General features: G+C 64.2%; 232 protein-coding genes, 1 other RNA gene and 1 pseudogene (2 of these 234 only partly in view). 134 read left to right on the forward strand and 100 right to left on the reverse strand.

The window, feature by feature from the left end; translation table 11 throughout:
- The 4 genes in view from I6F24_RS12305 to I6F24_RS12320 are tightly spaced (at most 31 nt apart) and all read right to left on the reverse strand, a layout consistent with a single transcriptional unit that may run on beyond the window.
- Positions 1–683, reverse strand: the 5' portion of a protein-coding gene (locus I6F24_RS12305; protein ID WP_225156271.1) for a recombinase RecT. It extends 289 nt beyond the left edge of the window; only the first 683 of its 972 coding nucleotides appear in the window; it begins with the start codon at positions 681–683; its stop codon lies beyond the left edge, outside the window.
- A gap of 31 nt (positions 684–714) precedes the next feature.
- On the reverse strand, positions 715–891 hold the full coding sequence (locus I6F24_RS12310) for a hypothetical protein (protein WP_225156273.1): 177 nt from the start codon (positions 889–891) through the stop codon (positions 715–717).
- Positions 888–1,820, reverse strand: coding sequence for a PD-(D/E)XK nuclease-like domain-containing protein (locus I6F24_RS12315; protein ID WP_225156275.1), 933 nt, complete (start codon positions 1,818–1,820; stop codon positions 888–890). Before I6F24_RS12315 ends, I6F24_RS12310 begins: the two co-directional genes overlap by 4 nt.
- Before the next feature lie 4 nt (positions 1,821–1,824).
- Entirely contained in the window at positions 1,825–2,016 is a 192-nt protein-coding gene (locus tag I6F24_RS12320) for a hypothetical protein (RefSeq protein ID WP_225156277.1), read from the reverse strand.
- A 552-nt stretch (positions 2,017–2,568) separates the two neighbouring features.
- Here I6F24_RS12320 and I6F24_RS12325 point away from each other — a divergent pair.
- From I6F24_RS12325 to I6F24_RS12360, 8 genes are read left to right on the forward strand one after another with little or no spacing between them, the layout of a single operon-like run.
- Positions 2,569–2,940: a hypothetical protein gene (locus tag I6F24_RS12325; RefSeq protein ID WP_225156279.1), complete on the forward strand. Its 372-nt coding sequence runs from the start codon at positions 2,569–2,571 to the stop codon at positions 2,938–2,940.
- A 3-nt stretch (positions 2,941–2,943) separates the two neighbouring features.
- A complete protein-coding gene (locus I6F24_RS12330; RefSeq protein WP_225156281.1) occupies positions 2,944–3,483 on the forward strand; it encodes a hypothetical protein in 540 nt (179 codons plus the stop codon).
- Positions 3,484–3,492: 9 nt separating this feature from the next.
- The gene (locus I6F24_RS12335) at positions 3,493–5,559 is read left to right on the forward strand and encodes an AAA family ATPase (protein WP_225156283.1); all 2,067 of its coding nucleotides are present in this window, start codon (positions 3,493–3,495) and stop codon (positions 5,557–5,559) included.
- A gap of 2 nt (positions 5,560–5,561) precedes the next feature.
- Positions 5,562–5,780: a hypothetical protein gene (locus I6F24_RS12340; protein ID WP_225156285.1), complete on the forward strand. Its 219-nt coding sequence runs from the start codon at positions 5,562–5,564 to the stop codon at positions 5,778–5,780.
- Positions 5,774–5,959, forward strand: a complete 186-nt coding sequence (locus tag I6F24_RS12345; RefSeq protein ID WP_225156287.1) for a hypothetical protein — start codon at positions 5,774–5,776, stop codon at positions 5,957–5,959. Before I6F24_RS12340 ends, I6F24_RS12345 begins: the two co-directional genes overlap by 7 nt.
- Before the next feature lie 55 nt (positions 5,960–6,014).
- Entirely contained in the window at positions 6,015–6,176 is a 162-nt protein-coding gene (locus I6F24_RS12350) for a hypothetical protein (protein ID WP_225156289.1), read from the forward strand.
- A complete protein-coding gene (locus I6F24_RS12355; RefSeq protein ID WP_225156291.1) occupies positions 6,149–6,415 on the forward strand; it encodes a hypothetical protein in 267 nt (88 codons plus the stop codon). Before I6F24_RS12350 ends, I6F24_RS12355 begins: the two co-directional genes overlap by 28 nt.
- A complete protein-coding gene (locus tag I6F24_RS12360) occupies positions 6,412–7,074 on the forward strand; it encodes a hypothetical protein (RefSeq protein WP_225156293.1) in 663 nt (220 codons plus the stop codon). Before I6F24_RS12355 ends, I6F24_RS12360 begins: the two co-directional genes overlap by 4 nt.
- Positions 7,075–7,096: 22 nt before the next feature.
- Here I6F24_RS12360 and I6F24_RS12365 read toward each other — a convergent pair whose 3' ends face one another.
- The gene (locus tag I6F24_RS12365) at positions 7,097–7,276 is read right to left on the reverse strand and encodes a hypothetical protein (protein WP_225156294.1); all 180 of its coding nucleotides are present in this window, start codon (positions 7,274–7,276) and stop codon (positions 7,097–7,099) included.
- Here I6F24_RS12365 and I6F24_RS12370 point away from each other — a divergent pair.
- The 9 genes from I6F24_RS12370 to I6F24_RS12410 all read left to right on the forward strand — a co-directional run bounded on the left by I6F24_RS12370 (position 7,275) and on the right by I6F24_RS12410 (position 11,706).
- Positions 7,275–7,640: a hypothetical protein gene (locus I6F24_RS12370; RefSeq protein WP_225156296.1), complete on the forward strand. Its 366-nt coding sequence runs from the start codon at positions 7,275–7,277 to the stop codon at positions 7,638–7,640. The two genes, I6F24_RS12365 and I6F24_RS12370, sit on opposite strands and share 2 nt — an antisense overlap.
- Before the next feature lie 55 nt (positions 7,641–7,695).
- The gene (locus I6F24_RS12375; RefSeq protein WP_225156298.1) at positions 7,696–7,926 is read left to right on the forward strand and encodes a hypothetical protein; all 231 of its coding nucleotides are present in this window, start codon (positions 7,696–7,698) and stop codon (positions 7,924–7,926) included.
- Positions 7,927–7,990: 64 nt separating this feature from the next.
- Positions 7,991–8,584, forward strand: a complete 594-nt coding sequence (locus I6F24_RS12380) for a hypothetical protein (RefSeq protein WP_225156301.1) — start codon at positions 7,991–7,993, stop codon at positions 8,582–8,584.
- A gap of 37 nt (positions 8,585–8,621) precedes the next feature.
- A complete protein-coding gene (locus tag I6F24_RS12385; RefSeq protein ID WP_225156302.1) occupies positions 8,622–8,864 on the forward strand; it encodes a hypothetical protein in 243 nt (80 codons plus the stop codon).
- 5 nt (positions 8,865–8,869) lie between these two features.
- The gene (locus I6F24_RS12390) at positions 8,870–9,274 is read left to right on the forward strand and encodes an IPT/TIG domain-containing protein (RefSeq protein WP_225156304.1); all 405 of its coding nucleotides are present in this window, start codon (positions 8,870–8,872) and stop codon (positions 9,272–9,274) included.
- Between the two features lie 219 nt (positions 9,275–9,493).
- On the forward strand, positions 9,494–10,300 hold the full coding sequence (locus I6F24_RS12395) for a ParB/Srx family N-terminal domain-containing protein (protein WP_225156306.1): 807 nt from the start codon (positions 9,494–9,496) through the stop codon (positions 10,298–10,300).
- Entirely contained in the window at positions 10,293–11,192 is a 900-nt protein-coding gene (locus I6F24_RS12400) for a hypothetical protein (protein WP_225156308.1), read from the forward strand. The genes I6F24_RS12395 and I6F24_RS12400 overlap by 8 nt, the downstream gene beginning before the upstream one ends.
- Positions 11,189–11,539 carry a hypothetical protein gene (locus I6F24_RS12405; protein WP_225156310.1) on the forward strand — a complete coding sequence of 117 codons (351 nt, stop codon included), beginning with the start codon at positions 11,189–11,191 and terminating at the stop codon, positions 11,537–11,539. Before I6F24_RS12400 ends, I6F24_RS12405 begins: the two co-directional genes overlap by 4 nt.
- A complete protein-coding gene (locus I6F24_RS12410) occupies positions 11,536–11,706 on the forward strand; it encodes a hypothetical protein (protein WP_225156312.1) in 171 nt (56 codons plus the stop codon). Before I6F24_RS12405 ends, I6F24_RS12410 begins: the two co-directional genes overlap by 4 nt.
- An 18-nt stretch (positions 11,707–11,724) precedes the next feature.
- On the opposite strand, the gene I6F24_RS12415 is transcribed toward I6F24_RS12410, so the two are convergent.
- The gene (locus I6F24_RS12415; RefSeq protein ID WP_225156313.1) at positions 11,725–11,943 is read right to left on the reverse strand and encodes a hypothetical protein; all 219 of its coding nucleotides are present in this window, start codon (positions 11,941–11,943) and stop codon (positions 11,725–11,727) included.
- 261 nt (positions 11,944–12,204) lie between these two features.
- Here I6F24_RS12415 and I6F24_RS12420 point away from each other — a divergent pair, with 261 nt between their 5' ends.
- Complete coding sequence (locus I6F24_RS12420; RefSeq protein ID WP_225156315.1) at positions 12,205–12,618, forward strand: response regulator; 414 nt, start codon at positions 12,205–12,207, stop codon at positions 12,616–12,618.
- A gap of 113 nt (positions 12,619–12,731) precedes the next feature.
- Here the strand turns inward: I6F24_RS12420 and I6F24_RS12425 are convergent, their stop codons facing one another.
- From I6F24_RS12425 to I6F24_RS37595, 5 genes are all read right to left on the reverse strand, one after another.
- Positions 12,732–12,935 (reverse strand): hypothetical protein, encoded by a 204-nt coding sequence (locus tag I6F24_RS12425; RefSeq protein ID WP_225156317.1) that lies wholly within the window; start codon positions 12,933–12,935, stop codon positions 12,732–12,734.
- Complete coding sequence (locus tag I6F24_RS12430) at positions 12,932–13,225, reverse strand: hypothetical protein (RefSeq protein ID WP_225156319.1); 294 nt, start codon at positions 13,223–13,225, stop codon at positions 12,932–12,934. Before I6F24_RS12430 ends, I6F24_RS12425 begins: the two co-directional genes overlap by 4 nt.
- A 12-nt stretch (positions 13,226–13,237) precedes the next feature.
- Positions 13,238–13,591: a DUF6876 family protein gene (locus I6F24_RS12435; RefSeq protein WP_225156321.1), complete on the reverse strand. Its 354-nt coding sequence runs from the start codon at positions 13,589–13,591 to the stop codon at positions 13,238–13,240.
- 92 nt (positions 13,592–13,683) lie between these two features.
- Positions 13,684–14,292, reverse strand: a complete 609-nt coding sequence (locus I6F24_RS12440; protein WP_225156323.1) for a hypothetical protein — start codon at positions 14,290–14,292, stop codon at positions 13,684–13,686.
- 36 nt (positions 14,293–14,328) lie between these two features.
- Positions 14,329–14,451: a hypothetical protein gene (locus I6F24_RS37595; RefSeq protein ID WP_276573664.1), complete on the reverse strand. Its 123-nt coding sequence runs from the start codon at positions 14,449–14,451 to the stop codon at positions 14,329–14,331.
- Here I6F24_RS37595 and folE point away from each other — a divergent pair.
- The 31 genes from folE (at position 14,432) to I6F24_RS12595 (ending at position 41,240) form a co-directional block, all read left to right on the forward strand.
- Complete coding sequence (folE, locus tag I6F24_RS12445; protein ID WP_225156325.1) at positions 14,432–15,274, forward strand: GTP cyclohydrolase I; 843 nt, start codon at positions 14,432–14,434, stop codon at positions 15,272–15,274. The genes I6F24_RS37595 and folE overlap by 20 nt on opposite strands.
- Positions 15,265–15,687 (forward strand): 6-carboxytetrahydropterin synthase, encoded by a 423-nt coding sequence (locus I6F24_RS12450; RefSeq protein WP_225156327.1) that lies wholly within the window; start codon positions 15,265–15,267, stop codon positions 15,685–15,687. Before folE ends, I6F24_RS12450 begins: the two co-directional genes overlap by 10 nt.
- Positions 15,663–16,343 carry a 7-carboxy-7-deazaguanine synthase QueE gene (gene queE, locus I6F24_RS12455; protein WP_225156329.1) on the forward strand — a complete coding sequence of 227 codons (681 nt, stop codon included), beginning with the start codon at positions 15,663–15,665 and terminating at the stop codon, positions 16,341–16,343. The genes I6F24_RS12450 and queE overlap by 25 nt, the downstream gene beginning before the upstream one ends.
- The gene (locus I6F24_RS12460) at positions 16,340–16,924 is read left to right on the forward strand and encodes a hypothetical protein (protein WP_225156331.1); all 585 of its coding nucleotides are present in this window, start codon (positions 16,340–16,342) and stop codon (positions 16,922–16,924) included. The genes queE and I6F24_RS12460 overlap by 4 nt, the downstream gene beginning before the upstream one ends.
- On the forward strand, positions 16,854–18,800 hold the full coding sequence (locus I6F24_RS12465) for a terminase gpA endonuclease subunit (protein WP_225156333.1): 1,947 nt from the start codon (positions 16,854–16,856) through the stop codon (positions 18,798–18,800). Before I6F24_RS12460 ends, I6F24_RS12465 begins: the two co-directional genes overlap by 71 nt.
- A 5-nt stretch (positions 18,801–18,805) precedes the next feature.
- Entirely contained in the window at positions 18,806–19,048 is a 243-nt protein-coding gene (locus I6F24_RS12470) for a hypothetical protein (RefSeq protein WP_225156336.1), read from the forward strand.
- Positions 19,049–19,051: 3 nt separating this feature from the next.
- The gene (locus I6F24_RS12475; protein ID WP_225156338.1) at positions 19,052–20,647 is read left to right on the forward strand and encodes a phage portal protein; all 1,596 of its coding nucleotides are present in this window, start codon (positions 19,052–19,054) and stop codon (positions 20,645–20,647) included.
- A gap of 9 nt (positions 20,648–20,656) precedes the next feature.
- A complete protein-coding gene (locus I6F24_RS12480) occupies positions 20,657–21,706 on the forward strand; it encodes a head maturation protease, ClpP-related (RefSeq protein WP_225156340.1) in 1,050 nt (349 codons plus the stop codon).
- A 36-nt stretch (positions 21,707–21,742) separates the two neighbouring features.
- Positions 21,743–22,096, forward strand: a complete 354-nt coding sequence (locus tag I6F24_RS12485) for a head decoration protein (protein ID WP_225156342.1) — start codon at positions 21,743–21,745, stop codon at positions 22,094–22,096.
- A 63-nt stretch (positions 22,097–22,159) separates the two neighbouring features.
- On the forward strand, positions 22,160–23,179 hold the full coding sequence (locus I6F24_RS12490) for a major capsid protein (protein WP_225156344.1): 1,020 nt from the start codon (positions 22,160–22,162) through the stop codon (positions 23,177–23,179).
- A 10-nt stretch (positions 23,180–23,189) separates the two neighbouring features.
- Positions 23,190–23,537 (forward strand): hypothetical protein, encoded by a 348-nt coding sequence (locus I6F24_RS12495; protein WP_225156346.1) that lies wholly within the window; start codon positions 23,190–23,192, stop codon positions 23,535–23,537.
- Positions 23,534–24,196, forward strand: coding sequence for a hypothetical protein (locus I6F24_RS12500; RefSeq protein ID WP_225156347.1), 663 nt, complete (start codon positions 23,534–23,536; stop codon positions 24,194–24,196). Before I6F24_RS12495 ends, I6F24_RS12500 begins: the two co-directional genes overlap by 4 nt.
- Positions 24,197–24,312: 116 nt before the next feature.
- Positions 24,313–25,863, forward strand: a complete 1,551-nt coding sequence (locus tag I6F24_RS12505; RefSeq protein WP_225156349.1) for a phage tail sheath C-terminal domain-containing protein — start codon at positions 24,313–24,315, stop codon at positions 25,861–25,863.
- Between the two features lie 145 nt (positions 25,864–26,008).
- A complete protein-coding gene (locus I6F24_RS12510) occupies positions 26,009–26,371 on the forward strand; it encodes a phage tail tube protein (protein WP_225156351.1) in 363 nt (120 codons plus the stop codon).
- A 15-nt stretch (positions 26,372–26,386) separates the two neighbouring features.
- Positions 26,387–26,734: a phage tail assembly protein gene (locus tag I6F24_RS12515; protein ID WP_225156353.1), complete on the forward strand. Its 348-nt coding sequence runs from the start codon at positions 26,387–26,389 to the stop codon at positions 26,732–26,734.
- Positions 26,735–26,872: 138 nt separating this feature from the next.
- Positions 26,873–29,194 (forward strand): hypothetical protein, encoded by a 2,322-nt coding sequence (locus I6F24_RS12520; RefSeq protein ID WP_225156354.1) that lies wholly within the window; start codon positions 26,873–26,875, stop codon positions 29,192–29,194.
- A gap of 13 nt (positions 29,195–29,207) precedes the next feature.
- Positions 29,208–31,280 (forward strand): hypothetical protein, encoded by a 2,073-nt coding sequence (locus tag I6F24_RS12525; RefSeq protein ID WP_225156356.1) that lies wholly within the window; start codon positions 29,208–29,210, stop codon positions 31,278–31,280.
- A gap of 7 nt (positions 31,281–31,287) precedes the next feature.
- Positions 31,288–31,851: a DNA circularization N-terminal domain-containing protein gene (locus I6F24_RS12530; RefSeq protein WP_225156358.1), complete on the forward strand. Its 564-nt coding sequence runs from the start codon at positions 31,288–31,290 to the stop codon at positions 31,849–31,851.
- Positions 31,848–32,534, forward strand: a complete 687-nt coding sequence (locus I6F24_RS12535; protein WP_225156361.1) for a hypothetical protein — start codon at positions 31,848–31,850, stop codon at positions 32,532–32,534. The genes I6F24_RS12530 and I6F24_RS12535 overlap by 4 nt, the downstream gene beginning before the upstream one ends.
- Complete coding sequence (locus I6F24_RS12540) at positions 32,534–33,700, forward strand: phage baseplate assembly protein (protein ID WP_225156363.1); 1,167 nt, start codon at positions 32,534–32,536, stop codon at positions 33,698–33,700. Before I6F24_RS12535 ends, I6F24_RS12540 begins: the two co-directional genes overlap by 1 nt.
- Complete coding sequence (locus I6F24_RS12545) at positions 33,697–34,587, forward strand: phage baseplate assembly protein (protein WP_225156365.1); 891 nt, start codon at positions 33,697–33,699, stop codon at positions 34,585–34,587. Before I6F24_RS12540 ends, I6F24_RS12545 begins: the two co-directional genes overlap by 4 nt.
- Positions 34,588–34,597: 10 nt before the next feature.
- Positions 34,598–35,107, forward strand: coding sequence for a phage GP46 family protein (locus I6F24_RS12550; RefSeq protein WP_225156367.1), 510 nt, complete (start codon positions 34,598–34,600; stop codon positions 35,105–35,107).
- Positions 35,107–36,177: a baseplate J/gp47 family protein gene (locus tag I6F24_RS12555; RefSeq protein ID WP_225156369.1), complete on the forward strand. Its 1,071-nt coding sequence runs from the start codon at positions 35,107–35,109 to the stop codon at positions 36,175–36,177. The genes I6F24_RS12550 and I6F24_RS12555 overlap by 1 nt, the downstream gene beginning before the upstream one ends.
- Positions 36,178–36,183: 6 nt before the next feature.
- On the forward strand, positions 36,184–36,939 hold the full coding sequence (locus I6F24_RS12560; RefSeq protein WP_225156371.1) for a putative phage tail protein: 756 nt from the start codon (positions 36,184–36,186) through the stop codon (positions 36,937–36,939).
- 9 nt (positions 36,940–36,948) lie between these two features.
- Positions 36,949–37,296, forward strand: coding sequence for a hypothetical protein (locus I6F24_RS12565; RefSeq protein WP_225156373.1), 348 nt, complete (start codon positions 36,949–36,951; stop codon positions 37,294–37,296).
- Between the two features lie 14 nt (positions 37,297–37,310).
- On the forward strand, positions 37,311–38,624 hold the full coding sequence (locus tag I6F24_RS12570) for a hypothetical protein (protein WP_225156375.1): 1,314 nt from the start codon (positions 37,311–37,313) through the stop codon (positions 38,622–38,624).
- Positions 38,617–38,871 carry a hypothetical protein gene (locus I6F24_RS12575; RefSeq protein ID WP_225156377.1) on the forward strand — a complete coding sequence of 85 codons (255 nt, stop codon included), beginning with the start codon at positions 38,617–38,619 and terminating at the stop codon, positions 38,869–38,871. Before I6F24_RS12570 ends, I6F24_RS12575 begins: the two co-directional genes overlap by 8 nt.
- The gene (locus I6F24_RS12580; RefSeq protein ID WP_225156379.1) at positions 38,868–40,520 is read left to right on the forward strand and encodes a hypothetical protein; all 1,653 of its coding nucleotides are present in this window, start codon (positions 38,868–38,870) and stop codon (positions 40,518–40,520) included. Before I6F24_RS12575 ends, I6F24_RS12580 begins: the two co-directional genes overlap by 4 nt.
- Positions 40,520–40,729, forward strand: coding sequence for a hypothetical protein (locus I6F24_RS12585; RefSeq protein ID WP_225156381.1), 210 nt, complete (start codon positions 40,520–40,522; stop codon positions 40,727–40,729). Before I6F24_RS12580 ends, I6F24_RS12585 begins: the two co-directional genes overlap by 1 nt.
- Positions 40,729–41,058 carry a hypothetical protein gene (locus I6F24_RS12590; protein ID WP_225156383.1) on the forward strand — a complete coding sequence of 110 codons (330 nt, stop codon included), beginning with the start codon at positions 40,729–40,731 and terminating at the stop codon, positions 41,056–41,058. The genes I6F24_RS12585 and I6F24_RS12590 overlap by 1 nt, the downstream gene beginning before the upstream one ends.
- 2 nt (positions 41,059–41,060) lie before the next feature.
- Positions 41,061–41,240, forward strand: a complete 180-nt coding sequence (locus I6F24_RS12595) for a hypothetical protein (RefSeq protein WP_225156385.1) — start codon at positions 41,061–41,063, stop codon at positions 41,238–41,240.
- A gap of 35 nt (positions 41,241–41,275) precedes the next feature.
- Here I6F24_RS12595 and I6F24_RS12600 read toward each other — a convergent pair whose 3' ends face one another.
- A complete protein-coding gene (locus I6F24_RS12600) occupies positions 41,276–41,656 on the reverse strand; it encodes a helix-turn-helix transcriptional regulator (protein WP_225156387.1) in 381 nt (126 codons plus the stop codon).
- A gap of 215 nt (positions 41,657–41,871) precedes the next feature.
- On the opposite strand from I6F24_RS12600, the gene I6F24_RS12605 reads away from it, so the two are divergent.
- The 6 genes from I6F24_RS12605 to I6F24_RS12630 all read left to right on the forward strand — a co-directional run bounded on the left by I6F24_RS12605 (position 41,872) and on the right by I6F24_RS12630 (position 45,074).
- Positions 41,872–42,582 carry a LuxR family transcriptional regulator gene (locus I6F24_RS12605; protein WP_225156389.1) on the forward strand — a complete coding sequence of 237 codons (711 nt, stop codon included), beginning with the start codon at positions 41,872–41,874 and terminating at the stop codon, positions 42,580–42,582.
- 268 nt (positions 42,583–42,850) lie between these two features.
- Complete coding sequence (locus I6F24_RS12610) at positions 42,851–43,570, forward strand: Crp/Fnr family transcriptional regulator (protein ID WP_225156391.1); 720 nt, start codon at positions 42,851–42,853, stop codon at positions 43,568–43,570.
- Entirely contained in the window at positions 43,567–43,884 is a 318-nt protein-coding gene (locus I6F24_RS12615; protein ID WP_225156393.1) for a hypothetical protein, read from the forward strand. The genes I6F24_RS12610 and I6F24_RS12615 overlap by 4 nt, the downstream gene beginning before the upstream one ends.
- The gene (locus I6F24_RS12620) at positions 43,868–44,134 is read left to right on the forward strand and encodes a hypothetical protein (protein WP_225156395.1); all 267 of its coding nucleotides are present in this window, start codon (positions 43,868–43,870) and stop codon (positions 44,132–44,134) included. The genes I6F24_RS12615 and I6F24_RS12620 overlap by 17 nt, the downstream gene beginning before the upstream one ends.
- 11 nt (positions 44,135–44,145) lie before the next feature.
- Positions 44,146–44,892: a hypothetical protein gene (locus I6F24_RS12625; protein ID WP_225156398.1), complete on the forward strand. Its 747-nt coding sequence runs from the start codon at positions 44,146–44,148 to the stop codon at positions 44,890–44,892.
- On the forward strand, positions 44,889–45,074 hold the full coding sequence (locus tag I6F24_RS12630; RefSeq protein ID WP_225156400.1) for a hypothetical protein: 186 nt from the start codon (positions 44,889–44,891) through the stop codon (positions 45,072–45,074). The genes I6F24_RS12625 and I6F24_RS12630 overlap by 4 nt, the downstream gene beginning before the upstream one ends.
- A gap of 111 nt (positions 45,075–45,185) precedes the next feature.
- Here I6F24_RS12630 and I6F24_RS12635 read toward each other — a convergent pair whose 3' ends face one another.
- From I6F24_RS12635 to I6F24_RS12655, 5 genes are all read right to left on the reverse strand, one after another.
- The gene (locus tag I6F24_RS12635; protein ID WP_225156402.1) at positions 45,186–46,370 is read right to left on the reverse strand and encodes a GIY-YIG nuclease family protein; all 1,185 of its coding nucleotides are present in this window, start codon (positions 46,368–46,370) and stop codon (positions 45,186–45,188) included.
- Positions 46,363–48,420, reverse strand: a complete 2,058-nt coding sequence (locus tag I6F24_RS12640; protein ID WP_225156404.1) for a DEAD/DEAH box helicase — start codon at positions 48,418–48,420, stop codon at positions 46,363–46,365. Before I6F24_RS12640 ends, I6F24_RS12635 begins: the two co-directional genes overlap by 8 nt.
- Complete coding sequence (locus I6F24_RS12645) at positions 48,417–51,200, reverse strand: DNA methyltransferase (RefSeq protein ID WP_225156406.1); 2,784 nt, start codon at positions 51,198–51,200, stop codon at positions 48,417–48,419. The genes I6F24_RS12640 and I6F24_RS12645 overlap by 4 nt, the downstream gene beginning before the upstream one ends.
- 108 nt (positions 51,201–51,308) lie before the next feature.
- Complete coding sequence (locus tag I6F24_RS12650; RefSeq protein WP_225156407.1) at positions 51,309–51,878, reverse strand: hypothetical protein; 570 nt, start codon at positions 51,876–51,878, stop codon at positions 51,309–51,311.
- Entirely contained in the window at positions 51,859–52,578 is a 720-nt protein-coding gene (locus tag I6F24_RS12655; protein WP_225156410.1) for a DUF433 domain-containing protein, read from the reverse strand. Before I6F24_RS12655 ends, I6F24_RS12650 begins: the two co-directional genes overlap by 20 nt.
- A 166-nt stretch (positions 52,579–52,744) precedes the next feature.
- Between I6F24_RS12655 and I6F24_RS12660 the strand changes: the two genes are divergently transcribed.
- Entirely contained in the window at positions 52,745–53,347 is a 603-nt protein-coding gene (locus I6F24_RS12660; RefSeq protein WP_225156412.1) for an RNA ligase family protein, read from the forward strand.
- Here the strand turns inward: I6F24_RS12660 and I6F24_RS12665 are convergent.
- The 8 genes and pseudogenes from I6F24_RS12665 to I6F24_RS12700 form a co-directional block, all read right to left on the reverse strand.
- Positions 53,338–53,742, reverse strand: coding sequence for a YbgC/FadM family acyl-CoA thioesterase (locus tag I6F24_RS12665; protein ID WP_225156420.1), 405 nt, complete (start codon positions 53,740–53,742; stop codon positions 53,338–53,340). The two genes, I6F24_RS12660 and I6F24_RS12665, sit on opposite strands and share 10 nt — an antisense overlap.
- A gap of 234 nt (positions 53,743–53,976) precedes the next feature.
- Positions 53,977–54,057 (reverse strand): annotated as a pseudogene (locus I6F24_RS37765) (acyl-CoA thioester hydrolase); the annotation flags it as partial.
- Positions 54,058–54,125: 68 nt separating this feature from the next.
- A complete protein-coding gene (locus tag I6F24_RS12675) occupies positions 54,126–55,046 on the reverse strand; it encodes a metallophosphoesterase (protein ID WP_036021743.1) in 921 nt (306 codons plus the stop codon).
- 128 nt (positions 55,047–55,174) lie between these two features.
- Entirely contained in the window at positions 55,175–56,227 is a 1,053-nt protein-coding gene (gene ruvB / locus I6F24_RS12680) for a Holliday junction branch migration DNA helicase RuvB (protein WP_036021740.1), read from the reverse strand.
- Entirely contained in the window at positions 56,224–56,688 is a 465-nt protein-coding gene (locus tag I6F24_RS12685) for a hypothetical protein (protein WP_035998380.1), read from the reverse strand. The genes ruvB and I6F24_RS12685 overlap by 4 nt, the downstream gene beginning before the upstream one ends.
- Positions 56,685–57,302, reverse strand: a complete 618-nt coding sequence (gene ruvA, locus I6F24_RS12690) for a Holliday junction branch migration protein RuvA (protein ID WP_035998377.1) — start codon at positions 57,300–57,302, stop codon at positions 56,685–56,687. Before ruvA ends, I6F24_RS12685 begins: the two co-directional genes overlap by 4 nt.
- A complete protein-coding gene (gene ruvC / locus I6F24_RS12695; RefSeq protein ID WP_035998374.1) occupies positions 57,299–57,826 on the reverse strand; it encodes a crossover junction endodeoxyribonuclease RuvC in 528 nt (175 codons plus the stop codon). Before ruvC ends, ruvA begins: the two co-directional genes overlap by 4 nt.
- 79 nt (positions 57,827–57,905) lie before the next feature.
- The gene (locus I6F24_RS12700; protein WP_225149260.1) at positions 57,906–58,652 is read right to left on the reverse strand and encodes a YebC/PmpR family DNA-binding transcriptional regulator; all 747 of its coding nucleotides are present in this window, start codon (positions 58,650–58,652) and stop codon (positions 57,906–57,908) included.
- A gap of 216 nt (positions 58,653–58,868) precedes the next feature.
- Here I6F24_RS12700 and I6F24_RS12705 point away from each other — a divergent pair, with 216 nt between their 5' ends.
- The 4 genes from I6F24_RS12705 (at position 58,869) to I6F24_RS12720 (ending at position 64,281) form a co-directional block, all read left to right on the forward strand.
- The gene (locus tag I6F24_RS12705) at positions 58,869–60,617 is read left to right on the forward strand and encodes a methyl-accepting chemotaxis protein (RefSeq protein WP_225149261.1); all 1,749 of its coding nucleotides are present in this window, start codon (positions 58,869–58,871) and stop codon (positions 60,615–60,617) included.
- Positions 60,618–60,747: 130 nt separating this feature from the next.
- Positions 60,748–62,172 carry a methyl-accepting chemotaxis protein gene (locus I6F24_RS12710; RefSeq protein ID WP_225149262.1) on the forward strand — a complete coding sequence of 475 codons (1,425 nt, stop codon included), beginning with the start codon at positions 60,748–60,750 and terminating at the stop codon, positions 62,170–62,172.
- A gap of 280 nt (positions 62,173–62,452) precedes the next feature.
- Positions 62,453–63,589: a DSD1 family PLP-dependent enzyme gene (locus I6F24_RS12715; RefSeq protein ID WP_225149263.1), complete on the forward strand. Its 1,137-nt coding sequence runs from the start codon at positions 62,453–62,455 to the stop codon at positions 63,587–63,589.
- Positions 63,590–63,693: 104 nt separating this feature from the next.
- Positions 63,694–64,281 (forward strand): N-acetyltransferase, encoded by a 588-nt coding sequence (locus I6F24_RS12720; protein ID WP_085971997.1) that lies wholly within the window; start codon positions 63,694–63,696, stop codon positions 64,279–64,281.
- Between the two features lie 164 nt (positions 64,282–64,445).
- Here the strand turns inward: I6F24_RS12720 and I6F24_RS12725 are convergent, their stop codons facing one another.
- From I6F24_RS12725 to I6F24_RS12745, 5 genes are all read right to left on the reverse strand, one after another.
- Positions 64,446–65,270, reverse strand: a complete 825-nt coding sequence (locus I6F24_RS12725; protein ID WP_225149264.1) for a TIGR00282 family metallophosphoesterase — start codon at positions 65,268–65,270, stop codon at positions 64,446–64,448.
- Positions 65,248–65,844, reverse strand: a complete 597-nt coding sequence (locus I6F24_RS12730; protein ID WP_035998343.1) for a 5-formyltetrahydrofolate cyclo-ligase — start codon at positions 65,842–65,844, stop codon at positions 65,248–65,250. The genes I6F24_RS12725 and I6F24_RS12730 overlap by 23 nt, the downstream gene beginning before the upstream one ends.
- Before the next feature lie 189 nt (positions 65,845–66,033).
- A non-coding RNA gene (ssrS, locus tag I6F24_RS12735) (6S RNA) lies at positions 66,034–66,194 on the reverse strand.
- 283 nt (positions 66,195–66,477) lie between these two features.
- Entirely contained in the window at positions 66,478–66,861 is a 384-nt protein-coding gene (locus I6F24_RS12740; RefSeq protein ID WP_035998340.1) for a cell division protein ZapA, read from the reverse strand.
- Entirely contained in the window at positions 66,858–67,148 is a 291-nt protein-coding gene (locus tag I6F24_RS12745; protein WP_011084341.1) for a DUF4164 domain-containing protein, read from the reverse strand. Before I6F24_RS12745 ends, I6F24_RS12740 begins: the two co-directional genes overlap by 4 nt.
- 398 nt (positions 67,149–67,546) lie before the next feature.
- Here I6F24_RS12745 and tkt point away from each other — a divergent pair, with 398 nt between their 5' ends.
- The 8 genes from tkt to I6F24_RS12785 all read left to right on the forward strand — a co-directional run bounded on the left by tkt (position 67,547) and on the right by I6F24_RS12785 (position 77,085).
- Positions 67,547–69,532, forward strand: coding sequence for a transketolase (gene tkt / locus I6F24_RS12750; protein ID WP_225149265.1), 1,986 nt, complete (start codon positions 67,547–67,549; stop codon positions 69,530–69,532).
- Positions 69,533–69,680: 148 nt separating this feature from the next.
- Positions 69,681–70,688 carry a type I glyceraldehyde-3-phosphate dehydrogenase gene (gene gap / locus I6F24_RS12755; protein WP_035998321.1) on the forward strand — a complete coding sequence of 336 codons (1,008 nt, stop codon included), beginning with the start codon at positions 69,681–69,683 and terminating at the stop codon, positions 70,686–70,688.
- A gap of 182 nt (positions 70,689–70,870) precedes the next feature.
- Positions 70,871–72,067 (forward strand): phosphoglycerate kinase, encoded by a 1,197-nt coding sequence (locus I6F24_RS12760; RefSeq protein WP_225149266.1) that lies wholly within the window; start codon positions 70,871–70,873, stop codon positions 72,065–72,067.
- Between the two features lie 39 nt (positions 72,068–72,106).
- Positions 72,107–73,174, forward strand: a complete 1,068-nt coding sequence (gene fba, locus I6F24_RS12765; protein WP_036021720.1) for a class II fructose-bisphosphate aldolase — start codon at positions 72,107–72,109, stop codon at positions 73,172–73,174.
- Positions 73,175–73,392: 218 nt separating this feature from the next.
- Positions 73,393–74,418 (forward strand): class I fructose-bisphosphate aldolase, encoded by a 1,026-nt coding sequence (locus I6F24_RS12770; protein ID WP_225149267.1) that lies wholly within the window; start codon positions 73,393–73,395, stop codon positions 74,416–74,418.
- A gap of 3 nt (positions 74,419–74,421) precedes the next feature.
- A complete protein-coding gene (locus tag I6F24_RS12775) occupies positions 74,422–75,126 on the forward strand; it encodes a thiamine phosphate synthase (RefSeq protein ID WP_225149268.1) in 705 nt (234 codons plus the stop codon).
- An 8-nt stretch (positions 75,127–75,134) separates the two neighbouring features.
- On the forward strand, positions 75,135–76,208 hold the full coding sequence (locus I6F24_RS12780; protein ID WP_035998306.1) for a Sel1 repeat protein: 1,074 nt from the start codon (positions 75,135–75,137) through the stop codon (positions 76,206–76,208).
- An 85-nt stretch (positions 76,209–76,293) separates the two neighbouring features.
- Positions 76,294–77,085, forward strand: coding sequence for an inositol monophosphatase family protein (locus I6F24_RS12785; protein WP_225141101.1), 792 nt, complete (start codon positions 76,294–76,296; stop codon positions 77,083–77,085).
- Positions 77,086–77,226: 141 nt separating this feature from the next.
- On the opposite strand, the gene I6F24_RS12790 is transcribed toward I6F24_RS12785, so the two are convergent.
- The 3 genes from I6F24_RS12790 to I6F24_RS12800 all read right to left on the reverse strand — a co-directional run bounded on the left by I6F24_RS12790 (position 77,227) and on the right by I6F24_RS12800 (position 83,016).
- Positions 77,227–80,388, reverse strand: coding sequence for a multidrug efflux RND transporter permease subunit (locus I6F24_RS12790; protein ID WP_225149269.1), 3,162 nt, complete (start codon positions 80,386–80,388; stop codon positions 77,227–77,229).
- A 184-nt stretch (positions 80,389–80,572) separates the two neighbouring features.
- Entirely contained in the window at positions 80,573–81,730 is a 1,158-nt protein-coding gene (locus tag I6F24_RS12795) for an efflux RND transporter periplasmic adaptor subunit (RefSeq protein ID WP_035998298.1), read from the reverse strand.
- A gap of 266 nt (positions 81,731–81,996) precedes the next feature.
- Positions 81,997–83,016 carry a cyclopropane-fatty-acyl-phospholipid synthase family protein gene (locus I6F24_RS12800; RefSeq protein WP_036021707.1) on the reverse strand — a complete coding sequence of 340 codons (1,020 nt, stop codon included), beginning with the start codon at positions 83,014–83,016 and terminating at the stop codon, positions 81,997–81,999.
- A 168-nt stretch (positions 83,017–83,184) separates the two neighbouring features.
- Between I6F24_RS12800 and I6F24_RS12805 the strand changes: the two genes are divergently transcribed.
- The 3 genes from I6F24_RS12805 (at position 83,185) to I6F24_RS12815 (ending at position 85,820) form a co-directional block, all read left to right on the forward strand.
- Positions 83,185–84,198, forward strand: coding sequence for a hypothetical protein (locus I6F24_RS12805; protein ID WP_036021706.1), 1,014 nt, complete (start codon positions 83,185–83,187; stop codon positions 84,196–84,198).
- Between the two features lie 147 nt (positions 84,199–84,345).
- Positions 84,346–85,374 carry a peptidoglycan -binding protein gene (locus I6F24_RS12810; RefSeq protein ID WP_036021776.1) on the forward strand — a complete coding sequence of 343 codons (1,029 nt, stop codon included), beginning with the start codon at positions 84,346–84,348 and terminating at the stop codon, positions 85,372–85,374.
- On the forward strand, positions 85,374–85,820 hold the full coding sequence (locus I6F24_RS12815; RefSeq protein ID WP_036021703.1) for a GNAT family N-acetyltransferase: 447 nt from the start codon (positions 85,374–85,376) through the stop codon (positions 85,818–85,820). Before I6F24_RS12810 ends, I6F24_RS12815 begins: the two co-directional genes overlap by 1 nt.
- Positions 85,821–85,851: 31 nt before the next feature.
- On the opposite strand, the gene I6F24_RS12820 is transcribed toward I6F24_RS12815, so the two are convergent.
- Complete coding sequence (locus I6F24_RS12820) at positions 85,852–87,702, reverse strand: ABC transporter ATP-binding protein/permease (protein WP_036021701.1); 1,851 nt, start codon at positions 87,700–87,702, stop codon at positions 85,852–85,854.
- Positions 87,703–87,899: 197 nt separating this feature from the next.
- Between I6F24_RS12820 and rpmE the strand changes: the two genes are divergently transcribed.
- Positions 87,900–88,127 carry a 50S ribosomal protein L31 gene (rpmE, locus tag I6F24_RS12825; protein ID WP_027573780.1) on the forward strand — a complete coding sequence of 76 codons (228 nt, stop codon included), beginning with the start codon at positions 87,900–87,902 and terminating at the stop codon, positions 88,125–88,127.
- 199 nt (positions 88,128–88,326) lie between these two features.
- On the opposite strand, the gene I6F24_RS12830 is transcribed toward rpmE, so the two are convergent.
- Positions 88,327–88,836: a DUF1465 family protein gene (locus tag I6F24_RS12830; RefSeq protein ID WP_035998279.1), complete on the reverse strand. Its 510-nt coding sequence runs from the start codon at positions 88,834–88,836 to the stop codon at positions 88,327–88,329.
- A gap of 478 nt (positions 88,837–89,314) precedes the next feature.
- Positions 89,315–89,506, reverse strand: a complete 192-nt coding sequence (locus I6F24_RS12835; protein WP_036021698.1) for a DUF1192 domain-containing protein — start codon at positions 89,504–89,506, stop codon at positions 89,315–89,317.
- A gap of 118 nt (positions 89,507–89,624) precedes the next feature.
- On the opposite strand from I6F24_RS12835, the gene I6F24_RS12840 reads away from it, so the two are divergent.
- Positions 89,625–90,623 (forward strand): NAD(P)H-quinone oxidoreductase, encoded by a 999-nt coding sequence (locus I6F24_RS12840; protein ID WP_225149270.1) that lies wholly within the window; start codon positions 89,625–89,627, stop codon positions 90,621–90,623.
- Positions 90,624–90,776: 153 nt separating this feature from the next.
- Entirely contained in the window at positions 90,777–93,653 is a 2,877-nt protein-coding gene (locus I6F24_RS12845; RefSeq protein WP_035998272.1) for an EAL domain-containing protein, read from the forward strand.
- A 159-nt stretch (positions 93,654–93,812) separates the two neighbouring features.
- Here the strand turns inward: I6F24_RS12845 and I6F24_RS12850 are convergent, their stop codons facing one another.
- Positions 93,813–94,076 (reverse strand): hypothetical protein, encoded by a 264-nt coding sequence (locus tag I6F24_RS12850; RefSeq protein ID WP_035998268.1) that lies wholly within the window; start codon positions 94,074–94,076, stop codon positions 93,813–93,815.
- A 143-nt stretch (positions 94,077–94,219) separates the two neighbouring features.
- Here I6F24_RS12850 and I6F24_RS12855 point away from each other — a divergent pair, with 143 nt between their 5' ends.
- Positions 94,220–95,716, forward strand: coding sequence for a diguanylate cyclase (locus I6F24_RS12855; protein ID WP_225126385.1), 1,497 nt, complete (start codon positions 94,220–94,222; stop codon positions 95,714–95,716).
- A 57-nt stretch (positions 95,717–95,773) separates the two neighbouring features.
- Here I6F24_RS12855 and I6F24_RS12860 read toward each other — a convergent pair whose 3' ends face one another.
- A complete protein-coding gene (locus I6F24_RS12860; RefSeq protein ID WP_109142449.1) occupies positions 95,774–96,649 on the reverse strand; it encodes a UTP--glucose-1-phosphate uridylyltransferase in 876 nt (291 codons plus the stop codon).
- A gap of 208 nt (positions 96,650–96,857) precedes the next feature.
- Between I6F24_RS12860 and I6F24_RS12865 the strand changes: the two genes are divergently transcribed.
- Both I6F24_RS12865 and I6F24_RS12870 read left to right on the forward strand, forming a co-directional pair.
- The gene (locus I6F24_RS12865; protein ID WP_225139458.1) at positions 96,858–98,240 is read left to right on the forward strand and encodes a lytic murein transglycosylase; all 1,383 of its coding nucleotides are present in this window, start codon (positions 96,858–96,860) and stop codon (positions 98,238–98,240) included.
- Between the two features lie 170 nt (positions 98,241–98,410).
- Entirely contained in the window at positions 98,411–100,135 is a 1,725-nt protein-coding gene (locus I6F24_RS12870) for a DUF459 domain-containing protein (protein ID WP_225139300.1), read from the forward strand.
- Positions 100,136–100,297: 162 nt separating this feature from the next.
- On the opposite strand, the gene I6F24_RS12875 is transcribed toward I6F24_RS12870, so the two are convergent.
- On the reverse strand, positions 100,298–100,672 hold the full coding sequence (locus tag I6F24_RS12875; RefSeq protein WP_035998251.1) for a CsbD family protein: 375 nt from the start codon (positions 100,670–100,672) through the stop codon (positions 100,298–100,300).
- A gap of 64 nt (positions 100,673–100,736) precedes the next feature.
- A complete protein-coding gene (locus I6F24_RS12880; RefSeq protein ID WP_036021684.1) occupies positions 100,737–101,474 on the reverse strand; it encodes an SDR family oxidoreductase in 738 nt (245 codons plus the stop codon).
- Between the two features lie 100 nt (positions 101,475–101,574).
- Between I6F24_RS12880 and I6F24_RS12885 the strand changes: the two genes are divergently transcribed.
- Complete coding sequence (locus I6F24_RS12885) at positions 101,575–102,354, forward strand: SDR family NAD(P)-dependent oxidoreductase (protein WP_225149271.1); 780 nt, start codon at positions 101,575–101,577, stop codon at positions 102,352–102,354.
- Positions 102,355–102,450: 96 nt separating this feature from the next.
- Positions 102,451–103,338 carry a TauD/TfdA family dioxygenase gene (locus I6F24_RS12890; protein ID WP_035998242.1) on the forward strand — a complete coding sequence of 296 codons (888 nt, stop codon included), beginning with the start codon at positions 102,451–102,453 and terminating at the stop codon, positions 103,336–103,338.
- A gap of 152 nt (positions 103,339–103,490) precedes the next feature.
- Here I6F24_RS12890 and I6F24_RS12895 read toward each other — a convergent pair whose 3' ends face one another.
- Complete coding sequence (locus I6F24_RS12895) at positions 103,491–104,135, reverse strand: YqgE/AlgH family protein (protein WP_036021679.1); 645 nt, start codon at positions 104,133–104,135, stop codon at positions 103,491–103,493.
- A 142-nt stretch (positions 104,136–104,277) separates the two neighbouring features.
- On the opposite strand from I6F24_RS12895, the gene I6F24_RS12900 reads away from it, so the two are divergent.
- Positions 104,278–105,117 carry a protein-disulfide reductase DsbD domain-containing protein gene (locus I6F24_RS12900; protein ID WP_035998237.1) on the forward strand — a complete coding sequence of 280 codons (840 nt, stop codon included), beginning with the start codon at positions 104,278–104,280 and terminating at the stop codon, positions 105,115–105,117.
- 85 nt (positions 105,118–105,202) lie between these two features.
- Positions 105,203–106,561, forward strand: a complete 1,359-nt coding sequence (locus I6F24_RS12905) for a flippase (RefSeq protein WP_162131145.1) — start codon at positions 105,203–105,205, stop codon at positions 106,559–106,561.
- Positions 106,562–106,717: 156 nt separating this feature from the next.
- On the opposite strand, the gene I6F24_RS12910 is transcribed toward I6F24_RS12905, so the two are convergent.
- From I6F24_RS12910 to cysG, 12 genes are all read right to left on the reverse strand, one after another.
- A complete protein-coding gene (locus I6F24_RS12910; RefSeq protein ID WP_225126393.1) occupies positions 106,718–107,506 on the reverse strand; it encodes a 3-hydroxybutyrate dehydrogenase in 789 nt (262 codons plus the stop codon).
- Position 107,507: 1 nt separating this feature from the next.
- Positions 107,508–108,683 (reverse strand): patatin-like phospholipase family protein, encoded by a 1,176-nt coding sequence (locus tag I6F24_RS12915; protein WP_036036932.1) that lies wholly within the window; start codon positions 108,681–108,683, stop codon positions 107,508–107,510.
- 79 nt (positions 108,684–108,762) lie between these two features.
- Positions 108,763–109,266, reverse strand: a complete 504-nt coding sequence (locus I6F24_RS12920) for a CAP domain-containing protein (RefSeq protein WP_035998228.1) — start codon at positions 109,264–109,266, stop codon at positions 108,763–108,765.
- A gap of 107 nt (positions 109,267–109,373) precedes the next feature.
- Positions 109,374–110,408, reverse strand: coding sequence for a sulfate ABC transporter ATP-binding protein (locus I6F24_RS12925; protein ID WP_035998225.1), 1,035 nt, complete (start codon positions 110,406–110,408; stop codon positions 109,374–109,376).
- Positions 110,398–111,309: a sulfate ABC transporter permease subunit CysW gene (gene cysW, locus I6F24_RS12930; protein WP_225149272.1), complete on the reverse strand. Its 912-nt coding sequence runs from the start codon at positions 111,307–111,309 to the stop codon at positions 110,398–110,400. Before cysW ends, I6F24_RS12925 begins: the two co-directional genes overlap by 11 nt.
- 9 nt (positions 111,310–111,318) lie before the next feature.
- The gene (gene cysT, locus I6F24_RS12935; RefSeq protein ID WP_074447692.1) at positions 111,319–112,155 is read right to left on the reverse strand and encodes a sulfate ABC transporter permease subunit CysT; all 837 of its coding nucleotides are present in this window, start codon (positions 112,153–112,155) and stop codon (positions 111,319–111,321) included.
- A 37-nt stretch (positions 112,156–112,192) separates the two neighbouring features.
- Complete coding sequence (locus tag I6F24_RS12940; RefSeq protein ID WP_036021768.1) at positions 112,193–113,194, reverse strand: sulfate ABC transporter substrate-binding protein; 1,002 nt, start codon at positions 113,192–113,194, stop codon at positions 112,193–112,195.
- A 120-nt stretch (positions 113,195–113,314) separates the two neighbouring features.
- Positions 113,315–114,040 (reverse strand): phosphoadenylyl-sulfate reductase, encoded by a 726-nt coding sequence (locus I6F24_RS12945; protein ID WP_036021667.1) that lies wholly within the window; start codon positions 114,038–114,040, stop codon positions 113,315–113,317.
- Positions 114,037–114,552, reverse strand: a complete 516-nt coding sequence (locus I6F24_RS12950; protein WP_035998199.1) for a DUF934 domain-containing protein — start codon at positions 114,550–114,552, stop codon at positions 114,037–114,039. Before I6F24_RS12950 ends, I6F24_RS12945 begins: the two co-directional genes overlap by 4 nt.
- Positions 114,539–116,194, reverse strand: a complete 1,656-nt coding sequence (locus I6F24_RS12955) for a nitrite/sulfite reductase (RefSeq protein ID WP_036021665.1) — start codon at positions 116,192–116,194, stop codon at positions 114,539–114,541. The genes I6F24_RS12950 and I6F24_RS12955 overlap by 14 nt, the downstream gene beginning before the upstream one ends.
- 11 nt (positions 116,195–116,205) lie before the next feature.
- A complete protein-coding gene (locus tag I6F24_RS12960; RefSeq protein WP_036021663.1) occupies positions 116,206–116,523 on the reverse strand; it encodes a DUF2849 domain-containing protein in 318 nt (105 codons plus the stop codon).
- Positions 116,520–117,944, reverse strand: a complete 1,425-nt coding sequence (cysG, locus tag I6F24_RS12965) for a siroheme synthase CysG (protein WP_036021661.1) — start codon at positions 117,942–117,944, stop codon at positions 116,520–116,522. The genes I6F24_RS12960 and cysG overlap by 4 nt, the downstream gene beginning before the upstream one ends.
- A gap of 244 nt (positions 117,945–118,188) precedes the next feature.
- On the opposite strand from cysG, the gene cysD reads away from it, so the two are divergent.
- The 4 genes from cysD (at position 118,189) to I6F24_RS12985 (ending at position 123,829) form a co-directional block, all read left to right on the forward strand.
- A complete protein-coding gene (cysD, locus tag I6F24_RS12970) occupies positions 118,189–118,983 on the forward strand; it encodes a sulfate adenylyltransferase subunit CysD (RefSeq protein ID WP_035998209.1) in 795 nt (264 codons plus the stop codon).
- A gap of 14 nt (positions 118,984–118,997) precedes the next feature.
- Complete coding sequence (cysC, locus tag I6F24_RS12975; protein WP_036021660.1) at positions 118,998–120,914, forward strand: adenylyl-sulfate kinase; 1,917 nt, start codon at positions 118,998–119,000, stop codon at positions 120,912–120,914.
- A gap of 354 nt (positions 120,915–121,268) precedes the next feature.
- Positions 121,269–123,434: a malate synthase G gene (locus I6F24_RS12980; protein WP_225149273.1), complete on the forward strand. Its 2,166-nt coding sequence runs from the start codon at positions 121,269–121,271 to the stop codon at positions 123,432–123,434.
- A gap of 194 nt (positions 123,435–123,628) precedes the next feature.
- Positions 123,629–123,829 (forward strand): CsbD family protein, encoded by a 201-nt coding sequence (locus I6F24_RS12985; protein ID WP_008546815.1) that lies wholly within the window; start codon positions 123,629–123,631, stop codon positions 123,827–123,829.
- A gap of 128 nt (positions 123,830–123,957) precedes the next feature.
- On the opposite strand, the gene I6F24_RS12990 is transcribed toward I6F24_RS12985, so the two are convergent.
- The 3 genes from I6F24_RS12990 to I6F24_RS13000 all read right to left on the reverse strand — a co-directional run bounded on the left by I6F24_RS12990 (position 123,958) and on the right by I6F24_RS13000 (position 125,748).
- Positions 123,958–124,113, reverse strand: a complete 156-nt coding sequence (locus tag I6F24_RS12990) for a Thivi_2564 family membrane protein (RefSeq protein WP_225149274.1) — start codon at positions 124,111–124,113, stop codon at positions 123,958–123,960.
- Positions 124,114–124,268: 155 nt separating this feature from the next.
- The gene (locus tag I6F24_RS12995) at positions 124,269–124,919 is read right to left on the reverse strand and encodes a DUF2865 domain-containing protein (protein WP_225149275.1); all 651 of its coding nucleotides are present in this window, start codon (positions 124,917–124,919) and stop codon (positions 124,269–124,271) included.
- A 13-nt stretch (positions 124,920–124,932) separates the two neighbouring features.
- On the reverse strand, positions 124,933–125,748 hold the full coding sequence (locus I6F24_RS13000; RefSeq protein WP_225149276.1) for a L,D-transpeptidase: 816 nt from the start codon (positions 125,746–125,748) through the stop codon (positions 124,933–124,935).
- Between the two features lie 208 nt (positions 125,749–125,956).
- On the opposite strand from I6F24_RS13000, the gene I6F24_RS13005 reads away from it, so the two are divergent.
- From I6F24_RS13005 to I6F24_RS13025, 5 genes are all read left to right on the forward strand, one after another.
- Positions 125,957–127,069: an AI-2E family transporter gene (locus I6F24_RS13005; protein ID WP_225149277.1), complete on the forward strand. Its 1,113-nt coding sequence runs from the start codon at positions 125,957–125,959 to the stop codon at positions 127,067–127,069.
- Positions 127,070–127,147: 78 nt separating this feature from the next.
- Complete coding sequence (locus I6F24_RS13010) at positions 127,148–127,519, forward strand: DUF883 family protein (RefSeq protein ID WP_035998171.1); 372 nt, start codon at positions 127,148–127,150, stop codon at positions 127,517–127,519.
- Positions 127,520–127,607: 88 nt separating this feature from the next.
- The gene (locus I6F24_RS13015) at positions 127,608–128,063 is read left to right on the forward strand and encodes a hypothetical protein (RefSeq protein ID WP_057028148.1); all 456 of its coding nucleotides are present in this window, start codon (positions 127,608–127,610) and stop codon (positions 128,061–128,063) included.
- Positions 128,064–128,231: 168 nt separating this feature from the next.
- The gene (locus tag I6F24_RS13020; RefSeq protein ID WP_225149278.1) at positions 128,232–129,380 is read left to right on the forward strand and encodes an OpgC domain-containing protein; all 1,149 of its coding nucleotides are present in this window, start codon (positions 128,232–128,234) and stop codon (positions 129,378–129,380) included.
- 90 nt (positions 129,381–129,470) lie between these two features.
- A complete protein-coding gene (locus tag I6F24_RS13025) occupies positions 129,471–130,079 on the forward strand; it encodes a TetR/AcrR family transcriptional regulator (protein ID WP_225141308.1) in 609 nt (202 codons plus the stop codon).
- Here the strand turns inward: I6F24_RS13025 and I6F24_RS13030 are convergent.
- From I6F24_RS13030 to urtA, 15 genes are all read right to left on the reverse strand, one after another.
- On the reverse strand, positions 130,076–131,734 hold the full coding sequence (locus I6F24_RS13030; protein WP_225126407.1) for an HWE histidine kinase domain-containing protein: 1,659 nt from the start codon (positions 131,732–131,734) through the stop codon (positions 130,076–130,078). The two genes, I6F24_RS13025 and I6F24_RS13030, sit on opposite strands and share 4 nt — an antisense overlap.
- 299 nt (positions 131,735–132,033) lie before the next feature.
- Positions 132,034–132,657, reverse strand: a complete 624-nt coding sequence (gene ureG, locus I6F24_RS13035) for an urease accessory protein UreG (RefSeq protein WP_225149279.1) — start codon at positions 132,655–132,657, stop codon at positions 132,034–132,036.
- A 39-nt stretch (positions 132,658–132,696) separates the two neighbouring features.
- Positions 132,697–133,425: an urease accessory protein UreF gene (locus I6F24_RS13040; protein ID WP_063822457.1), complete on the reverse strand. Its 729-nt coding sequence runs from the start codon at positions 133,423–133,425 to the stop codon at positions 132,697–132,699.
- Positions 133,406–134,017, reverse strand: coding sequence for an urease accessory protein UreE (gene ureE / locus I6F24_RS13045; RefSeq protein ID WP_074447691.1), 612 nt, complete (start codon positions 134,015–134,017; stop codon positions 133,406–133,408). The genes I6F24_RS13040 and ureE overlap by 20 nt, the downstream gene beginning before the upstream one ends.
- A 13-nt stretch (positions 134,018–134,030) precedes the next feature.
- Positions 134,031–134,330: a putative quinol monooxygenase gene (locus I6F24_RS13050; protein WP_035998129.1), complete on the reverse strand. Its 300-nt coding sequence runs from the start codon at positions 134,328–134,330 to the stop codon at positions 134,031–134,033.
- Between the two features lie 129 nt (positions 134,331–134,459).
- Positions 134,460–136,175: an urease subunit alpha gene (gene ureC / locus I6F24_RS13055; RefSeq protein ID WP_036021626.1), complete on the reverse strand. Its 1,716-nt coding sequence runs from the start codon at positions 136,173–136,175 to the stop codon at positions 134,460–134,462.
- Positions 136,176–136,209: 34 nt separating this feature from the next.
- Complete coding sequence (locus I6F24_RS13060) at positions 136,210–136,749, reverse strand: HD domain-containing protein (RefSeq protein WP_036021623.1); 540 nt, start codon at positions 136,747–136,749, stop codon at positions 136,210–136,212.
- Positions 136,750–136,806: 57 nt separating this feature from the next.
- Complete coding sequence (locus I6F24_RS13065) at positions 136,807–137,112, reverse strand: urease subunit beta (protein ID WP_026202067.1); 306 nt, start codon at positions 137,110–137,112, stop codon at positions 136,807–136,809.
- A gap of 9 nt (positions 137,113–137,121) precedes the next feature.
- Positions 137,122–137,424, reverse strand: a complete 303-nt coding sequence (locus I6F24_RS13070; protein WP_007605424.1) for an urease subunit gamma — start codon at positions 137,422–137,424, stop codon at positions 137,122–137,124.
- A 38-nt stretch (positions 137,425–137,462) separates the two neighbouring features.
- The gene (locus I6F24_RS13075; RefSeq protein WP_036021622.1) at positions 137,463–138,293 is read right to left on the reverse strand and encodes an urease accessory protein UreD; all 831 of its coding nucleotides are present in this window, start codon (positions 138,291–138,293) and stop codon (positions 137,463–137,465) included.
- 38 nt (positions 138,294–138,331) lie between these two features.
- Positions 138,332–139,027: an urea ABC transporter ATP-binding subunit UrtE gene (gene urtE / locus I6F24_RS13080; RefSeq protein ID WP_035998115.1), complete on the reverse strand. Its 696-nt coding sequence runs from the start codon at positions 139,025–139,027 to the stop codon at positions 138,332–138,334.
- Positions 139,028–139,115: 88 nt separating this feature from the next.
- Positions 139,116–139,877, reverse strand: a complete 762-nt coding sequence (urtD, locus tag I6F24_RS13085) for an urea ABC transporter ATP-binding protein UrtD (protein ID WP_018646608.1) — start codon at positions 139,875–139,877, stop codon at positions 139,116–139,118.
- A gap of 6 nt (positions 139,878–139,883) precedes the next feature.
- Positions 139,884–141,053 carry an urea ABC transporter permease subunit UrtC gene (urtC, locus tag I6F24_RS13090; protein WP_036021615.1) on the reverse strand — a complete coding sequence of 390 codons (1,170 nt, stop codon included), beginning with the start codon at positions 141,051–141,053 and terminating at the stop codon, positions 139,884–139,886.
- Positions 141,050–142,657, reverse strand: coding sequence for an urea ABC transporter permease subunit UrtB (gene urtB, locus I6F24_RS13095; RefSeq protein WP_225149280.1), 1,608 nt, complete (start codon positions 142,655–142,657; stop codon positions 141,050–141,052). Before urtB ends, urtC begins: the two co-directional genes overlap by 4 nt.
- Before the next feature lie 84 nt (positions 142,658–142,741).
- Positions 142,742–144,064 (reverse strand): urea ABC transporter substrate-binding protein, encoded by a 1,323-nt coding sequence (gene urtA, locus I6F24_RS13100; protein WP_225149281.1) that lies wholly within the window; start codon positions 144,062–144,064, stop codon positions 142,742–142,744.
- 480 nt (positions 144,065–144,544) lie between these two features.
- Here urtA and I6F24_RS13105 point away from each other — a divergent pair, with 480 nt between their 5' ends.
- The 3 genes from I6F24_RS13105 (at position 144,545) to I6F24_RS13115 (ending at position 146,911) form a co-directional block, all read left to right on the forward strand.
- Entirely contained in the window at positions 144,545–146,128 is a 1,584-nt protein-coding gene (locus tag I6F24_RS13105) for a DEAD/DEAH box helicase (RefSeq protein WP_225126419.1), read from the forward strand.
- A 23-nt stretch (positions 146,129–146,151) separates the two neighbouring features.
- Positions 146,152–146,439: a translation initiation factor IF-1 gene (gene infA / locus I6F24_RS13110; protein ID WP_035998101.1), complete on the forward strand. Its 288-nt coding sequence runs from the start codon at positions 146,152–146,154 to the stop codon at positions 146,437–146,439.
- Between the two features lie 259 nt (positions 146,440–146,698).
- A complete protein-coding gene (locus I6F24_RS13115; protein WP_035998097.1) occupies positions 146,699–146,911 on the forward strand; it encodes a cold-shock protein in 213 nt (70 codons plus the stop codon).
- Between the two features lie 93 nt (positions 146,912–147,004).
- Here the strand turns inward: I6F24_RS13115 and I6F24_RS13120 are convergent, their stop codons facing one another.
- The 4 genes from I6F24_RS13120 to I6F24_RS13135 form a co-directional block, all read right to left on the reverse strand.
- Positions 147,005–147,619 (reverse strand): TadE/TadG family type IV pilus assembly protein, encoded by a 615-nt coding sequence (locus I6F24_RS13120; protein ID WP_036021636.1) that lies wholly within the window; start codon positions 147,617–147,619, stop codon positions 147,005–147,007.
- A 23-nt stretch (positions 147,620–147,642) separates the two neighbouring features.
- On the reverse strand, positions 147,643–148,224 hold the full coding sequence (locus I6F24_RS13125; protein WP_036021610.1) for a TadE/TadG family type IV pilus assembly protein: 582 nt from the start codon (positions 148,222–148,224) through the stop codon (positions 147,643–147,645).
- Between the two features lie 205 nt (positions 148,225–148,429).
- Positions 148,430–148,933: a pilus assembly protein N-terminal domain-containing protein gene (locus I6F24_RS13130; protein WP_035998084.1), complete on the reverse strand. Its 504-nt coding sequence runs from the start codon at positions 148,931–148,933 to the stop codon at positions 148,430–148,432.
- 251 nt (positions 148,934–149,184) lie between these two features.
- Positions 149,185–150,012, reverse strand: a complete 828-nt coding sequence (locus tag I6F24_RS13135) for a sterol desaturase family protein (protein ID WP_036036840.1) — start codon at positions 150,010–150,012, stop codon at positions 149,185–149,187.
- A gap of 272 nt (positions 150,013–150,284) precedes the next feature.
- On the opposite strand from I6F24_RS13135, the gene I6F24_RS13140 reads away from it, so the two are divergent.
- The 10 genes from I6F24_RS13140 (at position 150,285) to I6F24_RS13185 (ending at position 159,217) form a co-directional block, all read left to right on the forward strand.
- A complete protein-coding gene (locus I6F24_RS13140; protein ID WP_025033956.1) occupies positions 150,285–150,449 on the forward strand; it encodes a Flp family type IVb pilin in 165 nt (54 codons plus the stop codon).
- A gap of 77 nt (positions 150,450–150,526) precedes the next feature.
- On the forward strand, positions 150,527–150,667 hold the full coding sequence (locus I6F24_RS13145) for a hypothetical protein (RefSeq protein ID WP_162130831.1): 141 nt from the start codon (positions 150,527–150,529) through the stop codon (positions 150,665–150,667).
- Positions 150,668–150,789: 122 nt separating this feature from the next.
- Positions 150,790–151,314, forward strand: coding sequence for a prepilin peptidase (locus tag I6F24_RS13150; protein WP_225149282.1), 525 nt, complete (start codon positions 150,790–150,792; stop codon positions 151,312–151,314).
- A 129-nt stretch (positions 151,315–151,443) separates the two neighbouring features.
- On the forward strand, positions 151,444–152,241 hold the full coding sequence (gene cpaB, locus I6F24_RS13155) for a Flp pilus assembly protein CpaB (protein WP_036021604.1): 798 nt from the start codon (positions 151,444–151,446) through the stop codon (positions 152,239–152,241).
- Positions 152,238–153,728, forward strand: a complete 1,491-nt coding sequence (locus I6F24_RS13160) for a type II and III secretion system protein family protein (protein WP_085971991.1) — start codon at positions 152,238–152,240, stop codon at positions 153,726–153,728. Before cpaB ends, I6F24_RS13160 begins: the two co-directional genes overlap by 4 nt.
- 20 nt (positions 153,729–153,748) lie before the next feature.
- A complete protein-coding gene (locus I6F24_RS13165; protein WP_035998073.1) occupies positions 153,749–154,483 on the forward strand; it encodes a CpaD family pilus assembly protein in 735 nt (244 codons plus the stop codon).
- A complete protein-coding gene (locus I6F24_RS13170) occupies positions 154,480–155,748 on the forward strand; it encodes an AAA family ATPase (protein WP_035998070.1) in 1,269 nt (422 codons plus the stop codon). Before I6F24_RS13165 ends, I6F24_RS13170 begins: the two co-directional genes overlap by 4 nt.
- A 21-nt stretch (positions 155,749–155,769) precedes the next feature.
- Complete coding sequence (locus tag I6F24_RS13175) at positions 155,770–157,239, forward strand: CpaF family protein (protein ID WP_035998067.1); 1,470 nt, start codon at positions 155,770–155,772, stop codon at positions 157,237–157,239.
- 16 nt (positions 157,240–157,255) lie between these two features.
- On the forward strand, positions 157,256–158,233 hold the full coding sequence (locus tag I6F24_RS13180; RefSeq protein WP_057028159.1) for a type II secretion system F family protein: 978 nt from the start codon (positions 157,256–157,258) through the stop codon (positions 158,231–158,233).
- Between the two features lie 9 nt (positions 158,234–158,242).
- Entirely contained in the window at positions 158,243–159,217 is a 975-nt protein-coding gene (locus I6F24_RS13185) for a type II secretion system F family protein (RefSeq protein ID WP_036021591.1), read from the forward strand.
- A 48-nt stretch (positions 159,218–159,265) separates the two neighbouring features.
- On the opposite strand, the gene I6F24_RS13190 is transcribed toward I6F24_RS13185, so the two are convergent.
- Positions 159,266–160,093: a tetratricopeptide repeat protein gene (locus tag I6F24_RS13190; protein ID WP_036021589.1), complete on the reverse strand. Its 828-nt coding sequence runs from the start codon at positions 160,091–160,093 to the stop codon at positions 159,266–159,268.
- 96 nt (positions 160,094–160,189) lie between these two features.
- Entirely contained in the window at positions 160,190–161,695 is a 1,506-nt protein-coding gene (locus tag I6F24_RS13195; RefSeq protein WP_225149283.1) for a metallophosphoesterase, read from the reverse strand.
- Between the two features lie 450 nt (positions 161,696–162,145).
- On the opposite strand from I6F24_RS13195, the gene I6F24_RS13200 reads away from it, so the two are divergent.
- Positions 162,146–163,519, forward strand: a complete 1,374-nt coding sequence (locus tag I6F24_RS13200) for a leucyl aminopeptidase family protein (protein ID WP_036021585.1) — start codon at positions 162,146–162,148, stop codon at positions 163,517–163,519.
- A complete protein-coding gene (locus I6F24_RS13205) occupies positions 163,512–164,366 on the forward strand; it encodes an NlpC/P60 family protein (RefSeq protein WP_036021583.1) in 855 nt (284 codons plus the stop codon). Before I6F24_RS13200 ends, I6F24_RS13205 begins: the two co-directional genes overlap by 8 nt.
- A gap of 7 nt (positions 164,367–164,373) precedes the next feature.
- Here I6F24_RS13205 and I6F24_RS13210 read toward each other — a convergent pair whose 3' ends face one another.
- From I6F24_RS13210 to I6F24_RS13235, 6 genes are all read right to left on the reverse strand, one after another.
- A complete protein-coding gene (locus I6F24_RS13210; protein ID WP_036021581.1) occupies positions 164,374–166,011 on the reverse strand; it encodes an ABC transporter ATP-binding protein in 1,638 nt (545 codons plus the stop codon).
- A gap of 4 nt (positions 166,012–166,015) precedes the next feature.
- A complete protein-coding gene (locus tag I6F24_RS13215; protein WP_036021579.1) occupies positions 166,016–167,194 on the reverse strand; it encodes an ABC transporter permease in 1,179 nt (392 codons plus the stop codon).
- On the reverse strand, positions 167,194–168,303 hold the full coding sequence (locus I6F24_RS13220; protein ID WP_035998032.1) for a microcin C ABC transporter permease YejB: 1,110 nt from the start codon (positions 168,301–168,303) through the stop codon (positions 167,194–167,196). The genes I6F24_RS13215 and I6F24_RS13220 overlap by 1 nt, the downstream gene beginning before the upstream one ends.
- Before the next feature lie 2 nt (positions 168,304–168,305).
- Positions 168,306–170,192, reverse strand: coding sequence for an extracellular solute-binding protein (locus tag I6F24_RS13225; protein ID WP_036021593.1), 1,887 nt, complete (start codon positions 170,190–170,192; stop codon positions 168,306–168,308).
- A gap of 14 nt (positions 170,193–170,206) precedes the next feature.
- On the reverse strand, positions 170,207–172,120 hold the full coding sequence (locus I6F24_RS13230; protein WP_036021576.1) for an extracellular solute-binding protein: 1,914 nt from the start codon (positions 172,118–172,120) through the stop codon (positions 170,207–170,209).
- 209 nt (positions 172,121–172,329) lie between these two features.
- Complete coding sequence (locus I6F24_RS13235; protein WP_035998026.1) at positions 172,330–172,881, reverse strand: cytochrome c family protein; 552 nt, start codon at positions 172,879–172,881, stop codon at positions 172,330–172,332.
- A gap of 231 nt (positions 172,882–173,112) precedes the next feature.
- Between I6F24_RS13235 and I6F24_RS13240 the strand changes: the two genes are divergently transcribed.
- The gene (locus I6F24_RS13240) at positions 173,113–173,853 is read left to right on the forward strand and encodes a 3-deoxy-manno-octulosonate cytidylyltransferase (protein ID WP_035998024.1); all 741 of its coding nucleotides are present in this window, start codon (positions 173,113–173,115) and stop codon (positions 173,851–173,853) included.
- 21 nt (positions 173,854–173,874) lie between these two features.
- Positions 173,875–174,732, forward strand: a complete 858-nt coding sequence (locus tag I6F24_RS13245; protein WP_035998021.1) for a prephenate dehydratase — start codon at positions 173,875–173,877, stop codon at positions 174,730–174,732.
- Positions 174,733–174,916: 184 nt separating this feature from the next.
- On the opposite strand, the gene I6F24_RS13250 is transcribed toward I6F24_RS13245, so the two are convergent.
- A complete protein-coding gene (locus I6F24_RS13250) occupies positions 174,917–175,930 on the reverse strand; it encodes an LLM class flavin-dependent oxidoreductase (RefSeq protein ID WP_036021573.1) in 1,014 nt (337 codons plus the stop codon).
- 374 nt (positions 175,931–176,304) lie between these two features.
- On the opposite strand from I6F24_RS13250, the gene metF reads away from it, so the two are divergent.
- Both metF and metH read left to right on the forward strand, forming a co-directional pair.
- Entirely contained in the window at positions 176,305–177,225 is a 921-nt protein-coding gene (gene metF / locus I6F24_RS13255) for a methylenetetrahydrofolate reductase [NAD(P)H] (protein ID WP_036021570.1), read from the forward strand.
- Between the two features lie 6 nt (positions 177,226–177,231).
- A complete protein-coding gene (gene metH / locus I6F24_RS13260; protein WP_225149284.1) occupies positions 177,232–181,074 on the forward strand; it encodes a methionine synthase in 3,843 nt (1,280 codons plus the stop codon).
- Between the two features lie 284 nt (positions 181,075–181,358).
- Here the strand turns inward: metH and I6F24_RS13265 are convergent, their stop codons facing one another.
- Together I6F24_RS13265 and I6F24_RS13270 are read right to left on the reverse strand one after the other, a co-directional pair.
- Positions 181,359–181,988, reverse strand: coding sequence for a glutathione S-transferase family protein (locus tag I6F24_RS13265; protein ID WP_225149285.1), 630 nt, complete (start codon positions 181,986–181,988; stop codon positions 181,359–181,361).
- Positions 181,989–182,120: 132 nt separating this feature from the next.
- Positions 182,121–182,423, reverse strand: a complete 303-nt coding sequence (locus I6F24_RS13270) for a winged helix-turn-helix domain-containing protein (RefSeq protein WP_057028173.1) — start codon at positions 182,421–182,423, stop codon at positions 182,121–182,123.
- Positions 182,424–182,450: 27 nt separating this feature from the next.
- On the opposite strand from I6F24_RS13270, the gene I6F24_RS13275 reads away from it, so the two are divergent.
- The 3 genes from I6F24_RS13275 (at position 182,451) to I6F24_RS13285 (ending at position 185,238) form a co-directional block, all read left to right on the forward strand.
- Positions 182,451–183,434: a threonine/serine dehydratase gene (locus tag I6F24_RS13275; protein WP_225149286.1), complete on the forward strand. Its 984-nt coding sequence runs from the start codon at positions 182,451–182,453 to the stop codon at positions 183,432–183,434.
- 11 nt (positions 183,435–183,445) lie between these two features.
- A complete protein-coding gene (locus tag I6F24_RS13280) occupies positions 183,446–183,865 on the forward strand; it encodes a DUF6636 domain-containing protein (RefSeq protein WP_225149287.1) in 420 nt (139 codons plus the stop codon).
- 86 nt (positions 183,866–183,951) lie between these two features.
- Positions 183,952–185,238: a hypothetical protein gene (locus tag I6F24_RS13285; protein WP_225149288.1), complete on the forward strand. Its 1,287-nt coding sequence runs from the start codon at positions 183,952–183,954 to the stop codon at positions 185,236–185,238.
- A gap of 736 nt (positions 185,239–185,974) precedes the next feature.
- On the opposite strand, the gene I6F24_RS13290 is transcribed toward I6F24_RS13285, so the two are convergent.
- The 7 genes from I6F24_RS13290 to I6F24_RS13320 form a co-directional block, all read right to left on the reverse strand.
- A complete protein-coding gene (locus tag I6F24_RS13290) occupies positions 185,975–186,568 on the reverse strand; it encodes a GNAT family N-acetyltransferase (protein ID WP_109142414.1) in 594 nt (197 codons plus the stop codon).
- 269 nt (positions 186,569–186,837) lie between these two features.
- Positions 186,838–188,343: a glycerol kinase GlpK gene (gene glpK, locus I6F24_RS13295; protein WP_035997987.1), complete on the reverse strand. Its 1,506-nt coding sequence runs from the start codon at positions 188,341–188,343 to the stop codon at positions 186,838–186,840.
- A 380-nt stretch (positions 188,344–188,723) separates the two neighbouring features.
- Positions 188,724–189,497, reverse strand: coding sequence for an SDR family oxidoreductase (locus I6F24_RS13300; RefSeq protein ID WP_225149289.1), 774 nt, complete (start codon positions 189,495–189,497; stop codon positions 188,724–188,726).
- A gap of 121 nt (positions 189,498–189,618) precedes the next feature.
- Positions 189,619–190,761, reverse strand: coding sequence for a pimeloyl-CoA dehydrogenase small subunit (gene pimD, locus I6F24_RS13305; RefSeq protein WP_225149290.1), 1,143 nt, complete (start codon positions 190,759–190,761; stop codon positions 189,619–189,621).
- Positions 190,762–190,935: 174 nt separating this feature from the next.
- On the reverse strand, positions 190,936–192,126 hold the full coding sequence (pimC, locus tag I6F24_RS13310) for a pimeloyl-CoA dehydrogenase large subunit (RefSeq protein ID WP_035997966.1): 1,191 nt from the start codon (positions 192,124–192,126) through the stop codon (positions 190,936–190,938).
- A 19-nt stretch (positions 192,127–192,145) separates the two neighbouring features.
- On the reverse strand, positions 192,146–193,840 hold the full coding sequence (gene pimA / locus I6F24_RS13315) for a dicarboxylate--CoA ligase PimA (RefSeq protein WP_050995836.1): 1,695 nt from the start codon (positions 193,838–193,840) through the stop codon (positions 192,146–192,148).
- Between the two features lie 158 nt (positions 193,841–193,998).
- The gene (locus I6F24_RS13320; RefSeq protein ID WP_225149291.1) at positions 193,999–196,095 is read right to left on the reverse strand and encodes a 3-hydroxyacyl-CoA dehydrogenase NAD-binding domain-containing protein; all 2,097 of its coding nucleotides are present in this window, start codon (positions 196,093–196,095) and stop codon (positions 193,999–194,001) included.
- Between the two features lie 130 nt (positions 196,096–196,225).
- Here I6F24_RS13320 and I6F24_RS13325 point away from each other — a divergent pair, with 130 nt between their 5' ends.
- The 10 genes from I6F24_RS13325 (at position 196,226) to I6F24_RS13370 (ending at position 207,548) form a co-directional block, all read left to right on the forward strand.
- The gene (locus I6F24_RS13325) at positions 196,226–197,092 is read left to right on the forward strand and encodes an IclR family transcriptional regulator (protein WP_035997958.1); all 867 of its coding nucleotides are present in this window, start codon (positions 196,226–196,228) and stop codon (positions 197,090–197,092) included.
- Between the two features lie 66 nt (positions 197,093–197,158).
- Positions 197,159–197,956: an ABC transporter ATP-binding protein gene (locus tag I6F24_RS13330; protein WP_036021520.1), complete on the forward strand. Its 798-nt coding sequence runs from the start codon at positions 197,159–197,161 to the stop codon at positions 197,954–197,956.
- Positions 197,953–198,666: an ABC transporter ATP-binding protein gene (locus I6F24_RS13335; protein ID WP_035997952.1), complete on the forward strand. Its 714-nt coding sequence runs from the start codon at positions 197,953–197,955 to the stop codon at positions 198,664–198,666. The genes I6F24_RS13330 and I6F24_RS13335 overlap by 4 nt, the downstream gene beginning before the upstream one ends.
- Positions 198,667–198,679: 13 nt before the next feature.
- Entirely contained in the window at positions 198,680–199,558 is an 879-nt protein-coding gene (locus tag I6F24_RS13340) for a branched-chain amino acid ABC transporter permease (protein WP_035997949.1), read from the forward strand.
- 2 nt (positions 199,559–199,560) lie between these two features.
- On the forward strand, positions 199,561–200,580 hold the full coding sequence (locus I6F24_RS13345) for a branched-chain amino acid ABC transporter permease (RefSeq protein ID WP_036021517.1): 1,020 nt from the start codon (positions 199,561–199,563) through the stop codon (positions 200,578–200,580).
- A gap of 30 nt (positions 200,581–200,610) precedes the next feature.
- A complete protein-coding gene (locus tag I6F24_RS13350) occupies positions 200,611–201,846 on the forward strand; it encodes an ABC transporter substrate-binding protein (RefSeq protein ID WP_036021515.1) in 1,236 nt (411 codons plus the stop codon).
- A gap of 116 nt (positions 201,847–201,962) precedes the next feature.
- Complete coding sequence (locus I6F24_RS13355; RefSeq protein WP_109142407.1) at positions 201,963–203,189, forward strand: ABC transporter substrate-binding protein; 1,227 nt, start codon at positions 201,963–201,965, stop codon at positions 203,187–203,189.
- Between the two features lie 248 nt (positions 203,190–203,437).
- Positions 203,438–204,667, forward strand: coding sequence for an ABC transporter substrate-binding protein (locus I6F24_RS13360; protein ID WP_036021511.1), 1,230 nt, complete (start codon positions 203,438–203,440; stop codon positions 204,665–204,667).
- Positions 204,668–204,845: 178 nt separating this feature from the next.
- Positions 204,846–206,075 (forward strand): ABC transporter substrate-binding protein, encoded by a 1,230-nt coding sequence (locus I6F24_RS13365; protein ID WP_035997932.1) that lies wholly within the window; start codon positions 204,846–204,848, stop codon positions 206,073–206,075.
- Positions 206,076–206,264: 189 nt separating this feature from the next.
- Positions 206,265–207,548 (forward strand): glycerate kinase, encoded by a 1,284-nt coding sequence (locus tag I6F24_RS13370; RefSeq protein ID WP_036021510.1) that lies wholly within the window; start codon positions 206,265–206,267, stop codon positions 207,546–207,548.
- A gap of 31 nt (positions 207,549–207,579) precedes the next feature.
- Here I6F24_RS13370 and I6F24_RS13375 read toward each other — a convergent pair whose 3' ends face one another.
- A complete protein-coding gene (locus I6F24_RS13375; protein WP_036021509.1) occupies positions 207,580–208,101 on the reverse strand; it encodes a MarR family transcriptional regulator in 522 nt (173 codons plus the stop codon).
- Positions 208,102–208,274: 173 nt separating this feature from the next.
- Between I6F24_RS13375 and I6F24_RS13380 the strand changes: the two genes are divergently transcribed.
- Genes I6F24_RS13380 through I6F24_RS13390 form a run of 3 tightly spaced genes read left to right on the forward strand, consistent with a single transcriptional unit; the run spans position 208,275 to position 211,818 of the window.
- On the forward strand, positions 208,275–209,315 hold the full coding sequence (locus I6F24_RS13380; protein ID WP_036036742.1) for a branched-chain amino acid ABC transporter permease: 1,041 nt from the start codon (positions 208,275–208,277) through the stop codon (positions 209,313–209,315).
- A 5-nt stretch (positions 209,316–209,320) separates the two neighbouring features.
- Positions 209,321–211,090 carry a branched-chain amino acid ABC transporter ATP-binding protein/permease gene (locus I6F24_RS13385; RefSeq protein WP_051056811.1) on the forward strand — a complete coding sequence of 590 codons (1,770 nt, stop codon included), beginning with the start codon at positions 209,321–209,323 and terminating at the stop codon, positions 211,088–211,090.
- A complete protein-coding gene (locus I6F24_RS13390) occupies positions 211,087–211,818 on the forward strand; it encodes an ABC transporter ATP-binding protein (protein WP_225149292.1) in 732 nt (243 codons plus the stop codon). Before I6F24_RS13385 ends, I6F24_RS13390 begins: the two co-directional genes overlap by 4 nt.
- 209 nt (positions 211,819–212,027) lie before the next feature.
- On the opposite strand, the gene I6F24_RS13395 is transcribed toward I6F24_RS13390, so the two are convergent.
- Positions 212,028–212,636 (reverse strand): pyridoxamine 5'-phosphate oxidase family protein, encoded by a 609-nt coding sequence (locus I6F24_RS13395; protein WP_225149293.1) that lies wholly within the window; start codon positions 212,634–212,636, stop codon positions 212,028–212,030.
- 121 nt (positions 212,637–212,757) lie between these two features.
- Between I6F24_RS13395 and I6F24_RS13400 the strand changes: the two genes are divergently transcribed.
- Positions 212,758–213,642 (forward strand): LysR family transcriptional regulator, encoded by an 885-nt coding sequence (locus tag I6F24_RS13400; RefSeq protein WP_035997918.1) that lies wholly within the window; start codon positions 212,758–212,760, stop codon positions 213,640–213,642.
- A gap of 55 nt (positions 213,643–213,697) precedes the next feature.
- Here I6F24_RS13400 and I6F24_RS13405 read toward each other — a convergent pair whose 3' ends face one another.
- Positions 213,698–214,117, reverse strand: coding sequence for a PaaI family thioesterase (locus I6F24_RS13405; protein WP_035997915.1), 420 nt, complete (start codon positions 214,115–214,117; stop codon positions 213,698–213,700).
- 415 nt (positions 214,118–214,532) lie between these two features.
- On the opposite strand from I6F24_RS13405, the gene I6F24_RS13410 reads away from it, so the two are divergent.
- The 4 genes from I6F24_RS13410 (at position 214,533) to I6F24_RS13425 (ending at position 218,324) form a co-directional block, all read left to right on the forward strand.
- On the forward strand, positions 214,533–215,549 hold the full coding sequence (locus I6F24_RS13410) for a TRAP transporter substrate-binding protein (protein ID WP_036021503.1): 1,017 nt from the start codon (positions 214,533–214,535) through the stop codon (positions 215,547–215,549).
- Between the two features lie 278 nt (positions 215,550–215,827).
- Positions 215,828–216,337 carry a TRAP transporter small permease gene (locus I6F24_RS13415; RefSeq protein ID WP_035997911.1) on the forward strand — a complete coding sequence of 170 codons (510 nt, stop codon included), beginning with the start codon at positions 215,828–215,830 and terminating at the stop codon, positions 216,335–216,337.
- 2 nt (positions 216,338–216,339) lie between these two features.
- Positions 216,340–217,659, forward strand: a complete 1,320-nt coding sequence (locus tag I6F24_RS13420) for a TRAP transporter permease (protein WP_057028189.1) — start codon at positions 216,340–216,342, stop codon at positions 217,657–217,659.
- 203 nt (positions 217,660–217,862) lie between these two features.
- A complete protein-coding gene (locus I6F24_RS13425) occupies positions 217,863–218,324 on the forward strand; it encodes a DUF3237 domain-containing protein (RefSeq protein WP_035997901.1) in 462 nt (153 codons plus the stop codon).
- Between the two features lie 83 nt (positions 218,325–218,407).
- Here I6F24_RS13425 and I6F24_RS13430 read toward each other — a convergent pair whose 3' ends face one another.
- The 3 genes from I6F24_RS13430 to I6F24_RS13440 form a co-directional block, all read right to left on the reverse strand.
- Positions 218,408–218,614 (reverse strand): hypothetical protein, encoded by a 207-nt coding sequence (locus I6F24_RS13430; RefSeq protein WP_025033895.1) that lies wholly within the window; start codon positions 218,612–218,614, stop codon positions 218,408–218,410.
- A 119-nt stretch (positions 218,615–218,733) separates the two neighbouring features.
- Entirely contained in the window at positions 218,734–219,009 is a 276-nt protein-coding gene (locus I6F24_RS13435; protein WP_035997898.1) for a YiaA/YiaB family inner membrane protein, read from the reverse strand.
- Between the two features lie 52 nt (positions 219,010–219,061).
- Positions 219,062–219,757 carry a PspA/IM30 family protein gene (locus I6F24_RS13440; RefSeq protein WP_035997892.1) on the reverse strand — a complete coding sequence of 232 codons (696 nt, stop codon included), beginning with the start codon at positions 219,755–219,757 and terminating at the stop codon, positions 219,062–219,064.
- A gap of 103 nt (positions 219,758–219,860) precedes the next feature.
- Here I6F24_RS13440 and I6F24_RS13445 point away from each other — a divergent pair, with 103 nt between their 5' ends.
- The 4 genes from I6F24_RS13445 to I6F24_RS13460 all read left to right on the forward strand — a co-directional run bounded on the left by I6F24_RS13445 (position 219,861) and on the right by I6F24_RS13460 (position 225,156).
- Entirely contained in the window at positions 219,861–220,490 is a 630-nt protein-coding gene (locus I6F24_RS13445) for a TetR/AcrR family transcriptional regulator (RefSeq protein ID WP_225149294.1), read from the forward strand.
- 69 nt (positions 220,491–220,559) lie between these two features.
- Positions 220,560–222,014, forward strand: coding sequence for a dihydropyrimidinase (gene hydA, locus I6F24_RS13450; protein ID WP_225149295.1), 1,455 nt, complete (start codon positions 220,560–220,562; stop codon positions 222,012–222,014).
- A 120-nt stretch (positions 222,015–222,134) separates the two neighbouring features.
- Complete coding sequence (locus tag I6F24_RS13455) at positions 222,135–223,406, forward strand: DUF892 family protein (RefSeq protein WP_157282801.1); 1,272 nt, start codon at positions 222,135–222,137, stop codon at positions 223,404–223,406.
- Between the two features lie 127 nt (positions 223,407–223,533).
- Positions 223,534–225,156 (forward strand): ABC transporter substrate-binding protein, encoded by a 1,623-nt coding sequence (locus I6F24_RS13460; RefSeq protein WP_225149296.1) that lies wholly within the window; start codon positions 223,534–223,536, stop codon positions 225,154–225,156.
- On the opposite strand, the gene I6F24_RS13465 is transcribed toward I6F24_RS13460, so the two are convergent.
- A protein-coding gene (locus I6F24_RS13465) for a glycoside hydrolase family 3 N-terminal domain-containing protein (protein ID WP_225149297.1) crosses the window boundary here: on the reverse strand, positions 225,153–225,307 show its 3' end. The gene runs 1,189 nt beyond the window's last position; the window shows 155 of its 1,344 coding nt (coding positions 1,190–1,344); the start codon falls outside the window, past its right edge; it ends in the stop codon at positions 225,153–225,155. The genes I6F24_RS13460 and I6F24_RS13465 overlap by 4 nt on opposite strands.

The raw sequence follows: 225,307 nt of genomic DNA on the forward strand, positions 1-225,307 counted from the left end.
GAGACCAGCTCATCGCGCGTGTAGGCACCGGCAACGATGTCCGCGCAATACATGCGCGACCAGTCGCGGCTCATCGCGTAGAACATCTGCAAGGCGGGCTTGTCGTCCCAAAGGGGCGAGCCCTTCACCGCGCCATATTCGTTGTGGCCCGGATGCAGCTTCTTAAGCGTGAACTCCTTCTCCGTCCCCTTCGGCGGGAACTGGCGCGGCTCGTGCTCGCCCTTGAAGGTGGCAGACACGATGCAGATCAGCTCATCGCCTTCGCCTTCGTACCGGACCGCAAGGCGTTCCTTCAGCGGGGCGAACTTCTCGACCATGGTCCGGAAGTACACGCTGTCGTAGCCGACGCGCTGAATGCCCTTCTTCTCGGTGACGAACATCATCTGCGCCAGGGCGAGCGCGGAGATGCCGGTTTCCTGGGACCGCAGCAGCACCGCCCAGCAACCGCCGACGTTGCCCTGCAGCCAAGGCGGCAGGATCGGCCCGGCCGTGGCCATCAGCTTCGCGGCCTCGGCAAGCTGGAAGGCGTTCTCGAACTTGAGGCCGCCCATCACGTCGTTCATAGGGATAAGAGCGGTGCGCTCGGGCGACACCACCTTCTCGATCTTTCCCTCGACGAGGTCGCGGCGGGTCACGCGCTCGGTTTCCATCGGGCGGTCGCCCGGAAAAGTCTGCTCGCTCATTGTCACCTGTCCCTGTAGCTGTTGATCATCATCAGAGGTCGTCCCGCCGCATCTCGTCGCGGTAAGCGACGACGTTGTTGCGGACCTCAAGCCAAGCGTAGAAGGCGGCCTTGCGCAGGCCGGATGCCAGCTCGGCGAAGAACACGAACAGCAGGATGACCGGCAGGGCCGCAGTCAGCACCGAGCGATAGAAGGTTTTGCGGATCATGCGGCCTCACGGAGTTCGTACTTCAGCCGGTCATCGATCTGCTTACGCTTCCAGTCCGGCAGATCGACGTACTCGGCGTCCTCGCGATCATCGCCAGGACCGGGCCAGACGCCGGAGGACAGGCAGTCGGCGAAGGTGCGCAAGGCGGTGCGGTTCTGTTTCATGCCGCGCGCGATGTCCTCGTCCTTGAGCTGCTGCGCGCGCACGCAATACGGCGCCGACTTCTCGACCCAGATTAGCGTGAAGGAATTCGCCTCCAGGCCGAGTGCCATCGCACCCTCCAGAACGAGAGCGGCCTGCTGGTGATAGTTGAACGTGGCGAGCGACGACTGCAGGTCGCGGTACAGCACGCTGTTCGTCGTCTTGAGGTCGGTGAAGTCGCCGCTGGCGTTCGGCGTCACGTCCGGCCGGACCTTGATCCAGAGCCCGGTTTCCTTGTCCTTCCAGAAGAAGCTGCGCTCGATCAGGCCGTTGAGCGCGCCCGCCTGGACCAGGGGAAAAGCGCCAAGCGAAATGGCCATGCCCTTGATCACCTCGACCTGGGCAGCGGTGACGACCGTCAGGCCCTCGCGCTTCTTCGCCGCGAGCCAGCGCTTGCACTCCTTGCGGTTGCCGTTCCACTTCTCGCCTTCGAGCGTCTCCGGCCGCACCACGAACACGTCCGCGAAGCCGATCTCACCCGTCAGAAGGTGATGGGCGGCGCGGCCCAGGACGAACGCCTCGCTCTCGGGCATCTCGATGCGCGCCGGGTTCACCGGGCAATGTGCCCAGGCATGCGCGGGCGAGTTGTCCCACAACTGCCGCAGCGTGGTCGATGACACGCTCGGCCCGTCGCAGATGTCGCCGTGATGATACGCCTGGAGCGGCAGCTTCGAGTAGACGCCCGGCTGCGTGATCGGATTTCCATCCCACCTGATCGACTGGATCATGGGCTTACACCTTCAGCGTTTCGATGATTTCGGCGCGGTACTCGTCCATCAGCTCGGTGGCCAGCGAGCCGATGTCGCCCTGTTCGGCGGGCCGCTTCAGCTTGGCCACTTCGGCCAGCATGCGAGCCGCCTGCGCTTCGGCCAGCAGCGCGGCAGCGAGAGCCCTGCCAATCGAAGCGATGGATTTATCCGACATGACGCGATGTCCCCGTGTTCGATGTCGAGGACGATAGCGCGTCTAAAAAATCTTGCGCGTCACTTGGGTGACGCTGAAGTGCAAATAAATCTCGTGTAACGCGATCTAACGGCTCCGTCAGGCGCGCAACGATCAGTGTTCAGTCGCGGAGATACACGGGAGGTCGCGCCATAGGCGCCCCCGTAACCACAACAGAGAGTAGTTAATAATCTACTGCGCGCGCGCACGCGATTGCACAGAGCATGCCAGCCGCGTCCGCGACGATCCGAAAATCAGAAAAATAAATGATGTAACGGAAGCCGCCTAACGGATTGTGGCAATGCGCGGGCAACGTGGTCGCACGCCCAGTCACATGGGTGACGCTGGCAGCGTCACTTGGGTGACGCTGAACGTCGCGTTTTCGGCGCTAGATTTTTTTCGCGCTTGACCGGCGATTTGCGAGTGACGCAACATCGCGCTCGGCCTGTCTATCTTCACTTCATGCACGACGAGAGCGCGAGCAATCGCTCGCGGTGACGCCGCGCGTCTGTCAAACATTGGGAGATGCCAACAATGGCAAAGAATGCAGCGGAGAACACACCCTCCGCCGAGAACATCAGGGACGCGGTCGCGGCGATCGAGAAGATCGATCAGGAGCTGCTCGCCGAGAAGATGGCCTACATGAAGCGGTGCAAGGTCATCCGCGACCGGCGGGCTGACCAGTTCGACCATGCTGCCGATCGCGGCATCCGCAAGAAGCTTCTCAAGGCAAAGATCAAGGAGCGCGACCTGCTCCGCAAGGCTGACGCCGTCGCCGACGACTTCGAGGACGACGATCGCAACGAGTACGCGATGCTGTCCGAGAAGCTGGGCGAGTTCGGCGACACCCCGCTGGGCGCGGCGGCTCTCGCGCGCGCTGGAGGCAACGCTCACGCGGCAGCGTGATCCATGCCCCAGGTGCTCGCCCTCGACCTTGCCTCTCACACTGGCTGGGCCGTGGGCGAACCCGGCCAAACACCGACGCACGGCTCGGTCCAGTTCGCCAAGCCGGGCGCCTCACACGAAGCGATTTTCTCCAACGCATGGGGCTGGATGTACAGCATGCTCGCTGACTTCGGTCCGAGCACCGTGGTTTGGGAAGCCCCTATGCCGACTTCGTTCAGTCGCGGCCGTAGCAACGTCAACACGACGACCCTGCTGTACGGGCTGCCCGCCATTATCGGCGGCTGCGCCTATCGATGCGGCCTCTACGATCTCCGCAAGGCCGACACCCGCGACGTGCGGATGCACTTCATCGGCTGCAACCCGAAGCGCGAACGCGCGAAGCCGCTGGTTATGCGTCAGTGCCGCGCCCTGGGTTGGGAGGTCGAGGACGACAACGAGGCCGACGCACTCGCGACGTGGCACTATCAGTGCTCGCTCATCCGCCCGCAACTCGCGCTCGTCACCACTCCGCTCTTTGCCGAAACCAGGCGCGTCGGGGGGTGAGGCGTGAACATGCACGAACCTGTCCCATCGTTCGCTGTGCACATGGAAGCGATTGCAGAGGAGCTGTTGGGCGCACCGAATGTGCGGCTCTCATCCGACGGCGATCGACGTTACGGCAAGCACGGCTCTCTCTCGATCGATGTCGAGGCAGGACGCTTCTACGACCACGAGACAAAAACAGGCGGCGGCGTGCTCGATCTCATTTCACGTGAAACGGGGCGCGACCACAAAAGCGCGCTGCAGTGGATGCGTGAGCACGGCTATCTGGAGCAACGCGAGAAGAAGCAGACCGTCGCGCAGCCGCTCGGACGAGAGGTCGCGCACTACAGCTACACCGACGAGAATGACGAGCTTCTCTTTCAGGTCGTGCGCTTCGAGCCGAAGACCTTCCGCCAGCGTCGCCGCCCGCAGCCAGACGATCCGCCGGACAAGATCAAGCACGGCTGGGTGTACGCAGTGCGCGGCCTCCGCCATGTGCCCTATCGCCTGCCTGAACTGATCGAGGCCATCGCCAGCGGCCACACCGTTTTCGTGGTCGAGGGTGAGAAGGATGTCGATAATCTCGCGAAGCACGGCGTCGTTGCGACGACCAACCCCGGCGGCGTCGGCAAGTGGAGCGACACGCTCACGGCATTCTTTCGCGATGCCGACGTGGTCATCATTCAGGACAACGACCCGCAGGCCAAGCACCCCGACCCACCGCATGGTGATGGCTCGCTGCGCTTCCATCCGGACGGCAGACCGGTGCTGCCCGGCCAGGATCACGCGCAGGATGTGGCGAAGGCCCTGACCGGCACCGCCGCCAGGGTCCGCGTCCTCGATCTGGCGCGACACTGGCCGGACATGCCGCCCAAGGGTGACGTGTCCGACTGGCTTGCCCAGGGCGGCACCTCAGCAGCTCTGCACGCGCTCGCCGACGCAACGCCAGACTGGACGCCGACACCGTTCCGCTCACGCTTCGGTGGGTTGCGCTGGGAGGAGATCGCCGTCCTGGGCCATGCCTCGGGCTATGGATGGCTGGTCGAAGACATCATTCCCCTGGACGAGATCACCCTCATCTTTGGGGACAGTGGCAGCGGCAAATCGTTCGGCACATTCGACATGTCCATGGCGGTCGCGCGCGGGCTCACCTTCATCGGCCGCAACACCGAGCCCGGCTTGGTGGTCTATGTCGCGGCCGAAGCTGGCAAGGGCTTCAGCAAGCGCAAGCTCGCCTACGTCATCCAGCACGAGCTGCAATACAACGCATCGATCCCGTTCTATCTCTGCACCAAGCGTCCGGACTTCTTCTCCTCCGACGACGACGTGAATGCGCTGATCGCCGAGATCGAGGCCGTCGCCAAGACCTATCCCCAGCGGCTGGTGCTCATCGTCATCGATACCCTTTCCGCGCTCGCACCGGGCATGAACGAGAACGCCAGCCAGGACGTGTCGATAGTCCGAAAGCGGCTGGTCGCCCTGCAGCAGCGCTTCGGCAGCGCTGTGATCCTGGTGCACCACAAGCCGAAGGGCGGCTCGACCCCTCGCGGCCACGGATCGCTGACCGCCGACTTCGAGACGACCATCGAATTCGAGGTCGTAACCGACCGGCGGACCTCCAAAGGCGGCAACATTCACCGGGCGACGGTCCGCAAGCAGCGCGAGGGCAAGTCGGGCATACGTTGGGAGTTCACCCTGCCGGTTATCAGCGTCGGCCGGAACAAGTGGGGCAACGAGGAGACCTCATGCGCAGCCGTCCCCTACGATGCCAGCGAAAGCCACGAGCGCAGCGGCTATCAGGCGACCAGCAACGAGCGCCTGCTCATGCATGCGCTGTACGACGCCCTGTCCGAGTACGGCGTGCCGCCGCCATTCCCGCTCCCGGGCAGCATCAGCAAGGTGGTCGATGTCGGCTATGTGCGCGCAGCCATGCGGGCGAAGGTGGTCGATGACGACGCCGACACCGAGGCGGCCGACAATCGCTTCCGCGGCGCCTTCAAGCGCGCCGGGGATCGGCTCCGCGACGCCAAGATCATCGGAATTCAGAAACCCTATTGGTGGGCCACCGGCAAGCCGGTCGCTGGGATGGGAGGCTGACCATGCCGGTGATCAAGGTGCAGTTGCCGCTCGCGACCAGCGACCCGACCAGGGCCGAGATGGCCCTTATCTATGCCGAGGGCCGCAAGTTCATGACGCAGCAGGTGCTCGATCAGGCGACCAGGGCGCTGATGGGCTCCGACGCGAAAGCCTTCTTCGACGCCAACTACCGCGCCGGTCGCTGGGAGATCGGCAAGCGCGTGGAGGATCAGGATTGGTGATGCTGCTGCGGCGTGAGCGGAAGGAACAGAAGAAGCAGCGGCTGGCCATGAAGCGCTACGTGGCCCTGCGCATGGAGGATGACATCGAGACCTGCATCGAGATCGTGAAGCGGAAAGCGGCTCGGATGCGCAAGGCGCGCAACAAGGCCAACGCGGCGAAAAAGCTCGAAACCCAATGACTTGCAGGCGCGTGTAACGGGACCTAACGCGCCCGCCTAACGGAATGAGGCACGAATGCGACTGTTCTTCGATCCTGCTGGGCCCATGCTGACCTACCGCGAAGGCGTCCTGCATGTCGCGGACCTGAACCCCGAATTGAAAACGCAATGGAGCATGACGCGATGGGAGATGTTCAAGTTGGGCGTGCGGTGTCTGCTGTCGTCATTGATCCGCTGAGCGAGTTCGAGTTCGAGGAGATCGCCACCAGCGTCGAGGAGCGCTTCACCCGCACCTACGACGCCGACAAGGTCGGCAACGCCAAGGTCGAGAGCCAGATGGAGCCCGAGCTGGTCTCGACCGGCTGGTGGCTCGTCATCAAGCGCCTGGGGCTCGCGCTTTGGGTCGGCAGGGACAAGCCCGCGATCGAGGCCGGGGACGTGCTGCACATCAGGATCGCCAAGCGGGGGCGCAGGTGAAAGCGTTCGTTCACACCACCGTGCCCTATGGCGATGACGGCAAGATGGTGCGGGGCATCATCGCCAAATGCGGAGGACCAGGGTGCGAGGCTGCGATCCCGCTCCCGGTCAACACGATGCAGAACATGCGCTCCGGCGATGAGGACCTCGAGTTTCAGTTCATAGCCAGGAAGCTTGAGGCCAAGGGGTGGCGGGTCGGCCGAAGCCATGGGGCGCACCGCTGCCCGCGATGCCTGGGTGCGGCAAAATTCTCAGCGATCAGGAAGGCGAAGCAAATGCCGAACGAGAATGCGATGGGCGACAAGCTCAAGATCGTGAAGGACAACATGCGGGTGATGACCCGCGAAGATCGGCGCATCATCTTCGAGAAGCTGAACGAGGTCTACGTCAACGACAAGGTCGGCTACGGCGACGGGTGGACCGACGAGAAAGTGGCGAACGACCTCGGCATCCCGCGCGCCTGGGTCAAGCTGATCCGCGATGAGAACTTCGGCGACGAAGTCGGCAACGAAAACATCCGCGAGCAGATCAAGGAAGCCCGCGAGCTGCTCGCGCAGATCAAGGCCATCGAGCCCCGCATCAGCGAGGCTCAGCGGCTGATTGCCGTCGCGGACAAGGTCGAAAAGTCGCTGGCGGAGATCGCAAAGGTACTGAAATGACCGATGGCACTCGGTCGTTCACCTAGCGCTCAGTGAGAAAAATCACCGATCGATCCTGGAATTCACTGGTGGGGAGATTGCCTGCGGCGGCTGTTAGTGCCGCAACAGATATCGTTCTCGCCGGCACGGCACGGTGCACAGGAACCATGGCCGCAGTCGCGGCGGCAGCAACAACGATAGCAACGGCGGCAAGCTTGATCATGGGAACTCTCCATCGCCACCCCTCGGACGTAGGTCTCGCGGACACCCTGCGGCGGTTCAAGAACGGCGAGCCTTTATTTAACGTCAGCGCATCTGACTGGGGCAAGGTGTCGTACATTGAACGCCCTGAACCCAAAGGCATGGCGATCGCGGAAAGCGCACATGATCTGGCGGTGAACGGACAAAGCTGGCGCCAGATTGTGGACGGCATCGAACGATGGGCTATGTTGCTCATCGCACGGCGCTGCCATGTGTGCTTGCTCCATGCTTTGCGGCGACGGGTGGAAGGGGTGGCGTTTTGCGGCGTCGCCCCTTTTGCCGTTCTTTGTGGTGCCGTGGTGAAGCGAGGGACTACTTCGTCCTGAAAGCGTGAAGCCCTCGCGCCTGTTCCCGGCACCACAAACAACAGGAGGGATGACCATGCAGCGCATGAACGACGCCACCGGTATCGAGTACGACGACGAGACCCGCACGGCGACCGTCACCTTCGCCGACGACGACGTGGACGTGGTCAACGTGCTGGCGTTCTGCGTCAATGCGAGCGACGGCAGCGTCGAGACGATCCGGATTTACGCGAGGCAGCGTCTTGCCGCCGAGTATCAGCGCAGCAATGGCGGCTTCGATTTGGTAGCGCGCCACACGCTTCAGTAACGAGCGCCAGATGCTGGCATGCGAGAACCAAGCGGCATAAGGTCGCCCCGCGCAGAGGTGCCGAATGATCGAGGTCAACATCGACGGCTCAGGCTTCACGAACGCCGCGATCGAGCTGGGCGCCGCGATCGATCAGATCCCCTACATCATGGCCCGCACGCTCAACGACGCGGCCAACGCGACGCGATCGTATCTGATCCACCAGACCTGGCAGTCCTCGGTGCAGGTCAGGAACCAGAGCTTTATGAACGCGGCGCTCACCACCAAAGGCGAGCGCGCCAGCAAGGGCGATTTGTCGGTCACCATTTACGACAAGCTCGGCCGCGCGAACCTCGCGCTGCATGCGAAGAGTGGCACGCGCATGGGCGTCACCGGTTCGCTGGCTATTCCGCCGACCGGCGCAGTGAGCCGGACCGCGCGCGGCGTGCCGCAAGGCCAGCGCCCTCGCAATCTGAAGAATTCGTTCCGCAAAGGCGACGTGATCTACCAGCGCGTCGGCAAGAACCGGCTCCGCCTGATGTACGTCCTCAAGCAGCAGGCAAAGATCAAAAAGGATGTCCCGTTCTATGCCGACTTCGCGAGGGTCATGATCGCGGAGCTGGAACGAAATCTCGCGCGCAATATCGCGCGCGCGATGAGCACTCGGCGGCCCAGGTGATGAAGAAGCACGTGTCTAAACCAACGGAGACCATCAGATGACCGCCAAGCAAGAGACGAAGCGCGAGCCGCAGCAGCCCAAGGTGAAGACGCCCGAAGAGGTGCGTGACGAGAAGGAAGCATTGGCCGAGGGCATGCCTGACGCACTCGGCCCGACCGACTACTCGGGCACCAAGTATTCGCCCAACGCACCCAACGGGCAGCCGCCGACCAGGGAGCAGCGGGAGCTGGCCGACGCGCTCGCAGGTCGCTCGGCCCCCTCAGCCGAAGCAAAGGATTGAGCCCCATGGACGCAGACAACATTCGCAAGTCCGTCCTGGCCGGGGTCGCCTATGATACCGCCCATGGACTGGCCAAGAGCGCAGAGGCCGAACCGCCGCCTGTGCCCCCTGTGCTCTCATCTCTGAGCCCGGACACCGCAGTGTCGGGTGATCCCGACTTCGTGCTCTCGTGCATCGGCAGCGGCTTCGATGAAGGCACCGTCATCATCTTCGGCGACTACGAGGAGCCGACCACGCTGGTCTCTGCCACCGAGGTCACCACGGGTGTGAAGCCGTCCCTGTTCGCACCTGCCATTGTCCCCGTAAGGCTGCGCAACGGCACGGCTCATTCCGACCCGCTCGACTTCACGTTCACGGCAGCCAGCAACGATGAGGACGAGACCACCCGCAGGCGTAGGACGCGCCGCTGAACGCGCCCAGGTGCTCACCGGTTCTGAACCAGTGGGCACCATTCCCCGCCGCTCCAGGCGCGTCCTAGCCGCGTCCCTGGGCTCGCCAGGGGCCTGCAACCCGCCTTCCGGGTCCCCTGGGGTTCGCAGGAAACGCGGGGTACGCGCGACCGCTCCCCTTCAACATATTCAGCGATTTGAATTTTCGAGTTTTGTATCGGTGCAACGAGGACAACGCTGGTGAACGAGCACGCGAGAACTGCATCAGGTCCCGCCTGGAAGATCGAAACGCGGCGGGTGCACGAGCTCATCCCATCGTCCCGGAATGCCCGGCTGCACTCGCAGGAGCAGGTCGAGCAGATCGCCGCGTCGATCTCGCAATTCGGCTTCACCGTTCCGCTGCTGGTCACCGAGGACGACATCATCATCGCGGGCCATGGGCGCCTCGACGCGGCGAAGATTATGGGCCTGCTGGAGGTGCCGGTCATCGTCGCGCGCGGCTGGACCGAGGCAATGATCCGCGCCTACGCCCTGGTCGATAACCGTTTGCCCGAGTTGGCGACCTGGGACCTCAGCATCGTGAAGCTCGAGGTCGAGGCGTTGCGCCTCACCGACATGCCGATCGATCGCCTGGGCTTCTCGGACAAGGACCTGGGCAGCATGCTCGCCGCTCGGCAGTTCCTCGACGAGGGGCTGGTCGATCCCGAGAAGGGTCCGCTCGACAATCGGGGCGACCTTCTCGCCCGGCTTGAGATCACCATCGCCGATCCGCGCCACGCCATCGAGCGCGGCGACCATTATCGGCTCGGTCGTCGGCATCACCTTCTGTGCTGCGGCGTCATGGTCGAATGGGAGCGCTGGAAGCCGCTCCTCACCGGCACCGCCATCTTCTGCCCTTATCCGGGACCGTTCGTCGCCTTCGGCGAGAAGGCCGACAAGTACGACCTCGTGATGGTTCAGCCCGACCAGTACACCGCTGGCCACATCCTCGACCGGTATGAGGACATTCACGGCGTCGGCTCGGTTGTGAAGATCACCAATGATTAGGACCGGCGGCAACTGGAACGCCGAGGCGTGGCCGATCTATTTCATCGCCAGCGAGCCCAAGACGCTCGCGCATGCGAACACCGTCAACAAGCACCTGCTGGTCGCGGTCAACGAAATCCACACCGACGAGCACTTCGGCATGCTCGACACCTTCATCGCCAACGGGTGCGACGTGTTCATCGATAGCGGCGTCTACAATCTCGCCACCGAGCACGCCCGCGCGCACCGCATGTCGATGGATCGGGCGTTGTCGCTCGCCCCGGACGAGATCGACGGCTTTACGGACCTGTTCGACAAGTACGTGTCGATCGTCCGCCGCCTCGATCATCAGGTGTGGGGATACATCGAGATCGACCAGGGCGGCCGGGACAACAAAATCCGCACCCGCACCAAGCTGGAGGAGATGGGCCTCCGGCCGGTCCCGGTCTATCACCCGTTCAACGACGGATGGGATTACTTCGATTATCTCGCGGAGCGCTACGACCGCATCTGTTTCGGCAACGTTGTGCAGGCCGACATCGAGACTCGGCGCCGGTTGGTCGCCACCGCCTGGGAGCGACGGCGCAAATATCCCAAGCTCTGGATACATGCGCTCGGGCTCACCGCGTCGGAGATGACTGCCGCGTGGCCGCTCAACTCGTGCGATAGCTCCACATGGCTCGCCGCCGTCCGCTGGGGCCGCCACTTCGCCACCGTCGCGAATAAGCGGTGCTGGCACATCGGCAACGGCTTCAACTATCTGCCGAGCGAACGGCGCGACGCGCCCATGGGTCACCAGAAGTCGCGCACCATGTGCGGCTATGAGGCCCACTTCGTCAGCCGCACCATGAAGCAGATGATCGCGGAAAGCCGACAGGCGGTCGGCGCGGACCCGGCAGGAGCACTTACATGAGCGATGCGACGATCTTCGTCCGGTTCACCTTCGCGGGCTTCCACCGCTGGGCAGGTGCGAGCGGCGCGCGCGCCTATCTCGCCGATCGGCATCGCCACCTCTTTCATGTCGAGGTCCGCATGCAGGTCGCGCATGACGATCGCGAGGTCGAATTTCACGATCTGCTCGAACGCGCGCGCACCATCTTCGCGGACGACCTGGGCACGAACGGCAATTTCGGTTCGCACTCCTGCGAGATGCTCGGCCGCGAGCTGGGCGACCGGCTGGCGAAGCAGTACCGGCGGCCGGTCACCGTCATCGTCTCGGAGGACGGCGAATGCGGTGCCCAGGTTGAAGTCGCGCCATGAAGGCCGCACCGGCTCACGCGCCGCAGAGCAAGCGCCGACAGCTTGACGAAATCCTGGGCGCCCTGGGCGGCGGCCGGATCACACTGGACGAGTACCACCGCCGGATGAAAGAGGCCGGGCTCACCGAAGACGACGTTGACGACTTCTGCCAGGGGAAATTGAAATGAGCGCCCAATCGGCCCAGTTCACGCTTCGCCTAGTGCTTTGAGGATTTCATTGCGGTGCGCAACGAACAGAGTTTGCGTGCAGAGATATGTTTCCAAGAGGCTGCGGGCCAAAGTCGCATCACGCCCGTGAAGCTCAAGGTCTTCGATACGCTGTTCTTGGTCAGATATATTGCGCACACCAAGCAAAACGTGCCGCTCGGCTTCCTCCAGATGTCGAAGATGCATGGACCGATCCATATTGCTCTCCTCGCTAGTAGGCGGGAGCACGATCGGTCTCTCAGCCACCGACGCCTATAAGGGCGGAGCCGTTGTCGGTGATGCGGAATAATATGACTTCCGCTCAAAGGATGCCAAGGAATTCCGGCAGCAGCGGATGCCCAAGATGGGCTTGCGAAAGCCGTGTTTTCGAGCGCTACAGCGCGTCGATGCTCAAGCCACGCGGAACTTGGAACAGCGTCATGGAACGCTTTTGTTGGTCGCGTTTTTGAATAAGGCAGAATGAAAAACGGAGAGGTGGAACAGATGGCCCACCAACCGTCTATCAAAGATTGCCGCGTTCTGATTGTTGAGGATGAGTACCTTCTCGGAGATGACCTAGCGAAGGCGCTTCGGGGTTCGCTCGGCGTCCAAGTGATCGGACCAGTCACCGAACTTGCCGACGCGATGGCTCTGCAGCACGATAGTTTTGATGTCGCCGTGATCGATATCAATGTGCGAGGAAGTTCGGCCTACCCACTAGCGGACGAACTCATGCGTGTCGGAAAACCGTTCATTTTCACGACTGGCTATGCTGCTGAGACCATTCCCGACCGCTTCCAGCATGTGGGGCGATGGGAGAAGCCTTATGACCTTGAGAAAGTCACGGCTAACGTCGCCGAGTTGTGTGGCCAAGTGTCACTTCTCGCAGCGTAGCGGCGTCGCCCCCCAGCGTTCAGGCGCGAACCGACCGGGCGGCGATCTTCAAGGATCGATCCCACGCCATAAAAAAGCCCCGCCGAAGCGGGGCTTTCGTTTCGTCGGGCCGTTCAGCCCGCCATCACATAGGCGCAAATCAGCAACGCGCTCGCGCCAGCAATGCCACCGACGAGATCGTTCTCCCGCACCGCAACCACGAACACGCAATAGAGCGCGAGGCAGACCCTCAACAGGAGAGCGGCGAGGCGGACGACCGTCGTCGCCATCCTGTACAGCGCGACGATCGCCAGGGCGGTGATCAGCGCGCCGATCAACGCACCTCCTCCCAGGTCGAAACGGTTTTCCTGACGCAGATGTAGCTGACCGACATCGCACTGCCATTGTTGCGGGACGACATCTGATTGGCCCCGGCCACATACGCCTTGCAATCCGTCTTGCTGGCAAACGTCGGGTTCTTGGCGATCGAGGCCAGCGTGCAGCCGTTTTGATAGGCCGGGTCCTTGAACGTGTAGCAGGCCGAGACCCCATAGATGTCGCCGGTTTCGGCTTGCGCGCCCTGGGCCAGCGCGGCGGCGGCGATCATAGCTAGCAGAAGCTTTCTCATCTCGCTTGCTCCTCAGTGTTCGCTCGGCAACAGGATCACGCCATTCTCGACCCACAGGTCAATATGGTCCAAGGGGAAGTCGGTGAACTCGATCTGCTGCTCGACCAGCTTGCGCTCGTTGCCATCCTCGCAGGTCAGCACCGCGCGGCTACCCTCGACCTTCAACCGCCAGACCTGAAACTCCTCGCCCTTCACGGGCGCCTCGTGCTGGTAGCTGGCGACGGCATCGATCAGCCAATATGCCGCCGCCTTCTCGGCGAGGTATTGCACCCCCTCGGTGTAGGTGATGGAGCGGAGGAGCCCGTGCCGGTAGACGTGCTCGGAGCCGGTGAACTGCGCCAGATCGGCGTGAGTGATTTTGGACATTCGAATTCCTTAGTGATAGGTTCTCTGTCTATGGAATGAAATCTGAGGTTGAAACGGGCGGCGCGGCAACGCCGTCCGTTTTGCTTCCCTGGTTACTTCTCGGTCAGGAAGTAGGTCACCGCTCGGCCGTTGCGCTCGACCTTCAGCTTGTAGCCGAAGCGGTCGGCGACGCCGGTCTTCTTCGGATTGGAGAAGAACCACTTCCACGGCGCACCCTTCCACTTGGAATGCTCGTTTAGCTCCGCAGGCGTGACGCCGCTCGGGCGCAGCGCCAGCTTCACCAGCTCGGCCGTCATCCCGCTGGGCTGGTCGGCGCCTTCGCGCTTCGGCGCCGCCGTCTTCGAGGCGGTGACCTTCTTCGCGGCGGCGACCTTCTTCGTCGCCTTCTTCGCGACCTTCTTCGCTGCCGCCTTCTTCGCGGCGGGCTTCTTCGATGCTTTGGCTTTCGTCACGTTCTTCGCTTCCTTTGCTGCCGCCTTCGCGGCCTTGAGGTTCGCAGCGGCCTGCTGCTTGGTTCGTCGGGTGGTTTCAGGCTTCACAGTCGCGAGCACCTCATCGGTGACCGCGTGGCGAATGGTGACCGGCTTGCCGGTCTCGTTCGCTTCCTTCGCAGCGGCATCGCGTGCTTGCGTGCCTGGGACCAGGGCGTCGCCGTTGTCGCTGGTGACGGAGACCGGGTCCTTGCTGGTTTCAAAATTCATCGACTGTCCTTTCATGTTCGGCGCTGGATTGTTGGTTCACTTGAAAGCCGCGATGGCGCGCGAATAGAATGCGGCGACATCCGCGCCACTCAGTTCGCGCGCTTCATCGATCGCGATGCCAGCCGCCGCGAGGCGCGTGATGCAGTTCGGTTTAGGCATTTGTTCCTCTCTGGGGTTCTACCCGTTGCGAGAGAATGAATTTCTCTCTGCACGCAGCGATAGTCCCCCAGGGAACCGAAGACAACGATGGAAAATGGCAGCTAATCCATTGAGACATAAGAAGAAAACAGCCGCCGCCACCCCGGCGCGGGGCGACACCGTGCGAAATCGGCTCAAATCGGCGGGCCGCACCTATTTGGCCAACGACAACATTTCGGAATTCTTGAAGCCGGGTGATCTCGCCGCGATCGAGCAGGAGGTCGAGCGCTGCGCTGGTGCAATCCTCGATGCTCTGGTCATCGACACCGAGAACGATCACAACACGCGCGGCACAGCGAAGCGACTCGCAAAGATGTTCGTGCATGAGGTGTTTGCGGGGCGCTATCTGCCGCCGCCGAAGTGCACCGACTTCCCGAACGTCACATCGATGGACGAGATTTATGTTGTCGGGCCGATCACCGTTCGGTCGGCATGCTCGCATCATCTGTGCCCCATCGAGGGCGAGGTGTGGTTCGGCGTCATTCCCGGCGAGCGCGTCATCGGCCTTTCGAAGTTCTCGCGCATCGCGAACTGGATTTTGTCGCGCCCGCAAATCCAAGAAGAAGCGGTCATGCAGCTCGCCGACGAGGTCGAGCGCATCATCTCCCCGCGTGGCCTTGCCGTCGTGCTCAGCGCCCGCCACTCTTGCATGACGTGGCGCGGCGTGAAGGAAGACGCCACCGCCATGACGACATCCGTGATGCGCGGCATCTTCCGCGACGGCCCGGCCGCTAGGGCCGAGGTGCTGTCGCTCATCCAAGCAAAGGGCTTCCGATGCCAATAGTAATCAGCGCCGCCCGCTATCACGACATCTCCTGCGGCCACCGCGTGGTCGATCACGAGGGCAAGTGCCAGCACCTGCACGGCCATAACTACCGCGTGCACTTCCACTGCGAGGCCGATGCTCTCGATGACCTAGGCCGCATCATCGATTTCAGCGTCATCAAGTCCACGCTCTGCCAGTGGCTGGAGGAAAATTGGGATCACCGCATGATGCTCTGGCATCGAGACCCGCTTCTGCCCGCGCTGCTGGTGATCGATCCGTCGATCGTGAGCGTGCCATTCAACCCGACCGCCGAGAACATTGCGGCGCATCTCCTCACGGTCGTCGGGCCCGAGGTGTTGCCGCCGAACGTCCGGCTGGTCCGCGTCGTCGTGGATGAGACGCGCAAATGCTCCTGCGAGGCGGCGATCTGATGCTCCCGGTCAACGAGTTCTTTGAGACGATCCAGGGCGAGGCGACGTTCACCGGCACGCCATCGACCTTCGTTCGGCTCCAGGGCTGCGATGTCGGGTGCCCGTGGTGCGACACCAAGTACACCTGGGACCTCAACCATGCGCCGCCCAGTCCCCTCGAAGACATCCTGGGGAAGCAGGAGCCGAGCCCGTCATTCGCCGCCGTGTCGATCGAGGACCTGGTGCAGGCTCTCTCGCAGACGCAACCGCGCCATCTGGTGCTGACCGGCGGCGAGCCGTGCATGTACGACCTCACCGAATTGTCGAGCCGCATGATCGCCGGCGGCTGGACGGTGCAGGTCGAGACCAGCGGCACCGAGCCGATCCGGATCGACCCGCGCGCCTGGGTCACCGTCTCGCCGAAGATCGCCATGCCGGGCGGCAGAACCTTCCTGTCGGAGGCATGGCAGCGGGCGAACGAGATCAAGATGCCGGTCGGCAAGCCTGCCGATGTTGAGACCGTGCTCTCGCTGATCGCCGAACACGGCCGTCCCGCGCTGATCTGGCTTCAGCCCCTCTCGATGAGCAAGAAAGCGACCGAGCTGTGCGTCGAGGCTGCCCGCCAGCATCGGTGGCGCATCAGCGTCCAGACACATAAGTTCATGGGCATCCGTTGAGCAACGAAGAGGACATCGACGTTCAGCCGCCCCCAGGTGACCGCTTTGTCAGCGTCACCGAATTCGCGGCGTTCGCCGATTACACCCCGACCTATATTCGCCAGCTTCAACGCGAAGGATCGTTGCCGCGCGGCAGCCGCGGAATGATCCCCTTCATCGCTGGTGTCCGCGCGCTGATCCGCTTCTTGCGTGACAGCGAACGGCGCAGCAGCAAGACTGCCGCAGACAGCCGAGTGCGCGATGCCCGAGCCCGCGAAATCGAGTTGCGCAACTTGGAGAACGAAAGGCGGCTAGTTCAGGTCGAGGATGTCAACGGTCTCGTCGATGAGATGGTCGGCACCTTCCGATCCGAATTGGCAGGGTTAGCGCCCCGCGTGACGCGCGACCTAACCCTTCGCCGCACGATAGATCGGGCTCTCCATGACATCCTCCACCGCCTTGCGGACGCTTTCAACGAAAAGGCACACGTTCTGGGCGCGAGCGGCGCTCCTGCTGGTCCCGTCCAAGGAAGTGACGCCGGACGTTTGGGCGGCGGAAAACAGGATTTACCCGCGCACGGCGGCGGTCCCGGGACCGCGTGACCCGCTCCTGACCCCTTACGTCATCGAGCCCGAGCGCGTCATCGCCAGCGCCGCGTTCAAGCGCGTCGTCATGGTGTTCGGCGCGCAGACCGGCAAGAGCGAAGCCATGCTCGACGTGGCTGGCCAGCGCCTCGACCAGCGCCCTGGGCCGATCCTGTACGTCGGGCCGAACAAGCAGTTTCTGAGCGAACAGTTCGAGCCGCGCGTCATGGCGCTGCTCGATGAAGCGCCGACGCTCACCGCCAAGCTCGCCCGTGGCAAGCGCATGACGAAGACCCGCAAGGTAGTCGCAGGCGTGCCGTTCCGTCTCGCGCATTCCGGTTCATCGACCGCCCTGAAGTCCGACCCTGCCGTGCTGGCGCTGGTCGATGAGTACGATGAGATGCGGGACAACGTGAACAACCAGGGCGGCCCGCTTGGCCTGGTTGAACGTCGCGGCGACACCTATGCCGACTTCGTCTGCGTCGTCACATCGACCCCGAAGCGCGGCCGAGTGCAGGCCGTTAAGGACAAGACTAGCGGCCTCCTGTTTTGGGAGGTCACCGTGGTCGAGGACATCGAGAGCCCCATCTGGCAGCTCTGGCAACAAGGCACCCGGCATCACTGGTGCTGGCCGTGCCCGCATTGCGCCGAGTATTTCGTCCCCCGCTTCAACCTCCTGCGTTACCCCAGGAAGGCGACGCCGCTGGAGGCCGCCAGGGCGACCTTCCTCGAATGCCCCCGCTGCGGCGGCGTGATCGAGGACGGCCACAAGGCCGACATGAACGCGCGTGGCCGGTACGTCGCACCGGGCCAGATCATCGACCGGCACGGCGAGGTGCACGGCTCTCCGATCGAGAGCAAATCCATCTCGTTTTGGGTGTCCGGTCTCGCATCGCCTTTCGTTTCGTTCGGCGAGCGGGTTGCGGTGCTGGTCGAGGCCGAGCAGTCCGGCGACGACGCCATGGTGCAGCAGGCCATGAACGCGGGCTTTGGCGAGCTGTACGCGCCCGGCGGCGGCGAGGTGCCGGAATGGGAGGAACTGCGGAGCAAGTCGCATGGCTCGCTCTACTCGCGCGGAGAAGTGCCGGACGGCGTGCTCTATCTCATCCTCACCGTGGACGTGCAGAAGCAGTCGCTGCCGTGGGTGCTCAGGGGATGGGGGCCGCGTGCCACGTCATGGCTGGTCGATTACGGCAAGCTCCAGGGCGACACCGCCGACGAGGAGGTGTGGGACGCGCTCGCCGATCTCATCACCACCGACGTGAACGACGTGCCGATCAAGCTCACCTTGATCGACAGCGGCTTCCGGCCGGGCAAGGTGGACACGCTGCCGCTCAACCGCATCTACGAATTCTGCCGCCGCATGGGCAAGCGCGTGCGCGCCACGAAGGGCAGCTCGTCCCCGATGCGGACCCCGCTCATCTTCTCCAAGGTCGAGGTCAACCGCGCGGGCAAGTCATCGAAATTCGGATTGGACATCGCGCGGCTCGACACCGACCACTGGAAATCCTGGGTGCATGAGCGCATCCGCTGGCGCCAGGACAACCCGGGCGCATGGCACCTGCCGAAAGGCGTCGATGACGATTACTGCCATCAGCTCGTCGGCGAGGCGCGCGTTGTGCAACCCAACGGCAGGCCGACGTGGATCGAGCGCGGACGGCATCACGATTTTCTCGATTGCGAAGCGATGCAGGCAGCGGGCGGCTATCTTCTCAACGTCCAGCGCATTCCCATCCCATTGCCAACGAGGAGAAACGAGACTACAGCTAGCGTCAGCGACGAGCCTCATACACAAGAGACTTCATCGCTGCCTGAAGTGGCGCCGCGTATGGCGGATCGTGGCCGAGCAACACCTAGGCGAAGGATCGTCAGGTCGAACTATCTCGGCGTTTAACGTCCATGCTCAGGAAGGCGCGCACAGCCCCCACGCAGGCGCAGTTGCTCGCGACGCAGGCGCAGATCGATGCGCTTCGTTACGCGATTGCACAGGGCGTGCAGACAGTCAGCTACGGCGACAAGCGGGTCGAATACCGCTCGCTCGCCGAGATGCTGCAAATCCTCAACGACATGGAAAATGAAGTCGCAGGTTTAGTCCCGACCCGACAGTTCAGGATCGTTTGTCCGGCTGACAAGGGGCTTTAGGCGATGGGTGCTTTCCGCGACATGCTCGCGGAGGGCCTGCTGGGAAAGATGGGACTGGTTCGGCCGACGAACCAGCTTGACCCGTTCTCATCTGCGGGCTCGACCAGCGGTGGCTTCGACGGAGGACGCTATCGTCGGCGGCTCTCGTCGTGGAGGCCGACGCAGTATTCCGTCAACACGATCATTGCCGCGCAGGGTCCGCTCCTGCGCTCGCGCTGTCGCGACCTGATGCGCAACAGCGCGCACGCCGTTGCCGCGCGGGAGAACTTCGTCGCCAACCTGATCGGCGCAGGCATCAAGCCGTCCTCGCTCATCTCTGACCGGCCCGAGCTGCGCAAGCAGGTCATGGAAACGTGGATGGACTGGACCGACGAGGCCGATGCCGACGGGGTCACCGATTTTTACGGCATGCAGTCCGTCATCGCGTCCGCGCTCTTCGAGGCGGGCGAAATCTTCGTGCGGCTGCGCTCGCGGCGCATCGAGGACGGCCTGACCGTGCCGCTGCAGATCGAGCTGCTCGAAAGCGAGATGTGCCCGTACTCGCTCAATCAGATTGCCGATAACGGCAACTACATCATGAACGGGGTGGAGTTCGACTGGCGGGCGAGGCGCGTCGCTTACTGGTTTTACCCTGGGCACCCTGGTGACGCCCCGGTCGATCCGCAAACCTATCTCAGCATGGACCCGGTGCGCGTGCCTGCCGATCAGGTGCTGCACATCTTCCGTCCGACGCGCCCGGGTCAGGTGCGCGGCGTGCCGCTCGTCTCGCCCGCGATGATCCGGCTGTTCTTCCTCGACCAGTACGACGACGCCGAGCTGGAGCGCAAAAAGATCGCGGCGTTGTTCGCGGGCTTCGTCACCAGCCCGGAGCCGGAAGACATTCTGCCCGCACCGGCCGGCGGCGGAGCGCAACAGCCCATGGAGCTTGGCGTCGGGCTCGCAGCGCTCGAACCCGGCACCATGCAGGCCTTGCTTCCTGGCGAGGATGTCAAGTTCAGCGAGCCCGCCGATGTCGGCGGCTCCTATGAGGCATTCCAGTATCGCCAGCAGCTCGCCGCATTCTCGGCGATGGGCGTCCCCTACATGATCGGCACGGGCGACACCCGGCGCGCGAGCTACTCCTCGCTGCGCGGCGTCATTGTCGAGTACCGCCGCAGGCTGGAGCAGCTCCAGTACAACATCGTCGTGCATCAGTATTGCCGCCCGATCTGGCGGCGCTGGTTTGCCGACGCGGTGCTGACCGAAGCCATCCCGGTCGCCACGGCCGACTATGTCGGCAACGAGAAGGTCATGGCGCGCGCGAAGTGGATCGCGCCCCGCTTCGAATGGGTGGACCCCCTCAAGGACCGGCAGGCCGAGAAGCTCGCCGTCGATGCTGGCTTCAAATCGCGCAGCGATGTCATCGAGGCCGAGGGCTACGACCCGGAAGAGACCGACCAGCGCATCGCGGCCGATAAGGAGCGCGCGGAGGAGCTGGGCCTCGAATTCCCCGTGCTCCAGGCAGCGGCGTCCCAGCCGGGCGCTCCGAATGCAGACCCGCAGGAGCAGGCCGACGCCAGCCAGGACCTGGGCGACGGCAACGATCAACAGGCAGCTTAGGAGCCCATCATGCGCCACTGGTACACGATGAAGGCCGAGGACAAGACCGGCGAAATCCTGATCTACGGCGAGATCGGCGCGTCATGGTGGGAAGACGACACCGTCAGCGCGAAGCAGTTCAACGATGACCTCAAGGCCCTGGGCGACATCACGACGCTCAACCTTCGCATCAACTCGCCCGGCGGCGACGCCTTCGACGGCATCGCGATCCACAACACCCTGAAGAACCACCCGGCGAAGGTCGTCGCGACCGTCGATGGCATCGCCGCGTCGGCGGCGTCGGTGGTGCTGATGGCGGCCGACAAGATCGTCATGCCTGCCAATTCCTTCCTGCTTATCCACGGCGCCAGCGGCTTCGCCATGGGCAACGCCACCGACATGCGCGCGCTCGCCGAGGATCTGGAGCGCTTGGATACGTCCATCACCGCGACCTACGCGACCCGCTCGGGCCAGACGGAAGCCAAGATCGCCTCGATCATGAAGGAAGACCGCCTGATGGACGCGGCCGAGGCGATCAAGCTCGGCCTCGCGGACGAACAGAGCGACGCGGTCAAGCTGGCGGCCAGCTACTCGATGCGGCTGCTCCCGCGGAAGGCCGCCGACCGGCTCAAGGCCATCATGTCTTCTGAGGCTGCGCCGCCGCAGCCGAAGGAGGGGGAAGACGCAGGCGATGAAAAGTCGCCTGCGTCCACTCCGCCCGCCGTCGAGGAGCCGAAGCAGGACCCGCCGAAGGAAGACCCGCCCAAGGACGACCCGCAGCCGAGCAACGTGGTCGAGTTGCGCGCCAAGGCGAAGACGGAAGGCGCGGACGAGCACGCCCGCTACGTCAACGAGGTGCTCGACCTCTGCAACATGGCATCGCTCCCGGCGATGGCCCGCAACTTCATCGCCGAGAAGAAGCCGGTCGCCGACGTGCGCAACGCCCTCATGTCTGAGCGCGCCCGCCTGGAAGCGCAAGCGCCCGTCATCCCGCATCGCCCGGCACCGCTGGGCACGCCCGCCCCGCGCAAGTGGGACAGCATCGTCGAGAAGATCAACGCGCGGATGAGGAAGAAGTGACCGCGCAGCTCGCGCACCACAACGAGGAGACACACCATGCCTGTTCTCAATGAGACCCGTCATCCGGCCGAGTTCATCCTGTCCGAGGCGAACGGCGAACGCTCGCGCGGCAGCGGCATCTTTCTCGATCCGGCCAACTTCGCCGCTGGCCAGATCGTCAAGAAGTCGGGCGCGAATTACGTGGCCATCACCGACGCCACCGCGGCCGATGGCATCGCCATCTACGGCGGCACGACGACCGGCGCCGGGAGCTCGGTGAGCGTCGCTCTCCTGCTTCGCGACGCCGAAGTGAACGGCAACTGCCTCACGTACTTCGCTGGCGCCACGCAGGCCAACAAGGACGCGCTCGCTGCGTTGCTGGCGGCCAATCACATCATCGTCCGGAACTGACTTCTAAGTTTTCCCCGTGGCCCGTCGAGCAAGGGCGGCCCCCTTCGCAAATTGGAGAGGAACATGCTCGACGTATTCCACACTGACGCTTTCACCATCGTCAGTCTGACGGACGCCATCAACAAGATGCAGTTCGTGCCCGGCTATCTCGGCTCGCTCGGGCTGTTCACGGAAAGCTCGATCAACACCACGGCGGTCGCGGTCGAGGAGCAGAACGGCATCCTCCGTCTCGTCCCCCCGACGCCCCGCGGCGCACCGGGCGTGACGATCGACAAGACGAAGCGCGCCCTTCGCTTGCTGTCCGTTCCTCACTTCGAGGTCAACGACGCAGTCATGGCCGAAGAGGTGCAGAACATCCGGCCGTTCGGCGAGGAGACCGGCGAAGAGGCCGTCATGGCCAAGGTCGCCGAGCGCATGCAGACCGCTGGCCAGAGCTTCGAGGCCACCATGGAATACTCGCGCGTCGGCGCGATCCTGGGCATCGTCACCTATGCGGACGGCAGCACGCTGAACCTGTACAACGAATTCGGCGTCGCGGGTCCCCCGGCCGACATCGACTTCAACCTCGACGCGGCCGCTCCGGCACCGGGCATCCTGCGCCAGCAGTGCGCCGCCGTGATCCGCACCATGGCCAACAGCCTGGGCGGCACGCCGCTCCTGGGTGTGGGCGCCATTTGCGGCGATCAGTTCTATGACGGCTTGATCGCGCATCCGGAAGTTCGCCAGACCTACCTCAACACGCAGGCGGCGGCCGAGCTGCGCCAGGGCTACGTCAACGGCGGCCTGACGTTCGGCTCCTTCCCGTTCGGCGGGATCGAGTGGACCAACTATCGCGGATCGGTCGGCGGCACGCCGTTCGTCGATACGGCGCACGCCTACTTCTACCCGATCGGCGTGCCCGGCATGTTCAAGACCGTGTTCGCACCGGCCGACTACATCGAGACCGTCAACACCCTGGGCAAGCCGCGCTACGTCAAGCAGTACGACATGCCCAACGGCAAGGGTGTCCACCTCGACACGCAGCAGAACGCGCTCAACTACTGCACGCGGCCGAGCGCGCTGCTTCGCGGCAAGTACACCTGAGCATCCGGCGATGGGCATCGACTTCGACAACCTTGTGCTGAAGCCGACTGTCGGCACGTTCGGCGTGCCGTTCATTTGGTATCCGTCAAAGTCGAGCCCAGCCAGCGCCCCGATCCCGGTCTCAGGCGTCTACTCGTCGTCAGCGCTCAACGTCGAGATGGCCGATGGTGCGGTCTTCAGCGACCAGCAGACGACGATGGGCATCAAGCTCTCGGATTGGCCCTGGCAGCCCGTGCGCGGCGACCGCTTCCTGCATCAGGCAACGGGCGTCATGTACTGGCAGAGCGACATCTCTCTCGACGGCCAGGGCGGAGCGACCGTGCAGCTCCGCGTGACCGAACCCGTAGGTGACTTATGAGCACCTACGCCATCCAAATTCAGCAGAAGGCGATGCAGCTCATCCAGGCTGGCATGCCCGACACGTTCAAGTCGTTCGGCCTGGAGCCGATGCTCATCATCAACGGCGACGACCTGCCGATGATTGCCGTGCACATCCTTCGTGAGCGGCGCAACGCCCTGGGCGACGCCGACATCGGCCCGCCGAAGTTCAGGACCGAACTGACGCTCGGCATCTCGGGATCGATCAAGGCACTCACTGACGAGGCCAACCAGCCGTCGATCCTCGAGGAATGGATGAGCCAGATCGACACCGTGCTCCTGCGCAATCCGCAGTTCGTCAACATGAGCGAAGGCGTGCTGTCGATGGATCGCCTCTCGCAGCTCGCCAAGGTCGGCGAGACCACGCTCTACGAAATCCGGATCGAGATGGTCCTGCAATACACCGATTGGTTTGAGCCGATCGTGCCTGACGATCTCAAGACGATCCACGTCGAAACCCGCTACCCGAGCGCGACAACGGACCCGGCGGAAGTGCAACAGGTGGTGACGCAATATGATTTCGATCAAACACAAGGGACTGGCGCAGGTGCGCCCGAGCAAGGTGCCGACCATCAAGGTCTGGCCCGGCGTCAACGGCAAGCGGCTCGTCCATCCGGTGAGCGGTCCGCTGCGCGATAGCCCGCGCGGCACGTCCTGGCATCTCGACGGCTTCACGCGCCGTCGCATCGCAGAAGGTTCAATTCTGATCGCGCCCCCTGAAGGCGCGTCGGACGCGACAGAGAAGGGAGATGGTCATGCCGATTAGTTTCAACTCGATCCCTGCGAACTGGAAGATGCCGCTGTATTGGGTCGAGGTGGACCCGAGCATGGCGGGCTTGCCGGTCTATCGTCAGGCCATCTTGGTCGTCGGCTACGGCAACCCGGCGTCGGCCGCGCCCGACGACGGCGGCAGCACCGTGCCGTTTGACATCCCCATCGCCGTCGGCAGCAAGAGCGAGGCGCGTGCCTTCTTCGGCGTCGGGTCGATGATGGACAACATGTTCGAGCGCGTCTTCGACAACAATTTCGCCGCCGAGGTATGGGGCCTCCCGATCGCGGAGCCCACCGCAGGGGTCGCCGCGAGCGGCACCATCACCGTGTCCGCGCCGCCCACGGGTGCAGGCACGCTCGCCCTCTACATCAACGGCCGGCGGGTGCAGGTCGGCGTCGCAGCCGACGACACCGCAGACGAGGTCGCGGCCAGCATCGCCGATGCCATCTCGGCCGATCCTGGCATGCCGGTGACCGTCAGTGTGGCTGCGGCGGTGGTGACGCTGACGGCGCGGCACAAGGGCATCGACGGCAACCAGATCGACATGCGCGACAATTACGGCGGATCGCTCGCGGGCGAGCGGATGCCGACCGGCCTGGTTCTCACCTATTCCGATGGCGGCAAGCTCTCGGGCGGCACCGGCACGCCCGACATGGATGTCGCACTCGCGAACCTGGGCGATGAGCCGTTCGAGTATGTGGCGCTCGCCTTCACTGACAGCACCTCGCTCGTCGCCTGGGAGAACGAGTACGGCTTCAGCGATAGCGGGCGCTGGGGCTGGATGCGCCAGCTCTATGGGCACATCTTCTCCGCCTACAAGGACACCTATCAGAACCTCATCACCTGGGGGCCCAACAACAACTCGCCCATTGTGTCCGTCATGGCCCTGGAGAAGCAGTCCCCGACCGCGCCGTGGGAGTATGCGGCGGCCTACACCGCGAAGGCAGCGCGGGCACTCCTCAACGACCCGGCACGTCCGCTGCAGACCCTCACGCTGCAGGGCTGCCTGCCTGCGCCGAAGCATCAGAAGTTCACCATGGCCGAGCTGAACGCGATGGCCACCGTGGGCTTGGCCACCCAGCGGCCGAATGGCGACGGCATCCCGGCGATCATGCGGGACAGCACGACCTATCAGAGGAACCTGTACAGCCAGCCCGACGACGCTTACGAGGTGGTCACCACGCTCGCAACGTTGGCGCGGCTTTTCCGCAACCAGCGGCAGGCGATCACGTCGAAGTTTCCGCGTCACAAGCTGGCCGACGACGGCACCCGCTTCGGACCCGGTCAGGCAATCGTCACGCCGAAGACCATCAAGGCCGAGTTGGTCGCCGAGTATCGCGTGGACGAGTACAACGGGCTGGTCGAGAACGCGATCGCGTTCAAGCAGCACCTCATCGTGGAGCGCGACCCGAACGATCCGAACCGCGTCAACGTGCTCTATCCGCCGGACCTCGTGAACCAGCTTCGCATCTTCGCGGTGCTGGCGCAGTTTCGGCTTCAGTACGATCGGGGCGTCGATATCTCGGTGGCGTGACGGCGAACGTCGTCTCCCTAGACTTAGGGCCGCGCAAGCGGCCCTTCTGTTTTCAATGCAGCAGCATGTGTAATGAATATTTGAAAGCATGCGCTCGCAATGAGACACTGCACGCGGAGCAAGCGAGACAGGGAGACAGACCCCCATGGGTGTCCCGATCGCAGGCACTGCCTACCTCAAGGTTGACGGCAACCAGTATCCCCTCAAAGGCGCATTCACCGTTTCGATGTCGATGGTCGAGCGCACCGGCATTGCCGGTCAGGATCGCGTGCACGGCTATCAGGAGCTGCCGCGCGTCCCCTACATCGAGGGCGACGTGTCCACCCTGCCCGGCCTCAGCCTTGAAGCGATCGAGCGCATCACCGATGCGACGGTGACGGCCGAGCTGATCAACGGCACGGTGTACACGCTGCGCAGCGCGTGGTGCCGGTCCGCCTTCGAGATCAACACGCGCGACGGTCAGTTCCGGGTGCGGTTCGAAGGCGTCCAGTCAGACGAAATTTTCTAACAGGAGCACTAGCCGATGGCGGACGGCGAGAACATGAACGGTGCAGAGGCAAAAGCCTCTGCACCGGACGACAACAGGATCAGGGTCGTGCTCGAAAAGCCGGTCCTCGCGCACGGCGACAAGATCACCGAGCTGATCTTTCGCGAGCCGACCGGGGCCGACATCGAGGCGGCGGGCGTGCCTGCCACCATCGACTTCTCCGTCGATCCGCCGCGCATCGCGTTCAACCAGCGCGAAATGTCGGCGATGATGGTGCAGCTTGCAGCCGTGCCGCCTTCCGCGATCCGCAGTCTGTCGTCGCAGGACTGGATCAACAGCGCGTGGAAGCTCTCGCGTTTTTTCGTACCAAGGCTGACGACCTAGTGCTGAATTGCTACCGGCTTGCGAAGTACTACGCGCAAGACCCGGCCGTCTTTCTCGCAAAGCCGATCCGAGAAATCGAACGGCACATGCACTGGACCATAGAGCTTCTGGAACGAACGCGGCCCCCAGAGGCACCAGATGGACGTTAATGTCGGCGTCGGCGTAAGCGGTGCGAGGGAGAGTGCGGAGCAGATCGCCGCACTCAACCGCGACATCGCCAAGCTCTGGAGCGAAGGCCTCAACACCCGTCAGCCTGTTGAGAACGCCAAGAAGCTCAGCCAGGGCCTGCACGCGGTCGGTCGCGAGCTTCGCGACATCATCACACCATCGCTCAGCAGTCTCGGAGTCACCCTCGGCGCGGGCGCCTTCGCGGCCTCGATGATCGGCATCACGAAGGCCGCCCGCGACTTCGCCCGGGCGACCATCGAGATGGGCTACATCGCGAAAGAGACCGGCATCTCGATCGAGACGATGAAGGGCTATGCGGCGGCGGCGCAGTCGCACGGCATCTCAAACGACGAGGCAATGGCCTCGATCACGGCGTTCGGGCGCAAGGCCGACGACATCCGCAACAACATGAGCGAATTGCGGGGCACCCTGGTGGGCTGGGGTGAAGGCGCGCTCGTCCGGGCAATCCAGAACAGCCGCACCAACGCCGAGGCGCTGGCGGCCACGCTCAAGCGGATGGACGAGCTGCGCGAGCGGGCTCCGGACCGCGCCCGCATGCTGGCCGAGCAATTGCTGGGCGATTACAGGTTCATCAACCTGTCGCTCGCCGACGTGGCGAAGTGGGCGGCCGAAGCGGTCGCGCCAAGCAAGGAGGCCGAGGAAGCCGCACGCAAGTTCAACCAGACCATGCGCGAGCTGGACGAGGCGCTCGACGACGTGAAGCAGGACCTGGGCGCTGCCGTGCTGCCGGGCTTCACGAAGGCGATGGAGAACCTGACGAAGATCTACAACGACAATCCGGAGGCGTTCCAGCCGATCGTCCAGGGCTTCGAGGACGCGGCAAAGGCAATCCAGCGCATCACCTCGCGCGACCTGACGGCAGCGGGCCGTGCATTCGGCGGCGCCGTCAACATCGCGCTCAAATCGGCATCGGCGATTTACCGCATGCTGGAATGGGTCGCCTCGCAGCACGCGACCGCGGAGGAGATGAAGGCGCCGCCCCCGGTGCCCTACAAGCCTTGGACATGGCGACTGCCGTCCCTTGGCTCCGTCATCGGCGGAATGACCGGTGCGAACGCCGACACGCAGGCGCAGCAGCAGGCCGAGCCGTTCAAGGACCTGTCGAAACATCTCGACAGGACCGCCGACCTCCTGCGGGAGATCAACATCCGCAACGACCTGATCCGCCGCGGCGTCATTGGTGGCAGCGGTGCTGCGGCGGGCGGCGGCGTCGCATTCCCGGGCGGCTACAGCGTCGGCGCTGGCGGTCCCGCCGCGAACATTCCCGGCTTTGCGCCAGCGACCCCCACAGGCGGCCCGCAAGCGGTGGGACCAGCGACCGGCGCGATCGGCGCGGGCTTCGTGCCGGGCAGTGGCTACGGCCCCGGCGGCGGAGGCCCGCGCGCCGCTGGCGGCGATCCGAGCGTCGTCGGTCAGAAGCGCGGCGGCGGCGGCAACGTCGATGCGGGTGCACTTTACAAGAGCTATGTCGCCAAATTCAAAGGCGGTCCCCTCGACGGCTACGTGCCGCCCGATGGTCCGAAGTGGGGGATCACCAAGGGCACCCCAGAGGAATGGGCCGCGCTCGCGCTCGCCACATCTCAGCAGGAAAGCGGCCTCAACCGCTATGCTGGCAACGGCGGCCTGAACCAGTTCAATTCCGGCGACCTCGCGCGCTACGGTCTCGCGGGGCGCCGCGTCGATGATCCCGACGCGCAGGCGCAGGCACTCGTCAATCAGTGGCACCAGTCTATCCCGCAGGATCAGATTATCGCTGGCACCAACGCGGCCGGACGATGGGGCGGTGCGACCCGATATTTCGGCTCGATGCGACGGCGCGGCGAGGCCGACAAGTATCTCGGATGGGCGCACTCGATCGCGACCGAGGTTGACGCCAAGGGCGCACCCTCCCCCACAAAGGCGCCGTCGAGCAGCGCCGTCCTTGACTGGCAGGGCGCCATGCAGGCGGCCAAGGACAACCCGCAGGCATCAAGCGGCGGCAGTGCAACCGGCTTCGCGAAGCCCGAGCAGCCCATCATTCCCGACCGCACGCGCGGCTTGCCCAGCTACATGCTCGACAACGCCATCCGCGACGAGAACGCGCCGACCTCGAACAAGCTTCACATCAATGTCCGCGTGAAGGCCCCGCAGGGCACGGTCGATGTGAAGACCAACGCGGCGGGTGACGACATCGCCAGCGTGATGCAGCGCCGAGAGCGCACGAAGTCCGAGCAGCAGCCCGAGCCACGCAAGGCCATCGAGCCCGAGAAGGCAGCGGCACATGGCGAATGAGAACGAACTTGAGATGACGTTCCGTCTGCTCGGTGCGCCGCAGGCTCTTGCGGCAATCGAGCAGATGCGCCGGCTCCTGGGGCAGACCGGCCAGAAGCGCGACATCTCGCCGATGCAGCGCGAGCTGGATCACCTCCGCTCCTCGATGAGGGGCATCTCGCAGGAAATCGCCTCGGTGGTGAGGCCCGCGCTGGGCGGCTTCACGCTCTCGCTGTCCGGCATCGTCCTCGGCCTGTCGGCGGCGGCGGTCGGGCTCAACAAGTTCGCTGGCGGGCTCGTCCAGATCAAGGAAGGCGCCGACCGCGTCGGCATGACGATCCAGCAGTATCGCGGCTTCATGGATGCAGCGGCGCGCGTCAACATCGCGAAGCCCGAAGCCATCCAGATGATGGAGAACTTCAACAAGGTCGTTTACGAGGCGAAGCTCCACATCCACGGCACCTGGGAAGAGATCGTTCGGCTCGGCGGCGCCGACGTTGTCGGCTCCGTCCTCAACGCCAAGAACCAAGTCGATCAGATGGCGATCGTCTGGCAGCGGCTGGAGGAGCTGAAGAAGGTCGATCCCGCCAAGGTGCGCGCCTGGGCCGAGCTTTGGTTCAACAACATCAAGGCGGCGCGGATCGAGTGGAACGAGGCCATGGAGGCCATGGCCCGCGCGTCCGGCATGACCGATCAGCAGATCGCCGACGCCAAGAGATATCACGACGAATGGATCAAGGCGTCGCTGCAGTGGGACAAGCTCAAGCTGACCGTCGGCACCGCCGCGATGCAGGCGCTCGACCCCCTGGTTAAGGCGCTCACCCAGGCGCTGCAGAACAAGGAAGCGGTCACCGCTCTCGCGGAGGGATTGAACAGGCTCACCGCCGCAGTCGCGGGTATGACGCCCGATGACGTGTCGCGGCTCGGCAAGAGCATCGGCGAGTTCGTCAAGGGCGTGGGTGAAGGGCTCGGTGTCCTGGCCAAAGGCCTCACCGGCGTCATGGATTTCATCGACCGCACCGAGAAGCGGCGCGGCGAAGGCAAATCGGCCTTCGGCACCTATGACGTCGGCAAGGGGCGCCTACTCACCGATGAAGAGGAAGCACAGGCTGACAAGGCTGATCAGGAACGCAAGGCGCAGCGCGATCAGCAGAATAAGGACGGCGGGCCGTCGTTCTGGTCCGACTTCGGCAACTGGTGGCGCAATCGCGTCGGGCTCCCCGTCAAGGAGACCGGCGAGAACGCGGAAAAGGCGAACGTCGAATTCCAGCAGCTTGTCGAGGACATGCGCAAGGCCCAGGGTGGCGGTGGCGGTGGCAGCGCCGCGCTCGGCGCCGGTCCGGCTCCAGGCGGCGGTCAAGAGACCGGCGGCTCGGCAGCCCCTTCGAGCGGCGGCACGAGCGGCGGCGGTGGAGGAGCGGCAAGCAGTGGCGCGCGACCCGGCCCGCGCGTGGAGAACGTGCCCAATCCCGCGTGGGGCGCGAGCGCGCCGAGTGTTGTGCCGGGACCGCCGTCGAGCAAGGGCGAGTACAACTACTTCCAGAAGCACGGAGTGCCGGTCCCGTCGCGCGAAAGCATGCAGACGATCAAGACCGCCTATGGCCCCATCACGGTCAATCCGGAGGCGGCGCCGGACTTCGCCGGGTTCTTCCAAGACCTCAGTGCCGCAGGAGCACCGCTGCGCGCTCCGGGCTCCTACAATAAACGGCAGAAGCGGTGGGGCGGCGGCTGGTCGAGCCACGCTTACGGCGCCGCAGTCGATCTGGACGACCAGCAGTTCATGTCGCCCGCGATGCAGCGCTGGCTGCAGCAGAACCCTGACAAGTGGAATGAGATCAAGCAGCGCTACAACATCGGGCAGCCGCTGCCCGAGAAAGACCCCGCCCATATGGAGTGGAAGGGGCCGCACGGCTCCAAGTTCGACAGCCTGACGGCTGGCAAAACCGGTGCGGCGGCGTCGGGCAAGAACGTGTTCGATATCTCAATCGACGCCAGCGCCATGAAGGACGCCGAGAAAGGCGTCGCGCGCATCCCGAGCACCCTCTTCAACAACGGCCCGCAACAGACACCGACGATGCCTGCCACCGGCAAGCAGGCGGCGCAGTGAGGCAACGATGGCGACGATCAAGGACATCAAGAACCCCTGGCGGGAGAGATTTCAGCAGGCATCGTTTCGCGGCGCGATCTTCTACGTAGAGAGCGGCGCGCGCAGCAGCGGGCGCCGCGTCGTCGTGCACACCTATCCGAAGCGCAACGATCCCTACAGCGAGGACATGGGCCGCACGCCGATCAGTTACCACGTCAGCGGCTTCCTGATCGGGCCGAACTACCTTGACGCCCGCGACATCCTGATCGCCGCCCTGGAGGCCGACGGACCCGGCACGCTCCAGATGCCGCTCGACTACATGGGCCAGAACCTCGAGGTGATGGCGGGGACGTACACCATCACCGAAGTGCGCGAGCGCGGCGGCTACTGTGCCATCGAGATGGAGTTCACCGAATTCGGCAAGCCGGGCTTCTCAGGCGTCACGGCGATGCCGACATCGGAGACGCTCGCCGCATCCGGATCGGTGCAGGACACCGTCGCATCGTTCATGGCCGGTCAGGTCGGAGCGATCCTCAGCGCCGAGCAGATCAATCAATTGTGGAACCAGACCGTGGGGAGAGTTGCGGGATGACTGCAAACTGGCAATGGCGTGACGTGGCGGAAGCATCGCGCCTCGTGCAGACGATGTGTCCGGTCATGCTCGGCACCGCGCCCGGCACGGCGGTCGCCGCTGGCCCGCAGTTCCGGCAGACCGTCGGTAACATCGCGGCGCATGCGTCCGACTACATCATCGACGGCACGCTGACGCATCGGGTCGTGATCGCGCTCACGCTCGCTCGCATGTGCGGCGCCACCGCGCAGACCCTGGGACAGGTCCGGAAGGCCGCGCTCCACCAGGCGCCGGAAGGGCTCATCGCGGTCGCGACGCAGTTCATGTTCGCCTCGATCTCGCTCGCCCAGGAAAGCATCGCAACGACGACCATGACGTTCCCCTCGCGCGACGACGCAGCGGCGATGAAGGCGAGCATGATGGCGGCCTTTGAGGAGGTCGAGGAGGCGGTGCCCGACGCGCTCGATCAGTCCTGCTACATGGCGATCGTCGCGCTGCACGGGCGCGTCGCACGCCAGTTCTACGAGACCGAGTTGGTCCTGCCGCGTGTCATCTCTTACCGCTATCCGGTCACCCTCCCCGCCCTGAAGATGTCGCAGCTCGCCTACGGCGATGCCACCTACAGCGACGAGCTCTGGCGGGAGAACAAGGTCGTCCATCCGGCATTCATGCCGCGCGACGGCAAGATGCTGGCGGTGCAGTGATGGCGTGGAAGAACCCGACAGAGATCGCGGAGCTTCGCGTCAACGGCATGCCGTTCCGCGACTGGACCGCCGTGACCGTGGTCGATGACACCGATCAGGCTTACCCTTATTTCTCTTTCGAGTGCACGGAGTTTTCACCGACGCCGGTCTCTTTCACGGCGATGCAGATCGCGCCAGGGGATCAGTGCGAGATCATGCTGGGCGGCGTGCTCGCGCTCACCGGCTTCGTGATGGAGCGGCAGGTCGGCTACGCTGGGAAGGAGCACTCGATCCTGATCAGCGGTACGTCTACGACCTACAACACCGCAATCAGCTCGATCAAGCCGGACACGAACGGCAACTATGATGGCATGTCGCTGGAGCAACTGGCGAGGAAGGCGGCCGGGTATCACGGCGTCAACGTCAAGACGATCGGGCAAATCCCGGGCAATCCCTTCAAGGAGCTGCAGCACAATCCCGGCGAGCTGACCTACAACTTCATCGAGCGCGCTTGCCGCATGCGGGACGTGAAGGTCGGCAGTGACGCCCTGGGCAACCTCCTCCTCATCGGCGACCACGAGGCCAACCCGGTCGGCGAGCTGATTGAGGGCAAGAACATCCTTCGCGCATCATGCGTCATCCGCGACACGCACTTCTATCAGCGGCACTACTCCATCGGGAACGGCGCCAGCCACGACGACAAGAACATGGACCCGGCGAATAAGAACGTCGGCGAGGCTCCGGGCAAGGGAAAGCGGCCGGTCTGGTGGATCGACTTCATCGACATCCCGACCGCCGACAAGCAGGAGTATCAGTGGCGGGCCGCCACCTCGCGCCGCGTCTTCGAGGGAAGCGAGGTCCAGGCCAACATCACCGTCCAAGGATGGGTGCAGGGCAACGGCGCATTGTGGAAGGCGCGCGACACCTATCACGTCAAATCGCCGATGCTGATCCTCAACAATGACCTCACCTGCAAGAAGGTCACCTATGACCAGCGCGACGGCGGCGGCACGACGACGACGCTGGAGATGGTCAACCCGCTCTACATGAAAGCGCATGCGCCATTCGCCAAGCCGGGCAGCGGCGACGCGCCGGTCGTGAAGACCAGCGGCGACACCAGCAAGTCGGTGTTCGACACCGGCTCCACGCCGATCGTCGGCAACACCCAGAAAGGACCACTCGGATGAGGTTCGGCTCACCTATCGAGACCTCGTTTCGCTCGTTTATGAGCATCTTCCGGGCGACCGTGAACAACGTCGCGGACAAGCACATGATGCAGGAGACCAGCATTGACGGTTTCCACTCGCACAAGCGCAAGAACATCGAGGCGCCGCAGAATTACGGCTTCTCGTCGGTCGTGATGCCGCGCGACGGCAAGCAGGGCCAGGGTGGCGGCTACGCCAACGACGACATCGGTGGCGAGGCGGCAGAAGCGATCATGCTCTCCGCGGGCGGCATGTCGCACTACATCGCGGTCGTGATGGACGATCGCAGGCACCGGCCGCGCGTGATGCCGCCTGGATCGTCGGCGCAGTATGGGCCAAACACCGATCATGGCCGGGCGCTGACCTACATCAAGCCGTCCAGCAAGGACGACAAGGAAGGCGGCGTGTTCATGATCGTGCCGCACCCCGACGAATACGTCTCCATGCGGCACATCAACAGCAAGAAGCAGCCTAAGCCGAAGAAGCAGCAGCAGGACCAGCAGGGCGGCGGCAGCGCGGGGGCGCAAGCGCGCGACATCCTCAACGTGGCGTCGGACGCTGGCGGCGACGGCCAGGACGAGGAGGAAAAGTACAATCACGAGAAGGGCGACGGCATCAACACCGAAATCCGCTGCACCAAGGGGCGCATCGAGTTTCGGGTCGGCGATGATGTGGTCGGCTACTACGACAAGGAAAACAAGCGCTGGTCGTTCACCGGAGAGATGAGGCTCGGCTCTGATGACGCAGACCATCCGGTCTACGGCGTCAACGGCGGCAAAGGCATGACCACGGAGCCCTCCGGCATGGGTGCCGTGCTCGTGAAAGCGCCGAAGCCCGGTCCTCCGACGTCCGAAGACGCGAACCCGTGAGAGTGAACCCATGCCCGACATTCGCTACGTCCAGCAAACCGACATCGCCATCGTCGGCACCGCCGTCGAACTCGACTGGCTGATGACACCGATGCACCTGCTCGGCGACGGCTTTGGCTTGCAGAGCGCGGTCATCATCGCGCTTGGCACTGACGCGCTGGTGCCGCTCGATGCCGTGCTTCCCGATCCGGACAGCACCGATCGCGGCGGATGGTGGGGCGACATGGACGCGGAGGAAATCTGGAACGGCTGGCCGGTCGGCTCGAAGCTCTGGCTCCTGCGACGCGCCAAGATCACGCCATCGGAAGCGCGCGAAGGCAGCACCGTCTATCGCGCCGAGAGCTACACGCGCGAGGCACTGCGGCCTTTCACCGATCAGCGCATCGCTTCTCGAATTGATGCGGGAGCATCTAGAACAGATCGTGGAAGGATCGATGTCAGCGTCGTAATCTATCGCGGTCCCGATAGGCCTGTTGATCTTCGCTACGCGAGCTTGTGGGAAGAACTCGGAGCGCCCTGATGCCTTGGACTACTCCATCGCTCAAAGACGTTCGCAGGCTTGTACGGGACTACGTGCTGTCGCGGGTTGGCGGCGTCGCGCTGATCCCGAACTCCGCGCTGCGCATCATGTCCGACGCGCAGGCCGGGCTCACCCATCTCACGCTGATCTATCTCGACTGGCTCGCCAAGCAACTGATGCCGGACACCGCCGAGCGGGAATGGCTCGATCGCTTCGGCGTCATCTGGCTAACCAACGCCGACGGCAGCAAGGGACGGCAGGCGGCGACCTTCGCGAGCGGCAGCGTAACGTTCAGCGGCAACGCTGGCGTCGTCATCCCGCAGTTCTCCGAACTCATCGGTGCGAACCAGATCACCTACGAGACCCAGGACGAGATCACGATCGGCACGATCCCGACCGAAGTCGCGGTCAAGGCCACGATCGCTGGCCTCGACGGCAACCTCGACACTGGCGAGGCAATCTCGCTGACGTTGCCGATCGGCGGCGCGGACACGCGGGCGACGGTCGTCACCATGGAAGGCGGCGTCGATGAAGAGAGCGACGACAGCTTGCGCGAGCGCATCCTGTTCCGCATTCAGAACCCGCCGATGGGCGGCAGTCAGGCCGACTATGTCCGCTGGGCTCGCGCGGTGCCGGGCGTCACGCGTGCCTGGGCCTACCCCGAGATGGGACCGGGCACGATGACCGTGCGCTTCCTGATGGACGAGCTGCGCGGCGACAATCACGGGCTCCCCGAGCCCAACGACATCGCGGCGGTGCAAGCCTATCTCGACGTGATGCGGCCGGTCACGGTCAAAGACATGTGGGTCTCTGGCCCGGTGCCGCTGTTCTATACGATCGCGATCAGCGACCTCGTCAACGACGATGGCAGCACGCAGGAGAAGATCCTGCAGTCGATCCAGAAGATGGAGTTCCAGCGGTCGGCGCCTGGGCAGACCATGTACCGCTCCTGGGTCGATGAGGCGATCAGCAACGCCGTCGGCGAGGATCACCACGAATTGGCGTTCGATACGCTCGTGCCGTCAGAGCTTGGCTACATGCCGATGATCGACACCATCAACTATTCGTAGGGCAGATTGGACCAGCACGTCACCAGGACCGGCGACGACTACGCCGAGCAGTTGGCGAAGCTGCTGCCGCGCGGTCAGGCGTGGCCGACCTTCTACGAGAGCACCCTGCAGACGGTGGTGCGCGGGCTCGCCCAGGTGTGGGGAGACTTCGAGCTTCGCGCCTCGCTGCTGCTGGAGCAGGAGAGCGACCCGCGCTCCACCATCGAGCTGCTTCCCGACTGGGAGCGCAACTGGGGTCTGCCCGACCCCTGCTACAAGAGCCCGCAGTCGATTGCGGACAGGCAGCGCGCCCTGGTGCAGCGCATGACGATCGAGGGCGCGCAGTCGCGGGCCTTCTTCATCGATATCGCCGCGCAGATCGGCTACACGATCACGATCACCGAGTATCGCCCGTTCATGGTTGGCATCGATCGCGTCGGCGACAATCGCGTCATCGGCGACGGCAGCCACACCCAGCTTGACTATCTCGGCAGGCTCGCGCTCGACCCGACCGGCGTGCCACCGGATGAAGGCGAGTATTCCGAATATCCCTACATTCTCGGCCCCGACTCCAATCGCTGGTACTGGACCGTGCACGTCGGCACGACCCGCCTGACGTGGTTCAGGTGCAGCGCCGGACAGTGCGGCGTCGATCCGCACCTCATCATCGCGCTCGCGGAAGATTTGGAGTGCTTGCTCAATCGCTGGAAGCCAGCGCACACGCAGATCATCTTCGACTACTCCGGCCTGTCGACTGGCGGGCCGATGGCTGGCACGCCGTGAGAGGTGGCAATGGCGATCGTCAACATCACAACCCAGAACGACGCCGACTTTATTCGGCAGTTTGCGTACCAGACGGTGGACCTCGTTCCGATCGACCTCACCGGCAACACGCTGCGCATGGGCATCCGCACGCACGCGTCGGATGTTGACCAGCATTTGCTCCTGACGACCGAGAACGGCGGGCTCACCATCACCGATGCACCCAATGGCAAGTTCACCCTCTACATCAGCAAGGCTCAACTGGAGCGCATCGCAACGGAGACCTTCGATCATTCGCTGATCCGCATCACGCCGGCCGACGCGCACCTGCGCATTTGGTCTGGCACTTTGACGAACACCTCGGGCCCGAGCCGGTGAAGTGAGGACAGGACATGAAGTACAATCAACCGTATGGGATCAGCGATCCGAACGGCCCTTACATCAACGGCGATCCGAGCATTGGGCGGGCTGGCTCGATCCCGCCTGCGGAGAGCATCGAGTTTCCGCAGCGCGAGATCGTCAACCTGATCAGCGATGTCAATCTGTTCGCGCCGGATAATGCGGACCTGCGCCAGCTCGGCAAATCGATCCAGTCTCAGAAACTCTGGGCAGTCGATGATGCTGGCACGGCCAACCAGTATTCGGTGACGCTGGCTCCAGCGCCCGGTACGTATTTCCGCTACCTGCTGGTCGTCGCCTGGATCGTCAACCCGAACACCGGTCCCGCCAACCTCAACGTGAATGCGATGGGCGCGAAGCCCATCGTGCGATCGGACGGCTCGCCGCTGATCCCCGGCGACATCGGGCAGAACACGCTCAACGCCTTCATGTACGACGGCGCGGCCTTCCGCATGGTGTGGCAGGGCAAGAGCGTCGGTGGCCCGGTCTTCCTCGACCGCAACCTGACCTTCTACGTCAACGATGCCACCGGCAGCGACAACAACGACGGCGCGGCGGCGGTGGTCGGCGGCGGCCATGGTCCGTTCAAGACGTTGCAGAAGGCGGCCAACACGGTTCGCTTCATGAACCTCAATGGCTACAACATCACGATCAACGTCGCCGACAGTCAGAATTACAGGGCCGTCAATCTGCCCGCCTGCGCCGGGTCTGGCACCGTGCTCTGGGTCGGCAACGTGAACACGCCCGCGAACGTGCTGATCTCCGAGAACAACACCATCGCTATCGCCGTCAGTGGCGTGAACAACGTCATGCAGGGCTTCAAGGTGCAGACCACTGGCGTCGCGGGCCAGCAGAACAACACCTGCGCCGGCATCCACGCGCAGGGCACCGTGCAGGCCACGTTCCAGAACTTCGAGTGGGGACCGACCTTTGGCCCGCAGATTTTCGCCTACGGCGGCGCGTATCTTCGGTTCGGTGGTCCCAAGCGGATCAGCGGAAGCGCACAGAGCCACGCCTATGGGCTGGGCTGCTTCATCAACTGCCAGCAGGGTGGCCGGGTGGACTGTCTGGAGGTCTCTCCGCCTCAGCCGCTGACCATCGTTGGTGCCGTGAACTACGCACAGGCGTTCATTGAGGCGCAGCAGCTCAGCGCCGTCGCGTTCAACTACAGCACGCTGACCGGCGCGGCGACCGGCAAGAAGTACGATGCCACGTACAACTCCGTGATCAACGTGGCCGGTGGCGGCGCCAACTATCTGCCAGGCGATGTGGCAGGCACGGTCTCGAACGGAGGTCAGTATGGCTAGGTTTTTTTACGACCCCTATGATTGGTACTGGCTCGCTGACGACGGCCGCCTCTATTCCAGCAAGCGCCAGTCGATTGTCCCGCAGAGCGACCCCGAGTTCGCGGAGTGGCAGGGCGACGACCCGAAAGCGACGCCGCAAATCTGGCCGCGCGACGATCAGGGAAACCAGACCGACGCCGAGTTGCAGAAGGTGATGGACGAATACGGCTTCACCGTCCCGAGCACCGCGAAAGGCAAAGAGAAGTGAACAAGGTCGAAGTCAGCAACGCTGATCGTGATGTGGCTATCGGCACCACCAGCGACACCGTGGTGGTTGCTGATTTCGATGTCGAGATCATCCAAGAGCTTGAGCAAGGACCGCCCGGCCCGCAGGGGCCGATGGGACCGGCGAGCACCGTCCCGGGGCCAACAGGAGCCCGCGGCAGTCTTTGGTTCGAAGGCGCAGGCGCACCGAGCGGCATCGTGGGCGCGCAGGAGAACGACAACTATCTCGATACGACCAATGGCGATGTCTACAATTTCACGATCGGAAGCTGGGGCAGTCCGGTCGGCAACATCAGAGGTCCGCAGGGCATCCAAGGTATTCAGGGGGTGCAGGGCATTCAGGGTGTCAAGGGCGATACCGGCACGCGCGGCTCGCAGTGGTACGAAGGCGCGGGTGCGCCCGATGCGATCAGCGGCGCGCTCGACAACGACAACTATCTCAACACTACGAACGGCGACGTCTACAATTATGCGGGCGGCTCCTGGGGGGCGCCGGTCGGCAACATCCGGGGACCGATTGGTCCGACAGGCAGCAACAACGATCCGAACGCCGTCCACTTCGACGCGGCGCAACCGGCGATCACCGTGGCGCAGAAGTCCATCGCTCGCGCCAACGTCTACGCCGCGCCGCTCGATGCACTGGCCTACAACGGCATGCAGTTCAATGGCGGCTTCGAGGTCGCGCAGGACGGCGCAGGCAGCACGACGGCGCATGCCACGTTCTTTTGTGATGGCTGGTGCCTCTACGCTGTCGGCACGGTCGGTGCATGGGCGCGGTGGATGACGGGGCCGAATTTTCCGGCACAGGGCAGCAACAACTACGGCTCAATTGAGATCACGGCAGCGCAAGCCGCGCTCGGGGCCAGCGATGGCGTGGCAATCTATCAGGTGATCGAAGCCTATCGGATGGCACGTCTCGGATTTGGCACTGCAGCGTGCCAGCCGATGACGCTCTCCTTCTGGAGCGCCCATGTTCGCACCGGCATCTACTCCGGGTCGGTCAAAAATCTCCTGACGGGCTATTGCTATGTGTTCGAGTACACTCAAGCCGGTTCCGGCGTCGCGCAACATAACGTCATCCAAATTCCGCCTCAGACCGCTGGTGCGGCACCCTCCAATCTGACGACTGGTGCTGGCTTCTATCTGACCTTTGCGATGGCGGCTGGCAGCGGGCTGCGGGCTGGCGCCGGCTGGAATGCTGGCACGACGGGCGTGATCGCGTCGAACAACCAGATCAACGGCGTCGCGGCGACCACCGACCGCTTCCATATCGGGAATGTCGCGCTGTTGCCCGGCAACGAGGCGCCGACATCGGATCGCTCTCATCTACTGTTGCGCCCCTATGCCGATGAGCTACGCACCGCGATGCGCTATTGGGAAACCGGCAACTTCGCGATCGGCGGCATCAGCGGCGCAGCTCTCAACCGCAACTTTCAATTCACGCTGCCGTACAAGGAGCGCAAGCGCGCGACGCCGACTGCGCTCCCGCTCTCCAACCTCGCGCTGACACGCTCCACGATGAGCGTTTATGGCTCGCAGATTGACAACATCATCCTCTATGCAAGCAACACCACGGCGAACGATGACTGGTTCGCATCTGGGACGTGGGCGGTAAACGCGAGGCTGAACTGATGGCTGAGTATCAATTGACCGCAACCGATGCCGTGATCCGCACCGCCGATCAGGCGCTGATCCCAAACGACGAGGGCAACGCTGACTGGCAGATCTATCAGCAGTGGCTCGCGGACGGCGGCGTCCCTGATCCCGCGCCGCGAATGGTCAACCCAAACCTCGACACCAAACCGGCGATGACAGCCGCCGAAATTCTGGGAGCAGCATAATGTCCGCAAAAGACCACATCGCGACAGCCTCCGATCCCGAGTTCGCGGGCCGCGTCATGATGATCATGTTCAAGGTGGCGCAGAACGTCGCGAGCGAAGACCCGGCCACGGCGAACCACGCGGAGCGCATCGCCTATGCGAGCTTCGTCATCATGGGCAACGAGAAGCCGCAGCTCGTGTCAGCCCATGTGATCTCATCGAACCCGACGATCTCGGGAGCCATCGACAGCGACCCTGCCGCGCTCGGCTCGAACGTGCCGGACGGCGACATCGAGTTCGCGCTGGCCTCCATCTGGGATGCGCGGTCCCTGGCGTTCGCAGCAGCGTGATTATGCGCAAGGCGATCGGCGACGTTATCGAGGGGCTTCGCGGTCAGCCGCTCGCCCTGGCGCTCGTCGTCATCAATCTGCTTTTTCTATCTGGCTTCGCTTTCATGCTCCGCGAGATCGCGCAAGCGGTCGCGCGCAAGGATGCACTCCTCGCCGAGATCGCGGGTCATTGCATGAAGTAAGCGGGGCAGAGCTCGGCCCCGCCGGATGCAGCCAGCTAGTGCCCGACGAAGCGGCGGGCTAGTTCAACGACGGCGGCGCGCATCACTTCGTTCTTTATTTCAACGAAGCTGTTGATCAGCTTCATGCCATCGCGCGTCGCCGCAACACGATCCAAATTTGAAAGCTTCTGCGACTTCTTGCCCTTCTTCTGGCCGGGCAATAGATCGGCAACATCGCACTCAAATATCTTGGCTATTTCCTGCAACCGCGAGCTTGTGATGCGGTTGTCGCCCTTCTCGTATTTTTGGATTTGCTGGAAGGATAGGCCAAGCATCCGGGCCAGCTCTTCCTGCGAGATGCTGCGAGCGTTTCGGTAGGCTCGAACCTTCTCGCCTATGTACAAATCGACCGAGGTGGCCGCCTTGTTTCTCGACATCGTTTCCTCGTGCTAGGTCCGGCCGATTGCAGCCGGTACAACCGTAATCTGTGTGCGCGTAACGGGTAGCGTGGTCAAGGCTCTACCGCTGGCAGAGACGTTTCCGGATTGTATGGATGCGATCCGGACAAATTACAGAGCCGCAACCTGTAACCGGCAGTCTTAATTTCGTCGTCTTGTCACGAAATGGAACCGGCTGAGCAAGCAGGAAAATCATGCAACGTGCCGCCCTGGAATTTGTCGAAAAAGTCGAGAGCCTCATGACCGCCGACGCGGTCATGAATGAATTCGGCGCGGCGCTGCGCAAGCGCGGCGTTGAAAATTATCTGTTCACCTTCAACCCCCTGCCGACCGAGACGTTTGCTGACATCACCTTGGCCAGCCGACTACCGGCCGGGCTTACCGACGCCTACAACGCGCTTGGTCTCGTGCGTCACGATCCGAGCTTCCGCCATGCCCAGCAAACCGCGCTTCCGTTTCGGTGGTTCAAGGAAGCTCCTTACAATCCCGAAGCCGAGCCCCGCGCGCAGGAGGTCATCGAGTTCTTGCGCGACTTTGGCCTTGTCGATGGCATCGTGCTCCCGTTTACAACGACAGCACGTCGGCTTGGTCACGTCTGGTTCGGCGGCCCTACGCTGGATGTGCCGAAACGCGAAGAACCAGTGCTGCACTGCATGTGTTTCTATGCGTTCGAACGGGTGCTGCAGATCAAGGGCGTCGAGACATCAGCTCCTGTTGCCCTGACCTCGCGCGAGCGTGAGGTGTTGACGCGGATCGCAATCGGAGAAAAGACCGAGCAAATTGCTGATGCCATCAAGCTGAGCCGAAGCACGGTGCTCCATCATCTCAACAACTGTCGCCGCAAACTCGGCGCGGCGACGCTCGCGCATGCGGTGATGATCGCGGTGCGCATGCGCATGATCTAACCTCGACGCACTATCACTTCTAACAGCCTGCGCTCGATGCACACTGTTACTTCTAACAGGTGCATGCACTTCTCGACCTGTCACTTGTGACAGTGTCTGATGGTGCAATAACAAATGTTAGAGATTTTTCTTGCGCTGACAATTTTTCCTGTCATCTAATGTTTCGTCGCTACACGCTGGCACAGAGTAACTTCGGCAACTCTACCAGCGCGAGACGACCAAAAAACATTGGATCACCTTCGGTGACGAGGGGACGGGAATGCCGGGAATGCAGGAACTGTCCACCAATGATTTGAGGTGGCTTCGGGAATTTGTGGCAACTCGCGCTTCGGGCAAGCGGCTACTGAACTACAGGAAAGGCGCCGTTCTGTTCGAGAAGGGAGAGCCGATCGAGCAGGTTTTCCTGATCTCGCGCGGTCAGATCAGGGTTGATGGGACTTCGCCGCAAGGCCGAGCCGTCCTGATCGAGCAATGCGGGCCTCACGACTGGCTCGCGGAAGGCGCGCTGCACGAGGAGCAGTTTCACACCAATACGGCGACCGCGCTGATGGACAGCGATCTCATCGCCTTCGCGCGCGAGACGTTCCCGGCGCTGTTGCACGAGCACGCGCCGCTCCTCCGCATGTTCACGAGGGGAATGGTCAAGAGCAACAAGACAATGCGCCAGATGCTCGATAACCGGCTGATGAACTCAGCGCATTTGCGGCTGGCCCGCGCGCTCATCAGCATGTTCGGCAACAGTGAAGCACAGGAGCTGCGCATCGAAGCGACGCCGAAGCGCCTCGGCGACATGGTCGGGATCGCACGCCAAACTGCGGACAGGGTCATCAAGGACTTTCGGGTCGCTGGAGTGCTGACCAAGCTGGACAGCGAGCGCTATACTCTCCACCGCGCGGAGATGGAGAAATACCTTCGCTGGGCAGAGAGCCCCTCAGCAAGCACTGCGCACGAGATGGCGCACTACCTCATGTCCGTGGGTGACGAATGAAGCGGCTGAAGCTTGGAGCGGCAAACGACAAGGCGGCGACGCTGGTCAGCGACGACGGCGTGATCACGATTGCCTGCGACGATGCATCGACGGTGGCACGGGTGATCGCGATCGCCGTCAATCACCATCCGGCCCTGGTCGCGGCACTCACCCCGTTCCGCTCCGGTGAGATGGGCGACCTGCTGGTGGACTTGATCGATCAGCGCGAGCCCAACAGCGAGACGGCGCAGGCGCGGCTGATCCAGCTAGTCGCTATGATCGACGTGATCTTGGACAGCGTCGAGGGGATGGAGCGGCATGACCTCGACGCATGAGGTGGACGTTGCGGCACACGCCGAGGCGCTATGCAAGATCATCGAGCGCCTCCTGCACGGCCGAGGTCCGGTGGTTCAAGGAGCCGTGCTGGTCGATCTGACCGCGATGTATTTCGCCGGGCATCACCCGGCGGTGCGCGAGGAGTGCATCACAGAATTCGTCAAGGCCATGCGCGAACTGATCCCCGTCAACGAGGCGATCATATTCGAACGTGAGGGCGGCAAACCTGCGGGCTGGGAAATCCAGTAATGGGAGCAAGCATGAACGAGCTGGTGGAGATCGCGACAGCCGAGCTGAAGCAGTACGGCATAAAGCCGGAAGTCACGCACACCAATGGTGGCCACATCGAGATCGCGTGGCGTGCGGTGCCGGAAAAGGAACTCCGACGCGTCATCACCTCCAAGACCGGAAGCGACTGGCGCGGTCGCATGAACATCCGCGCCGAGGTGCGCAGGCTCCTCCGCGCCGACAACGTGACCCTGAAGACGGAAGAGCCGAAGAAAAAGAGGCACGCCGAGCTGGCGAAGGCGCTCAGCCTGCCGAAGGAAGTGGTGCCGATCCCGGATCAGTTAGCCGCCCTTCGCGGCGAGGTGGCGGACCTCAGCGAGCTGATGGTGCGGGTCGCCAGGGTGGTCAGCCGGACGGCCGCAACGCAGGCGGCGCAGTTCGCCCAGACGGCGCCGCCGCCCCCACCGCCGGAGCCGGTGAGCTCCCGCAGCGTCAAGATCAAGGAATATCTGTCGCTCGATCGATGGGTCTCGCTCTCGGCGCTCGCGCGCGACACCGGGCTGACGCCGAAGCAGATCAAGCTCAAGGTGGACTATCTTGAGCGCCTGGGCGAGGTGTCCACCTATCAAGGACAGGCAAAGCTGAACGCAGTCGAGCCACGTCCGAAGAAGCCACGCGGTCGCGCGGCGCAGAAGCTGAAGCTGCAGGCGAAGAAGCTCAACGAGCATGCGGGGGCGGATCGCACGAACGGCCGAAAGCGAAGCCGGGTGGCGGCATGAGGGAGAAAGACTGCATTGTCGCGTGGGTGCGAGAGCACGGCTTGCACGATGGCTGGCTGCTTGACCTCTACTACCACCTGACGCGCCAAGGCATTCCGCCCGATGCCGCGATCGAAGCGATGGAGCACTTCGTTGACGATGCCATCGCAATCAAGACGAAGTCGGCTTGGACGGCCACATGAATGAGAAAGGCCGATGCAGGTCATGCTTGGGGTGCCGGTCGGCGAAATGATCGAGGCGGGCCGGGCGCCGCGGGAATGGCGCACGTAGGCAGCATGGCATCGAACAGACTATCAAGCTTTGTCGACGCGCACCAATGCTGCCTCTTTCGGATCGTATGTGTAGCCGGTAATCGTCCCATCCTTGATCCGATCGACAGCCTCGTCGATAACGAACCGAGGCACCAGAAACCACTCGCGCGGTATCACCGGATTCCCGAAGCGATCTTTGATCTCGATATTGAGCTGAGCCGGCCCGAAGACACGGTGAATGAGGTTTTCGAGCTTGGCGCGATTGATGTTGTAGAGTTCGTAGGTGGCGACTTTTTCCACATCGGCCATAAGAAAGGTCGGGTCGAGTTTCGCGTTAGCGATACGCCGTTCGACATCCCCGCCGGTTACGCCGATCTTGTGCAGAACATCGCGATGAGCTGCTATTACCGGATGATCGGACTTGCTGCGCACAACGTAAATCGTACCGCTGGCTAGGTCGCCCTCGGCACTTTCGCTGGCAAAGAGCGGGCCTGCAACGGGGTCGGTGATCCGCCGCCCCGCATCGTCCTTGTGGAGCGCCCGCTGCAATGATCGCATGAGCAGGTTGCTCTCGGTGCCGTTGTCGAAGATCACGCGCAGCCGCGCGTCGGACTTACCCTGAGCATTTGTGAATATATCGCCCATCTCTGCGACATAGGCCTTCTGCCCTCCGACAACGAACCAGCTACCCGGCCGGATTTCAGCTTTCAACTCGAACGGGCGCGTCTGGCGTATGCCGCTCGCGATTTCCTTTTGTACCTTCTCGAACAGGGGTTTGAAGCGGTCGAAGTCCTCGCATTTCTGGCGATTGGCGATTTCCTCGGCCGCCCGCTTGTCGGCAGCGGTGCGGACATGGCGAAGTTCAGTGATGTCGGAGGACCCTGCAGCACCACCGAGTTCGGCAAGCAGTTCGTCCTCGTCGATCGGCTCCTCCGGAGGGGCAGCACTCTCAGATCCCGCCAGGAGCCCTTGATGGTCGAGGGATGCAAGAAGCGATCGGCATTCCTCAAGTGCGCGCAGGCGATCGAGGCGCACGGCATAGAGCCGCTCGAAAATATCGCGATCTTCCCCGTGCTGGGGGGCGCGACCGTGCTTCTCGACAAACCGCTGGATTTCCTCGAACCCAGCCATGATGCGTTCCTCGCGCGGGGAGCGCCCGCCATTCTTCTCCGGTTGGGCGAAGTCTTCGAGCTCAGCGCGCAGATCGTCGAGGTCGATGTCACTCATACCGTCCCTCGTCCTTGAATCTTACAAAGGCGGCCGCGCCCTCGGCCATACGCTTTTCCCAAGCGTCCGTCGAGCTAATTGAAGGAAGCCGACCGCGCTCCTTTTTGAACCTGTAAGCGCGCACGGCGAGTTCCTTGGCTTCGTCTGGCGTGAGGCTCGTGCGCTTTGCGGCAATCGCGGCCGCCACCTGTTTCAGGCTATCCTCGCTCATGGTCTTGGCGAGGATCGAGTAAGCCTCACCGAAGGGATTGATCCGGTCGATCAGGTCAATATCAAGCTCGCGAACGTCCATGGCGAACTTGCGGACACCGTCGATTAAGGCGGTATTTGCACTAGGATCGCCATTGCCGCCTTCAATTGCGGCCTGTTTGGCCTGTTGCGTGAGATTGAGGGCAGCAACAGCGTGTTGGCGCACGGCCTCCTGATCCTCCTCGTCGAGTTCGGGATATTTATCCTTGATGATCTTGCCCATGCGGGCAACCGTTAGTTCCTCCGGCACCAGCTCCTCGTCAAAGAGCCCGCGCTCTACGGCGGTCTTGTCTTGGACAAAGGCTGCAATGACCTCGTTCAAGTCTTCCCGACAGATGCGAGCCGCTTCGTCGCTTTTCGGTTCCACGAGGCCCTTGATCTCGATCTGGAATTGTCCCGTGTCGTGATTGAAGCCGACATTGCACTTGTCGGGATCGTAACCGCCTTCGCCGTAGTCAAAGCCAGGCGTGGCCTCGTTGGTCGGGTTCTTGGGCTTGAACTCAAAGCGCGGCGCGAGCACTTGCTCCATGAGAAGACTGGCCGCGATAGCCTTCAAAGTGTCGTTTACCGCCTCGGTGACGGCCTCCTCGGATGCGTCCGGTTCAGCGATCAGGTTTGTGAAACGCGCGCGGGTCTTGCCCGGCGCGTCACGGGTCGCGCGGCCGATGATCTGCACGATTTCCGTGAGGCTCGCACGATAGCCGATCGTGAGTGCGTGCTCGCACCAAATCCAGTCGAACCCTTCCTTCGCCATGCCGAGGGCGATGATGATGTCCACATGGTCACGATTATTCTTTTGCGCAGGGTCTTTCAGCGCGGCGGACACTCGCTCGCGCTTGCTGGGATCGTCATCGACCAGATCGGCTATCCGTAAGATGCGGTCGTCCGAGGTTTTGACCAATTGGAAGCCCGTGGCTGGGTCGGTTCCGTGCCATACGCCCAATGCTTCGATGATGTGTTCGACCTCCCTGATCTTGTCCTTCGTGCTCTCGCGGGAATTGACGCTAGGGATGTGGACGATCGTCTTCTCGACCGGCTTGAGCACCTTGAGGATGTCGTCGGCGTAGGAGCCGGAATAGAAGAAATAACCGATATCGAGCTGTTTGAGGTATTCGTAGCCGTTTAGCTGTTCGTAGTAGGTGTAGGTGACGGTATCGAATTTTGCCTCGTCCTGCGGGGCGAGCACCGCTTCAGCGTCGCCCCTGAAATAGGAGCCGGTCATGGCGACGATATGAACCTTGTCGCGGGCAATAAATTGGCCGAGGTGCAGGCCAAGCTTGTTGTCGGGATTCGCAGAGACATGATGGAACTCGTCCACCGCGATCAATCTACCGTCGAACGCCTCGACTCCATACCTGTCCACGGCAAAGCGGAAGGTCGCGTGAGTGCAAACCAGCACTTTGTCGTCGCTTTCCAGGAACGCGCCGACCGAATTGACCTTTCCGCCGTTGTCCGAACCGGGCGCATCACAGAGGTTCCACTTGGGCATAACGGTCCAATCGGACGAAAAGCCGAACTTGCTCAGCGGCTCGTCGTGGAAGCTTGCGCCGATGGACTTCTCCGGTACCACAATGATCGCCTGTTTGAGGCCTTGGTTCTGGAGCTTGTCGAGGGCGATGAACATGAGCGCGCGGCTTTTGCCAGAGGCCGGTGGCGACTTGATCAGAAGGTACTGCTCACCGCGTCGTTCAAAAGCGCGCTCCTGCATCGGCCGCATGCCAAGCGCGTTGGCTTTGGTCGAGCTGCCGTTGCGGGCGTAAGACACCGAAACGGAGGGGATTGATTTCACCTCGATGGTCATGCGCTTGCCCCGGCCTTTCGCTTCTTGCTCGTCCCCTGCTTTGCAGTCATCTTGGTGTAAAGCTCGAACAATTTCTCAAGCCGCTCTGTGTCGTTACGGAACCGGCGGCCGATGTAGATGCGCTCAAGCACCTCGTCGTTTCGCTCATGCGCCTCTCGCAGGTCGGCGGGCATTTTCTCAGGTTCATAGAGATCGGCGATGGTTGCCGGGAAATGAGCCGCGCGCGCCAAGAGAATGTCTTCGGCTCCACGGCTCAAATCTGCTTTGTTCTTTTCAGTGAGGGATGGGATAGGAAAGGTGTTCCAACCGAGGGTGTTGGAATAGCGATGCCGCGTTTCCAGCTTGCCGCACACGGTCGCGATCCAGACAAGATGCAGGCGAGAAGCGATCAGCGCCATGTTCCATAGTGGAGCATCGTACAGAGCGAAGAGCAGGTCGCTCGCGATCGCATTGCCGCTCAACAAGTCTACAGGAATATAGGGCCTTCTCTCGGATGAAACCTTTGCAACAACAAGGGAGTGATTTTTGGCAGTACCAGCGATTTGGACGAAACGATGCGGACGCGACGCAAAATCGCGAGTTGAACCTGCTGCACTGGACGAACGGAATTGACGGACGTTTTCGAGTATCTGCTTGAGAAAGGGGTGGGATATCGCTGTCGCCGCATCCTCGTCCTCGATCCAAAAGCACCATCTCTGGCTGCCTTGGATCATCTCTTCCGAACCCACATACGGGCGTATATACCGTCCAAGATCAGGGTGGCGCTGCAATACCTGCGCTCGCTGCTCGTCGTTCAGAATGAAATTTCCGCCGTCGCGCGGCATGTTGCCGAACAACATTTGGGATACCTCTGAGATCGGATTCCGCATTTGCTCAATCACCGAATTAGAACCGGGGATGAGATAGCAATTTATGTGGGGGACAGCTCGCTCGATGACGGCTCCCTGATCAGCTATAGAAAACAAGCGACGAGGGTTGGGTGGCTGGCGTGAAATGGCAACAATCGCAACAGTCACACCTGCATTGTAACTGGCGAGATTAGACCATTTGAACGAGGTGTGGGCGAATGCGATCTCGTGGGACGTGCTCATAATCAAAGGCCACAGTATCGGCACCTGCAAGCCCTGACAGATGGAATTGGTGGCGACAAAAGCAGCGACTGTTTTGGTGTGCAGTCCGTAATCGGCAGCCTTCATGAACCATCCGGCTACGTAATCAAGGGACTTCCAGCCTTTCGTGCGCTCGTCGAAGATGGATGCTAAATCCGCTTTCTGCTCGTCGGTCTGCCACTTCGAACCTAGATACGGAGGATTGCCACAAAGGTACGTCTCTCCACCCTCGTTTTCGAAGTCGATCTGCGCTTGATCTAGTGGCGTGTGAAACAGATCATCAGCATGATGCTTCACGCCCGTTCCCGTGGGCGGGCATATACTCAGCCAATCCAAACGCAGCGCGTTGCCGCAAGTGATCCAATTCTGCGCGTCCAGCGGTAGAAACTCGGCCAAAGCTTCCTTCTGTCCACGATAGAGCACGTCGCACTGGAATTCGGCGATGATGAGAGCGAGGCGCGCTACCTCGGCCGGAAAATCGCGTATCTCAATGCCGCGAAAGTTCGTTAGCGGAATTTCGGTTCGGCGGCCCGCCTCCCCGCGCCGGATATTGATCTCCGCTTCGATTTCGCGCATGGCCTTATAGGCAATCACAAGAAAATTGCCCGATCCGCAAGCCGGATCGAATACCCTGATCCTCGACATCCGCTTGCGCAGGTTGAGTAACGTGCGGGAATTATCCTTTGCTTCCTCAAGTCGTGCCCGCAAATCATCGAGGAAGAGCGGATTGAGCACTTTCAGAATGTTCGGCACGCTCGTGTAGTGCATGCCAAGCGCTCCGCGCTCATCGTCGTCGGCGACGGCCTGTATCATCGATCCGAAGATGTCGGGGTTGATCTTGGTCCAGTCGAGATTGCCGATGTGGAGAAGGTAGGAACGCGCGATCCGGCTGAAACGCGGCACGTCGATGCTGCCAGAGAACAGGCCACCGTTGACATAGGGAAACTTGTCCGCCCAGCGGGCGATCCTATCTCGCTCCCGATCCTCGCGCTTGGTATTCATGGCGAGGAATAACTCGCTGATCACTTCATGGGTGTTGGACGAGTCTCGCTCGCTCATCTGCTCGATCGTCGTCGTGAACAGACGTTTTCCATTGAAGATGTCGGTGTCTTCGGCGAAGAAACAGAAGATCAGCCGCGCCATAAAATGGTTCATATCCGAGCGACGTTCGGCGGCGTCCCATGCGGGGTTCTCCTCTAGAAGCGTTCGATACAGCCGGTTAAGGCGGCTGGTGGCGCGGATATCGAACGAGCTTTCGCGGACCTGCTTGACGGTGGTGATCCCGGCGAGCGGCAGGAAGAAACCAAAATGGTCCGGGAAGTCCGAATAGGCGCAAGCAATCGGTGCGTCGTCCGTTTCTAGGTCCTCAGCTTCGAGCGTCTCCCCGTCGGTGGCGAGGATATAGCGCGCCTTGGCCCTGGCCGTAGCCGGACTGGCCTTGAGCGCGGTGAGCGTCTTGGTGACATCACCTGGTGGACAGACGGCGATGTGAATATTGTTGGTCTGCAGGACGCCGCCCAGATCGGACTTGTTCGACGCACCCGAACGCAGGCGCCGGATCGTGGTATCCTTGTTCCCGAACGCTTGAAGGAAGGAATACGGGAATTCTACGGGGTCGAATGGCTGCTCGGCGAGAGCCGAAATCGCTTCTTCGATTTCGACAGCGTTCATATCGTTCTTGCCCCAAAATGCATTTCAAGTTCAGTGGCGTCTTAACCGCGATGTCGCCTGTCGGGCTTGGCCGTTGCTGGAGGAGTCGCACGGATCAACGGGATTCGTCTAACTTTTTTCGCCACGGTGGTCCTCCACGAATCCGGAACTTTCGTTAAATTCACTCAGACTGGTGCGAAACTGCCCGCCTGAGCTGGTCGGCGACAGATTGAGATCACTCTGCTTCAGCTCGGATGTGTCGGTAGCATCGGTATCGTCGATGCGAGGATCCTTGATGGGCTTCATTTTCTGATGGTCTATTGCGGCCCAATTCATCGGCAAGCGCCAGCGATCACCTGGCTTTGAAATCTTTATTTTCTCGATAATGGCGGGCCACCACCTGATGATGAATGCAGCTCGGCCGTAGCCCTTAAGATGCTCATATTCACTCGGAGGAAAGAACGAAATTAGGCCGGATTCCGTGTAGGCTATCAAATTGGGCCAATGCTGCAGAATGTTGTGATCTCCCGAAACTATCGCGGTTCCGCCCTCGTCAGCAAACTTGCGAATCCAGTCAGGATCAGGCGAGCCATCCCCGTGCCTGATGAAAGAGACTTCGTAGCCCTCTCGATTACCCGTGATCGCTATCACGGCAAGGGCTACGCGGTTGGCGATGCACTCATCCAGCCTTATTTTCAACCTGACTCGAAGTTTTCAGACTTCCCTCGTAGGCAACCGCTTCAAGAACATCACTTTCGTCAATCTCAAAATCTTCCGCGACCGGACCGGTATCGCCCTCCGCATTGAATGCAGCAGCCAAGGCATCGGTAGGAATCCAAATTCCTTCAAGGACGGGGCGACCAAAAGCATAGTTGGGATCGAGCACAACTCGCGGATGCTCAGTTGGGCTAGGATGCCAGCGGTATGCGAGGTCGTCCGCATAGAGAATTGTGTCGAACAAGGATTGCTCGACAATCGGACCCATCTCGAAGTTATCGTTCAGAAGATTGAGGATTTTCTTTTCGTCGTCCTGGGCGATTTCCATCAGGATGGTTTTGCCATCGGTCCGGAACGCCTTGTTGGTAGCGAACGGATGATCCGTGCGATGACGAGAGCGCAGGCGCTCAGCGATTTTGCGGATTGTTTGAGACGACAGGCCCAAATCCTTGAAGTGTTTTATAAAACGAGCCTCGATCAGATCAAGAAAGCCCAAGACTGTTTTGCCGCCGACCAAGGGCAATTGACGATGGATAATAGGAGGCGCCTCGCTGTGCGACACCCCGTTGATCCAAGACCTGATGTGACTGCCATCCTCATGCAGAATGCGCGCAGCCATTGGGACGGTATAAAGCCCAATGTCACCGGCCTTTCGCCAATCAAGACTGACATGCGCGTTCATGGTGATCTCGCGAGTTCCCTCTACTTTAATTAGTTATTTCAAGCAGACAACAGGCTTGTGATTGGACTTAAGGTCCCCCCAAAGGCCCGCGCTCGACCGCACGGCCAACGCGCTTAAATATATGAAGAGATTCGTATCTTTCACTTAGCACTACTATCTATTAACCATGCGACAAGCTCATTTTTTGCCCTGCATCCCCACCCCGGGAACAAAGGTCCCGGCCGGTAGGGAATGGCTCCACGAGATCAAGCACGACGGCTACCGCATGATGCTTCGGCGGGAGAATGATCGCGTGCGCCTGATCACCAAAGGCGGATACGATTGGACGAAGCGCTATCCGTGGATCGTCGAGAGCGCGATGAAATTCCGCAGCAAGCACTTCATCCTCGACGGCGAGGCCGTGGTGCTCAACGTCGATGGCATGTCCGATTTCGACGCCCTGCATTCCGGCAAGCACGACCACGAGGTCCAATTCTACGCCTTCGACATCCTGTCCGGTGAAGGTGACGACTACCGCCGCCTGCCGCTCTCGATGCGCAAGACAAACCTCGCGCGGCTGCTCGCTCGGCGTTCGGAGGGGATATTCCTCGCCCCATTCGAGCAAGGCGAAATCGGCCCCGATCTATTCCGGCACGCCTGCATCATGGGCCTCGAAGGCATGGTCTCGAAGCACGCCGAGCGCGCCTATTGCCCGGGCCGCTGCACCCACTGGATCAAGAATAAGAACCCGAAGCATCCCGCCTTCCGCCGGGTGCAGGATCAGTTCTGAACATCCTGCTGCATGGCGACCCGCAGCGCTTTCGGGATGCGCTGGGCCTTGCCTCCAGAGACTAAGGCGACCCGGACCTTGGCTGCGGCGAGCAGCTCGGCCCCGCGTCGGCATTCTTGCAACAGCGTAATGGACGCACCTTTGACCTCTCGCGGGATCGTAATGATGTCGAGCACATCGTCGATGAATGCCGGTTTGAAATAATCGATGGCGAGCGAACGCACCACAAAGGCAAAGCCGGGTGCCTCGCCCTCTGCTTCCTCGAATAGGGCGCGGTGATCGGCACCGAGCAGGCGGAGGTAGTTCGATCGACCGCGCTCCATAAACCGCAGATAGCTGGCGTGGTAAACCACCTTGCTAAAATCGGTATCCTCAAAAAAGACCCGGACTTGCATGGTGTGGCGGCCATCGCTGATCGCGCCGTCGAGATGCGGTGTCGTCACAGGTCCCTCGCGAGTTCCCCTAGGTGAAAGCTCAGCCGCTTTTAACCCTGGGGTGGACCTGCTCAAATAAAAAAAGCCGCCCCGTGGGGCGGCCCTGAATGCCTTTGGTTGGCCCTTTAGGCCGCCACTTTCCAGCGTCCCAGGGGGACCACCCTGCTTTCGCTATTATTATAGCGGCAAGCAAGGGAAATCCGTGTCCTCGTAATAGACCCGGACCTGCATGTGGTGGCGGCCGTCGCGGATCTCGCCGTCGAGATGAGCTGTCACGTCCGGAGCCTCTTCGCTGGTCGGTAACCGGCACGTTTTGCGCAAAAACAGCCGGACGCGCAAGCGTGTTAGGACACGACCGGTCCTGACCTTCCCAGCGTCACCTCGACGATCTCAGGCGGCACGCCGAAGCGGAGCGGCATGATGCTGCAACCGAGGCCGCCGGACACGATGAGATCGCATTTCAGGCGGAAATGGCCATAGGCGAGACGCAGGCCGTTCCTGGGCGCGACGGCCGGTGACCAGCCGAGCAGGCGGACCTGGCCGCCATGGGTATGGCCGGACAATTGCAGCGCGACGCGCGCGGGCACGAGCGGAGCGACATTGGGCTCGTGCGCGAGCAGAATGACCGGCGCATCGTCGGTGATCTTCGCCAGCGTAGCATTGAGATCGTCGGCACCGAAGTGCGCCATGCTCCGGAAGCGCCGCGCCGGCAGGAAGGCGAGCTGATCGCCGAGGCCGGCAAGCCAGAACGGACGGCCGTCCTTGGTGAGGCGCACAGCATCGTTCTCGTAGACGGGGATGCCGGCCGCCTCCAGCGCCCGATGTGCGATGGTCGGCCCGTGCCCCGCCTGCTGCACTGTTCTGTCATCCCAATAGTCGTGGTTGCCCATGACGGCATGGACGCCGAGGGGCGCCTTCAGGCGCCCCAATACCCTTGCCCATTCGCTCGACGGAATGAAGCGCGTGACATGGTGAAGGCCGGCGACATAGTCGCCGAGCAGCACGATGAGATCGGCGTTGAGCGCGTTGGTCCGGTCGACGATGCCCTCGATGCGCTCCAGCGACATCCAGGGATCGCAGGCATGGATGTCGGCGATGGCGGCAATCTTCAGCGGAAAATCCGCCGGCCACTGCCGCGGCATCGGATGATAGCGCGTGACGCGAAGGCGCAGCACCGGCTCGACACCGACGCCGTAGGCTGCGGTCGAGACGCCGAGGGCGGACAGACCGCCGATGGAACGGATGAGATGACGGCGCGTGATCATGGAAGCCCGATGATGATGCGGCGCCTTGATGATATCCGATTGGAGCGGAATTGGGGTGCGTTCGTGCAGATCGTCTGCACGAGGTTAACGGAAATTCATCAAGCCGGAACAGCGCGAGGTTCGGCAGATCACTCGTCGCTGTCATCCGTGCCGAACAGGCCGAACTGCGCCGCCGCATCGCGCGGGGGCTCGGCGAGACCGAGATGGCGGAAGGCGTGCGAGGTCAGCAGGCGGCCGCGCGGCGTGCGCTGCAGATAGCCGCACTGGATCAGATAGGGCTCGATGATGTCCTCGATGGCGTCGCGCGGCTCCGACAAGGCCGCAGCCATGGTCTCGACGCCGACCGGTCCGCCGCCATAGTTGAGCGCGATGGTCGAGAGATAGCGCCGATCCATCGCGTCCAGCCCTGCGGCATCGACCTCGAGCGCGCTCAGCGCATGGTCGGCAATCTTACGGTCGATCTTGTCGGCATCGGCCGCCGAGGCGAAATCGCGCACGCGGCGGAGCAGGCGGCCGGCGATGCGCGGCGTGCCGCGGGCGCGGCGCGCGATCTCGTTGGCGCCATCGGCGCTCATGCCGACGTTGAGCACGCGCGCGCCGCGGCTGACGATGCTCTCCAACTCCTCGATCGTGTAGAAGTTGAGCCGGACCGGAATGCCAAAGCGGTCGCGCAAGGGATTGGTGAGAAGGCCGGCGCGCGTGGTGGCGCCGACCAGCGTGAATTTCGACAGCTCGATCTTGACCGAGCGCGCCGCCGGGCCCTCGCCGATGATGAGGTCGAGCTGAAAGTCCTCCATCGCGGGATAGAGCACCTCTTCCACCGCCGGGCTGAGGCGATGGATCTCGTCGATGAAGAGCACGTCGCGCTCTTCGAGGTTGGTCAAGAGGGCGGCAAGATCGCCGGCCTTGGCGATCACGGGCCCCGAGGTGGCGCGGAAACCGACTCCGAGCTCCTTCGCCACGATCTGCGCCAGCGTGGTCTTGCCGAGCCCCGGGGGACCTACGAACAGCACGTGGTCCAGCGCCTCGCCGCGCTTGCGCGCCGCTTCGATGAAGATCGAGAGATTCTTGCGCGCCTGCGCCTGGCCGACGAAGTCGGACAGCGATTGCGGCCGCAGCGCGGTGTCGCCGACATCGTCGCTGCGGCGCTCGGGCGAGACCATGCGGGGGGGAGTGGTCATGCGGAAGTCCTGCACAGTCGCTTGTCGATAAGAAGGGCAGCTTGAGCACCTGCAAAGAAGATCAAACTTACCACAAGCAAGACAAATGCCTCAGCCGGTTCACTCAGTGCTCTTCCAACAGAGCCAATCACCAGCGCCGAAAGCAAGCTTGCAACGAGAACGTCCCACCAGACAACGGAGCCTCGGATTTGCAGGAAGATTGCAACCATCAAGGCCACAACGGCCGCAGGCAAGAACAAGCCTTTCACGGCAAACCAGCTGAACCCGATCAGGTCGCGCGAGACCGAAAAGCATCGAATGACACGACTAAGAAAACAACCTGATGCCGAGAACGCCAGCATTGCAAGATACCCGGCAAAAAGTGTTCCGCAGAAGACGACGACGAACATACGGCCGAGGCGCCGCAAATGCTGGCGTGCCGCACCTTGACCCCACTCGGAGAGGCGCTGGCCGTTGTTCACTTGGCCAGTTCCTTCAAACCCAATCGAATCAGCTGCGCCGTCTCGGCGCCCTCACCCGCGCTGCGCGAGGCCGATGCAATCGCCGCGGCGGCCTGCGGCTGGCCGTAGCCGAGATTGACCAGCGCGGAGATCGCATCCGCCACGGGCCGCGGTGCGCGCTGGTCGTCGACGGCGCCGGCAAGATGCACGACAGCGGGATCGACATTGGCGAAGGCCGGCGCCTTGTCCTTCAATTCGGTGACGATGCGCTCGGCGACCTTGGGGCCGACACCGGGCGTTCGCGCCACCGCGGCCTTGTCGCGCAGCGCGATGGCATTGGCGAGATCGGCCGGCGACAGTGTGCCGAGCACGGCCAGCGCGACCTTGGCGCCGACGCCCTGCACGGTCTGGAGCAGGCGAAACCATTCGCGCTCCTGATCGGTGCGGAAGCCGAACAGCTTGATCTGGTCCTCGCGGACATAGGTCTCGATCGACAGCACAGCGGCCTCACCCGGCGAGGGCAGATGCTGCAAGGTGCGCGAGGAGCAATGTACCTGATAGCCGACGCCGCCGACGTCGAGGATGACGAAATCCTCGCCGTAGGAATCGATCAAGCCCTTGAGCTTGCCGATCATATCCCCACCACCTTCAGCCTGAGAGCGGTACTCTGGCGGTGATGGGCGTGGGTGATGGCGATGGCGAGCGCGTCGGCGGCATCCGCCGACGGGGGCTCGGCCTTCGGCAGCAGGATCTTCAGCATCATCGCGATCTGTTGCTTGTCGGCGTGGCCGGCGCCGACCACGGTCTTCTTGACCTGGTTCGGCGCGTATTCGGCGACAGAGATGCCGAACATTGCCGGCGCCAGCATGGCGACGCCGCGGGCCTGGCCGAGCTTCAGCGTCGCAACGCCGTCCTTGTTGACGAAGGTCTGCTCCACCGCCGCTTCCACCGGCCGGTGATCGGACAAGACGGAAGCGAGCCCTTCATGGATCGCGAGCAGCCGGCTCGACAGCGGCAAATCGTCGGGCGGTTCCACCGAGCCGCAGGCGACGTAGATCAGGCGATTGCCCTCGGCCTCGATCACGCCCCAGCCGGTGCGGCGCAGGCCGGGGTCGATGCCGATGATGCGAACGGGGCCACGAATCGGGAGCGCAGTCATGCGCCAGTGATAGCGGCTGGCTGCCCTGGAGGAAACAGAAACAGAACGGAAGTAACAAGGGAAGTAGGGCCGTCGAGCCCTACCCGCCCATCTTCGCAACAAGCGCGTCCGACACCTCGAAATTGGCGTAGACGTTCTGCACGTCGTCGTGCTCGTTGAGCAGGTCCATCAGTTTCAGGAGCTTCTCGCCGGTCTCGTCGTCGACCGCAACCGTGTTCTGCGGCTTCCAGATCAGTGCGGCCTTGCGCGGCTCGCCGAACTTGGCTTCCAGCGCCTTGGCGACGTCGCGATAGCCTTCGGTCGAGGCGTAGATCTCGTGGCCGCCCTCGCCGGAAACGACGTCGTCGGCGCCGGCCTCGATCGCGGCGTCCAGCACCGCATCGTCGGAGGCGACGCTGCGGTCATATTCGATGATGCCGGTGCGGTCGAACATGAAGGAGACCGAGCCGGTTTCGCCGAGATTGCCGCCGGACTTGGTGAAGAAGGAGCGGATGTCGGAGGCGGCGCGGTTGCGATTGTCGGTCAGCGCCTCGACGATGACGGCGACCCCGCCGGGGCCGTAGCCCTCGTAGCGGATCTCGTCATAGTTCTCGCCGTCGCTGCCGAGCGCCTTCTTGATGGCGCGCTCGATATTGTCCTTCGGCATGTTCTCCTGCCGCGCCGCGATCACGGCGGCACGCAGGCGGGGGTTCATGGCGGGGTCGGGAGTGCCCAGCTTGGCGGCGACGGTGATTTCCCGCGCCAGCTTGCCGAACAGTTTCGACTTCTGGGCATCCTGCCGCCCCTTGCGGTGCATGATGTTCTTGAATTGGGAATGTCCGGCCATGCGTGGTCTCTTGAGAAATCGTCAGCCAAAGATGAGCGTGGGAAGCGCGGCCTTATAGGCCGCCAACCCACCGGAATCAAAGGGCTCGGCTGCGCCTGAGGTAGCACTGTAAAGGTAGCCGCCGTAACGGCGCCTGCCTAGATGGGCACCGTTAACCCTGATTTCATTCCGGACTGCGAAAATAGCGCCCGACCGTCCCCCGACAAGAGAGACCCGATGGCGTTCGGATTATTTCGGAAGCGTCTGCCGGACACGGCCGCGCCCGCGGCAGCCCCGGGGGCTGCGCAGCCGGCGGCCCCTGCCGCACCCGCCCCGACCGCCGAAAGTGATTCGGCCCGGGAAATCCTGGAATTGCTGGAACTCGAGCTCGGCGCCATGATCCGCCAGCTTGAGCGCGCCGCCAATTCGGTGGCTGGCGGCGCCGAGGCGACCGCGGCGACCCTCGCTGCCATTCGCGACCGCACCGACGCCCTGACCGGCCGGACCAACGCGGCGCAATCCACCGCCTCCACCTTCGCCCATGCCGCCGACAAGTTCACCCAGTCCGCGCAAGGCATCGGCGCACAGGTTCGCGCGGCCGGCAAGCTCGCCGACGAGGCCAGCGCCGCCGCGCAGGAAGCCCGCGCCAATGTCGACCGCCTGCGCGAATCCTCCGCCGCCATCGGCAACGTCGTCAATTTGATCGCGCAGATCGCGCGGCAGACCACGCTGCTCGCGCTCAACTCGACGATCGAGGCCGCGCGCGCGGGCGCAGCCGGAAAAGGCTTTGCCGTCGTTGCCACCGAGGTCAAGGCGCTCGCGGTGCAGACCCAGAGTGCGACCGAGGAGATCACGAAGAAGATCGACGCATTGCAGCGCGACGCCGCCGGTTCGGCGGACGCCGTGCACCGCATCTCGCAGGCGATCGAGGCGATCCGTCCGGTGTTCGACACCGTCAACGGCGCGGTCGCCGAGCAGAATGCCACGACCAGCGAAGTCTCCGGCAATGCCGCCAGCGCCTCGGAGTTCATCATCTCGGTCGGCGAGAGCGCGGCCGAGATCGACGCGGCGACCAAGGCGGCCGAGACCCATGGCGAGAGCGTCGCCAGCGCCGGCAAGGCCGTCACCACCTTCGCCCAGAAGCTGAAATCGCGCTGCGCGGTGCTGCTGCGCCAGAGCGAGCACGACGACCGCCGCAAGACCGAGCGGCTGCCCTGCCACATCAAATTCGAAACCGCGCGCGCCGTGATGCCGGTCTATGAAATCGCGATGGAAGGCGTGCTGATCGGCGGCGCGGACGCAAGCCGGCTGGCAACGCAAGCGACGATCGAAGGCAGCTTAGAGGACATCGGCGCCTGCCGCCTGCGCGTGATCGAGCAATCCAAGGCCGGCGCCCGCGCGCAATTCGTCGGCGCCACCGCCGCTCTCAACGAGAAGATCGAGGACAAGCTCTGGTCGATCCATGAGGAGAACACCGAGTTCGTCACCCGTGCCATGGAAGCCGGCAATGCGCTGACGCAGATATTCGAGCAGGCGGTTGCGCGCGGCGAGGTCAAGCTCGACGACCTCTTCGACACGGACTATTTGGAAATCGCCGGCACCAATCCGCAGCAATACCGCACCAAATATCTCGACTGGGCCGACCGCGCCCTGCCGCCGTTCCAGGAAGCCTTTCTGGCGCGGGAGTCGCGGATGGCGTTCTGCGCCATGGTCGACCGCAACGGCTTTTTGCCGGTGCACAACAAGATCTATTCGCATCCGCAGCGGCCGGGCGACGTCGCCTGGAACACGGCCAACAGCCGCAACCGGCGCATCTTCAACGATCCGGCGGGGCTGGCCGCCGCGCGCAACCTGCGATCCTACCTGGTCCAGAGCTATGCGCGCGACATGGGCAACGGGAACACGGTGATGATGCGGGAGATCGACGTCCCGATCCGCGTGCAGGGCCGGCACTGGGGCGGCTTCCGCACGGCCTACAAGCTGTAGCGCTCCCGCGCGTGCACGCACCTGCACTCCTGGGCAAGACGCCGGGCGCGAATCATCCTCTAAGGTCGGATCTGGAATCGGAATGCCGCCAAGGAGCCGATCAACGGCTCCGACTGGAGAGAGCCCGTACATGTCCTCTGCACAACTTGCCGTATTGGACACTGCCTCCAACCGGACGCTGGCCGAACGCCTGATCGACCAGCTCGCCGACCGCATCGGCGGTCTCGGCGTCGAGCTCGCCGACATCGCCGGCAATGTCCAGGACGTCGCAAACCGCGTCGCGAGCCAGTCGGAACGGTTTCACCATCTGCAGAAGACGGCCGAGAGGATGGTCTCGGCCAACCACGACATCGCCAACGCCTCGCAGGCGGTGCAAACCACGACGTCGGCCGCGGTCGGCGAGATCGCGCAGTCGCGCGGCGCGGTCGACACCGCGGTCAGCCACATCTCCGAGCTCGTCGCCGCGGTGGAGCGGATCGAGGTGCGCCTGTCCGCCGTCGGCGCGGCGCTGGCGCAGGTGGCGAAGGTCTCCGGCTCGATCGAGGCGATCGCCAAGCAGACCAATCTGCTCGCGCTCAACGCCACCATCGAGGCCGCGCGCGCCGGCACTGCCGGCCGCGGCTTCGCGGTGGTCGCAAGCGAGGTCAAGAACCTCGCGGAGGCCACGCGCCAGGCCACGCATGAGATCTCCGACACCGTGCGCGATCTCGACGGCCAGATCGAAGGCCTGATCGGCGAGAGCAGCGACGCCTCGCAGCGCGCCAAGACCGCCGGCGAAGGCGCGCAAGCGATCTCCGGCATCATCTCGCGGGTCCAGCAGGGCTTCGCCTCGGTCGAAGCCGAGATCGACGGCGTCGCGCGCGCGGCGACCTCCAACCTCGGCCACTGCGACACCGTGATCAGCGAGCTCAACGAGCTCGCCAAGGGCGTCGACCTCTCCTCGCGCGACCTCCGAAGCGCCGACGAGCGGGTAGCAAAGCTGCTCGACGCCTCCGAAGGCCTGATCGCGCTGATCGCCGACAGCGGCGTGGAGACGTCGGACGCGCCGCTGATCCGCATCGTCGTCGACACCGCGAAGCGGATCTCGGCCGAGTTCGAAGCTGCGATCGACCGCGGCGAGATCACGCTCGACCAGCTCATGGACGAGACCTACCGCGAGATATCAGGCACCGATCCGAAGCAGTACCTGACCAACTACGTCGAGTTCACCGACCGCGTGCTGCCCGCGATCCAGGACCCGATCCAGAGCTCCGATCCGCGCATCGTGTTCTGCGTCGCCTGGGCCAAAGGCGGCTACCTTCCGACCCACAATCCGAACTACCGCCTGCCGCAGGGCAAGGACCCGGTCTGGAACAACGCCAATTGCCGCAACCGCCGCCTGTTCACCGACCGCGCAGTGAAGAAGGTCGCGGCCAACACAAAACCCTTCCTGCTGCAAACCTATCGCCGCGACATGGGCGGCGGGCAGTTCGTGCTGATGAAGGACCTGTCGTCGCCGATCATGATCCGCGGCAAGCACTGGGGCGCCTTCCGGATGGGCTTTCGCCAGGGCTGACGAGGACGCTCCGGCATCTTCAAAACAAAAGCTCGAAAACAACCCCATGCACAGTAGCCGGGGCGTGTGGAATCAATGGCTTGCGCCGGCAGGCCGTGGCGCGCGTTGACCCGTCGGGCAAAACAGGGGTAGAATGCTATTATTCCGAAATTGTGGGCGGTTCTCACCGCCGCCTGCCGAGCACCAAAAGCCGCCTGCACTGGCGCGGCGGCCGACGTTGCCGTAGAAATGCCGCCGCGCATTCGGAGCGCGAACCCGAACACAACAAGCTGGTTTTTCGATGGCCTGTCCACCCGCCCAAATCGGCGCGCCGTTTTCCGAGATCGATACACCGGCGCTGATCATCGACCTCGACGCTTTCGAGCGCAATCTCGACACGATGGCGGCGGCGGTGAGCAAGCTCGGCGTTCGCTTGCGTCCGCATGCGAAGACCCACAAATCACCGATCATTGCGGCCAAGCAGATAGCGCGCGGCGCAATCGGCATGTGCTGCCAGAAGGTCGCCGAGGCCGAGATCCTGGTTGCGGGCGGGGTGAGCGACGTGCTCGTCAGCAACGAGGTGGTGGGCCTGCGGAAGCTGGAACGGCTCGCAGGCCTCGCGCGCCACGCACGCATCAGCGTTTGCGTGGACGATGCGATCATGGTCGAGCAACTGTCGCACGCCGCGGAGCGGGCAGGATCGCAAATCGAAGTCCTGGTCGAAATCGACGTCGGCGCCGGTCGCTGCGGCGTCAGGCCGGGGCCGGCGGCGGCCACCCTGGCGCGGCAGGTGGCGGCTTCACGCTTCCTATCGTTCGGCGGCTTGCAGGCCTATCACGGCTCTGCCCAGCATTTGCGCACGCCGGAGGAGCGGCGCGCTGCCATCGCCGGTGCCGCGAACGCGACCGCGGAGACACTGCGCGTCCTCAAGGACGCGGGCTTTCAGTGCCGGACGATTGGAGGTGCGGGAACCGGCACATTCGAGCTCGAAGGCGCGAGCGGCATCTGGAACGAATTGCAGGCGGGCTCCTATATCTTCATGGACGCCGACTACGCCAAGAACCTCGCCGACGGGGCGCGCAACGCCAATCCGTTCGAGCATGCGCTGTTCGTGATCGCGACGGTGATGAGCACAGGCGCCGGCGAACACGCGGTCATCGATGCCGGCCACAAGGCTCTGTCGAACGACAGCGGATTTCCGGTCGTGCTCGGCCGGCCCGATCTGCGCTATCATCGGCCCTCTGACGAGCATGGCTTGCTCGATTTCGACAGCGCTTCGTCGCGACTGGCGATCGGCGACAAGGTGACGCTGATCCCCGGCCATTGCGACCCGACCGTCAATCTCTACGACTGGTATGTCGGCGTGCGCGGCTTCAACACGCCGGATTCCCGCGTGGAGGCACTTTGGCCAGTCGCGGCGCGGGGCGCGGTCACCTGAGATTGACGCGTGATTGCGCGCGACGCCGTAGCGCCCGGCCACTATCCTGTGCTGCATCTTAGAATGAATGTGGCCGACGCCATCGACGACTTGGAGACGATATCATGAGCGCAGACTCGGAAATCAAATCTGCGGGCGCCAACATTCAGGCAAGCACTATCAGCACCATTGTACTTGGCTTTGCAGCCGATCCGATGGCGCGTTGGGTTTGGCCCGATTCATCCGAATATCTCAGGATTATGCCTCAATTCGTCAAGGCATTTGGCGGACGGGCATTCGAGCATGGCACAGCTTACATCACAGAAGGGGCTCGCGCGGCCGCCCTGTGGCTGCCGCCCGGCGTCGAGCCCGATGAAACGGCCATGGACGCACTCATGGCGCAATCCCTGCGTCCGGAGATCGCCGATGATATTGGACACATGCTCCAGGGAATGGCCGAACATCATCCCCACGAGCCCCATTGGTATCTGCCTCTCATTGCCTCCGATCCAAACTGGATCGGCCAAGGTCTCGGCACATTGTTGATGAAGCACGCTCTTCGACGATGCGACGAGGAGGGCATCGCCGCCTACCTCGAAAGTTCGAATCCGCGAAACATCTCCCTTTATGAACGCCACGGCTTCAAGATCATCGGCGAGATACAACATGGTTCTTCGCCGACGATGACACCAATGTTGCGGACAGCTTCTTGAACGGAATCCAATCTGTCGAAGAGAAGGGCTCGCAGCCGCCAATGACTGTTGACTTCCGCTTGTGGCCCAAAGCGGAGTTCCCTTGTTGCCCGTCGATGTCCGCTGCTGAGGGCAAAGTTTGATATAATCGTCCGGGGACGACACCGGGTGATTTCGCTCGCGCTTCAGCTCAACCAGAATTTCGGCGTCGTCGGCTCCAGCCTTCCACCCACGCGCACCGGCGCGATCTTGAGCGCGAGCCCTGTCGCATCGTCCGTTTCCACGGCGACGCCGCTGAGCGTCGCGGCGCCTGCGGCCGGCTCGAAGCGGCCGGACGGAATTCCTGATGTGAACCTCCGCAGCGGCTCTTCCTTCTGCATGCCGATGATGGAATCGTAATCGCCGGTCATGCCGGCGTCGGTCATGTAGGCGGTGCCGCCTGACAGGATCTGGTGGTCGGCGGTCGGCACATGCGTGTGCGTGCCGACGACGAGGCTGGCGCGGCCGTCGCAGAAGAAGCCGATCCCCTGCTTCTCGCTTGAAGCCTCGCAATGGAAATCGACGACGATGGCGTCGGCGGCGACGCCGAGCCGACAGGCGCCAAGCTCGCGCTCGAGCGCGGCGAAGGGATCGTCGAACGGGGTCATGAAGACGCGGCCGAGCGCGTTGACGACGAGGGCGTGCTTGCCGTTCTTGGTCTCGACCAAGGCGGCGCCGCGGCCGGGCGTGCCGCGCGGATAGTTGGCGGGGCGCACCAGGCGGTCGGCGCGCTCGATGAACACCAGCGCCTCGCGCTGGTCCCAGGAGTGATTGCCGAGCGTCACCGCGTCGGCGCCGGCCTCGAGAAACTCCTGGTAGATCGCTTCCGTGATGCCGAAGCCACCGGCCGAATTCTCGCCGTTGACGACGACGAGATCGAGCGACCAGTCCTTGACCATGCCGGGCAGATATTCGGAGACGGCCTCGCGTCCGCTACGGCCGACGACGTCACCCACGAAGAGAATGCGCAACTTCAGAACTCCGGAAATCGAACACGTCCGATTCCGTTAGCACATAATCGAGCGCCACGTCGTGGGATAGTGCCGGAACCGCCTCGATCTCCTGCACTGCAAACGCAAGGCCGATGCCGACGATGTGCTTGGATTTGCGCAAATGCGCGAAGGTGAAATCGTAATGCCCGGCGCCATAGCCGATGCGATGGCCGAGGCGGTCGAAGGCGGCGAGCGGCGTCAGCATGATGTCGGGAATGACTTCGGCCGCAGCAGGTGAAGGTTCGGGAATGCCGAGCGGGCCGAGCATCAGGCGGTCGTTCGGATGGAAGAGACGGAAGATCAGCGACTGGCCGCGCGCGGTGACGCAGGGCAGCGCCAGCCTGGCGCCCTCTTCCGCGAGCCTCGCAAGCAGCGGCATCGGATCGATCTCGCTGCGGATCGGCGAATAGCCGGAGACGATGCTGCCGGGCAGCAGCTTGAACGGTAGCCCGCGCTTGGCGAGCTTTGCGGCGGCCGCGATGCGTTTCTTCTCGCTCAGCGCATCGCGCTTGGCGAGGGCTTTGGCACGGAGCTCGGCTTTGGAGTTGGACATGTGCTTTGGTCCCCACGTCATCACCCGCCTTGTGCGCCCTTGCGCACTGGGGCGGGTGATCCAGTATTCCAGAGGCGGTGGTGATTCACACAAGGGCCGCGGCGTACTGGATTCCCCGCCTTCGCGGGGAATGACACCTGTTGAATTGGCCGCAGTCGTTTCAACAAGCACAAACGAAGCAAACGAAAGTGCGAAGCCGCGAACGCCGTTGAAGCACTCGATCCCGGAGTTCCCTACGAAAGTAGGTGGGCACCATATGTCCGAGCCCACGGGCCCGGCCAGGGACAGTTCCCTAAAGGATCGATAAGGCCCCGGGGATATATGGCTCCTGACGCACGTCGCAGCCTCGCGCAGGCAATGTAACAACTGTACTGACGAATCGCCAGTGCGACGAGAGTGCGGCTTCCGCTGCGCGCTTTCTTACCCTCCCCTGGAGGGGTCCGGGACGAGCGAAGCTCGCCCGTGGGTCGGCTCACATGGAGCGCAGCGAAATGTGAGACGGGGTGGGGTGATCTCTCCCCACGGGCACTGTTCGTGTGGAGAGATCACCCCACCCCGCTCGCGCTACGCGCGATCGACCCTCCCCCTCCAGGGCCCTCCAGGGGAGGGTAAGGGCACGGCTCCTATCGAGCTTCAGCCGATCGCGATGCCGTTCCCCACCGTCCGGTTCAGGACCTGGGTCGATTTCTCGATGCGCTCGGCGGCGGCGTTCAGCGCGTTGACCACCGCGGTCTGCGTCATCCTGGCGCGCTCGACGGCGGCATTGCGGAAATCCCTGAGCTCGGTCAATTCCTGCTCAAGGGTGCGGACGCGGTTGGTGGTGTCGATCAGCTCATCGCACACGGTGAGCGCAGCCATGACGGTGAGGCGCGCATCGCCGATCTCGCCGAATTTTCCGCGCAGCGACTGGATGCGCGTCTCCAGCGTCTCGGCGAGCTTGAGCAGCCGCACCTCCTGGCCCTCCTCGCAGGCCATGCGATATTGCCGGCCGTTGATGGTGACGTTGATGTGGCTCATCCGTCCTCTCCGGTATCGAGCACCGAGCGTATCGTCACGATCGCGGAATCCAGCCGGTCAGAAATCTCGCGATTGGTGCGCTCGAGCTTGCGTGCCTTCACCAGCGCGCCGTCGAGCTCGTCGGCAAGACGCGAGCGATCCGCGCCGAGCGCCTGGATGCGCGCCGCAAGCTCGTTCTCGTCGCGATCGGCATCGCGACGCCGCTCCACCGCACTTTCGAGCGCATCGAGCGCCGCCATGAGTCTGCGGGTCGCAATCTCGATCTCGACGGCGGACGACTCCGTCATGGCGGAACTGTTGGATACGCGATCGTTCATGCAGTCAGCGGCGGAACCTGGCGGCCTTTGCCCAGTGGCCTTTCCCTGGAGCTTGCCGTCCGGCAAAAGACTCGGTTCGGCAAGCGGTTAGAAGCAGAAATTTACAAAGCAAGCTAGCCAAGCGCAACGCCGCCGCAAAACTATGCACTGTTCAATCGGGACGACGTGTCGCTGCGTCGCTTCCGCCCGGCGCGATCCCGGCGGAAAACCGATGTCCACACAGGCAACTTTTGCGGCCAAACCGGCGTTCGATTGCCTTGGACTCCCGGAACCGAGGTGCTATCCCAGCGCCAACCTTCAGTGGCCGCCAGGCTTCTCCCCGCGCGGGCAACCATCGCCAAGCGCTTCATTTCAGACGGATTTCAGACATGACGCAGGTCGATCACACCCGTATGGCCAACGCGATCCGCGGCCTTTCGATGGACGCTGTCGAGAAGGCGAAATCGGGCCATCCCGGCCTGCCGATGGGCGCCGCCGACATCGCCACCGTGCTGTTCACCCAATTCCTGAAATTCGACGCCGCCGCGCCCGCCTGGCCGGACCGCGACCGCTTCGTGCTCTCGGCCGGCCACGGCTCGATGCTGCTCTATTCGCTGCTGTATCTGACCGGCAATGCCGAGATGACGCTGGACCAGATCAAGCAGTTCCGCCAGGTCGACTCGCTGACCCCCGGCCACCCCGAGAACTTCCGCACCAGGGGCATCGAGACCACCACCGGCCCGCTCGGCCAGGGCATCTCGACTGCGGTCGGCATGGCGCTGGCCGAGAAGATGCTGGCGGCCGAGTTCGGCAAGAAGATCGTCGACCACCACACCTATGTGCTCGCCTCCGACGGCGACCTGATGGAAGGCGTGTCGCAGGAAGCGATCGCGATGGCCGGGCACTGGAAGCTCAACAAGCTGATCGTGCTCTACGACGACAACGGCATCTCGATCGACGGCCCGACCTCGATCTCCGATTCCGTCGACCAGGTGAAGCGCTTCAAGTCGGCGGGCTGGGCCGCCGAGAAGATCGACGGCCACGACCAGGCCGCGATCGCCGATGCTATCACGCGCGCGAAGAAATCCAGCAAGCCCACGCTGATCGCCTGCCGCACCACGATCGGCTTCGGCGCGCCGCACAAGCAAGGCACCTCGAAGGTGCACGGCGAAGCGCTCGGCGCCGACGAGCTCAAGGCTGCCAAGGAAAATCTCGGCATTTCGCTCGAGCCGTTCGCGGTCGCCGACGACGTGCTGAAGGCATGGCGCGCGGCCGGCAGCCGAGGCGCCGCGGCACGCCAGGAATGGGAAGCGCGGCTCGGTGAGCTCGGCAGCCGCAAGCGCGCCGAGTTCGAGCGCCGCCTGCGTCACGAGCGTCCCGCTTCGCTCGCCAAGGCCGTTCGCGCCTACAAGAAGGAGCTGCTGGAAAAGCCGATGACCGCGGCCACCCGCAAGTCGTCGGAAGCGGTGATCGAAGTCATCGCCGGCGCCATGCCGATGGAATTCCTGGCAGGCTCGGCCGACCTCACCGGCTCCAACAACAACAAGGCGAAGTCGGCGACCGCCTTCTCGGCCAAGACGCCGAAGGGCCGCTTCATCCATTACGGCATCCGCGAGCACGGCATGGCGGCCGCGATGAACGGCATTTTCCTGCATGGCGGTTTCGCACCGAACGGCGCGACCTTCCTCGTCTTCACCGATTATGCGCGTCCGGCGATGCGCCTTGCCGCGCTGATGGGCGCCGGCGTCGTCTACGTCATGACCCATGACTCGATCGGTCTCGGCGAAGACGGTCCGACCCATCAGCCGGTCGAGCATCTCGCCGCGCTCAGAGCCATTCCCAACATGCGCGTTTTCCGGCCCTGCGATGCGATGGAAGTCGCCGAGTGCTGGGAGCTCGCGCTCAACCGCGTCGATGGCCCGACCGTGCTGGCACTGACGCGGCAGAACCTGCCGCAGCTGCGGACCACCGCACCGAACGACAATCCCTGCGCGGCTGGTGCCTACGAGTTGGTCGCCGCCCAGGGCGAAGCCAAGGCGACGCTGTTCGCCTCGGGCTCGGAGGTCGAGATCGCGGTCGCGGCCCAGAAACAATTGGCGGAACGCGGCGTCGCTTCGCGCGTTGTCTCCGTTCCCTCGCTGGAGCTGTTGTTAGCGCAACCAGAGGCCAAGCGCGCCGCCATCATCGGCAACGCGCCGGTGAAGATCGCGGTCGAGGCCGCCGTGCGCTGGGGCTGGGACGCCGTGATTGGCCAGGATGGCGAATTCATCGGCATGCATTCGTTCGGCGAAAGCGGCCCTGCCAAGGAGCTTTACAAGCATTTCGGCATTACCGCCGAGGCCGCGGTTAACGCTGTGCTGAAGCGCGTTTCCTGAGAGTTGAGCTTGCCGCAAAAAAGGACTACCTAATCTCCCATATGATCAAGCACCGCCCGGCCGAACCGGGCGTCCGCCCCTAAAAAACCCTCGCAGGCGCGTATAGCGCGTTGTGCGGGATGACAACGGTCATTGAAGGAGACGAAACATGGCAGTCCGCGTCGGAATTAACGGTTTTGGCCGCATCGGCCGCAACATCCTGCGGGCTATCGCCGAGTCCGGCCGCAAGGACATCGAGGTCGTCGGCATCAACGACCTCGGCCCGGTCGAGACCAACGCTCATCTCCTCCGCTTCGACAGCGTCCATGGCCGCTTTCCCGGCACCGTCACCGTCGACGGCGACTCCATCAGCCTCGGCAACGGCAAGATCAAGGTGACCGCCGAGCGCGATCCCTCGAAGCTGCCCTGGAAGGATCTCGGCGTCGACATTGCGATGGAATGCACCGGCATCTTCACCTCGAAGGACAAGGCTAGCGCGCATCTGACCGCCGGCGCCAAGCGCGTGCTGGTCTCCGCGCCCGCCGACGGCGCCGACGCCACCATCGTCTACGGCGTCAACCACGACACGCTGACCAAGGATCACCTCGTCGTCTCCAACGGCAGCTGCACCACCAACTGCCTTGCGCCGGTTGCCAAGGTGCTGAACGATCTCGTCGGCATCGAGACCGGCTTCATGACCACGATCCACGCCTATACCGGCGACCAGCCGACGCTCGACACGATGCACAAGGATCTCTACCGCGGCCGCGCGGCGGCGATGTCGATGATCCCGACCTCGACGGGTGCTGCGAAGGCGATCGGCCTCGTGCTGCCCGAGCTGAAGGGCAAGCTCGACGGCGTCGCGATCCGCGTGCCGACCCCGAACGTCTCGGTCGTCGACCTCAAGATCGTCGCCAAGCGCGCCACCGACGCCAAGGAGATCAACGCGGCGATGAAGCGCGCCAGCGAGCAGCAGCTCAAGGGCATCCTCGGCTACACCAATGCGCCGAACGTCTCGATCGACTTCAACCACGACCCGCACTCCTCGACCTTCCACGAGGACCAGACCAAGGTGCAGAACGGCACGCTGGTGCGCGTGATGTCCTGGTACGACAACGAGTGGGGCTTTTCGAACCGCATGGCGGACACCGCCGCCGCGATGGCGAAGGTGATCTGAGGGAAGCCAAGGTGCTTCCTCACTGGATTGGCATCCCTGGCGTCATACTGTTGATCGCGTTGATCGCGTACGGATTTCGCCGGGGCCTCGCAGTGAAGTCTCCGAAAGACGGTGGAGGGAGCGGCGACCACGGCCATTCGCCTCCCCCCGATTCCGACACTCCGACGCACGGATGATGAACGATGCCCGCTAAATTCCGCACCCTCGACGACGTCGACGTGAAGGGCAAGCGCGTGCTGCTGCGCGTCGACCTCAACGTGCCCATGGAGAGCGGGCGCGTCACCGACGCCACCCGGCTCGAGCGCGTGGCGCCGACCATCACCGAGCTCGCCGACAAGGGCGGCAAGGTCATCCTGCTCGCGCATTTCGGCCGGCCGAAGGGACGCGACGCCAAGGACTCGCTCAAGCCCGTCGCGGAGGCGCTGGCGAAGGTGGTGAAGAAGCCCGTCGCGTTTGCCGAGGATTGCATCGGCGAGCCCGCGGCCAAGGCGGTCGCCGGCCTGAAGGATGGCGACATCCTGTGCCTGGAGAACACCCGCTTCCACAAAGAGGAAGAAAGGAACGATCCCGCCTTCGTCGCGGAACTCGCGAAGCTCGGCGACATCTGGGTCAATGACGCGTTCTCGGCCGCGCACCGCGCCCACGCCTCGACCGAAGGTCTCGGCCACAAGCTGCCGGCCTATGCCGGCCGCACCATGCAGGCCGAGCTGGACGCGCTGGAGAAGGCGCTGGGCTCGCCGAGCAAGCCCGTGATCGCCATCATCGGCGGCGCCAAGGTCTCGACCAAGATCGACCTGTTGGAAAACCTCGTCACCAAGGTCGACGCGCTCGTGATCGGCGGCGGCATGGCCAACACGTTCCTGCACGCGCAGGGCGTTGCGGTCGGCAAGTCGCTGGCCGAGAAGGATCTCGCCGCCACCGCGCTGCGCATCATGGAGAAGGCGGAAGCCGCCAATTGCGCCATCATCCTCCCGGTCGACGCCACCGTCGCCTATCACTTCGCCGCCAACGCGCCGTCGCATGCCTATGGGCTCGATGCGATCCCGGCCGACGGCATGATCCTCGACGTCGGCCCGCAATCGATCGCGCGCGTCCATGCCGCGATCGACGATGCGGCGACGCTGGTCTGGAACGGCCCCCTGGGCGCATTCGAGATGCAGCCGTTCGACCGCGGCACGGTCGCGGCCGCCAAGCACGCCGCCGAGCGCACCAAGGCCAAGAAGCTGATCTCGATCGCGGGCGGCGGCGACACTGTCGCGGCGCTCAACCAGGCCCATGTGGCCGGAGACTTCACCTATGTGTCGACCGCCGGTGGCGCGTTCCTTGAATGGATGGAAGGCAAGCCCCTGCCCGGCGTTGAAGTTCTGCGTAGCAAGTAATCAAGCGGCCTTTGAGGCCCCAACGGGAGACAAAGACAGATGGCTCGGATCACGTTACGTCAATTGCTCGACCACGCGGCGGAGAACGATTACGGCGTACCGGCCTTCAACATCAACAACATGGAGCAGGCGCTGGCCATCATGGACGCGGCCAACCAGGTCGATGCCCCCGTCATCATCCAGGCCTCGCGCGGCGCGCGCTCCTACGCCAACGACGTCATGCTCAAGCACATGATGGACGCGGTGACCGAGATCTATCCGCACATTCCGGTCTGCGTGCATCTCGACCACGGCAACGAGCCGGCGACCTGCATGACCGCGATCCAGGCCGGCTTCACCTCGGTGATGATGGACGGCTCGCTCAAGGCCGACGGCAAGACCCCCGGCGACTGGGGCTACAATGTCGGCGTCACCAAGACTGTCACCGAGATGGCCCATCTCGGCGGCATCTCGGTCGAGGGCGAGTTAGGGGTGCTCGGCTCGCTCGAAACCGGCATGGGCGACAAGGAAGACGGCCACGGCGCCGAAGGCAAGCTCAGCCACGACCAGCTGCTGACCAATCCGGACGAGGCCGTCAAGTTCGTGCAGGAGACCAAGGTCGACGCGCTCGCGATCGCGATGGGCACCTCGCACGGCGCTTACAAGTTCACCCGCAAGCCCGACGGCGACATCCTCGCCATGAACGTGATCGAGGAGATCCACCGCAAGCTGCCGAACACGCATCTCGTCATGCACGGCTCCTCCTCGGTGCCGCAGGACCTGCAGGACATCATCAACGCCTATGGCGGCAAGATGAAGCCGACCTGGGGCGTGCCGGTGGCCGAGATCCAGCGCGGCATCAAGAACGGCGTGCGCAAGATCAACATCGACACCGACAACCGCATGGCGATGACCGGCCAGATCCGGAAAGTTCTGAAGGACAACCCGGAAGAGTTCGATCCGCGCAAGTACCTGAAGCCGGCGATGGAGGCGATGACCAAGCTGTGCAAGCAGCGCCTGCAGGAGTTCAACACCGCAGGCCAGGCCTCCAAGATCAAGAAGGTGCTGACCACCGCCGAGATGGCCAAGCGCTACGCCAAGGGCGAGCTCGATCCCCGGGTCGCCTAAGGCCTCCGTCACATCCTCCCGTCATTCCGGGACACGCGAAGCGTGGGCCCGGAATCCATAACCACAGCCTGGGGTTATGGATTCCGGGCCTGCGCCTTTCGGCGCATCCCGGAATGACAGAAAGACCCTTTACCCTGCGACGAACGATAACTCGGCAATTGCCCGAGAACGGTCTATTTTCACGGGCAAGGGCAGAATCGTTTTGGGAGGACCTCTCGATGAATCTGACTGAGCTCAACAAGATCGCGACCGCCATGGTCGCGTCCGGCAAGGGCATCCTTGCCGCCGACGAATCCTCCGGCACCATCAAGAAGCGCTTCGACGCCATCGGCGTGGAATCGACCGAAGAGAACCGCCGTGACTATCGCGAAATGCTGTTTCGCGCCAAGGACGCCATGAGCCAGTACATCTCCGGCGTGATCCTCTATGACGAGACGATCTGGCAGAATGCCAAGGACGGCACGCCGCTGGTCAAGCTGATCGAGCAGGCCGGCGCCATTCCCGGTATCAAGGTCGACGAGGGCACGCAGGCCTTGCCGATGTGCCCCGGTGAAACAGTCACGGTCGGGCTCGACAAGCTCGCCGAACGCTTGAAGAAATATTACGAGCGCGGCGCGCGCTTTGCCAAATGGCGCGCGGTGATCGACATCGGCAGCGGCATTCCCTCGATGACGGCGATCAGCGTCAACGCCCACGCGCTGGCGCGCTATGCCGCGCTGTGCCAGGCCGCGCAGATCGTGCCGATCGTCGAGCCGGAGGTGCTGATGGACGGCGACCACGACATCGAGCGCTGCTATGAGGTGACGCAACGCGTGCTCAACAAGACCTTCCAGGAATTGCGCGTGCAGCGCGTGGCGCTGGAAGGCATGGTGCTGAAGCCGAACATGGCGATATCAGGCAAGAAATGCGCAAAGCAGGCCTCGGTCGAGGAGGTCGCGGAGAAGACGATACGGCTGCTGAAGGCCTGCGTGCCGGCGGCGGTGCCCGGCATCGCCTTTCTGTCCGGCGGCCAGTCGGACGAAGAGGCGACCGCGCATCTCAACGCCATGCACAAGCTCGGTCCGCTGCCCTGGGGCCTGACCTTCTCCTACGGCCGCGCGCTGCAGGCCGCGCCGCAGAAGGCCTGGTCGGGCAAGCCTGAGAATGTCGCGGCCGGCCAGCGCGCCTTCAGCCATCGCGCGCGCATGAACGGCCTCGCCTCCAAGGGCGAATGGCAAAGCAGCCTGGAACAGAAGGCAGCCTAGACCTTGTCGAACAAACCGCCTCCGCCGCGCCCGGCGCCGCGTCTCTATCTCGCGACGCCCGTCGTCGATGATCCCGCGACGCTGGTCGCCGAGCTGCCGGGGCTGATCGCGTCCGCCGACATCGCCGCCGTGCTGCTGCGGCTGAAGGAGACCGATCAGCGCGGCATGATCTCGCGCGTCAAGGCATTGGCGCCGCCGGTGCAGAAGACGGGCGCGGCACTCCTCGTCGACGGCCATCCTGATATCGTCGCGCGCGGCGGCGCCGACGGCGCGCACCTGCCCGGCATCGCCGCGCTGAAGGAGGCGCTGCCGTCGCTCAAGCCGGATCGCATCGCCGGTGTCGGCGGGCTGACGACGCGGCACCACTCCATGGATGCCGGCGAGATGGGCGCGGATTACGTGCTGTTCGGCGAGCCCGATGCGAAAGGCCAGCGGCCGTCGTCGCAAGCGATCGCCGAGCGGCTCGACTGGTGGGCCGAGCTGTTCGAGCCGCCCTGCGTCGGCTTTGCCACCACGCTGGACGAGGCCTACGATTTCGCCGCCAGCGGCGCCGATTTCGTGCTGGTCGGCGACTTCATCTGGGCCGATCCGCGCGGGCCCAAGGCCGCACTGATCGAGGTCGATGCCGCGATCAAGAAGGCCCATGCGACGGCGCTGGCCGGCCAAGATCCTGCGGGCCAAGATCCTGCGAGCCAGGAGCACGGCTAGCGCCCGACATGAAGCTCCCCTGCATCACCATGCTGGCCACGCTGCTGCTGACAGTGCCCGCGGCCGCGCAGCTGCAGATCACCCCGCCGGCGACGACGCCGAGCGCACCGGCAGAGAAGCAGAAGCCAAAGCCGCCCGCCCCTGCCAAGAAGAAAGAGGCAGCACCGGCGCCGAAGCCTACGGCATCTCCCAAGCCGTCCGCTTCGCCCAAGCCGGCAACCGTGATCCCCGCGCCGCCGTCCGACGATCCCAACGTCGACCTCGTGTTCGGCGCCTATCAGCGCGGGCAATACAAGACCGCGTTCGAGCTCGCCACGGTGCGCGCACAAGCGGGCGATGCCAAGGCGATGACCATGCTCGGCGAGCTCTATTCCAATGCCATGGGCATAAGGCGCGATTACGCCAAGGCGGCCGAATGGTACAAGCGCGCCGCCGATGCCGGCGATCGCGAGGCGATGTTCGCGCTCGCCATGCTGCGCATCTCCGGCCGCGGCGGCCCGGTCGACAAAAGCGAGGCGGTCAGGCTGATGGCCTCCGCCGCCAAGCTCGGCGAGCCCAAGGCGGCCTACAACCTTGCTCTGCTCTATTTGGACGGCCAGACGCTGCCGCAGGACGTCCGGCGTTCGGCGGAACTGCTGCGCCAAGCCGCCGATGCAGGCCTGCCCGAAGCGCAATACGCGCTCGCGACCTTCTACAAGGAAGGCACCGGTGTGCCGAAGGACCCCGAACGCGCGGTGCGGCTGCTCCAGGCCGCCGCGATCGCCGACAATGTCGATGCCGAGGTCGAATATGCCATCGCGATGTTCAACGGCACCGGCACGCCGAAGAACCAGCCGGCAGCCGTCGCCCTGCTTCGCAAGGCCTCCCGCCAGGGCAGCGCGATCGCGCAGAACCGGCTGGCCTGGGTGCTGATCAACGGCGTCGGCACGCCCGTGGACAAGATCGAAGGCTTCAAATGGCACCTGGTGGCCAAGACCGCCGGCAAGGGCGACCCCGAGCTCGACAAGCAGCTCTCCGATCTGCCGGCCGATGACCGCGCCAAGGCCGAGGCCGCCGCCAGGAAGTGGCTCGGGTCCAAATGACTTGACGCGGGGCCCCTCACGGGGCACCCAGTCCCCCAAACAGGCGCGTTTCCGCGCCCCTCTCCCCGATCAAGACCAGAAGCATATGCTGTATTCCGCCACTATCAACGTCATGGTCAAGGCGGCGCGCCGCGCCGGCCGCAGCCTCAAGCGCGATCTCGGCGAGATCGAGCATCTCCAGGTCTCGCTGAAGGGACCGGCCAATTTCGTCTCGCTCGCCGACAAGCGCGCCGAGGAGATCCTCTACCAGGACCTCGCCAAGGCCCGGCCCGGCTACGGCTTCATCGGCGAGGAAGGGGGCAACCGCGAGGGCACCGACAAGAGCCACACTTGGATCGTCGATCCCTTGGACGGCACCACCAACTTCCTGCACGGCATCCCGCAATTCGCGATCTCGATCGGGCTTGCGCGCGAGGGCACCGTGATTGCGGGCGTGATCTACAACCCCGCCAATGACGAGCTCTACATCGCCGAGCGCGGCAAGGGCGCCTTCCTCAACGACCAGCGCCTGCGCGTCGCCGGCCGCCGCCAGCTGAGCGAATGCGTGGTGGCCTGCGGCCTGCCCCATATCGGCCGCGGCGACCACCAGGAATTCCGCCGCGAGATGACCGCGATCCAGGACCGCGTCGCCGGCTTGCGCCGTTTCGGCGCTGCCTCGCTCGATCTCGCCTTCGTCGCCGCCGGCCGGCTCGACGGGTATTGGGAGCGCGATTTGCAATCCTGGGACATCGCGGCCGGTATGCTGATGGTGCGCGAAGCCGGCGGCACCATCAGCGATATCGCAACGCCGGGCGACCCGCTGGTCACCGGGCACGTCGTGTGCGGGAATGAGTACGTGCACGGGGAGCTGGTGAAGATCTTGCGGAAGCCGGCTTAAGGCGGAAGCTCGCGCTCCACATTCCCCTGTCATTCCGGGGCGCGCCTCTTGGCGCGAGCCCGGAATCCATTGATCCTCGTCAATGGTGGCCCGCTGGATTCCGGGCTCGTGCTTCGCACGCCCCGGAATGACGGGGGTGCATCAGTGGCCTGTGTGCGCCCGCGCCGGTCGGCCGTGCGCTTCAGCGTCCCGCGCCGCGTTCGGCTCCCTGTCTCCGCCCAGCACGCGCTGCACCGAGACGAAGAACACCGGCACCATCAACAGCGCCAGGATCACCACCGCGATCATGCCGCCCATCACCACTGAGCCGAGCGCCTGCTGGCTGGCGCCGCCGGCGCCGTGGGCGATGGCCATCGGCAGCACGCCGCAGATGAAGGCAAGGCCGGTCATCAAGATGGGACGGAAGCGCAGGCGGCAGGCTTCGATGGTGGCTTCGACCAGCGGCTTGCCTTCTTTCCGCAGATCCTTGGCGAACTCGATGATCAGGATCGCGTCCTTTGCGGCGAGGCCAATGATCGTGATCAGGCCGACGGTGAAATAGACGTCGTTGGGCAGGCCGCGCAGCATAGCGGCAGTGACCGCGCCGACGATGCCAAGCGGCACGGTGAGCAGCACCGCGAGCGGAATGGTCCAGCTCTCGTAGAGCGCGGCGAGGCACAGGAACACCACGAACACCGACAGGGCGAGCAGGAACGGCGCCTGCGAGCCCGACAGCTTCTCCTGCAGCGACTGTCCGGTCCATTCATAGCCGAAACCGCGCGGCAACCGGTCGGCGAGCCGCTCCATCTCGGCGATGGCATCGCCCGAGGTGAAGCCGGGCCTGGCCTCGCCGGAGATGCGCACCGCCGGATAATAGTTGAAGCCGGCGATCTGTGTCGGGCCGCGCGCCCATTCGATCGTGGTGAAGGACGAGAACGGCACCAGCTGGCCGCGGCTGTTCTTGACGTTGTAATTGAGGATGTCCTCGGCCCGCATGCGGTCGCGCGCGTCCGCCTGCACCACGACGCGCTGCATGCGACCGCGGTTCGGGAAGTCGTTGATGTAGTTCGAGCCGAGATTGGTCGAGATGGTGTTGTTGATGTCCTCGAAGGTGACGCCGAACGCGCCGGCCTTCTCGCGGTCGATCATGAGATTGACCACGCCCGCCTCGGGCAGGCCTTCGATATAGACCTTCTGCAGCACCGGGCTGGCATTGGCCTCCGCGATCAGCTGGTCGGCGGCGCGCATCAATTGCTGATAGCCCTTCTGGCCGCGATCCTGGAGGCGGAACGAGAAGCCGGACGAGTTGCCGAGATTGTCGATCGGCGGCGGCTGCAGCGCCGAGATTTTTGCGTCGCGGATCGACGAGCCCAGGTCGCGGTTGACGTCGTTGACGATCGCGGCAGCGGAGTCCTTCGGCCCGCGCTCCGACCAGTCCTTCAGCGTGATGAAGGCTTGCGCGGTGTTCATGCCCTGGCCGGAGAAGCTGAAGCCGGTGAGGAAGGTGACGTTGTCGACGCCCGGCCGCGCGGCGAGATATTTTTCGACCTTCTCGATCACGGCCTCGGTGCGGGCATAGGACGAATCCGAGGGCGTCTGCACGTCGGTGGTGATGAAGCCCTGGTCGTCGACGGGGAGGAAGCCGCCGGGCAGGTTGACGAAGGCCCAGGACAGGCCAACCAGCAGCGCGGCATAGACCAGCATCAGGCGGCCGGTGCGATTCAGCGAAAAGCCGACGGTGCGTGAATAGCGTTCCTTGACGCCTTCGAGCATGCGGTTGAACCAGCCGAACACGAAGTTGGTCGAATGACCGTGCCCCTTTGCCACAGGCTTCAACAGCGTCGCGCACAGCGCCGGCGTCAACGACAGCGCCAGGAAGGCGGAGAAGCCGATCGCGGCGACCATGGTGACGGAGAACTGGCGGTAGATGATGCCGACCGAGCCCGGGAAGAACGCCATCGGCACGAACACCGCCATCAGCACCAGCGTGATGCCGATGATGGCGCCGGTGATCTGCGACATGGCTTTCCGCGTCGCTTCCTTCGGCGGCAGGCCTTCCTCGGCCATGATCCGCTCGACGTTCTCGACCACGACAATGGCGTCGTCGACGAGGATGCCGACCGCGAGCACCATGCCGAACATCGAGAGCATGTTGATGGAATAGCCGGCGAGCAGCAGAGTGGAGCAGGCGCCCAGCAGCGCCACCGGGACCACGATGGTCGGAATGATGGTGTAGCGGATGTTCTGCAGGAACAAGAACATCACCACGAACACCAGCACCACAGCTTCGACCAGCGTCGTCAGCACCTTCTCGATCGAGGCCTCGACCACAGGGGTGATGTTGTAGGGGATCTCGTAGGTGATGTTGGCCGGGAAGAAGCGCGACAGCTCCTTCATCTTCGCTTCGACTGCGCTGGCGGTCGCCAGCGCATTGCCGGTCGGCGACATCAGGACCGACAGGCCCGCCGTCGGCTTGCCGTCGAGGCGCGTGTTGAACTGGTAGCTGAGGCCGCCGACCTCGATGCGCGCGACGTCGCGCAGGCGCACGGTCGAGCCGTCGGCATTGGCGCGCAGGATGATGGCGCCGAACTCGTCGGGCGAGGAGAGCTGGCCCTTGACCAGCACCAGTGCCGAGGTGCGCTGGTTCGAGGTCGACGGCTCGGCGCCGATGCTGCCGGAAGCGACCTGCGCGTTCTGCGCGGTGATGGCCTTGTTGACGTCGTCGGCGGTCAGGCCATAGCCGACCAGCTTGGCCGGATCGACCCAGACACGAAGCGAGCGCTCGGTCGAGTACAGTGTGGCGCGGCCGACGCCGGGAATGCGGCGGATCTCGCCGAGCACGTTGCGGATCATGAAGTCGCCGAGGCCGACTTCATCCAGGCTGCCGTCAGTCGAGTTCAGCGTGATGATCTGCAGCACTGCGCTCGAGGCTTCCTCGATCAGGATGCCCTGCTGCATCACCGCGCGCGGCAGGCGCGCCTCGACGCGCTTGATGCGGTTCTGGACCTCGACCGAGGCGGCACTGGTGTCGGTGCCCGGCTGGAAATTGGCGATGATCTCGACCTGGCCGAGCGAGTCACTGGTCGATTCGAAATTGAGGATGTTGGCGGCGCCGTTGAGCTCCTCCTCGATCAACCGCGTGACGCTATTGTAGAGGTTTTCCGGCGAGGCGCCGGGATAGCTGGTCGAGACCGAGATCGAGGGCGGCGCGATGATCGGATATTGCGCGATCGGCAGCAGCGGCACCGCGATCGCGCCGATCAAGCAGATGAACAGCGCGACCACCCAGGCGAAGATCGGCCTGTCGATGAAGAAACTCGGCATTGGCCGTTTTATCCTCGTTGTTCGGTTAGACCCTCATGGTGAGGAGCGCGGAACGCGCGCTCCGGACGATGCCGCGCATCGCCGCGAGAACCATGAAGGCCCGGCTCTCTCCCGCGGCCATCCTTCGAGACGCCCGCTTGCAGCGGGCTCCTCAGGTTAAGGACGACACTTGCTGCGCGGAGCGTTACCGCGTGAGCTGCTGAGCGTGCCGGTTGTCTGCGGTCGCTTCCGCCTCCGACCAGGATTGCGGCTTGACCTTGTCGCCGGCCGCGAATTTCTGGAAGCCTTCGACCACGACCTTGTCGCCGGACTTCAGGCCTTCGGTGATGAACCAGAGGCCGTCCTGCACCGAGCCGGTGCGCACCGGCTGCACCGCGATGTGATTGTCGTCCTTGACGACGAACACCTCGCTGCCGCCGCCGCCATTGCGCTGGATCGCCTGCTGCGGCACCGCGATCGCATCGGAATCGAGACCCTGGTCGATGCGGACCCGGACATACATGCCCGGGAGCAGCTCGCGCTTGGGATTGGGGAACTCGCCGCGCAACGTCACCTGCCCGGTGTGGGCGTCGACCTTGGCGTCGGAGAACAGCAGCTTGCCGTCGAGCGAATAGATGGTGTTGTCGTCGAGCACGAGGCGCACCTTGGCGGCATCGGCGGCGATGCGATCGAGGTCGCCGGTCTCGAAGGCGCGGCGGAGCTGGTTGAGCTCGGTCACCGACTGGGTAAAGTCGGCATAGATCGGATCGAGCTGCTGGATGGTGGCGAGATTGGTCTCGTTCTGCACGGCGAGCGCGCCCTCGCTGACGAGGGCCGCGCCGACCACGCCGTCGATCGGCGCACGCACGGTGGCGTAGTCGAGATTAAGCCTGGCCCGAGCGAGCTCGGCCTTGCGGCCCTCGACCTCGGCATGGGCCTGGCGTTCGGCCGCAATCGCCTTCTCGTTCTCGGCTTCGGGCGCGGCGCGATCCCTGGTCAGGGTGGCGATACGATGCGCCTGCTGCTTGGCCTGCGCCAATGCCGCTTCGGCCTTCGCCAGCGCGGCCTCGTTGGCCATGACCTCGACCTCGAACGGGCGCGGATCGATGCGGTAGAGCGGATCGCCGGCCCTGACCTCGCTGCCCTGGCGGAACAGGCGCTCTACCACGATGCCGGACACGCGCGGCCGGACTTCGGAGACCCGGGTCGGGGCGATGCGGCCCGGCAGCTCGCGCACCACGGCGCGCGGCTGCGGCTTGACGATAACGATGCTGACGTCAGGGGCAGGCGGCTGGGCGGCGGACACCGCGGAACTGGATTCCTCGCAAGCACCCAGCAGCGGCGCAAGGGCCGCGAGCATCATTGCAACGCATGCCGATCGCGCTCGAATTCCAAACATGAAGTGGGATGCCCCGATTGTTGAAACTGATCATGCTCGCGCGAAGCCCGTTCTGGACCTTTTGCACGCGGCTGATGCCGCCAAAATAGAATGCATCTGCTGCGATGCAACGCATGGCGCGGGCGGCTCATTGTCACACAGCTTATCCCGTTGAAATCAGAAAGCTTTTGCGGTGTAACTTGATTGTGAATCTAAGTTCCACCGGCGCGTGCTGCGGCGGAACACCGCAATTACTCGGCGGCCATCATCCGGTAATGGCTGACGCCCCATTCTGTTCCGTCGGCGTAACCGAACAGGCCCGAGGTCGCGAGCAGGAACCAGCGCCAGCGACGCATCCAGAGAGCGGTCTCCTCGCCGTGGACCCCGTGCAAGGAGGCTTCGATGGCCTCGCGATGGGCATCGAAATTGGCCAGCCAGTCGTTGGCGGTGCGCTGGTAGTGCGTGCCGCTCCAGCACCATTCCTTCTCGATGGCAAAGATATCGTCGAACTGCCTGACGAGGTGATGGCTCGGCATCAGCCCGCCTGTGTAGACGTATTGCGCGATCCAGTCGTCGCGATCGGCCGGGTCAGGCAGATGCGAGCCGGACCGGTGGGTGACGACGTGCATGAAGAACCGTCCCTCCGGCGCGAGCCATGACCGCACGCGCGTCATCAGCTTGCGCCAGTTGCTCATCCGCTCGAACATCTCGACCGAGACGATGCGGTCGAACTGGCCATCGGGCGCGAACACGTTCATGTCGGCCGTGACCACGCGCAGATTCAGCAGCCCGCGCCGCCGCGCCTCCTCCTCGACGGAGGCGCGCTGCGCCTGCGAGGCCGCGACCGCCGTCACCGTCGCGTGCGGAAATTGCCGTGCCATCCACAGCGACAGCGAGCCCCAGCCACAGCCAAGCTCCAGAATGGCCTGGCCGTCGGTCAGGCCGGCATGCTCGACGGTCTGGCGCAGCGCCTCCTCCTCCGCCTCCCGCAAGCTGGTCGCGTCGGTCTTGTAGAAGCAGGAGGAGAATTTGCGGTTGGGGCCGAGCAAGTCGGCGAAGAAGGCCGCGGGCACCTCGTCATGCCCCGCTGCCGCGCCCTCGGCGATCGGCCGCAGCATCATCCGCCCGGCGAAGGCGGCATCGTCGCCGAGGCCCAGCCCGGACAGGCGCGTCGCCATGCGGGAGCACAGGCGCTGGATCGCGGCGCGGATCACCACGTCCGGCAGCGGCACACGCTCGGCAGTCCCGATGATCGCGGAAACGACGCTCATGCGCCCCCCGAATGGCGAACTTCTGCAGAGACCTGCTTATCAAAGCACCGCTTCCGGTCCGGGTTCCCCGAGCTGTCCCCGAAATCGGCGCATCCGGCGCTTTTTTTGGGCCGGCGCTGTGCCATAGTGCGCGCCGCAAGCAAGCTTTACGTAACGGATGATACCGGCATGCGGTCTGGCACTTCCCGATCCACCATGGACATCGAGTACACCAAACTGTCCTCGCCCAGCGTCTTCCTGGTGCGGATGCTGGTCTTCCTGGTGCTGTGCACGCTGGTGAGCGTGGTGCTCTACAAGCAGATCGTCCAGGCCTTCTTCGCCAATCCCGGGCTCAACGCCCTGATCGGAGGGGTGCTGTTCATCGGCATCATCCTGGCCTTCCGCCAGGTCATCCGGCTCTATCCCGAAGTCTCCTGGGTCAACAATTTCCGCGTCGCCGATCCCGGCCTGGCGCCGGCCCGCCACCCCAAGCTGCTGGCGCCGATGGCTGCGATCCTCGGCGGGGAGCGTTCAGGGCGGATGACCATCACCCAGACCACGATGCGGCACCTGCTCGATTCGATCGCGACCCGCCTGGACGAGGCCCGCGACATCTCCCGCTACATGACCGGCCTCTTGGTTTTCCTCGGCCTGCTCGGCACCTTCTGGGGCCTGATCGAGACGGTGGGCTCGGTGGGCAAGGTGATCGACGGGCTCAAGGTCGGGAGCGACTCCGGGGCGCTGTTCGACACGCTGAAGGAAGGTCTCGCCGCCCCGCTCGGCGGCATGGGCATCTCCTTCTCCAGCTCGCTGTTCGGCCTTGCCGGCTCGCTGATCCTCGGCTTCCTCGATCTGCAATCGAGCCAGGCGCAGAACCGCTTCTACACCGATCTCGAAGACTGGCTCGCCACCACAGTGCGCGAGTATGGCAACGGCGAGGCGCCTGTCGCGACCGGCGGCGGCGTCGCCAGCGGCGAGCTTCAGGCCGCGGTCGAACGGCTGCGGTCCGTACTCGAGGAAGGCAGCGCCGGCCGCGGCACCACCGCGGCGATGGCGAGCCTTGCCGAAGCCATCCAGGCGCTGGTCTCGCACATGCGCACCGAGCAGCAGATGATCCGCGAATGGGCCGACGGCCAGGGCGAGCAGAACCGCGAGATCCGCCGCCTGCTGGAGCGGATCGCGCGCCAGCCCGAGAAGAGTTGAGACGGTGTTGTGCCCCGGACGCGACGCAGGATGAAATGATGCATCGCTGAGCCGGGGCCCAGCGTCAGGGACAAGATGGGTCCCGGCTCTGCGCAGCAGCGTTGCACGCTGCACCGCGTCCGGGACACAAGAGTGGAGACGGATGACATGGCCCTTGCCCGCGCCCGCCGCAGCGAAGGCGGTCTCAACTACTGGCCCGGCTTCGTCGACGCGCTGTCGACGCTGGTGCTGTCGATCGTGTTCCTGCTGTCGGTATTCCTCGTGGTGCAGTTCTTCCTGTCGCAGGAGGTCACCGGCAAGGACAAGGCGCTGGAACAGCTCAACGCCAAGATCGCCCAGCTCAACGAGCTGTTGTCGCTGGAGAAGCTCGGCAAGCTCACCCTCGACGACCAGGTCTCGTCGCTGAAAGCCGGGCTCGCCTCGGCCGAGTCCGAGCGCGACCGCATCAAGGGTCTCTATGACGGCTTGGCGGCCGCCGGCAACGATGCGCAAGGCAAGACCGCCGAGCTCGGCAAGGCATTGGACTCGGAGAAGGCGGTTTCGGCGCGGGCGCTGGCGCAGATCGAGGTGCTGAACCAGCAGATCAGCGCGCTGCGCCGGCAATTGGCGGCGCTGGAGGAGGCGCTCGATGCCTCCGAGAAGCGCGACAAGGAATCGCAGAACCGCATCGCCGACCTGGGCTCTCGCCTCAACGTCGCCCTGGCGCAGCGCGTGCAGGAATTGTCGCGCTACCGCTCGGAATTCTTCGGCCGCCTGCGCGCCATCCTCGGCAACCGCCCCGACATCCGCATCGTCGGCGACCGCTTCGTGTTTCAGTCCGAAGTGTTCTTCGACACGGGACAAGCGGTGCTGCTGCCCGAGGGCCGCGCCGAGCTCGACACCTTGGCAGCGGCGCTGATCGAGCTCGACAAGAAGATCCCGAGCGACATCCCCTGGGTGCTGCGCGTCGACGGCCATACCGACGTGCGGCCGGTGAGCGGCGCGAACTTCAGGTCGAACTGGGACCTGTCCGCGGCGCGCTCGATCTCAGTGGTGCAATATCTGGTCTCGCTCGGCGTGCCCGCCCAGCGCCTCGTCGCGGCCGGCTTCGGCGAATTCCAGCCGCTCGATACCGGCAACACCGAGGAGGCCTACAAGCGCAATCGCCGCATCGAGCTGAAGCTGACGGAGCGGTAGTGAGCGCGCTCCACCTCCGCCTTTACCGACCCGAAGACGAAGCCGTCGCGATCGATCTCTGGCATCGCACCTGGCAGCAGGCCTATCCGCAGATCGACTTCGCCGCACGGCTCGAATGGTGGCGCGAGCGCTGGCTGAGGGATCTGGTGCCGAAGGCCCAGATCGTGGTGGCGGAGCAGGGCGGCGCGCTGGTCGGTTTCGTCACCGTCGACGGCGAAGGCTATCTCGACCAGCTCGTCGTCGATCCCGCGCATTGGGGCTCCGACGCGGCAAGGCTGCTGGTCGACGAGGCCAAGCGCCTGTCGCCCTCGGGCGTCACGCTGCTCGTCAACAAGGACAATGCCCGCGCGATCCGCTTCTACGAGCGTAGCGGCTTCGCCCATGCGGGCGACGACGTGAACCCGACCTCGGGGCGGCCGGTGTTGAAGATGGTGTGGAAGGCGTGAGGTCCCCGGTACTTTCCGCCGTGTGAGGCGTCTACGCGCCCTCGAACTGCAGCCGCGCCAGCCGCGCATAGAGCCCGTTCGCCGCGACGAGCTCGGCATGCGTGCCCTGCTCGACGATCCGGCCCTGGTCCATCACCAGGATGCGGTCGCAGGAGAGCACGGTGGCGAGGCGGTGGGCGATGACGAGCGTGGTGCGGTGGCGCATCAGCTCTTCCAGCGCGGTCTGCACCAGCGTCTCGCTTTCGGCGTCGAGCGCGGAGGTGGCTTCGTCCAGCAGCAACAGCGGCGCGTCGCGCAGGATGGCGCGTGCGATCGCAATGCGCTGGCGCTGGCCGCCGGAGAGCGTCACGCCGCGCTCGCCGAGCGCAGTCTCGAAACCTTCAGGCAGGCGGCGGATGAATTCGGCGGCATGGGCGAGCTCGGCGGCGCGCACGACCTCGGCATCGGTCGCATCGGGCCGGCCGAAGCGGATGTTCTCGCGGGCGCTTGCGGCGAACACCACGGATTCCTGCGGCACCAATGCGATGCGCGCGCGGAAATCGCCGGGGTCGGCGGACTTGACCGGCACGCCGTCGAGCAAGATCGTCCCGCTGCGCGGATCGTAGAAGCGCAGCAGCAGATGAAAGATGGTGCTCTTGCCGGCCCCGGAGGGACCGACGATCGCGACCTTCTCGCCGGGGCGCACGGTGAACGACACCGCGTCGAGCACCTTGACGTCGGACCGCGCCGGATAGGCGAAGCTGACCCGATCGAAGCCGACCTCGCCGCGCGCCGGCACCGGCAGCGCAAGCGGCGTCGCAGGCGCGGTGATCTCGGGCTTGACGTGGAGGATCTCGAACAGGCGCTCGGCCGCGCCCGACGCCGCCGAGACCTCGCCCCAGACCTCGCTGAGCTGGCCGAGGCCCGCTGCGGCAAACACCGCATACAGCACGAACTGACCGAGCCGGCCCGGCGTGATCGCACCGGTGAGCACGTCATGCGAGCCGATCCAGAGGATGGCGACCACGCTTGCGAACACGATGAAGATGATGATCGCCGTGAGCACGGCGCGGGCCTGGGTCGAGGTGCGCGCGGCTTCATAGGCCTGCTCGACCTCGCCGCCGAAACGCTTCTCGGCAAATTGCTCGCTGGTATAGGCCTGCACGGTGCGGATCGCGCCGACCAGCTCGCCGGCATAGGCGGAGGCGTCGGCGAGCGTGTCCTGCGCATTGCGCGACAGGCGCCGCACCCAGCGCCCGAACGCCACCAGCGGCAGCACGATCAAAGGGATGGCCAGCAGCACGAAGCCCGACAGCTTCGGGCTCGTGATCACCATCATCGCCGTCGCGCCGAGGAACATCATCAGGTTGCGCAGCGCGATCGAGACGGAGGCACCGACCGCCGATTTCAGCTGGGTGGTGTCGGCAGTGAGGCGCGAGATCAATTCGCCGCTGCGGGCGGAATCGAAGAAGGCGGGAGAGAGCGACAATAGATGGGCGAAGACGTCGCGCCGGAGATCGGCGACGATGCGTTCGCCGATCGTCATCACAAGGTAGTAGCGCGCGGCACTGGCGATCGCGAGCACGGCGACGACCGCGAGCATCACCGAGAAGTAGCTGTTGATCAGCTCGATGCCCTCGGGCGTCAGGCCGAAATCGATCATCCGGCGCACCGCGACCGGCACCAGCAGCGTGGTCAACGCTGCGATCGTCAGCGCAACGAAGGCCAGCGCCGCCCGGCCGCGATAGCGGATCACATAGGGCGCGAGCGCGAGCAGCGGCCGCAGCTTGGCGCGGCCCTTGGCCGGCGCTTCGATCAGCTCGGCCTCGATCGAGGGAGTGTCTGCGGCGTTCATTGCGGGCCGTTCGACATCGTGGTCATCCAGCCGTTCCACTGCGCTCATGAGATCCGACCCGTTGCATTGATCTGCTCCCAATAGGCCGGTGCAGGAGTAGTGGCAAATCCGGGAAGTCCCTTAGGGGCAAACCCGGTCCAGCGCGCGGGCATGGCTTGTTTTGCGGGGTTTCGTGAGGTATAGAGCCGCCCAAATCCGTCATTCGCGAGCCACCCAAGAAGGCGCCGGAGCGCCGAGGAATTGCCATGAAAGCCGAAATTCACCCGAATTATCATACGATTAAGGTCGTCATGACCGACGGAACCGAGTACCTGACCCGCTCGACCTGGGGCAAGGAAGGCGACACGCTGAACCTCGACATCGACCCGAAGTCGCACCCGGCCTGGACCGGCGGCTCCGCCCAGATCATGGACCGCGGCGGCCGCGTCTCGCGCTTCCAGAAGAAGTTTTCGGGCTTTCTCAAGAAGGATTGAGCCGGCCGCAAGGCTGGAGATGAAAACGCCCCCGGGAGACCGGGGGCGTTTTTGTTTTGGGGCTGTCATTCCGGGGCGCGACGAAGTCGCGAGCTACGATGCGCAATTGCGCATCTGAGAATCCATAACCTCGATCGGGAGTATGGATTCCGGGCCCGCGCCAAGAGGCGCGTCCCGGAATTACGATTGTTGATAGACCCTACCGCTCGAACGCGGCCTTCAGCGCGTTGAGGTGCGGCACCAGCGGGTTGCCGATCGTGGCCTGCTCGGCCGGCGGGGTGTGGATCGTGCTGTCGAGGCGGCGGACGCGGGTCTGCAGGCTCATCGAGCGATGGATCAGGTCCTGAAGCTGCGCGGGCAGCTTCTCGATGGTGTCGGCGGGACCGGGATCGGCGGCGGTGAGCTTGACCTTGGTCTTCTCGCGATTGGCCTGGCTTAGCGTCATCTCGCCTTCCTTGACCGCGCGGTGCAGCAGCAGCCAGGAGGCGAGCTGCATCAGGCGCGTCGTGAGGCGCATGCTCTCGGTCGCATAGGTGAGGCTGACGGCGCGGTCGAGCGCCTTGGCCTCAACGCGGCCGGCGCCGTCGAGATAGGCGGCGGTCTCCTCGACGAGGTCCATGCCCTCACGGAACAAATTGCCGAACGCCGCAGAATTGGTGAATCGCTCACTGAGCTGAACGAGCGCGCCGTCGGCCTGCAAACGTTCCATGGTTAACGCCTCTTACGCAACTGTTTGACTGCCCGGCTTTGCCGCCGGCTTATGATGAACAAATCATTGCGCGGGCGGGACGCGGAGTCCAGTGACAAGCGCGGATATGGTTTCCGCGGGTCAATTCTTTCGAATGCAACCGGGATGAGAGGTGCAAACCGAGCAGTGAACGCAAAAAAAGAGCCGCCGGAGACCGGCGGCTTTGAAAGTTGATAACAGGGAGGCGTCAAACAGAGTGGACAGGAGCCACTCGGTGTCCAAACGAGGACAGTTCCAGTCATAAACCCGAAAGCTTAATCTGAAGTAAACGAGCTAATTTTTTCAGAGTTCATTAGTCATGTGAGCCAGTGGCCGAGTGTGCTGCGGGAACAGACTCTCCGTCGTCATTCCGGGGCGCGACGAAGTCGCGAGCCCGGAATGACGAGGCGGGGAAAGTTCGGCCCACGCGTCCGGGACGACAGTCGCTGTGTGGCGACCACTAAGACTTGAAAATACTGTTCGCCGCATCGCGCGAGGCGCGCTTTTTGGTGGCGGCTTCTTCCAGTCTTGCGATCTCGGTCTTGAGCAGCGCCACGCGCTCGGTCAGTTCCTCCACTGACAAAAGTGAGAGGTCCTGCCCAATTTCATGACTGATCTTCTTGCGTGGGCGATCGTCGTCTTCGATCGGCATCGTCGTTGCTCCTCTCGTCCGCGGACCGGACCACACGGCCTAAGGCGGTTGCCAGCCTGCACCGCGCTGGCTAAGCAAGGGCCTCGTTTCCTCCCGCACTTTTGCTCAAGGACACATCATGGACAAGCTGCCCGCGCAAATGACCGTGGTCGCCATCTCCAAGCCCGGTGGGCCGGAGGTGCTGGTGCCGGAGCAACGCAGTGTTCCGCAGCCCGGTCCCGACGAGATCCTGGTCAAGGTCGAAGCTGCCGGCGTCAACCGGCCCGACGTGGCGCAGCGCTCCGGCGCCTATCCGCCGCCGCCCGGCGCCAGCGACCTGCCCGGCCTCGAGATATCAGGCGAAGTCGTCGCGGTCGGCAGCAACGCCAAGCGGCACAAGGTCGGCGACAAGGTGATGTCGCTGGTCGCCGGCGGCGGCTATGCGCAGTACTGCATCGCCCAGGACGCCCAGGCGATGAAAGTGCCGCCGGCGCTGTCGATGAAGGAAGCCGGCGCGCTGCCGGAAACACTGATGACGGTCTGGCACAATGTGTTCGAACGCGGCGGCCTCAAGGCCGACGAGACGCTGCTGATCCATGGCGGCTCGTCCGGCATCGGCACCATGGCCATTCAGCTTGCCAAAGCCTTCGGTGCGAAAGTGTTCGTCACCGTGGGATCGCATGACAAGATCGACGCCTGCCTCAAACTGGGGGCCGACCGCGCCATCAACTACAAGACCGAAGATTTCGTCGCCGTGGTGAAGGCGGAGACCAACAACGTTGGCATCAACCTGATCCTCGACATGGTCGCCGGCGACTATGTCGACCGCAACTATGATGCCGCCGCGGTCGACGGCCGCATCGTCCAGATCGCGACCCTCAACGGCCCCAAGGTCAGCGTCAACATCGCCAAGGTGATGGTCAAGCGCCTGACCCATACCGGCTCGACCTTGCGCCCCCGTAGTAATGCGGACAAGGCGGCGATGGTGGCCGCGATCGAGCAGAAAGTGATGCCGCTTTTGCGCGAAGGCCGCGTCAAGCCGGTGATGGACAGCACTTTCCCGCTGGAAAAGGCGGCAGACGCGCACCGGCGCATGGAAACGAGCGCACATATTGGCAAAATTGTGTTGGAGGCCTAGGCCGCTGGCCCACAGGGCAAGCCGGAAACCCTTTGATTTTCCTCGCTTTCGTGGCATCTATCGCGACGCACCGAACCGCATCGGTCCGGTCTGAAATCGCCTTCTAGATTTGCCTTGCACTGACGAGTTTGCGTCGAACGCGGAGAACTGACCTTGCGTCTGATCAGGTGCCTCGCGCCCATCGCGCTGGGCCTCATGATTCTTGTCGCCGCGTATCCTGCGCGCGCGCTCGACGCCGTCAGCGTCCGCAGCGACGCGCCCGCGATCGACCTCACCGGCGTGCTCGAGCATCAGCGCAGCGATGCCGATCGTATCCAGGTCTCCACCGCACCCGGCACCGACGGCATCGTCCGCCGCATCGAGGTGCGCGCCCGCGAGGGCGGACAGAACTGGGTGGTGTTCGCGCTCGCCAACAACACCGACGACCAGCTCGACCGCCTGATCGTCGCTCCGCATTACCGCATCGTCTCCTCGGGATTGCTCTGGCCCGACCTCGGCCTGTCGCGCATCGCGACCATCACGCCCTCGATCGGCGACCGCCCGGAACGGCAGGAAAGCGCCACCGCGGACGTGTTCCGCATCACGCTCGACCCCGGCGCCGTCGTCACCTTCGTCGCGGAGCTGCGCACCGACAAGCTGCCGCAGCTCTATCTGTGGGAGCCGGAAGCCTACAAGGACAAGGTCAACTCGTTCACGCTGTACCAGGGCATCGTGATCGGCATCTCCGGGTTGCTCGCGCTGGTGCTGACCATCCTGTTCGTGGTGAAGGGCAGCATCATGTTCCCGGCCGCGGCGGCGCTGGCCTGGGCGGTGCTGGTCTATATCGGCGTCGATTTCGGCTTCTGGGGCAAGGTGCTCGACATGTCGAACAACGCCGAGCGCATCTGGCGCGCGGCGGGCGAAGCGATCCTGGCGGCGACACTCCTGGTGTTCCTGTTCGCCTATCTCAATCTCAGCCGCTGGCACGTGCGCTATTCGCACATCACGGTCGGCTGGCTCGCGTTCCTTGGCTCGCTGGTGGCGCTCGCGCTGTTCGACCCGGCGGTGGCTTCCGGCATCGCACGCATCTCGCTGGTGCTGATCGCCTTCGCCGGTTTCGCGCTGATCGTCTATCTCTCCACCCACGGCTTCGACCGCGCCGTGCTCTTGATCCCGACCTGGTTCCTGCTCGTGGTCTGGGTGGTCGCGGCCGGCATGACGGTGGCGGGCTCGGTCACCAACGACATCGTCGGCCCGGCCCTGCTCGGCGGCCTCGTGCTGATCGTGATGCTGATCGGCTTTACGGTGATGCAGCACGCCTTTGCCGGCGGCGGCGCCAGCACGGGCGTCGTCTCCGACATCGAGCGGCGCGCTTTGGCGCTGGCCGGCTCCGGCGACCTGATCTGGGACTGGGACGTATCCGCCGACAAGGTGTTCACCAGTCCCGAGACCGAAGCCCTGCTCGGGCTGAAGCGCGGCACGCTGGAAGGCCCGGCGGCGTCTTGGCTAGAGGTGCTGCATCCGCTCGACCAGGACCGTTTCCGCGCCGCGCTCGACAGCGTGCTCGACCAGCGCCGCGGCCGCCTGGTGCAGGATTTCCGTCTGCGCACGCCGGACGGTCATTTCATGTGGTTCGCGCTCAAGGCGCGCCCGGTGGTCGGCTCGGACGGGGAGGTCTCGCGCGTGGTGGGCACGCTGACCGACGTCACCGAGCTGCGCAACGCCGAGGAGCGCCTGCTGCACGATTCCGTGCATGACAATCTCACCGGCCTGCCCAACCGAAAACTGTTCATGGACCGGCTGGGCGCGGTCGCGCATTTCGCCAAGACCATGCCGACGCTGCGGCCGACGCTGATGGTGATCGACCTCGACCGCTTCAAGCAGGTCAACGATTCCGTCGGGATTGCAGTCGGCGATTCCATCCTGCTCACGCTGGCGCGCCGCCTCACCCGCATCCTGAAGCCGCAGGACACGCTGGCGCGGATGGCCGGCGACCAATTCGGCCTGATCCTGCTGTCGGAGCAGGACCCGGCCCGCATCACCGCTTTCGCCGAGACCATCCGCAAGACCATCCGCGCGCCGATCGCCTTCAACGACCGCGAGATCTTCCTCACCGCGTCGATCGGCCTCGCGCTGTCCGATCCGCAAACCCAGCTCACGGACGAGATCATCAAGGACGCCGAGCTGGCGATGTATCACTCCAAGCGGATCGGCGGCGACCGCATCGACGTCTACAAGCCGGCGATGCGGGCGCGCAAGACCGACCGCCTGACCTTGGAGAGCGAACTGCGCCGCGCCATCGAGCGCCAGGAGATCACGATCCTGTACCAGCCGATCGTGCGGCTGGAGGATCGCTCCATCGCCGGTTTCGAGGCCCTGGCGCGCTGGGACCACCCGAAGCTCGGACGCATGGCGCCCTCCGAGTTCATCACCATCGCCGAGGAGACCGGGTTGATCGTCGACCTCGGCATGTTCGTGCTCGACCAGACCGCCAAGCAGCTTTCGGTGTGGCAGCGGGCGATGCGCTCGCGCGAGCCGATCTTCGCTTCCGTCAACGTCTCCTCGCGGCAGCTGCTGCGCCACGATTTGATCCACGATGTCCGTACCGTGCTGTCGCGCTCCTCGGTGGCGCGCGGCACGCTCAAGCTCGAGCTGACGGAATCGCTGGTGATGGAGAATCCGGAGCACGCAGCCCAGATGTTGACCCGGATCCGCGAGCTCGGCACCGGGCTGTCGCTCGACGATTTCGGCACAGGCCACTCCTCGCTGGCCTATCTGCAGCGCTTCCCGTTCGACACTATCAAGATCGACCAGTCGTTCGTACGCACCACCAGCCGCGGCACCCGCCCCGTGATCCTGAAGTCGATCATCGCGCTCGCGCATGACCTCGGCATGGACGTCGTCGCCGAAGGCGCCGAGACCGATTCGGACGCCGTCGAGCTCTACCAGATGGGCTGCGAATACGCGCAAGGTTTTGCCTTCGGCGAGCCGATGGACGCGGACGCGGCGATGCGGCTGCTCACGGAAGTGCGGCTGGAAGCTGCCAGCTGATCTTCCCCTCTCCCCTTGCGGGAGAGGGTCCGCTCGCAAGCGAGCGGGGGTGAGGGGTATCTCTCCCCACGTCCAAATCCATCTGAATGCGCGGAGACATACCCCTCATCCGGCGCTTCGCGCCACCTTCTCCCGCAAGGGGAGAAGGGAAGTCACGCACTAGCGCCGCCGCTCACCCTTCTGCTTCCTGAACCGGACGCTCTGGCCGTCCGGCATGCGTGTCGCCACGAAGCCGGCGGCGAGGCAGGCTTCGCGTTGCGGCATCTGGATGTCGGGGCTGCGAAGGCTGTCCCACCATGAGGCACGCTGGGCCGCGCGCGGCAGCGCCGCGCCGATGATCTCCTCGATCTGCTCAAAGCTCAGCACGAGCTCCTCCTGCTTCTGCCGCAGCAGATAATCGCGCAACGCGTCGTAGTCGTTCACACTCGTCCTCTCGTCCGGGGCGAAGTCAGGCTGCTCAAAACCGTCAGCCGCATAAACCGATTCTTAACTCATTGCGGCAGCGCCGTCGCGGCTTAAACACTACGCAAGCTTTCGGGCGCATCCACTATGGACAGGAGCGAACAATGTTCTCTGGATGGCGCGACGTTGCGGCCCGCCGGCCGTGGCGGATTTCGGCGAAGCTGCTGATCATCTCGTCCGTGGTGACGGTGATCGGTTTTTCCGCCATTTGCGTCAACGTCATGCTCGACATGCGCCGCGGCGAGGAGGCACTCGCCCGCCAGACGCTGGAGAACCTCGCGACCACGATCGAGTCCGACGTCAGCCGCAACGTCGAGATCTACGATTTGTCGCTGAAGGCGGTGGCCAGCAACATGCTGCTGCCCGAGCTGGCGACGGTCTCAAAGACGATCCGTCACCTGATCCTGTTCGACCACGCGACCACCGCCAAACATTTCGGCGCCATCCAGGTGTTCGACGCCGAGGGCCGGCTGACCATCGATGCGTCCACGCTCGATCCCCTGCCCGAGGACCGCAGCGAGGAGGACTACTTCAAGGTCCACCGGGATAATCCCGGCACGGAGCTGTTCATCAGCCGTCCCATGCTGTTTCGCGGCGCCTACTCGATCGTGTTGAGCCGGCGCATCAGTGACGCTGACGGCGGCTTCATGGGCGTGGTCGCCGGCTCGATCCGCTTCAGCTATTTCCACGAGCTGTTCGATCGGCTCAACCTCGACCCTGAGGACACCATCACCGTGCTCAAGCGCGACCGCACCATCATCATGCGGCGGCCGTTCGATCTCGACATCATCGGCACGAACCTGAACGACCGTCAGAACTGGAAGGCCGACAATCTCAGGGTCGGCGCCGCCTATTCGGGACAGGGCCCGGTCGATGCGACGCCGCGGCTCTATGTCCGCAGCAAGAACAATGGTCCGCTGTTCGTGGTCGCCGGCAAGCCTTTGGCCGCGGTGTTCGCGCTCTGGCAAAGGGAGGCGCTCCGCATCGGCACCGTGGTGCTGGCGCTCATCCTGTTCGTGCTGGGATCGACCCTCGTGCTCGCGCGCGAGATCGGCCGGCGCGCCGAGGCCGAGCGCAAGCTCGAGGAGTTGGCGACGACCGACGCGCTCACGGGCTTGAAAAACCGCCGCAAATTCGATTCCGTCATCGACGTCGAATGGCGGCGCGCCATGCGCCAGAAGGCGCCGATCGCGCTGCTCATGATCGATACCGATCACTTCAAGGCTTACAACGACACGTTCGGCCATCAGGCCGGCGACCAGGTGCTGGTCGGCATCGCCATCTGCATTTCCGACTCGGTGAGCCGCGCCGGCGATTGCGCGGCGCGCTACGGCGGCGAGGAATTCGCCGTGCTGCTGCCGAACACCTCGGCCACTGAGGCCCACAAGGTGGCGGAGATGATCCGCCTCAAGGTGCAGGGCTGGTCCGACGATCAGGCGATGTCGACGGTGTCCTGCGGCATCGCGAGCCTCGTCCCCGCCGCCGGCATGGACTGGCCGCTACTGGTTGCCGCCGCCGACAAGGCGCTCTACGCCGCCAAAGCCGGCGGGCGCAACCAGTCGGTGGTGGCGAGCCTGCCGCAGCTGTCGCTGGTGGCGTGAGGCTCACTTCTGGGCCGCGCTTCGCGCGGATCCGTTGGCTCGCGATGACGGCGGGAGCTACTGCCCCAGATACTTTTTCATCTCCGCGACCAGGCCGTCGCGCAATTCTGGCCGCTTCAAGCCATAGGCGATGTTGGCGCGCAGGAAGCCGGGCTTGGAGCCGCAATCATGGCGCTCGCCCTCGAACTCGACGCCGTAGAATTTCTGCGTCTTGGCAAGCCCGATCATGGCGTCGGTGAGCTGGATCTCGCCGCCGGCGCCGCGCTCCTGGGTCTCCAGGATCTTGAAGATCTCCGGCTGCAGGATGTAGCGGCCGGTGATCGAAAGGTTGGAGGGCGCGGTGCCCTTGGCCGGCTTCTCGACCATGCCGTCGACCTCGAACATCTTGCCGTTGCGCTTGCCGACGCCGCAGATGCCGTATTGATGGGTCAGGTGATCGGGCACCGCCTCGACCGCGATCAGATTGGATTTCTCGCCGAGCGAGGACGCCATTTCGATCATCTGCTTCAGGCAGCCGGGCGTGTTGAGCACGAGCTCGTCCGGCAGCACGACGGCGAACGGCTCGTTGCCGACGATGTCGCGCGCGCACCAGACCGCGTGGCCGAGGCCGAGCGGCGCCTGCTGGCGGGTGAAGCTGACCGCGCCGGCTTCGGGCTGGTTCTGCGCCAGGATATCCTGCTCGGCTTTCTTGCCGCGCGCGGCCAGCGTCGTGTCGAGCTCGAACATCCGGTCGAAATGATCCTCGATGACAGCCTTGTTGCGGCCGGTGACGAAGACGAAGTGCTCGATGCCGGCTTCCTTCGCCTCGTCATAGACGTATTGGATCAGCGGCTTGTCGACGATGGTCAGCATTTCCTTCGGCATCGCCTTGGTGGCAGGCAGAACGCGGGTGCCGAGGCCGGCGACGGGGAATACGGCTTTGCGAATCTTCATGGGATCGATCGAATACCTTGGGGCACATGGGACGGGAGCAATGGCATCCTTGCTAGCCTGTTTGCAGCCGCCAACAAAGGCGGATGTGGGGCCTCGCCCCGACGGAGTTAAGAAAAAGGCCGCCACCAAAATTTCACCTTTGTTAAGCTATTGGCAACGCTAACCAGGCCTCCTGTGGCGGGTTTTTCAGGCCGACGGGTGGAACATGATGCAATCAATGGCAGGACTGGCGAGACGGGCTGGCGGCGCAGTCGTTGCGGCCGCTTTGCTGCTGCCGGCCGGCGCACACGCCCAGGCGCAGAACGGCCTGTCCAACCTGTTCGGCGGCATCTTCTCCGGATCGAACCCGGCACCGGCGCAGCCCTCGCCGGGCCCGAGCGGCGCGCCGACGGGTCCATTGCCGTGGAGCGGCGAGGACGGCGCCTCCGGCCATCCCTTGATGACGGCCGCCGCGATCCGCGAGGCTGCCGGCAATTTCAACAATTGCGTCGCTGCGATGTGGCCCGATGCCGCACGGCGCGGCGTCACGCAGGAGAACTTTCAGCGCTTCACCGCCGGACTGTCGCCCGACCTGCGCATCATGGACCTCATGGATTCGCAGCCGGAATTCACCAAGTCGATCTGGGCCTATCTCGACATTCTGGTGAACGACAACCGCCTCGCCAAGGGCCGCGAGGTCCTCGCCAAATACAAGGCGCAGTTCGACGCGACTGAGAAAGCCACCGGCGTCGACCGCTACATCATCGCCTCGATCTGGGGCATCGAGTCCAATTACTCGACGCAGATCGGCGATCGCAGCGTGCTGCAATCGACCGCGACGCTCGCCTGCATCGGCCGCCGCCAAGCCTATTTCAAGGACGAATTCCTCTCCGCGCTGGAGATCCTCAACCGCGGCGATTTGCGTCCGGAGCAGCTGCGCGGCTCCTGGGCCGGCGCCTTCGGCCCGACCCAGTTCATGCCGACCGCGTTCAAGCGCTTCGCGGTGGACGGCGACGGCGACGGCCGGCGCGACGTCGTCGACAATCCGACCGACCTGATCGCGTCGACCGCCAACAATCTGAAGAAGGACGGCTGGCAGCCAGGCCAGACCTGGGGCTACGAGGTCGTGGTGCCGCAAGGCTTCAACTACATGCTGGCCGACCGCGCCAAGGCGATGCCGATCGCGCAATGGGAGAAGCTCGGGCTCAAGCGTCCGAACAACCAGGCCTTCCCGCATCCTGCGGACAAGGCCTACCTGCTGGCACCCGCCGGCGCGCAGGGACCGGGCTTTTTGATGCTGCAGAATTACCGCGTCATCATGAAGTACAACCCGGCGGAAGCCTATGCGCTGGCGATCGGCCATTTCGCCGACCGCCTGCGCGGGGGACAGCCTTTCGTGCAGCCCTGGCCGCGGCAGGAGCGCGAGCTGTCCCGCACCGAACGGCTGGAGCTGCAGCAGCTGCTGGCTCAGCGCGGCTACTACAAGGGCACCCCGGACGGCCAATTCGGCGGCCTGACCAGGGAGGCTCTGCGTAATTTCCAGGCCTCGATCGGGGTCCCCGCCGACGGTTTTGCCTCCTCCGACGTGCTGGACCGGCTGCGCGGGCGGTAAAATCGCGCTCGAAGTAACCTTGAAGGGGGATTTTGGCTGATAGCCTTGACCGGGACTGGTGTTCCCCGGTCTATGGACAAGAATCTGCGATGGAATTTGCCCGTTTGGCGCCTGATTCCGTTATTATATTGAGCTAACTCCGATCCCCCATTGCGCGTGCCCGAGATCGCATGTCGAAGAAGTCCCTGTTCAAGGCGCTGACCGAGACCGGCCCGTTGATCGCGCTGGGGACGGCGCTTGCGATCCTGGTGTCGGTGGCGGCACCCGCTTCGGCGCAGTTCTTCAACTTCCCTGGCTTCGGCGGTCCGCCGCAGCGTTCGGCCCCACCACCGCCACCACGGGGCGGCGGAGGTGGCGGATGGTTCGGCGGCGACTTCTTCGCACCCTTCCAGCCGCCGCCGCAGGCGCCGCGCCAGGATTTTTCGCGCGCGCCGGCACCGGCCAAGCGCGACACGATTCCTGAGAAGAACGTGCTGGTGATCGGCGATGCCATGGCCGACTGGCTCGCCTATGGCCTCGAAGACGCCTACGCCGAGCAGCCCGACATGGGCGTGATCCGCAAGCACAAGACCACGTCCGGCCTGATCAGGTACCAGCCCAAGGGCGAGCCCGCGGACTGGGCCGCGGCGGCCAAGGGCATTCTCGAGACCGAAAAGCCCGACGTGATCGTCGTCATGCTCGGCCTCAACGACCGCGTCGCGATCCGCGAGCCGGCCGCCGACAAACCCGATAAGCCGGCCGCGGAGAAGGACAAAGATAAGAAGAACGACAAGGGTGCGCGCGCAAAGCCGCAAGGCAAGCCCAGCGACGCCAAGCCCGGCGACGCCAAGCCCGGCGACAGCGCCGCCAAGCCGGACGATAAGCCTGCCGACGCCGACCTGCCGCAGGACGACGCCGACAATGCCGACACGCCGGCAGCCGCGCCGGAAAAGACCGCGCGCAATCCGAACGGCCTCTACGAATTCCGTGACGAGCGCTGGGTCGAGCTCTACGGCAAGAAGATCGAGGAGCTCGCGGCCGTCCTCAAAACCAAGGGCGTGCCGGTGCTCTGGGTCGGCCTGCCCGCGGTCCGCGGACCGAAGGGCACCGCGGACACGCTGTTCCTGGATTCGCTGTACCGTGAGGGCGCGGCCAAGGCCGGCATCACCTATGTCGACGTATGGGACGGCTTCGTCGACGAAGCCGGCCGCTTCCTGCAGAAGGGCCCGGACTTCGAAGGCCAGATCCGCCAGCTCCGCAGCTCCGACGGCATCTATTTCACCAAGGCCGGCGCGCGCAAGCTCGCGCATTATGTCGAGCGCGAGATCACGCGCCTGCTTGCCGGACGCTCCGGCCCGATCGCGCTGCCGAGCGAGCCCGCGACGCCCGACACCAGCGCCGAGCCGGGCAAGCCCGCGCCGCGTCCGCTGGCCGGGCCGATCGTGCCGCTGGTTGCAGCCTCGATCTCGACCGATCAATTGCTGGGCGGACCGGGCACGCGTCCCGCCGCTGTCGATGCGCTCGCCGCCAAGACGATGGTGAAGGGTGAACCGCTGGCAGCCCCCGCCGGCCGCGCCGACGATTATGCCTGGCCGCGCCGGGAAGTCGGCCGCGAGCAGGCCAAGGGCGATACGCCGATGGCGGCAACGACGCCGGACGGCGGGGCAGCTCAAGGCGTATCGGCCGCGGCCGCCGCGATCGCACCGCCAAAGCTCGCGCCGAAGAAGCCGCAGGTCGCCCCGCAACTGCCGGCCCAGGCAACGCCCACATTCCGTGATTTCTTCGGCTTCGGCTCGCCACAGCCCCCGCCGCCGCGCCAAATGGCGCCGCCGCCCGGGCCGCGCAATCCGAATCCCAATCCTGGGATCCCGCGTCCGCCGGCTAACGTCGGCCGTTCCGCCGAGATGTTCCGGTAAGGCAAGGTCTCGTGTCCCGGACGCAACGCAGCACCTTCTGGTGATGCGGCGCAGAGCCGGGACCCAATTCGTGCTGCATTCAGAAAAAATGACCCCGGCTCAGCGATGAGGGTTCTACGCTGCATCGCTGAGCCGGGGCACGCGTGACAGGCGTTTCGGCAACTAGCCGTAATAGCGCCAGCGTGACGGCGGGCGGCGGGCGGGACGCGACATCAGCAGCGCCAGCGCGAAGCCGATGCCGCCGGCAACCAGCAGCGCGCCGAGCGGATTGTCCTGCACCTTCTGCGCAATGGCCTTCGAGCCGTCGCGGAAAGTCTCACCACTGTTCTCGTAGGCGTCCTTGGCATAGCCCGCGGCGGTGTCCGTGGCGTCGCGCACGGCATCCTTGGCCTGGCCGTAGAGATTCTGCACCGTGCCCGCGGCTTCCCGCGCCTTGCCCGACGCCTGCGTCTTGGCATCGCCTGCCATGTCTCCGATCGCGCCTTCCGCGCGTCCGGCATATTCCTTCGCCGATCCAACAATCCGATCCGTGTCCATGATGATCCTCCTCGGTGGTCAGCCGAAGTAACCGATCAGACGCAGCGCGGTTCCTTAGGCTCTCCTATAGAATCAGGCCGCCATCGACGACCAGCGTCTGACCGATGATGTAGGACGACAGCGGCGAGGCCAGGAACAGCGCCGCGCCCGCCATGTCGGCCGGCGTACCCAATCGCCGCAGCGGGATGCGTGCGAGCGCGCCTTCGAGCCGCTTCGGATTGTCGGTCGTCACCTTCGTCATCTTGGTGTCGACGAGCCCTGGCGCGATGCCGTTGACGCGGATGCCGTCCTCGGCCCAGGCCTCGCCCAGCGTCCGCGTCAATCCGACCGCACCGGTCTTCGAGGCGTTGTAGGCGGGATTGCCCATGGTGGAATGATAGGCCGCGGTCGAGGACACGATGATCAGCGCGCCCTTCGCGTCCCGCAACATGGAATGAAAGCGCGTCGCGCAGGCCATCAGGCTCATCAGATTGATCTCGACGACCTTGCGGAAGCCCGCCATCTCGAATTCGCCGCGGCGGTAGATCACCGCGCCCTGCGCGAGCACCAGGATGTCGAGACGGTCGAACGACGGCTTGAATGCTTCGATCGCACCGGAATTGCCGACATCGAGCTGCGCGTAAGCAAGACCTTCGAGATCGGAGCCTTCGTCGGCTGAATATTCCGTTGCGCGAGCACGCGTGCCGCAGACGGCAACAGCTGCGCCCTTGGCGCGAAAGGCCTGCGCGATGCCGTTGCCGATGCCGCTGGAACCGCCGACCACCAGCACCTGCTTGCCTGAGTAATCGAGCTCATTTGCCATTGTCGGCCTCCCCTTTTGTTTTCTGCTTGTTTGACCTGTCTGCGGATCGATGCCAGCCTTGTCAATCACAACAAGAACCAGCTCGGCGCGAGGGAACAGCATGTCCGACGTCAGGGAGCTCAGCCGGTCCGTGAAGGGGCTCACCGTGCTCGTCACTGGCGCAGCCAGCGGCATGGGGCGCGCCACTGCGCGCGTATTCGGAAACGAAGGTGCGAACGTCGCCGTCACGGATTTCGACGAGCAAGGCGCGCAGGACGTCGCCAGGGAGATTGCGGCAAGCGGTGGCGCGGCAAGGGCGTGGAAGCTCGACGTCGCCGACGGCGGCGAGATCAAGCGCGTGGTCGGCGATGTCGCCGCGCATTTCGGCGGCCTCGACATCGTCGTCAACAATGCCGGCATCTCCGTGCGCGTCGCGATCGACGATGAGGGCTTTGAGGACGCCTGGGCGAAGGGCATCGCCGTGATGCTGACGGCGCACCCACGCATCATCCGCGCCGCGCTGCCGCACTTGCGCAAGTCGAAGAGCCCGCGCATCGTCAACATAGCCTCGACCGAGGCGCTCGGCGCCACCGCATTGCACAGCCCCTATTCGGCCGCGAAGGGCGGCGTCGTGAGCCTCACCCGCTCGCTGGCGGTGGAGCTCGGCCGCGAGGGCATCACCGTCAACTGCATCTGCCCCGGACCGATCCGCACAAAAATCACCGATCGCATCCCGGAGGAGCACAAGACCATCTACGCCAAGCGCCGCACCGCACTCGGCCGCTACGGCGACCCTGAAGAGGTCGCGCATATGACGCTGAGCCTGTGCCTTCCGGCGGCGTCCTTCCTCACCGGCGCGGTGATCCCGGTCGATGGCGGGCTGATGGCGCGGAACGCGTGAGAGCCATGCGCGCGGCGCGTTGACATCGCCGGATGCGGGAGTCATTTTTTCCACAAACAGAGCGGGGAAACCGCTCGTAGATGCGGGAGGAACGCAATGACCATCGCCATCCGGCAGCTTCAGAAACATTTCGTCGGCGAGGTGTCCGGCCTCGACTTGCGCAAGCCGCTCACGCCGGATCAGGCGCGCGAGATCGAGGCCGCCATGGACAAGTACGCGGTGCTCGTCTTCCACGACCAGGACATCACCGACGAGCAGCAGATGGCATTCGCGCTGAATTTTGGCCAGCGCGAGGAGGCGCGCGGCGGCAACATCACCAAGGCGGATGAACACCGCCTCACCTCAGGCCTGAACGACGTCTCCAACCTCGGCAAGGACGGCAAGCCGCTGCCCAAGGACAGCCGCGCCAATCTGTTCAACCTCGGCAATTGCCTGTGGCACTCGGACAGCTCGTTCCGTCCGATCCCCGCAAAATTCTCGCTGCTGTCGGCGCGCGTGGTGAACCCGAAGGGCGGCAACACCGAATTCGCCGACATGCGTGCAGCCTACGATGCGCTCGACGACGAGACCAAGGCGGAGATCGAGGACCTCGTCTGCGAGCATTCGCTGATGTATTCGCGGGGATCGCTCGGCTTCACCGAATATACCGACGAAGAGAAGGAGATGTTCAAGCCGGTGCTGCAACGGCTGGTGCGCACGCACCCCGTGCATCGCCGCAAGTCGCTGTATCTGTCATCGCATGCCGGCAAGGTCGTCGGCATGAGCATGCCCGAGGGACGGCTATTGCTGCGCGATCTGACCGAGCACGCCACGCAACCCGAGTTCGTCTACGTGCACAAATGGAAGCTGCATGACCTCGTGATGTGGGACAACCGCCAGACCATGCACCGCGTCCGCCGCTACGACCAGTCCCAGCCCCGCGACATGCGCCGCGCGACGGTGGCGGGGACGGAGCCGACGGTGCAGCAGCAGGCGGCGGAGTAGGCCGGGTCGGAGTAGCCACAAATTCGGTCGCCGTCCCGGACAAGCGGAGCGCTGGGCAACGCGTAGCGTTGTCCGGCGCGAAGCGCCGATCCGGGACGACAGCGGAGAATAACTGAGGGCAGTGGAGAGTGTGGCAATAGCGGCCGATAACGCTACGCGTGCCCGGCCTCGTTCGAGAGCATGCCGGGGTCGATACCGATCTTCTGCAAAGCACGGTTGTACTTGTCGTCGACGTCGTCGCCGAAAATCAGATCCGCGTCCGCGTCGCAATGCAGCCAGCCGTTGCTCTGGATCTCCGTCTCGAGCTGGCCCGGCGCCCAGCCGGCATAGCCGAGCGCGAGGATGGCGTGCTTGGGGCCGGAGCCGTTGGCGATGGCGCGCAGAATGTCGACCGTCGCGGTCAGGCAGACGCCGTCATCGATCCGCAGCGTGGCGTTCTCGATGTAGAAGTCGCTGGAATGCAGCACGAAGCCGCGCCCGGTGTCGACCGGCCCGCCCCGCAGCACCTTCATACTTTCGGCATTCTCCGGCAGCTTGATGTGCTCGCCCTTCTTGATGATGCCGAGCTGCTGCAAGAGCTCGGGGAAATCGATGCTGCCGGCGGGGTGGTTCACGATGATGCCCATCGCCCCCTCCGCCGAATGGGCGCAAAGATAGATCACCGAGCGCTCGAAGCGGGAATCGCCCATCACGGGCATTGCGATCAGGAGCCGGCCGTCGAGATAGCCGCCGGAACTGGGCAGCGCGGCGCCCGAGCTGCGGGTGCTTTCGCCCGTCCTCTTGCCTGTGGGAGCCATCGCTCGAGCACTCCGGTTTCAATTCCTATCCTGATGTCGGGCCGGGCGGCTGTCAAATCAAGGCTTGCGGCGAGTTGATTCGAGTGCATCCATCACAAGCAATTCAATGGTTTGGCCCTAGGTGACCCTGTAAAGACGTGCCATGTCCAGCATTGTTCCCCTGCGTGCGGCGATTGGCGTCGCGACAACCCTGCTCGCGTCGTCGTTGGCTATCGCGGCCCGTGCCGATGACGCATCGCCTTGGCAGCGCGATGGACATTCCGCGGTGCGGCTCCTGGCGGGCTCGCGCAGCGGCGCGGTGCTGCTCGGCGGTATCGCCTTCCAGCTGCAGCCCGGCTGGAAGACCTACTGGCGGTCGCCCGGCGATTCCGGCGTTCCACCCCGGTTCGACTTCTCCAAGTCCGACAATGTCGAGGCGGTGACGGTGATGTGGCCGGCACCGTTGAAGTTCGACGACGGCGCAGGCGGCCATTCCATCGGCTATCGCGACCAGGTCGTGCTGCCCCTGCGCATCGTCGCCAAGGCCGCGGACAAGCCGGTGACCTTGCGCGCGGAGATCAACTACGCGGTCTGCGAGAAGCTCTGCATTCCCGTGGAGGCCAGCGCCGAGCTCGGCTTCAACAGTGTCGCCTCGACCGAGGACGCCAACCTGCGAGCGGCGCTCGACACCGTGCCGAAGCCCGCCAATATCGGCGACCCCAATCCGCTCACCATTCGCGACGTCAAGCGGGACGGGCCCAAGAACGTAGTGGTCGATGTGGTGGCGCCGGACAGCCGCAAGGTCAATCTGTTCGTGGAAGGCCCGACGCCCGATTGGGCGCTGCCGATTCCGGCGCCGGTGCAGCCCAGCCCGCCGGGGGTCGTGCGCTTCTCGTTCGAGCTCGACGGGCTGCCGCCGGGCGCCAAGCCCGAAGGTGCAGCGCTGAAGTTCACGCTGGTCGGGCCGGAGAAGGCGTACGAGTTCAACACGAATTTGAACTAGCGTCCGCCCAACCGAATCTTAACGAATGGTTGCTAATCCCTCGCCTGCCGCTGCAGGTCGCTGGGGATTGTTCGAATTGGCCGTGATGGATGCAGAACCCGCAACGACCGGACCGGCCGGGCTGATCGCGCGGCTGCGCGCCAGGCTCGCGGGCGGATCGAGCGAGGCGTCGCTGACGCGCCGGCTCGCCGGCACCATCTTCATCATCCGCGTCATCAGCGCCGGCCTCGCTTATGTCTCGCAGGTGCTGCTGGCGCGCTGGATGGGCACGTCCGATTACGGCATCTACGTCTATGTCTGGACCTGGGTGCTGCTGCTCGGCAGCATGATGGATTTCGGCATCTCGGCCTCCGCGCAGAAAATCATTCCGGAGTACCGCGCCAACGGCGCGCACGCGCTGCTGCGCGGCTTCCTGTCCGGCAGCCGCTGGCTGACCTTTGCCGTGTCCACGCTGACGTCGCTCGGCCTTGCTGGCATCGTCAAATTGCTGTCGCCCTGGATCGATCCCGCCGAGGTGCTGCCGCTCTATATCGGCTGCATGACGCTGCCCGCTTTCGTGGTCGCCAACACCCAGGACGGCATCGCGCGCTCGCACGACTGGATGCAACTCGGCCTGATGCCGCAATTCATCATCCGCCAGGCGCTGATCATCGGCATCACGGCGCTCGCCTTCCTGCTCGGCTATCACCTCGGCGCCGTCGCCGCGATGGTGGCGAGCCTTTGCGCGGTATGGATCGCGATGGCCGGGCAGATGGTGGTGCTGAACCGCAAGCTCGCCGATCACATCACACCGGGACCGAAGGCCTATGACGTCAAGGGCTGGCTCGCCGTCTCGCTGCCGATCCTGCTGGTCGAGAGCTTCTACCTGCTCCTGTCCTACACCGACGTGCTGGTGCTGCAGCAATTCCGTCCCTCGGATGAGGTCGGCGTCTATTTCGCCGTGGTGAAGACGCTGGCGCTGGTCTCGTTCATCCATTACGCGATGTCAGCCACGACGGCACACCGCTTCGCCGAATACAATGCCAGCGGCGACAAGGCGCGCCTGTCGGCCTACGTCGCGCATGCCATCACCTGGACTTTCTGGCCGTCGCTGGCCGCGACCATCGTGCTGCTCGCGCTCGGCAAGCCGCTGCTCTGGCTGTTCGGACCACAATTCGTGATCGGCTACGACATCATGTTCGTGGCCGCGATCGGCCTCGTCGTGCGCGCCGCGATCGGTCCGGTGGAGCGCCTGCTCAACATGCTCGGCCAGCAGAAGATCTGCGCGCTCGCCTATGCGCTAGCCTTCGTGATGAACCTCGTGCTCTGCATCGCGCTGGTGCCGCGCTACGGCGGCCATGGCGCCGCGGCTGCAACCTCGATCTCCCTCACCTTCGAGACGGTGCTGCTGTTCTGGATCGTGCGGCAGCGGCTGGGGCTGCACGTGCTGGCGTTCGGCAAATAGACGACGATCGAAAACGCCGATCCACTCTCGCTGTCATCGCCCGGCTTGACCGGGCGATCCAGTACTCCGAGGCGGCTGTGATTAACCGAGAGGCCGCGGTGTACTGGATGCCCCGCCTTCGCGGGGCATGACCGAGAGTTGTCAGGTCGGCACGAATTACTCCGCGGTCCAGCCGCCGTCGATCGAGAGGTTGGTGCCGGTGATCTGGGCGGCGTCGTCGCTGCACAGGAACAGGGCGAGCGCGGCGACCTGCTCGGAGGTGACGAACTCCTTGGTCGGCTGCGCATCGAGCAGCACGTCGTTGATGACCTGCTCGCGCGTCAGATTGCGCGCCTTCATCGTGTCGGGGATCTGCTTCTCGACCAGCGGGGTCCAGACGTAGCCGGGGCTGATGCAGTTGCAGGTGATCTTGTGGGTCGCGACTTCCAGCGCCACGGTCTTGGTGAGGCCGGCGATGCCGTGCTTGGCCGAGACGTAGGCCGACTTGAATGGCGAGGCCACCAGCGAGTGCGCCGACGCCGTGTTGATGATGCGGCCCCAGCCCTTCTTCTTCATGCCGGGCACTGCGGCGCGGATGGCGTGGAAGGCCGAGGACAGATTGATCGCGATGATCTGGTCCCATTTCTCCGGCGGGAATTCCTCGATCGGCGAGACGAACTGGATGCCGGCATTGTTGACGAGGATGTCGACCGAGCCGAACGTCTTCTCGCCGAGCGCGATCATGCCGGCGACCTCGGCGGGCTTGGTCATGTCGGCGGGCGAGTAGACCGCCTTGACGCCGAAATCGGATTCGATCTTGGCGCGCTCCTTCTCGATGTCCTCCGGCGAGCCGAAACCGTTGATGACGACGTTGGCACCGGCGCCGGCGAAGGCGCGCGCGTAAGCGAGCCCGATGCCGCTGGTCGATCCGGTCACGAGGGCGTTCTTGCCTGACAGAGTACCCATTCTATTCGCTCCTTTTTGCCGGGGGCGCGGTGACGTCCCCCGTGAGATCGTAGGTCACCATGGTCTCGCCGGACTGCGGCCGCTCCAGCCAGTCCTTGTGGCGCATCGACAGGTGCACGTCACGCACGCCGGCCTCCCAATGCTCGACCATGGCAATGTGCGAGAAATCGTAATCCTTGGACGAGGATTCGTAGTTCTTGCTGCGGTAGATCAGATGCACCACGGTGACGGTGCTTTCGCGCGACACCTTCGCCAGGAATTCGACGGAAGGATCGTTCTTGAGATAGTCCGGCAATTTGCCGATCAGATCGCGCACGGCCCTGCGGGCGTTGTGCAGCTGCTTGTTCTTGTCGGTGTTCATCCGCGTGCGGCTGGAATAGCGGATGTCCTTCTCGCGCTCGGCCGCCTCCAGCAGCGAGTTCGGCAGGTCGCCCCGCGCGGAAAACAAATCGACCTGAAAGATCAGCATGTCGCGTTCGACCTCGGCATCGAGCACGTAGTCGAGCGGAGTGTTGGAGGCGATGCCGCCGTCCCAATAATGCTCGCCGTCGATGACGACGGAGGGAAAGCCCGGCGGCAGCGCGCCGGAGGCCATGATGTGCTCGGGGCCGATCTTCTTGCCGAGCTTCTTGAACGCGTAATTGTCGAAATATCTGAAATTGCCCGAGGTGACGCCGACCGCGCCGACCGACAGGCGTGTCTTCAGATCGTTGATGCGGTCGAAATCGACGAGACGCTCCAGCGTCTTCTTCAGCGGCGAGGTATCGTAATAGCTTTCGGCCTCGGGATGCCCCGGCGGCCACAGCGGCGCCGGCGGAATGCGTGGCGTGAAGAAGCCGGGCACGCCAAACGTCGCAATCAGCGCGGCACTGGTGGAATTGAACAGCTCGCGGCTGCGGTCGCTCTTGCCGACCGGCTTCCACGGCACCGGGGCCGACACCATTTCCCAGAATTCCTTGAGCCGCTCGACGCGGGTGTGCCCCTCATTGCCGGCGATGATGGCGGCATTGACCGCGCCGATCGAGATGCCGGCGACCCATTCCGGATCGAAGCCGTAGCCACACAGCGCCTGGAAGGCGCCAGCCTGGTACGAGCCGAGCGCGCCGCCGCCCTGGAGGACCAGGACGCGCTGCGCATTCGTGGGGATTGTTGCGGTTTCCGGACTATGATCGGTCATGCGGGAACAATAGCAAAAGGCTGGCCACCGTGGCGACACTCCGCCGCGACGTCAATGCATCCCCGGGATCAAGTCTGGCTTATCGAGGCTCGGTGGAGGCCAGGATCATGGTCCAGAACACCTTGTATTTGGTGCCTGGAGCATAGCTCGCCGCGATGCCCAATTTTGTGACACCGCTCTTGAGCATGTTCGCGCGGTGCGGAGGCGAGTCGCGCCAGCCGGAAAACGCTTCCGCCAGCGTATGATAGCCGGCCGAAATGTTCTCGACCGCCACGGTGGCAGGATAACCGCCAGAGGCCAGACGCTTGGCGAGCGGCGCGCGGACGTCGTGGTCCATCTTGTTGGCCGCCGCCATCGCGCCCGATTGGGATTCGGCGAGCCGCGTCAAATCCGGGTCGACCACGACCGTACCGAGCCCGTTGTTCTGGCGGTATTGCGAGATCATGATCGCAGCTGCCTGGACGTCGAGCTTGGAGCCCGGCACCGCCATGTCGGCATACATCGACGGCTGCTGGACCGGTGCTTCGTTGCCGGCACAACCGGCGAGCAGCAACATGATGAGAATTGCGGCCGCAGCGCGCATGAATCGGGCCCCCAAATGAGGGGCTGTTGTTGCATACCAACAATGGCTGAAAGGTGAATTTTGAAGAGAATTTGAGCCGTCATTCCGGGGGCGGAATGACGGCGGGCCTAGCCCGCAAAAATTCGGTAACGGCGCGGATTGAGGCCGATCGTGTCGCCGGCGCGCAGTTCCTTGTCGCGGGGGGCGTCGATCTCGATGGTCTCGCCGCCGGACAGGGCTACTTCCGCCCGCTGCACCGGGCCGAAATTACGGACGTGCTGGACCGCACCCTCGAAGGCGCCGCTGCCGGGCGGGCCGACCAGCATGTCATGTCGCCGCACGAACAGCTTCGACGCGCCAGGCGCAAGCCCATCGGCCGCCAGATCGAGCTGCCGGTCGCCGAGCCGGATCGCACCATCGCCGATCTGGATCGGCAGCACGATGGATTCGCCGATGAAGCCGTGCACGAACGCAGTCGCCGGATTGTCGTAGACGTCGTCGGGCGAGCCGATCTGCTCGATCCGTCCCTTGTCCATCACCACGACGCGGTTGGCGACTTCCAGCGCCTCCTCCTGATCGTGCGTGACGAAGATCGAGGTGACGTGGATCTCGTGATGCAGCGAGCGCAGCCATTTGCGCAGCTCCTTGCGCACCTTGGCGTCGAGCGCGCCGAAGGGTTCATCGAGCAGGAGGATGCGCGGCTCGATCGCAAGCGCACGGGCGAGCGCGATGCGCTGACGCTGGCCGCCGGAGAGCTGGCTCGGATAGCGGTCGGCGAGCCAGTCGAGCTGCACCAGATCGAGCAGCTCCTTGACGCGCGAGCGGATCGCGGCCTCATCCTTTCGGACCGCGCGCGGCTGCACGCGGAGGCCAAAGGCAACGTTCTCGAACACCGTCATGTGGCGGAACAACGCATAGTGCTGGAACACGAAGCCGACGTGGCGCTCGCGGGCTCCTTGCGCCAGCGCGTCCTCACCGTTGAAGGAGACTTCGCCCGAGTCAGGCCAATCGAGGCCGGCGATGATCCGCAGCAAGGTGGTCTTGCCGGAGCCGGACGGGCCGAGCAGCGCCAGCAGCTCACCGTCATTGACCTTGAGATCGACGCCGTCGAGGGCTGCAAAACTGCCGAATTTCTTGACGAGATTCTTGACTTCAATGGTCACTGGCGTCTTGTCCTTCGTCGAGATGACGTTCGAGAACGGTTTTTGCGATCAGCGTGATCAGCGCCAGCATTGCGAGCAGCGAGGCGATCGCGAAAGCGGCGACGAACTGGTATTCGTTGTAGAGGATCTCGACCAAGAGCGGCATGGTGTTGGTCTCGCCGCGGATGTGGCCGGAGACGACGGAGACCGCACCGAACTCGCCCATCGCGCGCGCGTTGCAGAGCAGGACGCCGTAGAGCACGCCCCATTTGATGTTGGGCAGGGTGACGCGGAAGAAGGTCTGCAGGCCGGAGGCGCCGAGCGAGATCGCAGCCTCCTCCTCCTGCGTGCCCTGCTCCTGCATCAGGGGGATCAGCGCGCGCGCCACGAAGGGGAAGGTCACGAAGGTGGTGGCGAGCGCAATGCCGGGGACCGCGAACAGGATCTGGATGTCGTGCTCGCGCAGCCAGCTGCCGAGATAGCCTTGCGCGCCGAACAATAGCACGAAGACGAGGCCCGAGATCACCGGGCTGACCGAGAATGGCAGGTCGATCAGCGTGATCAGGAAGGTCTTGCCCGGAAACTCGAATTTTGCAATCGCCCAGGCGGCGACGAGGCCGAACACCAGATTGAGCCCGACCGAGATCGCCGCGACGATCAACGTTAGCTTGATCGCCGCCATCGCCTCCGGCTCGGCGAGCGCGGCGAAATAGGCGAGGATGCCGCGCGAAAATGCCTGCGCGAACACGACGACCAGCGGCAGCACGACGAAGACGGTGAGAAACAGCAACGCCAGCGTGATGATGACGATGCGGACGGCGCGCGGCTCGGTGCGCAAATTGTTCCGCGCCGCCGCCGCGTGCGCGCGTGCCTGCGAGTCGGAGGCCGAGAGCGACACGGAATCTGCGATCTGCATCGTCATGGTCCGCCCTCAGCGCGCCGGGATCCGGCTCTGCGCCCAGCGCTGGAGCCGATTGACCGCGAAGATGATGACGAAGGAGACGACCAGCATGACCACCGCAATCGCGGTCGCATCGGCGTAACGGAATTCGGACAGGCGTATCACGATCAAGAGCGGCGCGATCTCGGAGACGTTGGGCAGATTGCCGGCGATGAAGATCACCGAGCCGTATTCACCGACCGCGCGGGCGAAGGCGAGCGCGAGGCCCGTGAGCAGCGCCGGCGCGAGCGAAGGCAGGATCACGCGAACGATGGTCTGCAAGCGGCTGGCCCCCAGGCTGCCCGCGGCTTCCTCGATTTCAGGGTCGAGATCCTGCAGCACCGGCTGCACGGTGCGGACAACGAAGGGAATGCCGATGAAGATCATGGCGACGAAGATGCCGACCGGCGTGAACGCCACCTTGAGGCCGAGCGCGGCGAGCGGCGCCCCCAGCCAGCCCTTCTCGGCGAACAGCGCCGTCAGCGCGACGCCGGCCACCGCCGTCGGCAGCGCAAACGGCACGTCGACGATGGCATCGAAGATGCGGCGGCCGGGGAAGCGGTAGCGCACCAGCGCCCAGACGATGATGCTGCCCATCACCAGATTGACGCAAGCCGCCGCAAAGGCGAGGCCGAACGAGACGCGGAGCGCGTTCAGGGTGCGGCGGCTGGAGAGGATGTTCCAGAACTGCTCGGGGCTGAGCTCAAGCGATCTCAGGAACAGGCCGGCGAGTGGAATCAGGATGATCACGGACAGCCAGGAAAGCGTCAGTCCCATGGTGAGACCGAAGCCCGGCAATGTCCGGCGTCGTGCTGCGAGTGCGCTCACCAGGCCCCCTGCTAAAGCCCCCTACGACAGCGCCCGATCAGTTCTTGTAAATCTGATCGAAAACGCCGCCGTCTGCAAAATGTTCCTTCTGTGCCTTGGTCCAGCCGCCGAAGACGTCGTCGATCGTGAACAGCTCGACCTTGGCGAAGGCATTTTCGTACTTTTTGGCGGTCTCGGCATCACGCGGACGGTAGAAATTGCGCGCGGCGATTTCCTGCCCTTCCTTGGTGTACCAGTATTGGAGGTAGGCGTCAGCCGCATTGCGGGTGCCCTTTTTGTCGGCAACCTTGTCCACGATCGCGACCGGCGGCTCGGCGAGGATCGACTGCGGCGGTGCAACGATCTCGAACTTGTTCGCACCGAATTCCTTGAGGGCCAGGAACGCCTCGTTCTCCCAGGCGAGCAGCACGTCACCGACGCCGCGCTCGACAAAGGTCACAGTGGCGCCCCGGGCGCCGGTATCGAGCACCGGCACCTGCTGGAAGAGCTTCCCAACGAAGTCCTTGGCCTTGTCGGTTGAACCGTATTTCATCTGCGCAAAGCCCCAGGCGGCCAGATAATTCCAGCGCGCGCCGCCCGACGTTTTCGGGTTCGGGGTGATGATGGCAACGTCCGGCTTGATCAGATCATCCCAGTCCTTGATGCCCTTGGGATTGCCCTTGCGCACCAAGAACACGATGGTCGACGTGTAGGGCGACGAATTCTGCGGCAGCCGCTTCTGCCAATCCGTCGCGGTGAGGCGCTTGCTCGCGATAGCGTCGATGTCATAGGCCAGCGCAAGCGTCACCACATCGGCCTGCAAGCCGTCGATCACCGCGCGCGCCTGCGAGCCGCTGCCGCCGTGCGACTGCTTGATCTCGACGCTCTTGCCGGTTTCCTTCTGGTAGGCGCTCGCGAACGCCTTGTTGAACTCGACATAGAGCTCGCGCGTCGGATCGTACGACACGTTCAGCAAATTGATGTCGGCGGCCAGAGCCGAGCCTGCCCAGAACCCCGTCGCGAGCAATCCTGCGGCGAGCGGAACGATACGGCGCATCATGTCCATCTCCATTCACCTCGACGACATCGGCGTCATCGACGGCAGGCATAACTCGTGGCGAAACGCTCTTGTGTCAACGGAACCCGATTTTCTTGTTCGCTAGCTCGCAGCGTGACTGTGCTACGAAGTCTTCATCGTATGGATGCCGCATTCTGTCTTGGCCCGGCCGCGCCACCGGCCGGCGCGTGCATCCTCGCCCTCAGTCGTTCTGCTGGTGCAAGGCATACACCCAACCGACAGGAATCCTGACACAACCAGAGGGTGCCGCGGCAATTTAGCGCGGGTGAAGATCGCCTCGATCTCCTCGCGCGAGACGTTGGCGAAGGGATTGAACTTCAGCCGCGCGCCGTCGTCCTCGACGACCGGAATGTCGGCGCGCGCATTGCCCTGAAAGCGCTTGCGGCCGTTGAGCCAGGCGCCGAACGGCTTCAGCGCACGCGCCAGCGGCTCGACCTTGCGGATGCGGCAGCAGGCATCGGGATCGGAGAACCAGAGGTCGCGGTCGGGGTCTTCGCGCAACAGCGTCTCCTCGGCCGGCTTGATCGAGCGAACGTCCTTCAGGCCCAGCGTCGCAATGAGCGTATCGCGATAGGCCAGCGTCTCCTCGAACAACCAGCCGGTGTCGAGAAAGATCACGGGGATTGCGGGATCGACATCCGACATGACCTTCAACAGCGTCGCCGATTCAGTACCGAACGAGGACACCAGCGCAAGCTTCTCGCGCCCGACCGTCTTCAGCGCCGCGGCAATGACCTCCGCAGGCGAGGCATCGCGCAAGGCGCGATCGAGCTCGTCCGCCGAAGGTAGCGCAGACACGGGCGAAACCTGAGGCGCGATCGCGTTCACGTGCCGACCCCTTCGGAGTGGCGCAATTGCATGCGCCGGTGCAGCGCGGTGATGCGGCCATCGCCGGTCGGCTGGTAGAACACCGAATAGCGCTTCGCGGTCTGCATGAAGGCCTCCGCATCGGCCTGCTTCTTGACCTCGAAGGCATCGAAGCCGGCGCGCAGCATGAACACGAACTGGTCGCGCAGCACCTGACCGGTCGCGCGCAATTCGCCGCGGTAGTTGTAACGTTCGCGCAGCAGCCGCGCCTGGCTGTAGGCGCGCCCGTCACGGAAGGTCGGGAACACCAGCGCGACGGCGGCGATCTGGCCGAGATACGGCACGAGCTCGGCGATGTCGCGATTGTTGGGCCAGATCACCCCGACCTTTCCGGCGCGCTTGAGCAAGCCCTCGGCCTCGCCGAGGAAGCGCTCGGCGGGCACCAGGATGTCGCCGCCCTCGGGCAGCGGCGTGTCGACGGCGAGCTTGACGAAGCGGTCGTCCGTGATCTTTCCGCCATTAACGAGTGGCATAGACGCGCTCCTTGAAGGGTTCGACGCCCAGGCGCTTCACCGTGTCCATGAACAGTTCCTCGGGCCGCTCGCGCAGCGCCAGATAGGCTTCCACGATATCCTCGACCACGTCGGCGACCTCGTCGAACTTGACGCCGGGACCGATCAGGGTGCCGAGCGCGGCGTTCTCGTCGGCACGGCCGCCGATGGTGATCTGGTAGACCTCCTCGCCGTTCTTCTCGACGCCGAGAATGCCGATATGGCCGACATGGTGATGGCCGCAGGCATTGATGCAGCCGGAGATGTTGATGTGCAGACGGCCGATCAGGTTAGCGAGCTCGTGATTGGCGAAGCGCCGCGTCAGCTCCTGCGCGATCGGAATCGAGCGGGCATTCGCCAGCGAGCAATAGTCGAGCCCGGGGCAAGCGATGATGTCGGTGATCAGGTTGACGTTGGGCGTCGCCAGCCCGAGCTTGTCGAGCGCCTTCCACAGTGCCGGCAGGTCGCGCTTGGCGACGTGCGGCAGCGCTAGATTCTGCTCGTGGCCGACGCGGATCTCGCCGAAGGAATATTTGTCGGCAAGATCTGCCAGCGCGTCCATCTGCTCGGCGGTGGCATCGCCCGGAGGCCCGCCGGTCGGCTTCAGCGAGATCGTGACGATGGAGTAACCCTGCACCTTGTGCGGGGCCACCGAGTTCTTGCGCCATGCCTCGAAATCAGGGTCGGCCGCGGCCTGGCGCAGCTCGTCCGGCATGTGCGGCAGCTTCTCGTAGACCGGATAAGTGAAGCGCGAGCGGATGTCCTCGATCACCTCCTCGTCGATCTGGAGCGAGGAGTTGCGAATGTGCTGCCACTCGTCCTCGACCTCGCGCGAGAATTTCTCGATGCCGAGCTCGTGCACCAGGATCTTGATGCGCGCCTTGTAGATGTTGTCGCGGCGGCCGTACTGATTGTAGACGCGTAAGATCGCCTCGATGTAGCTGAGGATGTCGCGGCCGTGCACGAAGTGCTTGATGGTCTTGGCGATGAACGGCGTGCGGCCGAGACCGCCGCCGACCAAAACCTCGAAGCCGGTCTCGCCCTTTTCGTTCTTGATCAAGCGGAGGCCGATGTCGTGGATCTTGATCGCGGCGCGGTCGTGGTCCGAGGCGGTGATCGCGATCTTGAACTTGCGCGGCAGGAACGAGAATTCCGGATGCAACGTGGTGTGCTGGCGGATCAGCTCCGACCAGATGCGCGGATCCTCGATCTCGCCCGGCGCGACGCCGGCCCACTGGTCCGAGGTGACGTTGCGCATGTTGTTGCCGGAGGTCTGCATCGCGTGGATGCCGACCTTGGCGAGGTCTTCGAGTGCATCCGGCAGCTCGGCGAGCTTGATCCAGTTGAACTGGATATTCTGCCGCGTGGTGAAGTGGCCGTAGCCGCGATCGTATTTGCGCGCGACATGGGCGAGCGCCCGCATCTGGTTCGTCGCCAGAGTGCCATAGGGAATCGCGACGCGGAACATATAAGCGTGCAGCTGCAGATAGACGCCGTTCTGCAAACGCAGGATCTTGAACTCGTCCTCGGTGAGCTCGCCGGAAAGGCGCCGCTTCACCTGGTCGCGGAACTCCGAGACGCGCTCGTTGACGAGCGTGCGGTCGATTTCGTCGTAAGCATACATAAGTGGGTGCCTTAAACCTGGGCCGGCTGTCCGATGGTGACGCCGGTGCGGCGAATCTGCTCGCGCAGATTGCCGGGCTGGACCTTGCCATCGTCGCCGATCTGCACCGGCGCGATATAGGGGCCGATGGCGCCGACGTCATCGGCCACGGCTTCCGCAAGCAACGCCTTGGCCTCGTCGGAGTTGCGCACGATCGCGGCTTCCGACAGCTCGGCGGACCAGCTGTTGGCGGCGGTGCGGTAAACCACGATGCCGTCCCAGGTGCGGTTGGCGGTCACGACCGAGGGGCCGGCGATACGGATCTTCTTTTGTTCGAGCGGAGAGGTCATTCGGCTGCATCCAATAGGTCAGAGATGATTTGTTTGGGTGTCTGGCGGCGAAGCGAGCCGGCATGCCGGACCACGTCGCCGATGATGAGGATGGCGGGACCGCCATGGATCCGCCGCACCAGTTCCGGCAGATCGCGCAGCGTGCCAATTGCGCCTTGCGCATCGGGCCGCGTGACGCGGGCGAACACGCCGACCGGCGTCTCCGGCGAGCGGCCGGCCGCGAACAAGCCTGCGCGCACGGCGGGCGCTGCGGTCATGCCCATGTAGACCACGACGGTCATCTTGGTGTCGGTCAGTGTCGACCAATCCACGTTCTCTGCATCGCGGCCCTTGTGTGCGGTGAGGAAGGTGATGCGGGTCGCTTCGTGGCGGTAAGTGAGCGGCACCTCGAAATCGGCGGCGGCGCCGAGCCCTGCGGTGATGCCGGGAATGATCGAATAGGCGATGCCGGCGGCGCGCAGCGCTTCCACTTCTTCGCCGCCGCGGCCGAACACGAAGGGATCGCCGCCCTTCAACCGCACGACGCGCTGGCCCGATTGCGCGGCCTCGATCATGCGCTTGTTGATGGCGTCCTGGCCGGTGCCGGGCTTGCCGACGCGGCGGCCGACCGCAACGCGCGTGGTGTCGCGGCGAATGCGGTCGAGAATCTCGGGCGAGACCAGCTCGTCATGGAAGACGATGTCGGCGTCCTGCAAAGCGCGCAGCGCCTTGATGGTGAGCAGATCGGGATCGCCGGGTCCGGCGCCGACCAGCGCGACGGAGCCTTCCGGCTTGTCGGCGCGCGCGAACGCGGTGGGATCGGAGATCGCCTTGAGCGATGCATCGGCTTCGCTGTTGCGGCCGGCGAGCACGGCGGCGCCGATCGGACCGTCGATGACGCGCTCCCAGAAGCGGCGGCGCAACGGAAACTCGGCGATGCGCTCGTTGATCGACTTGCGGAAGGTGCCGATGAACTCGGCGAGCTCGCCAATGCGCGCCGGCAGCAGCGCCTCGATCTTCTCGCGCACGCGCCGCGCCACCACCGGGGAGGTGCCGCCCGTGCCGACCGCGACCACGACATCGCCGCGATCGACGATGGCCGGAAAGATGAAGCTGGAATGCTCGAGGTCGTCCATGACGTTGACGGGCAGGCCAGCCGCTTTGGCGCGAGCCGACATGGCGACACCGACATCGCCTGCGCCGGCGCAAACGACGGCGATGACGCCGGAAAGATCCGCCGTGAGCGGATCGCCCGCCGCGATCTCGATGCGCGCGGAGTCTTCGGAGCCCCGGCCAAGGTCATGATTGCCGTCGATCGCATGCACGCGCAGGCGCGCGCCGGCAGCGGCGAGCACGCGCAGCTTGGCGCGCAAAAGCTCGCCCGTCCCGATGAGGACCACCGGGCCGGCCTTGAGATCGAGAAACACCGGCAAGAACCGCATGTGATACTCGCTTCCCCACAAACGGGGTTGACTGGAATTATTTTCTATATATGTCTCGTTTCGAGCGCGCAAAGAGAAAATTTTTTCTTCTCTTCCGCACCGCAACTATAGAATTTTCGCCTCCAAACGCAAAGTGGCAGAGATGCATCTTCTCAAGGACGATTCCGCTGCTGATCGACTGAGCAATCCGGCGCTGGCTGAGCGCGTGCGCGCGCAAGAATTTGCTGCCGAACTTGCCTCGAGCATGGACCATCTCGACCAGCTCGAAGCGCAGAGCATCTACATCTTCCGTGAGGCCTTTGCCCGGCTGAAGAAGATTGCCCTGTTGTGGTCACTCGGCAAGGACTCCAACGTCATGATCTGGCTGGCGCGGAAAGCCTTCTTCGGCAAGATGCCGTTCCCGGCGCTTCACGTCGATACCGGCAAGAAGTTTCCGGAGATGTATCGCTTCCGCGATCATTACGGCAAGGAATGGGATCTCGATCTGCGCGTCGAGCCCTGCCCGCCGATCGATGCCGTCGACCCAACGCTGCCGCCGGCCGCCCGGTCCGCCGCGCGCAAGACCGAGGGCCTCAAGATGGCGCTCGCAAAATATGGTTTTGACGGCCTGATCGCCGGCATCCGCCGCGACGAGGAAGCAACGCGCGCCAAGGAGCGCGTGTTCTCGCCGCGCGGCTTGGAGGGCAATTGGGACGTGCGCGACCAGCCGCCGGAATTCTGGGATCATTTCAACGCCTCGCCGCCGCAAGGCGCGCATCTGCGCATCCATCCGATCCTGCATTGGACCGAGGCCGACATCTGGGCCTACACCAAGCGCGAGAACATCCCGATCATTCCGCTGTACCTCGCCAAGAACGGCAAGCGTTATCGCTCGCTGGGTGACCAGGACATCACCAATCCGGTTGCCTCGAATGCCTCGAACATCGACGAGATCCTGATCGAGCTCGAACAGACCAAGGTGCCGGAGCGCTCGGGGCGCGCGCTCGACCACGAGACCGAGGACGCCTTCGAGCGCCTTCGCGTCGCCGGCTATCTCTGATCAAGGACGCGGCCATGAACATGATCGTCACGTCAGCCTCGCCCGGCACGCCGAACGGCACCACGCGTCCCCAGGTCCGCATCGTCATCGTCGGCCATGTTGACCACGGCAAGTCGACCCTGGTCGGCCGCCTCCTGCATGAAACCGGCAGCCTGCCCGAGGGCAAGCTCGAAATGCTGAAAGCTGTCAGCGCGCGGCGCGGCATGCCGTTCGAATGGTCGTTCCTGCTCGACGCGCTGCAGACCGAGCGGGACCAGGGCATCACCATCGACACCACCCAGATCCGCTTCCGCACCAATTCGCGCGACATCGTGCTGATCGATGCGCCCGGTCACGCCGAATTCCTGCGCAACATGATCACCGGCGCCTCGCAGGCCGACGGTGCGGTGCTGATCATCGACGCGCTGGAGGGCGTGCGCGACCAGACCAGGCGGCACGGCTATCTCCTGCATCTGCTCGGGGTGAAGCAGGTTGCGGTCGTCGTCAACAAGATGGACCGCGTCGATTTCTCCGCCGCACGCTTCAAGGACATCAGCGACGAGATCTCCGCGCATCTGAACGGCCTCGGCGTGACCCCCACGGCCGTGATCCCGATTTCCGCGCGTGACGGCGACGGCGTCGCGATGCGCACCGACCGCATCTCTTGGTACAAGGGACCGACCGTGGTCGAGGCGCTTGATCACCTCGAGCCGGCGCGTCCGCTGGAAGCGCTGGCGCTGCGGCTGCCGGTGCAGGCGATCTACAAGTTCGACGACCGCCGCATCGTCGCCGGCCGCATTGAATCCGGCAGCCTGATTGCCGGCGACGAGATCGTGATCATGCCGGCCGGTAAGATCGCCAAGATCAAGACGGTCGAGAGCTGGCCGATGACGCCGGTCGCGGGACGGCAGGGCGCGGGCCGCTCGGTCGGCATCACGCTCGACCGCGAATTGTTCATCGAGCGCGGCGACATCATCGCGCATGCGGGCAGCGCCCCGCGCGAGACGCGGCGGCTGCGCGCGCGCATCTTCTGGCTGCACGACAAGCCGCTTGCCAAAGGCGACCAGCTTTTGGTGCGCTGCGGCCCCAAGGAAAGCCGCGCCACCGTGGTCGCCATCGAGAAGGCGGTCGATCCCGGCGAGCTCTCAAGCAGCGAGAACAAGGCGATCGGTCGCAACCATGTCGGCGAGATCGACATCTCCCTGTCCAATCCGATCGCGACCGATCCCTACACCGAAAATCCGCGCACCGGCCGCCTCGTAATCGAGGTGTCCGGACGCATCGCCGGCGGCGGCCTGGTGCTGTCGGTCGATGCCGGCCAGCGTGCCGTGCCTGTCGACATCGTGCCGGTGGAATCGGCGCTGCGCAGCGACGAGCGCTCGGCCCGCTACCGCCACAATGGCGCCGTGGTCTGGCTTACCGGCCTACCGGCCTCCGGCAAGTCGACGCTGGCGCGGGCGCTGGAGCGGCGTCTCTTCACCAATGGCGGCTCGCCGATCCTGCTCGATGGCGACACGCTGCGCGCCGGGCTCAACAGCGATCTCGGCTTCTCCGCCACTGATCGCAGCGAGAACATCCGCCGCCTCGCCGAGGTCGCGACGCATCTCGCCCGCAACGGCCACATCGCCATCGTCGCGGCGGTCTCGCCCGCGCGCGAAGATCGCGCCGCCGCGCGTCGCATCGCCGACACCGCGTTTCGCGAAATCCATGTCGCGACGCCCGCCGAGGTGTGCGAGGAGCGCGATCCCAAGGGCCATTACAAGAAAGCCCGCGCCGGCGCGCTCGCCTCGTTCACTGGCATTGGCAACGACTACGAGAAGCCTGAGGCCGCCGAGCTCGTGATCGATACGTCGAAGCGGACGGTTGCGGAAGCGGCCGACGAGATCGAGCAGATGCTGAAGGCATCAGGCGTGCTGTTCGACGAGCTCGTGGACCTCGCCGCGAACATTTGAGGCCGCCCTAGTCGTCGCCCGGCTCGGCCGGGCGACCCAGTATTCCAGAGACAGCGTTGGAATACTAAGAAGCCGCAGCGTACTGGATTCCCCGCTTGCCGCCTTCGCTAAAGCTTCGGCGCCCCTAGACCTCAACCTCGGCGAAGCCTTAGCGTAGCCGGGTCGCGGGGAATGACACCGGTGCGTGGGACCGTCTCCCACCTCTCCTTGACATTTTGACAAGCTCCCGGGGGTCTTCTCACGGCCTCTTTTTTGGGGCTAATAGGCCCCCGAAAGCTGCCCCGCGCGGGCGCATTTTGCTGCTGTCGGGTCAAAAGCAGCCAAAAACAGCCATTTCCAACAAGAAAGCCCATCATGAAACGCGTCGACGCCCACGGATTGAAGATCGCACCCGTCCTGTTTGACTTCATCGCCAAGGAAGCGGCCCCGAAAACCGGGATCGCGCCGGATGCGTTCTGGGCCGGGCTTGCCGGCATCATCAAGGAGTTGGGACCGAAGAACCGCGAGCTGCTCGCATTTCGCGACAATCTGCAGGCCAAGATCGACGACTGGCACCGCGCCAATAAAGGCAAGGCGTTCGACCTCAATGCCTACACCGCCTTCCTAAAGGAGATCGGCTATCTCGTCCCGGAGCCGGCGACGCAGAAGGTCGAGACCGCCAATGTCGACGAGGAGATCGGCAAGATCTGCGGCCCGCAGCTCGTCGTGCCGCTCACCAATGCGCGCTACGCGCTGAACGCGGCGAACGCACGCTGGGGCTCGCTCTATGATGCGTTCTACGGCACCGATGCGATCCCGCACGACCCGTCCGAGAGCGGCAAGGGCTACAACAAGGCGCGTGGCGACAAGGTGATCGCCAAGGCCAAGGCGTTCCTCGATAACGCCGTGCCGCTCGCGACCGGCAGCCACACCGACGTGACCGGTTATAGCGTCGTCGCGAGCCAGCTCGCGGTGAAGCTGAAGAGCGGCAACGCCACCGCGCTGAAGAATGCCGCGCAGTTCGCGGGCTTCCAGGGCGATCCAGCCGCGCCGAGCGCCGTGCTGCTCGTCAACAACGGCCTGCATATCGAGGTCAAGATCGACCGCAGCAGCGCGATCGGCAAGGACGATCCGGCCGGCGTCGCCGACATGATCATGGAGGCTGCGGTCTCCACCATTCTGGACATGGAGGACTCGGTCGCCGCGGTCGATGCCGAGGACAAGGTGCTGGTCTACCGCAACACGCTCGGCCTGATGAACGGCACGTTGTCGGCCGATTTCGAGAAGGGCGGCAAGACGCTGACGCGTTCGCTCAATTCCGACCGCCTCTACAAGACGCCGGACGGCAAGGGCGAGCTCAAGCTGCACGGCCGCAGCCTGCTGTTGATGCGCAATTGCGGTCACCACATGTTCACGGACGCGGTGCTCGACGAGAAGGGCGAAGAGGTTCCGGAGGGCCTGCTGGACGCCGCCGTCTCGGGCCTGCTCGCGATCCACGACCTCAAGGGCAATTCCAAGGTCAAGAACAGCCGCACCGGTTCTGCCTACATCGTGAAGCCGAAGATGCACGGCCCGGACGAGGTCTCGCTGACCTGCGAGATTTTCGACCGCGTCGAGAAGATGCTCGGCCTGCCCGAGAACACGCTCAAGGTCGGCATCATGGACGAGGAGCGACGCACCACCGTCAACCTCAAGGCCTGCATCCAGCGCGCCTCCAAGCGCATCATGTTCATCAACACCGGCTTCCTCGACCGCACCGGCGACGAGATCCACACCTCGATGGAAGCGGGCCCGATGATCCGCAAGAACGAGATGAAGGCGCAGGCCTGGATCAAGGCCTATGAGGACTGGAACGTCGACATGGGCCTGACCTGTGGCCTGCCCGGCCACGCCCAGATCGGCAAGGGCATGTGGGCCGCGCCCGACAAGATGGCGGACATGCTGGCCCAGAAGCTCGGCCATCCGCAGGCCGGCGCCACCACCGCCTGGGTGCCCTCGCCGACCGCGGCGACGCTGCACGCGCTGCACTACCACCAGGTCAACGTCATCGCGCGCCAGGAGGAACTCGCCAAGGGCGGACCGCGCGCAAAGCTGTCCGACATCCTCACCATTCCGGTGTCGAAGTCGAACTGGGCGCCCGATGACGTCAGGCAGGAGATCGACAACAATTGCCAGGGCATCCTGGGCTATGTCGTGCGCTGGATCGACCAGGGCGTCGGCTGCTCGAAGGTGCCCGACATCCACGACGTCGGCCTGATGGAAGACCGCGCCACCTTGCGCATTTCCAGCCAGCACCTTGCCAACTGGCTGCATCAGGGCGTCATCACCGAGGCGCAGGTCATGGAATCGCTTAAGCGTATGGCCGTCGTCGTCGACAAGCAGAACGCGGATGATCCCATCTACAAGCCGATGGCGCCCGCCTTCGACGGCGTCGCCTTCAAGGCCGCCTGCGACCTCATCTTCAAGGGGCGGGAGCAGCCGAACGGCTACACCGAATACATCCTCACCGCGCGCCGCCGCGAGGCCAAGGCTCTTGCATAAAAAGGCTCTTGCACAAAGAGGCTCTTCGATAAAAGAGGCTCTTGGATAAAGAGGCGCTCGGCTGAGCAGAGTCACGGAACATCGAAAGCCCCGGCCGAACCCGGGGCTTTTTTGTTGGGGAAACGTCGCGCTGTGTCACGGAACAGGCTGCGTGCGCCTCGCGTTGTCGGGCCATCAACCAACGGGAGATGGTCATGGACTGGAATCGGATCGAAGGAAACTGGAAGCAGTTCAAGGGATCGGCCAAGGAGAAATGGGGCAAGCTCACTGACGACGACCTCCAACTGATCGAGGGCCGCCGCGAGCAGCTCGAGGGCCGGTTGCAGGAGCGTTACGGCAAGGCCAAGGACCAGGTTCGTCAGGACGTCGACGACTGGCTGAAGTCGCTGCACTGAAGCGGCACGAACGAAGCCCCGGCTCACGCCGGGGCTTTTGATTTGAGGTGTAGCCCCGGATGGCGTGAGGTGCGATCGGGGCCTTCGTTGCGGCCCGGATACCGCTTCGCTTGTCCGGGCTGCGATTGCTAGAACACCGCCAGGTATTTCAGCAGCGAAACGATGCCGATGATGATGACAATCACGCGCGCGATCTGCTTGCCGCGGCCATCCATCGGCAGCATGTTGATGAGATAGAGCACGAGAATGACGACGAGAAAGGTGACGAGTACGCCGACCAGCATCGCGAGGCCCCCTTCAGGCAATTGCTACGCTGTTCTAACGCGCTGCACCCAAGCCGGTTCCATCTCGGAAACCCTGCCGCGCAACGTCCCGCGGCGGGCCTAGTCCAGCATTTGGCCGTCCGACAAGGTTCGGACGCCGTCCGATAGAGCGCTCCCTACTCCTTCGCCACCACCGGGACTTGACGGAATCTGGCACGCACCGATTCCGGCAGCGGCGAGAAATTCATCGCGACGCCACGGCGGTCATTGGCGTTGCGGCTGGCGACCACGAGGCCGCCGGCGCCCGCGACGATGTCGCCCTTGCGCAGGGTCGGGTCGTCCTCGACCTTGACTGATGCGAGCCCAACCGGGTCCTTGCCGTTGCAGGTACAGCCCGCGACGATCTCGTTGCGGTAGCGGTATGCATTTGGCAAGTCCGAATAGGATTTTCCCTTCTCAGTCGCGGCATCGTCGATGTTGCCGCCATAGACCAGCGAGGTCTCCGAGGCCGGGCAGAAGCTCTTGCAGGATTGCGCCTTGCTCTCGGCATCATTGCCTTGTGCCGGGAAGTAGCGACCGTCGCAGCTGCGCACGCAATAGGCGGTGCCGCCGCCGTAGGACGCGCGCTGGCGTGGCGCCTCATAGCGCGGCATATCGTCGGTGGGGAAAGGCATCCGGATTTCCGGCGGCGGCCGCATCCGAAAGCCGCCGAACAGGCCCGAGAAGAAATCCTGCGCATGCGCCGACGGCGCCATCGCCAGCCCGGTGGAGACGACGACGACAATCGCCGCTCCGCCCGCCAGTTTGTCAATCAGCCGTCTCGCCATAGGACCTCGCAGACTAATTCACGGCCGACGTGGTCATGTTCAGCGCCTGCCGACCCGAAGGCAGTGTCGTCACGGCCGGACGCTTGCGCACGGGATCACCTCCCTTCGCCATTAACGGCGCGTTCTTCGGCAGCACCACGACCTTGGCGCCGACATTGACGCGGCTGTACAGATCCATGACGTCCTCGTTGGTCATGCGGATGCAGCCGGACGAGACGAACTTGCCGATGGTGGAGGGATCGTTGGTGCCGTGGATGCGGTATTGGCTCGAGCCGAGATACATCGCGCGCGCACCGAGCGGGTTGCCGGGCCCGCCGGCGACGAAGCGCGGCAGATAGGGCTGGCGCGCGATCATCTCGGCCGGCGGATGCCAGTCCGGCCACTCGGCCTTGCGGCTGACGCTTTGCACGCCCGACCAGGTAAAGCCCTCGCGGCCGACGCCGACGCCGTAGCGGATCGCGCGGCCGCCTCCGAGCACGTAATAGAGATAGGTGCTGTTGGTATCGATGACGATGGTACCGGCTGGCTCGCTCCGGTCGAAGCCGACGATCTGCCTGCGCAGCCGGTCGGGCAATTGGGCATCCTCATCGGCGACCTGCGGCGCCCCGTTGATGTCATCCTGCGAATAGCCTTGTTCCTGCAAGTGTTGGCCCTGCAAGTATTGGCCCTGCGAATAAAGGTCCTGCGGGTACACCCGCTGCATCGGCGCATAGCCGAAGGTTTGGGCGCTCGCGGTGCCCACCGGCACTGCGAGAAGAGCGGTTGCGAAGGCGAATGCGCCGACGGCGCGCGGCGAGAAGCTGCGACGGACTGCAAACAACTTTGTCATGAGCTGCCCCGTTGGATGTGCATCAGGTGATGCGCTGCCTCAACAAACTCCGCCGCCTCGATCGAAGTTCCGGCGCAGCGTGCGGCAGCGACGTCACAGTCAAGCGAGCATCCGTTCACGAAGCCGCGATGGAACCAGCACGCCGCCCAAGCATTAGTCACGTCATCAATGGGCGCGCGGATCACGGATTCCGTGCGGGAGAGATATTGTGCGCGTCCTACCCAGTGAACGTTTGATTTCCGGCAACAGCGAAGGCGATCCGCTTCCCGAGAGCCATGTCGAGCTGCCGCCGGTGATCCGCCGCACTGAATTCGTCGCGTTCGCGCTGGCCGGGCTGTTGCTGATCGCCATCGTCGCCGTGCTCTATGTCGGCCGGGCGTTCTTCCTGCCGGTTGTGATGGCGTTCGTCATCGGGACCATGCTGTCTCCGGCGGCCACCTTCCTGGAGCGAAGCAAGGTCCCACGCAGCGTCGGCGCCGTGCTGATCGTGGTCGCAGTGAGCGCGGTGGTCACTTTCGCCGTCGCGTTGATCGCTTCGCCAGTCATGGCGTGGAGCACGCGCCTGCCAGAGCTCGGCGCGCAATTGAAGGACAAGCTGCACGTGTTCGACCGGCCGCTTGCGCTCTGGCGGGAGCTGCAAGCCATGCTCGGCGGCTCGGAGGGATTGCCGAGCCTGCACATGCCCAAGATCGAGTGGGTGCAGCCGACGCTGGAATTCCTGTCACCGACCTTTACCGAATTCCTGCTGTTCTTCGTCACCCTGATCCTGTTCATCGCAAGCTGGCGCGACCTGCGGCGGGCCATGATCATGACCTTCAGCAATCACGACGCGCGGCTGCGCACGCTCCGGATCCTCAACGAGATCGAGGTCCATCTCGGCAATTATCTGCTGACCGTCACCCTCATCAATGTCGGCGTCGGCGTCGCCACCGGCCTGATCTGTGCGCTGACCGGAATGCCCAATCCCGCCGGGCTCGGCGCACTGGCGGCCACGCTCAACTTCATCCCGATCATCGGGCCCGTGGCGATGTTCGTGGTGCTGGTCGTGGTCGGGCTGATCGCCTTCCCGACCCTCGGCGGCGGCCTGATGGCCGCGCTCGCCTTCGGTGGCCTCACCTTTCTCGAGGGTCACTTCATCACGCCGACGATCATCGGGCGGCGGCTCGCCCTGAACGCGCTCGCCGTGCTGCTCGCGCTCGCGTTCTGGACCTGGCTGTGGGGGCCGATGGGCGCGTTCCTGTCGTCGCCGCTCCTGATCGTCGCGCTGATCCTGAAGGACCACCTGCTGCCGGAGAATTCGCCGCAGCTGCCGCAAGCCTGACCGGTTTCAGCGAACGGAACTTACCCGGCGACGAAACGTTCTCCGCCCATCTCAGCCGTCAACAGTTCGGAGCTCCCGATGTCCACGCCCAATGCCGAAGCCGGGATGAGAGACTGGACCGACAAAGCCACCCGAGACCGCCTCGAAAAGGATGTAGCAGCCGTGAAAAGCGATATCGCCGCCCTCACCGACCAGATCACCGACGCGCTCAATACTTTCGCCAACTCCACCAGCAAGCAGGCTCGCCGCGGCTATCGCCAGGCGCGCGAGAACATGGACTCCGCGATGGACGACATGTCCGAGCGCGGCAGCGCGATGATGGAAGCTGCACATGACGCCTACGGCTCGATCGAGGAGACGCTGGAAGAGGCGATCACGCAGCGGCCGCTGGCGACCGTCGGGCTGGCGCTCGGCATCGGCTTCCTGATCGGCGTCGCCTGGCGTCGCTAAGGATGTCGACGCCCATTTGATACGGCGGCGGCACTCCGCCGCTGTCGGCTCGTGACCATTCGGCTGGCGGGGATTGAGGAGCAAGGCCATGTTTCAGCGCATCATCGACGGCATCAGCGCATCAACCGGCACGACGGTTCGGCTGACCTCCCTTGCCGCGGGCGCTGCCTTCGCGCTGCTCGTGACCACAGGCTTCCTCTGTGCCGCCGTCTTCATTTGGGTGCTGCAGAAATATGGCCCGGTGCAGGCTTGTCTTGCCGGCGCCGGCATCTTCTTCCTGTTGACCCTGGCCGCGGCAGGCTCCTATTGGAGCTACAAGCGCGAGGTGCAGAAACGCGCCCAGATCGCGGCCGAGCGCGCCGCGAAATCGGCCGCGCAGAGCATGCTTGCAGATCCGATGCTCCTCGCCACCGGGCTCCAGATCGTTCGTGCCATCGGCGTCAAGCGGCTGCTGCCGATCCTGGCGATCGGGGGCGTCGCCCTTGGCATCCTGGCGAGCCGCGCCGGCGTGTCCGACGAAGTGTCGGCCGAACCTGCCGAGTAGAGGTCCGGCGCTATAATTACTGCGCGCGCATATATCTGCATTTCATAGAGCAAACGGCACATTTGACGCCGTTTGGCGCGGTTCTTCCCTGCTCACGCAAACGCTACTCGGACGAGCAGGCGGTTGCCGTTAAAAGCATCATCCTGATTCCCAAAACTATTTTGCTCAATGAAACCGTCCGTCAAGGCGAACCTCGCCGCATTCCAGCATGACGCCAGGCTCTATCTGACGCTCGGCATCGCCAATTGGTCCATATTCGTCGACCATATTCCCAACAACGTCGTCAACCTGCTGACGCTGCGCAATTTCGGCTTCAGCGGCGCGGCGGACCTGTTCGTGTTCGTGGTGGGGTATGGGGTTGCCATCATCCATGGCAGGATGGCGCTGGAACGCGGCTACTTGGTCGCGGCGACGCGCATCTTTCGCCGGGTCTGGCGGCTCTATGCCGCCTATGTCGTACTGTTCGTGATCTATATCGATGCCATCGCCTATGTCGCCAGGCAATCGATGGCGCCGGAGATCATCCACCAATACAACATCTCCGGAATTCTCGAGCATCCACTGCGCATCCTGGTCCGCGGTCTCGTGCTCCAGGAAGAGCCGCTGAACCTCGACCTGCTGCAGCTGATGGTCCCGCTGATGGCGTTCTTTCCGTTCGCGTTGTGGGGCCTGCTGCGGGGCCCGAACCTGACGCTGGCGGCATCGGTCGCGCTGTATCTCGCCGCACGCTGGTTCGACTGGAATTTTCGGATCTATCCGGACGGGGAATGGACCTTCAATCCGCTGTGCTGGCAGATGTTGATGGTGCTGGGCGGCTGGTTCGCCGTGGCGGGCGCTCCGGGACGTGCGCTGCACGGCATGTCCTGGCTGCGGATCCTCGCCGGCGCCTACCTGGTCTTCGCGATGGCCGTCACCTTGATGCGCCATTCGCCGGCGCTGTCGGCTTACCTGCCCGATCTGCTCCTCAACAGCATCGCTCCGACCGACAAGGAAAACCTCGCTCCCTATCGGGTGGTCCACTTCCTCGCCCTCGCATTCATTGCCACCCATCTCATTCCGGCAGATCACCCCGGCCTGAGATGGAAACCGCTGCAAGCGGTGATCGCATGTGGTGAGGAATGGCTCGCGGTATTCTGCGTCGCCGTGTTCCTATCCTTCGCTGGCCACCTCATCCTGATCACCGGGCCGAACTTGGCGGTGATGCAGGTGGCGGTGAGCATCACCGGCTTCGCGGCGATGACCGGGCTCGCCTACTACATCGCCTGGTCGAAACGGCAGGATCTGCCGGCAGCCCTGCGGCAGCAGGCCCAGAGCTGATCGCTTCGCGACGAAATCGTGCGATTCTGCTAGGCCGAATGCCGCCCCTGGGCTATGCCGGGACCCTGCGTGAGGAGACCGGGCGTGGCGATGGCGAAAGACGGGCGTGAAGAGGCGGAGCGCGCGCCCCGGCGCGGCCGGCCAAGGTCGATTGAGACCACCAACGCCATCCTCGAAAGCGCCTATGCACTGATGGCGACCACCGGCCTTGCCGCCACCACCATCGATGCGATCGCACGCCACTCCAGCGTGTCCAAGATGACGATCTACAAATGGTGGCCGTCGCGGGAAGCGCTGCTGATCGACGCCTTCCTCCACCATGCCGCGCAAATGCTGCCGCTGCCGCCCGCGAGCGCCGGCACGCCCGCGGCGCGCGCGCGGCGCCACGCCGCCGCCTATGCCGAGGCGCTGCAGGGCGAGTTCGGCAAGGTCCAGCTCGCCGTCGTCTCCGAATGCATTTCCAAGACCGGGTCGGCCGAGCTGTTCTACGCCCGCTACCTGCAATTCCGCCGCGACGCGCTGGTGGACATGATCGCCGCCGGCCAGAAGGACGGCAGCATTCAGGCCGAGGGTCCTCCTGAGAATCTCTACGACGCGATCTATGGCAGCCTGTTCTACCGCTATATCTTCGGCATCGCACCGATCACACCCGGCTACGCGCGCAGCCTCGTCGATCTGGTGTTGCGGCCGAAGGGCTAACTTCGCACCGGCCTGACCGGCGCCGAGATTTTATCCGTGCGGTCGCGCTCGGTCATGTCGACCACCGTCTCCATCGGCGCGGTCAATTCATAGACGTAGGAGACGTCGGTGAAGAAGCGCTTGGCGGTCCCGCCCAGCGCCTCGGGCGCGACGCGGTCGAGCAGGATCAGGCCGAAATCGGAATCGGGCCGGCGCGTCGCCTCGCTGGTGTTGAACTCCTCCCAGCGGAAATGGAAGACCTCATCGCCCTCCTCGCCGGTAACCGTCCAGTTGGCGGTGATGTGCGGATGCTTGCCGACCAGCGACAGGCCCTCGTCGGAATGCGAGGCGAGCTCGAAGAACAGCAGCGACAGGCTCTGTGCGGCACGCGCGCTGACCGCGATGTCGGGGCCGGTGACGGCGATGCGATCGGCATGCGGAATCGCGCGCGCCTCGAACAGGCCCTTCAACTTGACACCCTGCCACTGGCTCTCGCTGAGCAGCGACACCACATTGGACATGGCGTGGATGCGCCCGATCAGGAGCTCGCGCGCAATATCGATATCCGAGCCGTGGCGCAAGGTGCGCGTCACGATCGACTGGATCACCGCCAGGATGTTCTTGACGCGGTGGTTGAGCTCGTCGATCACCGCGGTCAACCGCCGCTCGAATCCGATCCTGACCTGGATCTCCCGGCTGAGCCGCAGATTGTTGTAGGCGACGTAACCGAACAGGCCGCACACCATTGCGGTGATGGCAAAGCCGATCGCCGCCACGATGATGGCGGTCTGCTCGGCGCGGCGCACCGAATTGGTCTTCGCGTAATAGCCGAGCTGCCAATCGCGGCCACCGAAGCTCACCGTGCGCGTCGCCGACGGCGCCCCGTCCGCCGCCGCGATCCGCGTCGAGACCACGCCCTGATCATTGGCGATCAGCTCGCCGCCGTCCTTGCGCGGATCCCTGAGCGCCACCGCGAACAGCGACATGTCGTCATTGGCCAGCATCAGCGAGGCGAGCTCGTAGGAAAACGTGACGAAGCCGGCCGGCTCCGTCGCCCCCTCGGGAACGACTGGCGCGGCCACGATGATGCCGATCGGACCGTTTCCGCGGATCAACGGCACCGGGTCGGAGGCAACCGACCTCTTTTGGGCGCGCGCCCGCGTGAGCATCGCGCTGCGAACCGGATCCTGATCGTAGCTGCGGCCGGGCAAGGCCGTGGTCTCGTTGCTGCGCGGCTCGAGATCCAACAGCACGTCGATCGGCTGGGTGACATCGGCAGGATTGATCGGCTTGTCGTCAAACGAGCGGATCTGCGGATTCGGGAAGCCGGCGCTGGCGATGGCGGCTTGCGCGTCCGCAAGCTCGTTCGGCTTCAGCCGGGCGATCCAGCCGGCCACCACAAAGTCGGTCTTGAAGGCGTAGATCGCCGAGCGCAGCGGCTCCAGCATGTTCGGCTTGATCACCGACGGCGCGCGGAACAGGCCCGAGGCGACACGCGCGAGCAGCTCCCGCTCGGTCAGGCGGTCCTGAACCAGGCTCGCATGCACGTCGATCGCACGCGCCAGCGCGATCCGGTCCAGCGCCAGCTCCTGGTCGTGGACGCGATAAGCCGCAAGCCCGGAGAGCAAGGCCCCGAGCAGAGCGATGAAGCCGATGATGAAACCCAGCCTGACCACGCGATTACTCAGGCGAAAGCAGGAAGTCGGCAATGAACACGGAGCACATGAACGCCGCTCGAACGGCCAGAGGCCGAAGCAGGGTAAACCCCAGTGGCGGAGATAATGAAGGAGGAGGCATCAGTACGCAACTTGGGTCGCCTGAAAAGCTTAATCCGCCCGGCCGATGGTCTGGCCGGGATGATCTTCGCCCCGGGCGCCGGAGGTAGTTAATCGCCGTGTGCGAGATTTGTTCCGCGGTTGCGGCATGGCCCAGGCGTTAACGGCGAAAAACGCCTGCGCCAACTGGTCGCGTCCGGTCAGCCCGCCCGTTTCAGGCCGCCTTTGGCCTCGATGAAACCGACGATTCGGTCGAGCCCCTCGCTCTTCTTGAGGTTGGTCATGACGAAGGGCCGCTCGCCGCGCATGCGCCTGGCATCCGTCTCCATCTTCTCCAGGGAGGCGCCGACATGGGGCGCAAGGTCGGTCTTGTTGATGACCAGGAGGTCGGACCGGGTGATACCCGGGCCGCCCTTGGACGGGATCTTGTCGCCGGCGGCGACGTCGATGACATAGATGGTAAGGTCGGCCAGCTCCGGGGAAAAAGTGGCAGCGAGATTGTCGCCGCCGGATTCGATCAGCACGAGGTCAAGTCCGGGAAACTTGGCGCGCATGTCCGCGACCGCAGCGAGATTCATCGAGGCATCCTCGCGGATCGCCGTGTGCGGACAACCGCCGGTCTCGACGCCGGCGATGCGATCCGGCGTCAGCGATCCCGAACGCACCAGGAACTCCGCATCCCATCTGGTGTAGATGTCGTTGGTGATCGCCGCAATGTCATAGCGCTCGCGCATGGTCTTGCAGAGCAGGTCCATCAGCGCGGTCTTGCCGGATCCGACCGGACCGCCGACGCCGACACGCAAGGGACCGTGAGATTTCGCCATGTGACTTGTTCTCTCCTGATGACTTGACGGCCGCACCGCTCACGACCGAAACAAGCGGGTATATTGCGTCTCGTGCCGCAAGCTGGCGAGATCGGCGCGAAACGTCGCGCTGCCGAGATCGTCCAAGGTTGCATTCAGCGCGCGATTGGCGGTGGCGGCGACGGCGGCTTCCAGCTTCACCAGCACACGCTGGCTATCGGTCTGGCCGAGCGGAATGAGCCGGCTGGCGGCGGAAATCCAGTTCGAGACCAGCGCATGCAGGAAGGCGTGCAGCGTCGGCGCCAACGGCACGGCGTGCATCGCGGCAACCACACCGACCGCGACCGGATAGACTAGCGGCGCGCCGCATGCCGCGACCGTCGCGTCCAGTCCGTCGGCATCCCACGCGGCGCGCGAAATATCGATGAAGGCGCGGCCCTGTGAGGTCGTCTCCAGCTGCCGCTCGCGCGACGGCACGAAGGCGCTCGCGAGCTCGGCGATCTCGTTCAAAGCGGCCGTCTCGCCCGATTCCGTGGCGCGATAGGCGTGGACCAGAAACGTCGCGTCACAGAAGCCGGAGCCGTCGCCGAGCATCGCATCGAGCCAATCCGCCAGCGTGGTCGTGTCGGTGACGTCGCCCGCCTCGACCGCCCATTCGATGCCGCTGGAGTAGGAGAAGCCGCCGACGGGAAATGCCGGCGAAAGCCAGGTCATCAGCCGGTACAGCGCCGCCGCCTCGCCCTCGGCAAGATCACCGGCGCCGACCGGCTCATTTGTGGTCATGAGCATGCTTGTGGCCGTGGTGATGGTCGGGATGATCGCAATGCTCGTCGTGGTGATGGTGGTGCTCGTGGCTATGGTCGTGCGAGCCATGATCATGGAGGTGACCATGGTCATGGTGATGATGGCCGTGATCGTGATGCGCATGGTCGTGTCCATGCGCGTGGCCGGCATCGGCGTAGGCGCCGCCTTCGGGATCGAACGGCGCCTCGATCTCGATTACACGCGCGCCAAGGCCCTTCACCATCGCCTCGATGACGTGATCGCGGCGGATGCGCAGGGCCTTGGCCATGATCTGGGTCGGCAGATGACGGTTGCCGAGATGCCAGCCGACGCGGACGAGGTGGTGCGGATCGCGGCCGCGGATTTCGAGCAGCGGCTCGGGCGCCGCGACCACCTCGATCAGCCTTCCGTCCTCAAGCACCAGCGCATCGCCGCCGCGCAGCGCGACGGCATGCTCCAGGTCGAGCAGGAATTCGAGACCACGCGTTCCGGTCATCGCCATGCGGCGGCGGTGCCGATCGTCGAAATCGAGCACGACCGTGTCCACTGGTGCTTCCGTGAAGCGGTGCTGTCCCCTGACCTGCGTCGCCCGGATCATGCGTCTTACCTCTTTACCGTGTCTCGACCTTCTCGGGCGTGATGTATTCGATCTTCGGCGGCGCCGTGAAGCATTTCACAGCAACACGGCCGAACGTCTTCATGTGCTCGGCAGCGCGATGCGGCCCCAGCGCTTCCATATTCTCCCACTGCTCGACGAACACCATCTTGGCAGGGTCGGTGACGCTCTCATGCAGGTCATAGGCGATATTGCCGGGCTCTTTCCGCGTCTCCTTGATGCAGGCGGTGGCGGCTGCAATGAATTCGGCGCGCGTCTCGGGCTTGATGGTCAAGGTTGCAACGACGTAGATCACGAGAAATCCTCCCGGCTTTTCTTCTGAGGGTTACGATACCGGGCGGGACATTAGACCAGGCGGGACCGAACGCAAAACCGCAAAAAGCCGTCCCCGGACACCGCCGGGGACATGCGTCGAGGCGCTATTTCAGTACATGAAATATCGCTGCGCCATCGGCAGCACCTCCGCCGGAGCACAGGTCAGGAGCTCGCCATCGGCGCGCACTTCATAGGTCTCCGGATCGACCTCGATATCGGGCGTCGCGTCGTTGTGGATCATGCTCTTCTTGGAGATCTTGCCGCGGGTGTTCTGGACTGCATAGAGCTTCTTCTCGAGGCCGAGCTTGCGCGCGAGGCCACCGGTGATCGCGGCCTTGGAAGTGAACACCACCGAGGAGGCCGTACGTGCCTTGCCGAACGCGCCGAACATCGGCTGGTAGTGCACCGGCTGCGGCGTCGGGATCGAGGCGTTGGGATCGCCCATGGGCGCCGCGACGATGGTGCCGCCCTTGACGATGCAGTCCGGCTTGACGCCGAAGAAGGCCGGCGACCACAGCACGAGATCGGCCATCTTGCCCTTCTCGACCGAGCCGATCAGCTTCGACACGCCATGCGCGATGGCGGGATTGATGGTGTACTTGGCGATGTAGCGCTTGACGCGGAAATTGTCGTTGTCCTTGCCCTTGTCCTGCGGCAGCGACCCGCGCTGCTTTTTCATCTTGTCCGCGGTCTGCCAGGTCCGGATGATGACTTCGCCGAGGCGGCCCATGGCCTGCGAGTCCGAGGACATCATCGAGAGCGCGCCGAGGTCGTGGAGGATGTCCTCGGCCGCGATCGTCTCCTTGCGGATGCGGCTTTCGGCGAACGCCAGATCTTCGGCGATGGACGGATCCAGATGGTGGCACACCATCAGCATGTCCAGATGCTCGTCGATGGTGTTGCGGGTGAACGGCCGCGTCGGGTTGGTCGACGAGGGCAGCACGTTCTTCAGGCCGGCGACCTTGATGATGTCAGGAGCATGGCCGCCGCCGGCGCCTTCGGTGTGGAAGGCGTGGATGGTGCGTCCCTTGAAGGCCTTGATCGTGTCCTCGACGAAGCCGGATTCGTTCAGCGTGTCGGTGTGGATCATCACCTGGATGTCGTGATCGTCGGCGACCGACAGGCAATTGTCGATCGCGGCCGGCGTGGTGCCCCAATCCTCGTGCAGCTTCAGCGCACAGGCGCCGGCCCTGATCATCTCGACCAGCGCGGCGGGCCGCGAGGCGTTGCCCTTGCCGGAAATGCCGAGATTGACCGGAAAGGCGTCGAACGACTGGATCATCCGCCCCATATGCCAGGGCCCCGGCGTACAGGTGGTCGCGAAGGTGCCGTGCGACGGGCCGGTGCCGCCCCCCAGCATCGAGGTGACCCCTGACATCAGCGCGTGCTCGATCTGCTGCGGACAGATGAAATGGATGTGGCTGTCGAAGCCGCCGGCGGTGAGGATCTTGCCCTCACCCGCGATCACGTCGGTGCCGGGGCCGATGATGATGGTGACCCCGGGCTGGATGTCGGGATTGCCGGCCTTGCCGATGCCTGCGATCATGCCGTCCTTGATAGCGACGTCGGCCTTCACGATGCCCCAATGGTCCACGATCAGCGCATTGGTGATGACGGTATCGGCCGCGCCCTGCCTGTTGGTGACCTGCGACTGCCCCATGCCATCGCGGATCACCTTGCCGCCGCCGAACTTCACCTCCTCGCCATAGGTGGTGAAATCCTTCTCGACCTCGATGATGAGGTCGGTGTCGGCCAGCCGCACCTTGTCGCCGGTGGTCGGGCCGAACATGTCGGCATAGACGGAACGCTTCATCTTGACGGACATCACAAGCCCCGTTTGCGATTGAATGTCTGGTTGGTCACAGCAAGGCCTTTGCTGCTTTCACGGCGTCATCGAATTTTTCGTCGAGCCACGCATTGCCGCCGCGGCACCCCGCCACGACCTGCGTGGCCCAGGCGATATAGTCGGCGAGATCTTCGCGCTCCCCAGCACTCGGATCGGTTTGAATGCGCGCGCCCGTATTGCTGATCTTGTCGGCGATCTTGATCAGCTTGGCGCCCGGCGATTTGTGGGGCGCGTCCTCGATCTGCTTCTGCCGCCGCTTCGCTTTCGGCAAGCTCATGTCGTCGGTGCACTCGGCAACGAGGGACGCGACCCGATCGGAAAATCTCTGCGCGAGTTCCTCGCGCGTGGTGTCGGTGTCCTCGATGGTATCGTGCAGCCAGCCGGCCGCGACCAGCTCGGCATCGGCGCCGTTGGTCGCGGTCGCGAGCAGGTTCGCGACCTCGGCGAGATGATTGATATAGGGCTCGTTGCCGCGGCCCTTGCGCGCCATGCCGTTATGGCGCTGCGCGGCGAGCTCGGCAGCTTCCGAGACGAGGCGGATTGGCGAGAGCATGGAAATTACCTCCGTTTCCGCCTCAACCATGCCGCGGCGTGCTCGTTCCTGCGGAGGTCACAGCTTCCCCATCACATCGCCGCGGAAGCCGTAGATCGTCTTCTTCCCCGCCATGGCGACGAGTTGAACGTCGCGGGTCTGGCCGGGTTCGAAGCGGACGGCGGTGCCGGCGGCGATGTCGAGGCGCATGCCGCGCGCCTTCTTGCGGTCGAACTTCAGCGCGGGATTGGTCTCGAAGAAATGGTAGTGCGAGCCAACCTGGATCGGGCGGTCGCCGGTATTGGCGACCGTCAGCGTCACGGTCTTGCGGCCGGCGTTGAGCTCGATCTCGCCGTCCTGAATGAAGAGTTCGCCGGGGATCATGCTCTGCTCCTACCTGATCGGCTCGTGCACGGTGACGAGCTTGGTGCCATCAGGAAAAGTCGCCTCGACCTGGATGTCGTGGATCATCTCGGGAATGCCCGGCATCACCTGGTCGCGGGTCAGAACTTGCGCGCCTGACTGCATCAGCTCGGCGACGGTGCGGCCGTCACGCGCGCCTTCCAGAATGAAGTCGGAGATGATCGCGATCGCCTCGGGATGGTTGAGCTTGACGCCGCGGTCCAGCCGGCGGCGGGCCACGATCGCCGCCATCGAGATCAAAAGCTTGTCCTTTTCGCGGGGAGACAGATTCATGCGACATCTCTTCCGTTCAACACGTCAATTCAACCAGTCTAGTTCAGCCAGAGCCGCGGCAGGGCCGCACCGGTGCGCGCCAGCACCGTCATCATGTCGGCGCGCAAGCGCGCCGCATCTTGGGCACAGAACCGCGCCATTGCAAAGCCATTCCAGGCCGAGATTCCGGCTTCGCCGGAGAACGATTCCGACGCCTCGCGGATGCGCTCGACCAGGGCTTCGTCGCCGGGCACGATCAGGGCTGTGCCGATCGCCGCGCCACCTTTGGCGACCGCGGGCCGTGCAAGCTTGGCACCGATATCGCCGTCGAGCCGGACCGTCTCGGCGAACACCAGCCGCCCGCCGCGGCGTAGCCGCCAGCGGTCGACGAACTCGCCCTGCTCCATCCGCTCGCCCATGGCGGTGCGGCCGAACACCACGATCTCGCAGAGCAGGAGCGAGGCCGCCTCGTCGAGGTCGATGTCGAAGCGGCGCTGGACGCGGGCACGGTCGAACAGAATCGTCTCCTGGGGCAGCCAGGCAAGATGCGCGTCCGCGCCGACCTTCAGGGCGATGTTGAGCTGCGCTGCCGCTCCGGGCGTGCGATAGACCTTTTCGGCGGCCGCTGTGGTCAGCGTCAGCCGCGCTGCATCCGCCGCCGCTATCTCGATATCAAAGCGATCACCGCCGGCAACACCGCCGGCCGTGTTGACGAACACGCCGGACAGACCCTGATCTTCCGGCGAGGGAAAGCGGACGCGGAGCGAACCGGATTCATGCAAGGTGCCGCGCCGTGTCACCCCGTCGCGCGCATGCACGTCGAAGCGCACGGTGCCACGGGCACGGTTGGCCTCGAACAGCGTGGACGTGGCTGACAATTCGCTGCGCATCCGTCTCCCCCAACCGGTCGCGGCAGGTCTGTTCCGGCTTACAGCGCCATCTGGCGGCTGATCTCGCCCGGATCGAGATTGGAGCGGTCGCAGGTGAACTTCACCGCGCCGCGATCCATCACCGCGAAACTGTCGCCGAGTTCGCAGGCAAAGTCGAGATATTGTTCGACCAGCACAATGGCGATGTTGCCGAGGTTGCGCAGGTACGAGATGGCGCGGCCGATGTCCTTGATGATCGAGGGCTGGATGCCTTCGGTGGGCTCGTCGAGCAAAAGTAGTTTTGGCCGCATCACCAGCGCGCGGCCGATCGCGAGCTGCTGCTGCTGGCCGCCGGAGAGGTCGCCGCCGCGCCGGCCCAGCATGGATTGCAGCACCGGAAACAGCGAGAACACGTCGTCCGGAATGTGCTTGTCCTCGCGCTTGAGCGGACCGAAGCCGGTCTTGAGGTTCTCCTCGACTGTCAGCAACGGGAAGATCTCGCGGCCCTGCGGCACGAAGCCGATGCCCTTGCGCGCCCGCTCGTACGGCCTGAGGCCGGTGATATCGCTGCCGTCGAACACGATTGCGCCCGACGAGATCGGATATTGCCCGACCATCGCGCGCAGCAGCGAGGTCTTGCCGACGCCGTTGCGCCCGAGCACGCACGTGACCTTGCCGGGCTCGGCCGAGATCGAGACGCCGCGCAGCGCCTGGGCAGCACCGTAAAACAGGTTGATGTCTTTCACTTCAAGCATCGGAAACACCTTTGCGAGCGAATAGCGAATGGCGAGTAGCGAATAGGAGAAGCGGTCAGTCCATTCGCCATTCCCTATTCGCCATTCGCTACCTTCCCAAATACACTTCGATGACCCTCTCGTTGGACGAGACCTGGTCGATGGTCCCTTCCGCGAGCACCGTGCCTTCGTGCAGGCAGGTGACCTTGACGCCGAGCTCGCGCACGAAGGTCATGTCGTGCTCGACCACCATGACGGTGTGGGTCTTGTTGATTTCCTTCAGCAGCTCGGCGGTGAGATGCGTCTCGACGTCGGTCATTCCCGCGACGGGCTCGTCGACCAGCAGCAGCTTCGGGTCCTGCGCCAGCAGCATGCCGATCTCCAGCCATTGCTTCTGGCCATGGCTGAGGCTGCCGGCGAGGCGATTACGGGCCTCGGTGAGGCGGATCGTCTCCAGCACCTTGTCGATGCGCTCGGACTCCGCCTTGCTGCCGCGCCAGAACAGCGTGCCGCGGACCGAATGGTCGACATTGAGCGCCAGCAGGAGGTTGTCCTGCACGGTCTGGCTCTCGAATACGGTCGGCTTCTGGAATTTGCGGCCGATGCCGAGCTCGGCGATGCGGGTCTCGTCGAGGCGCGTCAGGTCGGTGACGCCGTCGAACAGCACGGTGCCTTCATCCGGCTTGGTCTTGCCGGTGATGATGTCCATCATCGTGGTCTTGCCGGCGCCGTTCGGGCCGATGATGGCGCGCATCTCGCCGGGCTCGAGCGTCAGCGATAGATTGTTGATGGCGTGGAAGCCGTCGAAGGAGACGTGCACGCCGTCCAGATAGAGCATCGCGGAGGTCGCGCGGGTGTCCATGACGTTCATGACCGCTTACTCCGCCATCTTGGGTTCGGTGACGCCGTCTTCGGCCGCGGCGCTCACGGAAGTCGCGGGGGTGCGTTTTTCCTTCGACTGATCCCACCAGGCGTTGAAGGTGCCGACGATGCCCTTGGGCAGCAGCAGCGTCACCAGGATGAACAACGCGCCCAGCATGAACAGCCAGTACGGCGCGAGCACGCCCGAGGTGAAGAACGTCTTGGCGTAGTTGACGACGACGGCGCCGAGCGCCGCGCCGACCAGCGTGCCGCGGCCGCCGACCGCGACCCAGATCACCGCCTCGATCGAATTGCCCGGCGCGAATTCGCTCGGGTTGATGATGCCGACCTGCGGCACGTAGAGCGCGCCGGCAACGCCGGCCATGCAGGCCGACACCGTGAACACGAACAGCTTGTAGGATTCGACGCGGTAGCCGAGGAAGCGCGTGCGCGATTCCGCGTCGCGCACGGCAATCAAGACCTTGCCGAGCTTGGAGGAGACGATGGCGCGGCAGATCAGGAAGCCGATGATCAGCGCCAGACAGCTCAGCGCGAACAACGCGGCGCGCGTCCCCTCCGCCTGGACGTTGAAGCCCAGGATGTCCTTGAAGTCGGTCAGGCCGTTATTGCCGCCGAAACCAAAGTCGTTGCGGAAGAAGGCGAGCAGCAGCGCGTAGGTCATCGCCTGCGTGATGATCGACAGATAAACGCCGGTGACACGTGAGCGGAAGGCGAGCCAGCCGAAGCAGAAGGCGAGCAGGCCCGGTACGACCAGCACCATCAGCGCCGCGAACCAGAACATGTCGAAGCCGTACCAGTACCAGGGCAGCTTCTCCCAGTTCAGGAACACCATGAAGTCGGGCAGGATCGGATTGCCGTAGACGCCGCGGGTGCCGATCTGCCGCATCAGGTACATGCCCATGGCGTAGCCGCCGAGCGCGAAGAAGGCGCCGTGACCGAGCGAGAGGATGCCGCAATAGCCCCAGATCAGGTCGATCGACAGCGCCAGGATGGCGTAGCAGACATACTTGCCCCAGAGCGCGACGAGATAGGTCGGCACCTGCAGGAACGAGCCCGCGGGAAGCAGCAGGTTGGAGAGCGGAATGAGGATGCCGCAGGCCGCGACGACGGCAAGGAAGATCGTCGCGCTGCGGTCCAGCGATCGCGTCAGCATGTGAGGGGTCATGCTTCCACCGCACGGCCCTTGAGCGCGAACAGGCCGCGCGGCCGCTTTTGAATGAACAGGATGATGAGAACCAGGATCGCGATCTTGCCGAGCACGGCGCCGGCGACCGGCTCCAGGAACTTGTTGGCGATGCCGAGCGTGAAGGCGCCGACGAGCGTGCCCCAGAGATTGCCGACCCCGCCGAACACCACGACCATGAAACTGTCGATGATGTAACTCTGGCCGAGATTGGGGCTGACATTGTCGATCTGCGACAGCGCCACGCCAGCGATGCCGGCAATGCCCGAACCGAGGCCGAAGGTCAGCGCGTCGACGCGCGAGGTGGCGATGCCCATGGAAGCCGCCATGCGGCGGTTCTGCGTCACGGCGCGCATTTCGAGGCCCAGCGCGGTGTAGCGCAGCATCGCGAGCAGGATCGCGAACACGGCGAGCGTGAAGAGAAGGATCCAGAGCCGGTTATAGGTGATGGTGATCTGGCCGAGCTCGAACGCGCCGCTCATCCAGGAGGGGTTGCCGACCTCGCGATTGGTCGGGCCGAACATGGTGCGTACCGCCTGCTGCAGCACCAGCGATAGGCCCCAGGTCGCGAGCAGCGTCTCCAGCGGGCGGCCATAGAGGAAGCGGATGATGCTGCGCTCGATCAAGACGCCGATCGCGCCGGCGACGAGAAAGGCGAGCGGCACGGCGATCAAGAGCGAATAGTCGAACAGGCCGGGATAGCGGGTGCGGATCACCTCCTGCACCACGAAGGTGGTGTAGGCCCCGATCATCACCATCTCGCCATGCGCCATGTTGATGACGCCCATCACGCCGAAGGTGATGGCGAGCCCGATCGCGGCGAGCAGCAGCACCGAGCCGAGCGAGAGGCCGTACCAGGCATTCTGCACCATCGACCAGACCGCGAGCGAATTCTGGATCGAGCCGATCGCGCTCGCGGCGGCCTTGGTGACCGAGGCCGGCTGGTCGCCCATTCCGGTGAGCAGCGCCAGCGCATCCTGGTCGCCCCGCGCCTTGAGGGTTGCGACCGCTTCGAGCTTCTCGACCTCGGTGGCGTCGGACTTGAACAGCAGGATCGCGGCTCGGGCCTCAGTGAGCGCCGCCTTGACGGATTTGTTGGCTTCCTTGGCAAGCGCGGCATCGACCGCCTCGAGCGCGGTCTCCTCGTGCGACTTGAAGACGGACTGCGCGGCTTGCAGGCGCGTTCCCAGATCCGGAGACTGCAGCGTCAGGCTCCCGAGTGCGGCGTCGACGCTGCGGCGCAGGCGGTTGTTGAGGCGAACCGCGCTCGCACTGTCGGGAACGCTGGCAACGGCCTCGCCGGTCGCAGCGTCGATCGACTTGCCGTCCGCATCGGTGACGTAGACCTTCTTACTGTCGGGATCGGCCATGAGGCGACCGTCCTGAAGCGCATTGATGATCGGAAAAGCCAGCTTGCTGCCGCTGCCCGCGATCACACCGATCGCCTCTTCCGTGTTGGAAAAATCATCGTTGGCGAATTTGGCGACCGCATCCTCGAACGGACCGGCGAAGGCCGGCAGCGCGAACGCAATCAGGAACAACGAGAGTGCAAGCGAACAGAGACGAGCGGACAAATGGGCTGGCACTGTGAATGACCCCGGCAGAAATGAGTGGAGAAGGCGGCGGGATCGCCGCCCTCTCCGGTCTTGCAATGGAGCGTCAGATCGGGATCAGGAGCCCGAGCCGAGGCACTTGTTGGACTTGGTGTTGAAGTTACCGCACTTCTTGCCGACCCAGTCGCCGATCAGGTCCTTGGAGCCGTCGAGCTCCTTCGACCAGGCGTCGCCGGGGACGAGGGTCGGGGTCTTCCAGACCACGTCGAACTGGCCGTTGCCCTTGATCTCGCCGATGAACACCGGCTTGGTGATATGGTGGTTCGGGAGCATCTTGGAGGTGCCGCCGGTCAGGTTCTTGGCTTCGATGCCCGGGAGAGCGTCGATGACCTTGTCGGGATCGGTCGACTTCACCTTCTCGACCGCCTTGACCCACATGTCGAAGCCGATCACGTGCGCTTCCATCGGATCGTTGGTCACGCGCTTCGGATTCTTGGTGTAGGCCTGCCACGCCTTGATGAACTTCTCGTTCTCCGGCGACTTGATCGACTGGAAGTAGTTCCAGGCGGCGAGGTGGCCGACCAGCGGCTTGGTGTCGATGCCGGCGAGCTCTTCCTCACCCACCGAGAACGCCACCACCGGGATGTCCTTGGCCTTGATGCCCTGGTTGCCGAGCTCCTTGTAGAAGGGAACGTTGGCGTCGCCGTTGATGGTCGAGACCACCGCGGTCTTCTTGCCGGCCGAGCCGAACTTCTTGATGTCGGCCACGATCGTCTGCCAGTCGGAATGACCGAACGGCGTGTAGTTGATCATGATGTCTTCCTGGGCGACGCCCTTGGACTTCAGATAGGCCTCCAGGATCTTGTTGGTGGTGCGCGGATAGACGTAGTCGGTGCCCGCGAGCACCCAGCGCTTCACCTTCTCGTCCTTCATGAGGTAGTCGACGGCAGGGATCGCCTGCTGGTTCGGCGCAGCCCCCGTGTAGAACACGTTACGCTCGCTCTCCTCACCCTCGTATTGCACGGGGTAGAACAGGATGCTGTTGAGCTCCTTGAACACCGGGAGCACCGACTTACGCGACACCGAGGTCCAGCAGCCGAACACGACCGAGACCTTGTTCTTGGTGATCAGCTCGCGCGCCTTTTCGGCGAACAGCGGCCAGTTCGATGCGGGATCGACGACGACGGCTTCCAGCTTCTTGCCGAGCACGCCGCCCTTCTTGTTCTGCTCGTCGATCAGGAAGAGGATGGTGTCCTTCAGCGTGGTTTCGCTGATTGCCATGGTGCCGGACAGGGAGTGGAGTACACCCACCTTGATGGTGTCGTCGGCGGCCTTTGCGCCAGTCAATGAAGCCAGACCGAGCATCAGTCCGGCGGTCGCAGCGAGCACGCCGCGGCGGCTAAATGACGCCGCTATATCGTGAGTGGATTTGTTAAACATGAGTGCCTCATCTCCCTGACGCAGACGTGAAAAACGCTGCGAAACGGCCCCACGGCCGCCTGCGGTTAACGGAATCGCAAGAACCATGCCATGGGCTGGGCACCCATCAACTTATTGAATTTGCAAAACTAATTGGCAGAAATCGAAGTTTCTCCGCAGTCTTGCAGCCTAAATCATAGGCAACATAAATGTATGCGAAAGCGGCAGTCAGACTACTTTCTAAGCAAATCGCCAATTCTGGCTAAATTTCTGGCAGCAGTATTTTTGCACCGCACCCGCTGTTTTGGAGGCAAGTGCCTTGAAAGCGCCCCCTCGATGTTCCATATGAGCGTCCGAGACCTCTTGCGAATCAAGGGGTCGTAGCGAGCCGCGTGTTCTTAAGCCCTCTACGGGCCTCTGGCTTGCCCCATATCATCCAAGCCATCCGACACCCCAAACACGCAGGTGTCTTCTCGACACCCTTTTGCGCGCGCCGCGCTGATGCGCCGGGCGTTCGCTTTTGACATGGAAAGAACCCCTCTTTTGACTTCGTTTCAGGACTTCGGCCTCGCCGAACCCATCGCGCGCGCTCTTCGTGAAGAGAATTACGTCACCCCCACTCCGATCCAGGCCCAAACCATCCCGCTGGCATTGACCGGCCGCGACGTCGTCGGCATCGCCCAGACCGGTACCGGCAAGACCGCGTCCTTCGCGCTGCCGATCCTGCATCGTCTGCTCGAGAACCGCATCAAGCCGCAGCCCAAGACCGCCCGCGTGCTGGTGCTGTCGCCGACCCGCGAGCTGTCCGGGCAGATCCTCGACAGCTTCAACGCCTACGGCCGCCACATCCGCCTGTCCTCGACGCTCGCGATCGGCGGCGTGCCGATGGGCCGCCAGGTCCGTGCGCTGATGCAGGGCGTCGACGTGCTGGTCGCCACCCCCGGCCGCCTGCTCGACCTCGTGCAGAGCAACGGCTTGAAGCTTTCAAGCGTCGAGTTCCTCGTGCTCGACGAAGCCGACCGCATGCTCGACATGGGCTTCATCAACGACATTCGCAAAATCGTCGCCAAGCTGCCGATCAAGCGGCAGACGCTGTTCTTCTCGGCCACCATGCCGAAGGACATCGCCGAGCTCGCCGATTCCATGTTGCGCGACCCCGCCCGTGTCGCGGTGACCCCGGTGTCCTCGACCGCCGAGCGGATCAACCAGCGCATCCTGCAGGTCGACTTCGCGGCCAAGCCGGCCTTCCTGACCAAGCTGCTGCAGGACGAGGCGATCAACCGCGCGCTGGTCTTCACCCGCACCAAGCACGGCGCCGACAAGGTGGTGAAGACGCTGGCCAAGGCCGGGATCGCCGCCAACGCCATCCACGGCAACAAGTCGCAGAACCATCGCGAGCGCACGCTGGCCCAGTTCCGCTCGGGAGAGATCCGCACCCTGGTCGCCACCGACATCGCCGCCCGCGGCATCGACGTCGACGGCATCAGTCACGTCATCAACTTCGACCTGCCGAACGTGCCGGAGACCTACGTCCACCGCATCGGCCGCACCGCGCGCGCCGGAGCCGACGGCACCGCAATCTCGCTGGTCGCGGGCGGCGAGGAGCTCGGCTATCTGCGCGACATCGAGCGGCTGATTCGCGTCGCCCTGCCGCGGGAGGACCACCGCACCGACGCCGGCCGCCGCGATGCCGGTCCCGCCCCGTCGCAGCAACGACAGGGCCGGCCGGGCGGTCGTCCGGGCCAGCGCCCGCAAGGCGCACGCCACGGTGACGGACGTCGCGCCGACGAACGGCATGCCGACGGGCGCCACCATAGTGCCGGCAAGCAAGGCGACGGCAGGCACGGTGAGGGACGCCACGCCGAGGCAAGGCATGCGGACGGACGGCCCGGCAGTGGCCCGAATGCCCCCAAGGGTTCTCGCCGCCGCCGCTCCGGTGGTAAGATGCATTCATCGCCTGTCGACCGTCCGGAACAGCGTTCCGCGCATAGCGCCGGGACCCCTGATGGGATACAAGGCGTTGCCTTTTTGCGCCGCCAGAGTCGGCCAAACAGCCAACCGAACCGCAAACCCTATTCGCACTAGCCGTCCACGACCTGGAGATATCAATGGCTAAGGAAGAGCTGATCCAGTTCGAAGGACTGGTCACCGAAATCCTCCCCGATGCCCGCTACCGCGTGCAGCTCGACGCCGGACACGAGATCGTTGCCTATACCGCCGGCAAGATGAAGAAGAACCGCATCAAGACGCTCGCGGGCGACCGCGTGACGGTGGAGATGTCGCCCTATGACCTCGAGAAGGGCCGGCTGATTTTCCGCCACAAGGACGAACGTCCCAGCACGCCGGGCGGACCGCCCCGTCCCGGACAGCGCGGCGGCCAATTCCGCCGCCGCTAGTCGGCTGCGGCGCGGGTTCGAATTCCGATCTGTTAGGTGATCCGCCGTTGACATCACGGCGGATCAAAAAATCGTGCGCGTCCGGATTGTTTCGAACCGCTGCTTCCGATAAAATGAATTAATCGATTTTCGGCCGGACGACATTGGCATCCACCGGTACAGCCGGTTCAGACACGCTGACGACCCTTCCAGAAATTCGATCTAACCCTGCCCGCGCGAGCGGGCTCCGACATAGTGTTATCTGAGAGGGACTACCCCCGTGAGCATGGGAACCGTGAAGTGGTTTAACGCAACCAAGGGCTATGGCTTCATTCAGCCCGACGATGGCGGCCAGGACGTGTTCGTTCACATCAGCGCCGTGGAGCGCGCCGGCCTCGGCTCGCTCCGCGAGGGCCAGAAGATCTCCTACGAGATCGTGGCCGACCGCCGTTCCGGCAAGTCGGCGGCGGACAACCTGCGCGCTGCGGGCTGAGCCCGCCGGGCGCCGGCCCGATCAGCGAGCCAAAGCACAAAGGCCGTGCGCAACGCACGGCCTTTTTTTCATGTCACGGGCGGCTGACAGATCTCAACACGTCGACGGCACGTTGTTGTAGGGCACGCAGGTGACCTGACGCGGCCGCGTGTAGGAGAGATCGCTCAGGGTTACGCTCGACTTCAACACGTAGCCGATGGTGGGCGTGTAAGTGTAGTTGGCTTCGCTCAGGATGAGATAGCTCGACGGAATCAAGAGTGCCGGGGGAATCATCGTGGTGACCGTGTCGCCGGCGTTCCGAGCCGAGGTCGCAAGCGTGGCTTGCGTCGCGCCGCTCGCAATCGTGCCGGCCCTGCTCCACTGGACCTTGGCGATGCTGTTGGCGTCGATGTAGATCTGGGAGATCGTGCCCTTCACGAGCGCAGCGTCGTAAGGCATGACGACGGAGATGCTTGCCGTGAACGTATCCTTCATGCTGGCATCGTTGAGCGTGGTCGACTGCGAGGTCAAATCGGACAATGTCCGCGCGATCAACGTGATTTTGCGGTCGATCGCCACGGCGGACGAAAATTCGACAGTGCCGAAGAACATCACCAGCATCAGCGGTACGATGATCGCGAATTCGGTCGCCGCCAGCGCGCGCTTGTCGGCGACGAAGCCGCGCACGGAGCCGCGTGCATTCCTCCAGATGTTCGCAATCGCCCGCATCGGTCCGCCCAGATCCATCTGCCTCAGAAGGGTTCGTTCTTGAACGCCACCGTCGCCACCATCAGCCGCTTGTTGCTGCATCCCGCGTTGTAGCCGAGGCCGGTGACGATGAGCGGCCATTGATAGAACAGGCGCACCACGACGACCTGACCGGAGCTTCCGGCACTGTACTGCATCCCGGAGGGATTGAAGGTGCAGGAATTGCCGAAATTGGTGAGGCTGAGCGTCCCGAACGAGCTGGTGCTGACGACGTCGACGTACAGCTTGCTGCAATCGAACAGCGCCGGAATCTTGCTGCAGACGAAGGTCTTGAACGTCGTCTGATCGCATGCAGCGACTGTGTTGGGCGCGGACTGGCAGGCCGCCACCGAGCCGCCCTGCGCCTGAGCCTGGCCGGTTAGAATCGCGCGCGCGGAGTCCTGCGCGATGGTCTCGAGCACCTGGCTGGAGAAGAACATGAGCGCCGTCTCGAGGATCGCGAACAGCAGCGCGAAGAACATCGGTGCGACCAGCGCAAATTCGACGGCTGCGGAGCCGCGGCGGTTGCCGCGAAACCGGAGCAGCGCTTTCCGGAGCGTGAACCTCGTAGGTGCAGGCGATGGCATCTCGTCAAATTCCCCAGCGGCCGGCGATCATCTGCCCGTTCAATAGCGGAAACTGATTGTCTAAGTGTTTCAGACGATCCGCTTCCGGCGGACCGCGCCGTTAACACCGCGTTAACCAGCGCCCGCAAGCGGGAGGAAGCACGGCATGCAACGAGGTGCCGCCCTCGAATCGAGCGGCTTGGCGGGATCGAGGCCCGCCCGTGGGCTAGTTTGGCTTGGCAGCCGCGCCGGCACCCGCACCTCCGCTGGCGCTGCTGCTCAGCGTACCGGCCTGGCTCATCGCGTTGTTGAAATAGGTGTCGCTGTCGCCGAGCGTCACGCGGCGCTGGCAAAGCGGCACGCAACTGTAGGACTCCCGCTCGACCCCGCGATAGACGGTGACGAGCCGGTCGCTCGGACCTTCGACCTGGATCTGGCGGTCCACCAGAATCTCGCCGCCGCGGTCGAGCGCGATGAAGTTGGTGGCCCCGTAGCCCTTTCCGGTCACGACGATCATGCCGCCGGGCTGGAGCGTGACGTCGGCGATCAGGGGATTGCCGACCACGATGGTCGCCACCTTGCCGGGCAGCCGCACCAGCTTGGCCTGGTCGACATTGACGGCGATGGTATCGGCGACGGGCTCGGCAAGGCTGGCGGCCGGCGAGGCCAGCACCGCAGCGGCAACCAGAACACAGACGCGCACATGACGGCGCAGCATTTCTTTACGCATACTCTTACCCCCGGGACGTCACAAACCGGCAGAAGCGACGAATACAGCGGAGCCGGTGCCCGACCCGGCTAACCTGCCTTTAATTCGTGAACGTTCCGCAAACTCGCCGCGTATTGTTTGAACGGACGGACATTTGCGGGGCCCGCCCCCCTAAAGCGCGATGAGTTTTGGATGAATCGTCATCGCGCTTTAGGTTGTTGTTTACGCATGATCTTTCCGGAAAACTGCTTCGCACTTTTTCGGATTATGCTTTAGTGCCGGAACGGATAGGCGAGCTGGCCCCCGATCTCCTTGGGCATGGCCGCTTCGTCCTTGCCGTAATCCTGTGGCAGCCTGCCCTCCGGCATGCGGAAGGTGCCGAACAGCACGTCCCAGATCGGGAACGTTCCGGCGAAATTGGTGTCGCCGCCCTCTTCGAGCGAGGTGTGGTGCCAGCGATGGAAGACCGGCGTCGCCAGCACGTATTTGAACGGTCCGAAAGTCCAGTTCAGGTTGGCGTGCACAAAGGCCGAGTGGAAGGTGGTGAACGGGCCGACCCAGACCATGACGTTCGGGGAGATGCCTGCCATCAGCAGCACGACGTCGACGCTGATCGTCCCGAGCAAGAGATTGACCGGATGGAAGCGCGCCGCGGAGATCCAGCCGATCTCCTCCGACGAATGATGGATGGCGTGATATTTCCAGAAGCCGCCGTCGTGGAAAAGCCGATGCAGCCAATACAGCATGAAATCGGACAGCACCAGGAACAGCACGGCCTGCAGCCACAGCGGCAGCTGCGCCAGCGGACCGTGGCCATTGTCGTAAAAGGCGATGAGCTCGTCGGCGTCGTGGATGTTGAAGACGACGCTGGCACCGACAACCAGCAGCCCGATCCGCATGGTGCGGGCGAACACCGGAACGAAGAACCAGTAGCAGATGTCGGTGACGATCTCCCGCTTGCGCCACCACGGCGCGCCGGGATTGCAGGCCCAGAAATGCTCCAGCACGGTGAAGACCGCCGCGAGCACCAAGGTGACCGGGATCACCTTGACGATGGTCTCGCCGAGCATCAAGGCGACTTGCATGGGCAGGCTCGACATCGTCGCCTCTCTCCGCGAATTCCGCTGTAGCTCAAGGCCTACTCCGCGAAATTTAAGGGAGGGTGAAGCACGCGCCGCGTTGGCGGCGCATCCGGAACCGCAACGAATTTGCAGGTGCCGTCTTAAGGCGAAATTCACTCTGGGCAAAAGCATCGCGCCGGACGTGGGATTACCCGGTCGAATTAACTCTCCCGAAAGAGCTCGGCTCTCATGGTCGTCGCGTCAACGACAGCGCCGAACGAGGCGGTCCCCACCCAGACGGAGTTTTGTTCATGAAGAACTTGATTGCGCGTTTCGCGAAGGATGAATCCGGCGCCACCGCCATCGAATACGGCCTGATCGCCGCCGGCATCGCGCTGGCCATCATCACCGTCGTCAACAATCTCGGCACCACGCTGAACGCCAAGTTCAGCTCGATCAGCACCTCGCTGAAGTAAGCGGGTCCACGAACGACGGCAAAAGCCCCGGACCTCCGGGGCGTTTGTTTTTCTGAAGACGGCGAGTTCCAGTGGCGTTGCACGAGTTCAGAACCGATGCCGCGGTCGCGGCGCACGAGGCGGAAGCGGCGCAGGCCGGCTCGTCGGTCTATTGGATCTGCCTTGCGCTGCTGGTTGCGACGGTCGCGCTCGCCGCACGTATTGCCAGCTTCTGGTGAAAGCGCGTTCGTCGGCCGAGGCCCCGGCGCGCCCGTGCCTCCGTTGTCGGTTTGTTTAGCATCGCGCGCTAGCATCGCCCGAAGCAGCTCCCGCGACAAACCCAGGCCTCAAGACGCAGCCCATGATTCTCGACTTTGCGCGCCTTCTGCTCTTCCCGGCCCTGATGGCGTTCGCCGCCGCGAGCGATCTCTTCACGATGACCATCTCGAACCGCGTATCCCTGGCGCTGGTGGCGGGCTTCTGCGCGCTCGCCCTCGCCGGGGGCATGGCACCTTACGAGATGCTGAGTCATGTCGGCGCCGGTGCGCTCGTTCTGGTCGTGGCCTTCACCTGCTTCGCCATGGGCTGGGTGGGCGGCGGCGACGCCAAGGTCGCGGCCTCCGTCGCGCTCTGGTTCGGCTTCCCACATCTGATGAACTTCCTGCTCTACGCCTCGCTGTTCGGCGGCGCGCTGACGCTGCTCCTGCTGCAGTTCCGGCAGTGGCCGCTGCCTTACGGGCTGGCAGGACAGGCCTGGCTCGCACGGCTGCACGCCAAGGAGAGCGGCATTCCCTACGGCATCGCGCTCGCGCTGAGCGCGCTGATGGTCTACCCGGAGACCGAATGGGTGAAGGCGATCGACCTCGCTCGCCTCGCGCTGCGCTGAACGCCCCGGGTAAACCCGGCGTTAAGGCGATTTAGATACGCCTCATTAACCATGCTTTGACGAATAGCTGGTCAACTGCCGATCACGGCGGCGGCAGCGTCGCGGCGTATTGTTGGAAAGTTGAAGCGTATGAATAGGGCACGCATTGTCGTCCTGACGGTCGCCATCTGCGCCGGCGGCGTCGCCGCGTACCTGGCGAGCGGCTCCGACAATTCTGCGCCGCCTCCGGTTCCGGTCGCGCAGCTGCCGACCGTCGACGTCCTTGTGGCCAAGAACGATATCGGCCTCGGCCAGACTGTGAAGCCCGAAGACGTGCAATGGCAGACCTGGCCGACCGCGACCGCCAGCGCCACCTTCATCCGACGCAACGAGCGCCCCGACGGTGCGACCCAGGTGACCGGCTCGATCGCGCGCGCGCCTTTCATCCAGGGTGAGCCGATCCGCGACCAGAAGCTGGTCAAGGCCGAAGGTTCCGGCTTCATGGCGGCAATCCTGCCCACCGGCATGCGGGCGATCTCGACCGAGATCTCGCCGGAGACCGGCGCGGGCGGCTTCATCCTGCCCAACGACCGCGTCGACGTCCTGCTCACCCGCCGGCTCAAGAACCCGGATCAGAGCAGCGGCGCTCCCGACATCGTCACCTCCGAGATCATCCTGGCCAATATCCGGGTCCTGGCCATCGACCAGGCACCCAAGGAGAAGGACGGGCAGAACGCGGTGATCGGCAAGACCGTCACCCTCGAGCTCAATCCCGCGCAGACCGCAACGCTCTCCGCGGCTCGTCAGAGCGGCACGCTGTCGCTAGCGCTGCGCAGCATCGTCGACGTCAAGATGAGCGAGATCACGCTCGATGACTCCGCGCAGAAGCGCGACGGTGTCTCAATCATTCGCTACGGCATTCCAAGTCAGACGGCTAAGGCACGATGAAGACAGTCGACATCAAATACAGGGCAGATTCGGCGACGATGCGGACCTCACTGGTCCGCGCCCTGTCGTTTTCGGCCGCCCTCGCGCTGGCGCTCAACCCGGCGATCGCCCCGGCGGTCGCCGCCGATTACCGCCCTGTGCCGCAGGCCGCGGCGGACGGCCAGATCAACGCGCGTTTCCTCTCGCTCGGCATCGGCAAGTCGGTCGTGATCGACCTGCCGCGCGACATCAAGGACGTGCTGGTCGCCGATCCCAAGATCGCCAATGCGGTGGTCCGCTCCGCACAGCGCGCCTATATCATCGGCGCCGCGGTCGGCCAGACCAATATCGTGTTCTTCGATTCCGCCGGGCAGCAGATCGCGGCCTACGACATCGCGGTGAAGCGCGACCTCAACGGCGTGCGGGCCGCACTGAAGCAGGTTCTGCCCAACTCAGACATCCAGATCGACGGCCTGGGCGACGGTATCGTCCTGTCCGGCACGGCCGCCAACCCTATGGAGGCGCAACAGGCCAACGAGCTCGCTGCGCGCCTGGCCGGCGGCGTCGACAAGGTGGTGAACTCGATCGTGGTGCGCGGCCGCGACCAAGTCATGCTCAAGGTGACCGTTGCCGAAGTCGCGCGTACGATCGTCAAGCAGCTCGGTATCGACCTCACCGCCAACCTCAACTACGGCACATCGGTGGTGAGCTTCAGCAACTCCAACCCGTTCACGGCCCTCGGCCGTAATCTGGTGGATGGCAACAATCTCACTGCGAGTTTCGGCGCGACGCCTTCGGTGCAGGCGACCCTGCGTGCGATGGAGAGCGCGGGCGTGATCAGGACGCTTGCCGAGCCGAACCTGACCGCGATCTCCGGAGAGTCCGCCACCTTTCTCGCCGGCGGCGAATTTCCGGTGCCCGCAGGTTATTCGTGCGATCCCGTCACGCGCGTCTGTACCACTCAGATCAGCTTCAAGAAGTTCGGCATCTCACTCAACTTTACGCCTGTGGTCCTGAGCGAAGGCAAGATCAGCTTGCGGGTGATGACCGAGGTCTCCGAACTGTCCAATGAGAATGCGATCACGCTGTCGCAGGCGGTGACCTCGAACACGGTCAACTCGCTGACGGTACCCTCAATCAAGACACGCCGCGCAGAGACTTCGCTGGAAATTCCGTCCGGCGGCGCGATGGCGATGGCCGGCCTGATCCAGCAGCAGACCAAGCAAGCTGTCAACGGAATGCCGGGGCTGATGCAGCTCCCGATCCTCGGCACGCTGTTCCGCAGCCGCGACTTCGTCAACAATGCAACCGAGTTGGTCGTGATCGTGACGCCCTATGTGGTCCGCGCGGTGGCGCCGAAGGACCTGTCGCGGCCGGATGACGGCTTCGCCCCGCCTGCGGATCCGCAGGCGCAGCTGATCGGCAATATCAACCGGATCTACGGCGTGCCGGGCCGGACCGAAGCGGCCAAGAACTACCGCGGCACCTACGGCTTCATTACCGACTGAGGCGGAACGGGGATTTCACGATGATCACGAGACCACCCCAGCTTCGCAAGCGCGCCATCAGCCTCGGTGGCGCGCTCATCGGCCTCGCGCTCGCGGTCGGGGGCTGCCAGCACGACGAAGTCCTCACGGCGTCCATTCCCGACGACTACAAGCAGCGCCATCCGATCGCGGTCGAGGAGCAGAATCGCTCGATCGTCGTCTTCGTGGGTCATGCCCGCGGCGGATTAACCGCGGCCCAACGCGCTGACGTGATGGGCGTGGCATCGGCGTGGTTGCAAGAAGGCACCGGCGCGATTCGCATCGACGTGCCTTCCAATACGCCCAATGCTCGCCCGGTCGCCGATACGATGCGTGAGATCCAGGCGATGCTGGCGGCGGCAGGCGTTCCGCCGCGCGGCGTCAGCCTTCACCCCTACCAGCCGCAAGACAAGCGCTTCCTCCCCCCGATCCGGCTCACCTATTCCAGGATTGCCGCAGTCGCCGGTCCCTGCGGCCTGTGGCCGGAAGACATCGGACCCTCGATGAAGAACAAGCGCTGGTTCGAGAACAAGGACTATTACAACTACGGCTGCGCTTATCAGCGCAACCTCGCGGCCATGGTCGACAATCCGTCGGATCTTGAGCAGCCGCGGCCCGAAACTCCGTCATACACGCCGCGGCGCATCACCGGGTTCGAGAAGTATCGCAAGGGAACGACGACGGCGACCACCTATCCCGAGGCCGACAGGGCCAAACTCAGCGACACCGGCAAATGATCAGTTACGCGCGCCAGACACACGAAGAGCAGCCGGCAGCAGCTCCTCCGCCGGTCGAGGAGCATATTGCGCCCGCGCCGCGCGTCTCGGTTCAGGCCTTCTGCGAAACCGTGGAGACGGCCGCCGCGGTGCAGTCGGCCGGCGAGGATCGCCGTCTCGGCAAGGCTCACCTGAAGATCCAGATGGGCGGCATGGCGGCCGCGATCGAAGCCTACCGCTCGGCTCCCACGCCGAACGTGATCGTGCTCGAGAGCGACGGTCGCAACGACCTGCTGGGCGGACTCGACCAGCTCGCCACTGTCTGCGATGCCGGCACCCGCGTGGTGGTGATCGGCCGCATCAACGACGTCACGCTCTATCGCGAGCTGGTGCGCCGCGGCGTCAGCGATTACGTGCTCGCGCCGGTCGGCGCGATCGACGTCGTACGCTCGATCTGCAACCTGTTCTCGGCCCCCGAAGCCAAGGCAGTCGGCCGCATCATCGCCGTGGTCGGAGCCAAGGGTGGCGTCGGGGCTTCGACCATCTCGCACAACGTCGCGTGGGCGATCGCGCGAGACCTCGCGATGGACGCCGTCGTCGCCGATCTCGACCTCGCCTTCGGCACGGCCGGGCTCGACTACAACCAGGATCCGCCGCAGGGTATCGCCGACGCCGTGTTCTCGCCTGACCGCGTCGACACCGCGTTCATCGACCGCCTGCTGTCAAAATGCACCGACCATCTCAGCCTGCTGGCGGCGCCTGCGACGCTCGACCGGGTTTATGATTTCGGCACTGACGCTTTCGATGCCGTATTCGACACGCTGCGCTCCACCATGCCCTGCATCGTGCTCGACGTTCCGCATCAATGGTCGGGCTGGACCAAGCGCGCCTTGATCGGGGCGGACGACATCCTGATCGTGGCCGCCCCGGACCTCGCCAATCTGCGCAATACCAAGAACCTGTTCGATCTATTGAAGGCCGCCCGCCCCAATGACCGGCCGCCGCTCTACTGCCTGAACCAGGTCGGCGTGCCGAAACGGCCCGAGATCGCCGCCGCGGAGTTCGCCAAGGCAATCGAGAGCCAGCCGGTCGTCTCGATCCCGTTCGAACCGCAGATCTTCGGCTCGGCGGCCAACAACGGCCAGATGATCGCGGAGATCTCCGCCAACCACAAGTCGATCGAGATGTTCCTGCAGATCGCCCAGCGCCTGACCGGCCGCAGCGAGACCAAGAAGCAAAAGTCGTCCCTGCTTTCACCTCTGATTGAGAAGTTGCGGGGAAGATAAGCCGCCGCATGGAGTTGTTAAGTGTTCGGTAAGCGTAGCGGAACAGACACCGACCTTCGGGCACCCAAGCCCGGCGCCGTGTCGCTCGAGCCTGCCCCGGCTCAGGCGCCGACGGTTTCGCGCGCTCCGCCTCCGCCGGCCGTCGCCTCGCCGCCGCTTGCGCCCGCCAAGGCTCCGCCACCTCCGGCCATGGAGAGCCGGCGTTCGGACAATTATTACGAGGTCAAGGCGACCATCTTCGGCGCGCTGATCGAGGCCATCGACCTCGCCCAGCTCGCCAAGCTCGATTCGGAGTCCGCGCGCGAGGAAATCCGCGACATCGTCAACGAGATCATCGCGATCAAGAACATCGTGATGTCGATCGCCGAGCAGGAGGAGCTGCTCGACGACATCTGCAACGACGTCCTCGGTTACGGCCCGCTCGAGCCGCTATTGTCGCGCGACGACATCGCCGACATCATGGTCAATGGCGCCAACACCGTCTACATCGAGGTCGGCGGCAAGATCCAGCGTACCGGCATCCGCTTCCGCGACAACCAGCAGCTTCTCAACATCTGCCAGCGCATCGTCAGCCAGGTCGGCCGGCGCGTCGACGAATCCTCGCCGATCTGCGACGCGCGCCTCGCCGACGGCTCCCGTGTCAACGCCATCGTGCCGCCGCTGTCGATCGACGGCCCCGCGCTCACCATCCGCAAATTCAAGAAAGACAAGCTGACGCTGGATCAGCTTGTCAAGTTCGGCGCGATCACGCCGGAAGGCGCCGAGATCCTTCAGATCATCGGCCGCGTCCGCTGCAACGTGCTGATTTCCGGCGGTACCGGCTCGGGCAAGACGACCCTGCTCAACTGCCTCACCAACTACATCGAGCACGACGAGCGCGTCATCACTTGCGAGGACGCCGCCGAGCTCCAGCTGCAGCAGCCTCACGTGGTGCGGCTGGAAACCCGTCCGCCCAACATCGAGGGCGAGGGCCAGGTCACGATGCGCGAATTGGTGCGCAACTGCCTGCGTATGCGTCCCGAACGCATCATCGTCGGCGAGGTCCGCGGACCCGAAGCCTTCGACCTGCTGCAGGCCATGAACACCGGCCATGACGGCTCGATGGGCACGCTGCACGCCAACAACCCGCGCGAGGCGCTGTCGCGCTGCGAATCCATGATCACGATGGGCGGCTTTTCCCTTCCGTCGCGAACAATTCGCGAGATGATCTGCGCCTCGATCGACGTCATCATCCAGGCCGCGCGCCTGCGCGACGGCTCCCGCCGCATCACCCACATCACCGAGGTGATGGGCATGGAAGGCGACACCATCATCACCCAGGACATCTTCCTCTACGACATGGTCGGCGAGGACGCCAACGGCAAAATCATCGGCCGGCACCGCTCAACCGGCATCGGCCGTCCGAAGTTCTGGGAACGCGCCCGTTATTACGGCGAGGAGAAGCGCCTCGCCGCGGCGCTCGACGCGGCGGAAGTCGCGCCGAAGACGTGAGCAGATTGGCAGCGCCATGAACATGCAGGTCCTCGCCCTCGCCTTCCTCGCCACCGCAGCAGTTGGTGGCATCGCCTGGGTATTCCTCTATCCGGTGCTGTCTGGGGAGCGAAAGGCGGAAAGCCGCCGTGCCTCGGTCGCGCGCGCCGAAGCGCCCACGGCCCGGCAGGCCGAGAAAACCCAGCGCTCGCGCCGCGAGCAGGTCGAGTCCACGCTGAAGGACCTCGAGGCGCGGCGCGCCCAGGAGAAGAGCGCTCCGCTCAGCGTCCGCCTGTCGCAGGCCGGGCTCGACTGGACGCCGCAGAAGTTCTGGACCGTGTCCGCCGTGGTGGCCGGCGTTTTTTTCGCGGCCGCTATGTTCGCGGGCGGCGGCCTGATCGGCGCCGCCGGTCTTGCCTTTGCCGGCGGCTTCGGCCTGCCGCGCTGGGCACTCGGCTTCCTCAAGAAGCGTCGCGAAACCAAGTTCCTGGCTGCACTGCCCGACGCGGTCGACGTGATCGTCCGCGGCATCAAGGCAGGCCTGCCCCTGTTCGAATCGATCAAGGTCGTAGCCGCCGATTCGCCCGAGCCGCTGCGCAGCGAGTTTCTGGCCATCATCGAGACGCAGGCGATCGGCATGCCGCTGGGCGAGGCCTGCGCGCGGCTTTACGAGCGCATGCCGCTGCCGGAAGCCAATTTCTTCGGGATCGTGGTGTCGATCCAGCAGAAATCGGGCGGCAACCTCTCCGAAGCGCTCGGTAACCTCTCCAAGGTGCTGCGCGACCGCAAGAAGATGAAGGAAAAGATCCAGGCGATGTCGATGGAAGCCAAGGCCTCGGCCGGCATCATCGGCTCGCTGCCGCCGATCGTGATGTTCCTGGTCTATCTCACGACGCCGCAATACATCTCGGTGCTTTGGACTCATCCCACCGGCCAGCTGATGCTGGTCGGCTGCGTCGTCTGGATGTCGATCGGCATCCTGGTGATGAAGAAGATGATCAACTTCGATTTCTGACGGTGTTGCATGGTCGAATTCCTCGTCTCGAAACTGCACGACGTCCGTTTCATGACCATGCTGCTCGCGGCGATCGCCGCGAGCGCCACCGTCTATACGCTGGTGATGCCGTTGTTCGCCGGCGAGGGCCTCTCCAAGCGCATGAAGGCGGTGGCGAGCGAGCGTGAACGCATCCGGCAGCGCGAGCGTGAGCGTCTCAACAAGAGCGAGAAGGTTTCACTGCGCCAGACGCCGAAGCAACTCGTCTCCAAGGTGGTCGAGGACTTCAACCTGACCAAGTGGCTCGCGCAGGAGGCTGCGCGGGACAAGCTCATCATGGCGGGTTACCGCGGCCAGGCGCCCTACATCACCTTCCTGTTTGCCCGCATGGTCGCCCCGATCGTGTTCTTGATCGGCTCGGCCCTCTACGTGTTCGTGATCGGAAACATGCAACAGGCGATGCCGATCAAGATCGGCATCTGTATCGGCGCCGCCTATCTCGGCCTCCAGGCGCCGATGCTGTTCCTCAGGAATGCGATCTCCAAGCGCCAGCTCTCGATCAAGCGTGCGTTTCCCGACGCGCTCGATTTGCTCCTGATCTGCATCGAATCGGGCATGTCGGTCGAGATGGCATTCCGGAAAGTTGCGACCGAAATCGTGGGCCAGTCGATCGCGCTGTCGGAGGAGTTCACCCTGACCACGGCCGAGCTGTCCTACCTGCAGGATCGCAAGGTCGCCTATGAGAACCTGGCACGGCGCACCGGGCTCGAGGGCGTCAAGTCGGTGTGTCTGGCGCTGCAACAGGCGGAACGATACGGCACTCCGCTCGGCCATTCCCTGCGCGTCATGGCGCAGGAAAATCGCGACATGCGCATGAACGAGGCCGAGAAGAAGGCGGCCGCGCTGCCGCCGAAGCTCACGGTGCCGATGATCCTGTTTTTCCTGCCTGTGCTGTTCGTGGTCATTCTCGGACCCACCGCCATCAAGGTCACCGAGATGCAATGAGCCGGGCTGGACCGTACGGTCCGCCACCAAGGCCAGGAAGTCAGATGATCAGCCGGGCTGGCTCAGCGAAGCGACCGGCGTCCGCTTCGGCGCGCCGCGCGGGGCCTCGCTACGGCTCAGCATCTCCTTGAGATAGGCGACATTGGCCGCAGCTTGGTCCGGCGGCAGGTCCGCCTTGACGATGGTCTCCGCCTCCGCGAAGCGGCCCTGCAGGCCGACGACCAAGCCGAGATTCTGCCGGACCCGGGCGCTGGCACGCGGCGAGGCATGCGCCTGCCGCAGCGCCTCTTCCGCCTTCGGCAGCTCTTTCGACAGCATGTAGGACAGGCCGAGGTTGGAGAGCACGCCGGGATCACCCGGTGCGATCTTGAGCGCGCTCGCGTAATAGGATCGCGCCTCCTCATGACGGCCCATCTGGTCGAGCGCGGTGCCCTGCACCGAGAGCAGGCGCCAGTCCGGATTGTCGGGCGAATGCGCCTTCGACAGCACGTCGAAGGCCTGCTGGAAATTGCCGTTGTCGGCGAGTGCGCGGCCGTACTGGGCAAGCAGCGCCTTGTTGCCGGGGTTGGCGATCGTCGCCTGCTCGAGCACGGCGGCGGCCTGGGCGCGCTGGCCGTTGGCACGCAAGGCCTGTCCATAGGCGAGCGCGGCGTCGGCATCTTTGGGATTGGCGCGGTAGCGCTCGCCATAGGCTTCGACCGCACGCGCCGGATCGGTGGGCGCGCGATCGGCGGAGGCCGCGTCCGCCCGGGGGCCGACCGAGCCCGTCACCTCCGAGAGCTTCGACATCGCCGTGCAGCCGCCGAGGCTCATCGCCACCGTCGCGACCAGCGACGTCGAAGCAAGTAGCCGGGTAAGCCTGATCCGTTGACGCATGACGCTTTGACTCTCGAGCTGCTCGATCGAGCCGAACGTGTCAGCAGTAGAATGTTAACCCTAACGGCCGGTTAACAGCGCTCAGACGCGCTTCTCTCACGCCGGCGATGGTTGCGGCGGCGCTTTGCCGCCGAGGCCGAGATCGGGGCCGAGCGCCTGCACCTGCTGATCCAGCTCCAGCAGCAGTTGCAGCCTCTGCCGCCCTCGCCGCTGAACGTCGACACCTTCAGAAGGCAGCCGCGGCACCTGACGCAGGAAGTCGTTACAATTGATCAGGCCTCTCCCGTAGAGCTCATCGAGCTGAGCGCGATCGATGCCGAGCACGTCAGCGGATTGCTCGATCAATCGGCCGAGCAACGTTTTCACCGCGGCGAGCGCGTCGCTGTCGAATCCCGGCCGGGATCTCGCGGCCTTACGCTCGAGCTCCGCCCAGGCATGGGCCGAGACCATGTAGGTGTAGAGCGCTATCGCCCAGTTCGGCTCCGCCTCATCGTAAAAGCTGCCACGCATGAACAGCCGGCGGACGATCGCCGCGACCTGGTCGCGTTTCAGTGTGCGGGACGAGGCCGCCTCGATCGCCGACTGGACGGCCGGATCGCGCGAAAAATCCCGCCCCGCCGGCAGCCTGATGACGCCGCCCGGCAGGTTGGAATCGAGCGGCCTGAAGGCCGCATCGTTGCGGAGCCTCGTATAGCGGGTGATCGCGAAGCGGTGCTCGTTGCGGCCGGTATGGGACGCGGGGCCGAAATGGACGAGGTTGAAACCGGCATCGTCGCCGGCTTGCCCGGTCGAGGACGGACAGGAGAGCACGTAGATCGTGCGCCAGAACGCCTCACCGCTCTCGCTCGACGTCGCACGCGGGTCGGGGATGGAATAGCGGGTCAGCCCCTCGACATGGCGATGACCGTGCAGAACCAGATCCACGTTGAGCGAGGTGGCGGCCTCGAGGAAGGTCGCGGGTGCGGCGAGATACATCAGCGGCTCGTCCGGCATGCCTAGAAAGCGCTTTCCTTCGCCGGTGGCCTGCGGCAGTGGGTGATGGTGCAGGGCCAGCACACGAACCAGATTTTCCGCCGGCTCGGCGTAGTCGGCGCACCCGGCCGAACCGATGCTTCCCGCGACCTCGGCGCTCAGCCGGGCGGAATCGGCGACCATCGCCTTGTAAGCGCTCTCGTCGATCTTGCCGCTCGCGAGCGCCTTCAAGTTGGCGCGATTGGAATCGAGCAGCACCAGGTCGAGGCCTGCCTGACGGTAATAGACATTCTTCGCCGTCCGCGGCAGGTGCAGGTAATCGTAGGCGTCGTGACGGCCCGCACGCTGGCTCGGCCGCTTGACGTCGTGGTTGCCTGCCACGGCTTGGATGTCGGTGAATAGCCCCGTCTGCCGGAAGCATGCGATGACGGCGAGCGCCTCGTCGAGCGCGCGCGGCGTTGGGTCGTCCACCAGATCGCCCGTGATCAGCAGGATGCGATCGGGAACATTCGCGGCAGCCGCCATCTTCTCGCAAATCGCGGCCCTGAGCGTCTCGATGGCCGGAAGCAGCCGGCCCGACCCGTCCAGATGCAGGTCGGAAATCTGCGCAACAACGAACGATCTATCCATTTTGCGCCGCTCATCTGCATATGCTGCGCCGCCCAAACAATGAGAAAAATGCTTCGACGAGCAGATTCAGCCGTATCGACCCAACCTGGGCAGGCACCATACCGCCGCGTGTCTGCGTTCGGGCTCATGCAGAACAAGCGACACAATCTAAAATGTTCGTCGATAATGCCACAACCTAAGCGCTAGTAAAGCCCTGCGGCCGTGGCGTTGCGAACGGCAGCTCTCGGCGTGAGATACGAGATTTGTCCGCGGACGGTTTCGTCGCGCCCGGTCGATATTCGATCGTAAGCCGCTTGCAGATCTCGTCGAGCGCATCGAACCGCATGCCCACCTTGCGGCGAGTAGCGGCTCGCTGAACGGTGACGGCAAAGCCGATTGCAGCGGCGGCCAAACTCTGCGAAGTCTCGTCCGTTCGCATGACTCGCCTGAACTGACGATCCGGACCCGCCAATGCCTTCTGTCTTCGAGACGTCATCCACCGCCACCCCGATCACCTTCGTCACCAAATCGAGCTGGGATCAGGTCGCCGAGACGCTGCCGCCGCCGCAACGCCAGTTCGCGCGTGCCAGCGCCTTCGCCGCCAAGCCGGGCAGCTATCTGGCGCTGCCCGCGACCGACGGCACCATTGCGCAGGTGCTGTTCGGGCTCGAGGAAGAGGATGCAAGATCGCGCGACCTGTTTCGGCCCGGCGCCCTGCCCGGCCTCTTGCCGCCCGGCACCTATCGGTTTGCCAATGCACCGCACGATGCGCGGCTGGCCGCGCTCGCCTTCGCATTGGGTTGCTACCGCTTTGCCCGCTACCGCAAGGCAGATCGTCCCGAGATCCGGCTGGTGCCGCCTGACAGTGTCGACGCGGCCGAGATCGATCGGATTGCCGATGCGGCAATGCTCGCGCGCGACCTCATCAACACGCCGTCCAACGACATGGGCCCGGATGAGCTCGCCGCAGCCGCGCAAGCGCTCGCCGCCGAGTTCGGCTCGAGCTTTTCCTGCACCGTCGGCGAGGAGTTGGCGAAGAACTTTCCGCTGATCCACGCCGTCGGCATGGCCTCCAGCCGCGCGCCACGGCTGATCGACATCGTCTGGGGCGATCCTGATCATCCCAAGGTGACGCTGGTCGGCAAGGGCGTCTGTTTCGACACCGGCGGGCTCGACCTGAAGCCGTCGAGCGGCATGCTGATCATGAAGAAGGACATGGGCGGCGCAGCCAACGTGCTGGCGCTGGCGCGCATGGTGATGGATGCGAAGCTGAAGGTGCGGCTGCGCGTGCTGATTCCGGCGGTGGAGAACGCCGTCGCCGGCAATGCCTTCCGCCCGCTCGATATCTTCACCTCGCGCAAAGGGATCACCGTCGAGATCGGCAATACCGACGCCGAAGGCCGCCTCGTTCTCGCCGACGCGCTGGCGCTGGCCGATGAGGAGAAGCCCGATCTGCTGATCGACCTGGGCACGCTGACCGGCGCGGCCCGCGTCGCACTGGGGCCGGATCTGCCGCCGTTCTACACCCATGATGAGACGCTGGCTGCCGACCTCGCCCGCTGCGCGATGAGGGAGAACGATCCGTTGTGGCGCATGCCGCTGTGGCCGCCCTACGATGCCTGGCTGGACTCCAAGACCGCCACCATCACCAATGCACCCTCGGGCGGTTTCGCCGGCTCGATCACCTGCGCGCTGTTCCTGCAACGCTTCGTCGAGCACGCCAAGAGCTGGCTCCATGTCGACATCTATGGCTGGACGCCGTCGGCGAAGCCGGCGCGGCCCGAGGGCGGCGAATGCCAGGCCGCACGCGCCATCTACGCACTGCTGAGCGAGCGCTATGCCTGATCCAGGACACGACCCGAGGCTGACGCCGGCGCGGGGCGACCTTGCCGCCAAATATCTCGAAGGCAAGGTCGAGGCGCAGCGCTTCGTCGAGGGTGACGAGTTCGAGGTCGTCGAGCCGATCGCGCCCATACGCGAGCAGCCGTCCTCGAACGCGACGTTGATGACCGAAGCGCTGCGCGGCGAACGCGTCACCATCTACGACCGCAACGGCGAGGGTTGGGCCTGGGGCCAGCTCAGTAGCGATGGCTATGTCGGCTGGCTCCCGGATGCGGCGCTCGCAAAGCCGTCGGCCGCCCCAACGCACGTGGTCGGCGCACTGCGGACGTTTGCGTTCCCCGGCCCCTCGATCAAGCTGCCGCCGGCCGACACGCTCGTGATGGGATCGAAGCTTGCCGTGGCGCGCGAGGACGGCAGCTTCGCCGTGACGCACGACGGCAGATATCTGCCGAGAACGCATCTCATCCCGCTCGATCATCGCGAGCCGGATTTCGTCGCGGTGGCCGAGCGCTTCGTCGGCACGCCCTATCTCTGGGGCGGCAAGAGCAGCTTTGGCATCGATTGCTCCGGCCTCGTCCAGCTCTCGCTGACATCAGCCGGGATCGGCTGCCCGCGCGACAGCGACATGCAGCTCGCCGGTCTCGGCCGCACGCTGGAGCCGCATGAGCGGAGCAGCTCGCAGCGCGGCGATCTGATCTTCTGGAAAGGTCATGTCGCCATCGTGCGCGACGCCACCACCATGGTTCACGCCAATGCGCATCACATGGCAACGGTGATCGAGCCGATCGAGCCGGCGATCGCGCGGATCAAGGCGGCTGGCAGCGAGGTCGTCGCGATCAAGCGGCTCTGACGGAGCGCTACGTCGCCACCGCCCCGTTCCCGGCCGTCTCCAGCCGGAACGCGGCCGCGAACAGCGCTCGGGTGTAATCCGTCTTCGGATTCCTGAACAATTCGGCCGCCTGCCCCTCCTCGACCACCTTGCCGCCGCGCATCACGATGAGGTGGCTGGCGAGCGAGGCGACGACACGCAAATCGTGCGAAATGAACATGTAGGTGAGCTCGCGCTTGCGCTGGAGCTCGCGCAACAGATCGACCATCTGCGCCTGGAACAGCATGTCGAGCGCGCTGGTCGGCTCGTCCAGCACGACGAAATCAGGCTCCAGCACGATCGCGCGCGCGATCGAGATGCGCTGACGCTGGCCGCCGGAGAATTCGTGCGGATAGCGGAAGCGCGTCTCCGGATTGAGTCCGACATCCTCGAGTGCCTTAACCACGCGCGCCTCGCGTTCCTCGCGCGAGAGCGCCGGCTGATGCACGGACAGGCCCTCGGCGATGATGTCGGCGACCGACATGCGCGGTGAGAGCGAGCCGAACGGATCCTGAAACACGATCTGCATGTCGCGCCGGAAGGGACGCATCTCCTTGAAGCGCAGGCCCTGGATGTCGTTCCCTAAGAACACGATGCGTCCGTTCGAGGAGATCAGCCGCAGCAGCGCCAGCCCCAGCGTGGTCTTGCCCGAGCCGGATTCGCCGACCACGCCGAGCGTCTCGCCCTTGCGTACGGCGACACTGACCCCATCGACCGCCTTGATGTGACCGACCGTTTTGCGCATCAGGCCGCGCTTGATCGGGAACCAGACTTTTAGGTCATTGGCCGACATCACCACCGGCGCATTCGGCTGCGGCGGCGCCGGATCGGGCTTGGGCTCCGCCGCGAGCAGGTCGCGTGTATAGGGATGTTTCGGGGTCTTGAAGACCTGCTCGACCGGACCCTGCTCGACGATCACGCCCCCCTTCATGACACAGACGGTGTCGGCAATGCGGCGCACGATGCCGAGATCGTGGGTGATGAACAGCAGGCTCATGCCGAGCCGCGCGCGGATCTCGGCGAGCAGCGCCAGGATCTGCGCCTGCACGGTGACGTCGAGCGCCGTGGTCGGCTCGTCCGCGATCAGAAGGTCCGGCTCGTTGGCGAGCGCCATCGCGATCATCACACGCTGGCGCTGGCCGCCGGAGAGCTGGTGCGGATAGCTGTTCAGCCGCGTCTCTGGATCGGGAATGCCGACCTGGGTCAAGAGCTCCAGCGTCCGCTTGCGGGCCTGCGCATTGCTGGTCGGATTGTGCAGCTGGATGATCTCGCCGATCTGCGCCTCGATCGTGTGCAGCGGATTGAGCGAGGTCATCGGCTCCTGGAAGATGATGGAGATGTCGCTGCCCCTGATCTCCCGCATCTGCTGCTCGGACTGGTCGATCAACTCCTGGCCCTTGAAGCGGATGCTGCCGGAGGGATGGGAGGCATTCGGATACGGCAGCAGCTTCAGGATCGAGAGTGCGCTGACCGACTTGCCGGAGCCGGACTCGCCGACCAGCGCGACGCATTCGCCGCGCTTGATCTGGAACGAGACCTTGTCGACCGCGAGCGTGGTGGCGCCGCCCTGGTGAAAGGCCACCGAGAGGTCGCGAACGGCGAGCAGGGGCTGGTTGATCGCATCCATGGCCTTACCTGAACGTCTTGCGCGGGTCGAAGGCGTCGCGCACGGCTTCACCGATGAAGATCAACAGCGAGAGCATGATCGCGACCGAGAAGAAGCCGGAGAAGCCGAGCCACGGTGCCTGCACATTGGCCTTGGCCTGCGAGAGCAATTCGCCGAGCGAGGGCGATCCCGGTGGCAGGCCGAAGCCGAGGAAATCGAGCGCCGTCAGCGTCATCACCGAGCTCGATACGATGAACGGCAGGAACGTCATGGTCGCGACCATCGCGTTCGGCAGCAGGTGGCGGAACATGATCAGAGGATTGGAGACGCCGAGCGCACGTGCCGCCTGGACGTATTCGAAATTGCGCCCGCGCAGGAATTCGGCCCGCACGAGGCCAACCAGCGAGACCCAGGAGAACAGCAGCAAGATGCCGAGTAGCACGAAGAAACCGGGCACCAGCACCGAGGACAGGATCAGGAGAAGATACAGCGATGGAATCGCGGTCCAGATCTCGATAAAGCGCTGGAAGATCAGATCGACCCAACCGCCGAAATAGCCCTGCACCGCACCCGCCGCGATGCCGATGACCGACGAAACGATGGTGAGGCAAAGGCCGAACAGCACCGAGATGCGGAAGCCGTAGATCAGCCGCGCCACCACGTCGCGGCCCTGATCGTCGGTGCCGAGCCAATTGTATTCGAGATCGCGGCAGCTCTTCAGTCCCTTCTTCTCCACCACCGGCTTGCACTGCTTCTCCGTCAGCATCCAGGTCGGCGGCGACGGCGCCGGCGTCGGCAGATCGAGATTGTGGGTATCGTAGGAGTAACGGATCAGCGGCCAGACGATGCTGCCGCCCTTCTCCTTGATCAGCTTCTGCAAGTAGGGGTCACGATAGTCGGCCGCCGTCTCGAAATCGCCGCCGAACGTCGTCTCCGAATAGGTGACGAAAGCCGGCCAATAGAGACGGCCATCGAACTTGATCAGGAAAGGCCGATCGTTCGCGATCAGCTCGGCGAACAGCGAAATCACGAACAGGCCGATGAAGATCCAGAACGACCAGTAGCCGCGGTGGTTCGCCTTGAAGTTCTGCCACCGCCGCCGGTTAAGCGGCGATGGAGCGAACGGCTTGCGCGTGATCGGAACGGCATCGCCGAGCGGCGACTTCGCTGTGGTCTCAATCGGCGTCGGCGCGGTGATCGTCATCAGACCTCCCGCGCTTCGAAATCGATCCGGGGGTCGATCCACATATAGGTCAGGTCGGAGATCAGGTTGATCACGAGGCCGACCAGCGAGAAGATGTAGAGCGTGCCGAACACCACGGGATAATCGCGATTGAGCACGCTCTCGAAGCTGAGCAGTCCGAGCCCGTCCAGCGAGAAGATGGTCTCGATCAGCAGCGAGCCGGAAAAGAAGGCGTGGATGAAAGTGCCGGGGAAGCCGGCGATCACGATCAGCATCGCGTTGCGGAAGACGTGGCCATAGAGCACCCGGTTCTCGCTGCAGCCCTTGGCGCGGGCGGTCATGACGTATTGCTTGCGGATCTCATCCAGGAACGAGTTCTTGGTCAGGAACGTCATGGTGGTGAAGGCACCTAGCCCCATGGCGATCAGCGGCAACGTCAGATGCCAGAAATAATCGATGATCTTCCAATACCAGGGAAACTGCGACCAGCCGTCCGAGGTCAGTCCGCGCAGCGGGAACCAGTTGAAGAAGGAGCCGCCGGCAAACAGGATGATGAGGAGAATGGCGAACAGAAAACCGGGGATGGCATAGCCGAGCACGAGCACCGTCGAGGTCCAGGTGTCGAACCGCGCCCCGTCGTTCACGGCCTTGCGAATGCCGAGCGGGATCGAGATCAGGTAGGTCAGAAGTGTTAGCCAGAGGCCAAGCGAGATCGAGACCGGCAGCTTTTCCTTGATGAGCTGCAGAACGCTGACGTCGCGAAAATAGCTCTTGCCGAAATCGAAGCGGGCGAAGTTCCACACCATCAGCAGGAAGCGTTCCGGCGCCGGCTTGTCGAAGCCGAACTGCACTTCCAGCTTCTTGATGAAATCGGGGTCGAGGCCCTGCGCGCCGCGATATTTCGAGTTGACGGAATCGCCGCCCGCACCGACCTGTCCCGGCGCGCGCTGCGCAAAATCGCTGCCGCCCGATATGCGCGAGGTGCCGCCGGTGTCGGCGCCCGAGAGCTGCGCGATCACGCGTTCAACCGGGCCGCCCGGCGCGAATTGCACCACGACGAAGGACACGAAGAGGATCCCAAGCAGGGTCGGAATCATTAGCAGGAGGCGGCGGGCGATATAGGCGCTCATGGCTATTTTGCCTGCTCGAGCTTGGCCGCCTTGGCGGGCTCATACCACCAGATGTCGGGCGCGCCGACGCCGTTGGCATAGCGCGGCAGCTTCGGCGGATGTCCGAACTGATCCCAATAAGCCAGCCGGTGCGTCTTGTTGTACCATTGCGGCACCCAATACCGGCCGGCGCGGAACAGGCGATCGAAGGCGCGGCAGGCGACGGTCAGGTCTTCGCGGCTGTCGGCCGCCATGATCTTCTCGATCATGGCGTCGATCGCCGGACTGGCGACGCCAGCCAGATTGTACGAGCCCTTGGTGTTTGCGACCTGCGAGGAGAAGAACGCGCGCATGGCATCGCCTGGCGTCGCCGACATGCTGAAGCGCTGGATGGTCATGTCGAAATCGAAATCTTCCTGCCGGGCTTTGTGCTGTACGGCATCGACGAGGCGCACGCTCGCTTCGATGCCGAGCGTCGCGAGATTCTTGATGTAAGGCGCGTGGTGCGGCTGGAACGAGGGCTCATCCAGCAGGAACTCGATCTTGAATGATTCGCCGTTCGGCAGCACCCGCTTGCCGTCCTTGATGGGCACGCCGGCCTCGGTCAGCAATTGCTGCGCCTTGCGGAGCAGGCTGCGGTCCTGTCCGGAGCCGTCGGAGGCCGGCGGCGTGAACGGCGCCGCGAACACCTCGTCAGGAACCTGGCCGCGAAACGGCTCCAGCAGCTTCAGCTCTTCCGGCGAAGGCGGCGCATTGCCGGCCATCAGGTCCGAGTTCTGGAACGGCGACACCGTACGAGCGTAAGCGCCGTACATGATTGTCTTGTTGGTCCATTCGAAATCGAAAGCGTTGATCAGGGCCTCGCGCACGCGGGGGTCTTTGAATTTGTCGCGCCGCGTATTGATGAACCAGCCTTGCGCACCGGAGGGCGTATCGTCGGGCACGACCTCCATCTTGACTCGGCCTTCCTTCACCGCGGGGAAGTCATAGCGCGTCGCCCAGATGCGCGAAGTGAACTCCTCGCGATAAAGATAGCTCTTGCCGGTAAAGCCCTCGAAGGCGACGTCGCGGTCGCGATAGAATTCATAGCGGACGACATCGAAATTATAGCTGCCGCGGCAGGGCGGCAGATCAGCGGCCCACCAGTCCTTCACGCGCTCGAACTCGATGTAGCGATTGACCTCGAACCTGCCGACCCTGTACGGGCCCGAGCCGAGCGGAATCTCCAGCGACGATTCATCGAACGGGCGGGAGGCGTAGTACGCCTTCGAGAAGATCGGCAGGCTGGCGACATAGAGCGGCACGTCGCGTGCACGCCCCTTGGCGAAGGTGACGACGAGCGTCGCATCGTCGAAGGCTTCGGCACTGACCATGTCGCGCATCTGCACGGTGATCAGCGGATGCCCCTTGGTCTTCAGAGTCGTCAGCGAATAGGCTGCATCGTGGGCGGTGAGCCTGGTCCCGTCGTGGAATTTCGCCTCGGGTCGCATCGCGAAGCGGTAGACCAGCTTGTCCGGCGATATCTGCACGGATTTGGCCGCCAACCCGTACATTGCGTCGGGCTCGTCAGCTGCGCGGATCATCAGCGGCGAGAACGTCATACCCATACCTTGTGCGCCGTCGCCTTTCAGGATGAAGGCGTTGAGCGAGTTGAAGGTCTGGTAGGACTGATTGTAGGCCCGCACCGACGGGATTAGCGAGAACGTGCCGCCTTTCGGCGCGTCGACATTGACGTAATCGAAATGACGGAAGTCGGCGGGATATTTGAGATCGCCGAATGCCGACATGCCGTGCGCCTCGGTCGCCGCTTCCGATGCTCGCGCGCTGCGCAGCAGCGGCGCGCCGACGGACGCCCCGAGGGCGCCGCCAACACCCAGGACCAGCACATGGCGGCGTGACATCTGCGTCATGCGGGGATTGTCCTTCACGATTTCTTTGCGATCCGTGCCGCCTTGTCTGCGTCGTACCACCAGATGAACGGGAAGCCGGACAGACCATACCTGGGCAATTCCGTCGGCCGGCCGAAGCGATCCCAGCGCGCGGTGCGCACCTTGTTGTAGGTCCATTGCGGCACGACGTAGTGATTCCACAGCAACACGCGGTCGAGGGCCTTGGTGGCCGCGACGAGATCGTCGCGATCAGTGGCGTAGATCACCCGCTCGATCAGCTTGTCCACGGCCGGATTCTTGATACCGGCGATGTTGCGCGACCCGGCGATGTCGGCCGATTTGGAGGACCAAAACTCGCGCTGCTCGTTGCCCGGCGATTGCGACTCGCCCCAGGAGTTCGTCACGATGTCGAAGTCCCACTCGCGCGTCCTGTTCTCATACTGGGTCGGATCGACCGTCCGAACGCTCACCGCAATGCCGAGCCGCTCCAGCGACGGCTTGTAGAACAGCGTAATTCGTTCGAAGCTGGGATCCGAGTTGAGCAATTCCAGCGAGAACTGCGCACCGGTCTTGACGTCGACGAGCTTGCGATCTCGCACCTCGTAGCCGGCTTCCTTGAACAGGCGCAGCGCCTCACGCAAATTGTCGCGCACCGCCTCCGGATTACCCCCGACAGGATTGGTGTAGGGCGTCGTGAAGACCTCGGGCGGTACCTGGGCGCGGACGGTCTCGAGAATTTCGAGCTCCTTACCCTGCGGCAACCCCGTTGCCATCAGCTCCTCGATGCCGTCGAAATAGCTGCTGATGCGCTTGTACTGGCCGTAGAAGATCTGCTTGTTCATCTCCTCGAAGTCGAACGCGTAGTTGAGCGCACGACGCACGCGCGGATCGCTGAACTTGGCGCGGCGCAGGTTCGGCACGAAGGCCTGCATCACGCCCGAGCTGCGATTGACGAATTCCTCGAGGATCACCCGCTTTTCGGTCACGGCCGGGAAATCATAGGCGGTCGCCCAACTCTTCGCGCTGTTCTCGGTGCGCCAATCGACCTGGTCGGCCTTGAAGGCCTCGATCGCAACGGTGCCGTCGCGAAAATATTCGTAGCGCAGCTCATCGAAATTATTGCGGCCCACATTGATGGGAAGATCGCGGCCCCAATAGTCCTTGACGCGCTCCAGCGCGATCGAGCGTCCTGCGACGAATTCCTTGACCTTGTAAGGGCCCGAGCCGAGCGGCACTTCCAGCGTGGTGGTGGCGATATCGCGCTTGCGGCCCTGCGCGTCCGTCCCGTCCCACCAATGTTTCGGAAGGACGATCAGCTGTCCCACGATCAGCGGCAGCTCGCGGTTGCCGGGTGCGTCGAACACGAACTTCACGTCACGCTCGCCGACCTTCTCGGCCTTCACCACATGGCTGTAATAGGCCGAGTACATCGGATGGTTCTTCTTGAAGGAATCGAGCGAGAAGATCACGTCCTCCGGCGTAACAGGCTTGCCGTCATGCCATTTCGCCTGCGGGCGCAGGCGATAGGTGACGAAGGAAAAATCGTCGGGATGGCTGACCGCTTCGGCCAGCGCGCCGTATTCGGTCGAGACCTCGTCGAGCGACTGCGTCAGGAGCGATTCATAGATGAACGCGACGGCACCAGCGACCTGGCCCTTCACGCCCGAGACAACGATGTTGAAATTGTCGAACGTGCCGACGGCGATCTGGCGCGCGACACCGCCTTTGGGGGCGTCCGGATTGACGTAGTCGAAGCGCTTGAAGTCGGCGGGGTACTTGACCTTTCCGAACAGCGACAGCGCGTGGCGCCAAGGCAACCCGCCGGAAGGCAGCTCAGTTGCTGATTGCGCATGCGCCACGCCGACGGGAACGCCCGCGAGGGAGCCAAGGGCTGGAAGCGCTGCGGCTGCAGTGCCGGTGAGCAGGAGATCGCGTCGGGTAATGGCCAAATCAACATCCCTGTCTTGAAGGAGGCTACTCCTTTAAGTTCCCAATATAGGCGAGGTTTCGACCGAATATGTTGCTTTTTCCTCATCTTGGAAGCCCGGCCGGCCTATCGGATGCGGCCAAACGCCCCGATAACGTCGCCGCGAGGCCCGGATAAGGAAACGGCCAGACTTTTCAGCCTGGCCGTATTCGAGCGCCGGTTCTTGGGACCTTATTTTGACGCCGTCGGCAGCGGCTGAGGTTTCTCCGACTGCGAATTCAGATAGGCGATGATATCGGCACGCTCGGAATCCTTGGCAACACCGGCAAAGCCCATCGCGGTGCCCGGAATGAAGCCCTTCGGATTGGCGAGGAACTTGTTGAGGTCGTCGAAGCTCCAGTTGCCACCCTTAGCCTTGATGGCTGCCGAGAAGTTGAAGCCACCACGGCCCTGGCCCTTGGGCTCGCCAACGACGCCATAGAGGTTCGGACCGACCCGGTTCGGGCCGCCCTTCTCGAAGGTGTGGCAGGCGCCACACTTCTTGGCGGCCGCGGCGCCCTTCTCGACGGAGGCGGTTTGGAGCAGCTTTTCGATCGGTTCGGACGGTGCGGCGGCGGCGCCCTCCTTGCCGGAGCCGGCATCTTGCTTGACCGCGATCTCGAAGCCCGGCTTTTCCGGCATCTTGGGGGAGAACAGCGCACTCGCGGTGAAGCTCGTCACCAGCAGGAAGAGACAGGTACCGAACACGGCGCCGAGAATCTTGTTGAGTTCGAAAGAGTCCATTTCCGGCCAGGCCCCACCGCAAGAAGGAAACAGCGGCCCGGATGGCCGCAGGACGAGCCTCGGAGAATCAAACGTTCCTTATTGTTTCCCCGAGTTTTGCCATTGAGATATCGGTTTGCCCGGGGTCTGGCAACCCGTATAAGCGATCCGGCTTCAGGCCCGTCCCCACCCCATGTCCCGGTGCGGAAAACGCTCCGTTTTCAGGCTCTTGACCTCAGACCTTTGAACCCGATGATCGATCCCCGCATCCTGGTGCTGATCCCGGCTCGCATGGCCGCCACCCGTCTGCCCGGCAAGCCGCTCGCCGATATCGCGGGATTGCCGATGATCGTGCATGTGCTGCGCCGTGCCGAGGCCGCCGCAATCGGCAGGGTCGCGGTGGCCACCGACACCGACGAGATCGCCTCGGTCGTGACCGCCCATGGCGGCGAGGCCGTCATGACGCGCGGCGACCACCCCTCCGGCTCGGACCGTATCCACGAGGCCATGCAGAAGCTCGATCCCGAGGGCAAGGCCGAGATCGTGGTCAATGTCCAGGGGGATTTCCCGACCATCACGATCGACAACATCCGCGAGGTGCTGCCGCCGCTGCAAGACCCGGCCGTGGACATCGCGACGCTGGCCTCGCGGATCCACACCGAGGAAGAGGATCTCGCCCCAAGCGTGGTGAAGGCGATCGGAACCTCGGTTGGCGGCAGGCGGATGCGCGCACTTTATTTCACCCGCGCGACCGCCCCGACCGGCGACGGACCGCGTTACCACCATATCGGCCTCTATGCCTTTCGCCGCGCCGCGCTGGAGCGCTACGTCTCTCTTCCGCCGTCTCCGCTGGAATTGCAGGAGAAGCTCGAGCAGCTCCGGGCGCTTGAGGCCGGAATGCGCATCGATTTCACCATCGTCGACACCGTGCCCCGCGGGGTCGATACGCCGGCGGACCTCGAGACCGCGCGCAGCATCCTTTCCAAATCCTGAGCCGCTGCTACAAGGCCGAGCATGAGCAAGATGAAGATCGCATTCCAGGGCGAACCTGGCGCCAATTCCCACATCGCCATCGTCGAGGCCTATCCCGACGCCGAACCGATGCCCTGCGCCACATTCGAAGACGCGCTGTCGGCGATCTCGTCGGGCGAGGCCGATCTCGGCATGATCCCGATCGAGAATTCGGTCGCCGGCCGCGTCGCCGACATCCATCACCTCCTGCCGGCGTCCGGCCTCTTCATCGTCGGCGAATGGTTTCTGCCGGTCCGGCATCAGCTGATGGCCGTGAAGGGCACCAAACTCGAAGACATCAAGAGCGTCGAGAGCCATGTGCATGCGCTCGGCCAGTGCCGGCGCATCATCCGCAAGCTCGGCATCAAGCCGATCGTGCATGCCGATACCGCCGGCAGCGCCCGCGACATCTCGGAGCGCAAGGACAAGACGGTGGCCGCGATCGCCTCGCGCCTTGCTGCAAAGATCTACGGTCTCGACATCCTCGCCGAGGACATCGAGGACGAGGCCCACAACACCACTCGCTTCGTGGTGCTGGCGCGCGAGCCGAAATGGGCGCCCCAAGGCACCGGGCCGCTCGTCACGACTTTTGTGTTCCGGGTGCGCAATTTGCCGGCGGCGCTCTACAAGGCGCTCGGCGGCTTCGCCACCAACGGCGTCAACATGACCAAGCTCGAGAGCTACATGGTCGACGGCAATTTCTTCGCTACGCAGTTCTATGCCGACGTCGACGGCCATCCCGATGACAAGGGCCTCGCCTTCGCCATCGAGGAGCTGAAATTCTTCTCGCGCGAATTTCGCATCGTCGGGGTATATCCGGGCCATCCGTTCCGCGCCACGTTCAGCGAAGTGCAGGATTGATCCCTCACCCTCCCCTGGAGGGGTCCGGGAGAGCGCAGCTCGCCCGTGGGTCGCTCCCCATGGAGCGCAGCGCAATGCGTAGCGGGGTGGGTGACGGTCTCTCCACGTCGAATACTGCCCCAGTGGAGAGATCACCCCGCTCGCGCTGCGCGCAATCGACCCGCCCCCTCCAGGGGAGGGTAAGCTACCCCGCCGCTCTGAGCCCGAATGCCTCCGCCAATAGCGAATACGACTTCTTTCGCGCCGCGTGGTCATATACCGCCGTGATCACCATCAGCTCGTCCGGCTTGCTTGCGTAGATCAGCGGCTGCAGCTTCTTCTGCACCGTCGCGGGACTGCCGACGAACAGGCGCGAGCGGTTGCGCAGGATCGAGGTGCGCTCGGCGTCCGTATACGGATAGGCCATCGCCTCCTCGACGCTCGGCAGCGGCAGATATTGACCGCGGTCGCGGCGAAGACGGTTGAGGTCGAAGGACGAGGCGAGCCTTTCGGCCTCCTCGTCGGTATCGGCCGCAATGACGGCGACCGCGAGAATGGCATGTGGGCTCGCACGCCAGGCCGAGGGTTGAAAGCGATTGCGGTAATGCACCATCGCATCGATCGCGTCGTGGGACGCGAAATGATGGGCGAAGGCGAAGCCCATGCCGACCTGGGCGGCCAATTCCGAGGAATAATCGCTGGAGCCGAGCAGCCAGATAGGCGGCAGTCTGGTGTCGTCGGGCATTGCGACGACGTTGTTGTAGGGGTGCCCCGCGGGGAATTCGCGCGTCTCCCACAGGATCAACTCGTGCAGCCGCTCCAGGAAATCGTCGCCCTCGCGGCGGTCGAGCCGGCTCCTGAGCGCGTAAGCCGTCGCACCATCGGTGCCCGGCGCGCGGCCGAGACCGAGATCGATCCGGCCCGGAAATAGCGCCTCCAGCATCTTGAAGCGCTCAGCGACGACCAGCGGCGCATGGTTGGGCAGCATCACCCCGCCGGAACCGACGCGGAGGTGCTTCGTCACCGCCGCGATCTGGCCGATCATCAGGTCGGGCGCGGGGCTCGCGACGGAGGCGAGATTGTGATGCTCGGCGAGCCAGTAGCGGACATAGCCGAGGCCATCCACGTGACGCGCCAAATCGATGCTGTTGCGCAGCGCCGCGGCGGGCTTGGTGCCTGATGTGACGACGGAGAGGTCGAGGACGGAGAGCGGGATCATCGCGGCTTAAGGTAATCGAGGCGGTCGCGGCGACAATGGGCAGGCTGCGCAGGCCTGACGTGTACGGACGGGCTGGCACGCCAGCGGCTGGAGTTGGGACAACCGCCGCTACTTTGCAGACGATTCTGATCTGCCCACCAAGAAAACCGTTCATAAAAGATGGCTCACGAGAGATAATATCTGAAAATTCAACACATTATGTCATGCAGCGCGCTTCCCACCCAAAACATGATCCGCAAGAATGACCCGTCTAACTGCACCTGAATGGGCAACTTCCCATGCATGATGGGCTGTCGATCAAGGGGCCTTTGCCGTATTTTAGCTCTCCGAGGCTAGACCCCGATTGCCGGCCTGACATTGGAGTGAGTGGCGCCATGACTGACCTGACGACGCCTGCGACAGCCGACCGGCAGGACAGGCACCTGAAGCGGCCCGCGATCTCCTTCGAGTTCTTTCCGCCTAAGACGGAAGAGATGGAGCGCAATCTCTGGGAGACCATCAACCGGCTGGCCCCGCTCGAGCCGAAGTTCGTCTCGGTGACCTATGGCGCCGGCGGCTCGACCCGCGAGCGCACCCATTCGACCATCACGCGCATCCTGAAGGAGACCGCGCTGCTGCCCGCCGCGCATCTGACCTGCGTCGGTGCTTCGCGCGGCGAGATCGACGAGATCGTCGACCGCTATCACGAGGTCGGCGTCCGCCACATCGTGGCCTTGCGCGGCGATCCCGTCGGCGGCATCGGCACGCCCTATTCGAGCCATCCCGAGGGTTATCAGAGCTCGGCCGCGCTCGTCGCCGGCATCAAGAAGCGGCATGGCGACATCGAGGTCTCGGTCTCTGCCTATCCCGAGAAGCACCCCGAAGCGCGCGACTTCGATGCCGATATCGACACGCTCAAGGCCAAGGTCGATGCCGGCGCGACGCGTGCGATCACGCAGGTGTTCTTCGACAACGATCTCTACTTCCGTTACCTCGACCGCGTGCGTGCGCACGGCATCGACATCCCCGTAGTGCCGGGCATCATGCCCATGCACAATTTCAAGCAGGCGCGCAATTTCGTGACGCGTGCCGGCACCACGGTGCCGGACTGGTTCGCGGCGAAGTTCGAGGGCCTCGATGACGATGCCGAAACGCGCAAGCTGGTGGCCGCGACCGTTGCGGCCGGCCAGGTGCAGAAGCTCGCCAAGCACGGCGTCGACACCTTCCATTTCTACACCATGAACCGTGCCGATCTCGTGTTCGCGATCAGCCATTTGCTCGGCATTCGCGCCAAGAGCGCGCAGAAGGCGGCGTAAGAGAACATGACCGTGACCGTCTCTCCGAAGCGAACCGCCCTCCTCGCTGCCGCGCGCGAGCGCATTCTCGTGCTCGACGGCGCCATGGGCACGATGATCCAGAATCTGCAGCTCGACGAGAAAGCCTTCCGCGGCGAGCGCTTCAAGAACTTCCATCGCGACCTGCGCGGCAACAACGATTTGTTGATCCTGACCCAGCCGCAGGCGATCGAGGACATCCACGCCGCGTATTTGCGCGCCGGCGCCGACATCGTCGCGACCAACACGTTCTCGACGACCTCGATCGCGCAGGCCGATTACGACCTCACCGACATCGTCTACGAGATGGCGCGTGAAGGCGCCCGCCTCGCCGGCAATGCTGCACGGCGCGTCGAAGCCGAGGACGGCAAGCCGCGCTTCGTCGCCGGCGCCATCGGCCCCACCAACCGCACGGCCTCGATCTCGCCCGATGTTTCCAATCCCGGTTACCGCGCCGTCACCTTCGACGATCTGCGCAAGTCCTATGGCGAGCAGATCCGCGGGCTGATCGACGGCGGCGTCGACCTCCTGCTGGTCGAGACCATCTTCGACACACTCAACGCCAAGGCGGCGCTCTATGCGATCGCCGAGATCACCGAAGAGCTCGGCATCGACGTGCCCGTGATGGTGTCGGGCACCATCACCGACAAATCCGGCCGCCTGCTGTCGGGCCAGATGCCGGAAGCGTTCTGGAATTCGGTGCGGCACGCCAAGCCCATCACCATCGGCTTCAACTGCGCGCTCGGCGCGGAAGACCTGCGCGCGCATATCGCCGATATCGGCCGCGTCGCCGACACGCTGGTCTGCGCCTATCCCAATGCCGGCTTGCCGAACGAGTTCGGCCAGTATGACGAGACGCCCGAATACATGGCGCGGCTGATCGGCGAGTTCGCGCGTGATGGCCTCGTCAACATCGTCGGCGGCTGCTGCGGTACGACGCCGGACCATATCGCGGCGATTGCCGCGGCAGTGGCGCCGCACAAGCCGCGCATCGTGCCGGAGATCACCCCGCGCCTGCGGCTTTCCGGACTCGAGCCGTTCGTGCTGACCGACGCGATCCCCTTCGTCAACGTCGGCGAACGCACCAACGTCACCGGCTCGGCCCGCTTCCGCAAGCTGATCACCGCTGGCGACTACACCGCCGCGCTCCAGGTCGCGCGCGATCAGGTCGAGAACGGCGCCCAGATCATCGACGTCAACATGGACGAGGGCCTGCTCGATTCCGAAGCGGCGATGGTGACGTTCCTCAATCTCCTCGCCGCCGAGCCCGACATCGCGCGCGTGCCTGTGATGGTCGATTCCTCGAAATTCTCGGTGATCGAGGCCGGCCTGAAATGCGTGCAGGGCAAGCCGGTCGTCAACTCGATCTCGATGAAGGAAGGCGAGGAGAAGTTCATCCTTGAGGCCAAGATCGCCCGCCGCCACGGCGCGGCTGTGGTGGTCATGGCGTTCGACGAGGTCGGCCAGGCCGACACGTTCGCGCGCAAGACCGAGATCTGCAAGCGCGCCTACGACATCCTGGTGAACAAGGTCGACTTCCCGCCTGAGGACATCATCTTCGATCCGAACATCTTCGCGATCGCGACCGGCATCGAGGAGCACAACAATTACGGCGTCGACTTCATCGAGGCGACGCGCTGGATCCGCCAGAACCTGCCGGGCGCGCATGTCTCGGGCGGCGTCTCCAATTTGTCGTTCTCGTTCCGCGGCAACGAGCCGGTGCGCGAGGCCATGCACTCGGTGTTCCTGTATCACGCCATCAAGGCCGGGATGGACATGGGCATCGTCAATGCCGGACAGATGATCGTCTATGACGACATAGATCCCGAATTGCGCCAGACCTGCGAGGACGTCGTCCTCAACCGCGATCCCGGCGCGTCCGAGCGCCTGCTCGCTCTCGCCGAAAAATTCCGCGGCAAGAAGACCGAAGGCAAGGAAGCCGATCTCGCCTGGCGCGAATGGCCGGTGGAGAAGCGGCTGTCGCATTCGCTGGTGCATGGCATCACCGAGTTCATCGAGCAGGACACTGAAGAAGCCCGCAAGAAATCCTCGCGCCCGCTCGACGTCATCGAGGGCCCGCTGATGGCCGGCATGAACGTGGTCGGCGATCTCTTCGGCGACGGCAAGATGTTTTTGCCCCAGGTGGTGAAGTCTGCCCGCGTCATGAAGCAGGCCGTCGCTTACCTCATGCCGTTCATGGAGGAGGAGAAGGCGCGCAACCTTGCGAGCGGCATCGGCACCGAGGGCTCCTCGTCCGCCGGCAAGATCGTGCTCGCGACGGTCAAGGGCGACGTCCACGACATCGGCAAGAACATCGTGGGCATCGTGCTCCAGTGCAACAATTTCGAGGTCATCGATCTCGGCGTGATGGTGCCGGCTGCCAAGATCGTCGAGACCGTGAAGGCGGAGAAGGCCGACATCGTCGGGCTGTCAGGCCTGATCACGCCCTCGCTCGACGAGATGGCGTTCTTCGCCGGCGAGTTGCAGCGCGAAGGCTTGAGGCTGCCGCTCCTGATCGGCGGCGCCACCACCAGCCGCGTGCATACGGCCGTCAAGATCGACCCGAGCTATCGCGCCGGTCCGGTCGTGCATGTCAACGACGCCAGCCGCGCGGTCGGCGTTGCCTCCGCGCTGCTCTCGCCGGAGAAACGCGAGGCCTATGCGGCCGAGGTGCGGGCCGAATACGCAAAGATCTCGGAGGCGCATCTGCGCGCGCAGTCCGACAAGAAGCGGCTGAAGCTCGCTGATGCCCGCGCCAACCGCGTGCCGGTCGATTTTGCCACGAGCAAGCCGGTGAAGCCGACTTTCCTTGGCACCAAGAGCTTCGACGATTACGATCTCGCCGAGCTCGTCGACTGCATCGACTGGACGCCGTTCTTCCAGACCTGGGAGCTCGCCGGACGCTTCCCCGCCATCCTCGACGACGCCAAGGTCGGCGAGGTCGCGCGTTCGCTCTATGACGATGCGCGCAAGATGCTCGACACCATCGTCAAGGAGAAGTGGTTCAGGGCGCGCGCGACGATCGGCTTCTGGCCGGCCAATGCGCAAGGCGACGACATCGTGCTCTATGCCGACGATAACAGGACCAAGAGCATCGCGACGCTGCACACGCTGCGCCAGCAACTGGAGAAGCGCGAGGGCCGCTTCAACGCTGCCCTCTCCGACTTCATCGCGCCGGCCGGCGTGCCCGACTACATCGGCGGCTTCGTCGTTACCGCCGGGATCGGCGAGGATGCCGTCGCCGATCGATTCAAGATGGCCAATGATGACTATTCCTCGATCCTTTGCAAGGCGCTGGCCGATCGCCTCGCCGAGGCCTTTGCCGAGCGCATGCACGCCCGCGTCCGCCGCGAGTTCTGGGCCTATGCACCGGATGAGGCGCTCTCCAACGAGGAGCTGATCCTGGAGAAGTACTCCGGAATCCGCCCCGCGCCCGGCTATCCCGCGCAGCCCGATCATACCGAGAAGGCGACGCTGTTCGAGCTGCTCGACGCGGAAGCCACCGCCGGGGTGAAGCTGACGGAGAGCTTTGCGATGTGGCCGGGCTCGTCCGTCTCCGGGCTCTATTTTGCCAGCCCCGAAAGCTATTATTTCGGCGTCGGCAAGATCGAGCGCGACCAGGTCGAGGACTACGCCGCGCGCAAGGGCATGAGCGTGGCCGAAGCCGAGCGCTGGCTCGCGCCGGTGCTGAACTACATCCCGTCGCAGGACAAGCCCTTCGCCGCCACGCCGGCGAACGACGAAATGCCGAAAGACCTCGCCTTGCATCCGCCGGGCTGCACCTGCGCGGTGCACTTGGTCTGGCAGAAGAAGCGCGCCGGCGCGGGGTAGACGCCGCCGAAACACAAACGTGAAAAACAACCCCATGCACAGTAGCGATGGGGTTGAAAAGGCTTGACGTTTTCTGACTTGCCGAAAACACGGTTGCGGCGTCGGGCAAAACAGGGGTATTGTGGCATCATCGGGCTGCGGTGGCCGTCCGATACTCTCGCCAGGCCCCGCGCTGTCATTCCGGGGCGCGCCTCTTGGCGCGAGCCCGGAATCCATTGCTCCACATCATCCGCTGCACGGATTTCCGGGCTCGCGCTTCGCGCGCCCCGGAATGACAGAGCGCTTCACCCCTTCGGAGGGGACAGCGGCTGCACGATCTCCTTGAACGGCGCCAGTGCCTCGCAACGCTCGCTATGGGCCGCGAGCGCCGGATAGCGCGCGGCATCGAACAGGTCGGGATGCGCTTCGCGGGTGAAGCGGACGACGCAGGCGACGGCAACGTCTGCGTGGCCGATGCGGTCACCCAGCCAATACGGCGTCGTCACCCTGGCGCGCTCGGCCTCGAGCACTTTCAGCACGTCCGCGATCTGCGCCTGGCAACGCTCGACCCACAGCGCGAGCTGCTCCTTCCGCAGCACGCGCTCGTAGAGCAGGCTCACCGCCTTGTCGCCGAGGCCGGAAGCGAGCGCGCAGATGCGCAAATGTCTGCGCCGCTCGGTGCCGCCGCGCGGCAGCATGGCCTTGTCCGCGCCGACGAGGTCATCGAGATAATCGAGGATGATCGTGCTCTCGATCAAAGCCTCACCGTCGTCGAGCACCAAGGTCGGCACGCGGCGGAGCGGATTGTACGGCGCGATCTTGTCGGCATCGCCGAAGGTCGACCATGGCCTGTGCTCGAAGGCGAGCCCGTAAAGCCGGAGCGCAATCGCGACGCGGCGGACGAAGGGGGAATCATATTGGCCGATCAGGAACATGGTTCTCGCTCTTCTCGATCATTGAACACGACAGGGCCGATCAGTCTCCACGACCAGCTCGGCGCGGCGCAACAAATATCTCGGAAAGGGAGCATTGCGCCGGCCGCAACGACGCCCGCGATGGCCTTGCGCTCAAAGGCCGTCCTGGATCGAGCGCTTGATCGCGGCAATGGCAGTCTCGTTGCGCTTGTACATCGTCCACTGCTTGATCCGCTTGGCGCGCACCAGCTTGGCCGCCGTCAGCACCCGCATGTGCTCGCTCAATGTCGGCGCGCTGACCCCGAGCTTTTCGGCGATCAGCAATCCGCAGACGCCGTCCTCGACCAGGTCGCCGTCTTCCTGCTCGCGAAAATGCCGCCGCGGATCCCGCAGCCATTCCAGAATCTGCAGGCGGCGTTCGTTGGCGAGCGCGCGCAAGGCGACGGCAAATTTCATTTAGCCATTTTGCTAATTACCTAATTGATGTCAACTCTCACTTGGGTTATCCTGGACGGCATCATGACAGCGACAATGGACATCACACGGGAGCGGATCGCGGCGACCGAGCCGGTCATCCGTCCGCATATCAGGCGCACGCCGCTTGTTCAGGCCGACCTCGCCGATTTCGGCCTGCCGGCCGCGCCGGTCACGTTCAAGCTCGAGATGCTGCAGCATTCCGGATCGTTCAAGGCGCGCGGCGCCTTCGCCAATCTGCTGCTGCGGCAGGTGCCGCAGGCCGGTGTGGTCGCCGCGTCCGGCGGCAATCACGGCGCCGCCGTTGCCTATGCCGCGCATCGGCTCGGCATTCCCGCCACGATCTTCGTGCCCGACATCACCTCGCCGGCCAAGGCCGAGCGGATCAGGACCTATGGCGCAAAGCTCGTGATCGCCGGCAGCCGCTACGCCGATGCGCTCGCCGCGAGCGAGGCGCATGTCGCGCAGACCGGCGCGCTGGCCGTCCATGCCTACGATCAAGCCGAAACCCTGCTCGGCCAGGGCAGCGTCGGGCTGGAGCTTGAGCAGGATGCGCCCGGCATCGACACGCTGCTGGTGGCGGTCGGCGGCGGCGGGCTGATCGGCGGCATTGCGGCGTGGTACGGCGGCCGGACACGCATCGTCGCGGTCGAGCCGGAGCAATCGCCGACCCTTCACAAAGCGTTCGAGGCGGGCGCGCCGGTCGATGCGCCGGCCGGCGGCATCGCCGCCGACAGCCTGGCGCCGCGGCGCGTCGGCGCGCTGATGTTTCCGGTCGCGCGGGCCCATGTCGAGCGCGTCGTTCTGGTCAGCGACGATGCGATCCGGCAGGCCCAGTCCGCGCTGTGGTCGCACTTGCGCCTCGTGGCCGAGCCCGGCGGCGCAGCTGCATTTGCCGCGGTGCTCTCCGGCCGCTATCGTCCCTCGGCCGGCGAGCGCATCGCAGTTCTGGTCTGCGGGGCAAACACGACGGCGGTGACTTTCGAGAGCTGAGCGGGAATGACATGACGCGACCGCGCGGACTGGTCCTGATGGCGATCCTGCTGCCGATGATCGGCGCCGCCCAAGCGCAGGACCGCCCGATCGGCATTCTGACGCCGTCGAAGAACATCGCCTGCCAGTTCTTCACCGACAACGGACAGGGCGTGCTCCGCTGCGACATCATGAACATGGACGTGCGCCCGCGCCGGCCCGCCGATTGCGAGCTCGACTGGGGCCACGCCTTCGAGATGAGCGCGAAGGGCGCAGCAGGCCGCATCTGCGCCGGCGACACCGTGATGGACCCCTCGCTGCCGGTGCTGGCCTATGGCGAGGTGTGGCAGCGCGGGGGATTCACGTGCCGGTCGGAGCAGACGGGATTGACGTGCTTCAACGCGATGCAGCGGGGTTTTTCGCTGGCGCGGGGGAAGCAGGAGGTGTTTTGAGCAACGACTGGCGTACCGCTGACTTGACGTTATCCTAAGAGCAATTCAAGGTTGAGCCATATTTTGTTCTTAGCTGGGGTGAATTGATGGAAATCGCTCCCATTGAAGTATCGAGCCTTCGGCTTAATCCACACAACGACAGACATGGCGCACTGCGAGATGAATCAGCGGCTATCCACTGGTTGCTTGAAAACCGCACGATGCATATGCGCGCTCTCGCGGCCGATTTAGCGAGGACGAAACGTCTCTATGAAAGCCCGCTTGTTCGTCAAGATCGCGATACCTACACGGTGTTCGATGGGAATCGCAGGACTTGCTGCATCAAGCTCCTGGCCAACCCCGACCTAGCGCCCAGCGCAAAATGGAAGGAGTTCTTTCTTGAACTCTCTTCTGAAGAGGTTCTCGGTGCTTTCACAACGATTGACTGCGAGATCGAGAACGACCTCTCCGTGATTGATGAAAAGCTCTTTCGGCGACACACCGGGAGTCAAGAAGGCGTTGGTCAAAGCCAATGGGACCCGGAGGGGAAATCAAACTTCTTACAACGAACCGGAAAGGAAAGCATTGGCCTCGGTGAGACCATAGAGAAAGCTCTAAAATCTGAGAACTTGCTCCCTCCGGAGGCCGCACTTCCTTGGTCGAACATAGAGCGGCTTCTGAGCTCCGAGCCAATTCGAAGGCGCGCTGGGATTTCGTTCGCTGGCGGCTCACTCGCATATTTGGGCAACAGGACCGACAACCTCGCCACCTTGCAACGTATCGCCACCGACTTGAGTAACCGTCGCGTTGTGCTGGGCGATTTATGGAATAACGAGAAGAAGGGGCAGTACCTTGATCGCCTAAAAAGCGAAGGAATGTCGATCGACAATGTGCCGGCCCGGCAGGGACAAAGGACCGAAACGACTCTCCACGGTCCACCTCCAGCTCCGCAAAGGCGTCGCGCATCCAAGGAGAAAAATCTAATCTCACGAGCGGACGAAAATCCGTTCGTGAAATTTCCTCAGCTGGAGCGGGCGGAAAAAATATGGCGGGAGCTGCAGTTCAACCTGGAATTCGATGAACACGACAACGCGATTGCTGTTCTGATGCGCGTTCTGCTGGAGATCGCCATCAATCACTACGCTAGGGCACAAGGCATTGTTTTCGGACAGAACGATCCATTCGCAAAGAGAGTTTCCGCTGTCGCAGACTCGATGCTTAATCGCGGCTTTGTCGACGTAAAGGGCCGAAGCATCATTCGGAAATTTGAAGGGGACAAGCCGATCGTATCGGCGCATTCAATGCATCAATATGTCCACAATGCCAACTTTCACCCTATGCCCGTCAACTTAGAGAACTCAGACAAGGAGGAGCGCCGCGACTCTCTTATGTAGCGAGAGAGCTTGCCCGGAAGCGCCAACGAATCAAAGATCTTTCGGCCGCTCTGCCTGCTTACGTGTGCAGAACCGTAGATTTGGTCGCGTTTGATGATGTTATCAATCTCATCGAGTATCTCGCGTTCAGTAAGCAAGTCTCACCCCTCCTCCCCATCACTTACCAGCATGCCCTTCTTGGAACAAGAGATTGCAGGTCAAAAGCTATCCAGAGCGACCGCAAGTTATCTCGCATCGTTTGTCCGTCTTCCAGAGTCTCGGACGGGGGGAAATCGTCCTTGGAGAGTAAGAGAACAAAAGGCTGCGAGATAGACGAAGCTTATGGAACCCGCATACAGCGAAGCGACATGCGGGAACGTTCTCTCTGGATATCGCTCGACTCAACCCGAGCTACAGTGCTGCCACAAGCTCAAACGTCATCCTGAGGTGCTCCCATGCGATGCGCCAGCATTGCATGGAGAGCCTCGAAGGATGGGCCACCGGCGCCCGCAGCCCACCCGTCGAGGCGAGCAAGAGCGCGCACCTCAGGATGACGGCGGCGTGCGCGGCAACGGGAAAATCGCCCCGGATTACGCTGCGCTCCATCCGTGCTACGGCCCCTAATTGGAAGATTGACGGCAGCGCAGACTCCGTCATTGCGAGCGCAGCGAAGCAATCCAGAATCTCTCCGTGCGGACACTCTGGATTGCTTCGTCGCAAGGGCTCCTCGCAATGACGGTGAGGAGGCAGCCGCGCACTATTCGATGATCGGCACATGCTTCGCCGCATCGCGCGGTGCCGTACCGTCGAGGCGCGGATCATCGGCGATTTCGATCTGGCGGCGGAAGGGGCGGAAGCCGGAGCGCTGGTAGAAGGCGACGGCGGCGGGATGGTCGAGGGTGCAGGTATGGACCCAGACGCGGCGGACGTCGTGTGACCAGGCGCGCTCCAGCGCGCGGTTCATCAGGAAGCGGGCGGCGCCGGTGCCGATCAAGCTAGACGTGACGCCGAAATAAGTCAGCTCGCACTGGCCGGGCTCGCGGAAGTCGAGCTCGAGCAGGCCTTCGTCTCGGCCGTCGAGGACGAGGGCATAGACCTCGATTCCAGGCGCATGGATGATCGCGGCGAGCTCGGCGTCGGTCATGCGCGCGCGCGAGAACCACAGCCAGCCCTCGCCGACGCGGCGGAAGAGATCGCGGTACCAGGGAAGCGCGGGGGCATCGACCTTGCGCAAGGTCCAGGCGCCGGGCGGATCATCGCGGCGCGCGGGCGGTGCAGTCATCTCTAGATGGGTGACAATTGCGGCGATCTTGCCGTTCGGGACGTCGGAATAGCCGTCGGGGACGATCATGTTTCGTTTCTTCTTTTGTTAGCGGTTAGCGGGCGGCGCCGTTTGAGGCACCACAGCAGCGCCACACTCCGTCATTGCGAGCGCAGCGAAGCAATCCAGGATCTTTCCGCAGAGGCAGTCTGGATTGCTTCGTCGCAAGAGCTCCTCGCAATGACGGTGTAGAGGCGGTGGTGTAGCCCGGATGGAGCGCAGCGCAATCCGGGATTTGTGCCACCATCGACAGCGGACCCGGATTACGCTGCGCTCCATCCGGGCTACGACATTTGCCGCTACCCCTCCCCCTCGTCGCTCGCCAGCACGCCCTTTACCGCGCGCGCCCAGCCGGCGAGCTTCCGCTCGCGCGTGGCCTGGCTCATGTTGGGCTTGAAGCGGTGCTCGAGGCGCCAATTGTCGGCGAACTTGGTCGGCTCGGGATAAACGCCCGCCTGGAGGCCAGCGAGGTAGGCGGCGCCCAGCGCCGTGGTCTCCTGGATCACCGGGCGGTCGACCGGCGCATCCAGGAGATCGGCGAGGCGCTGCATGGTCCAGTCGGAGGCGGTCATGCCCCCGTCGACGCGGAGCACGACGCTTGCGGTTTCCGAACTCGGCCAGTCCGCGCGCATTGCGGCCCAGAGATCGAAGGTCTGGTAGCAGACGCTTTCCAGCGCGGCATGGGCGAGCTCGGCGGGGCCGGTGTTGCGGGTGAGGCCGAACAGCGCGCCGCGGACGCGCGGATTCCAATAGGGCGCGCCCATGCCGACGAAGGCGGGGACCAGGTAGACGCTCTGCATGGAGTCCGACTGATCGGCAAGCGGTCCGGTTTCGGCGGCATGCTTGATGATGCCGAGGCCGTCGCGCAGCCATTGCACAGCGGAGCCGGCGACGAAGATCGAGCCTTCCAGCGCGTAGGTGCGTTTGCCATCGAGCTGATAGGCGACGGTGGTGAGCAGCTTGTTCTTGGAGACGACGGGCGTGGTGCCGGTGTTGAGCAGCGCGAAACAACCGGTGCCGTAGGTCGACTTCATCATGCCCGGGCGGAAGCAGGCCTGGCCGATGGTGGCGGCCTGCTGGTCGCCGGCGATGCCGGCGATGACGATGGGGCCGCCGAACAGGTCCGGCGTGCTCTCGCCGAAGCGGGCGGAGGAATCCTTCACCTCGGGCAGCATCGAGCGAGGCACGCCGATGATCTCCAGCAGCTCGTCGTCCCACGCGCCGGTGTGGATGTTGAACAGCAGCGTGCGCGAGGCGTTGGTGGCGTCGGTGGCGTGCACCTTGCCGCCGGTGAGGCGCCAGAGCAGATAGCAATCGATGGTGCCGAACATCAATTCGCCGCGCGCGGCGCGCGCGCGGGCGCCGGGGACGTGGTCGAGGATCCAGGCGACTTTGGTTCCGGAGAAATAGGGATCGATGATCAGGCCGGTCTTCTCAGAGATCACGGGCTCGCGGCCTTCTGCCTTGAGCTTGGCGCAGATGTCGGCGGTGCGGCGGTCCTGCCAGACAATGGCGCGGTGCACGGCCTGGCCGGTGGCGCGGTCCCACACCACAGTGGTCTCGCGCTGGTTGGTGATGCCGATCGCGGCGATGTCCTTTGCGGTGATCCCGGCATGCTCGATCGCTTCGCGGCAGACCATCACGGTCGAGGTCCAGATGTCCTCCGGCTCGTGCTCGACCCAGCCGGAGGCCGGAAAATGCTGCGGAAACTCGGCCTGCGCCTTCGCCGCGATGGAAATATCGCCGCGAAACACGATCGCGCGCGAAGAGGTGGTGCCCTGGTCGATGGCGAGGACGAAAGACATGGCGGCTTACCTTGGCGTTTTCTTTGGGCGTCTTCCCTGGAGGGGTCATTGTGTCGCGCCAAAGGGAGCGGATTAGGGCGGCAAGGTCAAGGTTTGGATCAGTGGGGGCCGCTGCCCTTCCTTCTCCCCTTGTGGGAGAAGGTGGCATAGGCGGCCGTCGGCCGCCGTTCTCAAGAACGCCGAAGCAAGGCTTCGGCTACGGCGCCGGATGAGGGGTATGCTTCGGCGAATACAGCCGCAAAAGAGTCACACGCGGAGGGATACCCCTCACCCGTCTCGCCGCTTCGCCATAGCCGATGCGAAGCATCGGCGTTCTTGAGAACGGCGGCCGAAGGCCGCCTATGCCACCCTCTCCCGCAAGGGGAGAGGGGAAGAGAGAGCTACACCGCCGCCGTCGTCACGCCGCCGTCGATGACGATGGTTTGGCCGGTCATGAAGCTCGAGGCGTCGGAGGCGAGGTAGGCGACGGCGCCGGCGATCTCGTCGGGTTCGCCGATGCGGCGGAGCGGCGTGGTGGCGGTGCGGCGCTTCAGATTGGCTTCGTCTTCCCAGAGGGCGCGGGCGAAGTCGGTCTTGACGAGGCCGGGCGCGATGCAGTTGACGCGGACGCCTTTCGGCCCCCATTCGCCAGCGAGCGAGCGGCACAGCGCGAAGTCGGCGGCCTTGGAGATGCCGTAGGCGCCGATCACGGTGGAGCCGCGCAGGCCCCCGATCGAGGAGATGATGATCACCGAGCCCTTGCCGCGCTCGGCCATTTGCGGGATCGCGAGCGCGGAGAGCCAGATGTTGCTCTTGACGTTCGAGCCCATGATCTTGTCGAAGGCTTCATCTGATATGTCGAGCAGCGGGCCGTAATAGGGATTCACGGCGGCGTTGCAGACGAGAATGTCGATCTTGCCGTAATGCTTCGTCGCGCCCGCGATCAGCGCCTCGACTTCGTTCTTGCGCGCGATGTTGCAGGGAATGACGATGGCATCGCCGCCAACGGCATTGATGCCGTCGGCGACTTCCTTGCAAGCGTCGGCCTTGCGCGAGGAGACAACCACCTTGGCGCCTAACTTGGCGAGCAACTCGGCGGAGGAGCGGCCGATGCCGCGGCTGGAGCCGGTGACCACGGCGACCTTCCCGGTGAGATCGAACGGGGTGCTTTGCATTGGTGTTGCCTCAGATGCTTCGTCATTCCGGGGCGCGCCTCTTGGCGCGAGCCCGGAATCCATACTCCCGATCGTGGCTATGGATCCCGGGCTCGCGCTTCGCGCGCCCCGGGATGACAGGTCAGATCAACCCGCCCGCATCCGCGACGCGGCGCTGGTGGTAGTCGGTGTCGCCAAAGGTGTTCTCGATCATGGTGAGGCGCTTGAAGTAGTGGCCGATCTTGGCCTCCATGGTCATGCCGATGCCGCCGTGGAGCTGGATCGACTGCTGGCCGACGAATTTCAGCGACTTGCCGATCTGCACCTTGGCCGCGGCGATCGCGTTGCTGCGCTCCTTGGCGTCCTCGAAGTCGTTCGCCATGGTCGCGAACATCGACATCGAGCGCGCCTGCTCGGTGGCGACGAACATGTCGGAGGCGCGGTGCTGCAGCGACTGGAACGAGCCGATCGCGACGCCGAATTGCTTGCGGGTCTTGATGTACTCGACCGTGGTCTTGAGCGATTCGTCCATCAGGCCGACCGCCTCGGCGCAGAGCGCGACGCGGGCTTCGTCCACCACGCGCTCGATCAGCGCGAGCGAATCCTCGGGGTTGCCGAGCACGGCGTCGGGACCGACCTCGACACCGGTGAAGGTGATGTCGGCGGCGTGCAGGCCGTCCTGGGTCGGATAGGACTTCTTGGCGACGCCCTTGGCATTGGCCGGAACCAGAAACACGCCGATGCCTGACTTGTCGCGGCGGTCGCCCTTGGTGCGCGCGGTGACGATCAGGGTATCCGCGTTCTCGCCGTTGAGCACGACGAACTTCTCGCCGTCGATCACGTAAGAATCGCCCCTCTTCTTCGCGGTCGTGGTGACGTCGAACAGATCGTAGCGCGAGTTCTTCTCGAGCTGGGCGAAGGCCAGCGTCTTGCTGCCGTCGATGATGCCGGGCACGTGCGCGGCCTTCTGCGCATCGGTGCCGGCATGACGCAGGAAGCCGCCGCCGATCACCACCGTCGCCAGATAGGGCTCGAGCACCAGCGCCTTGCCGAGCGCCTCCATCACGATCATGGTCTCGACACCGCCGCCGCCGAAGCCGCCGTCAGCCTCGCTGAAGGGCAGGCCCAAAAGTCCCTGCTCGGCGAGCTTGAGCCAGACCGTTTTGCTCCAGCCGCCCTTCTCCGCCATGTACTTCTTGCGCTGCTCGAAATCGTAGGAATCGGTCAGCAGGCCGTCGATGCTTTCCTTGAGAAGCCGCTGCTCCTCGGACAGATCAAAATCCATTTCTTTGGTTCCTCGTACCCGGACTTATTTGGCTTCGTCATCCCGGGGCGCGCGTAGCGCGAGCCCGGGATCCATACTCCCGATCGGGGTTATGGATTCCGGGTTCGCGACTTCGTCGCGCCCCGGAATGACGGTTGAATATTGCCCTCCCCGCGATCGCGGAGAGGTGGCAGATCACAGCCCCAGCACCGCCTTGGCGATGATGTTGCGCTGGATCTCGTTGGAGCCGCCGTAGATCGAGACCTTGCGGTTGTTGAAGTAGCTCGGCGCGATCTGGGCGGTCCAGTCCATGGCTTCGTTCGAGCCATCGTCGCCGTGCACGTCGTAGGGCGCGGCGAACGGGCCGATCACTTCCATCAGAAGCTCGGTGGTGGTCTGCTGGATCTCCGAGCCCTTGATCTTCAGCACCGAGGAGGCCGGATTGGGCTTGCCCTTGCCGTGCTTGCCTTCGTCGGCGACGACGCGCAGCTGGGTGAGCTCGAGCGCCTTCAGCTCGATCTCGCAGGCCGCCAGCTTCTCGCGGAAGGCGGGATCCTGGATGATCGGCTTGCCGGCGGATTCGACCTTCGAAGCCAGATCCTTGATGCGGCGGATGCGCTCCTTGGAGACGCCGACGCGGGCGATGCCGGTGCGCTCATTGCCGAGCAGGAATTTGGCGTAGTCCCAACCCTTGTTCTCCTCGCCGATCAGGTTCTCGTAGGGAACCTCGACGTCGTCGAAGAAGACTTCGTTGACCTCACGGCCGCCGTCGATGGTCTGGATCGGGCGAACGGTGACGCCCTTCGACTTCATCGAGAACACGATGAAGGAGATGCCCATCTGCTTCTTGGCGTTGTTGTCGGTGCGGCAGAGGCAGAAGATCATGTCGGCGTGCTGGGCGAGCGTGGTCCAGGTCTTCTGGCCGTTGATGATCCATTTGTCGCCACGGCGCTCGGCCTTGGTCTTGAGCGAGGCGAGGTCGGAGCCGGAGCCGGGCTCCGAAAAGCCCTGGCACCACCAATCGTCGACATTGGCGATGCGCGGCAGGTACTTCTTCTTCTGCTCCTCGTTGCCGAAGGTGTAGATGACGGGGCCGACCATGCTGACGCCGAAGGCGAGCGGCTGCGGCGCCGGATAGGACTGCAGCTCCTCGTTGAAGATGTAGTGCTGCACGCTGGTCCAGCCGGTGCCGCCATATTCCTTCGGCCAATGGCTGACGCCCCAGCCCTTCTTGTTGAGGATGCGCCACCACGTCACCATCTCGTCCTTGGAGAGGTGACGGCCCTCGACCAGCTTGCGCCGCGTATCCGGCGGCACGTTGTCGCGGAAGAACTGCCGCACTTCGTCGCGAAACGCCTGCTCTTCTCTAGTGAATGCGAGATCCATTGGATCCTCCTGTGAAACGTTACTTCATTTTCGTCATTGCGGGGGCATCAGCAGCGCGAATCCCGGATAGCGGTTTCTGCTGCTGGCGCAATTCGTGGCGCGACAATTTCCCGACCGGCGTCCGCGGCAGGTCGTCGACGAACTCGACCGCGGCCGGCAATTCGTGCCTGCCGAGCTTGCCGGCAAGCTGCGCGCGCAGCTCGTCGAGCGTGAACGGCTTTGCCTCGGGCCTCAGCTTGATGAAGGCCTTGGCGGCTTCGCCGCGATAGGGATCGGGAATGCCGAGCACGATCACCTCGTGCACGCCCGGGATGGTGTAGATCGCCTGCTCGATCATCTGCGGATAGACGTTGAAACCGCCGGAGATGATCATGTCCTTCTTGCGGTCGACCAGGAAGAAGTAGCCGTCGGCATCGACATAGCCGATGTCGCCGGTGAGAAAGCGGCCATCGACGAAGGCTTCCGTGGATCCCTCCGGCTTGTTCCAGTAGCCCTTGGTGACGTTCGGGCCCTTGATGCGGATCTCGCCGATCTCACCCGGTGGCAGCACGCGCCTGGGATCGTCGAGCGCGACGACGTCGAGCTCGATGCCGGGCAGCGTCAGGCCGATCGAGCCCGGTTTCTCGGGGCCCTCGGGCGGATGGCCGGTGCCGGGCGAGCAGGTCTCGGTCATGCCCCAGCCGCTCTTCAGCTTCTTGCCGACCTTGCGCTCGAAGAAGCTCGCGATCTCCACCGGCAGCGGCGCGCCGCCGGAGCCGATGGTGACCAGCGAGGAGAAGTCGCGTTTGTCGAGATCGGGCAGCGCGGCGATCGCGATCCACATCGTCGGCACGCCTGGGAAATACGTCGCACGCTTGACCTCGATGTCGCGCATCACGGCTTCGACGTCGAAGCGCTGATGCAGCGAGATCAGATTGCCGCGGCGGAGCGAGGACAGCAGCACCACGGTGAGCGCGTAGATGTGGAACAGCGGCAGCACGCAGATCACGCGCTCGATTGTCTCGCCGCGGGCGGCACGGGCCGGCTTGCCCCAGACGTCGTAGATCGACACCGCCGAGGTGAGATTGCCGTGCGTGAGCATCGCGCCCTTCGGCAGGCCGGTGGTGCCGCCGGTATATTGCAGCAGCGCGACGTCGTCGGCCGCAACGACAGGCCATTGCGCCGGCGCGATGGCGCCCTCGACGAAAGCCGCGAACGTGACGATGCGGGGATCGTCGGGGATTGCCGCCTGCGGCGTGCCGACCTTGCCCCAATGATCGTCCTCGCAGACGACGAGCTTGTCGATCAGGCCCTTCTCCAGGAATTTCAGCGCGGTCGGCAGCAGGGCCTGGAGGTTGGAGGTGACGAGCAGGCGCGAGCCGGAATCGGTGATCTTGTGCGTCAGCGCGATCTCGCCGTCGAGCGGCGACAGATGCGCGACGCGGCCCCCGGCCTTCAGCGCGCCGAAGAAGCTGACGGGATGATCGGGCGTGTTGCCGAGGAACAGCGCGACCGAGCTGTTCCTGCCGATGCCAGCGCGCAGGAACGCCGCGGCGGCGCGATCGGCCAAGCTTGCGAGCTCGGCGTAGCTGATGGGCCGGTCGCGGAATTCCAGCGCGGTGCGCGGGCCGTAATCGGCGGCGGCCTTGGCGAGAAGGTCCGGCAGCGTGCCCTGGACGATGGTGTCGTCCCACCGCACGCCCTCGGGATAAAACTGTTCGCCGGGATGGGTCATTTTCCTGATTGCTCGAGCGAACAACTAACACAGACCGTCATTCCGGGGCGCGACGAAGTCGCGAGCCCGGAATCCATAACCACCAGCTGGGGTTATGGATTCCGGGCCTGCGCCTTGCGGCGCATCCCGGAATGACGAAGGTTGGGACGAAGCCCCGATCACGCTGCTTTCGACTCCGCAGCCAGCGACGCAAACGTCTTGCCCTCCGCGGCGAGCTTCTTCAGCAGCGGGGCGGGCTCGAGGCTCGGATCGTTGGTCTCCTTGGCGTAGAAGGCCAGACGATCGGCGATGTGCTTGAGGCCGACGCTGTCGGCCCAGAACATCGGGCCGCCACGGTAGATCGGCCAGCCATAGCCGTAGAGCCAGACCACGTCGATGTCGCTGGGACGCGCGGCGATGCCCTCTTCCAGGATCTTCGCGCCCTCGTTGATCATCGGATACATCATGCGCTCGAGGATCTCCTCGTCGCTGACGACGCGCTTCTTGCGGCCGAGACGCAGCAAGGTCTCGTCGATCAGCTTCTCGACGTCGGGGTCGGGCAGCGGCGCACGAGAACCCTGCTCGTACTTGTAATAGCCCTTGCCGGTCTTCTGGCCGAAGCGGCCGGCCTCGCACAGCGCGTCCGCGATCTCCGACTTGATGCCGCGGTCCTTACGCGAGCGCCAGCCGATGTCGAGGCCGGCGAGATCGCTCATCGCGAACGGGCCCATCGGCATGCCGAACTTGGTGACGACGGCATCGACCTGCTGCGGCAGCGCGCCCTCGAACAGCAGCTTCTCGGACTGCTTGCCGCGCTGGGCCAGCATGCGGTTGCCGACGAAGCCGTCGCAGACGCCGACCACGGCCGGCACCTTCGCGATTTTTCGCGCGATGGTCACCGCAGTCACCAGCGCATCCGGCGCGGTCTTGTCGGCACGCACGATCTCGCACAGCTTCATGACGTTGGCCGGCGAGAAGAAGTGCATGCCGAGCACGTCCTGCGGACGCTTGGTCGACTTCGCGATCTCGTCGATGTTGAGATAGGAGGTGTTGGAGGCGAGCACGGCGCCCGGCTTGGCGTACTGGTCGAGCTTGCCGAACACCTCCTTCTTGACCGCCATGGTCTCGAACACGGCCTCGATGACGAGATCGGCATCGCCGACATTCTCGATGCCGACGACGCCGTTGATCAGCGCCATGCGCTTGGCGGGCGCATCGGCCGGGATGCCGCCGCGCGCGGCGGTCGCTTCCCAGTTCTTCTGCATCACGCCCATGCCGCGCTTGAGCTGCTCCTCGCCGGTCTCGATCAGGGTGACGGGAATGCCGGCATTGGCGAAGGACATCGCGATGCCGCCGCCCATGGTGCCGGCACCGAGAATGGCGACGCGGTTCACGGGCCGCGGCTTGGTGCCTTCAGGAACGCCGGCGATCTTGTTGGCCTCGCGCTCGGCGAAGAAGGCGTAACGCTGCGCCTTGGACTGGTCGCTGGCGACGAGCTTGAGGAAGCCCTCGCGCTCCTTCTTCAGGCCTTCGTCGAACGGCAGGTCGATGGCATAGCCGACGGCGTCGGCTGCGGCGAACGGCGCCTCGAGGCCGCGCGACTTCTTGGTCATGGCCGCGACCGCATTGGTGAAGATCGAGCGATCGGCCTTGGCGGCTGCGAGCTTGGAATCGTCGTCGCGCAGGCGGCGCAGCGGGCGCTTCTCCGCGAGCAGCTTGCGCACGAAAGCCTCGCCGCCGGAGGCCGGGCCCTCGACGATCTCCTCGATCAGGCCGTTCTTCAGCGCCTCCGCCGCCCCGATCGGGTCGCCGCCGACGATCATCTTGACCGCAAGCTCCGGGCCCACCGCACGGGGCAGGCGCTGGGTGCCACCGGCGCCGGGCAGAAGTCCGAGCTTCACCTCGGGCAGGCCGAGCTTGGCCTCTTTCACCGCGACGCGGAAATGGCAGGCCAGCGCGACCTCGAGGCCGCCGCCGAGCGCGGTGCCGTGGATCGCGGCAACGACCGGCTTGGGCGAGTTTTCGATCTCGGACAGCACGTCGTTGAGCACGGGCGGCTTCGGCGGCTTGCCGAACTCGGTGATGTCGGCACCGGCAATGAAGGTGCGACCGGCGCAGGTCAGCACGATGCCCTTGATGGAGGGATCGGCGATCGCGGCTTTGATGCACTCGAGGATGCCGCCGCGGACTGCGGCACTCAGCGCATTGACCGGCGGGCTGTTGACCGTGACGATCCCGACTTCATCATGACGCTCAAGCTTGACCACTTCGCTCACGGTGTCCCTCCTTGGTGGGGATTTACTTTTATTCGATTTCGCATTGCGGAATTTAATTCCGCATCTTGACGGCAGGGTTATTTTGAAGCACGGACGTTGTCAACGACTCCGCGCAAGAAGCAGATCAGGGATGAAGCGTACAGGAAAGAAGACCGCGACCGATCGGAATTTCGTCGTCGCGCTTTCCCGCGGACTGGAAGTATTGCGCGCGTTCCAACCCAATGACGGCCTGCTGGGCAATCAGGAGATTGCGTCCCGCACCAATCTGCCCAAGCCCACCGTGTCGCGGCTGACCTACACGCTGACCAAGCTTGGCTATCTGACGCCGGTTCCTCGCTTCGAGAAGTACCAGCTCGCCCCGGCAGCGATGTCGCTCGGCTACGCGGCGCTGGCCAATCTGGGCGTTCGGCATTTGTCCGAGCCGTTCCGCGAAGAGGTGATGCGCGCGACCGGCGGCGCCGTCGCCGTCGGCGGCCGTGACCGCCACAGCATGATCTATTTCGGGCAGAGCCGCGGCAGCGAGACTGTCGGCGTTCAACTTGACGTCGGCTCGCGCGTGCCGATTGCAACCAGCGCGATGGGCCGCGCCTATTTCTGGGCACTCGATGACGAAGGTCGCGCCGAAGTGTCGCGCATCCTGCGCGAACATTACGGCAGCCGCTGGCCGAAGATGCGCGAGGGCTTGGAACGTTCCGGCGAGACGGTCGCGAAATACGGCTTTGCGATTTCGGTCGGCGATTGGCACGACGACATCGGCGCGGCCGGCGTCGCACTCAAGCTCAACGACGGAACCGGACCTTACGCATTCAATTGCGGCGCGCCCGCATTCCGTTTCACGGAAGAGCGTTTGATCAACGACATTGGACCGCGTCTCTTAGCGATGGTAAGGAACATCGAGGCGGCGCTCGGGGGTCTGATGCCGCATTCAAAAAAAGACATCAGCAAAAAGCTGAAATCAGGAGGAAAAGTTGCGCGTGTGGCCGAGGGATTCAGATAGCCTTTGTCATCATCGGGAGCGGCTCGCATCGCCCCATCGCTCACCGAACGACGTGAGCGAGACGAGATGACGCAGGCACAGCTCGCGCAGGGTAGATCGCCCCTGCTCGCGGTTCGCGACGTCAGCGTCGTGTTCGGCGGCATCGTCGCGCTCAACGGCGTGTCCTTCGACATGCACAAGGGAGCCATCCTCGGATTGATCGGCCCGAACGGCGCCGGCAAGACCACGCTCTTCAACTGCCTGTCGCGGCTGTACCAGCCGTCGTCCGGCGACATCTTGATGGACGGCGTGAGCATCCTGACGCGGCCGCCGCACCGGATCGCCGAGATCGGCATCGGCCGCACCTTCCAGAACGTGGCGCTGTTTCCCAACCTTTCGGTGATGGACAACGTCCGCGTCGGCGCCCATTCGAAGACCTCGAGCGACATTATCAGCGACTCCCTGAAGCTTGCCTGGGTCCGGCGCAGCGAGGCCAGCATCAACAAGAAGGTGCACGAGATCCTTGCTTACCTCGACCTCGAGGACGTCGCCCATACCGTCGTGTCCGGCCTACCGTTCGGTACGCAGAAGCGGGTCGAGCTGGCGCGTGCGCTGGCGGCCGATCCGAAGATCCTGCTGCTCGACGAACCCGCCGGCGGCCTCAACCACGAGGAAGTTCATGTGCTCGGCGACCTCATCCGCAAAATCCGCGACGAGCGCCATATGACCGTGCTCCTGGTCGAGCATCACATGGGCCTCGTGATGTCGATCGCCGACCACGTTGTCGCGCTGAATTTCGGCAAGAAGCTCGCGGAAGGCACGCCCGCCCAGGTGCAGGCGGACCCGGACGTCATCAAGGCCTATCTCGGGAGCAAGGATCAATGACGCCACTGCTCAACGTCAAGGACCTGCGCGCTTATTACGGCCAGGTCCAGGCGCTCCATGGCCTGTCCTTCTCGCTCAATGAGGGCTCGCTCGTGACGCTGCTGGGCGCCAACGGCGCCGGCAAGACCACCACACTGCGCGCGATCTGCAACATGGTGCGCTCCACCGGCGGCGTCGAGTTCGAAGGCAAGCCGCTGAACAACCGTTCGACCGAGAGCATCGTGCGGTTCGGCATCGCCCACGTGCCGCAGGGCCGCGGCACCTTCACCAACATGACGGTGGAAGAGAACCTCCAGCTCGGGGCCATCACCCGCAAGGACCGCGCCGGCATCGTCTCCGACATCGAGCGCATGTACGCGCATTTCCCGGTGTTGAAGCAGCGCCATACCCAGCAGGCCGGCACGCTCTCCGGCGGCGAGCAGCAGATGCTCGCGGTCGCCCGCGCGCTGATGCTGCGACCGCGGCTGATGCTGCTCGACGAGCCCTCCTTCGGCCTCGCGCCGCTGGTGGTGCGCGACCTGTTCGGCATCCTCGGCAAGATCAACCGCGAGGACAAGGTCTCGATCCTGGTGGTCGAGCAGAACGCCCAGCTCGCGCTCGAGCTCGCCGACCAGGCCTATGTGATCGAGACCGGGCGCATCGTGATGTCGGGCAAGGCCAAGGACATCGCGAACAACGAAGAAATCCGCAAATCCTATCTGGGTTACTGAGGGAGCCGGCACAATGGAGCTGTTCACCAACCAGGTCCTGGCCGGCATCGCCACGGGGGCGATTTATGCCTGCATGGCGCTCGCCGTGGTCATGATCTACCAGGCCATCGACCATCTCAACTTCGCGCAAGGCGAGATGGCGATGTTCTCGACCTTCATCTCATGGCAGCTGATGCAGTGGGGCGTGTCTTATTGGGCTGCCTTCCTGATCACGCTGGCATTTTCTTTCGTTGCCGGCATCGCGATCGAGCGCATCCTGTTCAAGCCGCTCGTCAAGGCGCCGGTGCTCACCAACGTCGCCGGCTTCATCGCGCTGTTTGCGATCATCAACTCCTCGGCGGGCCTGATCTGGGACTTCACGATCAAGCAATATCCGACCCCGTTCGGCTCCGCACCGTTCCTCGGCAGCCAGCTGATCTCGACGCACCAGGCCGGCATGATCGGCGTCACCGTGGCGCTGCTGCTCGCGCTCTATTTCTTCTTCCAGTACACGCGCATCGGCCTTGCGATGCGAGCCGCAGCGTCGGTGCCCGAATCGGCCCGCCTCGTCGGCATCAACACGAGCTGGATGATCGCGCTCGGCTGGGGCATGGCGACCGCGATCGGCTCGATCGCCGGCATGCTGATCGCGCCTGTCGTATTCCTCGAGCCGAACATGATGGGCGGCGTGCTGATCTACGGCTTCGCCGCGGCGGTGCTCGGCGGGCTGTCGAGCCCGTTCGGCGCCGTGGTCGGCGGCTTCCTGGTCGGCGTGTTCGAGAACCTCGCCGGTACCTACATCCCCGGCGTCGGCAATGAGCTGAAACTCCCGATCGCGCTCGCGCTGATCATCTCCGTCCTGGTCGTCAAACCCGCTGGTCTGTTCGGCCGGCATATCGTCAAGCGAGTTTGATCATGAGCGCAGCAGAAGAAGTCGTCGCCGAGGGCCACGAGGCGGTCGAGGCGGTTCCGAAGCGGGCCATGACGCTGGGCACCGGCACGTCGCTGGTGGTGCTGGCCGCGCTGTTGATCGTGCCGATGTTCGTCAAGAACTTCATCATCTTCCAGATGACGATGCTCCTGATCTACGGGCTCGCGGTGCTGGCGCTGAACATCCTGACCGGCGGAAGCGGCCAGTTCTCGCTCGGCCAGAGCGCGTTCTACGCCGTCGGCGCCTATGTGTCTGCGGTGCTGATGGAACATGCCAACGTCAACTACGCGCTGACCATTCCGATCTCCGCCGTGATTTGCTTCGGATTCGGTTACCTGTTCGGCAAGCCGGCGCTGCGGCTGTCGGGCATCTATCTCGCGCTCGCGACCTTTGCGCTCGCGACCGCGATGCCGCAGTTGCTCAAGCTGAACTTCCTCGAGCACTGGACCGGCGGCGTGCAGGGCCTCGTCGTCACCAAGCCGGACGCACCGTTCGGCTTGCCGATGTCGCAGGACATGTGGCTGTACTACTTCACGCTCGCCGTGACGGTCGCGATCTACATCTTCTCGGTGAACCTGTTGCGCTCCCGCTCGGGCCGCGCCTTCATGGCGATCCGCGACAACGAGATCGCGGCCTCCTCCATGGGCGTCAACGTCGCGCTGTACAAGACGCTGGCCTTCGGCGTGTCCGCCGGCATCACCGGCGTTGCCGGCTCGCTCGGCGCCATCGCGGTGCAGTTCGTCGCGCCCGACAGCTACACCATCACGCTCGCGATCTCGCTGTTCCTCGGCATGGTGGTCGGCGGCGTCGGCTGGCTGCCCGGCTCGTTCGTCGGCGCGGCCTTCATCATCTTCGTGCCGAACATGGCGGAGAGCATCTCCAAGGGCCTCTCCGGCGCAGTGTTCGGCGTGCTGCTGTTCCTCGTCATCTACCTCGTGCCGCATGGCGCAAGGCAGGTGGCGATCCTGGGCCAGCAACTCGTCGGCAAGCTCAGGAAGAACTGAAGACCCGTTGAATTAACCAAGGAGACCGAATTGTATTTTGGAAGAACACTGCGAGCCGCCGCGCTGATCACGGCAACGGCGGCCATCACTCTCACCTCCGGCGCTGCACTCGCCCAAAAGAAATACGACACCGGCGCGTCCGATACCGAGATCAAGATCGGCAACATCATGCCGTACAGCGGTCCGGCGTCGGCCTATGGCATCATCGGCAAGACCGAAGAAGCCTATTTCAAGATGATCAACGACAAGGGCGGCATCAACGGCCGCAAGATCAACTTCGTCACCTATGACGACGGCTATTCGCCGCCGAAGGCCGTCGAGCAGGTCCGCAAGCTGGTCGAGAGCGACGAGGTGCTGGTCGTTTTCAATCCGCTCGGCACGCCCTCGAACAGTGCGATCCAGAAGTATCTGAACTCCAAGAAGATCCCGCAGCTCTTCGTCGCGACCGGCGCCACCAAGTGGAACGACCCGAAGAACTTCCCCTGGACCATGGGCTGGCAGCCCTCCTACCAGAGCGAAGCGCAGATCTACGCGAAGTGGCTGATGAAGGAGAAGCCGGACGCCAAGATCGCGATCCTCTACCAGAACGACGATTTCGGCAAAGACTACCTCAAGGGCACCAAGGACGGCCTCGGCGCCAAGGCCTCGTCCATGATCGTCATGGAGGAGAGCTACGAGGTCTCCGAGCCGTCGATCGACGGCCATATCGTCAAGATCAAGGCCGCCAATCCCGACGTGCTGCTGATCTACACCACGCCGAAGTTCGCGGCCCAGACCATCAAGAAGACCGCCGAGCTCAGCTGGAAACCGCTCCAGATCCTCACCAACGTGTCGATCTCGGTCGGCAGCGTGATGAAGCCGGCTGGCTTCGAGAACGCGCAGGGCGTGCTGTCGGCCGCCTACGCCAAGGACTCCACGGATCCGCAATGGGCCAACGACCCAGGCATGAAGAAGTGGAACGAGTTCGTCGACAAGTACATGCCGGGTGCCGACAAGTCGGACACCAGCATGGTCTACGGCTATGGCGCCGCGTCGACGCTGGCCAAGGTGCTGGAGATGTGCGGCGACGATCTCACTCGCGCCAACATCATGAAGCAGGCCGCCTCGTTGAAGGACTTTGCCCCGGATACGCTGCTGCCCGGCGTCAAGATCAACACCAGCGCCACCGACTTCGCTCCGATCGCGCAGCTGCAGATGATGCGCTTCAAGGGCGAGAAGTGGGAACTGTTCGGCGAGATCATCAGCGGTGACGTCGCCTCCGAGTGACGCGTGACGCGATGATCGAGGACGAGGAGCCCCCGCGGACAGTCGCGGGGGCTTTTTGTTGACGACAGGCGCCAATCTTGTTCAATGCGATCGATCCATCCCGGGGTAGGAGAGCAATGGCCGCCGTTCGTTCCCAGGTTGCGACGCTCTGGGCCGCGCTTGCCTTGTGCACTGCAATGAGCGGCGAGGCGCTGGCGCAGAAGAAATACGACAGCGGCGCCTCCGATACCGAGATCAAGATCGGTAACATCATGCCCTACAGCGGTCCGGCCTCCGGCTATGCTGCGATCGGCAGGACCGAGGAAGCCTACTTCAACAAGATCAATGCCGAGGGCGGCATCAACGGCCGCAAGATCAGATTCATCTCCTATGACGACGGCTATTCGCCGCCGAAGACGGTGGAACAGGCGCGAAAACTGGTCGAGAGCGACAACGTGCTGCTGATCTTCGGCTCGCTCGGCACCTCCACCAACAGCGCCATCCGCAAGTACATGAACGAGAAGAAGGTGCCGCAATTGTTCGTGGCGAGCGGCGCCTCGAAATGGAACGACCCCAAGCAATATCCCTGGACCATGGGCTGGCAGCCGAGCTACGTCAGCGAGGCTCGGATCTATGCCAAATACATCATGAAGGAGAAGCCAAACGGAAAGATCGGCGTGCTCTACCAGAACGACGATTTCGGCAAGGACTATCTAAACGGGTTGAAGGAGGGCCTCGGCGCCAAGGCTTCGATGATCGTGCGGGAGGAGGCCTACGACACGTCCGAGCCCGCAATCGACGAGCGAGTCGTGAAGCTGAAGGCGGCCGGCGCCGATATCTTCATCAGCCTCACCAACCAGAAATTCGCCGCGCAGGGAATCAAGAAAGCCGCGGAGATCAACTGGCATCCGATGCACATCATCTCCAACGTCTCGGCTTCGGTCAGCGGCGTATTGGAGCCGGCGGGCATTGAAGTCTCGCAAGGCATCCTGTCGGCGACCTACACCAAGGACGGCTCCGACCCGCAGTGGAATGCCGACGACGGCATGAAGAAGTTCTACAGTTTCCTCGCGCAATACGAGCCCAGGGCCAACAAGCTCGATGCCGGCGTCGTGTACGGCTATGCCGCCGCACAGACCATCGTGAAGGTGCTGCAGATGTGCGGCGACGATCTCACCCGCGAGAACGTCATGAAGCAGGCCGCCAGCCTGAAGGACTTCGCACCCGACACGCTGCTGCCAGGCATCAAGATCAACACCGCGCCCGACGATTTCGCCCCGATCGAGCAGCTGCAGATGATGCGCTTCAAGGGCAGGAAATGGGAGCTGTTCGGCGACATCATCTCGAGCGAGATGAGCCACTGAACGACGCAATTCAAAATAGCCGCCTTCTCGTAAAGCAACTCAAGCGGTGAGTTTGCCCCGCAAAAAGAATCTCACGCGCCGGAATATTCAGCACCGCCTTCGACGAGATCGCCGCCTGCGCGAGGGCCGTGCAGGCGTTCTTCTTGCTGACGGCCGTGGATAGGTATTGAATGCGTGACGGAGCGACGCGCAACGATCGCTCCCAATAAGAACAAACGACACATTCAATCCTGTCCAGGGAGATCAAAATGCCTGCAATGCATGTGCGATTGGGGGCCTTCTCGGCTGCCCTCGTGCTAGCCGCCACGCTGTCCACGACAGCGCTCGCGCAGAAGAAATACGACACCGGCGCATCCGACACGGAGATCAAGATCGGCAACATCATGCCCTATAGCGGTCCCGCGTCCGCCTACGGCGTGATCGGCAAGACCGAAGAGGCCTATTTCCGCAAGATCAACGCAGAAGGCGGCATTAACGGCCGCAAGATCAACTTCATCACCTATGACGACGCCTATTCCCCGCCGAAGACCGTGGAGCAGGCGCGCAAGCTGGTCGAGAGCGACGAGGTGCTGCTGATCTTCAACTCGCTCGGCACCCCGCCGAACTCGGCGATCCAGAAGTACATGAACCAGAAGAAGGTTCCGCAGCTGTTCGTCGCCACCGGCGCCACGAAGTGGAACGACCCGCAGACCTTCCCGTGGACGATGGGCTGGCAACCCAACTACCAGATCGAGGCGATCATCTACGCCAAGTACATCCTGAAGAACCATCCGAACGCCAAGATCGCCGTGCTCTACCAGAACGACGATTACGGCAAGGACTATCTGAAGGGGTTCAAGGACGGGCTCGGAGCCAAGGCCGCCTCGATGATCGTCATCGAGGACAGCTACGAAGTCTCCGAGCCGACCATCGACTCCCACATCGTCAAGATGAAGTCGACCAACGCCGACGTGTTCTTCAACATCACGACGCCGAAATTCGCGGCACAGGCGATCAAGAAGAACGCCGAGATCGGCTGGAAGCCGCTGCACTTCCTCAACAACGTCTCGGCCTCGATCGGCAGCGTAATCAAGCCGGCCGGATTCGAGAACGCGCAGGACATCATCTCGTCGCAATATTTCAAGGATCCGACCGACGCGCAGTGGAAAAATGACAAGGCGATGATCGCCTGGAACGAATTTCTGGATAAGTACTATCCTGAAGCGAACCGCGCCGATGCCTCGGTAATGTACGGCTACATCGTCGCCCAAGGCCTCGTTCACGTGCTCAAGGCCTGCGGTGACAATCTCACCCGCGAGAACATCATGAAGCAGGCCGCCAACATCAAGGACTTCGAGCCGGCGGGCTTGTTGCCGGGCATCAAGGTCAACACCTCGGCGACCGATTTCGCGCCGCTCTCGCAACTGCAGCTGATCCGGTTCAAGGGCGAGCATTGGGTGCCATTTGGCGAGGTGCTGAGCGGCGACGTCGGCGGCTGACCATTAACCACTTGCTCAAGATGTAGCCAAATCGACTAAAGACGCAGCCCCTGCGGCCATGCCGCAGGGGCTTTTCCTTGAAGCGTTCAGGCAAATCGTATTGAATTGCGGCCGCGTCGCGAAGAAAAACGAGACAAGAAAAGGGACGCACACACAAAGAAAAAACAGGGAGATTGGAATGCCTGCTGTCACCGGCAAGCTTGCGGCCGCATCATTGGCGCTCGCGCTCATCGCGGCCTCGGCCTCAACCGCAACGGCCCAAAAAAAATACGATACCGGTGCGACCGACACCGAGATCAAGATCGGCAACATCATGCCCTACAGCGGACCGGCCTCCGCCTACGGCATCATCGGTCGCACCGAAGCCGCCTATTTCAAGAAGATCAACGAAGAGGGCGGCATCAACGGCCGCAAGATCAATTTCGTCTCCTACGACGACGCCTACTCGCCGCCGAAGACGGTGGAGCAGGCGCGCAAGCTGGTCGAGAGCGACGAGGTGCTGCTCGTCTTCAACTCGCTCGGCACGCCGCCGAACTCCGCGATCCAGAAATACATGAACTCGAAGAAGGTGCCGCAGCTGTTCGTCGCCACCGGCGCTACCAAGTGGAACGATCCGCAGAACTTCCCGTGGACCATGGGCTGGCAACCCAACTACCAGAGCGAGACGCAGATCTACGCGAAATACATCCTCAAGGCCATGCCGAACGCCAAGATCGGCGTGCTCTACCAGAACGACGATTACGGCAAGGATTACCTGAAGGGCCTGAAGGACGGCTTGGGGGCCAAGGCCGCGAGCATGATCGTGCTGGAGGAAAGCTACGAGACGTCGGAGCCGACCATCGACAACCACATCGTCAAGCTGAAAGCCACCGGCGCCGACGTCTTCATCAACATCACCACGCCGAAGTTCGCGGCGCAGGCGATCAAGAAGATCTCCGAGATCGGCTGGAAGCCGACCCACTTCCTCAACAACGTCTCGGCCTCGGTCGGCAGCGTGATCAAGCCCGCCGGCTTCGAGAATTCGCAGGACATTATCTCGGCCGCCTATCTGAAGGACGTCTCCGATCCGCAGTGGAAGGACGACGCCGGCATGAAGGCGTTCCTGGAGTTCATGACGAAGTACTTCCCCGAGGGCGACAAGCTCGACGGCGGCACCATCGTCGGCTACGGCGTCGCGCAGACGCTGGTCGAAGTGCTGAAGAAATGCGGCGACAATCTCACGCGCGAGAACGTCATGAAGCAGGCGGCGAGCCTGAAGGACTTCCGCACCGAAGTGCTGCTGCCCGGCATCAAGATCAGTACCGGGCCGAACGACTTCGCACCGATCAGCTCGCTGCAGCTGATGAAGTTCAAGGGCGACAAGTGGGACCTGTTCGGCGAGGTGATCAGCGCCGACGCCGGCGGCTAGAAGCTTCAAAGCCCGGACGACGAGCCCCCTGCGCTGATCGCGCAGGGGGCTTCTGCTTGTGTGGCAATTATGATCACGCGATTGCACAATCGAATGACGGCGAAGGCGCTTACGCTTTGGCACACGATGCGGTAGGCAGATGGCGGCGACCTCCTCGCCGCCAGTCCAGTCTGCGCAAGGCCATTGTCCATGACCGACCGACGCCCCCTGCTCCGCGCGCTCTACGACGCGGCCGTCGCCGCCGCCCATCCCGAAATGGTGCTGGCCCCTCACCTGCGACCTGCGCCCAGGGGGCGCGTGATCTGCCTCGCGGCCGGCAAGGGCGCCGGCGCGATGGCCGCAGCCGCGGAGCGGCATTATCTCGATGCGCTGGGATTGGCGCCGGAGCGCCTCGTCGGCATCGCCACCACGCGCCACGGCTACGGCGTGCCGACGCGCAGCATTCGCGTGGTCGAGGCCGGTCATCCCGTGCCTGACGAAGCCGGCCTGAAGGGCGCGGCCGACACGCTCGCACTCGCGGGCGAGGCCGGGCCGGACGATCTCCTGCTGGTGCTGCTCACCGGCGGCGGCTCGGCCAACTGGATCGCGCCGGTGGACGGCATCAGCTTCGCGCAGAAGCAGGCGGTCAACAAGGCGCTGCTGCGCTCGGGCGCGCCGATCGGCGAGATGAACGTCGTGCGCAAGCACCTGTCGCGGATCAAGGGCGGCCGCCTCGCCCGCGCTGGCAGCAACGCCGCGGAGATCGTGACGCTCGCGATCTCCGACGTGCCGCATGACGATCCGTCCGCGATCGCCTCCGGCCCCACCGTGCCCGATCCGACCACGCTGGCGGATGCGCGCGCGATCGTGGCGAAATACAGGCTCGACATCGACGATGCGGTGCGCCGCGCGCTCGACGATCCCAACAACGAGAGCTGCAAGCCGGGCGACGCCGCCTTTGCGCGCGCCTCGTTCGAGCTGATCGCGCGGCCCAAGCAGTCGCTGGACGCCGCGGTCAAGCTCGCGCGCGAGGCCGGCTACGAGACCATCGATCTCGGCGCCGATCTCGAAGGCGAGGCGCGCGAGGTCGCCGCCGATCACGCCAGGCTGGCGCTTCAGGCACGCAGCCAGGGCAAGCGCGTCGCGATTCTCTCCGGCGGCGAGCTCACGGTCACCGTGCGCGGCAACGGGCGCGGCGGGCCGAACCAGGAATACGCGCTGGCGCTGGCTTCGCTCTTGAAGGACACTTCCGGCATCGCGGCGCTGGCCGGCGACACCGACGGCGCCGATGGCGGCGCCGGCCACCCGACCGACCCCGCCGGCGCGCTGATCGATGCGGCGACGTTCGCGAAGATGAAGGCGCTGGGGCTCGAGCCGCATGCCTATCTCGCCAACAACGACGCCACCACGTTTTTCGAGGCGACCGGCGACCTGCTACAGCCTGGACCGACGCTGACCAACGTGAACGACATCAGGGCGATCTTGGTGGATTGACGTTCGCTTACCCTCCCCTGGAGGGTAAGAGTCAAAACTCGTTGGCGATCTTCGCGAGCATCCCGATCAGGGCTTCGCGGTTGGCCTGGCCGAGCAAGTCGTTCAGCCGGGCCTCGTGCTTGGTGGCGACGAGCTTCTTGGCGCGCGCCAGCACGGCCTTGCCCTTGTCGGTCAAGACCAGGATGTGCGAGCGGCGGTCGTTGGTGGAGCGGATCCGCGCGCAGAGGTCGCGGCTCTCCAGATTGTCGAGCATGGCTACGAAGTTCGGCCTGAGGATGCCGAGCGTGGAGGCGATCTCGGTCTGGTTACGGCCGGGGTTCTTCTCGACCAGCAGCAGCACCGAGAACTGCGCTGGCGTCAGCTGGAGCGAGGCCATGCAGCGCAGAAAATTCTCGAACACCTTGAGCTGCGCACGTTTCAGGACATAGCCGAGCTGCTCGGAAAGCTCGCCGAGCTGGAGGGCCTCCGCCTGCGGCTCGCTCGCGTCCTTGCGGCCCTTGGCCACGTCGGCCGGCTTGTCGGAGGACTTTTCAGCGGTTTTGGAAACGGTCATCGCCTCGTGCTCGTAATCCCGCTAAATTCCGGGGCGGGTCGTTCCCACCCTTGAAGTTATATTTGATAATTGTTATGGACCATACCAAATATCGCCTGCGTTTTTCAATGGCTGTGAGCGGACCGTCCACCGCAATCGAGGGGACCGGTCCGGATTAGGGGGAGCGTCCGGTCTTGAATACCACCATCATGCTGTTCCTGGTGCAGGACGGCATCACCAATGGCGCGATCTATGCGCTGCTCGGCCTGGCGCTGGTGCTGGTGTTCGCCGTCACCCGGGTCATCCTTATTCCCCAGGGCGAATTCGTCACCTATGGCGCGCTGACCTATGCCTCGCTGGCCGCCGGCCAGATGCCGGGCACGGCAAAGCTGGCGCTGGCGCTCGGCATCGGCGCCTTCGCCTTCGACCTGTTCGTGGCGCGCAAGGCGCTGCACGGGCGGCTGGTCGTCCGCAGCTTCATCGCCAACGTCGTGCTGCCCGCGATCGTGCTGGCGCTGACCCTGTCCCTCGCCGCGCAGAAGCCGCCGGTCGCGGTCTGCATCGCGCTGTCGCTGGTGATCGTGGCGATGATCGGCCTCTATCTCTACCGCATCGCCTTCCAGCCGCTGGCGCACACCTCGGTGCTGGTGCTGCTGATCGCCTCGGTCGGCGTCCATCTCGCGCTGCAGGGACTTGGCCTGTTGTTCTTCGGCGCCGAAGGCCAGCGCGGGCCTGCCGTGCTGTCCGGCGCCTTCACCGCCGGCGCATTGCGCTTCACCGGCCAGAGCATCACCGTCTATGCCATCACCATCGCCTTCATCGTCGCGCTCTGGCTGTTCTTCGGCCTGACGCTCTACGGCAAGGCGCTGCGCGCGACCGCGGTCAACCGGCTCGGGGCGCGGCTAGCCGGCATCCGCACCACGCTGTCGGGCCAGATCGCCTTCCTGCTGGCTTCCGTGATCGGCGCACTCTCCGGCATCCTGATCGTGCCGATCACGACACTGTATTACGACTCCGGCTTCCTGATCGGGCTGAAGGGCTTCGTTGCCGCGATCATCGGCGGCCTGGTCAGCTATCCCCTCACCGCCGTCGCGGCGCTGGTGGTCGGCATCGTCGAGGCGTTCTCGTCCTTCTATGCCTCCAACTACAAGGAGGTGATCGTCTTCATGCTGCTGATCCCCGTGCTGCTGCTGCGCTCGCTCGCCGCGCCCGCGGTCGAGGAAGAGAAGGACTGAGCCCGATGCAGAGCCGGCTTCCCATCCTCGTCTTCGCGATCCTCATGGCGGCGATCCCGCTCATCCCGGGCGTGCCCCCGTTCTGGATCGTGCTGCTCGACAATATCGGCCTTGCCGCGCTGGTCGCGATGGGCCTCGTGCTGCTGACCGGCGTCGGCGGCCTCACCTCGTTCGGGCAGGCCGCCTTCGTCGGTTTCGGTGCCTACACCACCGCCGTGCTGACGACGGCCTATGGCCTGTCGCCCTGGCTGACGCTGCCGCTGTCGCTCGTGGTCAGCGGCTCGCTCGCGGTGCTGCTCGGGCTGATCACCGTACGCCTCTCGGGGCATTACCTGCCGCTCGGCACGCTCGCCTGGGGGCTTGGGCTGTTCTACCTGTTCAGCAAGCTGGAGTTTCTGGGACGCAACGACGGCATCTCGGCGATCCCGCCGCTGTCGATCGGTGCCTTCAAGATGCTCTCGCCCGGCTCGATCTATTACGCAATCTGGGTCGCCGTAATCCTCTCCGCCCTGCTGACGATGAACCTCTTGGACTCCCGCACCGGCCGCGCCATCCGCGCGCTGCGCCGCGGCCATGTCGCCGCCGAAGCGTTCGGCGTCCACACGCCGCGGGCAAAGCTGCTGGTGTTCATCCACGCCGCGGTGCTCGCCGGCCTGTCCGGGTGGCTCTACGCCCATCTCCAGCGCGCCGTGAACCCGACGCCGTTCGGCGCGCATATGGGCATCGAATACCTTTTCATCGCAGTGGTCGGCGGCGCCGGCTATGTCTGGGGCGGCGTGCTGGGCGCGGCGATTGTCGTGATCCTGAAAGAGGTGCTGCAGAGCTATCTGCCGCTGATCCTGCCGGGCTCCGGCCAGGTCGAGACCATCGTGTTCGGCATCATGCTGGTGGCGCTGCTGCAGCTTGCGCCCGGCGGCCTCTGGCCCTGGCTGATGTCGTTCTTGCCCGAGCGCACCGACGGCAGGAAGCCGGACACCTCGCTGAAGCTGGAGCATCGCACCCGCGCGCCTGCCGAGACCGGCGTCCTGCTTCAGGTCGAGAAGGCGCGAAAGCAATTTGGCGGCGTGGTCGCGGTGAACAACGTGTCCTTCGACGTGCAGGCCCGCGAGATCGTCGCGCTGATCGGCCCGAACGGCGCCGGCAAGAGCACGACCTTCAACCTGATTACCGGCGTGCTGTCGGCAACCTCGGGCTCGATCTCGGTGCTCGGCAGGAAGGTCGACAACGCGCCGCCGCAGGAGATCGTCAAGCTCGGTATCAGCAGGACCTTCCAGCACGTCAAGCTCGTCCCCGACATGACCGTGCTGGAGAACGTCGCGATTGGCGCACATTTGCGCGGCCATTCCGGCCCAATCTCCTCGATGCTGCGGCTCGACCGCGCTGACGAGGCCAAGCTGCTCGCCGAGGCCGCCCGCCAGATCGAGCGCGTCGGCCTCGCCGAGCAGATGCACCAGCTGGCAGGCTCGCTCTCGCTCGGCCAGCAGCGCATCGTCGAGATCGCCCGCGCGCTCTGCGTCGATCCGATGCTGCTGCTGCTCGACGAGCCGGCAGCCGGACTGCGCCACATGGAAAAGCAGCGGCTGGCAACACTGCTCCGCGAGCTGCGCGACGGCGGGATGTCCGTCCTTTTGGTCGAGCACGACATGGGCTTCGTGATGAACCTTGCCGACCGCATCGTGGTGCTCGATTTCGGCACCAAGATCGCGGAGGGCACGCCGGCGACGATCAAGACCAATCCCGAAGTGATCAAGGCCTATCTCGGAGTGGCGGCATGAGCACCCTGTTGTCCGTCACCGACGCGCATGTCGCCTATGGCAAGGTCGAGGCAGTGCGTTCGGTCTCGCTCGAGGTCGGCAGCAACGAGATCGTCACCATCGTCGGCGCCAACGGCGCCGGCAAGACCACGCTGCTCTCGGCCATCATGGGCATCCTGCCGCTGAAGGGCCGCGTCGCCTTTGCCGGGCAGGATCTCGCCCGGCTCGACATCGAGGACCGCGTCGCGATGGGGCTCGGTCTCGTTCCCGAGCATCGCGAATTGTTCGTGACCATGAATGTCGAGGACAATCTCGAGCTGGGCGCGTTCCGGATCGAGCGCAGCAAGGCCAAAGCCTCGATGGAGCGGGTCTATGCGCTGTTTCCGCGGCTCAAAGAGCGGCGCAAGCAGCTCGCCGGCACGCTCTCCGGCGGCGAGCAGCAGATGCTCGCGATGGGCCGCGCGCTGATGGGCGAGCCGAAGCTCCTGATGCTGGACGAGCCGAGCCTCGGCCTTGCCCCGATCATCGTCGCCGACATCTTCCGCATCGTCACCGAGCTCCGCGCCGCCGGCGTCTCCGTGCTGCTGGTCGAGCAGAACGCGCAGGCCGCGCTGAAGATCGCGGACCAGGCCTATGTCATGGAGCTCGGCGAGTTCGTGCTCAGCGGCAAGGCCAGCGACATCGCCGCCAACGAACGGGTCGCGGCAAGCTATCTCGGCTTCCAGCACGAAGGCGAAAGTGTGATTTAGCGATTCAGCGCTCTTCTTCCCTTCTCCCCTTGTGGCAGAAGGTGGCGCGAAGCGCCGGATGAGGGGTTCTCTCCGCGCGTGAGACCGTCCGAGAGGATAGAACCCCTCACCCGGCTTCGATGCTTCGCATCGAATCCACCCTCTCCCACAAGGGGAGAGGGTGCACCGCGCAGCCTGCTTCAGCTTTCGTTAGAGGCTAAGCTCGCCGCCTACCCCTTCAACGCCGCAAGCTCCGCCTCCAGCTCTGCGATCCTCGCATCTCTCGCGGCGAGCGCGGCCGCGACATCGGCTGCATCAAACTTCTGCGGGATGTGCTGCGGGCAGTTGGTGTCCCAGGCCGCGATCTTGAACAGGATCACTTGCTCGGGCCGGGCGCGGTAGCCTTTCGGCATCAGCGACGTGGTCAGGGCTTCGTCGTTCTCGACCACGCGCGCCTCGCCCCAGATCTTCACCCGGCGGCGGTGGGCGTAGTCCATCACGAAGATGTAGGCCTTGGAATTCTCCGAGAGATTTCCTTGCGTGATGAACTGCTGGTTGCCGGCGTAGTCGGCGAAGGCGAGCGTCTGCTTGTCCAGCACCTTGAGAAAGCCCTTCGGGCCGCCGCGGTGCTGGATGTAGGGCTGGCCGTCGGCTGAAGCCGTGGCAAAATAGAAGCTGTTGGCGTCGGCCAGGAACGCGGCGAGATTGTCGTCGACCTCGGTGCGCCAGCCGCGCTGCTCGCTGCGCGCATAGGCCTCGCGCGAGCCCTTGCGCGCCTGGATCGTCTTCACCGCCGGCGAAAAGGCCACGTCGCTGGCATAGGTGTGAACTGCCGTCATCGGAACATCTCCTGAAATTCCGGCGCATTGCTGCGTCTTCCGCACCTAATCTGGACCTTTCGGCGTCTAAAACAATTGAGCAGCTTGACACTTCATCATTGCAATATATGCAATAATGTCCATGGACCGGCTCGAAGCCATGCACGTCTTCGTCACCGTGGCCGACCTGCGCGGCTTTGCGCCGGCGGCGCGCAAACTGCGGCTGTCGCCGTCGGCGGTGACGCGGATGATCGCGGCGCTGGAGGAGCATCTCGGCGCGCGGCTGCTGCAGCGGACCACGCGGCAGGTGGCGCTGACCGACGTCGGCACGCGCTACCTGGAGCGCGCGCGGCGCATCCTCGCCGACGTCGAGGAGGCTGACGGCTCGGCGCGGGAGGAGCGCAATCGGCCGAGCGGGCGTCTCGTCGTGTCCGCGCCGGTCGGCTTCGGCCGGCTGCATGTCGGGCCTCTCATGACCGCCTATCTCAAGCGCTATCCCGAGGTCGCCGCCGAACTCAGGCTGTCCGACCATCTCGTCAACCTCGTCGAGGACGCCGTCGATGCCGCGGTGCGGATCGGCCATCTCGCTGATTCCTCGCTTGTGGCGCGCCAGGTCGGCGAGATGCGGCGGATCGTGGTGGCCGCGCCCGGTTATCTCAAGCGCAACGGCGAGCCGAAGACGCCGGAAGCGCTCGCCACGCACCAGACCATCCAGTTCGGCCCCTGGTCCGAATGGCGTTTCCTGCGCGACGGCCGCGATATCGGGCTGCCGCTGTCGCCTCGCTTCATCAGCAACAGCGCCGACGCCGCCCTGCAATACGCCGAGGCCGGCGGCGGCGTGACGCGGGTGCTGGCCTATCAGGCCGCCGAGGGCCTGAAGCGCGGGCGCCTGAAGATCGTACTGGCGCAATACGAGCAGCCGGCGCTGCCGATCCACATCGTCTACCCGACCTCGCGCCTGCTCTCGGCCAAGGTGCGCGCGTTCGTCGACCTCGTGGTGGAGACGGCGGAGTGGAGGTTTGGGTGATCTTTTCCGTCATGGCCGGGCTTGCCCCGGGCATGACGACGGAGAGAGTTGGGCCTCACCCCTTCTTCGGCACTACCCGAAACGTGCCGCTGGCCCGCGCGATCACGGCGTCGTCCGCCTTCACCAGGCACTGCGCGAAGCAGATCGTGTTCCCGGTCTTGATCGCCTCGCCCTCGACCGCCAGCCATTGGCCGATCTCGGCGGCGCCGACATAGTCGACCGACAGCGAGATGGTGACGAATGACGTGGTCCAGCCCGTCGCCTGGGCGCAGCTGTAGCCCATGGCGGCGTCAGCGAGCGCCGCGATCAGCCCGCCATGGATCAATCCGCGGGCGTTGGTGTGCGGCGTCGCCAGGCGCAGTCCGACGGTGACGCCCTTATCGGTCTTCTTCGAATAGAGCGGCTCCCAGGGATCGGTCAGCGGCGCTTTGCGGAAATGTGGCTCGTAGCCGGCGGGGATGTCGGTGCGGGTCATGGCGGTCTCGCTTCATTGCCTTGGCTGCATTGGAAGCGAATGACGCGAGGAATGCATCACCTACAAAGCTTTAAACGGAATTTGTGCAGATGTTTGAAACGAGCCCCGCCATCGCCGCAACGGCCCGACGATTGCGACCTTTGTCCGCAATACATGCTGCTTCCGATCCTGTTAGGCTTTGGCCGCAGCCTGCTTGTGGCAAAGGCTCGCAGGCGATAATTATACCATATAACGTTTGCGCAAAGGGAGAGCGGTGGTCGCCCGAGCAGCGACAAATCCATGCAACATGACTGACGTAGATGGCGCGACACGGCGGGCCTCAGTTCCGGCTTGAACGCGCCGGCGAATTAGATAACATGTTAATTAACGAGACCGGGCCAACGAAGCCCGCCGTCGCAAAAGGGAGAGACGCGTGATGAGGAAAGCCTGTCTGGCCTTGCTGCTGGCAGCAAGCGTGAGCCCCGCGCTCGCGCAGGACAAGACATTTGACCTGAAGGTCTCGCACTGGGTGCCGGCATCGCATCCGCTGCAGAAATCGCTGGAAGACTGGGTGGCTGCGGTGAACAAGGATTCCGGCGGCACCATTACCGGCAAGGTGTTTCCGGCCCAGCAGCTCGGCAAGGCCTTCGACCATTACGACATGGCGCGCGACGGCATCGCCGACGTCACCTATGTCAATCCCGGCTACCAGCCCGGCCGCTTCCCGATCATCGGCGCCGGGGAATTGCCGTTCCTGATCTCGGATGCCAAGGGCGGCTCGATGGGGCTCGACGCGTGGTATCGCAAATTTGCCGAGAAGGAGATGAAGGACGTCAAATACTGCCTCGCCTTCGTCCACTCGCCCTCCTCGTTCCATTCCCGCACCAAGAAGATCGTCAACCCCGAGGACGTGAAGGGCATGAAGATCCGCCCGGCGCACGCTACCATGGCGAACTTCGTCACCTCGCTTGGCGGCACCAATGTGCAGTCCTCGGCGCCGGAAGTGCGCGACATCATCGAGCGCGGCGTCGCCGACGGCGTCACCTTCCCCTGGGGCTCACTGGTGCTGTTCGGCATCGACAAGGTGACCAAGTACGACATGGAGGCGCCGCTCTACACCACGACCTTCGTGTTCGTGATCAACAAGGACAAGTACAATGCGATGTCCGACAAGCAGAAGGCCGCGATCGACAAGAACTGCACGGTCGAGATGGCAGGCGCGGTCGGCGAGCATTGGGGCAAGTTCGAGGACGCCGGCATCGCCAAGGTGAAGGCGGAATCCAGCCATGAGGTCTACAAGCTGACGCCCGAGCAGATCGCCGCCTGGAAGAAGGCCGCCGAGCCGCTGGTCAAGACCTGGGGCGACGGCGCCAAGAAGGCCGGTGCCGATCCCGACGCCGCGCTCGCGGATCTCAAGGCCTCGCTGAAGAAATACAACGCGCTGGCGGAGTGACGCGGTGGCGAAGGAAACGCGGCGGCGGGATTGGTCCTGCCGCCGTTGCCTTGCAAGCTGAGAGCAGGTGAGGAGCGCACCGTGTCTCTTCCCCCTCTCCCCGCTTGCGGGGAGAGGGTTGGGGTGAGGGGGAGTCTCCGCAGGACGGTGACAATTGGACTCGTGGATAGTCCCTCTCACCCGCCACGCTTCGCGTGTCGGCCTCTCCCCGCAAGCGGGAGAGGCGAAGTGCCGTCGCCAGAGCCGAGAATGAGAATAGCAGTGCTTAGGAAACACCCATGAAGCGCTCCTGGATGGATCGCGTGATTGACTCGATCGAATGGATCGCGGCCGGCTTCGTCGGCATCGTCGCGCTCGACATCTTCCTGTCGGTGCTCTTGCGCAACACGCTGAACTATTCGATCCCCGACAGCTTCGACATCGGCCGAATGCTGCTCGGCATCCTCATTTTCTGGGGCATCGCGGCAACCTCCTATCGCGGCACCCACATCACCGTCGACCTGGTCTGGGGCAATGTCGGGCCGCGCCATCAGCGCTGGATCGACGTGTTCGCGACCCTGGTGCTGCTGTTCGTCGTCACCGTGCAGACCTGGACGCTGTTCGACAAGGTCCGGCTGACCTACAACGACAACGTTCAGACCTTCGACCTGCACATGCCGACATGGCCGTTCTTCCTCGTCGCGTGGATCGGTGACGTCTGCGCCGTGCTGCTGATCGCGATCCGCACGTACCGGCTGATCTTCCACCCCGAAGACATGCATGAACCCAAGATCAAGGTGACGGAGTAACCATGAGTACCGACGCCGTCGCCGTCATCGGCTTCGTCGCCCTGTTCGCCCTGATGCTGCTGCGCGTGCCGGTCGGCATGGCCATGGGCCTCGTCGGCGTGTGCGGCTTCAGCTATCTCGTGGGCTCGACACCGGCCCTGAAGATGGTCGGTCAGGTCACCATGCGCACCGTGACCGACTACACCTTCGGCGTCATCCCGATGTTCCTGCTGATGGGCTCCTTCGTCAGCAATTCCGGCATGAGCCGCGAGCTATTCCGCGCCGCCAACGGTTTCGTCGGACATTTGCGCGGCGGACTCGGCATTGCCACCGTCGGCGCCTGCGGCGGCTTTGCCGCAATCTGCGGCTCCTCGGTCGCGACCGCCGCGACCTTCTCCGCCGTCGCCTATCCCGAGATGCGCCGCTTCGGCTATCCGCAATCCTTCGCCACCGGCGTGATCGCGGCCGGCGGCACCCTGGGCGCGATGCTGCCGCCCTCCACCGTGCTCGCCGTCTACGGCATCATCACCGAGCAGGACATCGGCAAGCTGTTCATCGCCGGCATCATCCCGGGCCTGCTCGCGATGACCATGTACATGATCACGATCTCCCTGATCGGCTATTTCCGCCCCGACTTCCTGCCCAAGGGCAAGGTGACGCCGTGGCGCGAGCGCTTTGCCGGATTGAAGGAGATCTGGGCGCCGGTGCTGCTGTTCATCTTCGTCATCGGCGGCCTCTACGGCCTGCCCTTCCTGCCGCGCTTCACGCCAACCGAGGCCGGCGGCGTCGGCGCGACCGGGGCCTTCATCATCGGCGTGCTGACCGGCCGGCTCGACCGCGAGAAGGTGCTGGCCTCGCTGCTGCAGGCGACGCGCACCGCGGCTGCGGTGTTCACCGTGCTGATCGGCGCGCTGATCTTCGGCTATTTCCTCACGGTGACGCAGACGCCGCAGAAGGTGACGGAATTCCTCACCGGGCTCGGCCTCGGCCCCTACGGCGTGCTGGCGCTGATCATGGTGATGTATCTCGTGCTCGGCTGCCTGATGGATGCCATGGCGATGATCATCCTGACCGTGCCGATCATCTTCCCGGTGATCATGCATCTGGGGTTCGATCCGATCTGGTTCGGCATCATCATCGTCGTGACCGTCGAGCTCGGCCTGATCACTCCGCCCGTGGGCATGAACGTCTTCGTCATAAAAAGCGTGGTGAAGGACGTCTCCTTCTCCACCATCTTCAAGGGCGTAAGCCCGTTCGTGGCAACGGACCTCGTGCGCCTCGTGATCCTGATCGCCTTCCCGCTGCTGGCAACCTGGCTGCCGACGCGGATGATGGCGCATTAGAGGTGACAAGATTGAATGCCGCACGGCGTGGCTGCTTCCCCTCTCCCCTTGTGGGAGAGGGTGGCTCGCCGCGATAGCGGCGAGACGGGTGAGGGATCTCTCTCCGCGAGCACGCTTGTGGAGATAGACCCTTCATCCGGCGCTTCGCGCCACCTTCTCCCACAAGGGGAGAAGGGAAGGCTCGTCGATAATTGGAGGCAGAGATGACCACCCCGACCCTCGAAACAAGATACGTTTTCACCATCACCGCGCGGATCGGCGACGTCGTGACCGCGGGCGAGACCGGGATCGGCGTCCGCCGCATCATTCCGATCATCGGCGGCGAGGTGACGGGCGCGGTCAGCGGAAAGGTGCTCCCCTTCGGCGCCGATTTCCAGACCATCCGGCCCAACGAGTTGATCGATCTCGAAGCGAAATACGCCTTCGAGACCGACGACGGTGCGACCGTCTACGTCGAGAACAAGGGTATGCGCTTCGGCCCGGTCGAGCTGTTGCACAAGCTCAAGCGCGGCGAGCCGGTCGATCCGAAGCTGATCTATTTCCGCACCGTGCCGAAGTTCGAGACCGGGCACGAGACGTACCGCTGGCTGATGGAGCACATCTTCGTGGCGTCAGCGGCGCGCCATGCGGATCGCGTCGTGATCGACGTGCATCAGGTGATGTGAGGGAGAGGCCGTAGGGCCCTCACCCGGATCGCGGCAGACGATGCTGCGCATCGCCGAAGCGACCCGGGTAGAGGCGAAGACGCCTACAACGTCTCTTGCTTATGCCCGCAGTTCTTGCAGGCGAACTTGACGCGGGTCTGGCCCTTCTCCGCCTGCACCCGGTTCGGCGCTCCGCACTTGCCGCAGACAGCCTCGATGCGGGTCGTGCCCTGCTTGACCACGATGGTCTTCTTTTCCATCGATTCGCGGATCAGGCGCTCGGCCTCCTCGCGCAGGGATTGTTTCGACAAAGCTCGTCTCCGCCTCTGGAAAGCGCGAGAGCCATATCGCACCTGCACGCGAAGCACAATGCACCCTGCCTGCCGCGCGCGCCCCTGTCGCCCCAGAGCGCGCGCTGCGACCGTTCGCCTTACGCCGCCTTGGAGACCTCCATTAGCAGCCGCTCGGCCTTGGCATCCTCGATGCGGTTCACGAGGCGGCTGCTCTCATGATTGTCGCGCACGGTCTTGGTCAGGGTGACGCAGGTCTGGATCATCATCACGATGCCCATGGTGAGATAACCCTTCATCCAGAGGTCGATCGGCAGGAAGAAGATGCCGATGGCGACGAGGAAGGCGGAAGCTGCGAAGGACGCGTAGGTGAAGCTCACCCAGGCGCCGCTGTGGGGCTGGCCATTCTGGTTCATGATGGTCTCCTGTCGATTGGAATGATGATTGCGTTCGGATTGGAACTTGAGATCAGGCCGCCGGCATGCGCCTGGACTTCAAGCGCGCCAGCACATCGTCGGCGGTCGTCTTGAGCCGCGGGCCGAAGCCCTGCTCGGCGAGTCGTTCGGCGGTGGCGAGCGGGCCGGTGGCCGCGTCGAGCTCGACCAGGGCATCGTCGGCCGCCTGAGCCTCCATCTGCCGCTCGCGCAGACGCCTCAGCGTCCCCTCCGCCTCCGGCAATGTCGATTCATAGGGGCGCGCGGCCTCGATGCCGCTGCGGCGAAGCGAGCGCACCGCTTCCGAGGCGCGGGCGATCCGGCGACCGCGATCGAGCTCGGTGATGCGGGCCTGCGCGTTGGCGACGTGGCGCTTCAGCCTGATGATCTCGGTCGCGAACAGCGCGCGCGCCGTCATGGCCGCATCGCGATCGGCCTCCAGCGCCGCAATGGCTTCGGCGGCCTCCTTGGCGAGGTCCTCGCGGCCGCCATCCAGCGCCGCAACGGCACGGGTCTCGAGATCGGCGATACGCGCATTCGTGGCCTCGAGCTTGCGGCCTTCCTGCTGGTCCTGCGCGATTGCCAGCGCCAGCGTGCGCTTGCTGCGCTCGACGGCTGCGGCTGCATCGCGCATCTGCTGATCCAGGATCAGAAGGGCGGTGCGATCTTCCAGTTCCTCGCCCGCAGCGGCGACGCTGCCGCGGAAGAGGGTCACGACGGTCTTGAACATTGGTTGCTCCCTGTCTATGAGCGTTGCTCACAGATGGTTTGTAGCAGGAAACTTGAACATCGTTCAATATTATTTTGAGCGACGCTCAAGAATTTGGTTAAGAATGACTAAGGCCCTGGAACGGGGAGAGAAATTGCGTTCGGCCCTGATCCAGGCGGCCGAACAGATGATCGCCGAGCGGGGGCTGGCGGGTCTCAAGACCCGCGATTTGGCCCGCGAGATCGGCTGCGCCAATGGCGCGGTCTACAATCTCGTGGCTGATGTCGACGAACTGATCCTGCGGGTCGGCTCGCGCACGCTGCTCCGGCTCGACGAGACGCTGACTCTCGCAACAAATGCCGGCGAGCCATCGCCACGGGAATCCCTGGTCCGCATCGCCCTCGCCTATTGCGATTTCGCCGCCGAAAACCTCCAGCTCTGGCGCGCGCTGTTCGAGCACCGGATGGAGACGGGCAAGCTGGTGCCGGATTGGTCCGTGCACGACCAGATGCAGCTGTTCCGTCATATCTACCAGCCGCTGGCCGCACTGTTTCCTGGGCGCAGCCCGGAGGAACTCGGCATCACGGCACGCAGCCTGTTCTCGGCCGTGCATGGCATGGTGGCGCTCGGGCTGGAGCAGAAGCTGGTGGCCGTGCCGCTGCCGGCGCTGCGCAAGGAGATCACGGGCCTCGTGCGCGCGATGATCGACGGGCTGATCGCGCACGACGTGAAAGGAGCGGCGGCGGCTGACTAAAATTTCACCTGTCGCATCGCCAGTCGCGCGCTTAGCCTTCGAGCCGTCCCTCACCTCTCGGAGCACCTCATGCCCCTCCTCATCCGCGGCGGCACCGTCGTCAATCACGATCATTCGCGCCGCGCGGACGTGCTGATCGACGGCGAGACCATCGTCGCGATCGGCGCAGCGCTCGATGCGCCGACAGGTAGCGAGGTCATCGATGCAGGCGGCGCCTACGTCATCCCGGGCGGGATCGATCCGCACACCCATCTCGAAATGCCGTTCATGGGCACCGTCACCGCCGACGATTTCGAATCCGGAACCAAGGCGGCGCTGAGCGGCGGCACCACGATGGTGGTGGATTTCTGCCTGCCCGATCCCGGCCAATCCATGCTCGCGGCGTATCAGGAGTGGCGGCACAAATCCGAGAAGGCGGCCAGCGACTACGGCTTCCACATGGCGGTGACGTCATGGTCGAAGCAGATCCATGACGAGATGGAGATTGTGGTCAAAACCTACGGCATCAACACCTTCAAGCATTTCATGGCCTACAAGGGCGCGCTGATGGTGAACGACGACGAGCTCTACAATTCGTTCGCGCGCTGCGCCCATCTCGGCGCCATGCCGGTTGTCCATGCTGAGAACGGCGACGTCGTCGCCCTGATGCAGGACGCCCTGATCGCGCGCGGCGTCACGGGCCCGGAAGGCCACGCCTATTCACGGCCGCCGGAGGTCGAGGGCGAAGCCACCAACCGCGCCATCATGATCGCCGATATGACAGGCACGCCGGTCTATATCGTGCACACCAGCTGCCGCGAGGCGCATGAGGCCATCGCGCGGGCACGCGCCGCCGGCAAGCGCGTCTATGGCGAGCCGCTGATCCAGCATCTGCTGCTGGATGAGCGTGAATATCAGAACAAGGACTGGGATCATGCCGCACAGCGCGTGATGTCGCCGCCGTTCCGCGACAAACAGCATCAGGACAGCCTCTGGGCCGGCCTGCAAGCCGGCGCGCTCCAGGTGGTTGCGACCGATCATTGCGCCTTCACCACCGAGCAGAAGCGGTTCGGGCGCGGCGATTTCAGGAAGATCCCGAACGGCACCGGCGGCCTCGAAGATCGCCTGGCGCTGCTCTGGACCGCGGGCGTCGCCACGGGGCGGCTGACCAAAGAGGAATTCGTCGCGGTGACCTCGGCGAACATCGCCCGCATCCTCAACATCTATCCGCGCAAGGGCGCGGTCGCCGTCGGCTCGGATGCCGATATCGTGGTGTGGGATCCCAAGGCGAGCAAGACCATCAGCGCCAAGCGGCAGATGAGCCGGATCGATTACAACGTGTTCGAGGGTTTTGCCTGCACCGGCGGTGCGGCCGCGACGCTGTCGCGCGGCCGTATCGTCTGGAAGGATGGCGACCTGCGCGCCGAGGCCGGCGATGGACAATACGTCGAACGTCCCGCCTTCTCGCCGGTGCATGTGGCAAATTCGACCTGGAAGGAACTGACGGCTCCGCGCGCCGTCGCGCGCAGTGCGGTGACGCCGTAAGCCATCGCGCTCCCTGGCAGAGGCCCGGGGCAACGACAGCCTCGATCCTGGAGAGACTTAGGAACGAACGGCTGGAGGCCTCGTTGTCGCGTAGTTTCTCTCCAGCACGCGAGTCTCCCCATGTATCACCACGTCAAGAAGCTGATGTTCACCGTGCGCGTCGACGAACCCGATCCGCGCTTCGGCAATATGCTCCTCGAGCAGTTCGGCGGCGCCAACGGCGAACTTGCGGCTGCGATGCAATATTCGATTCAAGGGTTGAATTGTGAGGATCCCGACCGCAAGGACCTCTTGATGGATATCGGCACCGAGGAGCTCAGCCATCTCGAAGTCGTCGGTTGCCTCGCCCGGATGCATCTTGCGCCCTCGCGCAACGACCGCCAGGCGGCGGAGGCCGATCCGCTGATCGCGATCGCCGGCGGAGGCGGCGTTAATCTGTTCAACTCGCAAGGCAATCCCTGGACCGCCGATTATCTCAAGATCACCGGCGAGCTCGACGTCGATCTCCGCAGCAACATCGCCGCCGAAGCGCGTGCCAAGATCGTCTACGAGCGACTGATCAATTTCTGCGACGACGCCGGCAGCAAGGACGCGCTGCAATTCCTGATGACGCGCGAGATTACGCATATGAAGGCGTTCGCGCGCGCGCTCGAGAGCCTGTCGAAGCCGGCCTTCAGCATCGGCCGGATCGCGCCGACGCCCGGCCTCGTCAACCAGTACTTCAACGATTCCACCGGTAGCGGCGACCACGGCGAAATCGATACCCGCGGCCCGTGGAACGAGGGCGAGGACTGGGTGTTCACGGAATCGCCTGCGCTGCAATCCGCCGATCCCGGTGCTGCCACCCCGATCGTCGCGGAGAGCTCGCCGCCTGTCGATGAGGCGGGCCTGACCGATCTGCTGCTGCATGAGCTGCGCGACATCCTCCATGCCGAGAAGCAGCTGACCAAGGCGCTCCCGAAGATGGCGCAGTCCGCCCGCTTCGACCAGTTGCGGGAACTGTTCGAGCAGCATCTGGCCGAGACCGAAAATCAGGTCGAGCGCATCAACGAGTGCTTCGAGCTGCTCGGCGAGAACGCTCGCGCCAAGCCTTGCAAGGGCATGATGGGCCTGATCGAGGAAGGCCAGGAGGTCATGAAGGAAAGCCAAGAGAAGGAGGATGCAGCCGCCGACCTCGCGCTGATCTCTGCGGCGCAACGTGTCGAGCATTACGAGATGGCCGGCTACACCACCGCGCGCAACCTCGCGCAGCAGCTGCGCCATAGCGCGATCGTCGCCCTGCTCTCCAAATCTCTCGCCGAGGAAGAGAATGCCGATCTCCTGCTCAACCAGGTCGCGCGATCGCTGATGTCGGTGGCGAAGATGCCCGCCGCGCTGGAGCAGGCCGAGTAGTCCGCGACGACGCGCAACACCTATCGATCCAAGCCGCCTCGCCTTGTCGCGGGGCGGCTTGGGGCTTCCTGGCTCTGGCATACAGCTTGCCTCTCGATGCCGGACAATTCCGGAACGGGAGGCACTCTTGAGCATTTCACCCCTCGATTTGAACCGCCGGAGCGTCATGCTCGGCGGCCTCGGTGTCGCCGGTACGGCAGCCTTTGCTCCACGCCTCGCTGGGGCGCAGGGACGCAGCGAAACTCTGCTGGTGGTGCAGGAGCTGGGACCGAATTCGCTGGACATGCAGGGCGTCGGCTCCAACCAGACCGTGAACGGCCTGTCCTGGAATTGCTACGACCGCCTGCTCACCTACGCCGCCAAGACACTGCCGGACGGCACGTTGTCGTATGACCGCGAGAAGCTCGCGCCCGAGCTCGCCGAGAGCTGGGAGGTCGCCGCCGACGGCATGTCCTGCACCTTCAAGCTTCGCAAGGACGCAAAATTCCACGACGGCACGCCTGTGACCGCCAAGGACGTCAAATGGTCGTTTGACCGCGCCGTGAAGGTCGGCGGCTTTCCGACCTTCCAGATGTCGGCGGGATCGCTGGAGAAGCCGGAGCAGTTCGTGGTGGTCGACGACCACACTTTCCGTATCGACTATGTCCGCAATGACAAGATGCTGCTGTTCAACGTGGCCGTCGTCGTGCCCTTCATCATCAATTCCGAGCTCGCCAGGAAGAACGCGACGCCGGAAGATCCGTGGGCGCTGGCCTGGCTGAAGAACAACGAGGCCGGCGGCGGCGCCTACAAGATCGAGAGCTGGAAGCCGGGTAGCGAGACCGTGCTGACGCGCTTCGACGACTGGAAGAGCGGGCCGCTGCCGAAGGTCAAGCGCGTGATTGCCCGCGACGTTCCCTCCGCCGGCACGCGCCGTGCCATGCTGGAGCGGGGCGATGCGGATATTTCCAGCGGCTTTGCCCCGCGCGATTTCGAGCAGATCATCAAGGAGGGCAAGGTCAAGGTCTCGGGCGTGCCGATCCCGAACGCGCTGTGGTACGTCGCGCTGAACACCGCCAAGCCGCCGTTCGACAATGTCAAGCTGCGCCAGGCCATCGCCTGGGCCATGCCGTACGAGCAGATTCAGACCAGCGCCTTCTTCGGCCGCGCCGTTCCCATGTATGGCGGCACCGCCGAAGTCTCAAAGCCGGTGTGGCCGCAACCGTTTCCTTACGTCACCGATCTCGACAAGGCCAAGGCTCTGCTGAAGGAAGCGGGTTTCGAATCCGGCCTGGAGACGATGCTGTCGCTGGACGCCGGCACCGCCACCGTCGGCGAGCCGACCGCGATCCTGATCCAGGAGAATCTCGCCAAGATCGGCATCAAGGCGGCAATCGAAAAGATTCCCGGCGCGAACTGGCGCACGACGCTGAACAAGAAGGAGCTGCCGCTCGCGCTCAACCGCTTCAGCGGCTGGCTCGATTATCCCGAATATTACTTCTACTGGAATTTCCACGGCAACAACTCGATCTTCAACATCTCCTCATACAAGAACAAGGAGATAGACGCCCTGATCGACAAGGCGCGCTTCACCACCGATGCCGCCGAATACGACAGGACGGTGAAGGATTTCATCGCGCTCTGTATGCGCGACGTCCCCGTGGTTCCGCTCAACCAGCCGATCCACGACGTTGCCATGCAAAAGGGCATCTCCGGCTACGAATTCTGGTTTCACCGTGAACCGGACTACCGCCAGTTCGCGAAGGGCTAGTTCTGCCGGGCGACGCTGATGGCGCGTGAGGCAGCTCGTGCCTGCATGGTCGAAAAGCCGCGCTCCAGGCGCGCGGTGCTCGCATGCAGCATCGCCGCGTCGAGCCTGCCCTGTCGCGATCCTTCCAGGGCGCAGGCAAAGACACGGTAGA

The organism is Bradyrhizobium sp. BRP23 (assembly GCF_020194135.1).
GTDB lineage: Bacteria > Pseudomonadota > Alphaproteobacteria > Rhizobiales > Xanthobacteraceae > Bradyrhizobium > Bradyrhizobium yuanmingense.

Bases quoted from the DNA above. Each gene is read 5' to 3' on its own strand.
- I6F24_RS12310 (WP_225156273.1), bottom strand. From the start codon at position 891: ATGATCCGCAAAACCTTCTATCGCTCGGTGCTGACTGCGGCCCTGCCG.
- I6F24_RS12315 (WP_225156275.1), bottom strand. From the start codon at position 1,820: ATGATCCAGTCGATCAGGTGGGATGGAAATCCGATCACGCAGCCGGGC.
- I6F24_RS12320 (WP_225156277.1), bottom strand. From the start codon at position 2,016: ATGTCGGATAAATCCATCGCTTCGATTGGCAGGGCTCTCGCTGCCGCG.
- I6F24_RS12325 (WP_225156279.1), top strand. From the start codon at position 2,569: ATGGCAAAGAATGCAGCGGAGAACACACCCTCCGCCGAGAACATCAGG.
- I6F24_RS12330 (WP_225156281.1), top strand. From the start codon at position 2,944: ATGCCCCAGGTGCTCGCCCTCGACCTTGCCTCTCACACTGGCTGGGCC.
- I6F24_RS12335 (WP_225156283.1), top strand. From the start codon at position 3,493: ATGCACGAACCTGTCCCATCGTTCGCTGTGCACATGGAAGCGATTGCA.
- I6F24_RS12340 (WP_225156285.1), top strand. From the start codon at position 5,562: ATGCCGGTGATCAAGGTGCAGTTGCCGCTCGCGACCAGCGACCCGACC.
- I6F24_RS12350 (WP_225156289.1), top strand. From the start codon at position 6,015: ATGCGACTGTTCTTCGATCCTGCTGGGCCCATGCTGACCTACCGCGAA.
- I6F24_RS12370 (WP_225156296.1), top strand. From the start codon at position 7,275: ATGGGAACTCTCCATCGCCACCCCTCGGACGTAGGTCTCGCGGACACC.
- I6F24_RS12365 (WP_225156294.1), bottom strand. From the start codon at position 7,276: ATGATCAAGCTTGCCGCCGTTGCTATCGTTGTTGCTGCCGCCGCGACT.
- I6F24_RS12375 (WP_225156298.1), top strand. From the start codon at position 7,696: ATGCAGCGCATGAACGACGCCACCGGTATCGAGTACGACGACGAGACC.
- I6F24_RS12380 (WP_225156301.1), top strand. From the start codon at position 7,991: ATGATCGAGGTCAACATCGACGGCTCAGGCTTCACGAACGCCGCGATC.
- I6F24_RS12385 (WP_225156302.1), top strand. From the start codon at position 8,622: ATGACCGCCAAGCAAGAGACGAAGCGCGAGCCGCAGCAGCCCAAGGTG.
- I6F24_RS12390 (WP_225156304.1), top strand. From the start codon at position 8,870: ATGGACGCAGACAACATTCGCAAGTCCGTCCTGGCCGGGGTCGCCTAT.
- I6F24_RS12400 (WP_225156308.1), top strand. From the start codon at position 10,293: ATGATTAGGACCGGCGGCAACTGGAACGCCGAGGCGTGGCCGATCTAT.
- I6F24_RS12405 (WP_225156310.1), top strand. From the start codon at position 11,189: ATGAGCGATGCGACGATCTTCGTCCGGTTCACCTTCGCGGGCTTCCAC.
- I6F24_RS12410 (WP_225156312.1), top strand. From the start codon at position 11,536: ATGAAGGCCGCACCGGCTCACGCGCCGCAGAGCAAGCGCCGACAGCTT.
- I6F24_RS12415 (WP_225156313.1), bottom strand. From the start codon at position 11,943: ATGGATCGGTCCATGCATCTTCGACATCTGGAGGAAGCCGAGCGGCAC.
- I6F24_RS12420 (WP_225156315.1), top strand. From the start codon at position 12,205: ATGAAAAACGGAGAGGTGGAACAGATGGCCCACCAACCGTCTATCAAA.
- I6F24_RS12430 (WP_225156319.1), bottom strand. From the start codon at position 13,225: ATGAGAAAGCTTCTGCTAGCTATGATCGCCGCCGCCGCGCTGGCCCAG.
- I6F24_RS12435 (WP_225156321.1), bottom strand. From the start codon at position 13,591: ATGTCCAAAATCACTCACGCCGATCTGGCGCAGTTCACCGGCTCCGAG.
- I6F24_RS12440 (WP_225156323.1), bottom strand. From the start codon at position 14,292: ATGAATTTTGAAACCAGCAAGGACCCGGTCTCCGTCACCAGCGACAAC.
- folE (WP_225156325.1), top strand. From the start codon at position 14,432: ATGCAGTTCGGTTTAGGCATTTGTTCCTCTCTGGGGTTCTACCCGTTG.
- I6F24_RS37595 (WP_276573664.1), bottom strand. From the start codon at position 14,451: ATGCCTAAACCGAACTGCATCACGCGCCTCGCGGCGGCTGGCATCGCG.
- I6F24_RS12450 (WP_225156327.1), top strand. From the start codon at position 15,265: ATGCCAATAGTAATCAGCGCCGCCCGCTATCACGACATCTCCTGCGGC.
- queE (WP_225156329.1), top strand. From the start codon at position 15,663: ATGCTCCTGCGAGGCGGCGATCTGATGCTCCCGGTCAACGAGTTCTTT.
- I6F24_RS12470 (WP_225156336.1), top strand. From the start codon at position 18,806: ATGCTCAGGAAGGCGCGCACAGCCCCCACGCAGGCGCAGTTGCTCGCG.
- I6F24_RS12475 (WP_225156338.1), top strand. From the start codon at position 19,052: ATGGGTGCTTTCCGCGACATGCTCGCGGAGGGCCTGCTGGGAAAGATG.
- I6F24_RS12480 (WP_225156340.1), top strand. From the start codon at position 20,657: ATGCGCCACTGGTACACGATGAAGGCCGAGGACAAGACCGGCGAAATC.
- I6F24_RS12485 (WP_225156342.1), top strand. From the start codon at position 21,743: ATGCCTGTTCTCAATGAGACCCGTCATCCGGCCGAGTTCATCCTGTCC.
- I6F24_RS12490 (WP_225156344.1), top strand. From the start codon at position 22,160: ATGCTCGACGTATTCCACACTGACGCTTTCACCATCGTCAGTCTGACG.
- I6F24_RS12495 (WP_225156346.1), top strand. From the start codon at position 23,190: ATGGGCATCGACTTCGACAACCTTGTGCTGAAGCCGACTGTCGGCACG.
- I6F24_RS12500 (WP_225156347.1), top strand. From the start codon at position 23,534: ATGAGCACCTACGCCATCCAAATTCAGCAGAAGGCGATGCAGCTCATC.
- I6F24_RS12505 (WP_225156349.1), top strand. From the start codon at position 24,313: ATGCCGATTAGTTTCAACTCGATCCCTGCGAACTGGAAGATGCCGCTG.
- I6F24_RS12510 (WP_225156351.1), top strand. From the start codon at position 26,009: ATGGGTGTCCCGATCGCAGGCACTGCCTACCTCAAGGTTGACGGCAAC.
- I6F24_RS12515 (WP_225156353.1), top strand. From the start codon at position 26,387: ATGGCGGACGGCGAGAACATGAACGGTGCAGAGGCAAAAGCCTCTGCA.
- I6F24_RS12520 (WP_225156354.1), top strand. From the start codon at position 26,873: ATGGACGTTAATGTCGGCGTCGGCGTAAGCGGTGCGAGGGAGAGTGCG.
- I6F24_RS12525 (WP_225156356.1), top strand. From the start codon at position 29,208: ATGACGTTCCGTCTGCTCGGTGCGCCGCAGGCTCTTGCGGCAATCGAG.
- I6F24_RS12530 (WP_225156358.1), top strand. From the start codon at position 31,288: ATGGCGACGATCAAGGACATCAAGAACCCCTGGCGGGAGAGATTTCAG.
- I6F24_RS12535 (WP_225156361.1), top strand. From the start codon at position 31,848: ATGACTGCAAACTGGCAATGGCGTGACGTGGCGGAAGCATCGCGCCTC.
- I6F24_RS12540 (WP_225156363.1), top strand. From the start codon at position 32,534: ATGGCGTGGAAGAACCCGACAGAGATCGCGGAGCTTCGCGTCAACGGC.
- I6F24_RS12545 (WP_225156365.1), top strand. From the start codon at position 33,697: ATGAGGTTCGGCTCACCTATCGAGACCTCGTTTCGCTCGTTTATGAGC.
- I6F24_RS12550 (WP_225156367.1), top strand. From the start codon at position 34,598: ATGCCCGACATTCGCTACGTCCAGCAAACCGACATCGCCATCGTCGGC.
- I6F24_RS12555 (WP_225156369.1), top strand. From the start codon at position 35,107: ATGCCTTGGACTACTCCATCGCTCAAAGACGTTCGCAGGCTTGTACGG.
- I6F24_RS12565 (WP_225156373.1), top strand. From the start codon at position 36,949: ATGGCGATCGTCAACATCACAACCCAGAACGACGCCGACTTTATTCGG.
- I6F24_RS12570 (WP_225156375.1), top strand. From the start codon at position 37,311: ATGAAGTACAATCAACCGTATGGGATCAGCGATCCGAACGGCCCTTAC.
- I6F24_RS12575 (WP_225156377.1), top strand. From the start codon at position 38,617: ATGGCTAGGTTTTTTTACGACCCCTATGATTGGTACTGGCTCGCTGAC.
- I6F24_RS12585 (WP_225156381.1), top strand. From the start codon at position 40,520: ATGGCTGAGTATCAATTGACCGCAACCGATGCCGTGATCCGCACCGCC.
- I6F24_RS12590 (WP_225156383.1), top strand. From the start codon at position 40,729: ATGTCCGCAAAAGACCACATCGCGACAGCCTCCGATCCCGAGTTCGCG.
- I6F24_RS12595 (WP_225156385.1), top strand. From the start codon at position 41,061: ATGCGCAAGGCGATCGGCGACGTTATCGAGGGGCTTCGCGGTCAGCCG.
- I6F24_RS12600 (WP_225156387.1), bottom strand. From the start codon at position 41,656: ATGTCGAGAAACAAGGCGGCCACCTCGGTCGATTTGTACATAGGCGAG.
- I6F24_RS12605 (WP_225156389.1), top strand. From the start codon at position 41,872: ATGCAACGTGCCGCCCTGGAATTTGTCGAAAAAGTCGAGAGCCTCATG.
- I6F24_RS12610 (WP_225156391.1), top strand. From the start codon at position 42,851: ATGCAGGAACTGTCCACCAATGATTTGAGGTGGCTTCGGGAATTTGTG.
- I6F24_RS12615 (WP_225156393.1), top strand. From the start codon at position 43,567: ATGAAGCGGCTGAAGCTTGGAGCGGCAAACGACAAGGCGGCGACGCTG.
- I6F24_RS12620 (WP_225156395.1), top strand. From the start codon at position 43,868: ATGACCTCGACGCATGAGGTGGACGTTGCGGCACACGCCGAGGCGCTA.
- I6F24_RS12625 (WP_225156398.1), top strand. From the start codon at position 44,146: ATGAACGAGCTGGTGGAGATCGCGACAGCCGAGCTGAAGCAGTACGGC.
- I6F24_RS12630 (WP_225156400.1), top strand. From the start codon at position 44,889: ATGAGGGAGAAAGACTGCATTGTCGCGTGGGTGCGAGAGCACGGCTTG.
- I6F24_RS12635 (WP_225156402.1), bottom strand. From the start codon at position 46,370: ATGAGTGACATCGACCTCGACGATCTGCGCGCTGAGCTCGAAGACTTC.
- I6F24_RS12640 (WP_225156404.1), bottom strand. From the start codon at position 48,420: ATGACCATCGAGGTGAAATCAATCCCCTCCGTTTCGGTGTCTTACGCC.
- I6F24_RS12645 (WP_225156406.1), bottom strand. From the start codon at position 51,200: ATGAACGCTGTCGAAATCGAAGAAGCGATTTCGGCTCTCGCCGAGCAG.
- I6F24_RS12655 (WP_225156410.1), bottom strand. From the start codon at position 52,578: ATGAACGCGCATGTCAGTCTTGATTGGCGAAAGGCCGGTGACATTGGG.
- I6F24_RS12660 (WP_225156412.1), top strand. From the start codon at position 52,745: ATGCGACAAGCTCATTTTTTGCCCTGCATCCCCACCCCGGGAACAAAG.
- I6F24_RS12665 (WP_225156420.1), bottom strand. From the start codon at position 53,742: ATGCAAGTCCGGGTCTTTTTTGAGGATACCGATTTTAGCAAGGTGGTT.
- I6F24_RS12675 (WP_036021743.1), bottom strand. From the start codon at position 55,046: ATGATCACGCGCCGTCATCTCATCCGTTCCATCGGCGGTCTGTCCGCC.
- ruvB (WP_036021740.1), bottom strand. From the start codon at position 56,227: ATGACCACTCCCCCCCGCATGGTCTCGCCCGAGCGCCGCAGCGACGAT.
- ruvA (WP_035998377.1), bottom strand. From the start codon at position 57,302: ATGATCGGCAAGCTCAAGGGCTTGATCGATTCCTACGGCGAGGATTTC.
- ruvC (WP_035998374.1), bottom strand. From the start codon at position 57,826: ATGACTGCGCTCCCGATTCGTGGCCCCGTTCGCATCATCGGCATCGAC.
- I6F24_RS12700 (WP_225149260.1), bottom strand. From the start codon at position 58,652: ATGGCCGGACATTCCCAATTCAAGAACATCATGCACCGCAAGGGGCGG.
- I6F24_RS12705 (WP_225149261.1), top strand. From the start codon at position 58,869: ATGGCGTTCGGATTATTTCGGAAGCGTCTGCCGGACACGGCCGCGCCC.
- I6F24_RS12710 (WP_225149262.1), top strand. From the start codon at position 60,748: ATGTCCTCTGCACAACTTGCCGTATTGGACACTGCCTCCAACCGGACG.
- I6F24_RS12715 (WP_225149263.1), top strand. From the start codon at position 62,453: ATGGCCTGTCCACCCGCCCAAATCGGCGCGCCGTTTTCCGAGATCGAT.
- I6F24_RS12720 (WP_085971997.1), top strand. From the start codon at position 63,694: ATGAGCGCAGACTCGGAAATCAAATCTGCGGGCGCCAACATTCAGGCA.
- I6F24_RS12730 (WP_035998343.1), bottom strand. From the start codon at position 65,844: ATGTCCAACTCCAAAGCCGAGCTCCGTGCCAAAGCCCTCGCCAAGCGC.
- I6F24_RS12740 (WP_035998340.1), bottom strand. From the start codon at position 66,861: ATGAGCCACATCAACGTCACCATCAACGGCCGGCAATATCGCATGGCC.
- I6F24_RS12745 (WP_011084341.1), bottom strand. From the start codon at position 67,148: ATGACGGAGTCGTCCGCCGTCGAGATCGAGATTGCGACCCGCAGACTC.
- tkt (WP_225149265.1), top strand. From the start codon at position 67,547: ATGACGCAGGTCGATCACACCCGTATGGCCAACGCGATCCGCGGCCTT.
- gap (WP_035998321.1), top strand. From the start codon at position 69,681: ATGGCAGTCCGCGTCGGAATTAACGGTTTTGGCCGCATCGGCCGCAAC.
- I6F24_RS12760 (WP_225149266.1), top strand. From the start codon at position 70,871: ATGCCCGCTAAATTCCGCACCCTCGACGACGTCGACGTGAAGGGCAAG.
- fba (WP_036021720.1), top strand. From the start codon at position 72,107: ATGGCTCGGATCACGTTACGTCAATTGCTCGACCACGCGGCGGAGAAC.
- I6F24_RS12770 (WP_225149267.1), top strand. From the start codon at position 73,393: ATGAATCTGACTGAGCTCAACAAGATCGCGACCGCCATGGTCGCGTCC.
- I6F24_RS12780 (WP_035998306.1), top strand. From the start codon at position 75,135: ATGAAGCTCCCCTGCATCACCATGCTGGCCACGCTGCTGCTGACAGTG.
- I6F24_RS12785 (WP_225141101.1), top strand. From the start codon at position 76,294: ATGCTGTATTCCGCCACTATCAACGTCATGGTCAAGGCGGCGCGCCGC.
- I6F24_RS12790 (WP_225149269.1), bottom strand. From the start codon at position 80,388: ATGCCGAGTTTCTTCATCGACAGGCCGATCTTCGCCTGGGTGGTCGCG.
- I6F24_RS12795 (WP_035998298.1), bottom strand. From the start codon at position 81,730: ATGATGCTCGCGGCCCTTGCGCCGCTGCTGGGTGCTTGCGAGGAATCC.
- I6F24_RS12800 (WP_036021707.1), bottom strand. From the start codon at position 83,016: ATGAGCGTCGTTTCCGCGATCATCGGGACTGCCGAGCGTGTGCCGCTG.
- I6F24_RS12805 (WP_036021706.1), top strand. From the start codon at position 83,185: ATGCGGTCTGGCACTTCCCGATCCACCATGGACATCGAGTACACCAAA.
- I6F24_RS12810 (WP_036021776.1), top strand. From the start codon at position 84,346: ATGGCCCTTGCCCGCGCCCGCCGCAGCGAAGGCGGTCTCAACTACTGG.
- I6F24_RS12820 (WP_036021701.1), bottom strand. From the start codon at position 87,702: ATGAGCGCAGTGGAACGGCTGGATGACCACGATGTCGAACGGCCCGCA.
- rpmE (WP_027573780.1), top strand. From the start codon at position 87,900: ATGAAAGCCGAAATTCACCCGAATTATCATACGATTAAGGTCGTCATG.
- I6F24_RS12830 (WP_035998279.1), bottom strand. From the start codon at position 88,836: ATGGAACGTTTGCAGGCCGACGGCGCGCTCGTTCAGCTCAGTGAGCGA.
- I6F24_RS12835 (WP_036021698.1), bottom strand. From the start codon at position 89,506: ATGCCGATCGAAGACGACGATCGCCCACGCAAGAAGATCAGTCATGAA.
- I6F24_RS12840 (WP_225149270.1), top strand. From the start codon at position 89,625: ATGGACAAGCTGCCCGCGCAAATGACCGTGGTCGCCATCTCCAAGCCC.
- I6F24_RS12855 (WP_225126385.1), top strand. From the start codon at position 94,220: ATGTTCTCTGGATGGCGCGACGTTGCGGCCCGCCGGCCGTGGCGGATT.
- I6F24_RS12860 (WP_109142449.1), bottom strand. From the start codon at position 96,649: ATGAAGATTCGCAAAGCCGTATTCCCCGTCGCCGGCCTCGGCACCCGC.
- I6F24_RS12865 (WP_225139458.1), top strand. From the start codon at position 96,858: ATGCAATCAATGGCAGGACTGGCGAGACGGGCTGGCGGCGCAGTCGTT.
- I6F24_RS12870 (WP_225139300.1), top strand. From the start codon at position 98,411: ATGTCGAAGAAGTCCCTGTTCAAGGCGCTGACCGAGACCGGCCCGTTG.
- I6F24_RS12875 (WP_035998251.1), bottom strand. From the start codon at position 100,672: ATGGACACGGATCGGATTGTTGGATCGGCGAAGGAATATGCCGGACGC.
- I6F24_RS12880 (WP_036021684.1), bottom strand. From the start codon at position 101,474: ATGGCAAATGAGCTCGATTACTCAGGCAAGCAGGTGCTGGTGGTCGGC.
- I6F24_RS12885 (WP_225149271.1), top strand. From the start codon at position 101,575: ATGTCCGACGTCAGGGAGCTCAGCCGGTCCGTGAAGGGGCTCACCGTG.
- I6F24_RS12890 (WP_035998242.1), top strand. From the start codon at position 102,451: ATGACCATCGCCATCCGGCAGCTTCAGAAACATTTCGTCGGCGAGGTG.
- I6F24_RS12895 (WP_036021679.1), bottom strand. From the start codon at position 104,135: ATGGCTCCCACAGGCAAGAGGACGGGCGAAAGCACCCGCAGCTCGGGC.
- I6F24_RS12900 (WP_035998237.1), top strand. From the start codon at position 104,278: ATGTCCAGCATTGTTCCCCTGCGTGCGGCGATTGGCGTCGCGACAACC.
- I6F24_RS12905 (WP_162131145.1), top strand. From the start codon at position 105,203: ATGGATGCAGAACCCGCAACGACCGGACCGGCCGGGCTGATCGCGCGG.
- I6F24_RS12910 (WP_225126393.1), bottom strand. From the start codon at position 107,506: ATGGGTACTCTGTCAGGCAAGAACGCCCTCGTGACCGGATCGACCAGC.
- I6F24_RS12915 (WP_036036932.1), bottom strand. From the start codon at position 108,683: ATGACCGATCATAGTCCGGAAACCGCAACAATCCCCACGAATGCGCAG.
- I6F24_RS12920 (WP_035998228.1), bottom strand. From the start codon at position 109,266: ATGCGCGCTGCGGCCGCAATTCTCATCATGTTGCTGCTCGCCGGTTGT.
- cysW (WP_225149272.1), bottom strand. From the start codon at position 111,309: ATGACGATGCAGATCGCAGATTCCGTGTCGCTCTCGGCCTCCGACTCG.
- I6F24_RS12940 (WP_036021768.1), bottom strand. From the start codon at position 113,194: ATGATGCGCCGTATCGTTCCGCTCGCCGCAGGATTGCTCGCGACGGGG.
- I6F24_RS12950 (WP_035998199.1), bottom strand. From the start codon at position 114,552: ATGCCACTCGTTAATGGCGGAAAGATCACGGACGACCGCTTCGTCAAG.
- I6F24_RS12955 (WP_036021665.1), bottom strand. From the start codon at position 116,194: ATGTATGCTTACGACGAAATCGACCGCACGCTCGTCAACGAGCGCGTC.
- I6F24_RS12960 (WP_036021663.1), bottom strand. From the start codon at position 116,523: ATGACCTCTCCGCTCGAACAAAAGAAGATCCGTATCGCCGGCCCCTCG.
- cysG (WP_036021661.1), bottom strand. From the start codon at position 117,944: ATGCGGTTCTTGCCGGTGTTTCTCGATCTCAAGGCCGGCCCGGTGGTC.
- cysD (WP_035998209.1), top strand. From the start codon at position 118,189: ATGGACCATCTCGACCAGCTCGAAGCGCAGAGCATCTACATCTTCCGT.
- cysC (WP_036021660.1), top strand. From the start codon at position 118,998: ATGAACATGATCGTCACGTCAGCCTCGCCCGGCACGCCGAACGGCACC.
- I6F24_RS12980 (WP_225149273.1), top strand. From the start codon at position 121,269: ATGAAACGCGTCGACGCCCACGGATTGAAGATCGCACCCGTCCTGTTT.
- I6F24_RS12985 (WP_008546815.1), top strand. From the start codon at position 123,629: ATGGACTGGAATCGGATCGAAGGAAACTGGAAGCAGTTCAAGGGATCG.
- I6F24_RS12990 (WP_225149274.1), bottom strand. From the start codon at position 124,113: ATGCTGGTCGGCGTACTCGTCACCTTTCTCGTCGTCATTCTCGTGCTC.
- I6F24_RS12995 (WP_225149275.1), bottom strand. From the start codon at position 124,919: ATGGCGAGACGGCTGATTGACAAACTGGCGGGCGGAGCGGCGATTGTC.
- I6F24_RS13000 (WP_225149276.1), bottom strand. From the start codon at position 125,748: ATGACAAAGTTGTTTGCAGTCCGTCGCAGCTTCTCGCCGCGCGCCGTC.
- I6F24_RS13010 (WP_035998171.1), top strand. From the start codon at position 127,148: ATGTCCACGCCCAATGCCGAAGCCGGGATGAGAGACTGGACCGACAAA.
- I6F24_RS13015 (WP_057028148.1), top strand. From the start codon at position 127,608: ATGTTTCAGCGCATCATCGACGGCATCAGCGCATCAACCGGCACGACG.
- I6F24_RS13020 (WP_225149278.1), top strand. From the start codon at position 128,232: ATGAAACCGTCCGTCAAGGCGAACCTCGCCGCATTCCAGCATGACGCC.
- I6F24_RS13025 (WP_225141308.1), top strand. From the start codon at position 129,471: ATGGCGAAAGACGGGCGTGAAGAGGCGGAGCGCGCGCCCCGGCGCGGC.
- ureG (WP_225149279.1), bottom strand. From the start codon at position 132,657: ATGGCGAAATCTCACGGTCCCTTGCGTGTCGGCGTCGGCGGTCCGGTC.
- I6F24_RS13040 (WP_063822457.1), bottom strand. From the start codon at position 133,425: ATGCTCATGACCACAAATGAGCCGGTCGGCGCCGGTGATCTTGCCGAG.
- ureE (WP_074447691.1), bottom strand. From the start codon at position 134,017: ATGATCCGGGCGACGCAGGTCAGGGGACAGCACCGCTTCACGGAAGCA.
- ureC (WP_036021626.1), bottom strand. From the start codon at position 136,175: ATGTCCGTCAAGATGAAGCGTTCCGTCTATGCCGACATGTTCGGCCCG.
- I6F24_RS13060 (WP_036021623.1), bottom strand. From the start codon at position 136,749: ATGCTCTCGCCAATCCGCCTCGTCTCGGAAGCTGCCGAGCTCGCCGCG.
- I6F24_RS13065 (WP_026202067.1), bottom strand. From the start codon at position 137,112: ATGATCCCCGGCGAACTCTTCATTCAGGACGGCGAGATCGAGCTCAAC.
- I6F24_RS13070 (WP_007605424.1), bottom strand. From the start codon at position 137,424: ATGAATCTGTCTCCCCGCGAAAAGGACAAGCTTTTGATCTCGATGGCG.
- I6F24_RS13075 (WP_036021622.1), bottom strand. From the start codon at position 138,293: ATGCGCAGCGAATTGTCAGCCACGTCCACGCTGTTCGAGGCCAACCGT.
- urtE (WP_035998115.1), bottom strand. From the start codon at position 139,027: ATGCTTGAAGTGAAAGACATCAACCTGTTTTACGGTGCTGCCCAGGCG.
- urtD (WP_018646608.1), bottom strand. From the start codon at position 139,877: ATGAACGTCATGGACACCCGCGCGACCTCCGCGATGCTCTATCTGGAC.
- urtC (WP_036021615.1), bottom strand. From the start codon at position 141,053: ATGACCCCTCACATGCTGACGCGATCGCTGGACCGCAGCGCGACGATC.
- urtA (WP_225149281.1), bottom strand. From the start codon at position 144,064: ATGTTTAACAAATCCACTCACGATATAGCGGCGTCATTTAGCCGCCGC.
- I6F24_RS13105 (WP_225126419.1), top strand. From the start codon at position 144,545: ATGCGCCGGGCGTTCGCTTTTGACATGGAAAGAACCCCTCTTTTGACT.
- infA (WP_035998101.1), top strand. From the start codon at position 146,152: ATGGCTAAGGAAGAGCTGATCCAGTTCGAAGGACTGGTCACCGAAATC.
- I6F24_RS13120 (WP_036021636.1), bottom strand. From the start codon at position 147,619: ATGCGGGCGATTGCGAACATCTGGAGGAATGCACGCGGCTCCGTGCGC.
- I6F24_RS13125 (WP_036021610.1), bottom strand. From the start codon at position 148,224: ATGCCATCGCCTGCACCTACGAGGTTCACGCTCCGGAAAGCGCTGCTC.
- I6F24_RS13130 (WP_035998084.1), bottom strand. From the start codon at position 148,933: ATGCGTAAAGAAATGCTGCGCCGTCATGTGCGCGTCTGTGTTCTGGTT.
- I6F24_RS13135 (WP_036036840.1), bottom strand. From the start codon at position 150,012: ATGTCGAGCCTGCCCATGCAAGTCGCCTTGATGCTCGGCGAGACCATC.
- I6F24_RS13140 (WP_025033956.1), top strand. From the start codon at position 150,285: ATGAAGAACTTGATTGCGCGTTTCGCGAAGGATGAATCCGGCGCCACC.
- I6F24_RS13150 (WP_225149282.1), top strand. From the start codon at position 150,790: ATGATTCTCGACTTTGCGCGCCTTCTGCTCTTCCCGGCCCTGATGGCG.
- cpaB (WP_036021604.1), top strand. From the start codon at position 151,444: ATGAATAGGGCACGCATTGTCGTCCTGACGGTCGCCATCTGCGCCGGC.
- I6F24_RS13160 (WP_085971991.1), top strand. From the start codon at position 152,238: ATGAAGACAGTCGACATCAAATACAGGGCAGATTCGGCGACGATGCGG.
- I6F24_RS13165 (WP_035998073.1), top strand. From the start codon at position 153,749: ATGATCACGAGACCACCCCAGCTTCGCAAGCGCGCCATCAGCCTCGGT.
- I6F24_RS13170 (WP_035998070.1), top strand. From the start codon at position 154,480: ATGATCAGTTACGCGCGCCAGACACACGAAGAGCAGCCGGCAGCAGCT.
- I6F24_RS13180 (WP_057028159.1), top strand. From the start codon at position 157,256: ATGAACATGCAGGTCCTCGCCCTCGCCTTCCTCGCCACCGCAGCAGTT.
- I6F24_RS13185 (WP_036021591.1), top strand. From the start codon at position 158,243: ATGGTCGAATTCCTCGTCTCGAAACTGCACGACGTCCGTTTCATGACC.
- I6F24_RS13190 (WP_036021589.1), bottom strand. From the start codon at position 160,093: ATGCGTCAACGGATCAGGCTTACCCGGCTACTTGCTTCGACGTCGCTG.
- I6F24_RS13195 (WP_225149283.1), bottom strand. From the start codon at position 161,695: ATGGATAGATCGTTCGTTGTTGCGCAGATTTCCGACCTGCATCTGGAC.
- I6F24_RS13200 (WP_036021585.1), top strand. From the start codon at position 162,146: ATGCCTTCTGTCTTCGAGACGTCATCCACCGCCACCCCGATCACCTTC.
- I6F24_RS13205 (WP_036021583.1), top strand. From the start codon at position 163,512: ATGCCTGATCCAGGACACGACCCGAGGCTGACGCCGGCGCGGGGCGAC.
- I6F24_RS13210 (WP_036021581.1), bottom strand. From the start codon at position 166,011: ATGGATGCGATCAACCAGCCCCTGCTCGCCGTTCGCGACCTCTCGGTG.
- I6F24_RS13215 (WP_036021579.1), bottom strand. From the start codon at position 167,194: ATGACGATCACCGCGCCGACGCCGATTGAGACCACAGCGAAGTCGCCG.
- I6F24_RS13220 (WP_035998032.1), bottom strand. From the start codon at position 168,303: ATGAGCGCCTATATCGCCCGCCGCCTCCTGCTAATGATTCCGACCCTG.
- I6F24_RS13225 (WP_036021593.1), bottom strand. From the start codon at position 170,192: ATGACGCAGATGTCACGCCGCCATGTGCTGGTCCTGGGTGTTGGCGGC.
- I6F24_RS13235 (WP_035998026.1), bottom strand. From the start codon at position 172,881: ATGGACTCTTTCGAACTCAACAAGATTCTCGGCGCCGTGTTCGGTACC.
- I6F24_RS13240 (WP_035998024.1), top strand. From the start codon at position 173,113: ATGATCGATCCCCGCATCCTGGTGCTGATCCCGGCTCGCATGGCCGCC.
- I6F24_RS13245 (WP_035998021.1), top strand. From the start codon at position 173,875: ATGAGCAAGATGAAGATCGCATTCCAGGGCGAACCTGGCGCCAATTCC.
- I6F24_RS13250 (WP_036021573.1), bottom strand. From the start codon at position 175,930: ATGATCCCGCTCTCCGTCCTCGACCTCTCCGTCGTCACATCAGGCACC.
- metF (WP_036021570.1), top strand. From the start codon at position 176,305: ATGACTGACCTGACGACGCCTGCGACAGCCGACCGGCAGGACAGGCAC.
- metH (WP_225149284.1), top strand. From the start codon at position 177,232: ATGACCGTGACCGTCTCTCCGAAGCGAACCGCCCTCCTCGCTGCCGCG.
- I6F24_RS13265 (WP_225149285.1), bottom strand. From the start codon at position 181,988: ATGTTCCTGATCGGCCAATATGATTCCCCCTTCGTCCGCCGCGTCGCG.
- I6F24_RS13270 (WP_057028173.1), bottom strand. From the start codon at position 182,423: ATGAAATTTGCCGTCGCCTTGCGCGCGCTCGCCAACGAACGCCGCCTG.
- I6F24_RS13275 (WP_225149286.1), top strand. From the start codon at position 182,451: ATGTCAACTCTCACTTGGGTTATCCTGGACGGCATCATGACAGCGACA.
- I6F24_RS13280 (WP_225149287.1), top strand. From the start codon at position 183,446: ATGACGCGACCGCGCGGACTGGTCCTGATGGCGATCCTGCTGCCGATG.
- I6F24_RS13285 (WP_225149288.1), top strand. From the start codon at position 183,952: ATGGAAATCGCTCCCATTGAAGTATCGAGCCTTCGGCTTAATCCACAC.
- I6F24_RS13290 (WP_109142414.1), bottom strand. From the start codon at position 186,568: ATGATCGTCCCCGACGGCTATTCCGACGTCCCGAACGGCAAGATCGCC.
- glpK (WP_035997987.1), bottom strand. From the start codon at position 188,343: ATGTCTTTCGTCCTCGCCATCGACCAGGGCACCACCTCTTCGCGCGCG.
- I6F24_RS13300 (WP_225149289.1), bottom strand. From the start codon at position 189,497: ATGCAAAGCACCCCGTTCGATCTCACCGGGAAGGTCGCCGTGGTCACC.
- pimD (WP_225149290.1), bottom strand. From the start codon at position 190,761: ATGGATTTTGATCTGTCCGAGGAGCAGCGGCTTCTCAAGGAAAGCATC.
- pimC (WP_035997966.1), bottom strand. From the start codon at position 192,126: ATGGATCTCGCATTCACTAGAGAAGAGCAGGCGTTTCGCGACGAAGTG.
- pimA (WP_050995836.1), bottom strand. From the start codon at position 193,840: ATGACCCATCCCGGCGAACAGTTTTATCCCGAGGGCGTGCGGTGGGAC.
- I6F24_RS13325 (WP_035997958.1), top strand. From the start codon at position 196,226: ATGAAGCGTACAGGAAAGAAGACCGCGACCGATCGGAATTTCGTCGTC.
- I6F24_RS13330 (WP_036021520.1), top strand. From the start codon at position 197,159: ATGACGCAGGCACAGCTCGCGCAGGGTAGATCGCCCCTGCTCGCGGTT.
- I6F24_RS13335 (WP_035997952.1), top strand. From the start codon at position 197,953: ATGACGCCACTGCTCAACGTCAAGGACCTGCGCGCTTATTACGGCCAG.
- I6F24_RS13340 (WP_035997949.1), top strand. From the start codon at position 198,680: ATGGAGCTGTTCACCAACCAGGTCCTGGCCGGCATCGCCACGGGGGCG.
- I6F24_RS13345 (WP_036021517.1), top strand. From the start codon at position 199,561: ATGAGCGCAGCAGAAGAAGTCGTCGCCGAGGGCCACGAGGCGGTCGAG.
- I6F24_RS13355 (WP_109142407.1), top strand. From the start codon at position 201,963: ATGGCCGCCGTTCGTTCCCAGGTTGCGACGCTCTGGGCCGCGCTTGCC.
- I6F24_RS13360 (WP_036021511.1), top strand. From the start codon at position 203,438: ATGCCTGCAATGCATGTGCGATTGGGGGCCTTCTCGGCTGCCCTCGTG.
- I6F24_RS13365 (WP_035997932.1), top strand. From the start codon at position 204,846: ATGCCTGCTGTCACCGGCAAGCTTGCGGCCGCATCATTGGCGCTCGCG.
- I6F24_RS13370 (WP_036021510.1), top strand. From the start codon at position 206,265: ATGACCGACCGACGCCCCCTGCTCCGCGCGCTCTACGACGCGGCCGTC.
- I6F24_RS13375 (WP_036021509.1), bottom strand. From the start codon at position 208,101: ATGACCGTTTCCAAAACCGCTGAAAAGTCCTCCGACAAGCCGGCCGAC.
- I6F24_RS13385 (WP_051056811.1), top strand. From the start codon at position 209,321: ATGCAGAGCCGGCTTCCCATCCTCGTCTTCGCGATCCTCATGGCGGCG.
- I6F24_RS13390 (WP_225149292.1), top strand. From the start codon at position 211,087: ATGAGCACCCTGTTGTCCGTCACCGACGCGCATGTCGCCTATGGCAAG.
- I6F24_RS13395 (WP_225149293.1), bottom strand. From the start codon at position 212,636: ATGACGGCAGTTCACACCTATGCCAGCGACGTGGCCTTTTCGCCGGCG.
- I6F24_RS13400 (WP_035997918.1), top strand. From the start codon at position 212,758: ATGGACCGGCTCGAAGCCATGCACGTCTTCGTCACCGTGGCCGACCTG.
- I6F24_RS13405 (WP_035997915.1), bottom strand. From the start codon at position 214,117: ATGACCCGCACCGACATCCCCGCCGGCTACGAGCCACATTTCCGCAAA.
- I6F24_RS13410 (WP_036021503.1), top strand. From the start codon at position 214,533: ATGAGGAAAGCCTGTCTGGCCTTGCTGCTGGCAGCAAGCGTGAGCCCC.
- I6F24_RS13415 (WP_035997911.1), top strand. From the start codon at position 215,828: ATGAAGCGCTCCTGGATGGATCGCGTGATTGACTCGATCGAATGGATC.
- I6F24_RS13420 (WP_057028189.1), top strand. From the start codon at position 216,340: ATGAGTACCGACGCCGTCGCCGTCATCGGCTTCGTCGCCCTGTTCGCC.
- I6F24_RS13425 (WP_035997901.1), top strand. From the start codon at position 217,863: ATGACCACCCCGACCCTCGAAACAAGATACGTTTTCACCATCACCGCG.
- I6F24_RS13435 (WP_035997898.1), bottom strand. From the start codon at position 219,009: ATGAACCAGAATGGCCAGCCCCACAGCGGCGCCTGGGTGAGCTTCACC.
- I6F24_RS13440 (WP_035997892.1), bottom strand. From the start codon at position 219,757: ATGTTCAAGACCGTCGTGACCCTCTTCCGCGGCAGCGTCGCCGCTGCG.
- I6F24_RS13445 (WP_225149294.1), top strand. From the start codon at position 219,861: ATGACTAAGGCCCTGGAACGGGGAGAGAAATTGCGTTCGGCCCTGATC.
- hydA (WP_225149295.1), top strand. From the start codon at position 220,560: ATGCCCCTCCTCATCCGCGGCGGCACCGTCGTCAATCACGATCATTCG.
- I6F24_RS13455 (WP_157282801.1), top strand. From the start codon at position 222,135: ATGTATCACCACGTCAAGAAGCTGATGTTCACCGTGCGCGTCGACGAA.